Here is a 230,686-nt window from a genome sequence, read left to right on the forward strand (position 1 = left end):
CTGGTGACTCACGATTTGCAGTTGGCCCACCGCTGTCAACGAGTTTTAAAGTTGACCCGGGGGCATCTGGAAGAAGAGATAGCCAAAGCGAAGGCTGAAGAAAAGCAAGTTGAACATCCCGGAGCACTGAAATGAGTCAAAGTCTTTTGCTTTCGTGGCGTTTTCTGCTGAGGGACTGGCGATCCGGTGAACTCTGGCTGTTGATGTTATCCCTTCTGATGGCCGTGAGCGTCAGCACCTCTATTGCGATTTTCAGTGACAGGCTTCAGCTTTCATTGGGTCGACAGGTAGCCGAAGTGATGGGTGCGGATCTGGTCATCAGCAGTTCCAAAAAGCTGTCTGAACAGGTCAGTCAGGCCATAGAGAACGAACCTGTTGAACAAGCCACTGTTCTGGAATTTCCGTCGGTGGTTATGGCTGGAGACCAGATGCAGCTGGTGTCAGCAAAAGCAGTCACCCTTAATTATCCTCTGCGTGGACACATGCGAACGGCTGATCAGCCTTTTGTAGCGGATGAAGTGACTGAGGATACGCCCGGAGAAGGAGAAGTCTGGTTGGAACCCAGACTGTTTCCACTATTGGAAGTGGAAGTGGGCGACACCCTTCTGCTAGGGGAAGCAGAGTTCAAAGTCGCGCGAGCGATCACTCTGGAAACCGATCGTGGCAGTGGCTTTTACAGTCTGTCACCCCGTCTGATGTTTAACATTAACGATCTGGATGCGACTGGAATTATCCAGCCGGGAAGTCGGGTTCACTGGAAAACATTGATTGCAGGTGAAGCAGAACAGCTGGCCATATTTAAAAGTAAGGTTGAGCCCCTTTTATCCGACAGCGAAAAACTGAATCTGGCAGAAGACGATCGTGAAGACCTGCGCGGTTCTGTCGTCCTGTTAAAGCAGTTTCTGGGACTGGGCAGTATTGCGGCCATGCTTCTGGCCGGTATTGCGGTTGCTATGTCCAGCCGTCGATTTGCTGAACGACGCTTTGATGGTATCGCAGTGATGCGGTGCATGGGCGCACAGCAGAATCAGCTTATGCAGATTTTTGTCGGAGAACTGCTCTGGATGGCTGTTCTGGTTTCAATACCCGGTGTCATCATTGGCTGGCTGCTACAGGCTGGGGTGGTCAAACTGCTGGCGAATGTTTTGCCCCCATGGCTCCCTGAGGCCGGTCCTGTGCCCATGATAGTGGGTGGTTTGACCGGCATTATTACACTGGTCGGATTTGGCCTGGCGCCATTACTGAGACTGAGGGACGTTACGCCACTGAGGGTACTCAGGCGTGAGCTGACACCAGCCGCCGCAAGCGTCTGGTCGGTGTATGGGTTGTCTCTGATTACCATGCTGATGCTGCTCTGGTATCACACAGGCCAGTTGTTGATGACAGTGGGAATGATTCTTGGAGTCAGCGCCGTCATATTACTCATCACGCTGGCGATCAAAGCCGGACTAACAAGCGTTCATCGTCGCTTGTCTGGGCAACCCGTACCCATGCCCTGGCGGCTTGGTCTGAAACGTCTGCTTCAGGAACAGGGACAAACGTCTGCCCAGTTAACAGCTTTCACCCTGACGTTCATGGCTATGGCTCTGGTGCTTTTGGTAAGAACGGATTTGCTGGAACGCTGGCAACAACAATTACCTGAGAAAACCCCCAACTACTTTGCGATCAATATTCAGCCAGCAGAAGTGAAATCCTTTCAGAACTTCTTGCAGAGCAATGATATAAACGGAACCACTCTCTATCCTATGGTTCGGGGTCGACTGATTGAAATCAATGGACTCTCGGCCAAAGAGGCTGTTTCAGAAGAGCAGAGGAATCATAACTCCCTGCATCGTGAGCTGAACATGACCTGGTCAGACCAGCCCTCATCTGAAGTCGAGGTAGTGGCAGGGGAGTGGTGGCAACCGGGTGATACCGGTGAGATTTCCATTGAGAGGTCTATTGTTGAGCATCTGGGGGTTGGGTTGGGTGATGAACTGACGTTTATGATTGCAGGTACTAAAGTGACTGCCAAAGTCACCAGTGTCAGGGAAGTTCAGTGGGAGTCTTTCCAACCCAACTTTTACATGATTTTGCCAGAAGCCGCGCTGAAAGGTTTGCCAGCGACCTGGCTGAGCAGTTTTTATCTGCCACAGCAGGATCGGCTGGTGTTGAATGAACTGGTTCGACAGTTTCCAACCATCAGTCTGCTGGATATGGACGCTGTTATCAGTCAGGTGCAGGTGATGCTTGAGCAATCCATTCTTGCGGTGGAAGCCATGCTTCTGGCGCTATTACTGGCGGGTTTACTGGTTCTGGCATCGGCCATAGAAGCCAGTCTTGATACCCGACTGCGTGAAGGGGCTCTGATTCGATCTCTGGGTGGCAGCAGAAAGCAACTTGTGATCATGCAGGTAGGCGAGTTTTTCATTCTGGGGGCATTCTCCGGCATGATGGCTGTGGTGGGCACAGAAATCTGTAGCGGGTGGTTGAATGTGCAGGTCTTTGAGCTATCCTGGCAGCCAGCTATCTGGCTCTGGTTTACGCTTCCCATTGTCAGTGCCTTGCTGATTGGCCTATCGGGCTGGCTTGGCATCAGACGTGTGCTAAGGCAGTCGCCTGGCGTTGTTCTCAAGTAGTTTTATGTTGCAAAACTTCAACAGCTCGTTCCCACGGCGAAGAGAGTTTCGCGACACCCTCAGAGCGTGAGAACGAGTTGTTAGAGTTTTGCGACACCCACTGGTTGGCAGGGAGTGATTCATTGATGAGCTGGTTGTTTTTTGATCAGTTCTTCAATGAAGCCAGATTCAGAGGCAGTTTCTCACTTATCCACAGTTCATTCAGGGGTTTGATCAGGGTTTTTGTGGAAAAGTGGATAACTTTTTTGAAGCAGTGGTTTTTCCGGTCATCTGTGCCTTCTGTTCAGATGCTGGAAAACGGGTCGATTTTCTCTATGGGCATTTATGATGTCCATGTTACAGTGATTTTACGGATCACTTTCTGAACGCTGTCGAAGTGATCTTCATCCGCAGTATTGCTCAAGCCTGAAGACAGCCGTAAGTCTTCTGATAACGAGTTCCGGGTGTTCTATATGGACTGAGGAGACACTCCATGACTGATCAGGAAGAAGCTTATCTATCCCTTTTGTGTCTGCGCAACAGCACTTTTCGGATTGCTCAGTTGTATTGGACCTATATCAAGCTTCGTTCCCTGACGGGGCAGGCTCCTCCCATTCTTATCATTATGCTGAGTGTCCTCTGGGAAAAGCAGCAGGGACTCCATAACAGACTGCTGGCGGCTTACCCGGAAGATATGGCCGTTGAAAAATGGCATGGACAGGATGAAATGAATGATCGATTGGGTGATATGAGCCGGGAGACCCAGGAAGATCTTCAGAGAATTTGCCAGACAGAAATGCAGATGCTGCAACTGGTCGGCATGATGATGAAGCAATAGCGATCCAGTGGAATTGATATTTTTCCCACCTTTAAGAGCGTTTCGCAAAGCTCCTGCAACTCGTTCCCGCCAGGCGTGGGAACGCATCCCCCCGAAAACCGGCCTCTAGAGTTTGAGATAGCGGATGGGTACCAGAGTTTTACCTGCAACCTGTGGATAACTTGTTGGATAACTGTGTCTTTGTTGTGGTTTTTTATGGTAGTTTTCCCCAATTGACTGTCCCATGGGCTTTGTCTGATCTGAGAGCTAGCTATACTCCGCTCTTCTGAACGGATAGGGAATTTTATGAACCGGTTTACTTTTTCTTCCGGCAGTCTTTTTTTGATACTTCTCTTTTTGGCAACCTGGGTCAATGCTTCCTATTGGGTCGGGGTCAGTAAAGCAGACATCACAGGCTCGGCAGTAGGCAGTGGCATGATGGGATATGCCGACAGCAGCCAGATAAGTGCTGGAATCAATGATCGGCAGTGGGCCAGAGCCTTTATAGTGAGTCAGGGAAGAGAGAGCCATCGTCTTGCTATTGTGGTCATTGATGCGGGAGCGGTTTTTGCCAGTGTTTATCAGGCGGTTCTAACTCGGTTGGAACAAGAGTTTGGTTCTCTTTATAACCGCCACAACGTCATCCTGTCAGCGACTCATACCCACAGTGCCGCAGCCGGTCAGTCTCACCATTTTCTATACAATATGCCCTATGGCGTATTCGATGACCGGGCTTTTGAAAAGATGGTGTCGGGCATTATCCAGGCCATCAGGATGGCCCATGAAGACCTTGCTCCTTCTGAGATCCGGATGAAAACGGGGTTATTGGACAATGCCAGCCGCAATCGGTCCCTGTCTGCCTATGAAAACAATGTAGATGCCAGCCGGCGAGGTTCTATTGACCGGTTTGTTCAGCAACTCAGGTTTGCCCGGGGCGGTAGGCCATTAGGTGCTATCACCTGGTTTGCAACCCATGCAGTCTCCTATCCCCGCAGTAATCTCCTGTTGAGCAGTGACAACAAAGGCTATGCCAGCTGGGCTTTTGAACGCTATGCAAAGTACAACTGGGGAGTGGATTCTTTCATTGCAGCCTTTCCACAAACCAATGCCGGGGACATGACACCTAACCTGAATCTTGATGGCACCGGGCCCGGCAAAACGCCCGAAGAAAATGTCAGGGAGATTGGTCAAAGACAGTTTAAAAAAGCCCTGGAACTTTTTAATGCCAGAGGCAACAGAGTTTATGGACCCATTGAGTCGGTGCATAACTGGGTGGACTTTTCCAACTACGAAGTCTGGCAAGAATATTCAGGGCAGCAGAAGCAAGTAACAACCTGCAATCCAGCTATGGGATACAGTTTTGCCGCAGGCACGGAAGATGGTCGGCCGCCCTATTTTGTGAGGTTGTTACTTGGGGCCTATGAAGGCCGCAAGAATGAGCAATGGTGGATCAGAATGGTGACCGATTTTCTGACCTCGCCGTCCGAACAAGAACTGATATGTCAGAAGCCCAAGCCGGTCATGCTGTCATTGGGAAGTCGGAAAAACTTTCACTATTTCAATGATGTGTTTCCCTCAGGCAATATGCACCGGGAAGTCATTAACCAGCCCTGGGTCCCCGAAGTCCTGCCCTTGATGCTGGCTCGGCTGGGCAATTTTCAGATTGCTGCCTTGCCTGTTGAGCCGACAGTTATGGCTGGAAGACGGCTTCGAAAAAGATTGTCAAAACTTTCAGGGATTCCTGACAGGCATATTGTCATCGCCGGGTATTCCAACGATTATGCCAGCTATCTGACCACAGCAGAGGAGTTCTACAAACAGCACTATGAGGGAGCATCCACCTTATACGGTCCATGGGAGCTCAGTGCCATGATTCAGGCTTTTTCAAGTCTTTCCAGGCAATTGAGTAAAGAGGAGCAGCCTCCTTCGGATGAACCTATGCCGTTGGATTTGAGTTATCTGTACGACGATGTTCGTATGGATAACATCCCGGAAAAAGAACATAGCCAATATGGAAGTATAATAACTGACAGTCAGGATAATATTCACTCAGGCCAGTCAGTGAAGCTTCAATATATTGCATCACACCCAAGATCAGGCATGGATCTCGATAGTTTTTTTTATGTGCAGAGGAAGAATGACTGTACAGGATCATGGGATACGGTTGCCACAGATGATGACTGGACTACCCGGTTCCAATGGCAGGCGGGGGTGGCTACCGTCGAGTGGACACCCGATATGTACGACAAAGAAGGTTTATATCGCATTGTCATTCGCGGTGAATATTACACGGTCATTCCCAGAGGGCGTTTACTGAAAAAACACTATGAGTCGATATCAGGGGAATTCTATTATTCTGCTCATGATCCTGACGCCCACTCGAGATCTTTACTCAATACTTTTTCAGGATTGGAAAGAGGTCGTTCCTGTGAAAGATAAAATGAGCAGGAAAAAGGTAGCGGCTTACTTTGAGTTTCCACCTTTTAGCAGGTTTTTGAACTGAACGGCAAAATCCTGCTGGTTTTGCCTGTTATCAGGCGGCAGGGGGGATTCATCAAACCTGTGAATCAAATTGACTTGCTGGTTGGTGACTCCCAGCAATATATCTTTTTCGCCTATACGAATCAGACAGACCCTGGCCTGGCTGGAAACCGGAACGCTTGAGACTACTTTTATTCCCTGGCCAACGGCGGGTGTGCCTATGTTCAATTTCTTTACGATCCAGGCCAGGGCAAATATCAGCACAATGACAAAAAACAGAGGCGCAATAACCTGAGTGAGACTCAGGTCGGCTGGCTTGTCTGTTGTTACTTCTGCAAAAGCAATCGCTGAAAAACCGGACAGTAAAAGCAGATTGAGCCCATAAGGATATTTTTTAAATCCTGAGAGCAAAGAAAGACTTTTCAGATAAAAAAACAGTTTTTTCACGCAGCCTCCTGCTCGCGCTTGAATGGTCCACGCACCTTCATTCCATTCTTATCATATTCACGGGAAAGCATGAAGCGAAAATTCCAGGAGAGAGCCTGCTTAATCCAAAGCAGTACAGCTTTGTGTTCAGGCACATCATTGAAGGGTAATGCTGTCATGTCTACTGTATTAAGTCTTGTTGACCAATAATCTGCCGAAGATAAACAATAGTAATAACTCAACGATATAAATGGGAGTGATCATCGTTCTGGATAATCCACATGACAGATGGCGTTAGCATGACTGTCTACACTCAAGTTCAGGCTGGCATCGCTGATGGTAAAGAGGTTACCGATGAAAAAACCTGACATTATCAAAGGGAAACTCCGGGAGTCCATTTTTAATCTCGGGGAGGCTATCCGTAACCGGGACTGGACAACGCTGGAAGCTCTGGATACTGAAGCCCGTCAGGTAATTGAAGAAGCTCTGGAAAGTGGCTCAGCCCCCTCCGAAGAGGTGAAGGCGCTTCTCAAAGAGCTCCAAGCGCTCTACCGGGAAATGATATTGGCCTGCCAGCTGGAACGAGATCGTGTACAGGAACAGCTGGCGGTCAGCAAACGTCGTCAGGAAGCCATTGAGGGCTATCAGAAAAGTAACAAGAGATGAAGTTGATCGGTTCTGAATCCTTCAAACATTCATTTGAAAAACTAGCCATGGCTCAATTAAAATGCGCCCTTGATCTCAGAGCAGTGGGCTGGTTAGTCTATAAATTCAACGGACTCCAGGTTTTTTACAGGCAAATTAATGGTTCTAAGTTTCACTTCACATCCCAGCCCTAACTTTGATGACCGGGAAATTCCAGTAGAGTTTCTGGTCTTGCATTATACGGCTGTGGATCTCCAGGGTACGCTGGACATCGTCTCGAGTAAGGGGTGTGAGGTTTCAGCTCACCTGGTAATTGATCTGGACGGTACCGTCTACGAGCTGGTCAGTTGCCTGAATGGTACGGCTCACAGAGCCTGGCATGCAGGCGTCAGCCGCTGGCAGGAAAAAGAAACATTCAACGATTTTGCCATTGGAATAGAGTTGGTTAACTTCAATGGGAATGTTTTCCCTTTCACCGATGCACAATATTCTGCTCTGAAAGATGTGATTCAACACTTGCAGAAGCACTACCCGAGTTTGAATGATCCACAACGGATTCTTGGCCATGAACAGATAGCCGGTTTCAGGGGAAAGGCTGATCCGGGTTGTTACTTTGATTGGGATCGTTTTTTTAGCGATAGCTATCCTGACCAACCCCGACCCGTTCGCGAATCAGTTTGCCCGAAGGAGCTTCAGGCTTCGCTTAAAAAACTTCAGCCACTGGAACCTGACGATAGAGAGCAGCGAGTGCTCTTCTGGCAAAGTATTAACGAGTTAACAGAAACGTCGGTCAGACTGATTCAGAAGGAGACCGGGTCTCGTTCACAATCGCAATAGAAGCTCATCGGGAGTGAATACGGGTATATCAGAATGAGTAAAGTCTCTGGCATTACGAGTGATAATAGCTTCTGCGCCAGCCTGAATTGCAGAAGCATGAAGCACACTGTCTTCGTAATCTCTAAAAGAGCTGGCTAAAGCAAACATAAGTATCTTTTGATTGACAGGAGCGATCTGGTATATCTGCAATAATTTGTTGATAGCTTCGTGGCCCCGTTTTTTGCCGATCGACTTGCAGGCCAGGTAATGAATAGTCGTAACAGTTGTTGCACACAGCAAACCGCTGACAGTCCCGCTTTCCACCCTACCCATAATTTCTGAAGAGCTGGCTACAAAGGGAGAGCGTTCAAGAAGTACGTCCAGGATAACATTGGTGTCGACAAGAATGTTCACAGATACTTATCCTCAAGGTATTTTTTGTAATCCTCCACGTTCGATACTTCAGAATCCGCCATGACACCCCTGAGACTTTGTGTCAGGGGGGGCAGTTTTTTGGTGGCATCAGATTCTGCGAGTAGTGCATTAAAATAATCAGCTACCAGTTGAGACAAAGACTTGCCATGCTTGGCAGCATATTCTTTAGCCTGCTCAACAAGCTCGGCTTCCATTCGTAAGGTAAGTTTATGCATAATGATTGTTTGACGTACTGTTTCAAAAAAGTATACGTCATTTTGAGAGGCTGACAAACTCTGTCAAAATACTCCATGCTCTACACACGCAGTTTTTTGAATTGCGCTATAACCCTCCTTCAACAAGCCCGGGAGAGGACTTGGCGACTGTCCGGCAGACTCCTGATTCAAAGAAGAAACGACCTTCTAAGTTGGCCAGTCCATCACAGGCCCAGGCAGAGGAGTTAATGGCCGTTCAGGTGTTCAGAATCTGACTGATGGAATAGGGAACGGGTGTTGGCATGAAAACGGGTGAGATTGCCGATCAAAACTAGCCTTTGGCAAATTTTTCTATTGCTGTCTCATTGCTGGCATCAGCAATATCACCAAAATCTTTTAACCTGTTTTGAACCATTGTCCAGGCTTATTGAACATCGCCTTTATGCACGGGCTTTTCTACAGGAATCAGAATATCTTCCGGCAGCTCATTAAGCTCTTGTAAAGTGCTCAGTTTGCCAATCCAGAGGTTTCCGTGCTCAATAATTTTTTCTGGCTCAGTACGGTCAAAATGCAGAGGCTGAATCGCTCTTAAACGATTCTCTTCCATATTACAAACGCATTGGGGTTATCCCAACCTTCCCGCAGGGCAGAGTGGGAGAAGATAAAACGGGTAGGTTCCTCAAAGGAGAGCATCTTCTCCTTAAGTACCTGGCCAGTTGGTTTCGCATATTCTGGCGAGTGGATTTTTTCATCCTTCAAGGCGCAACGACGGGCGCGTAGCCATAGCTACGCAACCAGAGTTGGAACGCAGAAGGATGGAAAAAGCCGCCGTCCAGAATATGCGAAACCAACTGGTTAGGTACTTATAGCCTTCATCCAGCAGCGTATCGCTGAGGTATTCTTTTTTAAGGTGCTGGTTGACTCCGATAGCTGCATTAGCATCCTCGGTTTCCATTTCCCCATAGTTTCTTAAGACAGGGGAAATGTTGGAGGTGTTTGCGAAACAACGGATTGAACCCGTTTCATTTTTTGGTTGATATGAGCTAACAGCAGTGCTGTAAGAATTGTTGCTTCCTTTTCGCCATATTCAGTATCACTGTCCACCAGATCCACTATGGCTTTATAAGTACGCAGATCGACAGGCTCGTCACTCTGACTGAACATGGCGGCGTAAGTGGCGTGCATAACCGCTTTATCAAACTCTACGCCCAGAATTCTGGTGTAGTTTCTGGCGTGCTTCTCGCACTCTTTGCCTTTCATGGTGTTGATGGCCTGAGCCAGTTTGAGGTCTGGGAGTTTGAGCAGGTCGCGGGTTTTCATGGTTGGTAAAGTACTTTTTATACAGTAATTTAAGGCCGATGCGGGAGTTTATTCGATGGTTGAGGGAAAACCAAGGTGTACCAAAGAGATACTTGCTAAAAAGCATACGTCATTTCGAGATGCTGAAGAATTCTATGGAAATACTCCCTGTCCTACGCACGCAGTTTTTTTAAGTGCGCTGTCACCTTGCCTTTAACAAGCTTGGGACGAGCCAAGTTTGTTTTATATCAGAGCCTCATCCAATTATAGAGCCAGCAATATGGCCAGAATGGTTATAAAACCTAAACCCCAAGTCATTCTTTTTGAATCCGCTGATGAAGTGGTGGCCAAGCTGCCAGATGAAGTGGAGGTCAAGCTGTTATTAGATATCGTGTTGCTTCTAAAAGCCCTATCGGTAATAAAAGCAGAGGTCGTAGCGACTGTCGGGCAGACTGCTGATTCAAAGAAGAAACGACCTTCGAAGTTGGTCAGTCCGTCACAGGCCGTGGCAGACGAGTTAATGGCCGTCCAGGTATTTAGAATCTGGCTGATGGTATAGGGAATGGTTGTTGGCACGGAAACGCTTGAGCCAGCCGATGGCATGGCAACCGTTGAACCTGGCGTTGGCATGTTAATGGATGGAGTTGCTGGTTTTTTGCACTTACTTCCCAGTCGTCGTGGATCATCAGCTTTCAGGCTGAAGTGTTGCTGCAGTTGTTGCCATGGACTGGTGGCTTGCAGTTGGTTACAGGCCAGGGCCAGCTTAAGAGGGGGGCTGACGTTTATAGCGGGCGCAGTTACCCGGATGTGATTGCCTGCCAGGCTAAAGAGAGGAGGCTCTGCACTGGCATCGGTATGACCTATAAGAGTAAAGCCTCCCACCCGGGGTGATCGTTGGGCTCGAGCGTCGCGAAGTGTATTAGTAAAGCCATCATTGGTAATGTCTACGGTATTTCTGAAGATATCCAGATGGGTTCCGGACCCGAGAGTAAATTCACCCGCCTCTGCCATTCTGCTCAGGAATGTATTATCAGTAACAGTGATTCTCTGTGACTGGTTCCTGATAGCAGGAAGATTTATAAATACCCCATCTTCGGGCATATAGTTCAGGTACCAGGTCTTGATGATGCGACCCCTGACCGTGTTATTGGCAAACTGCAGGCCCGGGCCAGGGCGACTACTATCGGCCGTTGCATCCAGCGATTCTTTGCACTCAAGATTAATTGCGGACCGGTTGGGAAGATGGAATATGTTGTCTTTTACAATCAGTCTACGGTTATAACATGCTGCGTGAATAATATCGTTAATTGGGTGGTAGTTAATGTCTTTAATTGGTCGGCCAGTGTTTAGAATTGGCTGGAAAGTAAGGTGACTTATATGACTGTCTTCTATTTCTCTAAACCGAAAGTTCTTAGTGGTTCCTACCTCGACCATATACTCGCGGCTACTGCGATACTCTGAGTCGGCTATGATCATGATTTCAAAACCTTCGTCAGCGGCTCCAATAATGCTCTGACCATTCTTCAAAACTATTCCGCTTTTTATCTTGTAGTGAACTGTCGCATGAACAAAGTCGGAAGAGAGCAGTATCACCGTATTTTCAGGAACCTGAGGGATCAATTCATCTAAATATTCTTTCGGGTTGGCATTGAGAACAAGACACTGTCGTCCGCGAACAAGCTCTCTATATTGTTTTAGCCGCCGCTGAACCCCAAGCGTTTGTCCTTTGAGGGAGTCGCACGATACCGGGGCAGGTTGAGCCGCCGACTGAGCCTGTAAACACAGAGCGTGCAACAAGAATAGCGGGGCGACAAACAGGGTCAGATAAAGCTGCAGGCTACTCACATTCTGGATTCCATAGAAAAGTGAATAAGAAGCCTAGCAGCCTGTCGGACTTAAGCGTCCGTAGCGAGGATTGCAAGAAATTGAGGATAAAAATCTCTGTTTCTGAGGAGAATAGCGAGCTATTTGACGAAGAAACAGGGATTTTTAGACCAATTTATTGCAACCGCAGTAGGACAGTCTTAAGTCCGACAGGCTGCTAGACCTTGCGTTTATGCTTAGCCACCTGAAAGCCGGGTCGTTCAGAGGGTGTCAGTTATATTCCTCCAGCCCCAACAGTTTTTTACCCAGCTCAGTGAGCCGGGCGGGCTCTCCCGGTTCCGGATCTTGTTGATAGTTTAGGCCCCGCCACTTTTCTGGTGCTCTTTTTTCCTGCCAGAGTTGTATGCGCTCTTCAGCCGTTTCTTCCAGGCCTGCCGGAAACATAGAGATGTAGACGGCCAGTCTGGGTCTGTCCGAAACATTCAGCATGCCAGAATGGGGGAGTCCTGAGTCCCAGATAATCAGTGAACCGGCCTCGCCTTCTATAGGTTCTATCGGATATTGACTCAGTTCCTCTTCAGAGAACCAGAGACTTTCACGGTGCTTAAGAACCTCATCTTTTTTGAAAAGGCTGGGCACACAGCAGAATGCCCCCTGGTCTTTTTTGGTGTCGGTCAGATAGAGAATGCCCTGCAAGCGCAACGATGTCAGTTTTTCAGCCGGAAAGTCGAGATGGATGTGACGTTTTAGCTGATCTGCTTCGGGCTCAAGAGAGGGGGGCTTGAAAGACAGTCTATCCATTCGAACCCAGAGTTTTTCAGTGCCGAGGAACTGCGAGAAGAGTGTGTGAATATTGGGATGTTGTCTTATATTCCAGAGGCTCTGGTGCTGATGAACGGGAACAAGTCCGTTGTAACCCAGGTCTTTTTTGTACCAGCTTTCCGGTTCGCCTAGGTCAATATCAAGAAATTGTGTGATCAAATCAATTGCGTCATCACACAGGGCCAGGGGGATGGCATCAGGAATGACTGTATAACCGTTCTCGCTGAGTTGCCGCCTGTTTTCCTTTGACAGAGTCAACATGCTTATGCCTCACTGATTCAGTTCAGGTATTCTTTTCTTTCAGAATAAACAGTCCTGAACTGAATAAACAGCCCTGAGCCAGATAAACAGCCCTGAGCTGAATAAGCAGCCCTGAGCTGAATAAGCAGCCTTTGAGACTCTTTTCAGTGGATTGTTTCGTCGGCTTCTCTTTCTTCCAAACCTTCCAGCAGGGATTCTAGAACGATCTTGAGGGTATCGGTTTCTTTGTTGAGTTCATAATGGCGAACCATGGCCACCATGGCCTGCGCCATCGGATAGAGACGAAGGAAGTTTTTCAAATCGTGTGGTTGAATAGCCTGGCCGGCATTCTCGACAAAGTGATTGGCACCGGAGGCTGACCCTTTATTGGCAGATTCTACCAGAGACATAATCTGCTCAAGATCTTCCAGGTCATTAAATCCCAGAAGCATTTCAGCCAGACTCTCTTGAAGACGCGCTCTCATAGTCATTACTCCTAAAGGAGTCCGCCGGACTTATGACCCGTCAGGCTCCAGGCAAGTTAATAACTTGCAGAGTAAAGACGGATTATCTTGTAACCAATTCGTATGTCTGTCGATTTTTTGCGACTTACCAGAATGTTGGTTAGCTTTTTAGTGTTTTTTCAGGGAAAAACACTTAACGAGAGCCTCTTTTTTTCAGGTGTCGAAAAGCACTGGTAGGTCAATCACTGATAAGGGTCAGCACAGAGTGATAAACATCCCGGCATGACCGAAGCGCCCTGAACCCTTATAATGGCTCTTTTCCTGTTTCCTCCTTGCCGCTCTGGTAGTAACTCCATGACGTTAAAAACTCTCCGCCTGAAGAATCGAGCTGATCGTCGATTGAAAGCTGGCCACCTCTGGATCTACAGCAACGAAGTCGATACCCGGACTTCTCCCCTGAGAGATTTCAAAACAGGGGAATTGATCAATATCGAAAGTGCTGAAGGTAAACCTCTGGGGACAGGTTATATCAACCCGAATAGTCTGATCTGTGCCCGGCTGGTCAGTCGAGACAGCAAATATGTCCTGGATCGTTCACTGCTGGTGCATCGTATTCAGGTAGCCTTGAGTCTCAGGGAGAGAGTATTCGACAAACCTTTCTACCGTCTGGTCTTTGGCGACAGCGATGGTTTGCCGGGACTGGTGGTTGATCGTTTTGGCGATATTGTTGTTGCTCAGATGTCCACTGCCGGTATGGAAGCGGTCAAGGATGACATTGTTGATGCTCTGGTCAAGGTGATCAGGCCTTCAGGCATTCTTTTGAAAAATGATGGAACTGGCCGCCAGCTGGAAAAGCTGCCTGAGTATGTAGAAGTCGCTTATGGCGAAGTGCCGGAAAAAGTGGAGCTGGAAGAGAACGGTGTAACCTTCAGGGCGCCGGTCATTAAAGGCCAGAAAACAGGCTGGTTCTACGATCATCGCCTGAACCGCGAGCGTCTGCGTCACTACGTCAGCGGTAAGAAAGTACTGGATGTTTTCAGTTATGTCGGTGGCTGGGGCGTTCAATGCGCGGCCTTTGGTGCGAGTCAGGTGACTTGTGTTGATGCTTCTGAGCAGGCGGTGGAGCTGGTCCATGAAAATGCCGGGCTTAACGGCCTTGGGGATCGTGTTGAGTCTATCCGGGGGGATGCTTTCACAGTCCTGAAAGCTCTCAGGAATGAAGGTGAAAAGTTCGATGTTGTGATTGTTGATCCACCGGCCTTTATCAAGAAACGCAAGGACACCAAAGCGGGTGAACAGGCCTATCGCCGGATTAATGAGCTGGCCATGAGGTTGCTGGAAAAGGATGGCATTCTGGTGTCCTGTTCCTGCTCCATGCATCTTCAGAAAGATTCACTGTTCGATGCCCTGAGAGCGGGCAGCCGCCATATTGACCGTAATTTGCAAATTATCGAGCAGGGTCATCAGGGCCCCGATCATCCCGTTCTGCCTGCCATACCGGAGACAGAATACATCAAGGCCATTATTGTCCGAGTGACCCGGGCCTGATCAGAGCCGGTTAATGACCTGAACCAGTTGGTCTGCGTCTTCTTCCGTATTATAAATATGAGGTGAAAAACGCAGACCTTCGGATCTTTGATCGCAGAATATGCCAGCATGATCCATGGCTTGCATCGCTTTCTGGTTATCCTTGAATGAGATGGCCAGAGTGCCTCCTCGACAGTTTTCCTGTATTGGTGAACGAATCTCTCCCTGATTAATCTGAGCAATAATATGATTAATCAACTTCTGGTTATGCTGAAAAATATTCTCCGTACCGATACGATCCAGAGTCCGGATACTCTCTGCGGAGACAGTAAAAGGCATAATGGAAGGGGTTCCTCCCATAAAACGCCCTGCGTCAGCCGCATAGTCAAAGTGATGAATATCAAACGCCATGGGGTTCTGATGAGAGAACCAGCCGACATCCATGGGCTGACAGTATTCGATGATGTCATCACTGGCCCAGAGATAGCCGCTGCCAGGACCGCCACACAACCATTTAACACTGGAACCGATGACGAAATCGGCTTGCCAGGTATTAAGGTCAATGGGGACAACTCCGGCTGACTGGGCGATATCCACGACAGAAATAATCGACTTCTTTTTGCTCAGTTCTGTGATCTCGGTTACAGGCAAGCGCAGACTGTCATTGGACTGAACGTGAGTGATAAAAGCCAGCCAGACATCGTCGGACAGCATGCCATCCCAGCGGTTCAGGTCTGTAAGGTCGGTTTCATGGGGTATGAAACGGGGCTTCAGTCCAAAACGTTTACACAGGGTCTGGATCACAAACCCCATGGAAGGAAAGTCTCGTTCTGACATCAGAATATGCTGGCCAGCAGGAGCCGGTGGCAGCGAACCCACTATTTTGGTCAGTGCACTGGACAGGTTGGTCTGCGGGCAGAACTGTTGGGTTTTACCGTTCAGCAGACTGCCCAGCGCAGCATTGAACCGGGTCAGGTTTTCGAGCCATTGTCTCCATGCGTGGCTGCCCTGCTGCTTCCAGGGTTCCAGGAAATGACTCTGAAAGGCATCGCTGGCGGAACCGGGCAGGCAGCCAACCGAGTGATTCAGAAGATAGACACCTTGTTCGGGCCGATGGAAAAGCGCTTGAATATCAGTTGTCATTTGCGGCATTTTTCTTGTTGCCCAGGGCGTCTCTTTTTACGCCGTATTCTCCGCCCCAGGCATCGGTCATTGCGCCACGGATATCCCAGAGCTCGGGGAAAAAACGCTGTTGAATGCCTTTTTGCAGAAGTTCGACAGAGCGGCCTTTTAAAGATTTCGCACCTATGCCTATGGTTCTGTAAATCAGCTTAAGATGATGAATACGGAAAGCCTGAAACTGTTCATCAAATTCGGTGAGGGCTTCTGCCACAACATAGGATTCGCAGTGACTGTATTGTGAGTTATAGATTTTTTCTACCGTCAGCCCTTTCTGTTCGAGGTAATGTTTTTGATAACTCGCCCAGAGGAAGGGGGGCATTTTCAGCAAGGTTCTGAATCCGGGGGATTCCTGCCCGCTGCCATTACCCAGTTGCAACCGGATTTCCTGATATTCTTTTGGCGACATGCTTTCCAGCAGACGCAGCTGGCTGGTCATCAGGGTAAGTGTTTGCTGTACTCTCTGGAACAGGCTGATGATTCGGTGAGTATTGGTTTCTTGAATGTAATCATCGATGTCCAGAAGTGAGTAACCGATCAGTTTCATCCAGAGTTCTTCGATCTGGTGAACGACCTGAAACATCAGTTCATCTTTATTACAAAGATCAGCCATGGGCTTCTGGGCTTTCAGAATCTGTGAGGTATTGAGATAGACCTCGTAGTCCAGCTTACCTTCACCTTCCATTAATGCGTAGAAGTGGGATCTGTCCATTGTTTCTCCGCTTTTTTGATGATTGTGAGCAGAGGTCCGGGTAAGGCCAATCTGCTGCAATGGAGGTGCCAGCAATGAATAGAGAATTCGCTGGTACCTCATAAATAAAGCACAGAAACGGACGGTTCTTAAAGAGTAAAACAGATTTATCTGAGGCTGATGACGGGCCATCCTTTCTCATGAGCAACTGTGGTCAATTCAGGGTCAGGATCAACCGCGAACGGGTGATCTACCTGACCCAGCAAGGGCAGGTCATTTTTTGAATCACTGTAGAAGTAACTGCCTTCCAGAGAATATGCCGGATTTTCCTGCAACCATTGCTTAAGGCGGATCACCTTTCCCTCCTGAAAAGTCGGTGTGCCGACCACTTTGCCTGTATAGCGGTTATCTGTAATCTCAAGCTCAATGGCCAGTAGCGTATCGACATCAAAGGCTTTGGCAATGGGCTCGGTAACAAATCGGCTGGTGGCGGTTATGATCATCAGGTGATCACCCTGTTGGCGGTGTTTTTTCAGGAGGTTCGCAGCTTTTTCCAGCATGATGGGGCGAATGGTCTGTTCCATGAACTGGTCATGTCGGACTTTAAGTTCGTCCAGAGTGTAACGGGTCAGTGGTTCAAGGCAAAAATCGAGGTATTCGCTAAGTACCAACGTACCCGCTTCATACTGACGATAGAAATATTCATTGCCATCATGAAAGCTGGCTGCATCCACCATGCCTTCATGGGACATGAATTGTCCCCAGAGATAGTCACTGTCACCGGCTATCAGGGTGTTATCAAGATCAAAGATTGCCAGAGCCACAAATCCTCCTGCCAGACTGCGCTGCTATAAATGTTTGCTGATTGTACTATGAAAATCTTCTGAGAGGCTGTTCATGATTTCTTAGGAAAGCGAAAACGGCGAGAAATTGTTTCTCATGTTAATACTCTTGTCACAGTTTTGAAGAGTAATAATTGATTAATTATCAAAAGTGGCATCCTGATTGCAAAGATCTTGATTGCCGTTGTGCAGCGGTTTATGAAACAATGCAAAGCAATAGATAGTTTAAGGTAGTCGCTTACGTGATTGACACAGATGGATTCAGGCCCAATGTGGGCATAATCCTCGCTAATCATCACGGACAGGTCCTGTGGGCCAGGCGAATCAGACAGGAAGCATGGCAGTTTCCCCAGGGGGGCATAAACGATGATGAAACCCCCGAAGATGCCATGTATCGCGAGCTGTATGAAGAAATTGGGCTTCAGCCGGACGACGTAAACGTTCTGGCGTGCACTCGTGGCTGGCTGCGTTATCGCCTGCCCAGAAGACTGGTTCGAAGGGATCAGCATCCGCTTTGCATTGGGCAGAAACAGAAATGGTTTTTGCTGGAGCTGCTAAGCAGTGATGACCGGGTTAGTGTGGATCATACGGGATCACCGGAGTTTGATGGCTGGCGATGGGTCAGCTACTGGTATCCCCTGGGGCAGGTCGTTTCATTTAAAAGGGAGGTCTATCGCCGTGCTTTGCGCGAGCTGGTTCCCCGAATAGGACGCCTGCAAGCTAATCAAGCTAACAATGTGTAATTGTCATGACTTTTGACACTGAGACTGTTGCCAATGCTGACATCAGCCTGAAAGGCACAGATAATATTCACTGAGGTGCTATCCTTGCACTTGCGTGATGAAAGCCTGTTTCTGACAGTCATCACACAGAAACCATTTCATGGTAAACAACAGAGACGGGCGTCTGTTATTTTTAGATAGCAGACACAGGAGACAGATAAGCAGACTGGACTAAGTCACCATGCTGAACACCCTGCGTACGATTGTACAGGAAGTCAGTGCCGCCTCGGATTTGCAGGCTGCGCTAAATATTATCGTGCGGCGGGTTCGGGATGCGATGAATACCGAAGTCTGCTCAGTCTATCTCTACGATGCTGAACAGGCTACCTATACGCTTATGGCGACAGAGGGCCTCAATAAAAAGGCTGTCGGTGTCGCTCGTTTATTCCAGTCTGAAGGTCTTATCGGTCAGGTCGGTCTCAGAGAAGAGCCCATTAATCTGAAAGCAGCTTCCTCTCATCCTAAATATCGTTACATTAAAGAAACCGGTGAAGAAAAGTTTCATGCTTTTCTTGGGGTTCCCATCATTCATCATCGGATGATTCTGGGTGTGCTGGTGGTTCAACAAAAAGAACAACGCCGGTTTGACGAGCATGAAGAGGCTTTTCTGGTCACCATGTCTGCCCAGCTTGCAGGTGTCATTGCCCATGCTGAGGCCACAGGTTCCCTGCATGTTACGGTCAATACCCGCAAGACAGCTCGCTTTCAGGGGACGCCTGGCGCGAGCGGTGTTTCCATTGGTGAAGCCGTTGTCGCTTCTCCGGTGGCGGATTTGGGGGCCGTTCCTGATCGTACCTGTCACGACATCAAAAGAGAACTGGACTCTCTGGATCTGGCTCTGGAGTCGGTTCGTTCGGAAATGAAGGCCACAGCCGAAAAACTTTCTGGCCATCTGCCGGCAGAAGAGCAAGCATTATTTGATGTCTATCTTCGGATGCTGGACGACAATGCTCTGGGGTTGGAAATCAGGAACCGGGTGAAGCAGGGTAACTGGGCACCGGGAGCGCTCAGGCAGGTAATAGACGAGCACGTACGTACTTTTGAAATGATGGACGATCCATACATGCGTGAGCGTGCGGTTGATGTAAAAGACTTGGGTCGTCGGGTTCTTGCCAGTATCCAGCAACACGATCATGAATGCATAACCTACCCCGATCAAACCATACTGATTAGTGAAGAACTGACGGCCAGTATGCTGGCAGATGTTCCCCAGGAGAAGCTCGCGGGTCTTGTCTCTATACGGGGTTCGAGCAATTCCCACGCGGCTATTCTGGCCAGGGCTCTGGGCATTCCCACTGTAATGGGGGCAGTCGATCTGCCCTATCACAAGATGTCCAGCAAGCAACTGATTGTCGATGGCAACCTTGGGCTGGTTTATGCCTCGCCTTCCAGAGAACTGCTGGAACACTATCAGGCCGTTGTCGAAGAAGAAAAAGAATTCAGCGAAGGGCTTGAAGCAATCAGTGACCTGCCCTGTGTTACCCCGGACAATCACCGTTTACCACTGTGGGTTAATACCGGTCTTATGACTGACACGGTTCGTTCACTGGATCGTGGAGCAGAAGGTGTGGGTCTTTATCGTACCGAAGTTCCTTTTATGCTCAAGGAACGATTCCCCAGTGAAGCAGAGCAGGAAAAAATTTATCGTCAGCAGCTTGAAGCCTTTGCCCCCAGACCAGTCACCATGCGTACGCTGGATGTGGGCGGGGACAAGGCTCTGTCTTACTTTCCCATTCAGGAAGACAACCCCTTCCTGGGGTGGCGAGGTATCCGTGTAACCCTGGATCATCCGGAAATATTTCTGGTTCAAATCCGGGCGATGCTTAAAGCCAGTGTTGGACTGGATAATCTTCGAATCATGTTGCCAATGGTGACCAGTGTTTATGAAGTAGAAGATGCACTGCATCTTATCCACAGAGCGCATGGCGAAGTGTCAGCTGAAGGTTTATCGGTTGTGATGCCTCCCGTCGGAGTTATGATTGAGGTTCCTGCTGCGGTCTATCAGGTCCGTGAACTGGCGCAGAGTGTAGACTTCATGTCGATCGGTTCTAATGATCTCACGCAATATCTTCTGGCAGTGGATCGAAATAATCCCAGGGTGGCTGACTTATATCACTCTTTCCATCCGGCTGTTTTGCAGGCGCTTCGAAAAGTGGTCGAAGATTGTCATAAAGAAGGCCGAACCGTCGGTATTTGTGGTGAAATGGCCGGTGATCCAGTCGCTTCTGTTCTTCTTATGGCCATGGGGTTTGACATGCTTTCCATGAGTGCCACCAACTTGCTCAAGGTGAAATGGGCGCTCAGGAAAATCACTCTGGAAAGAGCCAGAGAGATTCTTGATGACGTGATGATGCTGGACAATTCTCATTTGATCAGGAGTTCGCTGGAGTTGGCTCTTTGTCGTGAGGGACTTGGTAAAGTCATGGGTATCAAAAGCAAGCGCTTCTCCAGCTAGGAGCCTGACCGAGAATAGCGCCCGTCTAGGCGACCCCGTAGCGAGGACGGCAGAAAATTGAGGATGAAAATTCGGTTTTGTAAGGAGAATAGCGAGCTATTTGACGAACAAAAGCGGATTTTCAGACCAATTTGCTGCCGCCGCACGACTGCATGGATGCAGGAGCTAGAGCAACGCAGGAGCAGTTGCCGCGTAGGGCAGTCTATTCTCGGTCAGGCTCCTAGTAGTGCAGACCTTCCATGGTCTGAGTCGCTGACAGTAGATCCTGAGCTTTGAAAAGGATAACACGACAGAAACTTTGTATCAGAGCTAGGATTTCTTCTCGGAAGTGTCAGCTTTGATTCCATAGACCACCACATTGGATGAGTGATCGAGGGGAGCCTGAATATAAAGTACAATTTTTTTAATAGAGCGGCCATGGTCAGGAATCGGGAATCCGCGTGTTTCCAGTCCTGGCAGCACTAACTTCTGGACACTCAGGTCAATCACTTGTCCGTCACTCATGTGCACCTTGGCAGAACGAATCTTCAAGCTGCCCTGAGTGATATGAAATTTGATGGTTTTGTAGGAAGTATCTTCGTCTGCAGAAGATATTTTGATGGTTGCCGTGTCTTGAGAAGGGATTATATGCTTTTCGCCAATTTGCTGCCAACCTCCAGCGGCTTGCAGGGTCATGGAGAACAACAGCACCAGCGCGGCCAGCAGGGACTGATAAAGTCGGATCAGAGCTTGTGATCTCATCGTTTTACCTCAACAGGATACCCCGTATTTCTAGTGCGGGGTTCAGTGACTTCGTATTGACTGCGAAAACGTGCACTTTTCGGAAGATGCTGAAAGCGATGTTTCAGACCTTCTAATAGGAATAGAGACAAACTACATGCTATGAAAGTTAGCTGCTTTTGGCTGCTTTGTGGTCTTTTTTTAGGTCGACCAATCAGGTGGCTGGCTACCATGACACTGGAAATGACATTGAGAACCGGAGTTTTTTTCCAGTTTCTCCGTAGGGCAGATAGATTTGCTCGGTCCAGCTGAGAGAACCCTGTTTGTCGAGAATCAGGACACTGGTGTTTCGGGTTCCATAATGTTCACTGGCCATAAAGCAGCTGGATAGAAACTTTTCCTGCTCCTGGCTTACACCGGTATCGGGAAGTTGGTCATCGGGCGCTTTTGAACTGTCGTGCATCATAAAAATCAAGCCTTCAGGTTCGGGTTTCTGGTGATGCTTGACATGCAGCGCCAGTCCCTGCCTGACTTTCTCCAGCTTGGGCCAGGGGCTGTTCAAGAGGTGATTGCTAAGTGCATGGAAGCCAGGCTTCAGTGAAACAACACGACCCATACGATTGGAGTAGTAGTAAAGACCGCTGGAATCACCGGCCAACAGGTTAAAGCCGGAGTAATGATCCGCTTTAAGATGAATCTGGTTCAGGAATTCTTTGGGTGACAGATCACTATTTAAAAAATCACTTACCAGGTGACCACGGGACAAGGTTCCCGGGTAAACAGGCGATTCCCGATAGTTGGTGACTGCGGCCATTCTGCCTTTGCGACTCAGGGCCAGCCAGCTGCCTCCGGCTTCTAAATCCCGGCCACCAAAAATCTCCGGATTGTCTTCCCAGAAGTGAATGGTTCTTGCCGGCCGCTCATAGAACTCATCGCGGTTGGCGGCCAGAATCAGCGGGTACTGAGCCTCTGGTTGCCAGTGCAGGGTAATCAGACACATAGATTGAGATCATCTCTTTTTTTATAAACATTGCTGAAATTCAACAAACCGCTGCGAGTCGGGATGTTGTCTGACGATAACAATAAACGAGATTCGGTTAACAAGTAACAACATTATCTAAAGTAAACTTTGCTCAATCTGATCTGAATGCTGGTGTAAATCGGCTTCTTGAGAGACGGGTCTAATACCAATTGTGCTCTTTAACTCCCGTGATGAGCATGGAGATTTGCGCCTTGGCTATGGCGACGGTCGCCAACGCAGGATTAAGGCTCAAATCTTCAGCGCAATAGCGAGTTAGAAAGTTCGATTGGTATTATCAGATCTATTAAACTGGAGAGGTTAACCTATGGCAGAGGGGAAAGCCTATGAGTAAAGCGGTAACCGCTGCTGTGGTCCAGATGTGTTCCGGACCTGATGTTCAAGCCAATCTTAAGCAGGCAGAAGATCTTTTTTCAAGCATGGAGTCTTCAGCTGACATAATTGTGCTGCCTGAATGTTTTGCTCAGTTGGGGGGGGATATTCCCGCTCTGGGCAACAATACCAGCGTGGTCAGAAACTGGATGTCCCGCATTGCCCGACAATTCGGGGCCTGGCTGGTAGGGGGGTCTATACCCTGTGTCGTCAATGAAGGAGAGAACAGCAGGGCGTCCTGCTTTGTTTATGACCCCAAGGGTAATGAAGTCACCCGCTACGACAAGATCCATCTCTTTAATGCCGATATATCGGACGGCACTCGCCGTTACAGGGAATCCGATGACTATTCGCCGGGGAATGATCTGAATGTAGTGGATATGGAATTTGCCAGAACAGGCCTGACCATCTGCTATGACGTTCGTTTTCCAGAGCTCTATCGAGAACTGAGAGTCAGGGAGTCAGAAATCATTACTGTACCTTCCGCATTTACCAGGGTGACTGGTCAGGCCCACTGGGAGCCGTTATTAAGAGCCCGCGCTATCGAGAACCATTGCTATGTTCTGGCGGCTAACCAGGGCGGGACTCATCCCAACAAGAGAGAAACCTGGGGACACAGCATGATTGTTTCGCCCTGGGGTGAAGTGCTTGCAGAGGCCGATAACACTCCCTGTGTACTGACCACCGAGCTGAACATAAAAGCACTGCAGGAGATCAGAAAGCAAATGCCTTGTTTTGAACATCGCGTACTGTGAAAGAACTGTTCCTGTAATTGTGCGGTCGATGGATTCAGGCAAAAAATCAACTTTGTCCTGAATCCCTCTCTGCAAATCAGTGAGTGTAGTTTGCAAGTGTTTCCAGCAACCTTCTCTGGGCATTCCTGCGACGATGGCCCCGTGATGGCTTGTTCTGCAGATACTGACCATCACTTTGTAGTTGCCAGCTAAGGGTATTATCTGACAGATACAGTTCCAGCTCTTTCTTCACTCGTGCAGCCAGCTTCGGCTCTTCAATGGGAAAGCAGGTCTCAACGCGCATATCCAGATTACGAACCATACCATCAGCACTGGAGCAGTAGACTCTGAATTTCCCATCGTTCTCAAAGTAGAAAACCCGGGTGTGTTCAAGAAAACGGCCGACAATAGAGCGCACCTGAATATTTTCTGACAATCCGGCAATACCGGGCCTCAGGCAGCAAATACCCCGAATGATCAGGTGAATCTCGACACCGGCCTGTGAAGCCCGGAAAAGAGCCTTTATCAAATGGCTTTCAGTCAGTGAGTTTACCTTGATGATCACACGAGCCGGTTTACCTTCTCTGGCATTAACGGCTTCCTGATTGATCAGTTCGATCAGGCTTTTCTTGAGTGTGAAGGGCGCATGGAAAAGCTTACGCACGCGCACCGCTTTACCCATCCCCGTCAGCTGTTGAAAGATTTTGCGAACATCGTTGGTGATATCCTTGTCGCAGGTCAGCAAGCTATAGTCGGTATAGAGTCGTGCGTTACCCGCGTGATAGTTTCCGGTACCCAGGTGTGCGTAACGCTGAATCTTTTTTCCTTCCCGACGAACAATCAGAATCAGTTTGGCGTGGGTTTTGTAGGCAACCACTCCATACACGACAACCGCTCCGGCTTCCTGAAGTCTTCTTGCCAGTGCCAGATTTTCTTCTTCGTCAAAACGTGCCCGGATTTCCACGATAACCGTGACTTCTTTACCTTTCCTGGCCGCTTCCACAAGAGCATCGACCATCTCGGAGCGAGCTCCGGTACGATATAACGTCTGACGTATTGCCAGAACATTAGGATCAGTAGCCGCCTGGCGCAGCATATCTACAACCGGAGTGAAGGACTCGAAGGGATGATGCAGCAGAATATCGGACTTGCGAATGGCATCCAGCATATTAACAGACCGTGAGCTTCGGGCTTGCAACGCCTTGGGGTAACTGGGTGTAAAGCTGGGGAAGGTCATGTGCTCAAACTCGGGTGATGCCTCGTTGCATACCGACATCATTCGGATCAGGTTCACCGGACCATTGACCCGGTAGAGCTCATCCTCCGTCAGGCCAAATTCTTTCAGCAGGAAGTCAACCAGTGGCTCTGGGCAGTTATCGACCACTTCAAGGCGCACTGCCTCTCCGTAGCGGCGGGAGAGCAACTCACCCTGCAGGGCCTTGGCCAGATCTTCTACTTCGTCTTCAAGGTCCAGATCACTGTTTCGGGTCAATCGGAACTGGTAACACCCTTTGATGGTCATACCCGGGAACAGGTCCTGCATATGCAAGTGGATGATAGATGACAGAAAGACATAATTTCTACCGCCCTTGTCACAGACGTCATCGGGCAGTTCAACGACCCGAGGTAACGATCTTGGCGCAGGAATAACAGCCATACCCGTTTCACGGCCAAATGCGTCTTTGCCTTCCATTGCCACAATAAAGCAGAGCAGTTTGTTGGCCAGTCTCGGGAAGGGGTGAGCCGGATCCAGTCCAATGGGACTGATGATGGGCATGACTTCGTTATAGAAGAAGCGCTTGATCCAGGCTTTCTGTTTGTCGTTCAGCTGATGACGCCGAATAAATCGAATGCCTTGCCTGGCCAGACGAGGCAGCAGTTTGTCGTTCAGGATTTCGTATTGAAGCTGAACATTTTGCTTGGCCTGATGGCTGATCTCTTTCAGCACCGCCTGAGGACCCAGGCCATCCAAACCCACTTGTTCACGGGCAAACTCTACTTGCTGCATCAGGCCGGCAACTCGGATTTCAAAAAACTCATCCATGTTTGAGCTATAAATCAACAGAAACCGCAGACGTTCAATCAGGGGGTGGTCGTCGTTCATCGCCTGCTCAAGCACACGGCGGTTGAACTGTAAATGGCTCAGCTCCCTGTTGATGTAGTAGTCCGGGTTGCTAAGGTCTGTAATACGAGGCGTTGGAGCAACAGGCTCCTGGCTCTCTTTTGTGCTGACTCCGGGTTCAGGGAGTTCCCGGTCTTTTGAATTATCCATGGGACCTCTTACAGCATCGGTAGTGGCAGTATACGAATTCATGTATAAGCCGGACTGACAATGGGCTCTTGTTATAACGTAATTGTACGACGTTTTGATGACTGAGTTGAGTGCTAAGGCGTTATTGCCTGATCAGGCGAGCCGCTTCTCTGGCATAGTAGGTCAGAATGGCATCGGCTCCGGCTCGTTTGAAACAGAGCAGAGACTCCATCATGATGGCATTTCGGTCCAGCCAGCCGTTGGCAATGGCCGCCTGATGCATGGCGTACTCGCCACTGACCTGGTAAACAAAGGTGGGTGCCTTGAATTCATCCTTGGCTCTTCTGACAACATCCAGATAAGGCATACCGGGTTTAACCATAATCATGTCGGCTCCTTCATTGAGGTCAGCTGCGATCTCATGCAGAGCTTCATCAATATTGGCTACATCCATCTGGAAGTTATGCTTGTTGCTTTTGCCCAGATTGCCCGCAGAGCCCACAGCATCGCGAAATGGGCCGTAGTAGCTGGATGCGTATTTGGCAGAGTAGGCGAGAATCCGGGTGTTCAGGTGACCGGTCTCTTCGAGTCGGGTGCGAATGGCAGAAATTCGGCCATCCATCATGTCGGAGGGTGCGACAATATCAGCTCCTGCTTCGGCATGAGACAGAGCTTGTTTAACCAGGACATCAACGGTCGGGTCGTTTACGACATAACCTGATTCATCAATCAGACCGTCCAGTCCATGACTGGTGAATGGGTCCAGGGCCACATCAGTAATAATGCCCAGCTCCGGCAGTTTTTGTTTTAACTCACGAACGGCCCGCTGAACCAGGCCTTCCGGATTCCAGGCTTCGGCGGCATCATCAGACTTTTTCTCAGCCGGTGTGACTGGAAACAGGGCAATGGCCGGAATACCCAGCTCCAGAAGCTCTTCACCTTCACGAATCAGCTCATCGACCGTCATTCGTTCTATGCCCGGCATTGAAGGAATAGCTTCCCGGTGACGAGAGCCTTCAAGAATGAATACCGGGTAGATCAGATCATCCGCAGTGAGGCGGTTTTCTCTCATCAGACGGCGGGAAAAATCGTCAAAACGCATGCGTCTGGGACGGCTTGCCGGGAAGGGTCGCTGGATCATAATTACACTCTGAAGAGGGTGGTTAAAAGTATTTGTTTCGCTCGTCAACCCTGTTCGTTATGAGGGGATAGAGCGAAATGTCCGGTTCATGACGTGTGAAACCTTATGGGTGTAGCTAACGTATAGTCTGACAGGCATTATACGAAAAAGATGCGTTATGCGCTTTCCCGACAGGATGTTGCAACCGTTCCGCAGGAAGATTCCTTGTATGAATAAAAGTAAAATCATTCTACTGGTGGCTGTTATGGCAGCCATTACTGCATTTTTTGCACTGGATGCACAACAATATCTGACTCGTGATTATTTTCAGTCGCTTTACAGCGATAATCCTGCACTTACCATTGCCGTATTCTTTGCCATTTATGTGGCTGTAACGGCGCTTTCGCTTCCGGGCGCTGTTATTCTTACTCTGGTTGGTGGTGCTATTTTCGGGTTTACGACGGGCCTGATAGTGATCTCTTTTGCCAGCACGATAGGGGCCACCCTGGCTTTCCTCATTTCCAGAACGCTGTTGCGGGAATGGGTCCAGGGTAAGTTTGGCCAATATCTGGCAACCATTAACAAGGGTATTGAGAAAGACGGTCTGTTTTATCTTCTGACCTTGAGATTGATTCCTGCAGTTCCTTTCTTTGTGATTAACCTGGTTATGGGACTGACGCCCATGAAAGCCAGAACGTTTTACTGGGTCAGTCAGCTTGGCATGCTGCCGGGAACGGCTGTGTATGTGAATGCCGGTGCTCAGCTGGGACAGGTTCAGGAATTATCCGTCAGTGGTATTTTAACACCGGGGCTTATTGGTTCCTTTGTATTATTGGGGATTTTCCCATGGCTGGCACGTAAAGCTATCAGCCTGATCAAAAAGCCTTCAATCAGTGAAGAAAATAAGGAGGAGTAAGCATGTTGGGTCATTCCGGTGTTTACAAGGGCTTCAGAAAACCCCGCAGGTTCGATAATAACCTGACTGTGATAGGAGCGGGTTCTGCCGGACTGGTAAGCAGCTACATTGCAGCGGCCGTGAAAGCCAGAGTCACTTTGATTGAAAAGCATAGAATGGGTGGCGATTGTCTTAATACCGGCTGTGTTCCCAGCAAGGCTTTGATTCGATCTGCCAAGATGGCCCATTACATGAAGCGAGCCGACGAATTTGGCCTGGAGAATGTGCAGGCTGATGTCAATTTCACCGCTGTAATGGAACGAGTGCAATCGGTCATTAAGCAGGTTGAGCCCCATGATTCGGTCGAACGTTATACCGGTCTGGGCGTAAACTGCGTTACGGGTGAAGCCAGGCTGGTCAGTCCCTGGGAAATTGAGGTGGACGGTCAGCGGATTTCCAGCCGAAATATTATTATCGCCAGTGGCGGCAGACCCTTTGTGCCGCCTTTGCCCGGTGTTGATCAGATTACCCATTACACATCAGATACTCTCTGGGATATTCGTGAAAAACCACAAAAGCTGCTGGTCGTCGGCGGCGGACCGATCGGTTGTGAATTGACTCAGGCTTTTACCCGACTGGGTGTCAATGTGACTCTGCTCGATCATGGTCCCCGCCTGCTGCACCGAGAAGATCCGGATGTTTCTTTGGAGGTGATGTCTCAGTTTCGCAAAGACGGGGTTGATCTTAAGCTGAAGCACGAAACCCGATCCTTTCACAAAGAAGGTGATAAACAATGGCTGGTAGCTGAGCATGAAGGCCAAACCGTTGACATTGATTTCGATGCTGTCCTGTTTGCCACAGGTCGCAAAGCCAACACCGGCAGCCTGGGGCTGGAAGCACTCGGGATAGAAACCACAGAGCGTGGAACCATTGCTGTGAACGAATATTTGCAGACACGATTCCCGAATATCTACGCCTGCGGTGATGTGGCGGGACCTTATCAATTCACACATGCAGCAGCGCACCAGGCCTGGTATGCCTCTGTGAACGCACTCTTCGGACGCTTCAGGAAGTTCAAAGTGGATTACTCGGTCATGCCCTGGTGTACGTTTACTGATCCGGAAGTGGCCAGAGTAGGCCTTAATGAAACGGAAGCCAAAGAACAGGGAGTTCCCTACGAAATCACCCGCTACGGTATTGATGATCTGGACAGGGCTATTGCCGATGAGGAAGCCAGAGGGTTTATCAAGGTTCTGACCAGACCGGGCAGTGACAAGATTCTGGGGTGCACTATCGTGGGTTACCATGCCGGTGAACTGATCACCGAATACATCACCGCCATGAAACACGGTCTGGGAATGAACAAGATTCTTGGCACTATTCACATTTACCCTACGCTCAGCGAATCCAACAAATTTGCTGCAGGTGAGTGGAAACGGGCCCATGCGCCGGAAGGTTTGTTGAAGTGGGTCAAGAAGTATCATGACTGGATGAGACGCTGACTCAGATCCTGGCTGCTAGATTAAAAATAAAGGGTCTCTTCTCCGAGGCCTGTTTACAAAATGGTCAGGAACCCGATGTCTCAATCCAGCATTTCACAGGCAGGGATATCCCCAACCCTCCCCAAAACCTCAGGAACAGATTCTGCGCTTCTCATCCGGCAAGAAGCTGAAAATCCTGCTCGTCTCAATCGCGACTCTATCATCAGGGTTGATCTGAGCGTCAGTCTGAATAATGGCAGCCTTGAGCCTTCCGGACTGTCTGGCAAAAGCCTGTCAGAATTCGATATTCAGGCGGCTTCGCCCGATGATGTGAAGAAGAAATTGCCTTCAGGACCTTCCCGCGAAGAGCAACTTTTATCCAAAGTCAGTAATGTTCGGGAAAAAATTTCTTGGGAAGGCTCGAAAGCAAGACCCAAAGTCGACAGAAGCAGCAAAGATGCCCTGACAGCGGCTCTGAAAGACGCCAATGCTTCATTGAAAGAAGCCAGGAAGCTTAAGTCCGAGGCTCACAGTCTCGCCAAACAGGGAGTAATGGAGGAGAACTTGCTGGAATTGGGACTGGGCGGTAAGAGAATGACCAGAGCTGAAAGCGAGGCATTTCGTGCAGCCCGGGACTCTGACCAGTTGCTGAGTACACGAAAGCAGGAAGTGAAGGATCTGGAGCGGGCTCAGAAGGATCTGAAAGCAAAGCAAAAGAAGGCCGCAAAGGCTGAAAAGAAAGCGCATCAGGCACTTGAAAGGTTGCAAAAAGAGTCATTGTCTCTGGGTAAGTCGGTACTTAAAATTCGCAGTAAGGTGATAGCAGCCAAAGATCAGTCCAGCAAAAGATTGGGAGAACAGCTCAAGTCTTTGCAGAGGGCTCAGAAGAAAGCGAACGCTCTGGCGGCCCATGGTGAGAAGTTACTGGCCAAAGCCGATGAAAAGCAGGTCAGGCATGGCATTGATACAGAGGCCGTAAAAACCTTGATCAAGCAACACATTTCGGACGCCAGGGCTGAAGCAAAACAGTTGCAGCTCGAAGTGGCCTCGTTAAAAGAAAAAGTGAAGTCAGCGCGAGAATCCGAAAAAGCAAAGAAGCAAGAGCAAAGAGCAATCGATAGAGGTCTCAGGCAACAGAAGAAAGCAGAAAAACAAGCTTCCAGGAAGAAAACCGGACCGCCAGAGAAAACGCAAAGTCAAGAACAGCCACTAAAGAAGGATGAAGCATCAAAAGTTGCAGAGCCAATAATTGGAGAGCAGAAGCAAACGGTTACCAGAATACTGTCCGACAAGGTCAGTTTCAAGTCGTCAGAACAACCTCCTTTGAAGCCTTCCGGAACCCAGATGAGAGCTTTTCTCAAAGGTATAACGCCTCACAAAGCAATGAGTATCCAGGCATTGGAGAAGTCCATGGATAACCTGCGCAACCCCAGTGATTATCGACAGGTGTTGGCCGATATTTTGGCTTCAGGACTGGTTTTTGGTGAAAAAGTCAGGCTCAGGTCCAATCTCAGCGCTTGCCTGTTGGGAGCCATGAAAGATCCCGAAAAATTCAAGCTCTTTAATAGGGAGTTTATTGAACATATTATGTTTGGCGATAGTATGGATGAAATCCAGCAGCAATATCCTGTGTCAATGAAAAAAGACCTGGAAAGAATTGATAAAGAAGCAGCGAGGAAATAACAGCATTCATGGAATCTGAACATCTTCAGCAGCTCCAGCAGCGAGTCAGTGATGCAGAAGCCTTTGAAACTTCTATTTTGAAAAATCTTGAAGAGACCCAGCACCGGGTTGGAGAGTGCTCCGAAAAACTGACCCGGCTTAATGGCCAGATGGCTTTGCTGGAAGCCAGTCATGAAGCCGATGAAGAGCTGGCGAAGAAAATGGATGTGCTCAAATCCGAGCTGGATGACGCCGAGGCAGCCTATCGTGAACAGACTGCCCAGGAGTCAAGATTAAAGAAAATGGGGCTGGACGCTATCAGCCATCTCAAGGTGGCCAGAAACGAGCTGAAAATTGCCCAGCTCAAGTCCGGCTCATGAAGATACCATTACAGCTCTGCAGGTGGCTTTTTGTCGGGTTGATCGGGGTGTGCGGGGTGAGCATGTTGAAGGTCGTCCTGAAACCGTACATTAGTTATGTTAACAGCGGCGTCACTGCAGTCCCAGGTCCACGCTATGCTATCATTGAGCTGCACTCTTGCTTCCATAGCCTTTCCCTTGGTAAACCTGAACTCTCTGATTACCCAACCCGGCTTGTTGCCGGTGTCTGACGCGATTATGAGGTCTTCAGAGCGTACCAGATAGGTAGGATCTTGCATGTCATCAAATGTTGCTTTTACAAGGTGAGATCTATTGAGGCTGATACCCACATCCCTGATACTGCCCGGATGATTAAAAATGGCTTGTGCTGGATTTTTGGTTTCTGCCTGACTGTCGGGATTAACTCGCATTACGCATTTGCCGAGATCAACGTTTCCATTCAAGCCGATGCCCTCATTATAAACAGCTTCGACCTGTTTCGTTGCATCGTCTGCGAACTCCGCATGGCTGAGAGGAGTGAAGCCGATGAACAGGCCTGATAATGCAACAAGAGAAGCTCTGCGACATAAGCCGTCTGGTTGTAGCAGATTCATAATAGATATTCTCAATGAAAATGAAAATGAAAATAGAGATGCTGAGGTGTTGCGAAAGCAACAGAAAAATTATAGGCAGTGTTCAGGTATCTTCCCATTGATTTGATAGCTCGATCCATTATGAAAGAGCCGTTATTTAGTTTTAAAAATAATTTATCCTTAATTTGCTTAAGAAGCCCCCATCGAACTGGGGGTCTTGATGAGCAATCAGAAAGATGACCTGATTAGATTGATTAATCTTCAGACAGTTTCAGGCTGAGGCTTTTTTCCTGGGAATACCCAGTCGTTGTCGCCTTTCCCAAAGTGTTTTACGACTAATGCCGAGTTTCTGAGCCAGTTCGGTTTCGGTCATTTGATTCTGGTGTTCAAGCACGAAGCGCTGGAAGTAATCTTCCAGTGACAAACCATCCTGAGTCTCAACCACATTGTTACTGCCAGCATTGCCGGTGTCAGTCCTGAAGAAAGTCGATTTGACGTGAACATCCAGATCCAGAGTCTCGGGCGTAATGATGTCATCGTCACAGAGAATGACAGCCCTCTCGATGGCATGTTCCAGCTCTCGCACATTCCCCGGCCACTGATGTTGACAGATAGCTGCCATGGCTTCAGGAGAGTAGGAATACACTTCCAGCTCCATCTTGCTGCAGACTTTTTCCAGCAGCTTCTCTGCAAGCATCAGGACATCGTTGCCTCGCTCACGCAGAGCCGGAATTCTCAGTTCTACCACTTTCAATCGATAATAGAGATCTTCACGGAAGTCACCACTTGCAGAGAGCTGGCGCAGATTTCTGTGGGTAGCAGCAATCAGTCGTACATCGACTTTCTGGGATTGCACGGAGCCCACTCTTCTGATTTCTCCTTCCTGCAGAACCCGAAGCAATCGAGCCTGGGCCTCCAGGGGAAGTTCACCGATTTCATCAAGGAAAAGGGTGCCGGTATTGGCTGCTTCAATCAGGCCCGTCCGGGCAGCAGTGGCTCCGGTAAAGGAACCTTTCTCGTGACCAAAAAGTTCTGATTCAATGAGGGTCTCCGGAATGGCGGCACAATTAACCGAGATCATTGGGCCATTGGCACGGCGGCTGTTCTCATGGAGGGCTCTGGCAACCAGTTCTTTACCTGTACCTGACTCACCCTGAATCAGGACAGTGGCATCGGTCGGGGCCACTTTCCGGATGCGTTTGAAGAGCAGCTTCATGGCGTCACAATGCCCCAGAATACCGCTGTATCCTGTGTGTGTGTCATTAAGCACGTCTTCAGTTGATTTGTCAGCTAATGCCGGTTTGCTCGCCATAATAGCGGCAACACGTTCCAGCATTTCAGAGTGATCAAAGGGTTTGGCAATATAGTCAACAGCGCCCATTTTCATGGTGCTCACGGCTGAGTTCAGGCTGGCATAGCTGGTCATAATCAGGACCGGTACGTCCTCAGCAAGGTTGATCATCTCGGTACCGGGTGAGTCAGGCAGGCGCAAATCGCTGATGATCAGGTCAAAGTCTTTTAATGTATAGGACAACTCAGCTTCGTGGACAGAACCTGCTTCACTGACGTTGTAGTCGTTTCTTTCCAACAGTCTTCTCAGGGAGGCACGAATAATCTCTTCGTCCTCAACAATGAGAATATTACCCGGGTTCATACGGTTTCCCCCTCCTGCTCCCATGAATCATGGGACCGATAAGTCATATAACCATGCTGCTGCCTGATGCTCTGCGGCTCATGACGCGGCAGGGAAATTTCAAAACGTGTACCTTTATCCAGATTTTTATCGGTTGGGCTGATGACTCTGATGGTACCAAAGTGCTCTTCAATGATATTCCAGGTCAGTGCCAGACCGAGGCCGGTACCTTTACCCGTCTCTTTGGTGGTGAAGAAGGGTTCAAACAGACGCTCCTGAATGCTGGCAGGAATGCCATGACCCTGGTCTTCGACTTCGATTTTGATGGTATGGACAGAGGCCGATGTTCGTATAGTGATTGTGCTTTTCTCATCGGAAGCATCCACAGCATTATTCAGCAGGTTGATGAAAACCTGTTGCAGTTTCTGTGGGTCACCCGTCACCCTGTGATCTGGATCACATAAGTTAAGAAAGCTGATATTGCTGCTCTTTCGTCCAAGTTGCAACAGGCTGATAGACTCCTGAACGCTGGTAAAAAGATCGACGGGTTCATGAGTGCTCGTTTCTGATCGATTCTTACCGTTATGGGAGTAGCTCATGAGCATTTGCACAATTCTGGAAACTCTTTTGGTTTGTTCCAGTACCTGACCCGCCACTTGCCGGGTATCGTCTTCTTCTGAAAGGGCTTTCAGCTCCTGGGCCAGACAATCAATAGCCGTGACCGGGTTGCCAATCTCGTGGGCGACACCAGCCGCCAGCTGTCCAATGGAAGCCAGTCGTTCACTATGAAACAGTTGATCTTCCAGCATCTGGTTTTCAGTATGATCTTCCAGCAGCATCACTTTGTTGCCACTGACACCGGATAATGGTGCTTCAAGGTTAGCCTTATGAAGATTGATATAACGCAACTGCCCATTAATTTCTACACCATGTTTAGGAAGGTGGTGACTGTCTATCCGGGCAAAGTTGCTGAGAATCTTATTCCAGGGCTCTGGAATCCGGTTCAGGGGGCTGCCCAGGACATCCGAGGCGGGAATATCGGTCATATGACTCATAGCCTGATTCCAGAGCATAATTTCTCCCGCCGCATCCACGGAACACAGAGCCATGGGAAGATTATTCAGGGTGTCCCGATGATATCGCCTCAGATCGTCAAGCTCTCCGGCCAGTCCGCTCAATCGGCTGTGATAGGCCTCCAGTCGGGATTCCATGAAATGAATGTCCCGGGTAACGTAACCCTTGTTTTCATCCCAGGGCAAGAAAGTGTCAACGATATCGTGGGCCACAGTCGGTCCCATCAGGCCCGAAAGGTTTTTCTCGATCCGCTCCCTTAGCCGACGAAGCGCATGGGGGCGATTTTCGTCTTCGCTCATGTTGAGATCGCTGAGTGCTCTGGATACTTCCTTTTGGGCTACCAGTTCCCCCAGAGGTTTGCTCAGCATTTCATGGAAATCATGGGCGGACTTGGCTTCAGGTACTTTCTGCTCGTTTCGGCTATTGCTTTCCACCAGGCAGGCACTGGCGGCTGAACGCTCTTCGGGGGACATACGGGTAAACTTCGAGACCAGATAGATAAGTACTGCATTGACCGACAAGGCAGTCATACCCAACAGATGCCACTGTTGGTAAAGATAGGTCGAAACTTCATTCATGGTCGAACTGAAGAGGCTGAAATCGACCATCTGGGGCAACATCATAGTGAAGAACCAGAAGGTGGTACCGCCGATCAGGCCGACAATAAATCCTTTATGATTGGCTTTGGGCCAATAGAGTACGCAGAGCGCTCCCGGCAGAAGTTGCAGGGCGCCTACGTAGGCAATAACCCCCAGATTATAGAGTGCGCGCTCGGCTTCGAGCATGCGATAGAAGCCGTAGGAACTGACAATCAGTGCCACAATAATGCATCGCTTGAACCAGATCAGCCAGCGATAGATGTTCACCTCAATCTGAAGGCGAGGCGGGTGATAGGGTAACACTATATGGTTCATGATCATTGAAGACAGGGCCAGTATTGTGACAATCGTCAAGCCACTGGCAGCTGCCAGCCCTCCTATGTAGGCGACAATGGTTAGCCATGGCATATCCAGAGCCTGACCAATGAACAGCGTGAAGTAGTCAGCCGCTACCGGGCTGTCCAGCTTGATACCGGCCCAGAGAATCAGCAGTGTGGGCAGACTCAGTATCAGCAGAAAAAGGGGAAGTGCCCAACTGGCAATATGAAGAGAACGCTGGCTACGATTCTCGGCAAAAGTCATATGGAACATATGTGGCATGACAATCGCTGAAGCAAAAAACATCAGCAGCATGCTGCGCCAGGGACCGTCCTCAAGCGGCGTTTGCATTTCTATCAGTGAATCCTGATGGACAGCAAGCCAGACTTCCACGCCATCAAGACCATGAAAAACTTCAAACAAAATTACCAGGCCCAGGGTTGCCATAACCACCAGTTTGACCACTGACTCAACCGCTATTGCCATGACCAGACCCTGATGTCTGTCACGGGTTGAGGGATTACGAGTCCCGAACAGAGCCGCAAACAGGGCTACCATGACACAGAAAACGATGGCCAGTCGTTCCGGAGAGTACTCCTTGCTGATCAGGTGAATACTGTCGGATACCGCCTGAATTTGCAGTGATAGCAGAGGCATGGTTGCGGTCAGCATCAATACAGTGGCCAGGGTTCCGGCGACAGGGCTACGGAACCGGAACGCAAAAAGGTCTGCCAGTGAGCTGAGCTGGTAGGTTCGGGTAATCTTAAGAATCGGATGGAGCAAAACCGGAGACAGCAGGAAAGCACCACTCACACCCAGATAGAAGGCTAGAAAAACATAACCGTGCTCATTCGCGAAGCCCAGGCTGCCGAAATAGGCCCAGCTGGAGGCGTAGACTCCCAGAGACAGAACATAGACAGCAGGGTGGCGGGTGATTTTTCGGGAATCAGACCTTTCTCGGTCGCCCAGGCACAAAAGAATAAGGCCAGCAAATAGGCGACACTGACCAGCAGGAGTTCTTCGAGCTCAAAACTCATCAGACTTCCCTCTCGGCTGGAGCAGGAAGCCTGCCAGAATCACGAAAAACCAGAGAATCCAGGGTTGGTACCAGCTATCGCCAGTCGTAATCCACCATCCCATGATGGCGGGAGAGAAAAGGTAGATACTGATAACCAGAAGCAAAACCAGACGATAGATGTACATGAAACTTCAGTACGAGCTTTAAATCGGACTGTCCATGTTAACCAGTGTTGAGATAAACCGCAAAAGAGGGTGAATTTATCTCGGGAGGTGCAGAGGTTTGTATTGTCCACATCAAACACCCGGTGGATCGTAGGTCACCCAGTAAACCATATTGCCCGGGCAGTCGTCGCCCAGTACGTCGCTCATTAGTTCGTTGGCTTTCAGGTCAGCCATTTTCCTGATCCAGTCGGTGTCGTCCAGTTTTTCTTCCAGAAACCAGCTGGGCAGGGCGTTGATGTGCTTATCGTAATAAGCCAGAGGGAATTTGAGGTCTCTTGGCAGGCGAGAGCGTTTGATACTCAACGCGGCATCGCAACGAACCACCAGACTCTCTGCCACCTGTCTTCTTTTGCTGAGGTAGTTTCCTGCTTCCCTGCGATACTTATCTTCGTAAGGGCCCATCAGCTCTTCATAGCGGTCCTCCAGGCAGTGATCGTAAGCCCGGCTGACATCGTCGTTCTGGTAGCCCATAATCTTGCAGGCTTCTTTCACCCGTTCACGAAACTCACGGCTGATCTGCAAATACCAGGGAGCGTGAGGACCAAGGATGTTCTGTGCTTCCTGGTTAGCAACGAAAAACAGGTTTTCATCCGGGGTAAAGCAGAGTGCAGCATCCTGTGCGGTGACCACCTCAATTTTCGAAAGATCCGGTTCTTTGCCAACAGCCTTTTCGCGTTCAAAACGAGCTTTTTGACAGAACTCAGAGTCGGTAACATCGAATGTAGCTCCCGGGACGGGCTCGATTTCCTGAGAGGTAAACGCCAGAGAATGGGGGATAACAAGCAATGTGGCAGCAGGCAGCCAACGACGTACAATTTTTTTAATAACGGTGTTGATGACGGACATATCCACTCCTTAGACACATCTTTCTCGACAAGGTTAATGCCCTATATATAACATTCGTCGTGAACGATTGGAAATATCAAAACAGACTTTGAATCAACAAAAAGTTTATTGCTGCTTTGGAATCCCAGGTGATGTTGCAGGCGTTTTCGCTGGCAGAGGCTTTGCTTTTGACCTGTTCGCCAGCATGTTTGTCCAGCTGTCAATCATGCCATTCAGGCTATTATGGGCCGCTATTTTTTCCCCGTCCTCTCCCGGTTCATTATCTATAAGATCCGTTAGCTTTTTGGTAAAGAGTTTTCGCTCATGAACGGCTGTGGCTTTCGAAACACCCAGCCCTATGCCAAGAACACCAGCAGCCACTCCGAGCATAGGGAGGAAAAAAATACCGCTGAATGCTCCGATCAGTGCCAATTTGAGAGTGCCAGACCGCCCTTCCGCAAAGGTGTCGTTATGGGCAAAGTCCCCAACCCGTTTGATGGCGTACTGTTTCAGTAGTGCTCTTAGTGCCTTGGGATCTTTTCGAACCTCTGCGATGTTTTGTCTGGTTTTTTGTTTTTTGGCGAATGCTGTGAGGTCTTTCAACCATTCTTTTTCAGCAAAGCCACGTAAATAGAATTCCAGTTTTGTTTCGTTGCCCGGCAGTGAAAATGCAAATGAAATCTCTTTGTTGGTGCAGCCCGGCTTCAGGCCCAAGTCTTTGATCACTTTCGTCCGGTTTTTTTTAAGGAATCGTTGAAAGGCCGTATCGCCAAACAAGCCCAGTTTTCTCTTCTGTTTTCTGCCGTAGTCCGGGCGCAGGACTTCTGAGGTAGTCTGGGGAAGGCTCTTTAATTTGCTGTGACGATGGCGGAAGTTCAAGGCCGCTGATAGTGCTACAAGCACCCCGGTAATGGTGGCTCCAACCCCCATTGCTGCCGTGCCCAGGGCTGGCATTCCGTACTTGCTCATGCCACTGGCTCGTGCAACAAGACTGGTACTGAGCATCACGGTGCTGGCTTTCAGCAAGCGTTCACCTTTCTCACGGTCAGAAACCATACTGGACAAAAGCTCATCGACATGACCACTGCTGTTGGCGCATTGTTCAATTTCAAGGTTCATAGCATCGACCCGCTCTTGCAGCGCCTTAAGAACTCCCGGATTCTTAAAGGCTTCGTCAATAGCCTTGCCCAGCCGCTTTCGGTTACCAACGGTCGCCATTATGGTAGCAATCGTGCCCGTGCCAGCAACACCGACAGACACCCCACCAAATGCAGGCATCAAGGGCGGGAACAGCATTCCCAGGGCCAGTGCCGATCCGGTCAGGCTGACGGTAGCACTGGCTCCGGCCATGATGGTGTCCTTGGTTATGGCTTTCAGCTGATTTTGCTTGTAGAGATTTTTAACCTCTTCCAGGGTTACTTTTTTCCCTAACGGTTTACCCGCATGTTTCTTGCTGTTTTTTCGCTTTTGCAGAATGGCCGTCAGCTCCATGGCCTTGAGGTGTTCTGGCGTCAGCTTATCCTGGTTTCGAATCTTCTTTTCATTCAGGAATCCCTGATAAGCCCCACCTGCGAGCGCAAGGGAAGCCGTTGCCCCTGCGGTGGTGGTACCAAACCCCAACAAAGCGGACTGAAAATCCTCATTACTCTCATAAAAGAGGCCCATTAATTTCAGGTCCGGTTTTAATGCCAGTTCGTCACGGTCTTCCGGTTTGAAAAAACGGGAATCATCAGGTGACACCTGATCCAGACTGACCCATTTTCCATCCGGGGAGTCCATGATTTCATCAATGCGGTCAGTGGTAATATGAGGTGCGATTTCACTCGTTTTAAAATCACCTGCCTGAGCATCCATATCAATAGCGTTTTCCATCAGTGTCCGGTCTTCCCAGGTAGCCTCAAAGCGCATATCCCTGAATCCGGTTTCGCCACTGCCCGCTTTGAAGTATCGGTTATAGTCAAAATCGACGACCTTGAAACCTGCACCACGAATCTCTTCAATTGTTGGAGCACGCCCCAGCCCGGACCACATATTCCAGTATTCACGAGAGTCGAGAACGGCATCATGGCCAAAGGCATCTGCCAGCGCACCCGAAGGCAGGTTGTCACGGTTTTCAAAATTCAGGAACAGCACCTCATCCTGATTACCTGGCTGATCGAGCCAGTTATCCATGGTTTTGAGTACGTTATCCAGTTTAGGGATATTGTCACTGCTGACCGTAGCATCGAATAAACCACCATGGTTGATGACGATGTCACCATTGTGTTCATGTAGGTCGAGGTCAAACCCCCGAATTGGGGTTTTGTCCAGCATATCCTTCAGATGCATATTTTGATTGGTGGCCAGCAATGGCAACGTACCCTGGCCGGCAAGCGCCTCGGTATTGTGTGAAGCGAATATTGTTATTTCATTGATCGGTACATCTTTAGGTGAAATGTGATCAAACTTGCCGGGATCATGGGGGGCTTGCAGTGCGCTGGCAGTAGCAACACCGGCACCTGACGCTATAGCACCTGCTGTCGCGCCTGCCAGTAATGCTTTTTCGAGTTTCTGATTCGCTGCTGGCTCTTTGAATGGTTTTGCTGCGCGGGTGCCCCGGAGACAATGGCCAGAGATTTCAGCCAATCGGTCCTTAATATCTTCTGAGTGATAGATGGGCAGCTCAAGCAGAGAAGTTTGAGAAAATAATTTATCGACACTGCCTGCATTCTTCCCTTGCCCAAGAGAACGGTGTTTTGCCTGATTTAATGGATAGTAATCTTCCAGTGTCACTGGCCGATTCTCGCGAATGGCGATTGCTTTTAGTTCCCGAACCATGGCATCTGTCCAGAACAGCGGCTCGCCATCAGGGCTCTCGTCATCAATAAATGATTCATTGATGAAAGCTTCTGCGTTATCGCAGTAATTGTGAACAAAAGTCTCATCGTCAGACAGAGCACTGTCAAAAGAGTTTTCTGATGTGATGGATGCCGTGTCAAAGAACTCATCATCCGGTGATATTGAGCTGGAGTCGGTTTCGTAGCCTTCGTCACTTAATGAGGAAATACTCCGTTCTGAGAGTTTGCTGCCTGAAAGTTGACCTGCACCGTCTCTTGTCTGGTAAGGTGTACCAGCTTCATGTTGTGCTATTTTTTTCCCGTTTTTATAGACTGCCGGGGCTGTTTTTTCCCGTTCAAGCTCAGCTGGCAGACGCTGGATTCCTTTTCCTGGCCCAATCTTCACGGTAAACCTCCCCTGCCTCTGATGAATCTATATTTCGGCTGTCACAGAAGTGTATTTATGCTATTTGCCACATACTGAGTCCGAAGTATCGAGGGTGGTTGAATGCTTGTAGATTTACGTCGTATGGGAAAGAGCGAGCAGGGCAACAGAAGGCTGTTTTGCGACCTTTTCTATCTGCCAGTGCTCTATACCCCATTGCAGAATCTCGGAAACACTGCTGCCATCCAGTTCGGCATCCGGATTCTGTCCCAATGCCCTCAGCGCTTTAATTAACTGTTGTTCAGGTCGATCAAGAGGAATCCCGGGAGCATGGTTCTGCTTGCTGAGCTTGTCGCCGTTTGCAAGGGTGATAACAGGAACGTGAGCATAAACAGGCGCAGCAGTCTTAAGCAGAGACAACAGATGGATCTGCCAGGGCGTGGCATTGAGAAGATCATGACCCCTGACGATGTGTGTGATTCCCTGGTAAGCGTCGTCTGCACAGACGGCCAGTTGATAGGCAAAGAGACCATCCTTGCGTTGAATGATAAAGTCACCCAGATCTGGCAGCGCATATTCGATCGATCCCTGGATCTGATCCTGAAACGCAATGATTGTATCAGGGCATCTGACCCTCAGGGAGTGTGGGGATTTTGTGTTGACTGTTTTGTCTCGACAGATACCCGGATAGACGCCTCCTGTTCCATGAAGATCTTTGCGTGTACAGGTGCAGGGGTATACGAAACCTCTGACCTTCAGGTCACTGATGATGTCCTGGTACGCCTCGTAACGCTCGCTTTGGTAGAGCACCTGGTCATCCCAGAGCAAGCCATAGACTTCCAGCGACTTCAGAATCTGATGGGCTGCGCCAGGTTGTTCTCTGGGAGGATCAATATCTTCCATGCGGACCCGCCAGATTCCGTTTTGCGAGCGGGCATCAAGAAAACTGGCCAGCGCGGCGACCAGTGAGCCAAAGTGTAATGGACCGGAAGGAGAAGGTGCGAAGCGGCCAATGTAGTTTGACTTTTCTTGACTGAGAGCAGGTTTTTTTGCTGTCGGCATGTTCAGGCTCATCAGACCATAAGCAGATGAAAGGGAGTATTGTCGATGCTTCGGCAATACAGTTTGATAAACGCAAAAACAGCAAAGCCGCGATATGATTCGCGGCTTTGTGTGAAGTCAGCAATGACCGGGTATTATTGACCCAGCTGCTTCTCCTTGATTTCAGCCAGGGTTTTGCAGTCGATGCAAAGAGTGGCTGTAGGTCGAGCTTCCAGACGGCGCACACCAATCTCGACACCGCAAGAGTCGCAGAAACCGTAATCTTCTTCCTCAATACGAGTCAGAGTTTTATCGATTTTTCTGATCAGTTTGCGCTCGCGATCCCGGGTGCGTAGCTCCAGGCTGAACTCTTCTTCCTGACTGGCACGGTCAGCCGGGTCAGGGAAGTTAGCTGCTTCATCCTGCATATGGTTTACGGTGCGATCCACTTCTTCCATCAACTCCTGCTTCCATTGCCTTAGGATGTTGGTGAAATGTTCGACCTGCTTTTCATTCATGTATTCTTCGCCTTCTTTCTCCACATACGGAGTGAAAGAGCGAAGCAAATTACCTTGATCGGCTTTTTTCTGTGCTGACATGATTACAGCCTCATCACCTTCTCATTAAGTAGCTCGACATACTTCTTGCCAAGCTTTCCATCCGAACGCCGGATAAGACCGGCTTCCTTGAAAGCTGAGGTCAACACTACGGGTTGCCAGAATCAGCTGCTAAATCTGGCCCCTATGCCTCTTGCCTTCCTCACAGAAGCGATGAAACTACCAAAACCTATGGCAATGCGCCATAAAAAAATGCTTCTGCCGCTGTCGACAAGTGATCATCCACATATTACATAGTAATCACAAAATACTGTCGGAGGAAACCGTCAACTGAGTATCATAGAATTCAGATTTAGAATATTAACGTCCGATTTAATAAAATATTGATATGAAATTTGAAAAAAATCTTCAGTCAGCCCGCCTGCTTCGTCGCTATAAACGGTTCATGGCAGATGTTGAGCTGGAGGATGGCAGTATCATTACCCTTCACTGTCCGAATACCGGTTCCATGAAAAATTGTCTCTATCCGGGTAAACAGGTCTGGTATCTCGATTCCGGCAATCCCAAGCGCAAGTATCCCTGCACCTGGGAGTTGGCCGAGATCCCCGTTATGTTCGGGTCAGAGGAGAAAAGCACCCTGGCCGGATTGAATACTGGCAGAGCCAACAAGCTGGTGGCAGAAGCGCTGAACCTGAAACAGATTTCCGGGCTGACAGAATACGATAAGGTTCGCAGAGAGGTACCTTACGGTGAAGAAAAAAGCCGTATCGACTTTTTGCTGCAGCAGGAAGGTTTGCCAGATTGTTATGTTGAAGTGAAAAGTGTCACTCTGGCAGTGGGTGATGGTCTGGGCTTGTTTCCTGATGCTGTCACCACACGAGGGACAAAGCATCTCAGGGAGTTGATGGCCGTGGTTGAGTCAGGCTACAGGGCGGTGCTGCTGTTTTGTGTTCAACACACGGGAATTGAACGTGTCGCTCCGGCTCATGATATTGATCCGGAATACGGTCGGGCCATTAAAGAAGCTGCAGCAGCAGGGGTTGAAATTATGGCTCTGGGCGCTGATATATCGACGCAGGAAATTACTCTGACCCGGACATTGCCCGTTTTTGATATTCAATAATCGGCTGATTCAACAACCATTGATAAGTCGCCTGCCCTGATTTCCAGATCCAGTGGCTATATTTCATTCCTCTTTTTGCATGATGGTTCGTGTAGCCTGCGAAATTACGTCTATTTTTAAGGGCGTGACATCATTACGTTATGGAACCTTTTAATGCTCAGAACCGCAGTAGTCGGGACGGGATATCTGGGAAAGTTTCACGCCCATAAGTACGCCATGTTACCTGGGTCTCAGCTGGTCGGGGTGGCAGACATTGATGAAGACAGTGGTCGTCTTGTTGCCAGGGACTGTGCTACAGAGTTCTTCGCTGATTACCAACAACTGTTAGATAAGGTGGATGCTGTCAGTATTGCGGTGCCTACGTTGCTTCATCATAAGATTTCCAGGGATTTTCTCAGGGCTGGTGTGCATGTACTGGTCGAAAAGCCCATAACCTCCAGCCTGAATGAGGCCCATGAGCTGGTTCAGATAGCCAGAAACCAGAAGCTGGTTCTGCAGGTAGGTTGCCTGGAGCGCTTTAACGAAGCACTTTCCGGGGTAGGCCCGCTGTTGAACAGACCCCGCTTTATTGAGTCCCACCGGCTGGCCGGATTCAAGCCACGTTCCATGGATATCAATGTGGTTATGGATCTTATGATCCATGACCTGGATATTATTCTCAGCATGGTCAACCAACCACTGGTGGATGTCGCTGCCAACGGTACCGCTGTTCTGTCTGACTCGGTGGATATTGCCCAGGCACGGCTGACATTCAGCGGTGGCTGCGTAGCCAATGTGACCGCAAGCCGGATCAGTCAGAAAGCCAAGCGAAAAATGCACATCTTTCAGGAAAAGTCGTGCATTTGTATCGACTTTCAGTCTCTGAATCTGTCGCACTTTTACAAAGGCAAAGGTGAGATGTTTCCCGGCATTCCAAATATTGAGTGTGATGCACTGAATTATAAAGACAGCGACTCCCTGCGCAGGGAAATAGAAGATTTCCTCAACTGTGTTCGTCACTCAAAAGCACCCAGGGTCAGCGGTGAAGATGGCCAGCGTGCCCTGGAGTTAGCTACCCGGATTTCCGACATCATTGAAGGAGGCATCCAGTGAGCTCGGAACCACTGATCCCGATGGTGGATACACTCGCCTGGCACAAGCCTGTTCAGCAGGAACTCAGGTCGGCGGCCACACGGGTACTCGACTCAGGTCGTTTTCTGATGGGAGAGGAGGTGATGGCTTTTGAGCAGGAAGTCGGAACCTTTCTCCAGGCTAATCATACAGTCAGCTGCGCTAATGGCACCGATGCCCTGGTGCTTGCACTCTCAGCAGCGGGTCTGGGGCCTGGTGACGAAGTCATCACGACGCCCTTTACTTTTTTTGCCACCGCTGAGGCCATCGTTCGGGTGGGAGCAACACCTGTGTTTGCGGATATAGAACCAGAGACGTTTAATATTGATCCACTTCGAATACAGGCGGCGATTACTGACCATACTCGTGCAGTGCTGGTGGTTCATCTGTTTGGTTTGCCTGCCCGTATTCAGGAAATTCAGAGGCTCTGTGAGGAGCGATCTCTGCTGCTGATTGAGGATTGCGCTCAGTCTTTTGGTGCTTCAGTCAACGGCAGAATGATGGGAACCTGGGGTGACCTTGGTTGTTTCAGTTTTTTCCCCAGCAAGAACCTCGGTGGTTTTGGTGATGGCGGTCTAATCACCGCAAAGACGGAGTCTGTGGCGGAGCAGCTTAAGCTATTGAGAAACCACGGCAGTAGCGCCCAATACCGACATGAACGCATGGGTTTCAACAGTCGATTGGATGAAATGCAGGCGGCGCTGCTCAGGGTCAAGCTAAAGCATATTGCACGTTATAACGAAGAGCGAAAAAAAATAGCAGAAGACTACCGCTCCTGTCTGCAGGGGATGGATGTTCTGTTGCCGACAGGACAGGAGCATGTTTACCACCAGTTTACGGTATTGACCGATCAGCGAGATCAACTGAGGGAGCATTTGGCCGGTCAGGGCGTTGCATCAGCCCTGTATTATCCGATGCCACTGCATCAGCAGCCGGTGTTTGAGGGTTTGCCAATGACACAGGATCTTTTTGTTGCCGAGCAGGTGTCCCGGCGTTGTCTTTCCCTGCCTGTTTTTCCGGGGATGACGGAGACACAGGTGAATCGGGTCGCTGAGTCGGTTTCTGTTTTCTTGTCGGAAAACAGTGCAGAATTTGCCTTCTGGTTTGAGGGAGTCGCACCCTGAATAACTTGCACTGCGTGGTATTGGTAATGGCCCTTTTTGCCTCTCAAGTGGTCCATTCAGCCCCGTTTTATGATCAGCTTGAGGCGGTTCAGCTGGACGATGCCCACTTTGATGCTCAGGGGCGAGTGGTGATGATCGGCAATATTGATCGCAAGGTTGTCTGTCTTCGCCCTATGCGAAAAGGGTTGCCAGAGATTAGTGCCGAGAGTCTGGGTGAACAGGTAAGAGTCCATTTATACGGTCATGGAGGCAGTGGCTGGACGCTTCTCTGGGGGAGTGTCGACAAGGCTATGGCCCTGTTTGAGAAGAAGGCCAGAGAGCATAAATTCAACGACCAGGTCCCCATTACGGTCATTGGCGCGGGCTGTATGGGAAAAGCCTTGGCTTTATCACTCCATCATGCAGGCTACCGGAGCATTCGTATTGTCGCCGAGCAAGACAACCGTATTGCTTCTCTGAACTCAACCGGCTATCTGGCCATGGTGTCTCTGGCAACAGAAAATGAAACAGAGAAAAAAGAGGCTGAACAGCTGGCCATTGAGACGCTCAAGGGTTATCAAAGGGTAGACAGCGGAACCCATCCCATCATCAATGAAGGGGTTCATATTATTGATGTTTACAGTGGTCTGGGCAAAGAAGACGAGGAAGGTCCCCTGGAAACTTATACCGGTATTGAGCCCTTTGCCGAGGCAGGATTGTTACCCAAACCAGAGAAAGGCGTGGTTGAGTTTTCGACCGGTGTGAGTTACCCGATGCAAAAATTCCGGACTTACTTTATGGATACTGCTGTCATTATGGCAGCCTTTGATCGTGAACTCAGAACCAGAAAGATTCCCGTGATCCATAAGACAGTGGACAGTCTGGATGATATTAAAACCGATGTTGTTTTTAACTGTTCCGGGCTCGGGGCCGGCAAACTGAATCACGATGACAGGGTCTACCCAAACATGGGATTGTTGCTGGATCTGGCTCATCAACCCCTGAAAAAGCTCGACTACATTATTTACACTCGCTACCAGCCGCCGGGAGCACCGAAACGAACCAGCCCTGCGGATAAAGCGGACATCTATTTTATGCCCAGAGGGGGAGGGTTACTGGGAGCCACTTTTGTCGACCACAATGACGGCTCGGATAAGGCTCTGAATGAAGCCTTATTTACAAAAATACTAAGGGAAAACAAGCAGTTTTTTGGCTATCCAATTAATCCTCATTGAGACGCTGAGCAGGTATCAAAGAACGGACAGATGAACCCGTCGTAGTCGGCGAAAAGCAGCCATAGTTCGGGTGCTCCAGTGAGTGGCATTTTCCGGAAGGGTGTTTGTGCTCAGGCTCACAATCTCAGCAGCATCAATCTGGTTTTTACGGCCACTGCGAGCTCGATCCTGTTCAATCCCGGAGAAGCCTTCCTGAGCATATCGGTCACGCCAGCGGCTGACCTGTTGACGACCGATATTCAGTATTTGCGCAATCTCAAGATTGCTTTTTCCTTCTGCAGAGAGAAGAACAATCTGGGCACGGCGGGCCAAGCGAACAGGGCAAGAATTTGATGAAGTAATCTTTCTGAGTCGTATTTCTTCAGAAGCATCAAGTGTTATCTCTGTAGCAACTCGCATAGTAAAAACAGGCAGTGGTTGGAATAACATCCGTAGTAGACCGTTAGGAGTTTTTATGTACTGTTAATTAGGTCGCACTACACTAGCTCCTGCATCCATGCAGTCGTTCGGCGACAGCAAATAACCGCCTTGGCCAGATTCTTGAACTCACCGGCTCTCGGATGCTCAAACATAAAAACCACCAGTTCCGGTCCCGAAAAAGTGACATAAGGGTCTTTCGGATCACTGGTACGTTTTTGTGATAAATAAGCAGGTTGCTGGTAACCGTCTGCATCAAGTTTGATGGCAACTCTGGGTTCCTGCCCTTCCTGTGCAGGCACCATCTGGAACCCGGCGAACCGTTTGCCCTCGCCGAGCAAGTCACCAAAAGTGCCGTTTCCGGCTTGGTCAATAAAATCCTGAGCCATTTGCCGTACTGCCGGATTGTCGCTTGTGCTCAAAAACTGTAAAGCTTGAAACACATAGGCTCTATCCTGCATCTCCTCTTTCCGGATCTTTCGATCATGTAAATCTTTCTGCATCCCCATCATTTGTTTGCGATATTGACGGTTCTCTTTGGCATCAATGGCCGAATTGACCAGCCCAAAACCACGGGCACCCCCCCCCCCGGCAAAGACATCTGTGCTTTGGTAATTCATTTTGCTTCCCTTCTGTTATTTGCATACAGTGGTAGGTCAATGGAGGTATTTTTATGAATAGCTTATATAACACTGATTATCATCAATGGCTGAGTCAGCAAGTAACCCTGTTGAAAACTCAAAACTTTAATCAGTTGGATTTAGAAAACCTGATTGAGGATTTAGAGTTGAGCCTTAAGCAAGACCTTCGCGAGTTGGAGAATCGTTTAACTACGCTTGTAAGCCACTTACTTAAATTTGACTATCAGACCAGTCTATTAAAAGACAGCACAGCTGTCGACAGGGTGCTTAAAGGCTGGATGGAAATGATAGATAGGTCAAGAAATAGGATTAATAAACTTATTGGAAAGAATCCTTGCTTAAAAGCACAAGTTGAACGCGTATTAAAAGAAGCGTATACAGATGCCAAGAAAGAAGCGATTAAGGCGATGAATCTTTATGTGAACGCTAACCAAAAACTGGACAACAATAGCTTTCCTGACGAATGTCCCTGGAGCTATAAGCAAATAATGACTGAAGACTGGTATCCACTGAACGGTGTGAATTTTTGAAGAACTCATCAATAAGCTTCATTTTGCTTCCCTTCTGTTATTTGCCTACAGTGGTAGGGCAATGGACAACCCCGCCAGGGGGCGGAGTATCCTTGGTGCAAACTCAAAACATTGCAAGCTGATGATCTGAGTGAAGTTTGTCGTACTCATTTCCCTGATTCTTCACATAATTCGCTATCATCTGCTCATCACCATGCTTTCCGACAGGCTGCTAGCCGTGAGGCTTTTGATTATAGTTACGAGCTTTGTCACCGAGTACGTCGGAACAGACTGAATAAAGAAGTGCACATGATCCTTATCCGTTCCTATCTCCAGGAATTTGATCTGGTATCTGGCCTCGATCTGCAGACACACAGCTTTCAGCTCCTTATCTACAGATAAACCAGCCAAAGAATTGGCAACCGTTCCGAGCCCGGAAATTTCTCTAAACGGTAAACCCAACTTTCAACTTCGTCACCTGAACGATTACCAGAGAGATGAACGCACAGCAGCCAGCCTGACGGCATCGAGCGCCATATTCGTGAGTAATCCGGAGGCAATGTCTGCCCCATCCCTGGCTCTGAAAACGTAAGGCACTGCGCTGTCAAACAGGTCGTCGTCTGATGAACTGGACGAAGAACTATCATCAGAATCGGACTGAACAGCCGCCCTCCCTGGCTGAGACTGAACAGGGTTGCAAGAGCCATAACTATTTCCTGTGTCTGATGAAGACACTGTCAATAGTCGCTCCTGAGACGGTTGCAGCGCATTGGAAAAGGTGTCCATCCTGATAGAGTTGGTGATCTCTCGCTCCCGAATATCAGTGCCCCTGAAGTTATTGCCAGCAACACAAAGGCTGCTAATACCAGCGCCAACAATAGCGCCAACAGGACCGCCGAGGTAGGCACCAACGGGCTTGAAACCGGCTACACAATAAAAACCCAGAGCTGAGACAGCACCACTCATCACGGTAGCGCCGCCAACCGGTAAAACCCATTTTGAAACAACGCCATCCGGACACTTAAAAGTAGAATCCGATGCTCTGTCAGCCGACGGTTGTGGCTGTCTTGTCACCGGTGGTAACGCAGAATTTGCTCCATTCATATTTCATTTCTCCTCAGAAAATAAATTATTTACACCCCGGGATTTTCCATTGCATTAATGCTGACTGTACCCGGTGGATTAAATTCTAAGACCGAATCATGCTGCAAAAGTTCCTCCGGAGTTGCGCCGGGAGTAGCGCTTCTACGGATAGATCTTTAAGTCAACAGATAAGGAAGGAGCACCCGCATTTGGCTGATAACGAACAGCAGCTCCTATCCGGGGACAGCCAGCAGCAGTTGGCTGGGACCGAACAGGACCGGTACTGCCAGAACTATTGCCTGCGGCCAATGAAGTCAATGCCGATGGTAGCCCCTGACACTGTTGCTGCTCACCGGTGAGGGTGTTCGTCATCGTAGATCCTGTGATTGCTCGTTCCTTAAGCCCGGTGCGGCAGGGGCATTTGTAGGCAGCATAAGTACCACAAGCGGCTCCAACAACAGTGCAAGTAGACAAACAGCAGACAGTAGATGTAAGAAAAGCAGTGCTACCTTGGGCAACTACGGGGTTGCAGTAGTAGAAAGCAGCACCACACACAGTACCGACAATGGCACCGATAAAGGAACCGCCGCCAACCCCTACAACATAATTTGAAGCAACGTCATCCGGACACTTACTGTTATTATCCGGTGCTTTCTGAACCGTCAGTTGCGGCTGTATTATCACCGGTGGGAACTTAGAATCTGATACATTCATATTACTTCTCTCCTTAGAAAATAAGTTTTTTACACCTCAGGATTTTCCATTGCACTAATGCTGGCTGTAACCGTTGGCATTAAACATTTAGACCGAATTATGCCGCACAAGTTCCTCCAGAATTGCCACAATTCAGGCTAAAGGCTCTTGGAACGGCAAATGAGGATGTTATTAAGAAGCCTTCGCAAGATGGGTAAAACCCATTAATGGTGAAGTAATGAATTGGCTGCGCTGGAAAAACTTCGAGGTCTTAAAGGGCAAACTTGAACTTTAATGTCTGTTGCCTGTCCAAGGATTTAGGTTAACGTGAACTTTAATGTCCGTTGCCTGTCCAAGGATTAAGGTTAACGTGAACTTTAATGTCCGTTGCCTTTTCTTAACTTTTAATTCCCATGGAGGAAATATTATGACTTATGGAGTAACCACAACAACCAGCCCTGCAACTAGTGCAGTATCTCAATCGTCGCAGAATAGCGCACCAGAGTCCAAGGCCAAAACGGGCACTGTACAGTCTGTTCCTCATGCAGTCTTTAGCAATGCTGGATTCGTGCATGATGTTGACACTGTATCGTTAATTCCACGTGCAGAACATTCGAAAACAGTCACAAGCCTGTCAGACCGAAAGGCTGAAGCTTTTTTGCTGAATCTTCAAAGCAATAAAACCAAAGTCGATAAGGATGGAAACACTGCCGTGGCGCAATGCTACCAGCGGATGGTCAATGAAGCGATGACTGAAAATCAAAAATTGGTTGGGCCATTTCATGAGCTTATGCTAAACGTTCATGGCATATACACTTACAGCGATTCCGAAATCTCTAAGGATGACGAGGCTATTGCACAAGCTGTTTGGAATGCAGCGAAGGAGCTTGATAGAGAGGTTAAGTCGAAGCTTGAGCGTCTGAAAGACAAATAGGCATTTTAGTGGTAAACCACCGTCTCTGACGGTGCGACTCAAAAGAACTCTGACGAAACCATCGTACAGGGTGCAGATATGGCCTCCTCTGAACCACAAGTTCTTTGAAGGAGGCCGTTATCGAGACTGGCAAAGCAAATCCGGATTGATTCAGCGAGTAATATTCTGACTGACATCTCAATGCACTCACCTGCGCTTTCACCAGGCAACCTGCCTCCTGGTTTCGCCTTACACTGCTTTAAGATTGGTTCTTAAAAAACTCGCACCGAAATTCCTCGGTCTCATCGACAACGCGAAATATGAACTTTTATACCCCTTTGCCTGTCCCTGTCTAAGTATTTTAGGTGGACAAGAATTTTAATGTCCATTGCCCATTCTTAACTATTCATGGAGGATGCATCATGACTTACGGAGTAACCACAACAACCAGTCCTGCAGCTAGTACGGTATTTCAACCGTCGCAGAATAGCGCACCAGAGTCCAAGACCAAAACGGACACTGTTGTAACCTCTATTCAACGTGCAGATCATTCGGAAACGGGCAAAAGCCTCAAAGCAGACCGGGCAGCCTCTCTCTTCGAGGCTGACACTATGCTGCAGGAGATATGCTTAACAATGGAAGTCAGTCAGGATGATGCAACTCTGGTGCAAAGTCTTATTGATCCAGGTAGTCATGTGGAAAATGATGTCGTGACTAATGCTCATTCGCGCTCTACGCAAAGCAATAGGCCGATCGGGCTATAGCCCGAGTTTACCAACAGGCAGACATAGACAAGGAGCTTACAAGAATGGTTGGGCTCGCTACTAAGGCTACTCAAAGAACCAAACCCTGGTAAACCCGCCTCTGGCGATGCGACTCGAAAGAACTCTGGCGAAACCATCGTGCAGGGTAAAAAATGGCCTCCCCTGAACCACAAGTTCTCTAAGGAGGCCATATTCGAGACTGGCAAAGCCAACCCCGGATTGATTCAGCCAGAGATATTGGATTGCATCAGACATCTCAGTGCACTCACCTGTGCTCTTACCAGGTAGCCTGCCTCCGGGTTTCCTCTGACACTGCTTTAAAATTGGTTCTTGACGGGCCTCGGGATTCTCCAGTCTCATCGACAACGTGAAATATGAACTTTTATGTCCGTTGCCGGTTCTAAATTATTAATTTTCATGGAGGATAGATTATGACTTATGGAGAAAGCCAAACAACCAGCACTGCAGCTGCTACGGTATTTCAACCGCCGCAGGGTGGCGCACAGGACTCCGATACCAAAATGGTTGCAGTGCCTTCTATTCCACGTGTTGGTCAACTTTCGCAAGCAGGTACAAGTCTTGCGGCCCGAAAAGCAATTTTAAGCGAGGCTGAAACTGGAGTGTACTCTTCGGCATGCACTGAAGAGGCCATTGCCTCTGGCGAGAGCCTCAGCGAAGCCTGTTTCGCAAGAACAACGGACAGTGACAGAAGCCTGCCCGCTGCCTTTTCTTATTTATCGTTAGCCAGAGCCGTCCCATCACGGGAGGATTTTCTCCCCCCTGAAGGCACATTCGATCAGGTCGACAGCGGTTTTCAGTGGCTCAGGGATCAAAACGCCCGACTGCAAGCAGTTTTTGACTCCGGTGGCGGACTGGATTGTCTTGCAGACCCGGAAAAACTGGGCATGACACCGGAAGGATTAAAATTACTGGCAGAGACCATTAACAACGTGAATCGGCTGCTTCATGGGGCTGATGCAATGTTTTATGGGTACAAATTATTCTTGTTGTCGGCTGGAAACAACGGTTCAGACGTGGTCAATTCATTGCTGGCAGAATTGCCACAATTGGTCAGTCGGTTCGCGACACTGAAACAGACCATCGAATCAGGGTTAGAGAGTGTCAGTCAACCTCTGCATGACGGTGGAGAAGAGCGGGTGTCGTTTCGTGACTGGGTGGACGCTTGTCATCAGCTTCACTTCTGTCTTCAATCAATCAACCCCATGGAGCCTGAGCAGGTTCAGAGTGTCCGTGAACTGATTTTTGTCTTGCAACTGTGCTCCATAAAGATAAAGGTATTGTAACCGTTTACCCTGCACTCGGGTCAGAGCGGTGATTCTTTGGCTGTTCTGTAATTGTGTTGGCTGTCCTGTAATTGTGAGTAATTGTCGAATTGTCGATTGGCCAGCAGTTCACGCTGCTGGCTCAGCCATTGGTGGTAATCGGTATTGTATAAACTACTCATTTTCCAACCTCCGGTAGCCAGTCGTCATCCATGATCTTTTCAAACGTCCATGGACAATACTCGGGGAAGCTGCTTTTGTTCAGGCGCTTGCTTTCGATCTTGATGTATTTGTTCATTTGTTTGACGGCTTCTTTTTTAGCCTGAGAGTAGGCTTCTGCAAGTACTTCGTCTATCTTTGGCTGAAGACAGGGGTTTTCTTTTATATGGTCTTTAATATCTACTCTCGGGTTGTTGATACTGGGTATCCAAGTGTAGAGAACTTTGTCTTCTACCCACGAATCTTTCAATACTCGCTTTTGGTAAGCGTATTTCAAAAGATGTATGAGCAATGTTCTTAGATAAGACCTTAATTCTTTTTTCGTATCGCCCTTACGTTGTTCCATCGCCTCCAACAGATTGTCGATGTCGAGTTTGTCAAATTGGCGCTGGGCCAGCAGTTCACGCTGTTGGGTCAACCATTGGGTGTAATCGGTTTTGTATAAACTACTCATAAAGGCTTACTCCGTTCAGTGGATACCAGTCTTCAGATATCATTTGGTCAAAAGACCAAGGGCAGGTGTCGGGAAAGCTGCTGTTATCCAGTTTTGGGCATTTTGGCGGCATGTGACGATTCATTTCCCGAATGGCTCCTTTTTTCCCGGCAGGATAAGACTCACTTAAAACATCTGCCACCCGTTGTTTCAGGCTATGATTTTTTATGATTAATCGACTAATCGCATCCCTGGCGTTATCGATAGTATCCATCCAACCTTTAATGACTCTTTCAGAGGCTACCGAATCCCTCAAAACGGATGTTTGATAATCCATTTTAAGTAAATGAAGTATGAGATTAATCAGATAGTTCTCTAACTGTCGAACATCTTGCTTAATACCCAACTCCAAATCCTCCAACAGATTCTCAAGGTCTAATTGTTCAAAGTTATGATTTCTCAGCAGAGTGACTTGCTGAGTCAGCCATTGATGATAATCAGTGTGATATAAGCTATTCATCTTTTTACCTTAACTGGATACCTTTAAAAAAATACCTCCGTTGCCCTACCACTGTAGGCAAATAACAAAAGGGAATCAAAATGAATTACCAAAGCACAGATGCCTTTGCCGGGGGCTCTGCCCGTGGTTTTGGGCTGGTCAATTCGGCCATTGATGCCAAAGAGAACCGTCAGTATCGCAAACAAATGATGGGGATGCAGAAAGATTTGCATGACCGCAGGATTCGGAAAGAGGACATGATTCTTTGGCTGTCCTGTAATTGTGTGATAAAAGGAGGTGATTCTTTGGCTGTCCTGTAATTGCCGTAATTGTTCCGGAATTCTTTGGTCTCATCGACAACGCAAAACAGGAACTTTTAAGTCCGTTGCCTGTCCAAATACATAGGAGGACGAGAACTTTAATGTCCGTTGCCTAATCAAACTTTTAAATTATCAAGGAGGATATATTATGAATTACGGAGCAAGCCCAACAGGCAGCACTGTGACAGGTACGCTATTTCAACCGCCGCAGAGTGGCACAAAGGAGTTCGATACCAAAACGGTTGCAGTAACGTCTATCCCAAGCGCTGGTAAATCTTCGGAGAAAGATACAAGCCTGTCAGCCCGAAAAGCAATTTTAAGTGAAGCTGAAACTGTGATGCCGGTTTTGTCAGACAAAAAGCCAAATGCCGACGAGACGAGTGTGAGGGGAATGACGATGGCAAACATGCCTCACGATGAACAAAGGCTCGCTTTAGAAGGGATTCGGAGACAGTATGAGATACAGCAGCTTCAGAGAGAACAGCTTCAGAGACAGTCAGAGGATCGACAGCTTCAGAGACATATTGATAGACAACGGCTTCAGAGACAGGCTATGAATATGGCCGATACAGAGGATTACTATTACTAACGCTGTTCAGGCTCTGACGATGCGACTCGATAGAGCCCTGTCGAAATTATCGTACAGGGTAGAAAAATAGTCTCCCCTGAACCACAAGTTCTTTAAGGAGGCTATTTTCGAGACTGGCAAAGCCAGACCCGGGTTGATTCAGCCAGTGATATTCTGACGGCATCAAACATCTATACGACATCAGACGACTTGGCTCAGGGTCTCGCCTGACACTTCTATCCATGCCGGGCGTACCAAAAACATAAGCACAGGGAACTCAATGGATAGACATTGGTCCAATAACGTAAGTTATTTGAAAAACAGAGAGAAGAGTAAGAGATATGAACGGAATCAAACCGCCCAGCAGCCCAGATAGCCAGTCAGCACTTTATCAAAAGCCGAGCGACAATTGCCCTGTTTGTCTCGATACTTTTGCCGGAAGGGAAGTCATGGTTCTCAAACAATGCAAACATATGTTTCACAAAGACTGCCTGGAACCCTGGCTATCGAAAAATTCAACCTGTCCATCTTGCAGAACCTTTTTAGTGTCCAGGGAAGTAGAACTATTGCGAGCCTTAAGACCCAGTGATCAATCCCGAGCCCTAGCCTTGGCCATGTTATCGAGACGTTCTGCTTCGACCCGTGAGAATGGAAACTCCTCTACAGACAGGCAGAGTTTGGACCGGCAGGCTGAAGCCTTAGCATCGAGCTATATGGCTATGCGGGGTGAGACAGACAGGCAGCAGCCAACGAGTTCAGATTTAAGTAATATAATGCTCTGATTCAGTTGCCTTTGCAGGCACTTTAACATCATTACCTGCTGCCAGAGCAAGCGTTCTGCCCAGTGAGTTGGTCAGTTTCGTCACAACCGATTCAAAGAAGCCAGCGAGGGATTCCCATTAGAATGCACGTCTGTGGCCGGATGATTTGTTGTAAAAAAACAAGAACATCGTCCCAATAACAGGATTCAAGCTCAGTGATCTTTTGGTCCGTTCAGATGTTTGATTCGACTGACCGTCATAAACCGATCAGAAAAACAAACATGATTTGACCACTAAATATCTGACCTGTAGTATCCTCTGCCCTCTCGCCTGAAATTGTTTAATGCCGAGGTAGTCTCGGCGCCTTCACTTAAACAACTTCACCTGAAGAGCTTCAGTCAATCAACCTGACTTTGGGAGCCACTCGTCTTTATGTCTGATCTTTCAGAATCACGTCACAGTCTTAACTTGCCCGTCTTTGTCGGTGCAGCCAGTATCATTCTTCTGATAGTAGTCTCTACGGCTCTGTTTCCGAAGCAGGCCGAGCTTTATTCCACCTTCTTGCAAACGGCCATAATGACCAACGCCAGCTGGTTTTATGTGACGGCAGTCGCCATTATCCTTATCGGCGTCGCTATTGTCGGCCTCTCCCGTTATGGCGATATTAAGTTAGGCCCTGACCATTCCGAGCCGGACTTCAGCTTCGGCTCCTGGTTTGCCATGCTGTTTTCAGCCGGTATGGGGATTGGCCTGATGTTCTTTGGCGTGGCGGAACCCGTTATGCACTTTCTCACTCCCCCTGTGGGCGATCCTGCATCCATCGAGTCCGCCCGGGAGTCCATGAGAATTACCTTTTTTCACTGGGGGTTTCATGCCTGGGCCATCTACGCCATTGTGGCTCTGATTCTGGCGTTCTTTGGCTATCGTCATAATCTGCCGTTAACCCTCCGTTCAGCGCTTTTCCCGATTGTGGGTGATCGTATTCACGGTGTTATTGGTCATATTATTGATATCTTTGCCATTCTGGGTACGACCTTTGGTGTGGCTACAGCTTTGGGTTACGGCGTGCTTCAGGTCAACTCGGGCCTGAATTACCTGTTTGATGTTGATGTAAGCACCCATGTTCAGGTGGTTTTGATCGTAGTGATTACCGCTCTGGCCACGCTCTCTGTTGCTTCAGGGCTTGATAAGGGAATTCGTCGTTTATCCGAGATCAATCTGCTGCTGGCACTGTTGCTGATGGCCATGGTCATTATTCTCGGGCCTACTATCCTGCTGTTGCAGATACTGGTGCAGAATATTGGCAGTTATCTGTCCGATATCGTCGACAAAACATTTAATCTCTATGCCTATGAACCGACCGACTGGATGGGTGGCTGGACTCTGTTTTACTGGGCATGGTGGTTGTCCTGGTCGCCTTTTGTCGGCATGTTTATTGCCCGTATCTCCAGAGGCAGAACCATTCGCGAGTTTATCTGTGGTGTGCTGTTTGTACCGGCCTGTCTGACCTTTATCTGGATGACCGTATTCGGAAACACTTCCATTGATCTGATTATGAATCATGGTGCGGAAGATCTCGCTGACATTGTTCAGGTCGATGTTTCACTGGCGCTCTTCAAGTTTCTGGAGTATTTCCCGGCCACTGAGTTCCTGTCAGGAATCGCCATTATCATGGTCGTGGTGTTCTTTGTAACCTCTTCCGATTCCAGTGCCATGGTGATTGATATGCTGGCTTCTAAGGGTGAAGGGAAAACGCCGGTCTGGCAGCGGGTATTCTGGTCTACCCTGATTGGTCTGGTTGCCCTGGTACTGATGCTTGCCGGAGGTCTCAAGGCGCTTCAGACAGCCACTATTGCAACGGCTTTGCCATTCTCTGTGGTGTTGCTGGTTTCCGGTTATGGGTTGTTAAAAGCGCTGGCACTGGATGCTGCCAAGAAAGAAAGTCTGACCCAAACCACCCTGGCTCCAAGCCATGCCAATGTTTCAATTCCATGGCAGAGTCGATTGCAGAATATTACCCACTTCCCGGCGCGCAAAAGTGTCAGGGTCTTCATGAGAAGTGTCGTGTTACCGGCAATGAAGTCCCTGTCCAGAGAGCTGGAAGAGCAGGGAGTGGAAACCGGAATTGATTTTGATCGCAACAAAAGTATTGCCTCTCTCAATGTTTTTCATGGTGAGGAACAGGACTTTCTCTACAGGGTCAGCCCTCGTTCCTATGTTCAACCCAGTTTTGTCATTGATGACGAAGAAGAGAGCAAGTATTACCGGGCAGAAGTCTTCCTGAGGGAGGGTGGTCAGGATTACGACATTATGGGCTGGACCCGGGAACAGGTCATTGGCGATATTATTGATCAGTACGAGAAACATATGCACTTCCTGCATATGGTTCGCTGAATCAACGGCGCTCTGCTGGAAAGTTGTCGTTTTGCAGGCTTTCGGGCTTAAGGTTTATCGGGTTTTGCGACAGCCTCTTTAGAGGTTGTCGCAAAACTCTGGTTCCCATGCTCTTAGGCCCTGTGGGTCCCAGCGTGGGAACGAGCGACACCCTCTAGCACTTAGCCTTTTGCATCTCTTCTTGGTTGTTGTACCGGTTATTATCGTTTTACCTCGTATCGTACCGCCGCGATAGTCAAACCCGACTATACTCAGCCCACCCAAACAATAACCTACGGTAAAAATAATGCTTCACCAACCTTTGTATACCGCTTTGCTGGAAGCCGGTGTATCCGATGAAACCGCCAAAGCAGGAGCGCAAATAGAATGGCACGTTACAGAGAGCCGACTGGACAGAATAGAAAAAAATCTGTCAATCGTCGGCAGCGACACTGCCGCACTGAAAGACGGGCAGAAAAAACTGGACTCCAGAATGGACAAGCTGGAAACCAAAGTAGACAAGCTGGAAACCAAAGTAGACAAGTTGGAAACCAAAGTAGACAGGCTGGAAGACGGGCAGAAAAAACTGGACTCCAGAATGGACAAACTGGAATGCAGTCAGGAAATACTGGTCAGTGACCATAAAAAAATAGTAACCAAGCTGGAGGAACACGACGTAAAACTGGAACTAATACTCGACTGCGTAAAAAACATCATGGACAACACTTAACAGAGCAATGGATGGAACTAATTATTGGATTAACAGTCAAATGTTAATGTGATTCGTCTTTATTCAGTCAGATTGGTACTGCAAGGACAGGAATGAGAAAATCAGCTTCAGGGTTTTTCTTTGTATTAAAGATCTGAATGCTGATTTTCCAGAACTTATGGTATTTGGTTGTCCTGTAATGGTTCCAACATACGCCCGCAATGGAGTTAGGCAAAATGGATTTTTATCAGTTAAAAGGTTTGACTCAACAGCTGCATGAATTGAAGGTGGTGCAACCCAATGGCTTTTCAACAGAAGCAGAAGATGGCTCCACCCAGTTCCTCGGCAGGCAGGTAAAGCGACAGGATGGCACCACCGCACAGACTGAGAAAACTGCTCAAAAAAGACCGGCAAATGCAACAGACGACCCTTTACTGCCCGGTAAACTTCGTAAAATAATGCCAGAAACTGAACTTTTACCTATGAAAAATGAGCAGTTAATGTCAGAGGGATTATTCATTACTGCTGGAAGTATACCGCTATCTGAACGGCAGGTTAATCTTGAGACACAACCCTTTGATTCAAGAGCTGAAGCTATACAGATGGCCGCCAGGAATCTGGTGAGTCAATTTCAACTTGAGGCAATAGAAAAGTCACCAACCAATGAAGTGCAATGTGCCGTTTTCCTTGAGTGCCTGAAACTTGATGTAGATAATACGCTGATAAGGCTAAACACAACAACATCTTTAAATGGGGCTCAAAAGCTCCTGATTTTGTTAGCAGCTGAAGAAGAGCAGAAACAACAGAATAAATGTCCACTTCCTGAGGGCTACTGGATACTTGCGAGGATTCCGTTATCCATCGGTTTTGAGAAGGCAAAGAACCTGTTTCAGCGCCTACCTGATACGCCTTCTCTGCCAGAGGTGGACAATGTCATTAATGAGCAGTTGACAGCATTAAGAACTGATAAAATGCTCAGGGACAGGCTTTTGGAGGTCAGACAACCCCTTAAATCGGAAAACAACGAACTTTCCAGACAGCTGTTGTGTGAAGTTGACAATATTGAAAAAAAATTTATCCCAAAAGTTGGATGGAACGGCCGTTTATCAGACGCTGAGGATTATAGAAATTTCAAGGTCTATACAAGAAGATTGTTGTATCTCTATGCATCCTGTTCCGGTTTTTCACAGCAGGCTGATATTGCTGAGTTAACGTCGTACATTAGATCCGTTCTTTACATCATCGAGCCAAATAACCGTATACCAGATAACATCTGGCATATTGCTAAAGAGCTGGCCTATTTGTCGAAACAACCCGGCTCCATCGATTATTGCCACTATATTAGTACCCTGGCCCATTGTTTGAAAACACCGGCACCTGTCGCCTTACAGTTTAAAAATCTCAAACAGCTCAGTGATATCAAAGGGTTCGCTTTACTTGAAAGCAAACCGCTGGACAAGTATCTAACCGTACTCAGAGCAAACATTGATAAGATAGCCCCGGAATATTCGCGGGTATTGCTCGATGCAGTTGACGTTCTGGAAAAAGAATGCGCCGGTATATCACTACCTGAAGGCAAGTCTGATATCAAAGCGAAAGTGCATCGACTTTTAATGATTATTGCCGCCTGCAAATCATCCAAAGAAATAATGGATACTTCAGTATTGGTTCATTTTGTCACGGCCATCATGAAACATGGCAATAAAAAAAATATACCTTATCTAATCGCTGGGCTGGCCCGTCTGGTTCAGAGTACCCCGAAAATACAGAAAATACTGGGTGCCCCCGGAATCAGTGGCGGACCGCATTTGCGAATGGCGCCGCTGCAATGGCTGGCATTTGTACCCGATAGACTCTCAGAAGATGACATCGAGGAACTCTGTCAATCTTTGCAAGCTCCCAGCGCCAGCAAGAGCAGGCGACGGATGAAAGATGGCAAGATTTTCCACCAATGGCTGTCTACCCTTGAGCAGATGTTGGCCAGCGAGGTTATGAATAAGGCCATGGTAATGCCGATCCTGAAAAAGCTTACCCAAAGTCTGACTTATGAAAAACTGGGCTGGCTTTATATGTTATTCAACATGGGATACAGGTTTACTGCATTTCTGGACAGAATGGGCTTGAGCTGTCAGAAGGAAGGATTACCATTGATGATCGCTGAAAAAGGGGCTGACGCTTTGGTGGGAGTGAATAAAAAGTTCTCAAAATGGCTAATGAAACAACGACATCACCATCTCCTGCCTTTTTACATGGCATCAATGATAGAACAGGGGAATGCAGAAGTTGTAGACCTTACCCATCAGTTTATAGAGACCAGTGTTAACAACACTTTTGTTCAGAGCAGGCAGTCACCGCTGCACAATCCACACCTGCAAGCCATTTACAAGAAATATCCCCGATTGGAAGCAGGTTGGGGAGCGAACTTCAGTGGTTTCAGCGAGGAAAACCGAAACAAGCTCTTGTCCCAGGGGGAAACCCTGAAGCTGACAGAGGACCCCTGGGATCTTTTTATCAGTGGGCTTGAAGTTAAAAGCTGTCTATCGCCTGACGCCCGGAGTTTTAAAATTGGACTGATGAGTTATGTGATGGATGGACGCAATGCCATGATTGTCATAAAGAACCAAAAAGGAAATATCCTCAGCAGAAGTGTGATTCGCATGGTGCTGGATCAGGATGATTGCCCTGTGTTATTGCTTGAAAAAGGCTATCCCGATAAGCGTAATTTATTGTTCATTGATGCCGCACGGGACATTGCTGACGAGATGGGCCTGCCCCTTTACCACTACCTGGATGCTAAAACAGGTACAAAAGGTATGATAAAACTTCTGGAAGGGAGAGCACCTCTCGATTATTTTGACGCTTTTCCTTTATTAAAGGAGAGACAGAAACTTACGATTACCGACGTACAACGTGATGTAAGGTAGTCATAACGGATGCTTGCAGGCTCCTCAGGTTCTCCTGTTTCACAGCGAGGTATTTTCATAATCTCCTGATTTTTCTGGCTTCGGGGAGTGCGCCAATACTTAAACTGAGCACAGCCTGATAATGGATGGAACTAATTATTAGCTAAAATGTCTGAATTATTATGAGTCTCGACTCAATCGTCTTATATCTCCGCCTGCCCGGCTCGATTGGGCAATGCTTCCAAAGTCTGACTTACGAAAAATTATTTTTTGCACAGCATGGGCTTCAGCTGTCAGAAGGAAGGATTACCATTGTTGATCGCCGAAAAAGGGGGGGAGTGTTCTGGAGGGAGAAAATAAAGCGCTCTCACTTTGACTCGATCAAAGGAGAGACAGGCAGTGACGTTTACCAATGTAAAACGTGATGTAAGGTAGCCAGATGCTTGTCCAGTGAATAAGTACTCAACCATACGAAATCATATTTTCTGACTTATTGTTCAGGCACTCGCGGCAACTGCTCCTGCGTTGCTCTAGCTCCTGCATCCATGCAGTCGTGATGCGTTGCAACTCTGGTCACATAGCTTGCTATGTTCCCGTTGTTGCGCCTTGCAGAGCAGCTGCCTAATAAGCCAGAAATATTCGATTCCGTATGGCTGAGTACTTATGCCTACCTTACCGCTGAGGTAAAATGAATTTTTATCGTTTAAATGGTCTGACACTACAGCAGCTGCATGCATTAATCATGGAGTCATCCATTGGCTTTTCAGCAGAAGGTGACTCCGTTCAGTATCTTGGCTGGCAGGTACAGCTGCATGATGGCATTACCTTACTGTCTGAACAAACCCTCAATACCGATGGCAGTAAACAGCTGTTTGAACGGCTGGTTAATCTTCACCCTGATCTTGTCAATCAATTACCCGGTTCAAAAGTAGAAGCTATAAAAAGAGCTGCCAGCAATCTGGTGGAAAAATTTCATGATGGGGCAATAGAAAAGTCTCCAACCAAAGAGGTGCAACGGGCTGTTATTAATAAGTGCATGAGATTGGATGCTTCGAAGACGGTAAAAAAGTTATTCGAAAAAAAATTTTTAAGCGCGGCTGAAAAACTCCGGATTATGTTGGCTGCTGAAGAAAAGTTTGAATTGCCAGTGGAAATGGTCGCCCGGTACCTTGAGAGAATTCCTTTGTCCATCCGATTAGAAGAGGCAAAGAACCTGTTTCAAGGTCTTCCTGATAAGCCTTCTCTGGCAAGGGAGGACAATGAAATCAATGAAAAGCTGACAGCACTAAACCCTGTAGAGGATGACAAACTGGTCAAGGACGGACTTCTGCAGATAAGGCAAATCCTTGAATCGGAAAATAACGAACTTTCCAGACAGTTGCTGAGTGAAGTTGACAATATTGAAAAAGAATTTCTTCCAAGAGTTGATGCGGATGGCTATTTACCAAGCATTTTTGTTGATGATGATTTCAAATTCTACACAAGAAGATTGTTGTATCTGTATGCAGCCTGCTCCGGTTTTTCAAAAGAGGCTGATATTACTGAGTTAACGTCGTACATTAGATCGGTTTTGTATACCGCTGATTCAAATAGCATCTGGCATATTGCTAAAGAGCTGGCCTATTTGTCGAAACAACCTGATTCCATTGATTATCACCACTATATTGATACTGTGGCAAATATCTTGAAAGCACCTGCTCCTGTTGCCTTACAGTTTGAAGAACTCAAACAACTCAGTGATATCAATGGGTTTGTTCTACTTGAAGGCAAACCGCTGGCCAGTTATCTGAGGGTACTCAGAACAAATATTGATAAAACGACCCCGGACTATTCACAGGTATTGCTCCGTGCAGTTGACGATCTGGAAAGCAGATTGGCTGCTCTATCATTGCCTGAAGGCAAACCCGATATCAAAGCGAAAGTGCATCGACTTTTAATGATCATTGCCGCCTGCAAATCATCCAAAGAAATAATGGCTGCTTCAGTATTGGATCATTTTGTCAGGGCCATTATGAAACATGGCAATAAAAAAAATATTCCCTATCTCATCGGTGGGTTGGCGCGTCTGGTTCAGAGTACCCCGAAAATACAGCAAATACTGGGTGAGCCCGGAATCAAAGGTGGCGATCATTTGCGCATGGCCCCGCTGCAATGGCTGGCATTTGTGCCCGATATCCTCTCAGAAGATGACATTGAGGAACTCTGTGAATCTTTGCAGGCTCCCAGCGCCAGCAGGAGCAGGCGACAGATGAAAGATGGCAAGGTTTTCCATCAGTGGCTGGTTACTCTGGAACGGGTATTGGCCAGCAATGATATGAATAAGGCAATGGTAATACAGACCCTGAAAAAACTCACCCAAAGCCTGACGTATGAAAAACTGGGTTTGCTCTACATGATATTCAACATGGGAGACAGGTTTAATCAATTTCTGGACAGCATGGGCTTAAGCTGTCAGAAAGAAGGATTGCCATTGTTGATCGCCGAAAAAGGGGCTGACGCTTTAGTGGGAAAAAGTAAGGAGGTCTCACAATGGCTATGGAAACAACGACATTATCATCTCCTGCCTTTTTACATGGCAGCAATGGAAGAATATGGAAATAGAGAAGTTACAGATCTTATCCATCAGTTTATAGAGGCCAGTGCTAGCAATACTTTTACTGTGAGCAGGCAGTCACCGCTGAACAATCCACACTTGCAGGCCGTTTACCGGAAATACCCACAATTTAAAGCAGGTTGGGGCGCGAACTTCAGTGACTTCAGTGTGGAAACCCGAAACAAGCTGCTGTCCCCGGGAGAAACCCTGAGGCTGACGGAAGACCCCTGGGATCTTTTTATCAGTGGGCTTGAAGTTCGCACTTGCCTGACACCGGACGGCGCTCAGGATTACAGCAGAGGACTAATGAGCTACGTGATGGATGGACGCAATGCCATGATTGTCAGAAAGAGCGCCAAAGGAGATATCCTCAGCAGAAGCGTTATTCGCCTGGTGTTTGATCGGGATGATCGCCCTGCGTTATTTCTTGAGAAGGCCTACCCCGATAAGAGTGATTTATTATTCATTGATGCCGCACGGGACATTGCCGACGAGATGGAGCTACCGCTTTATCACCGCGCGGATCCTAAAAAAGGTGAAACAGGTGAAGAAGTGAAACTTCTGGAAGGAAGGGCACCTTTTGATTATTTTGACGCATTCATGGTATCGAAGGAGAGACAGGAAGTTACGATTACCAATGTACAATATGATGTAAGGTAGCCATAACGGATGCCTGTCCAAAAATGGTTGCTTACAGTACTTATGCAAAGTATGTCGACTTATAAAAGTTATCGTTATTAATCAATTCGCATAATTCAGCCAGATGGGGACCATAAGCTGAACCTTTTGTTTTTTTGCACTCAAAATACCTTTGTATTGCAAGAGTTACATCTTCATCATATTGGGAAGAAAATTTTTCAGCAATTTCAGAGCAATCATGATCATCACAAGTGAATAAATGATAAATTTCTTTTCTTATTTTGGCCAGGTTCTCATTTTCGAAAAACACTCCGCCCCATACGCCGATCATTATGTTAATTATCTGATGATAAACAGGGATTTCCCAACTAATCATATGGCTTTTAGAGGATAGAAACTCATCAACTTTTTGCTCAAAGTATACTGTTGATAAATTATTCCTTATTAGATTTGCTGCAGTCCCTGCTTCAACCGGAGTAAGTGTTTCCAGACTTTTATACCAGGTTTTATAGGCTTTTTTGGTAACCAGTGCCAAGTCTTTAACTTTTGCTCTTTGAGAGATTTCGGGTGACTCATTCAATGAACTTTGGATAGAGTCAAACAATTCGGGCATTTTTTGAGTTGAAAATCGGTAATATAATTTATTCAGCTCCTCATTAGCATACAAAGCATTGCACGATAATATGGTCCATGCACATAACATTTGAGTCAGTGTTTTTAACATTTCTGAATACTCCTTAAAGTTGATTGCCTTTAAGGATATGCATGATTTGCCAGTTTTCAACCTAAGGCCAGATTCTCCTGAAAATTTTCTATTGATGCATTATTTTTCGTAAATGTAATCTTAACAATTTTCAAATAATGAGATGTGTCATGGCAAATCTGCAACACAGGTCGCGGCTAAACTAAACCGATAAATTTTGAAAAAAATTCTTTAATCTCTATCTGGGCTTTATTGTGCCCGAGGATATAAAAAGTCAGTAAATTAGCCCTGATAATGGCTGAAACTAATTATTGGATAAACTGTCTAAATCAATAATGGATTCGGTTTGACTCCAAAAGTTCAGAATTACAAGGACAGTAGTGAGGGCTAAAAAAATGGATTTGCTCCCTATCAACGCAGGAAAAGTACGGGCGCCTTTTAACGACTCAAGGTTATCTGAAAATATTGATAAGACAGGCAGCGCTTTTGCCAGAAAAGTGAGTATAAGTGAAGAGTTAATGCCCACAGATGTGGCTTCTGCAAAGTGGGTTGACGCGGACAATAATGATTTCTCGCACAAGACCGGGCACAAACGGGCCGCTACTGATATTCTCCCGAAAATAATAGAGACAGGGCTGGAAACGCTGACCATTGAACCGGTAAAACGTCCGAAAATAGCTGCAACCGAAACAGCCCATTGGCCGGTCATTGATCCATCGTTGATTGAATCTACTCAGGTAGCGAAAACGGCCTTGCTTCAACCTTATTGTCCTAACAGTATCGCGCCTCACGCACAGGCAATTGCCCGCGAGGTTCATGGTGTCCAGCACAGTTGCCGGACGGCAATCTGGGCAGTAGCCCTGTTGCAACAGCGTAAACTGCACGGCGATCGCCTGGCGTGGGAATTTCCCGACCAAATGATACCTCTGCTGATCAAAACCTGCCTGTTTCACGACACGGGTCGTGAAGGCGACGAAGAAGATACGGACGAATGGGAGCGGGCCAGTGCTGACAACCTGAGGGAACACCTGCGCAACTTCGGCGTGGATCAGTCCCTGGCCTGGCAGTGTGGTGAAGCCATTTGCCACAAGGATAACCCTAAGGGCTGCGAGCATCTGCCCGAGGCGATACAGACCCTGCGCAGTCTGCTCCACGATGCAGATACGCTGGATGTTATGCGGGTCAGAGAAAGTTTTTACATGGATCGGCTGGAGTGTTTTGCTACTTGTAAGGATGATCAGCAGAGGCAAGAATGGCGCCTGCTGGCCGAAGAGGTCTGTCAGGTGATTGCCAGGCAGGGCGACCTCTGGTACCCGATCAAGTTGCAGGACAGCAATACAGACCTCGAACATTTCTTCAGCATCGGTGACCCCAGCTTGTGTGAAAACACCAAAAAGCAATGGGAGCACCACCCTTCACCCTTTAGTTACCAGTTGTTTAGCATAGGTGAGCAGTCCGGTGTTGTCCGGGAGTTGATTACGCCTTATACGGGGCAGCTGGCAGAACCACAGGAATCGTCCTTCTCTCTGGCAAAACTGACCCAGCAAAGTGTGGCCATGGAAGAATGCCAGAGCAGCACCTGGCCAGCAGGGCTTTACAGCGATCCCGTTAGCCAACAGGTTTATTCCATCAAACTGGCGAGCTGTGAGCTAAGCGCCCGCAACCAGCTACTTATGGCCAACCTCGCCGGGCTGCTGGGCATCACAGTTCCGCAAAGCTTTGTCCATCAGGAAGAGGGTCATTTTTATGTAGTCAGTCCTGTTCCCGAACAATGGCAGGGCAAGCTCAAAGGCGGGGAGGCAACGCTGCGCTCTCTGTCTCCAGAGCAGTGGGCCAGATTATTGCTGGTCAATGTGATTGTCGGTAACGAAAATATGGTCAACAGTGCCTGGGAGGGCATCGAACTGACCCCGGAAGGGGAGCCGGTCATGTTCCACTGGGATTATGCCGGGATGGCGACCCGCTACCCTTGCCCGGAGAAACAGAGCCTGAACCTAAACCGGATGACTTTTCTTCCATGCCCTTGCTGTTGCAAAAACTGAGAAACCCCCAGGCACCTCCCATGAACTCTTTGCCAATCTACAACCCTTGCGTCGATATTCTTGCACAATTAGAGGATGACTTACTGGGCCATGCCTTGAAGGATATCTTGCGGCAGGTTGACTGGCAGGCCCTGGACCGGCAGATCGAACACAGCGGCTTTCTGCCCGGTGACCGCAGCTGGTTACGGCAGACTATTCATGATCGTATTGCCTGGCTGACCACCCGCTTTCCCAACAGCCTGGAAGCGGGTGAGCGGGTATCCATGGCGGAATACAAGGCGATAGAGGCGGCGGGTATCCGTGGCGGTTGGCTGCCAGTCAAAGGCCGGGATGTCCGGGGCGGGCAGATCGGTATCAGCCAGTTACTGGATGCCAATGGCCAACCCATCACCCGGATGACCCTCAAGTTGTCCCGGGAAGCGGGCAATAAACTGGCTGACAACCTGGCCCTGGAACGGGGATTACACCGTCTGGCCAGCCGGGTTGGATATACCAACTCTGCCCTGAACAGACGTTACCGAGACTGGCGCAGTGACCTGACCAGCCTGGCCAATGACTGTGACGGCATGGCGGAGCAGTTAACCGGAGATAAAACACGATGGCACGAAAAGGATCAGGATAGCATTGCTAATACCGTGACGATTCTGCAGGACATTGCTAACAAATGCCGGGCGTCGTTAGCTGCCGATCGGCCGTCCATTGCAAAACTGCCAATCCTCGAAACGCCTCTGCCCGTCCCGGCCTTACCGGCACGAGTCAGTTCAAGAATTGGCGAAGAGGTTGAAGCAAAAGTAGAGCTGGCTGAATTCAGCCACGGTTTTGCCAAATTGACAGGCCAGAAGGTCAGTTATTTGAGTCCGGAACAACTGAAGGTTACCCACCTGAGTGCCTCACCGGTACGAGCCGTTGAGCTCGAATCGGTCGTCTGTGAAGGCGGCAGTATTCTGTTTTCTGCTCCGAACCTGCCTGAGGCCATGAGCTTTGAAAATCAGCTGACCCTCACCTTTAGGGGACACAGCAAAGCAGTGGTTGAAGCAATGTTCAGGGAACTGGCAGAGCTGGGTATTGGTGGAGAGCGGCCGGATATCAACGACTTGGAAGAAAAATGGCTGGACGCCCTGGCCGATTACCACGGCTGCCTTGGTGATATGAACCTTGATGTGGCAGTGGATATCAATACCCCGGTAAAAACCCGCAAAAAAGCCTTTCTTAAAGAATTACTGAACTTCAGTGATGAAGAATTGCTCAATTGGGAAATCCACTGTCGTATTCGTGCAGGGCGTCTGGTGTTCTACCGCCCAGGGTTGCCCCATGGCATTGAGACAAACCCTGCCGGGAAGTTCTGCTCCGTACACGATACAAACTTTCATGCGCAGCGGCAAAGGAACAGTGAAGAGGTTGTGGCCGGTAGCCTGGAGAATGATGCCACCCTGAGCTCCTTTGAACGACGTACCCAGATTGGGATGGAACCGCTTGGGCATGAAAGTGCCGTGGCTTCGGCACGCAGGATGAAATGCAACACCGAATACACATTTTCCCGAGTCATGGCGGTGCTGGTGGATAATTCCGGGTACCGTTGTGGTGGGGTTACGTGTTTGCTCCTGACTTCTGCAACACTCGGCCGTATGGATGCACAAATTTATGCCGATCAAAGCCAATACCTGGCGGATTTCTCTGGTTTGGAGGCCTTCGCCCGTAACGAGAAGATTATCGCTCAGTCAACCGATGACTACAGACGTGTGATTCAGGACGATGAGACACAGGAAACCCGTTTTGCCAATCCTCTCTCCTTGCTTGACGAGTTGCACAAACTTGAGATTAGTTCTCCTGAAAGACACCGGCAATTGCTGGGTACACTAAAGAAACGCTTTAGCCACTGGGCCGACGGGCGCCGACTGGAACAGATTTTTCCGCAATCCTGGTCAGCCTTTTATCATGAGATAACCCGTAAAGGCAGCCAGTTTGACGAAGGCATCAAAAGTCTCGTCAAGGCTTGCGGCGAAGAGCGCATACAGTTGTTGTTTGAGCAAAACCCACAACTGTTGAAGGGCAGGCTGGATTCCCTGGATGGCTTTAATCTGAATGGGTGGATGTGTGCTCTTGAAGGGTTTGATTGCAGCGGCTGTTCAATGAATGGCACAGTGTTGCAATCCTTTCTTTTTTGTGAATGTAAATTCAATACAGAGCTGTTAAACAGAGCCATTGTTAAAGGTTGCTTTTTCACCGAATGCTCTTTTGAGGGTAAGCGGTTTTCATCATCGATATTAGACAATGTCCGTTTTAACCCTGAATCTGGGAAGGATGACCTGGCGTGTGAAAGAACACGCCAGCTTTCCCGGATCTTATATCAGTCGTGTGTTAATCAGCACAATAAGTTTAATCTGGAACAATGGCTGAAGGTGATGCTTAAAAGTAGTTTTCTACAATCCTGTTCTGCACCACTGGATGATTTAACCCAGGATATTCTGTCCCAACATATGGATGAAATTTCCAGAATCTATCCAAAGCAACTTTGTGAAATTATTTATGAACTTTGTTTCATTAATTTTCAAAATACTGCCAATGCGATAAATTTTGTCTGGAATAATCCTGGATTCTATGATCACAAAATCAAAGATCTCAAAGATTTTTATTTTGATTTCAGAAGCATCTTCCTGAAAGAAGGAAATTCTAAAATAGGGTTATCAGGTGATCCATTTGGAAGATTTTTTAGGTCCGATTATGGACCAAACAAAAGTTATTCCCGGGAAGCGCTTTTGGCGCTTATGTTAAATGTTATTAACCTTGTTCTGTTTCCTGAATCCAATGATAAATACATAGACTTTGACGTCAATGCCAACAGTGCGGATGAGCATGACGGTTGCTTGAAGGCCATTCCTGAGGTAGGTAGCGAAGGTACACAAAGCAACACAGATGGCCTGCCTCTGGTTGAAATGCAACGTTATAAAGCTCTTCTCTGTAAATCTCAGCTTAAAGAATACCGGAACCGTATTCATCGGTTCTGGAAAGAATGCTCAGAAAAGAGTCAATTAAAAATAGCCAAACACTGTTTGCTTCATCAAAATGTTGTCGTTAGCCCCAAAACAACCAAGCAATTTAGAGATTTGTTGTCTCAAGACCACGACGAGCAATATTGGCAGGAAATCTATCGCGCTAACATGGATAAACATAAAAAAAATGAGGATGAATTGAATCGCTTGCTTTTGGAAAATTTTGGAGAGCAGGACCAAACCAACTGGTTAGGTACTTATTGAGCTTGAATTGCCTGCCTTCCTCAATGTGGCATTTTTAACAATAGGCAAGGTGATGTTGCGATTCGGCAGGTGTGGAGCCAATCTCACAGTTTTGCCCAGTCTTCACAGAATGGATGGAACTAACTGACTGGATAAACTGTCTAAATCAATAATGGATTCGGTTTGACTCCAAATGTTCAGAATTACAAGGACAGTAGTGAGGGCTAAAAAAATGGATTTGCTCCCTATCAACGCAGGAAAAGTACAGGCGCCTTTTAACGACTCAAGGTTATCTGAAAATATTGATAAGACAGGCAGCGCTTTTGCCAGAAAAGTGAGTATAAGTGAAGAGTTAATGCCCACAGATGTGGCTTCTGCAAAGTGGGTTGACGCGGACAATAATGATTTCTCGCACAAGACCGGGCACAAACGGGCCGCTACCGATATTCTCCCGAAAATAATAGAGACAGGGCTGGAAACGCTGACCATTGAACCGGTAAAACGTCCGAAAATAGCTGCAACCGAAACAGCCCATTGGCCGGTCATTGATCAATCGTTGATTGAATCTACTCAGGTAGCGAAAACGGCCTTGCTTCAGCCTTATTCTCCTGACAGCATCGCGCCTCCTGCACAGGCAATTGCCCGCGAGGTTCATGGTGTCCAGCACAGTTGCCGGACGGCAATCTGGGCAGTAGCCCTGTTGCAACAGCGTAAACTGCACGGCGATCGCCTGGCGCGGGAATTTCCCGACCAAATGATACCCCTGCTAATCAAAACCTGCCTGTTTCACGACACGGGCCGTGAAGGCGATGGGTTCGATACGTTGGAGTGGGAGCGGGCCAGTGCTGACAACCTGAGGGAACACCTGCGCAACTTCGGCGTGGATCAGTCCCTGGCCTGGCAGTGTGGTGAGGCCATTTGCCACAAGGATAATCCGAAGGGCTGCGAGCATCTGCCCGAGGCGATACAGACCCTGCGCAGTCTGCTCCACGATGCAGATACGCTGGATGTTATGCGGGTCAGAGAAAGTTTTTACATGGATCGGCTGGAGTGTTTTGCTGACTGCCAGGATGATCAGCAGAGGCAAGAATGGCGCCTGCTGGCCGAAGAGGTCTGCCGGGTGATTGCCAAACAGGGTGACCTCTGGTACCCGATCAAGTTGCAGGACAGCAATACAGACCTCGAACATTTCTTCAGCATCGGTGACCCCAGCTTGTGTGAAAACACCAAAAAGCAATGGGAGCACCACCCTTCACCCTTTAGTTACCAGTTGTTTAGCGTAGGTGAGCAGTCCGGTGTTGTCCGGGAGTTGATTACGCCTTATACCGGACAGCTGACAGAACCACAGGAATCGTCCTTCTCTCTGGCAAAACTGACCCAGCAAAGTGTGGCCATGGAAGAATGCCAGAGCAGCACCTGGCCAGCAGGGCTTTACAGCGATCCCGTTAGCCAACAGGTTTATTCCATCAAACCGGCGAGCTGTGAGCTAAGTGCCCGCAACCAGCTGCTGATGGCTAACCTTGCCGGGCTGCTGGGCATCACAGTTCCGCAAAGCTTTGTCCATCAGGAAGAGGGTCATTTTTATGTAGTCAGTCCTGTTCCCGAACAATGGCAGGGCAAGCTCAAAGGCGGGGAGGCAACTCTGCGCTCTCTGTCTCCAGAGCAGTGGGCCAGATTATTGCTGGTCAATGTGATTGTCGGTAACGAAAATATGGTCAACAGTGCCTGGGAAGGCATTGAACTGACCCCGGAAGGGGAGCCGGTCATGTTCCACTGGGATTATGCCGGGATGGCGACACGCTACCCGTGTCCTGAAAAACCAGAGCCAGCCTCGAAAACAGATGACTTTTCCTCCATGCCCTTGCTGCTGAATAAACTGCGGAACCCTCAGGCACCCCCCATGAACTCGTTGCCAATCGACAACCCCTGCGTCGATATTCTTGCACAATTAGAGGATGACTTACTGGGCCATACCCTGAAAGATATCTTGCGGCAGGTTGACTGGCAGGCCCTGGACCGGCAGATCGAAAACAGTGGTTTTCTGCCCGGTGACCGCAGCTGGTTACGGCAGACTATTCATGATCGTATTGCCTGGCTGACCACCCGCTTTCCCAACAGCCTGGAAGCGGGTGAGCGGGTATCCATGGCGGAATACAAGGCGATAGAGGCGGCGGGTATCCGTGGCGGTTGGTTGCCAGTCAAAGGCCGGGATGTCCGGGGCGGGCAGATCGGTATCAGCCAGTTACTGGATGCCAATGGCCAACCCATCACCCGGATGACCCTCAAGTTGTCCCGGGAAGCGGGCAATAAACTGGCTGATAACCTGGCCCTGGAACGGGGATTACACCGTCTGGCCAGCCGGGTTGAATATACCAACTCTGCCCTGAACAGATTTTACCGCGACTGGCGCAGTGATCTGACCAGCCTGGCCAAAGACTGTGACGGCATGGCGGAGCAGTTAACCGGAGATAAAACACGATGGCACGAAAAGGATCAGGATACTATTGATAATACCGTGACGATTCTGCAGGACATTGCAAACAAGTGTCGGGCGTCGTTAGCCGCCGACCTGCCGTCCATTGCAAAACTGCCAACCATCGAAACGCCTCTGCCTTTCCCGGCCTTACCGGCACGAGTCAGTTCAAGAATCGGCGAAGAAGTTGAAGCAAAAGTAGAGCTGGCTGAATTCAGCCACGGTTTTGCCAAATTGACAGGCCAGAAGGTCAGTTATTTGAGTCCGGAACAAATGAAGGTTACTCGCCTGAGTGCCTCACCGGTACGAGCCGTTGAGCTCGAATCGGTCGTCTGTGAAGGCGGCAGTATTCTGTTTTCTGCTCCGAACCTGCCAGAAGCCCTGAGCTTTGAAAATCAACTGACCCTCACCTTTGGGGGACACAGTAAATCGGTGGTTGAAGCATTGTTCAGGGAACTGGCAGGGCTGGGCCTTGGTGCGGAGCGACCGGATACCACCGACCTGGAGGAGCAATGGCTGGACGCCCTGGCTGACTACCATGGCTGCCTTGGTGATATGAACCTTGCCGTGGCAGCCGATCTCAATGCGCCGGTAAACATCGGCAAAAAAGCGTTTCTTAAAGAATTGCTGAACTTCAGTGACGAAGAACTGCTTGATTGGGAAATCCATTCTCGTATTCGCGCGGGACGTTGGGTGCAATTGCGTCCGGGGTTTCTCCATGGCATTTCGGCGACCCCCGCCAGAAAGTTCTGCCCCGCGCACGATACAAAATTTTGTGCAGATCGGGAAGGAAAAGAAGAACGATTTGTGACCGATAGCCTGAAAAATGACGCTACCCTGAGTTCCTTTGAACGACGTACTCAGATCGGGATAGAACCCACTTGGCATATCCATCCCAGCGCTTCGTTGGCCAGGATGAAATGCGACACCGGTTATGCATTTACCCGAATCATCGAGGACGGCGAGCTGGCGGATTATTCAGAGCGGATTCATGAAGATGGGATCATGTGTATGAAATTGACTTCTGAAACACTCGGCCGTATGGATGCAGAAGTTTATGATAATCAATGCCAGTTTAATAAGGCTCTTGGTTTGGACGCCTTTGCTCGTAATGAGAAAATCATCAAGCAGTCAAACTGTGACTACCAGAGTTTGATTCAGCTCAATAATCCAGCTAATCCACAGGAGACTCGTTTTTCCAACCCTCTGTCCTTGTTTGACGAGTTGAATCTGCTTGATATCAGCTCTAGCGAAAGTAGACGGCAATTGTTGTCTATTTTGAAGAAACGCTTTAGCCACTGGCCTGATGGGCGTCCGCTGGAAAAGCTTATTCGGAAATCCTGGTCAGCCCACTACCATGAGTTAATCTCCGAAGACAGTTCGGTTGACGAAAACATTAAAAATCTCATCAAGGTCTTTGGTGAAAAGGGTATTCAGTCGCTGCTTGAGCAAAACCCAAAACTGTTGGAGGGAAGATTGGATTCCCTGGATGGTATAGAGCCGAAAGGGAGCCTGCATAAGGGATGGATCAAGCGTGAATTAACCGGGATTGATTTCAGCCGCTGTTCAATGAACGGCACGGTGTTGAAATCCGTTTCATTTGACGAGTGTAAATTCAATACAGAGCTGTTAAACAGTGCCATTATTGAAGATGGTACTTTCACCAACTGTTCTTTTGAAGGTAAGCGGTTTTTATCATCGATATTAGACAATGCCCGTTTTGACGTTGAAAGTAATAAGGATGGCCGGGTATGTGAAAGTACACACCGGCTTTCCCAAATCCTGTATCAATCGTGTGTTAATGATGACAATAAGTTCAATCTGAAACAATGGCTGGAAGTGATGGGGAAAAGTCATTGTCTGCGCTGCGGTCCAACACCATTGGACGATTTGAGTCGGGATATTCTATCCCAACATATTGAAGAAATTAAAAAAAGTTATCCACAGCAACTTTCTGATATTATTTATGGAGTTTTTTCCATTAGTTTTGAAAATACTGCCAATGCAATAAGTTTTGTTGAAAATAACCCGAAATTCTATGATCGCAAAATCAAAGATCTTAAAGACTTGTATTTTGAGTTCAGAACCATCTTCCTGAAAGAAGGAGAATATTGTAGTCAAGGTAGTCCATTTGCAAACTTATTTCGCCTCCATAATGTTAAACGCGATGATTATTCCCGGGAAGCGGTTTTGGCGTTGATGTTAAATGTTATTAACCTTGTTCTATTTCCTGAAGCCAATGATAAATACATAGACTTTGGCATCGATGGCAACAGCGCGGATGACCATTGCTTGAAGGCTATTCCAGAGGTAAGTGGCGGAAGTACACAAAGTACACAAAGCTACTCAATCTCATGCCCGGAAACAGATGATGAGTCTCTGGTTAGAATGAAACGTTACAAAGCCCATCTTTGTATGTATAGCCTTACAGAGTATCGGGAATATATTCATCAATTCTGGGAAGAATGCTCTGAAAAGAGTCAAGTAACAATAGCCAAACACTGTTTGCTTCATCAAAATGTTGTCGTTAGCCCCTTAACAACCAGGGCATTTTTTAAGTTGTTGTCTAAAGAACACTGCGAGAAAAATTGGCGCGACATCTATCTCGCTAACATGAGTAAGCATATAGGAATTGAGCATAAGTGGCGTATGTTGCTTGTGGATAAAATTGGGAAATGGGCCAAAACCACCAAATTTTATTAAGTTCGAATGGCCTGCCCACCTCAACACCTCCTGCCATTCGGCAGGTATGGAGCCAATCTTATAGTTTTCCCCAGTCTTCACAGAATGGATGGAACTAACTGACTGGATAAACTGTCAAAACTGTAATGGATTCGGTTTGACTCCAAAAGTTCAGAATTACAAGGACAGTAGTGAGGGCTAAAAAAATGGATTTGCTCCCTATCAACGCAGGAAAAGTACGGGCGCCTTTTGAAGACTCAAGGTTATCTGAAAATATTGATAAGACAGGCAGCGCTTTTGCCAGAAAAGTGAGTATAAGTGAAGAGTTAATGCCCACAGATGTGGCTTCTGCAAAGTGGGTTGACGCGGACAATAATGATTTCTCGCACAAGATCGGGCACAAACGGGCCGCTACTGATATTCTCCCGAAAACAATAGAGACAGGGCTGGAAACGCTGACCATTGAACCGGTAAAACGTCCGAAAATAGCTGCAACTGAAACAGCCCATTTGCCGGTCATTGATCCATCGTTGATCGAATCCACTCAGGTAGCGAAAACGGCCTTGCTTCAGCATTATTGTCCTAACATTATCGTGCCTCATGCACAGGCTATTGCCCGCCCCGTTCATGGTGTCCAGCACAGTTGCCGGACGGCAATCTGGGCAGTAGCCCTGTTGCAACAGCGTAAATTGCACGGCGATCGCCTGGCGCGGGCATTTCCCGACCACATGGTCCCCCTGCTGATTAAAGCCTGCCTGTTTCACGACACTGGTCGTGAAGGCGATGGGCGCGATACGCTGGAGTGGGAGCGGGCCAGTGCTGACAACCTGAGGGAACACCTGCGCAACTGTGGCATGGAACAGTCCCTGGCCTGGCAATGTGGTGAAGCGATTTGCCACAAGGATAACCCGAAGGGCTGCAAACATCTGCCAGAAGCAATACAGACCCTGCGCAGCCTGCTCCATGATGCGGATACGCTCGATGTTATGCGGGTCAGAGGATGCTTTTACATGGACCGGCTGGAGTGTTTTGCTACCTGCCAGGATGATCACCAGAGGGAAGAGTGGCGCTCGCTGGCCAAAGAGGTCTGTAAGGTGATTGCCGGGCAGGGTGACCTCTTTTATCCGATAACCTTGCATGACAGTCCTGCAAACCGCGAACATTTCTTCTTCATCGGTGCCGACAGCCAGTGCGAGAGCACCAAAAAGCAGTGGGAGCACCATCCTTCGCCCTTCAGTTATCAGCTCTTTAGCATAGCTAAGCAGTCCAATGTTGTCCGGGGGCTGATTACGCCTTATACCGGACAGCTGGCAGAACCATCGGCATCGTCTTTCTCACTGGCACAACTGAACCCCCAAACTACTGCCATGAAAGACTGCTCGGGTAGCTGGCCAACGGGGCTGTACAACGATCCCATTAACCAACAGGTTTACTCCATCAAACCGACGAGCTGTGAGCTAAGTGCCCGCAACCAGTTACTGATGGCCAACCTCGCCGGACTGCTGGGCATCACAGTACCTCAGAGCTTTGTCCATCAGGAAGAGGGTCATTTTTATGTGGTCAGTCGTGTCCCCGGGGAATGGCAGGGTAAGCTCAAAGGTGGGGAGGAGACCCTGCGCTCTTTGTCTCCAGAGCAGTGGGCCAGATTATTGCTGATTAATGTGATTGTTGGTAATGAAAATATGGTTAACAGTGCCTGGGAGGGCATTGAACTGACCCCGGAAGGGGAGCCGGTGATGTTCCACTGGGACTTTGCCGGGCTCGCGACTCGCTACCCCTGTCCCGAGAAGCCAGAACCTGCCTCCAAAACGGATGACTTTTCCTCCATGCCGGTGCTGCTGAATAAACTGCGGGACCCCAAGGCTCCCCCCATGAACTCGTTCCCGATCCACAACCCCTGCGTCGATATTCTCGCGCAATTGGATGATGACTTGCTGGGCCATACCCTGAAAGATATCTTGCGCCAGGTTGACTGGCAGGCCCTGGACCGGCTGATCGAACACAGCGGTTTTCTGCCCGGTGACCGCAGCTGGTTACGGCGGACTATTCACGATCGTATTGCCTGGCTGACCACTCGCTTTCCCAACAGCCTTGAGACGGGTGAGCGGGTATCCATGGCGGAATACAAGGCGATAGAGGCGGCGGGTATCCGTGGCGGTTGGCTGCCGGTTAAAGGCCGTGATGTCCGGGGCGGGCAGATCGGTATTAGCCAGTTACTGGATGCCAATGACCAACCCATCACCCGGATGTTCCTCAAGTTGTCCCGGGAAGCGGGCAATAAACTGGCAGATAACCTGGCTCTGGAAAGGGGATTGCACCGTCTGGCCATCCGGGTTGAATATGCCAACTTTGCCTTGAATAATTCCAAAAACCTCCCGAACCACGATTACCGTGACTGGCGCAGTGACCTGGCCAGCCTGGCCAACGACTGTGAGGGAATGGCCGAGCAGTTAACCAAAGATAAAACACGATGGTACGAAAAGGATCACTATGCCATTGATAATACCGTGATGATTTTGCGGGACATTGTTAAAAAGTGCCGGGCATCGTTAGCTGCCGACATGCCCTCCATTGCAAGACTGCCAACCATCGACACTCCACTGCCTTTCACGTCCTTGCCTGCACGAATCAGTTCAAGAACCGGCAAAAACGATGTAGCGAAAGTACAGCTGGCTGAATTCAGCCGCGGTTTTGCCAAACTGACAGGCCAGAGCGTCAGTTATTTGAGTCAGAAACAAATGGATCATGCCAACCTGATCGCCCCACCGGTTCGGTCAGTTGAACTCGAATCGGCCGTCTGTGAAGGCGGCAGTATTCTGTTTTTTCCTCCGAACCTGCCTGAAGCCCTGAGCTTTGAAAATCAATTGATCCTCACTTTTCCGGGACACACTAAAGCGGTGGTTGAAGCATTGTTCAGGGAACTGGCAGAGCTGGGCATTGGTGGGGAGCGACCAGATATCCCTGACCTGGAAGAGCAATGGCTGGACGCACTGGCCGACTACCACGGCTGCCTTGGTGATATGAACCTTGACGTGGCAGCGAAGATCAATACTCCGGTAAACACCCGCAAAAAGAAATTTCTTAAAGAGCTTCTGAACCTCAGTGACGAAGAACTGGTTTGGGAAATCCATTGTCGTATTCGCGCAGGACGTCTGGTGCATTATCGCCCGGGGTTGCCCCATGGTATCGAGGCAAACCCCGCCAGGAAGTTCTGCCCCGCGCACGATCTAAACTATTCTGCATTGCAGCAAAGCAGCAGTGGAAAGTTTGTGGTCGAGAGTCTGGAAAATGAAGCGACCCTGAATTCCTTTGAACGACGTACTCAGATCGGGATAGATCCAACCGGGAATGTTTCGGCACTCAGGATGAAATGCGATGCCGAATATGCATTTGCCCGAGTCATGGATGAGGAGCTGGCGGCTAATTCCAGGCAAAATAGAGGTGGGTTTATGTGTATGCGCCTGGATTCTGCAACATTTGGCCGTCTGGATGCACAGATTTATAACAACCAAAGCCAAATTGCGTTGGGATTCTTTGGTTCGGACGCCTTCGCCCGTAATGATAAAATCATTACGCAGTCAGCAGGTGACTACCAAAGTGTGATTCAGCACAGTGATTTACAAGAGACCCGTTTTTCCAATCCTGTGTCCTTGTCTGACGAGTTGAAACTGCTTGAGATGGGTTCTCCCGAAGGTCAGGCATTGTTGCGCAGGCTAAAGAAACGCTTTAGCCACTGGCCCGACGGGCGCCCACTGGAACAGCTTTTTCCGCAATCCTGGTCAATCCTTTACCTTGAGATAACCTGTAAAGGCAGCCAGTTTGACAAAGGCATCAAAAGTCTCGTCAAGGTTTGTGGTGAAGAGGGCATACAGTTGCTGTTTGAGCAAAACCCACAATTGTTGGAGGGCAAGCTGGATTCCCTGGATGGTCTTAAGCTGAATGGTAGGGCTAGTATAAAAAGGATTGATTTCAGGGGCTGTTCAATGAACGGCACAGTGTTGCAATCCGTTTCATTTGAGGGGTGTAAATTCAATATAGAGTTGTTAAGCAGTGCTACTGTTGAAAAAGGTTCTTTCAAGGGATGTTTTTTTGAAGGTCAGCGGTTTACATCATCGCTATTAGACAATGCCCATTTTCACTCTGAAGGTTATGAGGATGGCGTGATCTATGAAAGTACACGTCATCTTTCCCAAATCCTGTATCAGTCGTGCATTAATGAGAACAATGAGTTTAATCTGGAACAATGGCTGGAGGTGATGGGAAAAAGTGATTTTCTACGCTTCGGCTCAACACCGCTGGATGATCTAAGCCGGGATATTCTGTCCCAACACATTGAAGAAATTAAAAACACTTATCCAAAGCAACTTTGTAAAATTATTCATGGACTTTTTTCCATTGAATTTAAAAGTACTGCCAATGCAATAAATTTTGCCAGTAATAATCCGAAATTCTATGATCTCAAAATCAAAGATCTCAAAGACTTGTATTTTGAGTTCAGAACCAACTTCCTGAAAGAAGGAAAATATCTGCATGAATCAGGGACTCCATTTGATAAATTATTTAAACTCTATCGCGTCAAACGCAGTGATTATTCCCGTGAAGCGGTTTTGGCGTTGATGTTAAATGTTATTAACCTTGTTCTGTTTCCTGAATCCAATGATCAGTACATAGACTTTGGCGTCAATGCCAATAGCGCGGATGTGCATGGCTATTGCCTGAAGGCCATTCCAGAAGTAAGTAGCACAAGTACACAAAGTAACACAGATGACCTGCCTCTGGTTGAAATGGAACGTTACAAAGTTCGTCTTTGCAGGTTTCGCCTTCAAGAGTACCGGAACTATATTCATCAATTCTGGGAAGAGTGCTCAGAGGAGAGTCAATTAACAATAGCCAAACACTGCTTGCGTCATCAAAATGTTGCCGTTAGCCCCAAAACAACCGAAGCATTTTTTAATTTGTTATCTAAAGAACACGGCGAGGAAAATTGGCGCAACATCCATTTCGCTAACATCGGAAAACATATAGAAATTCAGAGTGAGTTGATTCCGTTGCTTGTTGACGAATTTGGCGAATGGGCCAGATCCACCGAATTTTATTAAGTTCGAGTTGCCTGCCCTCCTCAGTGAGGCACTTTTAACAATAGACAAGGTGATGTTGTGATTCGGCAGGTATGGAGCCAATCTCACAGTTTGGTCCAGTCTTCACAGAATGGATGGAACTAACTGACTGGATAAACTGTCTAAGTTTCAATGGATTCGGTTTGACTCAAGAAGGTCAACATTACAAGGACAGTAGTGAGGGCTAAAAAAATGGATTCGCTCCTCAGTAAAACAGTAGGTGGAACAAGAGAAGAGGCGCCTTTTGTCGGCTCAAGTTTATCTGAAAATATTGATAAGACAGGCACCGCTTTTGCCAGAAAAGTGAGTATAAGTAGAGAGTTAATGCCCACGGATGTTGCTTCTGCAAAGCGGGATGAGGCAGCCAATATTCATTACATGCGAAATAACGAGCAGAAAGTAGCCTTCACTGATATTGCCCCAAAAATCATTGAGACAGGGCTGGAAACGCTGACCATTGAACTGGTAAAAAAGCGTCCGAAAATAGCTGCAACCGAAACAGCCCATTGGCCGGTCATTGATCCATCGTTGATTGAATCCACTCAGGTAGCGAAAACGGCCTTGCTTCAGCCTTATCGTCCTTGCAGCATCGCGCCTCCTGCACAGGCTATTGCCCGCCAGGTTCATGGTCTCCAGCACAGTTGCCGGACGGCAATCTGGGCAGTAGCCCTGTTGCAACAGCGTAAACTGCACGGCGATCGTCTGGCGCGGGAATTTCCTGACCAGATGATACCGCTGCTGATCAAAACCTGCCTTTTTCACGATACGGGTCGTGAAGGCGATGGGAACGATACGCCGGATTGGGAGCGAGCCAGTGCTGACAACCTGAGGGAACACCTGCGTAACTTCGGCGTGGATCAGTCCCTGGCCTGGCAGTGTGGTGAGGCCATTTGCCACAAGGATAACCCCAAGGGCTGCGAGCATCTGCCCGAGGCGATACAGACCCTGCGCAGTCTGCTCCATGACGCGGATACGCTGGATGTTATGCGGGTCAGAGAAAGCTTTTACATGGATCGGCTGGAGTGTTTTGCTACTTGTAAGGATGATCAGCAGAGGCAAGACTGGCGCCTGCTGGCCGAAGAGGTCTGCCAGGTGATCGCCAGGCAGGGTGACCTCTGGTACCCGATCAAGTTGCAGGACAGCAATACAAACCTCGAACATTTCTTCAGCATCGGTGACCCCAGTTTGTGTGAAAACACCAAAAAGCAATGGGAGCACCACCCTTCACCCTTTAGTTACCAGTTGTTTAGCATAGGTGAGCAGTCCGGTGTTGTCCGGGAGTTGATTACGCCTTATACCGGACAGCTGACAGAACCACAGGAATCGTCCTTCTCTCTGGCAAAACTGACCCAGCAAAGTGTGGCCATGGAAGAATGCCAGAGCAGCACCTGGCCAGCAGGGCTTTACAGCGATCCCGTTAGCCAACAGGTTTATTCCATCAAACTGGCGAGCTGTGAGCTAAGCGCCCGCAACCAGCTACTTATGGCCAACCTCGCCGGGCTGCTGGGCATCACAGTTCCGCAAAGCTTTGTCCATCAGGAAGAGGGTCATTTTTATGTAGTCAGTCCTGTTCCCGAACAATGGCAGGGCAAGCTCAAAGGCGGGGAGGCAACTCTGCGCTCTCTGTCTCCAGAGCAGTGGGCCAGATTATTGCTGGTCAATGTGATTGTCGGTAACGAAAATATGGTCAACAGTGCCTGGGAGGGCATCGAACTGACCCCGGAAGGGGAGCCGGTCATGTTCCACTGGGATTATGCCGGGATGGCGACCCGCTACCCATGTCCTGAAAAACCAGAGCCCGCCTCGAAAACGGATGATTTTTCCTCCATGCCCTTGTTGCTGCAAAAACTGAGGAACCCTCAGGCGCCCCCCATGAACTCGTTGCCGATTTATAACCCCTGCGTCGATATTCTTTCAGAATTAGAGGATGACTTACTGGGCCATACCTTGAAGGATATCTTGCGGCAGATTGACTGGCAGGCCCTGGACCGGCAGATCGAACACAGCGGCTTTCTGCCCGGTGACCGCAGCTGGTTACGGCAGACTATTCATGATCGTATTGCCTGGCTGACCACCCGCTTTCCCAACAGCCTGGAAGCGGGTGAGCGGGTATCCATGGCGGAATACAAGGCGATCGAGGCGGCGGGTATCCGTGGCGGTTGGCTGCCAGTCAAAGGCCGGGATATACGGGGCGGGCAGATCGGTATCAGCCAGTTACTGGATGCCAATGGCCAACCCATCACCCGAATGACCCTCAAGTTGTCCCGGGAAGCGGGCAATAAACTGGCTGACAACCTGGCCCTGGAACGGGGATTGCACCGTCTGGCCAGCCGGGTTAAATATACCAACTCTGCCCTGAACAGACGTTACCGCGACTGGCGCAGTGACCTGACCAGCCTGGCCAAAGACTGTGACGGCATGGCGGAGCAGTTAATCGGAGATAAAACACGATGGCACGAAAAGGATCAGGATAGCATTGCTAATACCGTGACGATTCTGCAGGACATTGCTAGCAAGTGCCGGGCGTCGTTAGCCGCCGATCTGCCGTCCATTGCAAAACTGCCAGTCATTAAAATGCCATTGCCCGCCCCTGTCTTTCCTGCACGAGTCAGTTCAAGAATCGGCGAAGAAGTTGAAGCAAAAGTAGAACTGGCTGAATTCAGCCATGGTTTTGCCAAATTGACAGGCCAGAAGGTCAGTTATTTGAGTCCGGAACAACTGAAGGTTACTCGCCTGAGTGCCTCACCGGTACGAGCCGTTGAGCTCGAATCGGTCGTCTGTGAAGGCGGCAGTATTTTGTTTTCTGCTCCGAACCTGCCTGAGGCCATGAGCTTTGAAAATCAGCTGACCCTCACCTTTAGGGGACACAGCAAAGCAGTGGTTGAAGCAATGTTCAGGGAACTGGCAGGGCTGGGCATTGATGAGGAGCGGCCGGATACCACCGACCTGGAGGAGCAATGGCTGGACGCCCTGGCTGACTGCCATGGCTGCCTTGGTGATATGAACCTTGCCGTGGCAGCCGATCTAAATACGCCGGTAAACATCGGCAAAAAAGCCTTTCTTAAAGAAGTGCTGAACTTCATTGACGAAGAATTGCTTGACTGGGAAATCCATTCTCGTATTCGCGCAGGACGTTGGGTGCAACTACGTCCGGGCTCGCCCCAAGGCATTTCGGCAACCCCCGACAGAAAGTTCTGCCCCGCGCACGATATACAATTTTGTGCAGATCGGGAAGGGAGCGAAGAACGATTTATGATCGATAGCCTGAGTAATGACGCTACCCTGAGCTCCTTTGAACGACGTACTCAGATCGGGATGGAACCTACCTGGCATATCAATCCCAGGGCTTCGTTGCGCAGGATGAAATGCGACACCGGATATGCATTTACCCGAATCATCGAGGACGCGGAGCTGGCGGATTATTCAGGGCGGGTTTATGAAAATGGGATCATGTGTATGAAATTGACTTCTGAAACACTCGGCCGTATGGATGCAGAAATTTATGATAATCAATGTCAGTTTAATAAGGCCCTTGGTTTGGACGCCTTTGCTCGTAATGAGAAAATCATTAAGCAGTCAACCTGTGACTACCAGAGTTTGATTCAGCACAATAATTCGGCTAATCCACAGGAGACTCGTTTTTCCAACCCTCTGTCCTTGTTTGACGAGTTGAACCTGCTTGATATCAGCTCTAGCGAAAGTCAGCGGCAATTGTTGTCTATTTTGAAGAGACGCTTTAGCCACTGGCCTGATGGGCGCCCGCTGGAACAGCTTTTTCGGCAATCCTGGTCAGTCCTTTACCATGAGATAACCTGTGAAGGCAGCCAGTTTGACAAAAGCATCAAAAGTCTCGTCAAGGTTTGTGGTGAAAAGGGCATTCAGTCGCTGATTGAGCAAAACCCACAACTGTTGAAGGGCAAGCTGGATTCCCTGGATGGTCTTAAGCTGAAGGGTGGGTTTAATATAAAAGGGATTGATTTCAGAGGCTGTTCAATGAATGGCACAGTGTTGCAATCCGTTTCATTTGAGGAGTGTAAATTCAAGACAGAGCTGTTAAATAATGCCACCATTGAGAACGGCTTTTTCGCCAAATGTTCTTTTGAAGGCAAGCGGTTTTCATCATCGATATTAGACAATTCCCGTTTTCACGTTGAAAATGATCAGGATGGCTTGGTATATGAAAGCACACACCAGCTTTCCCGAATCCTGTATCAGTCGTGTGTTAATGAGCACAATGAGTTCAATCTGCAACAATGGCTGGAACTGATGGGCAAAAGCTATTGTCTACGCGGGGACTCAGCACTGCTGGATGATTTGAGTCGTGATATTCTGTCCCAAAATGTTGATGAAATTAACACAAAGTATCCACAGCAACTTTGTCGTATTCTTTACGGGCTTTTTTCCATCGAATTTAAAAACACTGCCAATGCAATAAATTTTGTCAGGAGTAATCGGGAATTTTATGATCGCAAAATCAAAGATCTCAAAGATTTGTATTTTGAGTTCAGAACCCTATTCCTGGAAAAAGGAGATTATAATGAGACGCAAGGTGATCCATTTGAAGAATTATTCAAACTCTACAGCGTCAAACCCAACGACTTTTCCCGGGAAGCGGTTTTGGCGTTGATGTTAAATGTTATTAACCTCGTTCTATTCCCGGAATCCAATGATCAATATATAGACTTTGTCGTCAATGCCAACAGCGCGGATGAGCATGACTATTGCTTGAAGGCCATTCCTGAGGTAAGTAGCGAAACTACACAAAACAACTCAATCTCATCCCTGAAAAAAGATGCCCTGCCTCTGGTTGAAATGCGACATTACAAGGCTTGGCTATGTGACAGTTACCTTAAAGAGTACCGAGACTATATTCATCAATTCTGGGAAGAATGCTCAGAAAAGAGTCAATTAACAATAGCCAAACACTGTTTGCGTCATCAAAATGTTGCCGTTAGCCCTTCAACAACCCGGGAATTTATAACATTGTTGTGTAAAGGTCAGGATGTGGAAAATTGGCTGAAGCTCTATAGAGCTAACATGGAAAAACATATAAAAATTCATAAAGAGTGGGCTTCGCTGCTTGTGGACGAATTTGGGGAATGGGCCACCACCCCCGAATTTTATTAAGTTCGAATTGCCTGCCCCCCTCAACACCTCTTGCCATTCGGCAGGCTTGGAGCCGAAGTTATCTGATTGTCATCTCGGGCAGCAGCCAGCCTGCAATGCGGTGTTTCAAACTCATTCAGTCCTTCCAGAATGACCAGATGACCAGGACACCCACACCTTTCTCAGCCTGCCTGCGAGCATATTACGCATCGTCTGGATTTTTAGCCCTGACAATGGAGGGAACTAATTGTTGGATAAAAAGTCGAAAATCACATTCGATCAGGTTCGTCTTAATCAGATTGGTGTAACAAGGGCAGATGCGAGGACTAAAAAATGGATCCGCTTCCTATTAAAACAACAGAACAGCCAGCTTTTGCTGGTTGTATCCGTTCCTCTGGCAATAGTGCTAAGACAGGCGTCGCTTTTGCCAAAAAAGTAAGTATAAGTGAAAAGCTAATGCGCCCGGATGTTGCTTCTGAAAAGTGGAATCAGGCAATCAAAATTGATTGTCAGGCCGGGCATAAACGTAATGTAACCGTTGCTGAGATTACCTCGAAAATCAGTGGCACATCACTGGCAGCGCTGACCATTGAACCGTTAAAAAAGCGTCCAAAAATAGCTGCAACCGAAACAGCCCATTGGCCGGTCATTGATCCATCGTTGATTGAATCTACTCAGGTAGCGAAAACAGCCTTGCTTCAGCCTTATCGCCCATCACACATCTCACCTCCTGCCGGGACCATTGCCCGTGAGGTACATGGTCTCCAGCACAGTTGCCGGGCGGCGATCTGGGCAGTAGCCCTGTTGCAACAGCGTAAACTGCACGGCGATCGCCTGGCGCGGGAATTTCCCGACCAAATGATACCCCTGCTGATCAAAACCTGTCTGTTTCACGACACGGGTCGTGAAGGCGATGGGAACGACACGCCGGAGTGGGAGCGGGCCAGTGCTGACAACCTGAGGGAACACTTGCGCAACTTCGGCGTGGATCAGTCCCTGGCCTGGCAGTGTGGTGAGGCCATTTGCCACAAGGATAATCCGAAGGGCTGCGAGCGTCTGCCCGAGGCGATACAGACCCTGCGCAGCCTGCTCCATGACGCAGATACGCTGGATGTTATGCGGGTCAGAGGATGCTTTTACATGGATCGGCTGGAGTGTTTCGCTGCCTGTCAGGATGATCGGCAGAGGCAAGACTGGCGCCTGCTGGCCGAAGAGGTCTGCCAGGTGATTACCAGGCAGGGTGACCTCTGGTCTCCGATCAAGTTGCAGGACAGTGACGCAAACTGCGAATATTTCTTCAGTATCGGTACCGGCAGCCTGTGTCAAAACACTAAGAAGCATTGGGAGCACCACCCTTCGCCCTTCAGTTATCAGCTATTTAGCATAGGTGAGCAGTCCGGTGTTGTCCGGGAGTTGATTACGCCCTATACCGGACAGCTGACAGAACCACCGGCATCGTCTTTCTCCCTGGCAAAACTGACCCCGCAAGCTGCTGCCATGGAAGAATGCCAAAGCTGCACCTTGTCAGCGGGGCTTTACACCGACCCCATCAGCCAACAAGTATATTCCGTCAAAGCGGCGAGCTGTGAGCTAAGCGCCCGCAACCAGCTGCTAATGGCTAACCTTGCCGGGCTGCTGGGCATCACAGTACCTCAAAGTTTTGTTCATGAGGAGCAGGATCGTTTTTATGTGGTCAGTCCTGTCCCCAAACAATGGCAGGGCAAGCTCAAAGGCGGCGAGGCGACGCTGCGCTCTTTGTCTCCAGAGCAGTGGGCCAGATTATTGCTGATTAATGTAATTGTCGGTAACGAAAGTATGGTAAACAGTGCCTGGGAGGGCATTGAACTGACCCCGGAAGGGGAGCCGGTCATGTTTCACTGGGATTATGCCGGGATGGCAACTCGCTACCCGTGTCCTGAAAAACCAGAGCCCGCCCCCAAAACGGATGACTTTTCCTCCATGCCCGTGCTGCTGCAAAAACTGCGGGACCCTCAGGCGCCCTCCATGAACTCGTTGCCGATCTATAACCCCTGCGTCGATATTCTCGTGCAATTAGAGGATGACTTGCTGGGCCATACCCTGAAAGATATCTTGCGCCAGGTTGACTGGCAGGCCCTGGACCGGCTCATCGAACACAGCGGTTTTCTGCCCGGTGACCGCAGCTGGTTACGACAGACTATTCATGATCGCATTGCCTGGCTGACCACTCGCTTTCCCAACAGTCTGGAGGCAGGTGAGCGGGTATCCATGGCGGAATACAAGGCGATAGAGGCGGCGGGTATCCGTGGTGGTTGGCTGCCGGTCAAAGGCCGGGATATCAGCGGCGGGCAGATCGGTATCAGCCAGTTACTGGATGCCAATGGCCAACCCATTACCCGGATGACCCTGAAGTTGTCCCGGGAAGCGGGCAATAAACTGGCTGATAATCTGGCCCTGGATCGGGGGTTGCACCGTCTGGCGCGCCGGGTTCAATATACCAACTTTGCCCTGAATGGCAGTTACCGCGATTGGCGCAGTGACCTGGCCAGCCTGGCCAATGATTGTGAGAGAATGGCCAGACAGTTAGCTAAAGATAAAACACGATGGCACGCAAAGGATCACGATACCATTGATATGACCGTGAAGGTTTTGTGGGACATTGTTAGCAAGTGCCGGGCATCGTTAAGCGACGACGTACCCTATATTGCAGAACTGCCAGCCATCAAAACACCACTGCCCGTCCCTGTCTTTCCTGCACGAGTCAGTTCAAGAATTGGCGAAGAGGTTGAAGCGACAGTAGAACTGGCTGAATTCAGCCATGGTTTTGCCAAACTGACAGGCCAGAGCGTCAGTTATTTGAGTCCGGAACAACTGAAGGAAGCCCGGTTGACCACCCCACCGGTTCGGGCTGTATTACTTGAATCGACCGTCTGTGAAGGTGGCAGTATCCTGTTTTCACCTCCGAACCTGCCTGATGCCCTGAGTTATGAAAATCAACTGACCCTCACCTTTGAGGGACACAGTAAAACCGTGGTTGAAGCATTGTTCAGGGAGCTGGCAGAGCTGGGCATTGACGGGGAGCGGCCGGATACCAACGATCTGGAGGCGATATGGCTGGACGCCCTGGCCGACTACCACGGCTGCCTTGGTAATATGAACCGTGCTGTGGCAGCGGATATCAATACCCCGGTAAACACCAGCAAAAAAGCGTTTCTTAAACGGTTGCTGAATCTCAGTGAACTGAAATGGGACACCCACTCTCGTATTCGCGCAGGACGTTGGGTGCAATTCCGTCCGGGATTTCCCCATGGCATTTCGGTAAACCCCGCCAGGAACTTCTGCCTTGGGCACAATTTAAACTTTCATGCAAAGGAGGAGCGGAACAGTGAACAGTTTTTGCTCAGCCTGGAAAATGAAGCTGCCCTGAACTCTTTTGAAAGACGTAGTCAGATCGGTATGGAACCCCATGATATCGGTGCGATGCATACGGTAACAAGGATGAATTGCGACACAAAATACATATTTTTCCGAGTCATGGAGGGGCTGGAGGATAATTCCAGATACAGACCTGGTGGGGCCATGTCTTTGCGCCTGACTTCTGAAACACTCGGTCGTATGGATGCAGAAATTTATAGGAATGAAAAGCATTATGGGAAGGAATTTTCTGGTTTGGAAGCCTTCACACGTAATGAGAAAATCATTACGCGATCGACCTATGACTACCGAAGTGTGATTGAGCACAGTAGTTTACAAGAGACTCGTTTTTCCAATCCCGTGTCCCTGCTTGACGAGTTATACAAGCTTGAGATGAGTTCTCTCGAAGGACAGCGGCAATTGTTGGGTACACTAAAGAAACGCTTTAGCCATTGGCCCGACGGACGTCCGCTGGAACAGCTTTTCCGGGAATCCTGGTCAATCTATTACCACGAGTTAATCTCTGAAGGCAGCGAGTATCACGAAGGCATCAAAGGACTCGTCAAGTGTTGTGGCGAAGAGCAAATACAGTTGCTGTTTGAGCAAAACCCACAACTGTTGGAGGGCAAGCTGGATTCCCTGGATGGCCTTAAGTTAAATAGTGAGGGTCGCATAGAAAGGATTGATTTCAGCGGCTGTTCAATGGAGGGAACAAGACTGCAATCCACTCATTTTAGCGAATGTAAATTTAATACAGAGCTGTTAAACAGTGCCATTGTTGACTATAGCTTTTTCAGCGAATGTTCTTTTGAAGGTAAGCGGTTTTCATCATTGCAATTAGAAAAGGTTCGTTTTTACGCTCCAGCGGGTAATGATGGCCTGGTACTTGAAAGAACACGCCAACTTTCCCGAATCATATATCAGTCGTGTATTAATCAGAATAATGAGTTCAATCTGGGACAATGGCTGGATGTGATGATAAAAAGTGATTTTCTACACTACGACTCAACACCGCTGGAGAATTTAATCAGTGATGTTCTGTCCCAAAATATTAATGAAATTAAAAGCACTTATCCAAAAAAACTTTGTCAAATTACTGATGTACTTTTTTTCTTTGAATTTGAAAATACTGCCAATGCAGTAAGTTTTATCGAAAATAATCCGGAATTCTGTGATTGCAAAATCAAAGATCTCAAAGATTGGTATTTTGATTTAAGAGCGACCTTCCTGAAAGAAGTACGTTGTGTCAACATGCGATTAAGTCCATTGGAAAGATTATTTGCCAAGGATCGCCTGAAACACAATGATGCTTCCCGGCAAGCGGTTTTGGCATTGATATTAAATGTTATTAATCTTGTTCTGTTCCCTGAATACAATGATAAATACATAGACTTTAGCGGTAATACCAACAGCGCGGATGAGCATGACGATTGCTTGAAGGATATTCCTGAGGTCAATAGCGAAAGTACAGAAAACAACTCCATTTTATCCCTGAAAACAGACGGCTTGCCTCTGGTTAAAATGCAAGAGTTCAAAGCTCATTTTTGTAAATTACACCTTAGTGAGTGCCGGGAATATTTTCATCGACTCTGGAAAGAATGCTCAGAAGAGATTCAATTAACAATTGCAAAACACTGTTTGCGTCATCAAAATATTGCCGTTAGCCCTATAACAACCAAGGAATTTATGGATTTGTTGTCTAAAGACCAGGACGAGCAATATTGGCTGGAAATCTATCTTGCTAACATGGGTAAACATACAAAAAATGAGGATGAGTGGAACCGCTTGATGCCGGAATATTTTGGAAAGTGGGGTGAAGACAACAGATATTATTGAGTTCGAATAACAGAATGACCAGAATGACCAGGACACCCACACCTTTTTCAGCCTGCCTGCGAGCATATTACGCATCGTCTGGATTTTTAGCCCTGACAATGGAGGAAACCAACTGGTTAGGTACTTATTACAAGGACAGCAGTGAGGGCTAAAAAAATGGATTCGCTCCCCAGGAAAACAGTAGGTGGAACAACAGAACAGCTATCTTTTGCCGGTTGTATCCCTTCATCTGACAATAGTGTTAACACAGGCGTCGCCTTTGCCACCAGGAAAGTGAGTGAACTTGAAGAGGTCATGCTCCCCGGTGCTGCTTCTGAAAAGTGGAATCAGGCAATCAAAATTGATTGTCAGGCCGGGCATAAACGTAATGTAACCGTTGCTGATATTACCTCGAAAATCAGTAGTACATCGCTGGCAACGCTGATCAGTGAACCGGTAGAAAAGTGTCCGAAAACAGGCGAAACCGAAACAGCCCATTGGCCGGTCATTGATCCATCGTTGATTGAATCCACTCAGGTAGCAAAAACAGCCTTGCTTCAGCCTTATCGTCCATCACACATCTCACCTCCTGCCGGGACCATTGCCCGCAAGGTTCACGGTCTCCAGCACAGTTGCCGGGCGGCGATCTGGGCAGTAGCCCTGTTGCAACAGCGTAAACTGCACGGCGATCGCCTGGCGTGGGAATTTCCCGACCAAATGATACCCTTGCTGATCAAAACCTGCCTGTTTCACGATACTGGCCGTGAAGGCGATGGTTTCGATACGTTGGAGTGGGAGCGGGCCAGTGCTGACAATCTGAGGGAACATCTGCGCAACATCGGCGTGGATCAGTCCCTGGCCTGGCAGTGTGGTGAAGCCATTTGCCACAAGGATAATCCGAAGGGCTGCGAGCATCTGCCCGAGGCGATACAAACCCTGCGCAGTCTGCTCCACGATGCAGATACGCTGGAAGTCATGCGGGTCAGAAGATGCTTTTACATGGATCGGCTGGAGTGTTTTGCTGACTGTCAGGATGATCTCAAGAGGCAAGACTGGCGCCTGCTGGCCGAAGAGGTCTGCCGGGTGATTGCCAGGCAGGGTGACCTCTGGTGTCCGATCAAGTTGCAGGACAGTGAAGCAAACCACAAACATTTCTTCAGCATCGGTGCCGCCACCCGCTGTGAAAACACTAAGAAGCAGTGGGAGCACCATCCTTCGCCCTTTAGTTATCAGCTGTTTAGCATAGGTGAACAGTCCGGTGTTGTTCGGGGGTTGATTACGCCCTATACCGGACAGCTGACAGAACCACCGGCATCGTCCTTCTCTCTGGCAAAACTGACTCCGCAAGCTGGTGCCATGAAAAGTGCTGCCATGGAAGAATGTCATAGCACCTGGCCAGCGGCGCTTTACAACGACCCCGTTAGCCAACAAGTATATTCCGTCAAACCGGCGAGCTGTGAGCTAAGCGCCCGCAACCAGCTGCTAATGGCTAACCTTGCCGGGCTGCTGGGCATCACAGTCCCTCAGAGTTTTGTTCATGAGGAGCAGGGTCATTTTTATGTGGTCAGTCCCGTTCCCGAACAATGGCAGGGCAAGCTCAAAGGCGGCGAGGCGACGCTGCGCTCTCTTTCTTCAGAGCAGTGGGCCAGATTATTGCTGATTAATGTGATTGTCGGTAACGAAAGCATGGTGAACAGTGCCTGGGAGGGCATTGAACTAACCCCGGAAGGGGAGCCGGTCATGTTCCACTGGGATTATGCCGGGATGGCAACTCGCTACCCGTGTCCTGAAAAACCAGAGCCCGCCTCGAAAACGGATGACTTTTCCTCCATGCCCTTGCTGCTGAATAAACTGCGGAACCCTCAGGCACCCCCCATGAACTCGTTGCCAATCGACAACCCTTGCGTCGATATTCTTGAGCAATTAGAGGATGACTTACTGGGCCATACCCTGAAAGATATCTTGCGGCAGGTTGACTGGCAGGCCCTGGACCAGCTCATCGAACACAGCGGTTTTCTGCCCGGTGACCGCAGCTGGCTACGACAGACTATCCATGATCGCATTGCCTGGCTGACCACCCGCTTTCCCAAAAGCCTGGAGGCAGGTGAGAGGGTATCCATGGCGGAATACAGGGCTGTAGAGGCGGCGGGTATCCGAGGCGGTTGGCTGCCGGTTAAAGGCCGGGATATTCGCGGCGGGCAGATCGGTATCAGCCAGTTACTGGATGCCGATGGCCAACCCATTACCCGGATGACCCTGAAGTTGTCCCGGGAAGCGGGCAATAAACTGGCTGATAATCTGGCCCTGGATCGGGGATTGCACCGTCTGGCGAGCCGGGTTAAATATGCCAACTTTGCCCTGAATGATCCCAAGCATGCCCTGAAAGAGCGTTACCGCGACTGGCGCAGTGACCTGACCAGCCTGGTCAATGATTGTGAAGGCATGGCCGTGCAGTTAGCCAAAGATAAATCACGATGGCAGGCAAAGGATCACAATACCATTGATAACACAGTGACGATTCTGCAGGACATTGCTAACAAGTGCCGGGCATCATTAAACGCCGACGTGCCGTTTATTGCAAAACTGCCAGCCATCAAAACGCCCCTGCCTGTCTCTGCCTTACCTGCAAGGGTCAGCTCAAGAACCGGCACAGACGTTGAAGTAAAAGTACAACTGGCTGAATTCAGCCACGGTTTTGCCAAACTGACAGGCCAGAGCGTTAGTTATTTGACTACGGAACAACTGGATGCCGCCCACCTCAGCGCCTCACCGGTTCGGGCAGTAGAACTCGAATCGGCCGTCTGTGAAGGCGGCAGTATTCTGTTTTCTCCCCCGAGCCTGCCTGAAGCCCTGAGCTTTGAAAATCAACTGACCCTCACCTTTCCCGGACACAGTAAAGCGGTGGTTGAAGCATTGTTCAGGGAACTGGCAGAGTTGGGTATTGGTGGGGAGCGACCAGATATCAACGACCTGGAAGAGCAATGGCTGGACGCCCTGGCCGACTATCACGGTTGCCTGGGTGATATGAACCTTGTTGTGGCAGCGGATATCGATACTCCGGTAAACACCGGCAAAAAAGCCTTTCTTAAAGAATTGCTGAACTTCAGTGACGAAGAATGGCTCAATTGGGAAATCCATTGTCGTATTCGTGCAGGACGTCTTGTGCATTACCGTCCGGGTCTGCCCCACGGCATTTCGGCAAACCCCGCCAGACAGTTCTGCCTCGGGCATACGTTAGGCTTTTGGTCGCGTGGGGAACGGGACAATGGACAGGTTTTGATCAGTCTGGAAAATGAAGCTGTCCTGAGCTCCTTTGAACGACGTCATCAGATCGGGATGAAACCGCATCATTTCAGTGCGGGGCATATAGCTCACAGGATCAAAAGCAACACCGAATACACATTTACCCGGGTCATGGAGCAGCTGGCAGATAATTCCAGGTACAGACCTGGTGGGGCCATGTCTTTGCGCCTGACTTCTGAAACACTCGGCCGTATGGATGCAAAAATTTATAAAGAACCAATCCCATATTCAGGTGGATTCCCTGGTTTGGAGGCCCTCGCCCGTAATGAGAAAATCATTACTCAGTCAACCAGTGACTACCAGAGTGTGATTAAGCACACTCTGGCACAAGAGACCTGTTTTTCCAATCCTGTGTCTTTGCTTGACGAGTGGAGCAAACTAGAGATGAGTTCTCTCGAAGGACAGCGGCAATTGTTGGGTACACTAAAAAAACGCTTCAGCCACTGGCCCGACGGGCGTCCGCTGGAACAGCTTTTTCGGGAATCCTGGTCAGTCCTCTACCGTGAGTTAACCTCTGAAGACAGTAAGCATCACCCGGGCATCAAAGGTATCGTCAGCTCTTGTGGCGAAGAGCGCATACAGTTGCTGTTTGAGCAAAACCCACAACTGTTGGAGGGCAAGCTGGATTCCCTGGATGGTTTTGAGCTGAAGGATTTGAGTACTATAAAAAGCATTGATTTCAGCGGCTGTTCAATGAGGGGTACAATACTGCCATCCATTACATTTCAGCAATGTAAATTCAATACAGAGCGGTTAAACAGTGCCATTGTTGACAGTTGCTTTTTCTCACAATGTTCTTTTGAAGGTGAGCGGTTTTCATCATCGGTATTAGACAATGTTCGGTTTTTCACTCCAGGTGGTAAGGATGGCGAGGTACTTGAAAGTACATCCCAGATTTCCCGAATCCTGTATCAGTCCTGTGTTAATGAGAACAATGAGTTCAATCTGGAAAATTGGCTGGAGGTGATGGGGAAGAGTGATTATTTATGCTATTTCTCAACATCGCTGGATGATTTAAGCCGGGATATTCTGTCCGAACATATTGATGAAATTATCAAAACTTATCCACAGCAACTTCATAAAATCATTTATGGACTTTTCGCCATTGAATTTAAAAGTACGGCCAATGCAATAAATTTTGTCCGGAATAATCGGGAGTTCTATCATAGTCAAATCAAAGATCTCAAAGATGTGTATTTTGAGTTCAGAACCACCTTCCTGAAAGAAGGAGATTATAATAGTACGACTGGAAATCCACTTGAAGAATTATGCCCCCTCAATAGCCTCAAAGACAATGACTTTTCCCGGGAATCAGTTTTGTCGTTGATGTTAAATGTTATGAACCTTGTTCTGTTCCCTGAATCCAATGACAAATACATAGACTTTGGCGTCAATGCCAAAAGTACGGATGAGCATGATGATTGCCTGAAGGACATTCCTGAGGACAGTAGCGAAAGTATACAAAACAACTCAATCTCATCCCTGCAAACAGATGGCCTGCCTCTGGCTGAAATGGAAGCTTACAAAGCTCATTTTTGTAATTATTACCTCAAAGTGTATCGGGAATATTTTCATCAATTTTGGAAAGAATGCTCAGAAGAGAGTCAATTAAGAATAGCCAAACACTGTCTGCTTCATCAAAACATTGCCGTTAGCCCCTTAACAACCATTGAATTTTTTAATTCGTTGCCTGAAGGCCATGACGAGCAATACTGGCTGGAAATCAATCTCGCTAACATGAGTAAACATACAAAAAATCAGGATGAGTGGGACCAGTTGCTATCGGAATATTTTGGAAATTGGGGTGAAGACAACAGATATTATTGAGTTCGAATTGGCTGTTATGGTGCGCCTGTTTTTTGAATCTGTACGTTTATTTTTAGTTGCGTAGGTATAAAATTAAAGGAACCAATTTCTCATCCTGGCGTTCGAGGGGGATGAGAAATTGTGAAATGGTCTCAACAGAGATTAATTATTGATAACCAAAGGACAGCCATGAGCTGGATGCTCCGAAATCGTAACATCCACATCAAACACAGCCTGTAATGTTTCGGCGGTCAACACTTCATGGGGTGTTCCCTGGGCTGCTATAGCCCCTTCTTTTAGAATCACCAGACGGTCTGAGTAACGGGCTGCCAGATTAAGATCGTGCAGAATAACCATTACACCTACACCTTTCTCAGCCTGCTTGCGGGCCATTTTCAGAGTCAGTTGCTGATGAGCCGGATCCAGTGCTGAAGTGGGTTCGTCCAGCAACAGGTAGCGTTTGCCAAAATCCGGTTCGTCCCAGATCTGGGCCAACACTCTGGCCATATGAACCCTCTGTCGTTCACCACCGGAAAGGGTGGTGTACCGACGATCTCTCAGATGCAGACCATCGACTTCTGTCAGTGCCGCCTCAACGATGGCCAGATTTTCTGTCCGGTCTGTAGCACAGGGAATGCGTCCCAGAATAACCACTTCTGCAACCGTGAAAGGAAAGCTCAGTGAGGAAGACTGAGGTAACACGCCCAGCATAAGAGCTTGTTGTTGCAGTCCCCAATCAGTTCTGTCATTTAACAGTACCTTTCCTGAAGAAGGCTTTTGCTCTCCACTGATGACTTTCATCAGGGTGCTTTTACCAGCCCCGTTAGGGCCCAGAACTGTGACTATTTCACCGGGAGCGACTGAAAGACTGACAGCATCAAGCAGTCTCTTTTCAGCAATCTGCACTGTGGCATTTTCAACCTTGAGACAACTCATCAGGCGATCCTTTTGCGTTGCTGCCATAGCAGGGACATGAAGAATGGAGCACCCATCAGGGCGGTGACAATACCAATGGGCAGTTCAGCGGGGGCGACAGCGGTTCTGGCGATCATATCGGCTGCCAGCAACAGGATACCCCCCAGCATGGCTGAGGCAGGTAACAGTGTTTTGTGATCAGGTCCTGCCAGCAAACGAATCAGATGGGGGACTACCAGTCCGACAAAGCCAATGATACCGGCGACCGATACAGAGACACCGACCGCCATGGCCGTCACCAGGATCAATTTAAGCTTGGTTTTCTGAACATCAATGCCCAGATGTCGGGCTTCGGATTCGCCTAGCAACATAGCATTGAGAACCAGTCCGTAACGACACAGCAAGAAAATAACTGGACCTAAAAGGGTGAAACAGAGCAGGACCAAGTTCCAGTTGGCACCACCTATGCTGCCCATTTGCCAGAAGGTCAGGCTTCTGAGAGTAGCATCGTCAGCAATGTAATTCAGGATTCCCATACCTGCGCCTGCCAGTGCAGAGATCGCCACACCGGCCAGCAGCATGGTAGCAACAGAGGTGCCGTTGCTGGTGGTACCCATTTTATAAACGATCCAGGTCGTAAGAACGCCGCCGCCAAAAGCCAGCAGTGAAACGCTGTAATCCATAAGCAGTGGGCTGGAGAATCCTGCGAAAAACGCCGATCCTAAAACAATACCGATACCCGCTCCAAGGGCCGCGCCGCTGGATACACCGATGATACTGGGATCAGCCAGCGGGTTTCTGAACAAGCCCTGCATGGCAGCACCGGCAATGGACAGAGAGCCGCCAATCATGATACCCATCAGTGTTCTTGGCAGGCGGATGGATTCTACGATCAGACGTGTCTGGTCGGATACCTGACTGTCAGTGATGCCCAGTCTATCCAGGAAAATGCAGATAATATCCAGAGGGGCAATGGCCACCGGACCGGTGCCCACGGACAGCACCATGACAGTTGGCAGGGCCAAGGCCAGCATTATCAGCAACAGTGCCGATTTACGACTAGGGTTCATTGTTGTTCTCAGTGACGGTGATCAGGATTCCGGATAAAAGGCCTTGGCCAGACTCAAAGCTGTTTCTCCGGTTCTGGGACCCAGACCTCCCAGTAGTAATCGACCGTCTACGGGAATAACACGGGCATTTTTACCCGCAGGCGTCTGTTTCAAAACAGGCTGGCTGTCGAACAACTGTTCCATGGTGAGGCCACGACCACGATCCGAATAGATAATCACATCAGGAGCGAGGGTCAACAGCGATTCATTGGACAGAGGTTTATAGCTGTTGAACTGAGCTTCTGCAGGATTAAAACCACCGGCCAGCTTGATCAGGGCATTGGCTTCGGTACCGGCACCGGAAACGGAGGGGGTTCTGCCTTCCATGGCCAGCAGGAACAGGACTCTGGGTTTATCTTTGCCTTTGGCCAGCTGCTGTGAGGCTTTCAGGTCGTTCTCAATGGATTGCCAGAGAGCGTCGCCTTCTTTCTCTTTATCCAGCAATTTCGCCAACGAATGTATTCGCTTGTGAATGCTTTCGGCAGAGTTGTCGGTGGCGTAGGATTCAACTTCCAGACCCGCCATTTCCAGTTGAGTGATGGTGGTTTTTGGACCCATGTCGTCTGTGCCAATGAGCATGTCAGGCTTCAGTGCCAGAATACCTTCGGCAGAGAGCTGCTTGTGATAGCCGAGTTTGGGCAGTTTGTTAACCTGAGGAGGGTAGTTACTGGTGAGATCCACTGCTACCAGCTGGTCACCAGCACCCAGTGCGTAAATGATTTCAGTAATACCACTGCCGGCAGAAACAATACGTTTCTCCTCTGCTGAACGGTTGTTCTGGGTGTTGGTCACTGCTGCCGTTGTGAAGAGAGACACTGGCAGCAGGAAAGCCATTGCCAGAGAGACCAGAAGCTTCTTTCCGGGCACTGTGTTCATGGACTTTTCTCCTCCATAAGGACTTGTGCGGCAGTAATTTCGTGCTCACTTAAAAACATCATTAGCTCAACCAGGTTTCCCAGAGGTGCTTCCTGATCACCCGCGATCAGGACCGTGGTGTCAGGCGCTTGCTTGACGCGGGCCAGCAGCGCCTGACTAAACACTTTAAAACTGTCGTATTTATTCTCTGCCAGTGCCCAGGGCTGACCATTTGCCAGAATACTTACGGTCAGTGTTTCAGGCTCCTCAGTCAGGGCAGCTTCTTCACGGCTGGCTTCGGGCAGATTCACAGGCAGACTCAGGGTTTGCACATTGGCTGTGAACAGAAGGAAAACCATGACAATAAAGACAACATCCAGCAGCGGTGTCAGATCCGCTGCGGAAAAAGAGGCGTTTGTTTCGTCACTATCGGAAATACGAATCATGCTGGAACGGCCTCAGGACAGGTGCCGGTTTCCTGATTAAGGGCAATGCCATCGTCGTTCATTTTCAGGCCTTCCAGCAGCAGGTTGGCATGGTTCAGGGCAAACTCCAGTTTGGACACATAGTGATTGGCCCAGATGCCAAAACCGTGAGCGGCTGCCAGGGATGGAATGGCCACCATCAGACCAAAGGCGGTGGTGAACATCGCTTCCCAGAGGCCGCCAGCCAGAATATCCGGTGTTACCGGGCCCTGTACTTCAGAAATTCCCTGGAACATACCAATAAGGCCAAGAACGGTGCCCAGTAGTCCCAACATAGGTGCCAGAATACCAATCAGCATCAGTGGTTTCAGCCAGGCATGAAGGGTGTTTTTTTGTTTCAGGAGCCAGAGGCCTGCTACTTCTTCACGCATCTCTTTTTCGCAGTCATTGTGGCTCAACAGAATAGCGATACCCTTGCGAACACCTTTTCCGGCAACAAGGTTTTTGCAGAGTTTGTTCTGGCTGTTATTGCAGTGGGAGCAGCCGCGAACTTCATTGAGCAGGGTATTCATGCTTTTTTTATTGAGGCTGGGCAGCAGCGTAAAAGTGATCAGTCTTTCCAGGATAAGAGCCAGACTGATGCAGGAGATAATGACCAGGGGCCAGCCCATGAGTCCCAGGGAGGAGATCTGTTCCAGTAACATCAATTAATACCTGTTTTTTATCTTCAAAATCTTCTATTTTGGGTGAGCCAGAGGCTGTTAATTCAGTTGGAATGCCACGGGAATATGGACCCGGGAAGCCACCAGCCGGTTGTTACGCTTCTGGGGTTCGAACTCCCAGTCTTCAACCGCTGCAATAGCCGACCGGTCGAGTAGCCTGAAACCGGACGACTCCAGCACTTTTATGCTCATTGCATGGCCTTCAATATCTATCAGGACTTCCAGCATAACGACGCCCTGCTGGTTTCTTCGTTGCGCAGTGCGCGGGTATTTGGGAGGGACGGACTTGCGAATAGCAGGTCTGGAGACGAAAACAGGCTCGTTGCTGAGACCTTCTGCTTCACTCTTTTCTGTGGCGGTTTTGACTACCTGAGTCTCTGCTTCTTTTTTGGGCGGTTTCGGTTTTTTCTCGACCACCTTTTCAGGCTCAGGTTCTTTTTTAACTTCGGGCTTTTCAGGTTGTGGCTCTGGTTCCGCTATCTTGACGACGTTTTTCTTTGGCTCTGGTTTCTTGATGGGCGTTGGTTTTTTCTCGACAGGTTTGGAGGTATCCCTGACAGGCTCCTGGGGAGCAGCCTGCTGCACTGAAGAAAAGGTCATTCTGATGGGAGCCCTGATGCTGCCCTGAGCCACTTTAGTCTGCTGAACTTCCTGCTGACCATGGTAGATAGCCGCTGCCATATGTACGGAAATGGAAATGATCAATGTGAGTAGCAGCGTTCGAGACATAATCGGTTTACTTGTGCATTGGCGAGTGAAGATTACTGCAACTTTAGGACGTATTCAATAAATCAAATGACAATAATTCGCATTTACTGAGTGCGCTGCAGTAACCGTCACAGGGTTAAAAGTCAGAACATATAGCGCACGTTCAGCTTGATATTGCGACCCGGCTCGTAGAGTGTTTCCCAGGCAGAAATGTAGTACTCGTTCATCAGGTTGTTGACTGTCAGATCGGTCTTGATGCCTTTCAGAGCGCCGGTAGTTGGCTCATAGCTAGCGTAAAGGTCGACCAGATCGTAGCTGTCGTATGAGGACTGGCCGTCGTAATCGGAACGAATATCTTCCTGAGCACTGACATAGGTGTACCGTGAACCAATTTTCAGGTCACCCTGCAGCATCAGGTAGGCAGCATCTGCAACCACTTTGTCGGCCGGTATGTTATCCAGATATTCACCCGTCTTTTTATCTTCGCCACGGGTCTGGCCGTAGGACAGGCCGAGCTGGATAGCCTGGTAACGATACTGGCCGACCAACTCAAAGCCCTTCAATTGAGCTTCATCAACATTCTTCCAGGTTGTTTTGGTTGGAACACCAAAGATGTTTGGATCGTAAACGAACTGGGTAATGAAGTTATCTACATCGTTCTGGAAGACGTTGGCTGTAATGGTCAGTTCATCATCACTCAGAAGGCCAGCAAAATTCATCCGGGCTGAAATTTCCTTATTCTTCGCTTCTTCAGGTTTGAGGTTCGGGTTGGGTACGAACCTGTTGGTGCCAACTGGCGTTGCAAAGTGAGTTCCTGTAGAGAACATTTCTTCCATATTCGGTGCGCGGAAGGCTTCATTGTAACTGGCAGTCAGAGTCAGCCAATCAGTGGTGTCCCAGATCAGGGCAACAGAAGGGGAGACTGCGTTGTCAGACTGTTTCTTCTCTTCAATGTCGGAGTCAGAACGGTTGTCCTTGGCCTCAAAGCGGTCATATCGAACCCCGGTTTGCAAAGTCCATGCCTCTGCCAAAGGAACATCTGCCTGAACAAAAGCACCTGCAGTGGTGGACTCGCCATCGAGATTTTCCGGGCGATTACCTTCATTTCCGAAGTCATCACGAACTGTTTCAATGGTGTTTTTGTAGGCATCAAGACCATAGGTTAAATCTAAATGAGTCAGCTTTGATACGTTGGTAAACGCTGCACCCAATGTCTTGTATCGGGTATTATCAGTCTGCTCGTCTTCAATACGATACTCATCAAATTCAGTATCGGTGTAAAACAGCTGGAACTTGCTGTCCACCAAAACGTTGTCAGGATTAAAAAGATAAGCAGCAGACAGGTTGGTGTTGGTGGACTCTTGAATAATCAATGGGGAGTCCGTATCCACAGCCGTTGCGGGATTGCTGGGAACTTTGGCATTGGTTTGAGCCTGCTGAGCTTTAAACTCAAGACGACTGTCGTCATTCAGCTGCCAGCCCAGTTTGGCCATACCACCCTGTTCGCGGGAGCCGGAGTTCTCAACCTCGTCTCCATTCCCTTCGCCGCTGGTCCCTGTTTCATAGTTACCACCGTCGTTATAGTAGCCATTGAGCAACCAGTCGAAGTTGTCATTCACACCATAAAGCGAGCCACTGGTGCGGGATTCATTATTGTTACTGTGGAAGCCCTGGGATACATAGCCACCCAAAGTTTCACCGGGTTCCAGCATTTCTTCTGCGGTTTTGGTGTTTTGCACAACGACACCGCCGATAGCACCTGAACCCCACAGGTTACTGGATGGACCCTTAACCACCTCAATAGATTTCAGCAGTTCCGGGTCTGTGAAATAACTACCACGGTGGCCGTTGGAGAAGTTTTGGCGGGCACCATCGGTGATCTGAAGAACACGAGTGCCTTCCAGACCGCGAATATTAATGTTCTGGGAGCTAGTGCGCGGGCCACCACTGACGGATACGTTTGGCAGAGACTGGACGGCTTGAGCCACAGACTCAGGTTGTTCCTGCTGGATCTGATACTGGTCTACGACTTCAATCGTCTGGGCTACATCGGTGATGTCTTTTTCAGATCGGGTGGCAGTGACTGTCACCTGATTGAGAAGGGTTGCATTGGTCTGAGGTGTGCTGTCTGCGTAAACAAAACCGGAAGACACTGCCATGACAGCAATTGCCAGTCTACTTTTGGTAAACGTCATTGTTGGCCTACGTGTACTGCTATTGGAGGATTCTTTATAGGGATCAATCACACAAGCGCAGTGTTCTGAATACCCCGAAGCGCTTGTGATGATGTTGCAGGATAATATGCAAAACACAACCTAAACGCAAATCATTATCATTTATATAAAGAAATTGGTTTTTGCGATTGTGATATTTTTGGTTGCTCTGTAGGTTTTTTTTTACAGGTTTGTAATTTTCATTCTGCTTTGCTTCCTGCCGGGAGTCTGTCGGACTTAAGCGTCCGTCTGGGCGACCCCGTCTGGGCGACCCCGTCCAGGTGGACGCTTAAGTCCGACAGGCTGCTGGTTTTCGGTTGCCTTATTCTGTCTTGCATCTAAAGTGGTAGCTTATGCACTGTGCAAATCTCGCAAAGGTCTCGGTATGTTTGTAACTCTCGTTCCGCCAGTGTTTGGAGTTGTTGTACGAGCAACATATTTCAGTCCTTCCTATCTGGTCTGGGGCAATTATCCAATACATCATCAGCAGCAAATAAATTTTTGTAACAGGTTTGATTGGCTGGATCGGCCCACTGGAATTTTTATCCACGGGATTAGATTTTCAACGAACACGGGTGATGTTTTCTGGGGGTTTGATACATATTTTTTCCGTGAGCAGGTACTACTGGACTGGCTAGTGAATTTTATTCCACTAGCGTCCTTTTCTAATGGGTTCTAAAGTCAAATGAGGCCTGTTCCAACATGATTTTCGCTTGGCGAATAGTCTTTAGTGACACTCCTTGCCTTGTCAAAGAGGTGTGAAATGAAAAAGACACTACTGGCGCTAACTGGTGTGGTGATCATCACAGTAGGCTGTCAGGATGAGAAACCGCCGGAGACAAGTGCGGTTGACGGTCCTCAGGCAGCACATCAGAAAAACGCAATTGATGTAGCTCCAATCGAAGAAGAGCAGCTGACCAACACCGATACTTTTGTCGATTCTGGTCAAAACGCGCAAAACGCTCTGAATTGGAGTGGCATTTACGAAGGTAAACTTCCCTGTGCAGATTGTGCAAGCATCGACACAACGCTGACACTCAATGAAGACGGCACCTACTCACTGGTTGAGTTGTATGAAGGCAAAGAAGGCGACCCAATCAAATCTGGAGGTAAATTCACCTGGAACAAATCGGGCAATGTTGTCACCTTGGTTGACGAGTCAGGTCCAAACCAATACTTCGTTGGTGAAAACATGCTAATGAAACTGGATGTGAACGGCGAGAAGGCAACGGGTGATTTAGCTTCACGCTACAATCTGAAAAAGATGCCCTGATGGTGACACTTGGCAAAGGAGAGTTCGAATGAACTCTCCTCGCCAGAACTACTGCTCGATCTTATGCTTCAGAGTGGCTTCAACCCGGCGGTTGGCGGCACGTCCTTCAGCTGTTTCATTGCTGGCAACAGGCAGATCTTCGCCGTAACCAACGGCTCTGATGCTGTCGCCTGCAATACCATAATCATTGATGAGAATGTTGCGAACTGCATCTGCACGACGCTGTGACAAGTTTCTGTTGTATTCCTCAGCACCTCTGTTGTCGGTGTAACCTCCGATCTCCACAGGTACTTCAGGGTAGGCTTTCAGGAACTGAACCACTTCGTCGACGTTATCAATCTCGCCGGTTACCACGGCAGAGTTGGTAGCAAAATTGACGCTGAGCTTCATGCTGATGTCTTTTATCAGTGCGATTTTGCAGCCATTGTCGTCGACTTTGCGACCTTCGGGAGTATTCGGGCACTGATCCATATAGTCCGGAACACCGTCTTTATCGCTGTCCAGTGCACAGCCACTGGCATCAACCGTCGCACCGGCTGGTGTATTTGGGCAATTGTCACGACTGTCAGGTACACCGTCCTGGTCGCTATCTGTTTCAACAGGCGCCGGGGCAGGAGCTGAACTTCCACCGAAGGCATAACTGATTCCGACATTGACCAGACTGTCCCAGGTGCTGTCGTCGGCTCCGTGGATGCCACGAACATCCCCGCGCAGTGACCAGTTTTCGTTAATGGCATAGCGAACACCAACGCCGGCATTGGCCTGTGTTTCCTGAGAGTCATTGAGCTTGCCTTCAAATTCCCCGTGGCCCACACCCAGAATGGCAAAAGGTTGCCACCTGGCTGTCATGGGTTTGAAGTAGTAGATAGCATCCAGGTAATACTGGTTGACATCGGTATCCCCAATTCTGCTGTCAGCATTGCTGTCGAGAAATCTCAGTTCTGTGGCCCATTGGTCGTTAAAGCGATATTCACCCCCCAGAGTCAGTGTGGTGGCATCGTCCAGATTGCGATCAGAATCAAAATTCTGAAGACCAATCGCAGGGTTGATATACCAGCGTCCTTCGTCAGCATAAACCGAAGCGGCCAATCCGGTGGAAATTACAAAAGCCAGTAACTGTCGTTTTTTATACACGGCTACATTCCTTGGTGTCGTTGGGATGTAGGCGAAGTGTACCTATTTAATGTGCATCTGTTAAATGTCTTTGTGGCGTTAAATGAGATTTCTATCCATATTAGACGACATAGACTTTGTAATATTGTAATGCCTTTATCCAAAAGCAGGTCGTTCAACCTGTACTGAAGTTCTGTATAAACGCGATAGTCAAAAAGAAATTGTAAGAGCCGCAGAAAACTGCGGTCTATACTGGGTATCCATGGTCGGCAATGAGAGGCTGGTTGAGAGCAGACTCTGGCCGATCTGACGTTTATCCAGTCAGGGTGGAACTATGCCTTCAGATTCGAAGACCTCTTCTTTTCATTCGTGGTTATTGTTGATCACTGTGTTACTCAAGCTGGGGCTGGCAGCCGGTTCTGCTTTTGCCAAACCCTCTGTTCAATGCACCGGAACACCGGAAAAGCTTGAAGCCGGTCAATCCATTAAAGTGATGACCTGGAATGTGCAGTTTATGGCCGGAGGCATCTATGAACTATGGAAGCCCCCGCAGCAACTCGAAGCTCTGGCTCTTGACAAGCAATTGTCTGTTTTTCATCAGGTAGCAGACCTGATTGAAGAAGAGAACCCTGATATCCTTCTGCTTCAGGAAGTCGACGTAGACCCCAGAGTCAGGATGAGCCAGATCCAGTGGTTGAAAGACGCCCTGCCTGCAAGGTTTCATTGCAGTGCCTTCACCGCTTATAGTTATTTGAACGAACGGGCCTCACCGAATGTCCGGAAAGAGCCGGGTGGAGTGAACCTGCTGACCTTATCCCGGTTTGCTATTGACAGTGTCGTCAGGCATGACCTTCCTGCCATACCTGATCAGTCTCTTTATCCTGCGACCACTCAACGGGCCCTGCTGGAGACCGAAATCAACCTGGGAGCCGGGTCACTGACGGTGATTAACACGCATCTGGATGCTTTTGCCCAAGGGCTGGATATTATGCAAAGGCAGGTAAAGCAATTGGCTGAGCGGCTGGACCGGATGGGGGCCGACTCCCTGTGGATTACCGGAGGGGATTTCAATTTGATTCCGCAGGGACAGTATGAGCACCTCGATGACTCCGAGCAGTTCTGGTATCAGAAAGACTCCGAGTTATCCGTACTGACCGACAGGTTTCCGGTTGTTCCAACGCCTCAACAGGCTTCTGGAGAGGAAAGGCAACGGTGGTTCACTAGTCGAACCCGTCAGGATCTGGGTCTGGATCGGACGCTGGATTATCTCTTTTACTCAGCAAAGCTGGATCTGGTGAAGGCCAGAGTGGTCCAAAAAGCTGAAATGCTCTCGGATCATGTGCCTTTAGTGGCGGAGTTCAGATTGCAGAAGAACTGATTTATTTTCAGGATTAACCTGACTGATCTCTCAATTATCAGTCCTGTTCGTCATACTCGGTCACTGACTCGGGAGACGCTGTAACAATCGCATTGACGCCCGAACTTCAGGAATTGCTGTTAAACAATGAGCCTACCTGCGATTCAAAAAACACATCTGGCCCTGGCCGTCATGGCAGTAGCAAATGTCACAGTCAAGGCTGAAGAAGCTTTGCCGTCTATACAACCCACTCTGCTGGACCAGGTGACTGTATCAGCGACACTGACTGAACAGAATCTCGATTCGGTGGCCAGCAGCGTAGATGTCACCACGGCGGATGACATTGAAAAGAGAATGGTCAATGACATTGATGACCTGGTTCGTTACGAGCCGGGGGTCAGGGTCACAAATGATGGCAGAACCGGTGCAGGCAGCTTCAATATTCGTGGGATGGATGCCAACCGGGTCAAGATTACTGTAGACGGAGTGGATCAGGCCAAAGCCTTTGATTCCACCAAAATGTTTTTGCGTTCCCAGCGAAATTTTATTGACCTCGAAACCATCAAGGTCGTTGAAGTCTTAAAAGGTCCGGCATCGACCGTACATGGTAGCGATGCTATCGGCGGTGTTGTTGCTTTTGTCACCAAAGACCCGGCAGACTTTCTTCATCCCGAAGGTAATGACGCCTACGCATCACTGAAGGGGGGATACTCCTCTGCTGACAGTGCCTTTACTGAAACAGCAACGTTTGCTAATCGCAGTGATGATCTGGAAAGCCTGCTGATTTATACCCGTCGCGATGCCAAAGAAACCCGGACCCATGGTGGTGCCGATGTGAAGGGTGAGGCCAGGGAAGAAGCCGACCCCAAGGATATTGGTGTCAATAACGTACTGGGCAAGTTACAGTACCAATTGAACGACGATCATCGTATGGGGCTGACAGTTGAGTGGCGGGAGCTTCACTCTGACACTGATTTATTGTCAATGGTCGGTGTACAGCCCACTGGAAACCCTTCTCCTTACAGCAAATTTGAAGCAGAGGACTCAACAAAACGTCAACGCCTTGGCGTGTTTCATGAGTGGGAAGCGTTCATACCGGTTTTCGATACGCTTAAGTGGACCCTGAACTGGCAGGAAACCGAGACTAATCAGATTACCTACGATGAAATGCTGGTCGAGGTCCCGGACCCTTCGAAATGGAAAACCCAGGCGAGAAACAAGGATTACATCTACAGGGAAACCAGCTGGCAGCTGGATCTGAAGATGACCAAATGGCTTGACTTCAAATCCTCCGATCACCTTATCAGCTATGGACTGGAGCTGGGAAGAAAAGAGCAGAATAACCTGAACAAGACCACATACGTCAAAAATCCAGCTGGTGAAGAGAATGACATTAGTCGTTATGCGCCGCTGGCGACCGTTGAATCTTCGGGTATCTATCTTCAGGATGAAATAACCCTGCTGGACGATCGTCTGACCGTGACACCAGGCATTCGTTATGACAGTTTTTCACCAGAAACTGAAACGGATCAATATTATAAAAAAGCATATAAAGACAAATCATACGACAGTTGGTCTGGAAAACTGGGCGCTGTTTACAAGTTCACAGACGTATTTTCAGGGTTTGTACAATACAGCCAGGGCTTTGGCACACCTGATTTATTTGCGATGTACTTTGAAGAAATCGTACCTGTCGGTTCAATGAATATTCATGTCATGCCTAATCCCGATCTGGAGCCCGAGAAAAGTGACTCTATTGAAGTAGGATTGAGAGCGAACGGGCGACTTGGAAGTGCAGAAATCACTGCATTTTATAATCGGTATGACGACTTTATTGAAATGGTTCCCCTTGGAACAGTTGGGAGAGATGTTCAGTACCAGTATCAGAATCTGGATGACACAACCATCAAGGGTCTTGAGTTCAAGGGCCAGCTCTGGCTGGATGAAGCCATAGGGGCGCCCATTGGAACAAGTTTTAAGACAGCGGTTGCCTGGAGTAAAGGTCAGGGTACTTTCTCCAATGATAAGGGAGAATTATTTAAAGACGATCCTTTAAACAGTATTGCTCCGCTCACCGCTGTTATTGGACTGGCCTATGATTCACCCGATGACAACTGGGGCGGGGAAATGATGTGGACTCTGGTCGCCGCGAAAGATAAAGACGATATCTCTAATAGCGATATTGCTTCAGACGAGAGTGAAGCAGGGGGCGAACAGTTTGCAACACCTGGCTATGGTCTTGTAGATATGACCACTTATTGTAAGCCCATTAAAGACGTGATTCTCACTGCCGGTATTTTCAACATTACTGACAAGAAATACTGGAAGTGGGATGATGTACGCGGTCTTTCTGACACTTATAAGGGCCTTAACCGTTATACCCAGACCGGCAGGAACTTTTCTGTCAGTATGAAGTGGGAGATATGACCAGGCTGTGTCACAACTCTGGTTCCCTTGGGAACCCATTCCTTGCCTCAACCTGAAAACTTCCTTTAAAACACACCATTATCGTTGCGAATGTTGCCGCCACTCATCATTGAATAGAAGCGCATAAAACCGTCCAACGCTTGAATGGAATCCCGGTGTTCAATAATACGACCATTCTCCAAACGCCAGGTATCAATGATATTCATACCCTTTTCATCGTTACTACGATCATCTTTATTCAATGTGGCGTGGGAATGAAAGATCACCCTGGTTCACATCAACAGGCTTGCGTTTTCGATGTATTCTTTTGTGATTCGACAGGTCTTGCGCGTTTTTGCAGACCTTCCCACAAGCTCGCTGCTGGCCATCTTCTTGGACCACGGTTTCGCTACAGGTTTTTTGCCCGGAGTGGTCTCTCATTTTGTGATTCGCCAGGGCTATGATATGCCTGCAAACTCTTCCGCATGGTCGTTGCTGTCCATCTTCTCCAACCACGATCACTTCACAGGTTTTTTGCCCACTGTGGATTTTGCTTTTGTGATCCAGCATTGCTCGAGCGTTCTTAAGGACTCTCCTGCATGGTCGCAGTTGGCCATCCTGTCCGAGCGTGGTCAAGTTACAGGTTTGTTGCACGGAGTGAGCTCTTCTTTTGTGATCCGACAGGGCTTGAAAATTCTTAAAGACCTTCCCGCATGGCCGCAGCTGACCATCCCCCCCGGGCACGGTCAAGGAACAGGTTTTTTGCCCGGTGTGGAAGCTGGTTTTATGAGACGACAATGATCGTTTATTTTTTAAAATCTTTCCGCATGGTCGCAGCTGTTTATCTTTCCCGAGCACGGTCAGGTCACATGTTTGTTGTCCAGTGTGAGCCTCTCTTTTGTGAGCCGAAAGGATTTGAGCATTCTTAAAGGTTTTCCCACATGGCCACAGCTGGCCACTCTCCCCGGGCACGGTCAAGTCACAGGTTTTTTGCCCGGTGTGGATGCTGCTTTTGTGAGACGACAGGGCTCTGACATTTTTACAGACCGATCCGCATTGACGAAGATGGCCATCCTCCCCTAACACTAACACGTTGCAAGTTACTTTCCTGGCAAGGCTGGTTGCATCGGCTTCCCCTGAAACTACTGAGTTCAGGGCAGCACCATCGGAAGAGTTGCAACTATCACACTGTGTATTGGCCAAATGGGGGCATGAAATTTGTCCGGGTGTTTCTTCTGTGTTGTTTGTTGAACTTTCTTCACAAACCAACGCTCCACTCTCGGATGAATTGGAAGATTGTCGGAATCGACAAACACCATTACAGGGGTAGAGATAACAATTTAAACCCAAAGTATGCAGGTATTGTTCAGGGCCTTCGTTGTTATTGCCAGAGTCAGAATTCAGGAGCCTGGTGAAATAGCCTGTAATGTAAGTGGTAGCCTGTGGGATTTGCTGGTCGGATGATGTTGATGGCTGGCCTTGTTGTGGGGCATGTTCAGAGCCAGGCATCATAGTGGTGATTACGAACAGATGATTTTGATACGCTTCTTTTTGTTCAATCGAATTAAACACTGGTGAGTCGGGGTTGAAATAGCTTTTTAAAAGCCAACCGACAGCGATAGCTGTTGCCAGAGGCGGCCATGAACAAGGGAGTGAGTCCAGAGGGGAGTTTTGGATGGTCAGAAATAGTTCACAAGCAACCAGCAGATTCGTAGCACAAAGCCACTGCCACGAAATTGACTCAATGAGGATCGTTTTCACCCTGTAGCTGTATGGTTTGTGTCGTTTGTCATCAGGTGACGAGCCGGGTTCTGCATAGCCGTCTGAGTCGATATTGTCTGTAGGGTTGCCCGACAACATGCGGCGATCAAGCTTTATAGAAAAGTCCCGGTTTGGAAAATCTGCACTCTGCTCGAGCTCGACAACAAAATGTCTTGTCAACGGTTTAGATTGGCTGATGACAGACAATGACATTAAGAGCAGTGCTGAAAAGAGTAAGTGTTTAATAATTCTATCCCTGCCTTCTGGTTTACAGGGAGGAAGGATAGATCAAGATAATAAGTGTGCTTTTGCGTCTTCCACGTGAAAGGGCTGGGCGCTTGCGCAGACCTTCCCGCACTGTTGCTGCTTGTTCTTTCCGGAAGCCGGCCTTCCGGGACTTGAGCCCGGGACCTGCCGAGTATGTGTCTTTCAATTTGTGCTTTCGTATCATTCCAAATGATCCCTTATCTTGCTTATAACCTCTTGTTTACTGGACTTATTATTTCCATAAGCTTCCAAGCTCTTGATTAAAACCGCAACGAGCGCAACACTCGCTGTTATGGCTAAGGTTCAAGCTACCTTGTCAAACACTTAAGAAAGACATTTCTGGCACCGTTGATATCACGATCAACGGTGAAGCCCTCACCCTTAATAACCTTGGAAGAACCTAATTTTTCGTCAATGGTCCCGTTCCATGATCGAGTCTTGGATGTATAGGCTTCGTTGCAATAAACTACATGCTTTCCATACTTTTTTGCGTACCACTTAAGCCGAATTTTGAATTGGTAGTGATTGAGGTCAAGCATCTGGCGGCAGGTGTTACGGCGAATGGTGCGAACCTTCTTATCTTTGCGTGTGACCATACCTCTTGTCTCAAAGGTTGGCAAAAATACAACGTCGTAGTTCGACACCAACTCGAACGCCAGCCGGTTATGCAGATCAAGAACAATGTCATCCTTTTTGCATTTCAGCCGGTCAATTTCCCTGTTGAAATGAATAATCCGATCTCTTGCCCACTGGGGCATATCGGGGAACTCAACGCCCTTCTGCGTGTTCAGGATTTTTTGCTTTTGACTGATCAAGCTGTCCACTTGCTTCATCAGTGGGAACAGCTTTGTTTTTGCAACGTTATTACCCGCTATCAACGCCTCTTTTTCGCTGTAGCAAGTGGCAAAGGTGCGAACTCCGGGGTCAACTCCAACGCATCTAACCTTCCCTTGGATTTCGGGATTTAGCTCAATATGTTGTTGAACCTGAATGAACCAGCGACCTTTGTCGTAGGTTATGACACAAGACTTGCCAATCGCTTCTGCTGGCACATCTTCTGTCAGGTGAATCTTGCCAAGAGCCTGTATGCAGGGATTTAATCCCTTTGGGAAACGATCAATAGAGAATGAGTGCCTGCTACCTTTGCGGCTTTTGAAACTGATTTCTGCAAAGCCCTCTTTAGTTCCCTTGAGCTTCTTGTTGTGCTTGCAGATCGCTTTGAATGTAACCGCTGCCGCCAGTGTTCCATTATCAGAAACAAGCGAGTTATAAGCCCTGCCACTTTCTTTTTGCTCCTGCTCCACTTGAGCTTTAATGGCGGGTCGCATGTTGATGAATTTTCCGCTGGCATCTTTATAGTCATCGTTACGGAAACGCTCAACAGCAAGGTTGTACGACCTGCGATAGAGTATCAGGGCATCGTGATAGGCTTGCTTATTCTCTGGGTAAAACCTGATCTTTTTTGACGCTACTCTCTTTGCGTCCTTTGCGTCTTTTAGCAGATTGCTTCCCGTAGTGGTTATTGCAGAATGAGGTAATGAAACCGATAAGCTCTTGGGTGTCGAATGACTCACTGGCGTTATCCGGGTCATCCAAAACCTCGATGTGTCCTCCCGATAATTCAACAAGCCATTTGATGAGTCCAAACCCTGATCGGGCAAGGCGATCTTTTGTGGCAACCACAATATGGGTTGGATTTCCGCGCACCGCTGATTCCAGAATGGTTTGCAGTCCTTTTCGCTTAAAGTTGAAAGCACTGGCAATGTCGCTGATAAATTCTGCATCAGGGTGCTCTTTGAGTAAGATACGCTTTTGCGTGTCGATGCTGGATTTTTGCTTTCCAGAACTCACTCTTGTATAGCATATCTTCCTCTGCCGGTTAATGAATATGCGGAAGTGACCACCACTGGTTTGCTTCACTTTTTCGTAGTGACCGCTTTCGATCTTGCGCCTCATAGTTTGGCTGGTTACGCCTTCAATCATGGCTAGCTTTGTAGTTGAACCCCACAAGATAAATTCACCTTTTGACGATTTATCTTGTGTCTGGCGTAATTGATTTTGCGATTGTTGCAATTTTATTTGACTGTACTATTGTTTTCCGCTCAAGTCCGACAGAAAGGGGGGTAATAGAAGGTGCAAAGAGGGCGCAACATCCAAAGATGGTTTTAATGGCAAAACTAGTGTAGTGCGTCGTTCTTTTTGCAACTTAACCGGCGATTAGCCCGAACGACTTTTTCTAAGATATCATTTGCCTTAGCAGTCCAGATAAACGGCTTTGGATTTTGATTATGCTTTTCAATATATTCATCAATCGCACTGACTAGCTGTGGCACACTGACAAACACACCACGGCGTAAACGCTGACTCGTGAGATCCCGAAAAAATCTCTCAACCATGTTTAACCATGATGCTGACGTTGGCGTAAAGTGCATATGAAAACGAGGATGTTTTTCCAGCCATTCTCGCACCTTCGGGTGTTTGTGAGTCGCATAGTTGTCGCAAATCAGGTGCAGCTCTTTGTCTTTTGCCGTTTCCCTATTTATCTGTTTAAGAAACTTCAACCATTCCACATGGGTATGACGCTGCTGGCACTGACCGATGACAGCACCATCAAGTACATTCAGTGCTGCAAAGAGAGTGGTTGTACCATGTCGTTTATAATCATGAGTCATTGTTGCGGCACGCCCTTTCTTCAACGGTAAGCCAGGCTGTGTTCGATCGAGTGCCTGAACCTGACTTTTTTCATCACAGCACAGCACCAACGCATGTTCAGGAGGAGACAGATAGAGTCCGACAATATCTTCAAGCTTCTCCACAAATTTCGGGTCTCGGGACACCTTGAATGTCTTTTCCAGGTGAGGCTTGAGGCCATATGCATGCCATATCCGGCGAACACTTCTCTCACTGATACCGCTAACAGCAGCCATAGTTCGGGTGCTCCAGTGAGTGGCATTTTCCGGAAGGGTGTTTGTGGTCAGACTCACAATCTCAGCAGCATCAATCTTCTTTTTACGGCCACTGCGAGCTCGATCCTGTTCAATCCCGGAGAAGCCTTCCTGAGCATATCGGTCACGCCAGCGGCTGACCTGATGACGACCGATCTTCAGTATTTGCGCAATCTCAAGATTGCTTTTTCCTTCTGCAGAGAGAAGAACAATCTGGGCACGGCGGGCCAAGCGAAGAGGGCAAGTATTTGATGAAGTAATCTTTCTGAGTCGTATTTCTTCAGAAGCATCAAGTATTATCTCTGTGGCAACTCGCATAGTAAAAACAGGCAGTGGTTGGAATAACATCCATAGTAGACCGTTAGGAGTCTTTATGTACTGTTAATTAGGTCGCACTACACTAGCCCCAACTCAAGTGAAGAGCATTAAATACCGGCTTAGTGAACAGGTATGGAGTCGCGATGATGGAGTTTTGCTATTTGAGAAAAGGAATAGCGGTATTGTTGAGGCTTACCGACAGGCCAACAGCAGTACTTAAAAATAGGAAATACGTAAAAAAGGTAGGTCTAAATCGGAAATAAAACCATGCCAGCACAACAAAAGCCGCAATACATAACCGATGACGAGGGAAACCGGGTATCAGTCGTTTTGCCTGTGGATCAATATCAGGAGCTGTTAGAAGACCTTGAAGATCTTGCGACAGTGGCAGAGCACCGGTGCGAGGAAACCGTATCCCATGATGAGCTTATCAAGTCACTGAAGGCAGACGGCAAGCTATGAGTCGGGAAGAGCGGGAGGCGTTGTTGGTTAAGGTGGAGTAAGCAAATGAAAAGGACATCCAGAGATTGATAAACCAGTTCACACTTTTCACTGTGCAATACCTTGGCGGCCCTCTCACAATGCCTGCTATTCTGACTGCTTCTACAGCAAATGATAAGGGTACGCAGTGTGTCACTGGAACATCGTGTAGAGAGACTTGAATCCCATTTTGAATCACTGGATAACGCTGTACACCGCTTCGTCCAGATTACCGGGGAAACACAGAAGATTGTGCTGGAAAATCATCGAAAGAACCGGCTCATGTTCGCTCAGGTAGAAAAACGTTTTGATCAGCAAGACCACAAGATCGAGGCTTACCAGTCTGAGAACTGCAAACATTTTGACAAAATATAAGAAACTCTCGCCATCATCGCAAACCACCTTCGGAAATAGCCACGCCGCCTGGCAACTCGCTTGACGGAGACAGCTACGCTGCCCGTCAGCTCTTCGGGTTATATGTCTACTTTGTCATACTCTCCATCAGGTCATCAGTAGAACCGTTAATATCAATATTCGGCATGATACTTTGTGGCTTCCAGATGATTCGGTTGTGATAAACACTCACACCAACACCGTCCATCTGTTCAGCAAAGTATGTGACATTATCGGACAACCCCAAGAAGTGCTTTTTAAATTCATTGGGACCCGTCTTACTAGGCACAATAAACGAGACACAAAAAAGCCCGTAGTGTTCACTGACGCTACGGGCTTTGCTGTATCTGGTGGGCCTTCCGGGACTCGAACCCAGGACCTGCCGATTATGAGTCGGATGCTCTAACCAACTGAGCTAAAGGCCCCATTTTGACACCAACCCCGTAATCTTTCCTGTTGGTAGCGTATAACGCACAAGACTTCAGGGCTTGGTTCTTAGTGGAGGTGAATTATAAGCATATCAGGGCGCTCTCGCCAACCCTCTGATTTTAATAAAGCTTTTATCGATCAAAAAAGGTTCTTTAACAGGTCTTGAAGTGTAAAAGAAGCATCGTTGGCACCTGCTTTTTTGTCAGCGCCTGCTGTGTCTTGTCGAAATAAAAGCCGTGCCTCTGTTGGATGGAAGTCCGGCAGGTCATGAAGGATTGTGGCAGGGGCATTTTCCCGCCCTATCAGCAAAGCGCAGCAATTTTGCGATAGCCTCGTATTGGGCGAGGGCTCACGGCGTTTTGCCAAGCGGTCATTCACATAGTGCAATGACTGCGTCTTTAATACCCGCCCTGAATAGAGGATAATGAACAGGATTCAGATTGGAGCAATGAGGAATCTATGGCTCTGGAAAAGATAAAAGAGCGTCTGTCTTCAGTAACTGAGGGTCTCACGAGCACCCTGAGTGGTGGTATACCTGGGGCCAAAATGATTGCTGTTGCTGTTGGTGTCCTGATAATTGGCCTGACTGCTTTAGGTATTTACTGGAGTATTGAACCGGATAGTTTTTCAGTAAAAGCCAATACTGAGCAGATGGCACAGGCCAATGACCAGGAAGTTGTGGTGGGTTACACGACTACGGCTACGCTTTATCGTATTGCTGACACGCTGCTGAGCAAATCCGGTGGCTATATCCGAAATGATATCGGTCCTCCCGGTGTGTTTATGGATAATATGCCAAGCTGGGAGCTGGGTGTGTTGGTTCAGGTGCGTGATATGGCGCGCTCTCTTCGTAAAGATATGAGTCGTTCGCAGTCCCAGTCTCAGGAAGATCGCGATCTTGCCATTGCCGAGCCTCAGTTTAACTTTGATTCCAGGAGTTGGATTCTTCCTTCCAGTGAAAAAGAATACCAGCGTGGTATCGATAAGCTGGGCAATTATATGCGTCGACTGCCCGATAAGCAGGATCCCGCCCAGTTCTACGCCCGTGCCGATAACCTGACCCGCTGGCTGACCGATGTTGAAACCCGTCTGGGCAGTCTTTCTCAAAGACTCAGTGCCAGTGTCGGCAAACCGCGTATTAATACTGATCTGGCAGGGGATGCGGAAGCTTCCCAGTCCACAGAAGCAGAGACGCTGGTGGAAGTGAAAACGCCCTGGACCAAAATCGATGATGTTTTCTACGAAGCCCGTGGTTCTTCCTGGGCACTGATTCATCTAATGAAGGCGATAGAGGTCGACTTTGCCGATGTACTGGAAAAAAAGAACGCTACGATCAGCCTGAAGCAAATTATTCGGGAACTGGAAGCTACTCAGGAAACAGTCTGGAGTCCATTCATTCTTAACGGTAGCGGATTTGGCATATTGGCCAACCATTCACTGGTCATGGCCAATTATATCTCTCGCGCCAATGCCGGCATTATCGATTTGCGCCGACTGCTTGAGCAGGGGTAGATGCACTGTGAATTGTTAGTTCTGTTTTTTAACTTTTCCTGAAGCCGCAAAGCGGCTAAAAATGCTACCTACGCTTGAAAGAGTGCTCCCGCCGAGCTAGGCGGGAGGTGAATTTCATTCAGCCCCTTAGGGCTGATTCTGGTTCTCTATGTATTGTTTAATTACCTCCAGAGGGCCTCCGCCGCAGCCCCCAGCAAAGTACGATCTTGACCACAAAACCGGCTTTCGGTACGCACCTGCAATATCACAAAACTCCTGCCTTAATCGTCTGGATGAAACAGCTTTCAGACTGTTTATTAGTTTCGCAATGGCTGGCGTGTTGGGTGAATAAAACAATGTGGCAGTGCAAAGTATAAGCACTGTGTCGGCCTTTCTTTATTTCTTGCATACTAATGCTTGATATTCCATTTTATGCCCTCTAATTTAAGCATTAAAGATTAATGCACTGATTGCATCAATGAAGATTCTCAAGGCATATAAATTCAGACTGGAGGCAACACCAGAGCAGCATGTAAGACTCATGCAGCTTTGTGGCACAGCTCGCTTTGTCTGGAATAAAGCATTGAGCATCTGCAATGAAAAGTGGAAGTCTGGCGAAAAAATTCCGTCATCTTATACCATGCACAAGTGGCTTCCAGTATGGAAAAAAGATGAAGAAACGAGCTTTCTTACTCAGGGAAATGCCGTTGCCTTGCAGCAAAAAGTGAATGATCTTGGTGCGGCATGGAAACGTCACTTTGACGATCTGGCAAAACTCAAAGCCGGGAAAATCAAGGAAGTCCAGTTTGAAAAGCCATGCTTCATGAAGTCGGCATGGTATATGAGGCACCCGCCAAACTGGAGTGGATCGAGAATTGTTTTTCATTGTTGAGTAATATTCTTGGTGAAGGCTGTGTAGCCTATTTGACGGGTGCAAAGGCGCTGAACACACAAAGCGAGAAATCGGTGTTATCGACTAATCTAGGCTTTACGTCGATACTGACAAAGTCTTCACCCGACAAGCCTGAAGAGGACCTGCATATCTTTGGCCTGGTTAATCAGTTTACGGGTTACTTTGATGGCTACAGTGAGGCAGGACTTCAACCAAAACGATTCATCTGACACCCTCGCTGTCCTTTCGAGGGTGTCGCAAAACTGCAACCGCTCTTTCCTTCATTCCGCGTGGGAATTTTATCATCCTGAAAACCGGGCTCTGCAACTTGAGATAGCCTATGGTTTTTTGCGCTGGGACCGACAGAGCCGAAAAGCATGGCAGCTATATTTTTGCGACAGCCTCTGAAAGTGATGGGCTTTTTGCTCTTTCTGGTGAGATTGAGCAAGTCACGGAAAAAGGCTGGCTGAAAAGAGATTGAGGTGAAGAATGAGCAGCAAACTGGTTTATTCGACCGATAAGGGTCGCATCAAGGAAGAAAAACCCAAGGAAGAAGTGGGTGATGGCAACGTCCGTGTCCGCCCTGAAAAGAAAGGTCGTGGCGGTAAAGTGGTCACTGTGATCAGTGGCTTGCCTCTTGCGGGTAATGACCTCAAGGCTTACGCCAAAACATTGAAAAAGCGCTGTGGCGGTGGTGGTTCTGTAAAAGACGGCAATATCGAGCTGCAGGGAGATCATGTGGATGTCATGGTCGATGTGCTCAAGAAAGCTGGCTACGATGCCAAGCGATCTGGCGGTTAACTTCGACAAAAACTTCACGGAAAAAAACGCTCTTTTTTTTCCTGAAAGCGCCTTTTTTTGGAGAATTAAAAAATAATTCTCTCAATCTGTTTGTTTTGTATACACTGGATAAATGTTTTCTTTGAGATATAGACTCGGTCTTCGGGCTTTATGTTGTACATGTGTACTAAGTTCATGCAGTGCTCCGGGGAGATACAACGAATAAGGAAGTTTTTGTAAGGAAAATTTTTCATCCCGGATGGATGAGATTTTCTCGGTACAAATAGCCATGAGTGAAGGACATTATTTTTCATGGCATAAAAAGGTACACTTGAATGGACCATGAAAACACTGCGTACGAACAGACTCCGGAGAATGCTCCACAGTTTACATCCAGACTGGGTTTCTATCTTGCGGCTGTGGGCTCCGCTGTAGGTATAGGCAATATTTGGGGATTCCCTGCCCAGACTGCCGACAATGGTGGTGCAGCCTTCGTTCTAATCTACCTTTGTTTCTCTTTCCTCCTTGCCTGGCCGATGCTGGTAGCTGAACTGGTAATTGGCCGTTATGGTCGCTCAGACCCGGTTAGTACCCTCGCAAGTGTCAGCAACAGATCTTTTTTCAAGCTTCTGGGTAAGCTGACTGGCTGGGTTTCAACAGTCACAGTCCTGCTGATCTATACCTTTTACGCCATCATTTCCGGCTGGATCATCTGTTTTGGTCTGGCTCCCATAGCGGTGGCTCTGGGTCTGGACAGTCTGGCCACTTCACTGACTTCATTTAATCCTTTGCCCACCATGATAGCGGCCGGTGCATTCATGGTCATAGTAGCGGCCATTGTCTCCGGCGGTGTTGCTGATGGCATTGAGAAATGGTGTAGCCGTCTGATGCCAATGCTGGTGCTGCTGATTCTGCTACTGATCGGCTTTACCATGACACAGGAAGGAGCCCTGAAAGGTCTTCGGTATTTTGTGCTGCCTGATTTTTCCAAATTGCTGAATAAGGATCTTCTGATCAGTGCCCTGGGTCAGTCATTTTTCTCCATGTCTCTGGGGGTAGGCATCATGGTGGTTTATGGTGCCTACCTGACCCGCGATTGTAATATTCCGGTGATGGCTGCCAGTGTTGCCGTCACTGATACGCTGGTCGCAGTGATGGCCGGTTTGCTGATTATTCCGGGTATGTTTGTTGCGCTGAATCACGGAATTGATATCTACACCGCAGAGGGTGCTCTGAAAAGCGCCGACAAGCTGGTGTTTGATGTTTTGCCACAGCTCTTTCTTCAGTTTGGTTCACCGGGTATTTTGCTTTCCCTGGCCTTCTTTCTTTTATTAACCATTACCGCTTTGACCTCAGCAGTTTCGATTCTGGAAGTACCGGTAGCGGTTTTTCAGAGACGACTTCATGTCCGCAGGACTGCCAGCTCCTGGCTGATCTCGCTGATTACTTTCGGGGTTAGTGTCTGCGTGATGATCTGGTTTGATGTGCTCTTTGACTTTGTGGTCAACCTGACAACCCGCTATGCTATGCCTCTGTTAAGCCTGGTCGTCTGTATCTATGCGGCCTGGATATGGTCCAGAGATCAAAAACTGAAAGAACTGCAGAAAGGATATCCGGATATTGAGCACAGTCTTTTCTGGAAGATCTGGCCCTGGTACATCCGGTTTTTCTGCCCGTTCATGGTGATGGTCCTGATCTTTTTTACTTTTTGATGATAACCGGAATTCAGACCGAAATGGTATTAAGTACAGGTTCCTGATTTCCGGGTTAAGAGCTTTCTCACAGAATGAAAATTTGGGTTGATGCCGATGCCTGCCCGGTGGTGATCAAGGAAATACTATTCAGAGCCGCCGACCGAACCGAAACCCCACTGACTCTGGTGGCCAACCAGCCACTCAGGGTTCCGGGGTCACGCTTTATAAAATCCCTGCAGGTCGCCTCCGGCTTTGATGTGGCAGACAATGAGATTGTTAAAAGAGCCGAGTCCGGAGACCTGGTTATCACCAGCGATATTCCTCTGGCCGCCGAAGTGATTGAAAAAGGTGCTGCTGCGTTGAGTCCTCGCGGTGAACTGTTCACAGAAGACAATATTCGGGCAAGGCTGAACATGCGTGACTTCATGGATACACTTCGCGCCAGTGGTATTGAATCCGGCGGGCCTCCGGCACTGAGCCAGAGTGATCGCCAGCAGTTTGCCAACCAGCTGGATAAGTGGCTGGCAAAGGTTCAGCGCTGAGCGTTCATCATAAATTTGCTCGAAGGCATTTGACAAAATTCTGGAAGCTGGGAGATTGATTTTTATCAATATCCATATGCGGTGGGATCTTTTTGGACCATTCTTTCTTTCTTATCCAGAGAGAGTGGTCCTCTTTTCTTCTGGCTCAGGACGGAAGGTTCATCGGCCCTTGCAAGCATTTCCCACGTGCCACAAATACTATCCTGGACGTACTGTTCTAAAACAGATTTGCGTATGTTTGAATTAAAAGCCAATAATGCTTGGCGGTCACCGAGGTACCAGGCTTCCAGTTCCTCAACTGCAAATTCAAAGTCAGCAGTGAAGTTATTTTCACACCAGGCCAGTAAGCTGTTCAATTCTTCAGAAATAGCTGCTTGATTTTTGTCATCAAGATCCAGAAGAACAACTACAGCTCTATCTTCATTGGGTGCTTTGGAATATGCCCGTAGTTTTGCGGGCAGTTGGTGTAACAGTGTTGTATTTCTCGGGTCTGGACGCTGGAGTCGGTTTTCAGGGAGTTTTCCAATACCCCTGTGCTTATGAATTCTCCAAGTATTTGGTTGTTCATACTTTCCGACAATTTTAGGCATAAGAATCGACAAGGCTGTTAGCTCAGCTTGACCTTCAACCAGAATTTCAAAATGCATGCTTGGCTTCCTTATGCATATTCTGGCATCGCTTGAACACTGATTCTGCTAACTCTTGAACACCTATTCTGGCAGCACTTGAACACCCATTCTGTCAACTCTTGAACACTTTTTGGAGATTTCCAGAATTGCTGTTCAACTGCCCAGAATCCGTGTTCAAGCCTCCAGAATCTGAAACCTCTTCTTTCGGTAGATTATCTCTTACGCATTGATTTCCTTGAACTTTAGCCGCTGACCTTTCTAAACAGAAAGGACAGCAGCCATGCCAAATAACAGGATTTCCATGCGAAAACTTCAAGAAATACTTCGGATGCGCTTTGAGTGCCGCCTCAGCATCCGGCAAATAGCTCGCAGCACGCGGGTCAGTGTTGGCACTGTGTCCAACTACGTTCAGGCCTTTGAGCGGTCCCCACTCAGCTGGCCTCTGTCCTCCGATTGCTCTGAGGCTACCCTGGTGCAAACATTGTTCCCTGAGCCCCCACTGTCGAGCCGCCAGGGGCTGGTCGACCCGGACTGGGGCGTTATTCACCAGTCACTCAAGCGCAAGGAGGTGACCAAGCAAACACTCTGGGAGGAGTACTGCCAGGAGAGCACTCTCAATGCCTACAGCTACTCGCAGTTCTGTCACCGCTACAATCAGTGGCTGGGCTGCCAGAAACGTTCCATGCGACAGCATCACAAGGCGGGTGAAAAATTGTTTGTAGACTACGCCGGTCTTACGGTCCCTGTCGTTAATCCAAAGACCGGTGAGATCGCCCATAACGCCCAGATTTTCGTAGCGGTGATGGGAGCCTCTAACTACACCTACGCAGAAGCCACCCTATCCCAGAAGTCCGAAGACTGGCTGGGGTCTCATGTTCGGGCCTTTGAGTTCTTTGGAGGTATTCCAGCTGTCGTGGTACCAGACAACCTCAGGAGCGGTGTCAGTAAGACTTGCCGTTATGAACCGGACCTGAACCCGGCTTACCAACACCTGGCCAACCACTACCAGGTGGCGGTCATTCCAGCTCGGCCCTACAAGCCCAAGGACAAGGCGAAAGCCGAAGTGGGTGTGCAGTTGGTTGAACGCTGGATACTGGCCAGACTTCGTCATGAGACCTTCTTTACCCTGGCAGAACTGAACAGTCGTATACGGGAGCTGTTGACTGAACTCAACCTTAAGCCCTTTCAAAAACTGCCAGGTACACGACGAAGTACCTTTGAGCAACTGGACGAACCCGCTTTGCGACCTTTGCCCAAACAGGCCTTTGAGTACGCTGAGTTCAGCAAAGCCAGGGTGAACATTGACTATCACATTCACTGTAAAGGCCATTACTACTCAGTGCCTCATCAGCTGGTCAAGAAAGAGGTGGAAGTTCAGGCAACAGAACATACGGTCACTGTCTTCTGCAAAGGTGAAGTTGTGGCCTGTCACCCCCGTAAGTTCACAACCGGTTTTACCACTCAATCAGCCCATATGCCTGAACGACATAGCAAGCACCAGGAGTGGACACCGGAACGACTGCTGGAGTGGGCAAAACAGCTGGGCCCCGATGTTCACTGGATAACTCAGTATCTGTTGAACAGTCGTGAGCATCCGGAGCAGGCTTATCGGTCTTGCCTGGGGTTATTGAACCTCAAACGGGATTACGGAGCTGACCGGTTAAACAATGCTTGCGCCCATGCCCGGAAAATCAAAGGTTACCGACTCAAGAATATCCGGGCGATCCTGCAATCAGGTAAAGACAAACAGGCTCTTCAACCTGAGGTGAAACAAACGACACTACCTCTTCATGACAGCCACGAAAATGTTCGTGGTGCAGCCAGCTATCAGTAACCGGAGACGTATCATGATGAATCAAACTCTGAACCGTCTGCGGTCACTGCGCCTGACAGGCATGGCCGATGCCCTGGCTCAGCAACTGGAGCAGCCCGGCACCTACGACAGCCTGAGCTTTGTGGAGCGGCTGGCCCTCCTGACAGAACAGGAAGAGACCGAGCGCAATAACAAACGTCTTGCCCGGTTACTGAGGGCGGCCAGGTTTAAGCTGGCTGCACGGGTAGACGACATTGACTACGAACATCCCCGGGGGTTGAAGAAAGTCCAAATAGCCACACTGTCCAGCGAGGACTGGTTAAACAGGCACAGGAACCTGCTGATTACCGGACCTTGTGGCAGTGGTAAAAGTTACCTGGCTTGTGCACTGGGACACCGGGCCTGCATACAGGGTTACAGTGTCCGCTATTACCGACTCTCGCGCTTACTGGAAGAGCTGAGCCTTGCCCATGGTGATGGCAGCTACAGCAGGCAACTCAAGCAACTGGCGAAGGTGGATTTGTTGATACTGGATGACTGGGGGCTGGAACCTCTGACCCAGCAGCAACGCAACGATTTACTGGAAGTGATGGATGACCGTCACGAACAAAGTTCAACGTTGGTTACCAGCCAGCTACCGACCCGGCAATGGCATGGCAGCATCGGTGATGAGACTCTGGCAGACGCCATTCTGGATCGCCTGATGCACAACGCCCACAGGATTACGCTGAAAGGGGAATCCATGCGCAAGAAGCTGGGAAAACTGGAAACACTTGAACACTTGGACTAAAAATCAGACTGGGTGATGCGTAGGAGATCCAGGGTGTTCAAATGAACCAGAATGGGTGTTCAAGCTGACCAGAATACGCACCTTACAAACGACCATCGATATGATCGCTGTACCAGAGGCTGCCAAGGGGTATCCCCTCCTCGACCATTGCAACCACTTCGGGATAGTTGGAAGCTCGAGTTAAAGTTGAAAAACCATCATGTTGCTTTTCAAGAATCCAGACTTCTTCAGGCATCAGTGAATCAACAAGATACGGCTGATGAGTTGTTACAAACAGCTGTGAGTCACCTTTTTTGCCGCTTGCACTCGCCCTGAACTCCTCTACCAAAGTGTCTAAAAGTTTATGGTATAGTCCATTTTCTGGTTCTTCTATACAGATAAATGGAGCAGGGTCTGGATCTTCCAGCAGTAACATGTAAGCAAAAAGCTTTAGTGAACCATCAGAAACCTGTTGTGCATAAAAAGGAGTGTCAAAACCTTCGCTCCAGAATCGGAGCAGTAATCGACCATCTGGAGAAGGCTCAGTATCAATGTTCGTTATGCCTGGTATCTTATCAGCAATTTCATTGAGTACATTTTTGAACTTTTTGGGATGCTCTCGTTGCATGTATTGCACGAAATTACCAAGATTATCACCAATACGATTCAGGTGTTTTTGAGGTCCAGCTCTGGGAATATCCCTGGCAGCGTCAGGTGTAAAATAAGATAAATACCAACTTTCTATAAATTTTCTGAATTTCGCAATTCTTGGATGATCCTTCAGGTTTCCAAGCGTCGCTATACCAAGCCTGTGGGCTCCTTCAAGGTTTATTTGTTGGTTTTCATTGGTTTCTTCTTTTAGATAGTCGTCAGGCTTTTCACTCTCGGCAAGAGCCGCTCCAGACCAAACCTTACCAGACCCATTATTCAGCTCCAGAAAAGGGAATGGCCAGCCTGTTTTTTGGCCTCTGCGTCTTTGTCTGAGTCGCTCGCTGGCAACTATAGGTCTTCCATGACGATCAGTACCAATAGATAATTCATACGTGATAGGGCGTTCGTTTGAGGATTCTCTATAGTAGATTTCAAACTCGATGTTATTATCCGATCCTCCTGACCTGAGGCGTTCAAATCCACCTCGTCCATTTCTATGACATGCCTCATCAACGCCGAATTTCAGGCAATCTGCAAGAAAACCAAAAGCATCGAACAAAGAGCTTTTTCCAACGCCATTCTTGCCTACTACGACTATCAGAGGGGTAAGTGACTTTCGTTGTCTATCCTGCCAGGTTTTTCCAAGAGTCACATCTCGTAATGATCTGAAGTTACGGATTTTAATACCTTCAATAAGTGCCATAGTCCATGAACTCTAACTGTAGTGAGACATTTTTTTTGGAATTCTAGATGAATAGAAATACAAATATAGTTCTATGAAATTAAAACTATGTCTAATTCAAGCCTCCCTTCAGAAACAAACTAATTCGATCAAAAGGGAGTATTGAAACACAGCTTTTAAGTGGCACTCAACAGCTGCTTGACCACCGCCGGATCAGCCAGTGTACTCAAGTCACCCAGATTATCTTTCTCGCCCTGGGCCAGTTTACGCAAGATGCGTCGCATGATTTTGCCAGAGCGGGTCTTGGGCAGGGCAGGGCATGGGTGAAGTATCTCCGGGCGAGCGAATGAGCCGATTTCACTTGCTACCAGATTTGAAAGTTCCTCCATCAAGTCATCGTTGATTTCAATACCGTCCATGGGTGTCATGAAGGCATAAACAGTTTCACCCTTCACTGGGTGAGGAACCCCCACTACGGCTGCTTCTGCAATCGCCTTATGCAATACCAGGGCGCTTTCTACTTCTGCCGTGCCCAGTCGGTGACCCGCAACATTAATTACATCATCCATTCTGCCTGTGATCTGGTAATAGCCATTTTCATCCCTGCGGGCTCCGTCTCCCGTGAAGTAATAACCCGGATACTGGCTGAAGTAAGTGTCAATTGCTCGCTGATGATTGCCATAGACGGTTCTGATCTGGCCCGGCCAGGAACCGGTGATCACCAGACTCCCCTGACCAGGTCCGACAACCTCGTTACCCTCATTATCCAGAATGGCAGTACGGATGCCCAGGAAAGGCCGTGTTGCATACCCGGGTTTTAATGCGGTGGCTCCCGGCAAAGGTGTAATCATCATGCCACCCGTTTCTGTTTGCCACCAGGAATCAATAATGGGGCAGCGTTCTTCCCCCACGACCTGGTAGTACCAGTGCCAGGCTTCCGGATTAATGGGTTCGCCCACGGTTCCCAGAATTTTAAGACTGGCTCGTGAAGTTCGTTTAACGTATTCATCCCCCTTGGCCATCAGAGCCCGGATTGCGGTGGGCGCTATATAGAGTGTATTCACCCGGTGGCGATCTACAATTTCCCAGATTCTTGAAGCATCGGGCCAAAAGGGGACACCCTCATACATGACCATAGTGGCACCGTTGGATAAAGGACCATAGGCAATATAGGAGTGGCCGGTAATCCAGCCTACATCAGCACCACACCAGAAAATGTCACCTTCGTGGTAATCAAAAACATAGTGAAATGTGACCGTAGTATGAAGCAGATAACCCGCTGTGCTGTGGAGGACACCTTTAGGTTTTCCGGTGGAGCCGGAAGTATAAAGAATAAAGAGGGGATCTTCAGATTCCATGATCTCAGGTTCACAGGTAACGGGCTGGCCTGTTGTCAGCTCCTGATAAGAAATGTCGCGTCCTTCCTGCCATTCAATCGTCGCTCCGGTTCTCTCATAAACCACTACAGTAGTGACATCAGGACATTCTTCCAGAGCTTCATCGGTATTCTTTTTGAGAGGGATATGTTTCCCTCCCCGAACGCCCTCATCAGCAGTGATCACTGCCCGGCAGCCACAGTCGAGAATACGGTCACGGAGGGAGTTTGAAGAGAAACCGCCAAAGACTACGGAGTGGACAGCGCCAATGCGTGCACAGGCAAGCATGGCATAAACGGCCTCAGGAACCATGGGCATATAGATGCAAACTCTGTCCCCCCGGTTGACACCTCGCGCCTTCAAGCCGTTGGCCAGCCTGCAGACCTCATCATGAATCTCCTGATAGGTAATTTTACGCTGCAGCTCAGGCGTATCACCTTCCCAGATAATGGCTACCCGGTCGGCGCGATTTTCCAGGTGTCTGTCTATACAGTTGACGCTGGCATTCAGCTGTCCACCTTTAAACCAGCTCACTTCACAGCTGTTGAAGTCGCCTTCATAAATGGCATCCCAGGGGCGATACCAGTCCAGATAGCGTTCAGCCTTTTTACCCCAGAACGCTTCCGGATTCTCCAGAGAATAGTGATAGAGCGCCTGATATTTTTCTTCGCTCATCCACGAGTCTTGAAAAGCCTCGGAAACCGGGTAGATCGTTGCCTGGGTCATGGCCTCTCACCTGCCTCGTTTTTATAAAGTTAACCCAGTATAGAAGTGAGTGCGTTTGCGGGCATTATATCCTGGCTTTTTTGACCATCTCCTTGAAAGGGGCAAGCGACTGACATCCTCCCCTACCTGAATAGGGTGTCGCAAAAGTAGTAAAAAGCGTAAGTTACAGGAAGTAGATGAGCATGTTGGGCCACTTTTTAACTAAACTCGGGAAATTCTCCATCCAGACCTCCAAAGGCCCGGGCGACCCCGTCGCTACGCTTCCGATGAGAGGTTATGGACAGAGAATTTCGCCCTTTCCGTTAAATGCAGCGTCCAGGGATCCTATCGTCTTTTTCAGAGTCCTGAAAATGATCAAGCTGCAACATTAACTTACAGTCGGCTTGTCTGGTTTTCGGTTGTTTGTTTATTCAGAAACTGTCAGAAACTATAGATGGCACTGAGAGACATCGAATGCGCTTCAGGTTTGTTTTCTACTTCAGCTCCATAGTCATAATCAATATCATCGAACTGGCTATATCGGTATTCAGCCCTGAGTGACAGGGGGAGACCGGCTTCATTTTTAAATTCGACACCGAAGCCACCATGCCAGCCGCTAACCTTGTCATCCCCTTTATTCCCGTGAGAGGTTTTAGCTTCTGACTTTAATTTACTCATTCCGAAACGACCATAGACGTTTACACTCTCAGTGTAAGCGTGGCCTATAATCAGGCTTGCACCATATTCATCTTTAAACCGGACCTCTTCTTCAAAGGAACTCAACTTATACTCAGCCTTGGTTGTGTGGTGGTTATATTCAGCTTCCAGTCCCACATACATAGCACGGTCAATAGGGAAGTTATAACCGACAAAAGCACCATAGATACTCCCCTGATTACCAAAAGAATCAATCTTCAGTGATCCGTACTCCATCTTACTGTTGATTGATTCATAGCCAGCTTTAGCGCCAATATAGAAACCCTCTTCAGATGCAAGCGCAGAACCTGCAAAGGTCAGGGCTATAGCTATCATGATTATTCTCATAATTACCTTCCTCAGTGTTGTTGACTAAACACCGCCATAAGTATGTGCTACCTGAATCTCAGTGTGGTTTTTTTACATTGCAACGCAGTCAGAGTGCCTGAACAATAAGTCAGAAAATATGATTTCGTATGGTTGAGTACCTCATCGTTTCTGATAAAGATAATTCCCTTCAAGCCGAGAAAATTACAGGAGAAAATAAGCCGGGACACAAGGCAGCATGAAAATTGGTTCTCAAAAAAGCATGCCTTCGAACCCAGTCGAAAAGGTTAGTAGAAAGTCTTCAGCAAAGGCAAGCAGGGGCCACACCAAAGGACGCAGCGTCACAACAACCGCTCTGGTAAAGCCACCATATCTATCCCTTGGTGAAAAAGCAAAATCTTCAAATATCGTTCAGGCATTGAGAACGGTATTTTCCTTTGGATTAATAAAAGATCGAAATATTACGGTCGTTCAACCTGATGGCACCAAGCTCAAACAATCCATTAGCATCAACCAACTGGCCAGAGAAGGATACATTAGCGTTGACCAGAAGGCACAGTTGCTGGCTTTTCAAAGCAGTAAAGAGCGAGGAGAGAAACTGGCGGCAATCCTGCAAGAGGTTGATCAGCAACTGTTGTCCACTAAGCCGCAAAAGAGTGAAACTGAGCATGACTGGACCCGGCGAGTGATTGCCGAACACAGTATTCAGCCAGGAAAAAAATACTGTCAACAACGGATCAGTCTTGAAATAGAGCCTGACCAGATAAGCTATTACAACGATCTACAGCAAACCATCGCAAAGCTCATCCCCAAGGAAAGCCAAAGGCCAACCATCGACCTTCATATCGTTGGTAAATCCGCTCGAAAAAACAATTGCCAACATAGCCAGCTGGGGGTTCTTGGCGGTATGGGTCCGCTGTCAGATGCCAAAATAGTGACCAGAGCTTTGGATGATTTTTTCACAAAAGGAGGAGATAAAGATCATCTGGTAATGAACCTGTTTTCCTGCCCACCACCCCGGACCTTGTGGGAAGTGATCGCCAGTGGTTCCAGCTTCATAGATAACATTCGAACATTTGCAGCCCGTCGGCACCGGAGCTACGTAATAGCCAGTAATGCGGCACATGCCAAATGCTCCACATTAAAAAAACTGGGCATAAAGCCACTTTTGCATCTGGTGGATCAGATAGCGAGCAGAATTGCAAAAGATCAGGTGCCCTCTAAAAACACGACGACATTGGTTCTGGAAACGACACAAGCTTATAAAAACAAACTTTATTCTCTGACTCTCAGGCAGCAGGGGGTAGATTCGATTAACCTGTCACAAACTGACCAGAAAGTTTTGCAACAGCTGATAGATCATACAAAGAGAACGGGGGGGAGCGATAAGCAGGAGGAACTGTCTTCGATAATCCGTCAATACGTCAACAGTGAGAGAAAGGCGGGCAGGGTAGTGGGGCACGTGCTGTTAGGTTGCACAGAGCTACCAATGGCTCTGGGTAAAGAAAAAATGGAAGAACTTGAAGCAGAGTTACCGGTTAACCTTGTGAATACGGAAGCCGTATTCGCCGAAATATTCGCCGATAAGCTAACTGAGGCACAAACTGAGGCATAAATAGAGTATGTGCATTATGTGAATTGAGACAGAAGCACAGGAGACTGTAATTTAAGTTTTGTAAACGCTCCTGAAGGTCAAAATAGCGGTAGTTGATTGATAGTTCCATGGCATGAGTCATCCGGTCAATGAGGCCGCTTTGAAGGATGGTTTCGCGTAGTGGCAGAATTTCAAAGTCAGATGATAGCTCTCCAATGTTGAAATCTGACCGAATGTTTTTTCATGTGAGGGGTTGAAAACCGAGCTAACCTTAAGACGCTTAACTCTCCTAAGGTTTAAGGAGTTCAAGCTCATGAATCACGCAAACTTTTTTAAAAGCCTTTTATTGCTCGTGCTGTCGTGTTTCGTAGGGATGCAAGTGGCTAGTGCGGAGCTTAACAGTCACGCTAACGAACACGCCGGCGTCCCCTTGTCTGTGTATAGTGCTAACTGCCCCCACGACCAGATATGCACTGGCGATATCGTGCTAATTGGCATGGCTGATTTCAGTGCGTATAGTGATATTACTGTGGTCCATACTATGGTTCATGTCGCCGAGAACGCATATGACCTGTCAGAAGGTTACACTCAGATGGCCAGCATCGGATCGTTCTTAAATGGTTTCTACTATCGGGTAAAACCCGGTAAGACTTATTACTTCAGGGCTACCTACTCCTACAGAGAATCAAGTGGTCACTTGGGACGCGTCACCCGGGATGTATATTTTAAATCCAGAGATGATTCCCACAATCCGGGCGGTTACGGTGAAGATGGACCCATATACGCAGGCGATCCTGAAACCATAGGGCTTCCGTCGATACCAAAATGCCATCGTGGAACGGCAGGGGAATTCTGTGCCAACCAGGTAGTGCACATATTCTGGAATAATGATCGTGGTAAGGAGGCACGCGTAATTGATGTTGACCTTTACATTGACGGCCAACACACCAAACACGGTGACGGACCCTACTATGGAGGCCATTTCCAGGACTTCTACTATGTACTCCCTGACTCGAAATACAGCGGAGCACCGGTGAGTTTCCAGGTTACTTGGAAAGTTTGGGGCTGGGACTCCTCTGCTCATTATGAAAACTCGCAAATACTGGTAAGCAAATATACGCCAGAACGGGCCTCCGCATGCAAACTACATGACCATTGGCTGAAATGCCAAGATCGTTCATCTGGTCGCTAGCTTATAAGTACTCAGCCATACGGAATTGGCTCGTTCCCACTAAACATGGGAACGAGTCAATTAAAGAAGTTATCCCAGAGTCAGGAAAATCTGAGCTTTTTGTCTAGAATAATCCTTTTTCTTCTATTTGAGCTTGGTTATCAATAATGAAGAATATGTGCTGTGTCTTTATTTATGGCAGCATTATTTTGTCAGCTGGCAGTCAGGCTGCAATTTCTTACGTTTCGTCAATGATCTCTGGCGTTGGCATTGAGGCGATTTTTTCCTCTTTTTTATCCGACCCTATTCGTTTGCCCAAGACTAAGGTTGTTCCGCTTTTGTTGTTTCAGAAGGGAAAAAAAGGTTCGATAGTCAGTTCGACTGTCTCTGAATTGGGAGGATTACAGCCAGATAAAGGAACGGTGTTTTCTGCCTATCCATTCGAATTAAACCGTTTTGGCAACGAAAACAGGGAACAGTCTAAAACCGATGTTAAATTACCATCACCGCAGCATAAGCGACAAAGTAAAAAGCAAAGTAATAAAGGGCAGAGTAGTTCTGGCTATTCAGATTCCTCAAGCTCTGGTGCAGCATCAGCATCAGCTTTCGGAAACGATGAGAGTTATGTCAGGCATCTTGAAAAACTGAAAGAAATACTTAAGGCTGCTGAAAAGTCATTGAAAACAATGGATCAGAAAAAAAATATTGATGACTTTTATGCAGAATTGCAGGAATTGTATCGGGCAAACCCCAATCTTTTGGAAGAAAAAGGTTTCCTGGAGAGCAAGGAATACCGTTGGAAAGGGATTCTGAGGCTGCTTCAGCTTCATTTTCCCGGAAAGCTGGAAAAAGGTGAATTGACACATATTTCATTAGACTATCCTGCGTTTAAGACATTGCCAGCAGTCTTAATCAGATTATTTACCGAAGTTGTGCTCCCTGAGTCTGAGTTACCTGAAGGGTTGCCCAACTATGAGCCAGCTGACAGACTTGTGGGTACTGCCAAGCGGAACATTATAAAACTCATGAATGTTTATCTTGGTTCCCATCAGTGTCTTCGTCAGCTACTTGCATTGTTCATAACCCAGCTGCCATTCATTACTGTAGAAGAACCAAAAAATTATGTTTTTCAGGATAAAACAGGTCATGTCAGTGTTGTTTCTACCAGGAGAAATAGTGAAGGGCATTATCAGTTTTTTTTCGTTGATAGTTTGAGTACTTTTAAGCGCCTCCAGGCAGAAAAAACTTATTCACCCATGTCGCATTTTGTCGGTTTAGCGTTGACGCTGGCGATAAAATATCACGGCTTCACTGATTCCCGTTTTTATTTTCTGCCTCGACGTCAGGTTACTGACTTTGGTTGTGAGTCATTTATGATGCACGATTTGGAAACATTGTTGGAATTCCCTGTCTTGGATCAAAACGTTTATTATGCGGACAAAGAATCCCTTACTAAAGATATTACAATGTCGTTTTTTTTGCAGATAATGTATCTGGAGTCGGCCAAACAATTGGGTCGATTAGTAATCAATGGTGAGATTAAGGACTTTATCGAAACAGCAGACAAACCTGCCTTTGATGCGCTGGACCTCGACTTCTTTATTGTTATGGCGCTCCGAACCTGGAAGGAATCGGGGTTGGAACCAGATTTGGTTCAATTGTATCAGTTACGCCAGTTTCCTCTGAGGTTTGCACACCTGACCCAGGGACAGCAGAACCTGAATCGGTTGCTGGAGCAATTTCCTGAAGAACGTCAAAAGGAGGTGAAGCAGGTGATCGATGAAACTCGGGGCCTGTTAACCGTCGATGGAACTCTCCGTAACAAGGTGAACCTGGCTGCTACTCTGCTGTGGATGAAATTGAATATTGAGCTGTTGGACAGGAGCTGCCCGGAGCAGAAAAAATAAATCAGCGATGGCCGCAGTTATTGTTGATAACAAATACAGTCGCGCGCCGACGGCTCGTCGGGTGGAGGGGCGAAGCCCCGGAACGAAATGGATGCATTTGTTACATGGCGATTTTAAATCTACAAAATAATTACCCGTCTTTTTCAGGGTCGTTGAAGACAAATTTACCACCCAATCAAACTGCCTGGTTGACTGATTGAGAAAACTTCCCGCTTTGTCAGATCATTGATGATGCTTGCTGATCGCCAGGCGGTCAGACTCAGTTGTGGCTCTGCAATACCATGACTGTGCAGACCTGCGTTGACGGCATAAATGCGTCTGTTGTCCGGACCATCCCAATCAACGGCAAAGCTGGAAGAAAGTTTGAAACGCTGGTGTTCGTCAAGGTTCAATCTGGACTGAATTGGCTCCAGATAGCGGGGCAGTATATTCTGAAAACCTGTACAAAGAATGACGATATCAGCAGAGAGCACTTCATCCTCTGAAGACAGCGAATTGGTCAGCTTGAGATCGTAAAAGCCACTCGAAGATTCAGATATGGCCGTGAGGGTCCGGTCAGGCAGCAGTTTCCAGTTTACCTGACTCCGGGACAAGTAGGTGCGGTCATAAAGTTCCCGGTAGATTTCCAGCAGGTATGCAGGCGTAATGCCGTCGCTGGCCAGCTTCTGATATTTGACAATGGTTTCTTTTTTTTCCTCAGGCAGGGATAAAAAGCGGCTAACGTAGCCGGGCGTAAAATATTCATTGGTAAATGGACTTTCATCCAGAGGCTCAAAGCTGGCCCGGCGGGAAATCCACTGAATCTCATCAGCTTTACCCCATTGTTCACGCAGACAGTTAAGGAAGACTTCTGCACCCGTCTGGCCGCCCCCAATAACGGCAACCTTTTTGTTGCGAAGATCAGGCTGGCGGATCATCAGTTCGCTGGCATGGAAGCAATGCCTCCCCACCAGAGCTCGAGCGCAATCAGGTATGCAGGGTACTTTGCCTGTTCCCAGACATAGATTACGAGCTTTAACCTTCTCCTTGTCCGAGCGCAGCACGAAGCTATCCTCTTCAAAGCTGACTTCCCTGATCTGCGAGTCAAACTGCAAAGACTCCAGGTTTTCTGCGACCCAGTTCATGTATTCGACAAATTCGCTGCGGCTGATCACCATCTTTTCAGTGGCTAAAAAAGAATAAAACCGTCCCTTTTCCACCAGGAATGACAAGAAAGACCAGCGACTGGTGGGTTGTACGGCAGTTACCAGATCTTTCAGGCAGGAAGTCTGCATATGAGCACCAGGCAACATAAGCCCCGGGTGCCAACCGAAGGCGGGTCTTTTGTCAAAGAAACGGACCTTTAGCTCGGGAAGACTGTCCAGCAGTGCTGCAAGACTCAGGTTGAACGGGCCAGATCCCAGTCCGGCCAGATCCAGAGGGGCGGTTTCATCTTGGTAGTGTGTAAAGTTCATCATTCTTCCCTGAGTGTTATTGCCAGAGGGTTTTTGAGAGGGGTTCCCAGTTCTGGCAGAGGACGTTCGCTGGTGTCGCCATAGCCGAGTTTGAAACGAACCCGGTTCAGACAAACCCGGGCCATTTCCGGTGTGAACAGATCAAACAGTTTGAAGCGATCTTCCAGTTCGGGATGTGCCTTTATATACGACTTAAGTTGTTCACCCAGTAACTGGTAGAAACGGGACTCGGAAAAGCCTTTTTCAGCCAGACAGGCAGAGATAAAGCGAAGAACGGTCACAAAGTGACCGGTCTGCAAGTCGTGAATAAGGTGAGCAGCAGGCAGGCGGGCAGTGACTGAACGGGCGTAATCACTCAGAGTGTCAAGTTCAGGGAAGTCCTGATCGATCAGTCTCAGGTCACCCTGAAAATCCTTCAGCGCTACTCTGACTGGCAGATGATTATCCAGAACCAGAGTAATATTCTGGCCATGAGCCACCAGACCAACACCGTATTTACACAGCAGGTGATAAAGAGGAACCACCACCACATCAAAAAGCTTTGATAACCACTGTTCTGTTGTTAATCCCGAACGATGAATATACTCGCAAATCAATGGGTAGCCATAGCCGTCTTTCTGGAACAGGGTAGAGATCAGGATAGCCCGTTCCGATTCTGCGGTTTTAGCGTGAACACTCTGGCGCCAGATGCAGCCCAGCATTTCATGATAACGATAGGGAGCATCCGCTATCTGTTGGAACTGAGGGTTTGGATAAAAAGCCCCGGCAGGCTCTTCCAGAATAATGGTTCTGCGGTTGCACAGGGTTGGATCAGACGCAGCTATTTCAGAGAGCCAGCTCGAAACCATGGGACCTGCCTGGATATATCGACCGGGAATACCCCGGTAGCAGGAGGTATTTAAAATGGAGAGTGGCAGTTTGATGTTCAGTTGCTCTGGTCGCTTCTTATTGGACAAAGTTCGAAGAGACTGTTGTGGAAGCATGGGGTCTCCATAGCTTCCCAGATGAACGATGTGACCTGCAGCAATTTCAGAAGCGAACAGGTTGACCAGACGGTTGCGCCATTGCCAGGGGTGCACCGGCATAAGGAAAAAGTGGCTTGAATCAATATTTAGTTGACGACAACGGACGTTCAGTTCTGCCTGCTCCCTGCTGTTAAGAACAGCGCTGATCAGATCATTTTCCTGAAGGTCGACGGCCAGAGAGAGCCTACAGTTTTCACGGCTCAATGCCACCCACTCAAGTTGGATTTCGGGCAGAAACTCAGTGGCGTAATCCTGATAATCCTCCTGTCCCCAGCCGAGGCGTCCTTTGCTGACGGTGACTTTGGGATGGCCATCCAGATAACATTGCAGTTCGTCATCCTCCAGCTCAATCAGTTCGGCTGCACTTTTCTGGTGATAGTTTTTCTGAACCTGTACCTCGGCCATCAGCGTATTGGCCAGTTCTTCGAGGAAGTTTGCCAGTGTTGCTGAGTCCAGTCCCAGCTCCTCCCTGGCGTCTATAAAAAACTGACTGACTTCCAGTGCTGAGTGGATGCAACTGTCCAGATAGCTACGGGAAATGGATGCAGTATCCACTATTAATTGATCCCAGATGGTTCTCCAGGCATAAAAGCGATAGTTCACGCCGCTTTTCAGTTCAAGGATAAACAGTCCGCCACTCACTTCTTCAGGAGCAATTGCTTTGGGGATGATGGCTTCTTCCCAGCTCAGCTCACTGAGTGTTTTTGCTAACAACCGACGGTTAGCTTTCTGCCAGAACTCAAGGCACTGATTGACAGGTAAAGCCGTAACAGCCTGATTCATAACCGGATCTCCTGGAAGAAACTCTCCCGGTAACAGTTGACCAGTGCCGCACGTTTGTGAGGGAAGTCAAACTCTTTGACCAATGACCAGCCAGCGGGACTCAACAGCTTCAGCAATCTCTTGTTGTCAGCTCTGGGCTCTCCCACCAGACGAGTCGTTCGGGGCTCGTCCAGGAACAGGAAGTGAGTAATGCACTTTGTCCAGCTGTTGGAATATCTCTCGCCCAGAAATTCCAGATTCCCTACCAGAAGGTGAAAGCCACGATCCCAGGGCTGGCAATCGTAGTAGGGAGCAATACGGTCTTCCAGAGCCCAGTAGAGTTCGAAATACCCGAAAGGCACACCGTTGATGCACCCGATCATTGGCCAGGCTCTCCGGTCTTTCAATGCTGACTGAAGATAGGCTGTCAGCTCTTCCCGGCTCTGGGCCATCTCCCAGAACTCTGCGACACGAGGCTGATTCATCCATTCATGGAAGAGATCAAGATCCTGGTCCGGATCAAGGGTTCTGAAGGAGACAGTGAGGTCATTTTGATACTCATAACGCTTATAAACGACACCTTTAGGCTGTTCCTGACGAAGTGGATGCGTGACAGCTTTTTCGTTTTCAGTCCAGATTTCAGGTATCGTCTGATGATCTCTCTGATAGTGCCAGAGTGTTCGGTCCTGATAGAGGCCTGAGCGATAACAGGTAGCTTCCTTTGAGCTTTCTTTATGGCTGTGTATCAACTGATTATCTTGAAGCCTTTCAGCCAACGAAGCTGCAACCTGAATTTGGAAGAGATCCGGATTGCGGGAAAACAGGTAATCCAGACTGGCTGCAATAAGGTGATTGGGTACATTCTCAGGGAGATCGGATTCGTTAGCTGCAGTTATTAAGGCACCATCCTGTTGCGAGATTTTTAACAGCAGAGATTGATTGTTGTCATGCACCGTCAGGCTATTGGATGACAGTAATTGCAGAGAAATCTTGCAGTCTGATGCCCCTGGTAGGGTAATCGTTGTTATTTTAGTCATTGCTCTTCCGTAAGAGTGAGTCTGAGTAGCCTTGTGCGAAGAAAAACAAGATGCGTCATGCTCAAATATGAAAATGGCATCACAAAATATTTTTCACGATAAAATTAATGGGGTGTATTACCGGACAACCTCACTGAATGCCTGCAAGGGATTTCTCATGGAGTGATAGACATCCATCGGGTTCTTTAATGTGTTCTCGTTAATGTTGCAGTAGGTGCAGTAAAAGTTACCTTTTGACCAGAGCTCTCTGCTATCGAGCATGTAATCAAGGCAGCTGGTGTCCCGGCGGCCCAGCTTGCGCAGGTTGTCCAGAAAACGGTAGAGGGAGGACAGAAGCTCTTTCTCCGGAAGAATATTGCTGGCTCCCAACACGCTGATAACACCAAAGGTGGAATTAATCAGCAGATAGTAAGTAAATAGCCGGTTGCCAAGCTGTTCACTGACGTGGTGCTCTTTTTCTTCATCAGCCAGAGGCAGGTGTGCTTGCAAGCGTTCTCTGGCCAGGCGGCTGTACCCCGTGCCCTGACAGTCGCGGAAATAGACGGTTTCCGGGTAACCCTCTGGCATTCTGAGCAACAGGTTTTGTTGATGTGCGCCCATTAGCAGACCAAAGTCTGATTGAGCAACGATCAGGGGCTCTAAAACTTTGGAAAGATATTTTCCAAACCACTTTTGTGCGACAGCTTCAGGCCTGGCCCTTTCCTTTACAGCTAATTCCCGGATCAGAGCAATCAGTCTGGGCTCACCTACCGGGTTGTCCTGGGTAAGACTGGCCAGTAACTCAGTGCACTGGTTGACGGTTTCCCGGTTGAAAGGATTTTCCCGAAGCACCATCATGGTTTCAGGCAGCACCTGGCCGTCTTCTCCCTTGATGGCGGCATGAGCCGGTTCGGTAATGATTTCGAAGTCCGGATACAGGCTTTTTAAATCATTACCCAAAGGAGTCTGGTATTTCACCTGATGGATTTCCTTACCTCGAATCACTTCTTTGGGCAGCAGGTGACGGATCGAATTAGTCAGTTTGACGCTGAGTGAATACTTCAACATCAAGGAGGCGTGTATTCCATGGATCGCCCTTACTGAAGAAGTAGCACGCCATTGGCTACCATGCAGACCATAGTTAATAATTTGGCCTTCACTGAGCAACTGCCTTATATAAGCATTCTTTAACCATTGCTGAGCCTGCCAGGGGTGAGCGGGTAACAGGGTGTGGTGTTCGGGAATGTCTTCAGGAAAACGACCGGAGAACTCCGGATCTTCAGAAGCCAGTTGGCGAGTCAGTTCATGGAATGAATATTCATGAACACTGTCTGCTTCCAGCAGGTTGGCATCAATAGAAAACCAGTGCAGCTGGAAGCTGTTTCCGTATTCAGGAATATAGCGCTGTGAGTCTTCTGCGGTAAATTGATCGCGACTTTTGGGGGTAGGGTGAACGGAGTGACCTGCCAGCAGGGCTTGCTCTGAAGATTGAAAATCTGTGCAGCCGGAAAATAGTTGATCAAGTTCGTTTTTTCTTAATTCAAGAACAGACGCCATATTCTCAACGCTTCTTTTAACACGATTAAAAAACAGTTGTCTCTGCCCGGCGTCACTGTTCCATAAAGCATTGTCTTTAACGATTAACTGAACACTTTCAGTGAAGGATAAATCAGTGATGGTGTTGTTTTTTTGGTTAACCAGGGCAATGGGTTTGCAGAACTGATGTCTGCCGCTGATGGATAAATATTTAATATAAATCAAAAGCCGACAGTCGCTTTTGTTCAAGGGGATTGAAGCAGTGGCTTCGGCGTCAACAGGCGGCTGCCAGTCTGAACTTATTGATTGACCGCTTAACCACTTCTTGTGGCTACCAACAGGCTCTAATGACCAGTCTTTCCATTCCCTGAGCAATGCATTAAAAAAGCAGCCAGCACTCAGGCTTTCAGCTTGCTCATGACTATTGCAGTCGTATGTAAGCTCATGTCCGAACCTTTTATAGGATGAATCGTATACAGCTTTGATGGTTGTGGTTTCTAAAAGCGGTGTGGACACTGATTTCATTCTCCAGAATGATCTTATTATTCAGCACATAATTTGGAAGACCCTAATTCCTGTTACACCAGAGGATTTTATTTAAGGTCTGGCTCAATAGGGCTTGAATTGTAAATGAGAATTGTTATCATTTGCAACAGATCACAACAACAAACATGAACCATGCAACAAAATGAGCTTGGCCCTGTTATAGCAAAACCCGTTTATGAGACCGGAGACTCCATCAAAGAGTTCAGCCGGTTTGGGTCGGTATTTATACTCGGTGCCGGGCAGACGACATTATTGATCTGTCTGCCAGCCATTGCTGAAGAAACCGGTTTAGGTTATGGCCTGCTGACGGCCATGGTGGCACTGGGAACCTGTCTGTTTATTTTCACTTCGCCCCTGTGGGGAAGAATAAGTGACCGTTTTGGACGCAAGAGAGTGGTTCAGTCCGGGCTCTTTGGTTTTGCGGCCAGCTTTTTACTGCTGGCATTCGCGCTTCACGGTCTGGGCTCTGGTCTGCTGAGCAGAGAGTTGGCCATTGGTTTGATGTTTTTCGCCAGGACTATTTATGGTCTATTGGTATCGGGGTTGTATCCAGCGGTTCAGGCCTGGGTTATAGACGACAGTAATCATTCTAACAGACTGCCTGGTCTAAGCCGGATTACAGTCAGTATAAATGCCGGGCGTCTCATAGGTCCTGTGATTCCGGCAATGCTGATTTCCCAGGGCAGCCTGTTCCCTGTTATAGCACTGGTAGTTTTTGCTATCCCCTTGCTGATACAGGTCTCAATATTAACCAATGACAAGCCTTCAGAAGTCAGGCAAGAAAAGGGTAGCGAAGAAAAGAACCCGTTCAGGCAAATGCTGAAATCACTCTGGCCTGTTTTGCTGGTGGCCTGCTCTGTAACAACGCTCTTTGGCCTGTTGCAGTACCTAATAGGTCCTATTTTGCAGGAGCGTTTTTCTTACGACGGAGTATCAGCATCAAGAGTACTTTCGATGCTCATGATGGTGGCCGCTTTTTCGACCGTGGTTGCTCATTTGCTGGTATCTCGTTTTGCTCAGGGCAGGCTGATTCTGTCATTAAAAGTCGGCAGCATTTTATTACTGTTCGGTAGTTTCCTACTGATCACCTCCACTCAACTGATATGTCTGATATTCGGACTGGTCATCAGTGCCGCTTCGATTGCATTACTGACGCCTGCTTACACGACACTGGCGTCAGAACAGGTAGGTCAGCAGGGCGTTCTGACAGGAACCCTCGCTATGATTCATACCCTCGGATATACCATGGGAGCGCTTCTGGCCGGACTGGGAGGATCACTGGGCATTCAGATGGCAGAAGTTTTCTGCATTTTTCTGGCTGTTCTGCTTCTGATGATTTCCTTTTTATTAGTTGAATCTCCAAAGAAACGGAGTTGTTAGGTTTACATGAACTCAATTCAAATGGTGGGCTGGCCCATTGTCACAGTCAGCTTTAATCGCCCGGCCTGCGACGATGATGCTCGCCAATGGCTAGTCGACCTTTCTGAGCTGCTGGCAAGAGAGCAGCCATTTAGTCTCATTATTCAGGCAAAGCCCAACAGTGAGTTTTCACCGGAAGCCAGAAGAGAACTGGGGCTCTGGTTTAAAGAGAACAGGATAAAACTGGGGGCGTTTTGCCGTGGTATTGCCCGGGTTGTGCTTTCCGAACAGGAGGGTGACAGAGTGGTCAGTGACAACATGAAAAAGGCTATGCCTTTTCCCATGGTGTCCTGTCTCGATTTTGATCAGGCTCGTGACTGGGCGATTGAGCGGTGCCATCAAACGACAGTTTAAGCTTGATGATGTAAATAATAACTATTATCATTCGTAATCGCTATCCATTGGTTGAGCCAATGGCTATCAGCATTGCACGACTGCATCAGGACAATATCAGGCAGTCTGAAATTGAAAAATAATTATTGAGTGAATGGTCAGTCCGGCTCAACAGAGAGTATGGGAGCTTGCTTCGGTTGTCTGACAGTAAAGCGATGACACTTCCACAGAACAAAAAGAAACTGAGGCCATGGAGCAGACCCTAACGCTTGACCAGGCATGTTTGCGGGTGGGAACAAAAACCATTCTGCAACCAACGCAACTTGACATCACGCCAGGAAAAATAACCGCTATTCTCGGACCCAATGGCTCGGGTAAGAGTACCCTGCTGAAATTGCTCTCCGGTTTGCTTGAGCCCAGTGAAGGGCGGGTGCTTTTGGGTGGGCAGTTGTTGAAGTCACTCCACCGTAAAGAACTGGCTAAAAGCCTGACGTTGTTGCCACAACACTCACCGGTTCCACTTGGGATGTCGGCAACGGATCTGGTCGCTTGTGGCCGATACCCCTATGCAGGTCCATTCGGGCGATTGAAAAAAGAGGATCACAGGGCCGTCAGTTCGGCACTCTTCAGAGTCGGTATGGATCATTATGCCGGTGAACTGGTTGATCATCTCTCCGGTGGTGAAATGCAGAGAGTCTGGCTGGCCATGGTGCTGGCCCAGGAAACCGGCATTTTACTTCTGGACGAGCCAACCTCATGGCTGGATATCGCTCATCAATTGCGTCTGCTGAATATTGTCAGACAGCTCAATGATGAAAAGCAGACCACTATTATCTGGGTACTTCACGACCTGAATCAGGCCCTTCAGTACAGCGACGAAATAGTGCTGATGGATCAGGGGCAGGTGATCAGAACAGGTGCAGCTACAAAGGTACTGGATAAGCGCATTATCTCGGATGTATTTGGGGTAGAGACCCGGGAAGTGCAATTGGAAGGCAGAAAAGAGTCGCTCTTTTTGCCCTTGGGTGAGCGTCAGGCTGAGCCCGTGATCCATCGTGTTTTGAGCAAGGAAGTCGCCTGATGTTTGCAGTCCTGAAAAAAAGCTGTTGTTTCCTGCTGTTTACATCGTTAGCAGCGATGGCTTCAGTCACTGAACCCGATCTGGCCGAAACCCCGGAAAAGATTGCAGCACTGAACTGGACCCAGGCTGAAATGCTGCTCACCCTCGGTGTCGTACCTGCAGGGGTGACTTCCATAAAGGGTTATCGGGAGTGGCAGTCCGATGATCCGGTTATGCCGACAAGTGTTACCGAACTCGGGCAGAGAGCTGAGCCGGGTCTGGAAGCCATAGCGGCTCTCAAACCGGATCTTATTCTTGGCTATAAATGGCGTCATAGTCGTATAGTTTCAGAGCTTAAGAGCATTGCTCCGACCGTTCTTTATTCCCAGTACCCGAGCCAGAAAGATCCTGTGGATTATTTTCTGAGAATGCAGGGTATTTTTCGTTCAGTGGCACATATTCTGGGGCGCGAAGCTCTGGCAGAAAAGAGACTCAGGGAAATGGAGTCTGAGCTGGAACAGGCCCGCAATATGATCAAAGCAGCGGGACTCTCTGGCCAGAAAGTCGTTGTGGGTAAGTTTGTCGGTATGGGACTGGGACTTCGAGTCTACGGCGATTTGTCTCTGGCGGGTGCCATTGTTAACAGGATTGGTCTGGAAAACAGCTGGCACTCTTCATTACCCGGACGGGATTTTACCCATGTTGACCTCCTCAAACTGACCACTATTGGCGACGCCAGTCTGATCATTATTGGCAGTCAGCCCGAAAATCTGCCAACGATGGCGCAATCATCGGTTTGGAATGCCCTTCCGGCTGTTAAAGAAGGCCGGGTCTATTATCTGCCCGCACTCTGGTCATATGGTGGCCCTGAGTCGGCTGCTCGAATGGCCAAGGCTTTTGCCCGTTACCTGGCTCCGGAGGTGTGATGTTTATTCCGGAGTCTGTAAACAGTTTTTATGAAGGCGTTAAAAAGACGGCAGTGACATTGTTTTTGTTCATCCTTCTGGTCACTGTTTCCCTGACAGTGGGGCCTGCCGGCATTGATCTTAATTTGTTGAATGGATTGCCGTTCCTGCAGCAACCCGCCGATCATGCTATGGCCTCTGAAATAGTGACCTGGCTCCTTCTGCCAAGAACATTGATGGCATTGTTATGCGGTGCCGCACTGGGGGCAGCGGGTGTGTTGATTCAGGGAGCGACAAGAAATCCCTTTGCCAGTCCGGCAACACTGGGAGTGAACTCCGGGGCCATGCTCGCCGTAGTGCTGGGAACTGTTCTGTTGCCTGAACTGACCGACCAGTACCCAGTTGTTGTCGCCTTTTCGGGTGCTGCGCTTACCACTTTACTGGTGTTCAGGCTGGCCACTGCTATCAGTGATTCACCCGTTAACCTTGTTCTGATTGGCATGGCCATTACCCTGTCACTGGGTGCTCTCAGTGCCGGTATTCTGATGTTTTTCGAGAATCGTCTGGAGGGCCTGTACACCTGGGGGGCAGGGAATCTTGCCCAGTTTGACTATCAGGCTATCAACAGTAGCTGGCCGATCTTTACCCTGATGATTCTCTTTGCCACATTGCTGGCCCGACGTCTGGACCTGATTGAGTTGGGCAGAGATCAGGCCGAGAGTCTGGGGATAAATGTAAGACGAACCGTTGGCTTGTCGCTGGTGATTGCTCTGCTTTTGTCTGCCACTGTCGTCAGTCAGGTGGGGATGATCAGTTTTATTGGCCTGATTGCCCCGCACATTGCCCGTGGTCTTGGTTATCGCTCAGCATGGAAGCGTCTGCTGGCAGCCAGCCTGACAGGTGCATTGCTGCTACTGGGTGCAGATGTGCTGGCCAGAATGATTCCTTTCCTGATGTCCGAAGCCCATTACAGTATCCCGGCCGGAGCCATGACAACGGTTGTCGGTGCACCTTTCATGATTTTCCTGTTGAGCCAGCGTAAAAGGATCAGCAATTTGGCCAGAGCACCCGGTGAGACAGGAATACGTGCTCTGTTTCACGTGTCTCCGGTAAAAGTCCTCTGGGTTCTGCTGTCCTTAGTGCTGGTCGCTTTTTACTTCAGTCTGTTCAGCGGCCTTGACCGGTCCTGGATCGACCTGCGTTGGCCCAGAGTTTTAACGGCAGCTTTTGCCGGAGCTGCGCTGGCTGTCTCTGGTCTGGTTCTTCAGACCCTGATGAGAAATCCTCTGGCCAGTCCCGATGTTTCTGGTCTGACGACCACGGGCGTTTTGTTTGTGGTCCTGGGCTCTGTCATGGTGCCTGGTCTTGAGCGTCTGGACTTGCTCATGCTGTCGATGTTTGGCAGTGGTTTTGCCCTGCTTCTTTTAATGGCCCTCAGTCGGATGACCGGGTTTAATCCCCAGCTTTTTGCCCTGGCTGGCCTCTGTCTTTCAGCGGTTTCGGCAACGCTGATCAGCGTAGTGATGGTGCTGGGCAGTAATCAGTCCAGCGAGGTGCTTGTATGGCTTTCAGGCAGTACCTATGCAGCCAGCAGTGAGTTGGTTTATCTGTTGTCTTCTGGTGTCTTAATCCTGATACCCATGTTTATGCTGATGTGGCGAAAGCTGGACATTCTTCAGTTGGGCGCCTCCTGGCCTTCCCTGCTGGGCATCAGAGTAAAGGCTTCAGTCTATCTGCTGATGCTGCTGGTCGCCCTTTTGAGTGCAACCAGTGTTGCGACAGTGGGGGGTATTTCTTTTATCGGGTTGATGGCGCCCCATATTTGCCGCGTCACCGGCATGTCAAGCCACAGACATCTGATTCCGGCTACTGCCATGACGGGCGCCTTGCTGCTGGTCATCAGTGACTGGCTATCACGATCCTTGATGGCTCCTTTTGAAATTCCTTCAGGTCTTCTGGTCTCAGGAGCCGGTGGTATTTATTTCATCCTTTTACTGCTCAGTGGTAAATACGTCCAAAGTCGTTAAATAACCTGTTTGAAAAAATCAGAAACCTGCGGGAAGCGGGCTTGGAACAAGAATAGGGATCTAATGAGAATGATAATCAAACACAGGGAAAGCTAACCTATGAAAACAAATAAAACGCCTCTTGCCATCGCTATAACCATGGCGTTGGGAAGTCAGAGTGCTTTTGCAGAAAGCAATGATTCCGTGACTCAGCTGGAAGAAGTGGTTGTTACCGCTTCCCGCTCTGAAGCCAGTATTTCTGATGTTTCCGGGACCGTTCAGGTCATCAGTGGTGAAGCAGTGGCCCAGCAGAGCGTGTCCGGTCAGAAACTGGCTGATATTCTTGAACGGCTGGTCCCTGGCTTTGGTCCCAGCACTCAGACGGTGACCGACAGAACCCAAAGCGTCCGTGGTCGTAAGGCTCTGGTTTTGATTGATGGCATTGCTCAGACCGAGAACCGTCAGATCAGTCGCCAGCTCAGTATGATTCGTCCTGAAAACATTGAACGTATTGAAGTGATTTCCGGTGCCAGCGCAATTTATGGTGGTGGTGCGACCGGCGCTGTTATCAACCTGATCACCCGTAAGCCAGCCGAAGGCGATATCCAGTTTGCTTCTGAAGCCGGCATCAAGGTATCTGGTGACGAGCTGAACAGCTATACCCTGAATCAGAGTATCAGTGGCAGTAACGGTAATTTTGATTACCTGTTCAGCGGAACTTACGAGAGTCGTGATGGCATTTTTGATGCCGATGGTGACCGGGTTAACCCGGACCCCTCTCAGGTCAGCCGAAGCGATACCGATACCAAAGATGTTCTGGTGAAACTGGGTTATGACTTCAACGCGGAGCAGCGCCTGGAGACGACACTGCAATATTTTGATGATCAGATGGATTCTGATTACGCGCCCGACATTTCCTCTCTGATCACTGGAGATGCTGCTGACGCACCACCACCTGTTAAAGGGTTGCAGCTGGAAGATCAGCCTTACAGCAAGAGAAATTCCATTGATCTGGTCTACAGTGATGCTGACTTTTTGGGCAATAATTTTCAGTTGCAAACCTACTATCGTGAGCGTGACGCAAGGTTCTTCCCTTACCCGAATATGTTAGGTTCCACGATATCCCCCGGCACTACTTTTGTTAATCAGTCGACGTCTACCTCAGAAGTCTATGGCTTGAAGCTGCTTCTCGACAGGGCTCTGACCGATACGTTCAGAATCTCCTACGGTATTGACTACGATGTTGACAAAGGCGAACAGAGAGGACAACTGCACGATCTGCAAAAGTACATTGACAGTGGCGGCACAGTTATTGAACCGACAGGATCTTCCTATGAATACGGTCCGGATGTTGATGCCAAGACACTCGGGTTTTACTTGCAGACCGCTTGGGATATTACCGAACAACTGACCATGAACGCCGGTGTTCGTCACGAGCGCGCTGAATTGGATATTGCTGACTACACTCCGTTAGCAGAAACCTGGTTTTTGCCTATTTTGTTTCCTAATGCAGATGTAACTGTATTAGAGGGTGATGTCAGAAAGTATGACAATACTCTATTTAACGTTGGTCTGGTCTATCGGCTGAATGGCAGCAATGAAGTGTTTGTTAACTACTCTCAGGGCTTTGAAGTCCCTGATGCTTCAAGGATTTTAAGGGATGTGATTTCACCAGACAGCATTCTGGCCATAGTTCCCAATCTGCCATTGAATCCTACCGATATATCACAAGCCAATCTGGACGCCATCAAGACTGACAGCTATGAACTGGGCTGGCGCGGACGTTTTGACGACCTGCTGGCCAATGCCTCTGTCTTTTATAACGAGTCTGATAAAACCATAGACTTTAATGAAGATTACAATGTGGACCTGCTGGACCAGCAAAAGAAAGTTTACGGCTTTGAAGGCTCCCTGGAATACTTCGTCAATGATTACTGGAGTGTCGGTGGTAGCTACGCCTTCACAGAAGGACGCAGCTACTACGAAGAAGTGGGCAAATGGCTTGACCTGCAGGCAGCCGATGTCTCTCCTGAAAAGTACGTGGCCTATGTCACCTACGATCAGGAAGATATGAGTATACGTCTGCAGTCGACAACCTTTGCCGATTACGACAAAGGCAAGAAAGTGTCTGGTGGTAATGTCGTAAGTTATGAGGTTGACGGTTATACCACTGTTGATCTGCTGGCTTCCTTCGCTATGCCCGTGGGCACTCTGAAAGCAGGTATTACCAACCTGTTGAATGAGGACTACGAAACGGTCTACAGCCAGTGGGCTGGTGACACTTACAATGGCATCAGTGCTCATAATGCAGAAGGTCGTGCCTACACTCTGAGTTATCGCGTAGAGTATTAAGCAGGAAAAGCGGCCAGGCAAAAACTGGCCGCTAATTTAGGACAACCAGCCAAGAACCCGGGGTATCACCCATGGAGCCAGAAGAGCACTGATACTGGCAGAAAGTACTAACGCCAGCGCACTGTAAGCGCCTTCTTTCAATGAACTTTGAACCATTCTCGCAGTGCCCAATGCGTGACAGGCTGTGCCCATAGCAATACCTCTGGCTTTTGGGTCAGTGATTTTCAGCAACGACAGTAATGGCAAGCCAAAAATAGCACCCATCAAACCCGTCAGGATGACGGCAATAGCCGTAAGAGAAGGGACACCATTCAAGCTATCCACAATCATAACAGCAATGGGTGTTGTGACCGATTTGGGTGCCAGGGAAACAGCGACCTGACCATCGGCCCCGGCCAGAACCGCGAGTATAACTGCGCTGACAAGGGCAAACAGGCTGGAAATAAAAACCACCAGAATCACACCGGGCAGTTCCCGATGAATATCTCTCATCTGTTGATAAAGAGGCACGCCCAGAGCGACAACCGCGATGCCCAGCAGGTTGCTTAGCCAGTCACCTCCCTGTTGGTAGTCGGAATAGGGAATATTGCCGACAAGAAGAATACCCACAAGTACCAGAATGCTGATCAGTAACGGGTTAAGCAGTGAATACTTAAAACGATTCTGAAGCTTCCAGGCGATCAGGTAGACAGCCACTGTCAGAGAACAGTAGAGCAGGCCTTTTATTGGAGTGGTCGAAAACATCGGGAACAACGTCATTGTCGTGTATGCTCCAGCCATTGAAACAACCAGCCGGCAATGGCCATAACGACCACTGTTCCAAAAATACTGGTCAGCAATAGAGCACCAAGACTGTTGGCCAGCAGGTCCAGCTGATTGATAACACCGACTCCAATGGGAACAAACAACAGGGACATCCAGCGAACCAGAAAGCTGGCACCGGCTTCAACCCAGGACAGTCGAATCAGGCCACTGCCCAGCAGGGCTGCCAGAAGCAGCATGCCGATAATACTGCCCGGAAGAGCATGATTGATCCAGACGCTGAACAGCTCGCCTGTCCACAGACAGGCCATCAGAATAATGACACTGCTTAGCCAGGCTGCCATACGTCGGCATAGAAAGGCTATTTTCACTAAAAAACTCCACTATGATGCTTAACCATTGCTCATGCCAGTAAAGAAGGTACCTGAACGATCATGAAAATCTGTATCTTTAGTGCCAAAAAATACGATCGTAAATTTTTTGGCCAGTACAATGCCGACTAAAGCTTTGAACGGGAATACTTTGATATTCATCTGGATGAGAAAAAAGCACACCTGGTCAGGACGGCTGATACAGTCTGTGCTCTTGTTAATGACGATATCAGTCGGCCGGTTCTGAGTGTAATGACGGAATATGATATCAGACTTCTGCCCATGCGCTGTGTCGGATTTAACAATGCTGATCTGGATACGGCAAGAGAGTGGGCACCCAGGTAGCGTGATTATTTCTTAAGGTGATTTACGACGATGGCTAGAGTATCCTCGATTTTGTCAAACCGCTTGTTGTGTTCATCAAACTAAGTAGGAAGTTGTCATTCCCGCGAAGGGAGTCGTCGTTCCTGCGAAGGCGGAATCCAGCGCCAACAGTGGGTCTCAGCCTTCTCGGGGATGACAAGGCCAGGGTGGGCAACGGGTAGTGTGGTTCTGATGGTGAGTCAGTGTGGATTCCCGCCTTCGGTCCCCTGCAGAGCACCTTATCTTAACCGCAACTCGGGCTCTGGCAGGATCGGGATAACAATACTGGCACAGTCGTCTAGATTTAATGATGAACTGTTAATGTGAACATATCTGCCACAGGCATCTTTTTTTAAGCCAAGAGAACGAATTTTCTCGTCAAACAATTGTTCCTTTTTATTTTCATCTATCTGACTGACTCCAAAAAGTCTCATATTTAATTCAAAAATGTTTAATTGATTTAGAGCAGTATTTGTAGAAGCTTGTAGTATCTCAACCTTTTCCTGATCATTAGATGAATAACATTGATTGGAGATCAATCTAGTATCATGATCGCTGATGCGAGTCATGGTAATTAGATAGTTCGATGGTAAAAGTTTTTCAATTCTATTATCTGTGTCACTTTCCTTTTCTTTGGCTATGACCTTGGAATTGCCATCTAACAAGATTGATTTCACCGTTATTACCCGAGAAATTGAATTCACCGTTACTGCCCGAGAAGAAAAATCAATCAATACTTTTTTCGTTATAGCATCAGGATGAAATCCATTGAATAAGTCATGCTCATAAAGCAAATTTGAACTTTCGTCCAAAAATTTGATATTCACTTCATAGTCATCGGGGTTATCGATTTGGAAAAAAAATCGGTTATCAACACAGACAGATTCGTTTTCTTCTGAACAAAAACCCGTCACGGCGATAATCAGCATCGCCCAAAAAAATATAGTTTTCATAAAAATCCCTATCATTTAATTAAATCCTCTGTCAAAGGTAGTAGAAAAGATTAAAAATTCAAACATTCACAAAAGAACAGTTCGCATCATTAGGGTTTATACCAATCGAACTTTCTAACTCCCTATTGCGCTGAAGATTTGAGCCTTAATCCTGCGTTGGCGATCGTCGCCATAGCTAAGGCTATGACTCCTCACGCCGCCTTGTCTTAAGGCTCAAATCTCCATGCTCATCACGGCAGTTAGAAAGCACGATTGGTATTACTTGCTGTTTAGTATTGTAAAATTCCTGGCGTTAAAGGCCTGATCAGCGAGACCCGGCCTGCCCGGCTAAACCGGGAGATTCAAATCAGACCACAGCCCGGAAGAGCTGCCATACGTTGGCATAGAAAGGCTATTTTCACTAAAAAACTCCGCTATGATTCTTATCAGTTGCCCAGAGTTTATGGCTGTCAAATGCTCAGCCCAGAGTTTATGGCTGTCAAATGCTCATGCCAGTGAAAAGAGGAACCTGAACCGATCATGAAAATCTGTATCTTTAATGCCAAAAAATACGATCGTGAATTCTTTGACCTGTGCAATGCCGATACCGGCTTTGAACTGGAATACTTTGATATTCACCTGGATGAAAAAACCGCTCACCTGGCCAGAGCGGGTGATGCCGTCTGCGCTTTTGTTAATGACGATCTCAGTCGGCCGGTTCTGACTGTCATGGCGGAGTATGGTATCAGGCTTCTGCTTATGCGCTGTGCCGGATTTAACAATGTTGACCTGGATGCGGCAAAAGAGTTGGGTATCACTGTAGCAAGAGTTCCGGCTTATTCTCCCGAGGCCACGGCTGAGCATGCCATTGCCCTGATCATGACCTTGAATCGCAAAACCCATAAAGCATATCAGAGAACCCGGGATGCCAACTTCTCACTGGAAGGGCTGACAGGATTTAACCTCCATGGTCGTGTAGCGGGGGTTATTGGCACGGGCAAAATCGGTCTGGCTGCTGCCCGTATTCTGAAAGGCTTTGGTTGCAAACTGCTGGGGTACGATCCTTATCCGAACCCGGCTTTTGAAGATCTGGGCGGGGATTATGTTTCCCTGAATCAACTGCTGCAACAAAGCAAGCTGATTACCCTGCACTGCCCTTTAACGAAAGACAACGAGTACATGATCAATGAGGACGCATTTAACCAAATGCAACCCGGAGTGTTACTGGTCAATACCAGCAGAGGTAAACTGCTGAATTCAGTGGCAGCAATGGACGCTCTGAAAAAAGGGATTCTGGGTGGACTGGCGCTGGATGTTTACGAAAACGAGCAGGACCTGTTTTTTGAAGATCTGTCCGATGAGGTGATTCAGGACGATGTTTTCAGACGCCTTTCAGCCTGTCACAACGTTATTTTTACCGGCCACCAGGCTTTTCTTACCGAAGAGGCGCTGATGGCCATTGCCAAAACCACACTGGGCAATGCCAGAGCTTTTTTCGAGGGAAAAGCCTCTGGCAACGAAATAGCCAGAGATGTGCCAGATCAGCATTGAGGTCGGACCAGTGAGGCCCGACCCATATACTCAGTGTTTGGCAGCTTTGAGCGCTTCTTTCTCAGCGTCACTCAAAAAAGAAATGGTCAAACCATTTTCCTGAGCCTGGCGGATCTGCTCAGGGGAGAGACCAGCAGCAGGCGCCGCGACTTCATACTCATAAGGCAGCTCAATGCCTTCCACCGCCGGATCATCGGTATTGATGGTGGCCAGCACGCCGTGTGCCAGGAATTTCTTGAGCGGGTGCTTTTCAATGCTTGGGAAAGTGCTGGTCTGGATATTTGACGTCAGGCAGGACTCAATACCAATGCGGTGCTCGGCCAGATAATCCATCAGCGCAGGGTCCTCGATGGCTCTGACACCATGGCCAATTCGGGTGGCACCCAGATCACGAATAGCTTGCCATACGCTTTCGGCGCCCACTGCTTCGCCCGCATGAACTGTGACATTCAGGCCAGCATCACGAACCTGTTTGAAGTGCTCGACAAACAGCTCACCCGGTTTGCCGAACTCGTCACCGGCCAGATCAATTGCAACCAGTCTGTCCTTGAAGGCCAGACAGGCATTCAGTTCCTGCTGGCAGGCTTCCTGGCCAAAAGTACGACTCATGATACCGATGAGGTTGGTTTTGACGCCAAAATCACGGCTGCCGGCCTGAACACCGTCCACGACTGCTTCGACCACACCCTGAGGATCAAGGTTGTGAGTCATGGCCATATAGTAAGGGCTGAAGCGCAGTTCGGTGTAATCAATTTGGGCATTCAGGGCGTCTTCAACATTCTCATAGGCGACTCGACGACATGCGTCGTAATCTGCCAGAACCTTTACACCCCAGTCCAGCTTGGCCAGAAAACTCACCAGGTCAGGCTCATTGCTCATAACCCGAACATGGGGAATCAGCTCTTCCAGATTATTGGCGGGTAACTCCAGGTTGTGCTGCTGGCCCAGCTCCAGAATGGTCCGGGGGCGAATATTACCGTCCAGATGACGATGAATGTCGGTGAGGGGAATGGACTTGTCAATCATGTTAATGCTGCTCTCATCAATCTCGGGGTCCGCGTCTCTTCAGCCCGGGACCATTTCATAATGCGGTTTCGGGGGAATGAATATTACAGAGAATCAGTCATAAGTCTAAGGCGAGAGTAGCGGATTTCCCTATTAGCTGAGGAAATTTTGTCAGAATGGCTAACAACAAAGTTATTCAGGATCTAACAGGGGAACAAGCCGTACTGGCCAGAGTCAAAAGGTGTATGACTAATTAAATTAAATGTTGTCAGAGGAGTATTACTATGGCAAATCCATCAGGTGCAGTGGCCCCCCCATCAGCGGCTGGCATGAACGTTCAGACGACACCTAAAATGCCCGCGAAGCCCCGGGGTACTAATGCGATGTATTCATTGAATCGATGCTGTGAATATAAAAACAAATTAAAAAAGGTAACCTCAGGTTCCGAATGGCCAATTGCTCCTGGTTCGCCTCTCAGGCAATCTTCTGCGAAGGTTGAAAAACATCTGGAAGCCCGGTCGATAGAAGCTGCTTCATCCAGTCAGGGCTCGTTAACCAATCCACAAAAGATTAGCGGGACTACTGAGGCTGGAATTCAGGCTGAGCGAGAGGAAATGGTTGAATGTTCGCCGGAGAATTACTCGCGCCTTTGTGAGCATAGTAAGCGGTTAAGCAAAATTTTGGCTGTTGCTATAGAGATTGAAATGGCATTGGATGACGATATCTCCTTCTATCAGAATGCTTTAGCAGGTCCGCATATGGAACAGCAAGAATTACAATCAAAGGCTGTTGCGCTGAATGAGAAACCCAAAATGTATGAGGCCAAAGATATTCAGGTTCTTGAACTGGAGATGAAAATCCTGAACCTCATGCAACAACCTGTAGATAGCAACAAGCCAATGAATCGACCGCAGGCCGAGCAAGAAATAAAGTCGCCTGTTGATGAAAAAGTCATGAATTTAGAGAAACGTCTGAAATTAGCTGACAGTCGTATAAAAGATATGCAGTGCGAACTTGGCAAAATGCAGAAAGAAAAAGATGCATTATCCCGAGCTAAGAAGTTTCTGGACGAATCCATAGAATCGTATATCCATCGCATTGAAGCTGATCACCAAATTATAGAAAAACTCAAGTATGAAAAAGATGCCCAATCCAGACAATGGGATATCGACAGGGCTGCTATGGAAAGAGAGATTGAAACCCTGAGAACTAACCTGAGAGCACTCTCGGTTAATAACCAGACGGCAAAGACGAAAGCCTCCCCGTATGCTCGTTAATCGTCAAACCAGTTATGAATTTTTAATGTTGTAAAAGGAGTAGTAAATGATAAATCCATATGGCACAGGTAGTCCTTCACCAAGCACTCAACTGAATGCTCAGACTTCAACCGGGACGCCCAAAGAAGAAACTTTGCTGTTTGCATTGCGTCGATGCGGTGAACATAAAGCGACATTACGCAATATTTGGCTGGGCTCGACTCGCCCGCCTTCACCTACCCCTCCTGAGCATTGCCCTCTTCTGGAGGGTGGTAAACGTCTGGAAAAACGGAAGGTGGAAGCTTCGTCATCCCGGCAGGAGTCAACCGATTCAGATAACTGTTTCAAATGCGATGAGTTTGGAATCCGGGGTAAATACTCACCAAGCCAGGATAAACTGCAAAGAATCTGGGATCAGCTGGGAACAACCCGGGCTGAGCTGGAAACAACCCAGACTGAACTGGAAAGAACCCAGACTGAACTGGAAAGAATGGATGAGCGTGTTCAGGAGGGTCATCAGCGCTACTGCCAGCTCTATAAAAAGTACTACGAAGCTATGTCACATCTTGCCCAGGCTGAATTCGAATTGGATAAAGATTTTGAGTTCTATTATCGGGAAGCGTTTCCAATGTTCCATGAGAATAGGACGGAGGCAGCGCTTCACAAACTTCGGTTTTCAAACGTTGCGCTAACCGATCAGGTTTACTCGCTGCAGAGAGAATTATTAGAAGCTCGGCGACAAGTAGCTCATCCTGATCGTGCCTTTATTGAAGATCCGCAAGAAACAACTGAGCTGTCCAGACGGAATGCACAATTAGAGAATGAGTTACATAAAAAGAACACAATGCTTGAAGCCAAACAGGAGCAACTGTCTAAAGCGGAAGCTCTAAACGTTGATTTGATCAGAAGGTTAACTGATATGCATCAAAGGGCAAAGTCCAAGGGCGCTGATGCGGCACCCAAAGAGCCGCTATCTCAGCTACAGAATGATCTGCGAGAGACCCGGTCTGTCTTGCAAGAGAGAGAGTACAAAGTGAGTTCCCTGGTTGCAAACGCTACCCCGAGAGCACTCTCAACTGACAATCAGACGACAGAGATAGAAGCTGCACCGGATGAGGCTCATTGATAGTCAAAACAGTTGTGAATTTTTTAATGTTGTAAAAGGAGTATTACATGATAAGTCCATTTGACGCAGGAAATCCTTCAGCAAAAACTGACCTCGCTCAGGAGTTACCTAAGACGCACAGAGGCACTGCGATGTTTGCATTGCGTCGATGCAGTGATTATCAAAAAGCATTAGGCAATATTTGTCTGAGCATGACCTGCCTGACTTTACCTCCTCCCCCTGAAGATTGCACGCTTCTGGAGGGTGGTAAGCGTTTGCAAAAACGGACGGTGGACGTTTCCTCATCCCTGCAGGAGTCAACTGCATCACGAAAGCTTACCCAAGACAGTGAGGCTGGACCCCAAGCTGAGCTGGAGATAACCCGGGCTGAGCTGGAAAGAATGCATGAACGTATTCAGGGAGATCGTCAGCGCTTCTGCAAGCTCCATAAAAAGTTCACTGAAGTTTTGGACCTTGTTGAGGATACTAAATCGGCATTGATTAAAGACTTTGATTTCTATTATGACCGAGTGTTACTCAGTCACAAAGAGGATGACAGGGAGAATGAGTTTTACAGACTCCGGCATGAAAAAGCTGTGCTATCCAGACGTAATGAGCAATTAGAGAAGCAGTTAGATCAGCAGAACACAGTGCTTAAAGCCAAAGAAGAACAACTGTCTGACATGCAAACCACAAACGTTCAATTGCTTAGAAGGCTAAGAGCTATGCATCAAAAGCTAACGTCCAAGGGCGCTGATGTGGTACCCAAAGAGGCGCTGTCTCAGCTACAGAATGATCTGCGAGAGACTCAGGCTCTTTTGCAAGAGAGAGAGGATAAAGTGAGTGCCCGGGTTGCAAACGCAGCCCCGAGAGCACTCTCAACTGGCAACCAGACGGCAGGAATGGAACCTGGACCGAACGAGGCTCGTTAACAGGCAAACGGTTTATGAATTTTTGAATGTTGTAAAAGGAGTATTACAATGGCCAACTCACTCGACTTAACAATGAGTCCGCTTGGACATGACCCCATTAGATCTGAGATGCCAAGGGGCCATTCGGACAGCATTGCGAGATATGCATTGCGTCGTTGTTATGTTTGTAAAGATGCATTAGGAAAATTACCGACAGAAGACACGATCATGTCGGGTTTTTCTGCCCCTCCAGAAAATAGCCCTTTTTGTCGTAAAGATCTGGAGTCACGAGAGGTGGCAGTATCTTCATCTTGTCAAGGCCCGACAACTATTCTGCGAAAAGTTAGCGAGGCCAGTGAGGCTGAAATCGAGGCTGAACTGGAGAAAATGAATGAACGTATTCAGAATGATTACAAGTGCCTTTGTGAGTATCGCTCGCAGTTAATGGAATTTATACAATTTGCTATGCAGACTGAAACTGGAGTGGAAGAAGATATTCTCTTCTATACGAAAGCGTTATCAAGTCAGCCTGAGGATCAGCAAGTATTAGAGTTAACGACTAATGAGCTGCATCAGAAAACCAAAATGTTTGAGGCCATAGATCAGGAGATTCGTGAACCGGCTAGAAAATTCCAGAAGCTCACACTACCGCTTGAAGAGAGCAAAAAGCCAATGAAGCGACTGCATGACGAGCAAGAAGCAAAGGCGCTTGTTGATGAAAAAATTAAAAATTTAGAGAAGCTTGTGAGTGAATACCGTAGTCGTATATTGAAGATGGATAGCATCCATAGCGAAACCGAGAAAGAAAGATATAAAATATCAAAAGAAAATAATTATTATCTAACGTTATTGAAAAAAGAATATACACGACGTTCGGATAGAGAAAACCAGATCGTTAGAGAACTTGAAGAACAAACTGAGAAACAATCCGAACGGATTAAAAACCTGAGGAAATGTGTAGCAAGATATAAAAGTGACTATCAGAAACAATCCAATAAGGTTAAAAGACTGAGGAAGCTTGCAGTACAAAATAAACTTCGCTTCGAGACTGATAAGGCTATCAAAAAAAAACTCAGTGATGAAAAAGATGCGCTATCCAGACGGGTTGAGGAACTAACGAATGAGTTACATCATCAAACAGCACTGCTTGAAGGCAAACAAAAGCAACTCTCCAATACAGTAAGTCAAAATGCTCTTTTTATGAAAATGCTGAAGCGTTCATCTCAATTGAACAGTACCAGAGTGCTTGAATTGATAAAGAGTAAAAAGATGTTCTCTCAGCTTCAGAGTGAGCTGAAAGAAACCCGGTCTCTTTTGAAAGCGAAAGAGGCTGAACTGAGCTCAAGGGATGCTGAATCCATACAGTGGGATATTGACAGGGCAGCGTCGAATAAAAAGATTAAAAACCTGAGGGCTAAACTGAGAGCACTCTCAATGGACGACCAGACGACTGATACTAAAGCTGCATTGGATGAGGCTAGTTGATAGTCAAAATAGTTGTGAATTTTTTAACGTTGTAAAAGGAGTATTACAATGGCAAATCCAACAGGTGTAGCAACCTCTGCACACATAATTGACCAGAGTGTTCGGATCAAAGATATGATGTCCGGCGACGATCCCGCCAGCGTTGCGGAATATTCATTATATCGATGCAGTGCTCTTACAGAGCCATTAAGCAAGATGCGTAAAGGGATCACTGTGGAAGAGTTACCTGAAAAGCCTTTGCCGTGCAGTCTTTTGAGTGAATTTAAATGTCTGGATCGTCGGACGGTTTCAGCGCATCCATTCCTCGAGGATAGTACTGAGGAGATGCCAAGCGTTTTAAACAAAATTAACGAAGCCAATGGCTATGAAATCTGGGCTGAACTGGCAAATATGGATCAGCAAAGAAGGGCGTACTACCATCGCCTCTGCCAGCTTCACAGTCAGCTCTGTGAATCTCTGAATGTCGCTCAACAGGTTGAAAACTTATTAGAAAACGATATTTCTTTTTATATCGAAGTGTTACAAGGTCAGCATAAGGGTCAGGAAGAATTACCGGTAATGGGCAGTAAATTCTCTCAGGCTTTGACTGCACACTTAGGTTCTCTTGAGAGTGCGCTAGATCAGAAGACGAAAATACTTGAAGCCCGAAATGAGCAATTTCATGAAATGGATAAAAAAATCCAGGAGCTTACGCAGCAGGCTGTACTTAGCAAAAATACAGCGTTTTCGGTAGCGGACGAACAAGTCAGAACCATTCAAACTAAGGAATTATTCAAAGAATTAGAGGAGCAGCTGAGTCTATCTCGTAAGCGTTCAGCTCTGATGCGGGAAGAGCTTAAGGAAGTTCGAATAGAAAGAAAAGAGGCTCAAGCTGCCCTTCGCAGTTTCGAAGCTGGAAAACATGTGAGCATGGAAGATTTTAAGAAGTTGAAGGCGGATTTAGCACAAGCTCGTGGCGATCAGCATATTTTAAAAATAATAAAGAAAGATAGAGATGAACTATTCGGAATAGTTAAAACGCTGCAGGATGAAAAAGGTAAACAATACGAAGAATTTTACAGGACGAAGCAGAAGTTATTAGAAACTAGAATGTTCTCAAATAATCAGCAAGTTGAATCAGAAAAAATGCAAAAAGCAATGCAAGAAAAAAACGATGTGTTGTCCAGACGGGTTGAAGGGCTGGAGGCAGAGTTAGCAGAAGCTCGTCGTTGTTCAGATGCTCATCTGGCTCTTTTAAAAAAAATGCGGAAAGAAAAAGCTCAACAATCCAGGGGAGCGAGCCAACGTGAGAATGAGTCAGATCCAAAAACCACAGAGCGTGACGACATTCAGGGGGAACTGTTTGAACTGGAACTTGAAAACAATCATTTGATGAGCCAGTTGGCCTGTAGAGAACAAAGTCTCAGAGCTGAAAAAAGAATGCGCTCTCAGCTTGAGAATGAGCTGGAACAGACCCGGTCTCTTTTGCAACAGAAAGAAGATGAGGTGATCGCCTGGGTCAATCAATCGAGACAGTGGAACACCGCCAGGGCGGCTATGGAAAAAGAGATTGAAAATCTGATGGATAAACTGAGCATGCTATTACAGAACAACCAGTCAGAGGAGATGGAAATTTCCCAGGATAATAGTTAAACGGTTTATAAATTTTTTAATAGTGTAAAAGGAGTATTACTATGACTTACCCAATTAAATCAGCAGCAGGGCCTTCATTTGTATCTGACCCCAAGGTCAATGAAAATGTTGAGATGCCACCTGAAGCGCCTCGCAAATGTGCGGACAGTTCTGCAGTGGATTCATTGCATCGATTCTCTGCTGTTATAGATACATTAAGCCTGTTGCGCGAAGGCATGACCGCGGAAAAGTTGCCTGACCGTCCTGATTATTGCCATCTTCTTTACGGTGATAAAAGTCTGATGTCACGGAAAGTGGTAGCTTCTTCACTGCGGTATGACTCGTCAACCGATTCAGGAAAGCTAGAAGACAGAGAGGCTGAAATTCTGACTGAGCTGGGGAGAATGGACAGACGAACTCAGGAGGATTATCAGCAGCTCTCCAGGCTTCATAGTCAGCACTCTGAGGCTATGGATGTTGCTCTAAAGACTGAAAAGGAATTGAAGATCATTTTTCCCTTCTACAACAGTGCGATGGAAAGGCAGCATCATGATCAGAAAAAAGTAGGGTCACTGTTTGGTAAGTTGCAAGAACAATACAAAATCCTTGACACCAAAGATGAGGAAGTAGATGAACTGGTTAGAAAAAATCAGGATCTTACACGAGAGCTTGAAAGCAGCAGAAATAAATTGTTCAAGTTGCAGAATGTGGAAGACATAATCATTCGTAATGATGCATCAGTCAGACTGTTAGAGAACAATTTAAGAGAAGCTAATCTTCGTCTAACATCGATGCAGAAAGAGCTTAATACACTCCGGCAAGAAAAATCTGAAAAATGGAAACCTGCTGACAAGCAGGATAAGGATTTAGCAAAAGACCAACCTGATCCAAATGTTGATAAGGATACCTTAAGCACAACCCTTAAAGAAAAAACTGCACTATCCGAACGGATTGAAGATCTGGAGAGACTTTTAGAAGACGCCAGGGATCGCTCGAAAGCTGCTGAAGATCTCGTGGCCGATACGAGGAATAAAATGAATCAAAAAGACAAACAGCTTCGGAAGCTGAAGGAGAATCTGGAAAGTGCTAATCGTAACGCAAGTGAACATGCAAACGCAGTAAAAAAGGGGCATGCAGAAAAACACAGGCTATCCAGCCAGCTTAAAGCTCTGGAGAAGCATTTATCACTTGCTCAGCATGCAAAAGATTATTATCAGAAAAAGGCTATCGATGACCAGATAAAATTAATAGAGCAATCCAGACGGATTGAGCAACTTGAGGATGAGTTACGCCAGAAAGGCATAGCAGAGACAGAAGCCTCACCGGATCAGGCTCGTTAACAGTCAAACGGCTTATGAATTTTTGCATAGTGTAAAGGGGGTAATACAATGGCAACACCAGCAGGCACAGCAAACCGACCGCTCGAATCTAACATTTTGGTTAATACAGATGTTGAGTTGGCATCTGAGTTGCCCAGCAACCATACGCGCCATACTGCGATCTATTCATTGCATCAATGCAAAGCTCTTACAGAGATATTAAGCAAGTTGCGCAAAACTACGATCGTGGAAGCCTTGCCTGAACCCCCTGTGCTTGGCCGTTTTAAAAGTCTGAAGTCGCGGACAGTGGCAGTTTCTTCATTCTGGCAACGTTCGTCAACCGATTCAGGAAAGCCTGTCCAGGCCAGTAAGACTGAAATTCTGGCCGAGCTGAATCAAATGGATGAGTGTCTTCAGCAGTATTATCAGCGCATCTGCCAGCTCCATCGCCAGCTCACTAAAACGCTGGAAATTGCTTTGCAGACTGAAACGGCATTGAGCGACGATATTCCCTTCTATGAAGAAGCGTTTAAAAGCCAGTATAAGGAGCAGCAAGAATTACAGTTAATGGCTGATAAATTGCAGAAACAAACCAAAATGCTTGAAGCCAAAGATCGTGAAGTCCATAAACTGGGTGCAGACATCAGCTTTCTTAAAGAACAGGCTAAGATTAGCAAAGAGCATTTGAACCGAGCTTGTGACCAGCAATCAATTAAGGCGATTGCTGATGAAAGAGTCAGAAAATTAGAGGATATCATAAGAAATGTTAATAGTAATTCAACATCGATTCAGAAAGAAATTAAAACCATCCGGGAAGAAAAAAAGCAGTTGGATGATGCCTTTTCCAAGATCGGGCTGAAAAAATTTTCGGACCCCCAACAGATTCTAAAGCTGTTGCAGGATTTAGAGTCAGCTAATCGCATCGTAAAGTCTTCTCGAGATCAAAATGAAAGAATAGTTCAGCTAGAAGAATTGAATAACAATCAGAGCAGGGATTTGCGAGAAGTTCAAAGGCGCTTAGAAGACTCTGAATCTTACGTACTAATAATCAGGGCAGAAAATGCTGATCTATCCAGTCAGAATGAGCAACTGAAGAGTCAATTGGCCAAAGCTAATACTGGCTCCGAAAGAAAAATCCATGAAGACAAAGGTGCGCTAACCAGACGGGCTGAGAAGCTGGAAAAGGATTTAGCAGAAGCTAACCGTAACTACCAGGAATCCATAAGAACAATCCGGGAAGAAAATGCTGTTCTTAATCGTGGCTATCAAGAAACCATAAGAAGAATTCAGGAAGAAAAAGACGTACTTAATTGTGCCTATCTAGAGACCATAAGAATAAACCAGGAACAGGCTGATCATCTAAATTGGCGTATATCAAAAGCTCAGCATACTGCAGGTTCTCATCAGGATGACGATATCAGAGCCCGTTTAGAACGATTGGAACAATCAAGACCGACTGAGCAGCTTGAGAATGACTTACGCCAGAAGGCCACTGTGCTTAAAGCCACACAAGAGCAACTGTCTGAAGTTGAAAGTCAAAAAGCTCATATGCTGAAGAAGTTAAAAAATATGCATAAAAAGCTCACCGCCAAGGGTATTGATGTGGTACCCAAAAATACACTGACTGAGCTTCAGAATAACCTGCAACGGGCCCAGTCTCTTTTGCAACAAAAAGAGGATGAAGTCACTGCCTGGGTCAACCGATCCCGACAGTGGGATACCGACAGGGCAGCTTTGGAAAGGGAGATTGAAACCCTCAGAGCCCTGCCAGGCAGGTTTATACAGAACAACCCAACAAGCGGAGATGAAAGCCCCTGATCAGGCGGGCTGATAGTCAAACGGTTCAAGAATTTTTTAATGAAGTAAAAGGAGTATTTCTATGTCCGATCCAATACACAATCCCGCAAGAGCATTTATTGAATCTCAATTTTTGGTGAGAGAAGGGGGGCGGATAACACGAGAGAAACCCGGCAAGAATCCGGGTCAAGCTGTGGAGTACGCATGGAGACGCTGTCGTGCCTCTAAAGGCAACTTGAGCATGGTGCTGGCAGGAAAGACTGTATCAACCTTGCCTGCCCGGCCCGAGCATAGTCGTTTTGTGAATGGCGGTAAATCTCTGGGGGACCGGACGGTAGGGGTGGAGCTGTCTTCATCCTGGCTCAGTAGTTTTTTGCCAACCTATTCGCTTCAGCCTGCCCGGGCCAGCGATGCTGAAACTCAGGCTGAGCTGAAGAAAATGGATGAGCGCATTCACGAGTATTACCAGCTTATCTGTCAGCTCCATAGTGACTACTGTGAAGTTTTGCAAGCTGCGAAACAGACTGAAGATGCATTAGGTAACGATATTCCCTTCTATGAAACCGTGTTAGAAAGTCAGCGCAAGGATCAGCAATCGTTACAGCTAATGGCCAATGAACTTCTCGATGAGTTCGAAACATTAAAAGACAGCTTCCTTGCTGATATCCAGCAAAGAGATCAGAGGCATTTGCAAGCTTATGATCAAGATCCTTCAAAAGCTAACTTCGCGCAGGCTTTGATTGCCCACGTTCGTTCACTTGAAGATGAGCTGCGTCAGAAGACCCTGTTGCTGACAACTAAAGATGAGGAAGCTCATGACCTGGATAGAAAAAATCAGGAGCTTACACGACAGGCTGAGTTTAGTGAAAAACAAATGATTCAGGCGCTGACCGAGCAAGACAGAATGGGACGTGTTAAAGCAGTAGCTGGCACATTAGGGACGAATTTGGCAGAGGCTCGCCGTCGTTTAAAGATTTTCCAGGACGGCATTGATAAACTCCACAAAGAAAAAAATGCAGAATCCACAAGGGCTAACGATCTGAAATTCCAGCTAAATCAGGTCACAGCCCAGTTACGGGAAAGGACCAGGAAGGAAGGGCAACAGTCTGAAACAGAGCTTGAAAACATTCGCTTGAAGAGGCAGCTGGATAATGCACAAGGCAGCCTTAAATCAGTATTAGAACCTTTAGAGAAGGTTGCAGCGTTGCAACTCAGAAGTGAACAGTTAGAGACGCTGACAAAAAATCAGACGCAAGATTTGCACAGAATCAGGGGTGAGCGAGATCAGGCCCATTCAAGAGCTGTGGCTATTGAAGAACAGTTGAAAAGCCACCACGCAGAAATGAAGCAAGTCATGGATGAGACAAAGAAAGCCGAAAAAGGCCTGAACCAGCTGCAATCTCAGATTCAACGGCTGCAAGCCCAGCTCGTCGAAGCACGAGAGCACAATGAAAAATTGCAGGCCGACAAGCTGTCTTCTGACACTGAGGTGCGTCATCTCAGAGCACGTTTCGCCAGTCAGGTCTCTGATGCACGAATCAAGGCCAGCCAGGCCAATATCCAGCTTAATATGGAGTTGAAAGAGAAGAAGAAGCAGCTTGAGAAAGAAAGAGCTCATTACCACGAGCTGTCGGCTCAGCTTGAGTTCCTGAACGGTGCCATGAAAAAGGAGAATGAAAAAGCGTCCGGGTATTTTGAAAAAAGTCAAAGGCTGGAAGAGAAATTCAGACTGGGTAAAGAGCGGTTAACCGAGCTTGAATCTCAAAAAACGCAGCTGAAAAAACAGTTAAAGGATACCCAGATTCAGCTTAAAGGCTCTAACGGTCGCGTTTCAGCCCTGGAAGTTCAGCTGGGTCAGCAAAACACGGAACTGGAGCAACTCAGAGCCAGAGGAGTTGAACTGAAGGCCAACGAAGAGGCGCTCGCCCAGGTTCAGGCTGACCTGCGACAGACCCGGTCTCTATTGCAAAAGGCTTCTTCGGAAGAGACAAGCGCCAGAGAAGCACTGCAAAAGAAAAAGCATGAAGTGAGAACCTGGATCGCTCAATCAAGGGAGTGGAATGCCGCCAGGGCCGCTCTGGAAGGAGAGGTAGCTACCCTGAAAGCCGGATTGCAAACAATCTTACAAGAGCAGCGTAGAGCGGAAGTGGAATTCGCCCGGCAGGCCAAGAGCCTTGAGGATCTGGCAAAGTCGCTGCTGGCATCAGAAACGAAGCTGAAACTGGCTTCCAGAGAGGCTCAGTCAGCCCGGAGCTCTCAAACCCAGCAGATTGAATCGCTGACTGTTGAGGTCTCTGAACTGAGGCGTCTCAAAGAGAAAGCTGAAGATGCATTGCTGACATCCGAGGCCCGGTTCAAGGAGGACTATAGCCAGTCTGAGCGCAGTGTGAGTGAATTGGAGCAACAGCTCATTGCCTTGAAAGCTCAGCTGAGCAACGTTTCTGAAGCGGAACAGAGAGCGATCGGTGAAGCAGCGCAGGCCAAGTCAGACTGCAAAAAGTTCAGGAGTGATGCTGTTCGTCTTGAGCAACAGGTAGACAGGCTCACCAGAGAGGTCTACCGACACAGGGATGAGCAGAAGAAGGCCAAAATAGAACTCGGGAAAGAACGGCTTGAGTTGAGAAGTGAGGTAGCAACGCTGAGGGAGAAAGCTTCAAAAGCGGATATTATTGAGCAGGAGCTGCAGCTTAAGCAAAAGGCCTTCTCCGATCAAAAAGCTCAGTTTTCCCAGACGGAAAGTGCACGCAAGGCTCAGCTTGAGCGGCTCAGGCAGGATCTGGACGAGTCCAGGCAAAAGCTTCATGAAGAAGAGGCGGCTAAATTAGGCTTTCAGCTGGATTACAATTCTGCCAAAAGCCATTTGGAACAGTTGCAGCAAGAGCACGCTGAGGCCATGGCTGAAATTGACAGGTTGAAAGTCTTGTCGGAAAACAGTGGGCAGGCGCCAAGGACTGGTACTGGTTTTGATTTCCGGGAGTCCGGCGTCGAGTATGACGATCAGGGAGCCTATGTCAGTCTCAGTACCGCCACACATCAACCCAATTCTTTACTTCAACCTCTTTCTGTGACCGGTGAAACAAGGTTGACCGATCTTCAGGCTCAGGGTCCTCGAGGTGTTTCTCGCTTTCAGTATCAGGAGCTTATGAGGAAGAAAAATGAGTTGGAGCAGCAGATGTCAGACCTTAGGGAGGAACTCAAAATGGCTCAGGATCAAAAGAGAGACTATAAAAAACGAGTCAGTGAGGCCGCCCTGGAAGTGGCAGATATTAAAAAGCAGCTGAAAGAGGTTAAGGCAGAAAGTGAGCAATTTGCGCACATTGCCAGCGATCGGGCAGAAGAAGAGAAAAAGTGGCGTGAAGAGGTCGGTAAACTGACCAGAGCAAAGGCGCAGATTGAGCTTGAGAAACAGACTCAGGTGGATGAATCTCTTGAATTTGCCGATAAAACCGTGCTTCGAAATGCTGAACTGGAGACAGAGGCGGGGTACTTGAGAACCCGGTTGGAGGATCTGGAATACCGTCTGGAAAAAGAAATGCCTACTGTTATGCAGGAAAATGAGAATCTGACTCTGCAAAATGAAGCCTTCAAGACGGCACTTCTTGATGTGGTTGGTTTATTCAGAGAGAAGCTGTCTGAAGCGGATCAGCAACAACTTGAAGACAGGCTTTTGAAGATACAGTCACTGCTGCTGCCACAGCAGTAAAATACTGCCTTTAAGGTTAAACGGCAGCTATTGAACAGATGCCGTTTTTTTCAGCTCTAATACCAATCGAACTTTCTAACTACCCGGATTGCCGACGCAATGGCGTAGCTAACAGGCTCGATTGGTTCTCAGCTTGAGTCCCTCAGTGCCGTCATGAAAACGGTGACAGCAAACAATCAATCTTTCTTCCGTAGTTCGGTTATTTTCACCGTACCCTCTTCAGTGACAGTGAACACATGGCTGCCATCGCGGCTGAAGGTAGCTTTGACGAGACGACTATCATGGGAAATGATAGCTTTTTCAACCCATGTCCCACGGGTCTGCTGACCAATGATTTTAGTGGTTTTGTCCTTGCTGGTAGTGAGCACGTGGCGGCCATCAGGGCTGAAACTGGCCAAAAAGACCTCCTGTTCATGAAAAATTATGGCTTTACGAATCCAAAATCCATTGGCTTCCCGACCATAAATGCATACCGTACCAAAGATTGAGTTACTCGAGGTACTTCCGGCGCCCACCACATAGCGGCCATCCGGGCTGAAGCTGACAGAGACGACGCGGCTAATATCGCAAAAGATGGGTTGTTGCTTCCATGATTCATCGGCATTCTCGCTATAGATTTGTGACTTTCCACGACGATTGTCGGTAACCCAATGGCGGCCATCGGGGCTAAAGGAGACAGTGGCTGATTCGGCATCAGCCCTGTGGGAAATCTGTACCCATGATCCATCAGCTGCCTTGCCATAGATTTTTGGCTTGTCATAACCAGCGGTTATTACCAGATGGCGGCTATCAGCGCTGAAGCTGACTTTCACTTGAGGACTTCTATGGCGACTGGAACCTGTTTCTTCCCATGATTCATCGTCTTTCAGGCTATGGATTTTTATCTCGTGACCCCAACTGGAGGTCACCAAATGGCGGCCATCGGTGCTGAAGGTGGCTGATGAGACTATATTGTGAAAGCGAATGATGGCTTTTTGTTCCCATGATCCAGTGTTACTCAGACTATGGATCTGCGCCGTCCTATCGTAACTGATGGTCACCAAATGGCGGCCATCGAAGCTGAAGCTGGCTGATGTGACCTTATCGTGATGGCGAATGATGACTTTTTGTTCCCATGATCCGTTGTCTTTCCGGGTATGGACCTGCGCCGTCCTGTCGTTACTGTTGGTCACCAAATGACGTCCATCGGGACTGAAGGTGGGCGACATCAGATTACGTTGATGTTTAATGGTGGCTTTTAGCTCCCATGATCCATCGCTCCCCAGGCCAAAAACTGTTGCCGTGTCGTCCTGACTGGCAGTCACTGCATGCTGACTATCGGGGCTGAAGATGGCTGAACTGATAGCACGATCATGAGTGATGAGTTTTTTTTCTGGCCATGATCCATCATCCTGATGACCGAAGATTTTCACCGTGCTATGAGAATTGAACACCATCAGATGACGGCCATCATCACTCAGGGTGGTTGAACGGGGTTGGTGATTTCTTTCAATGATGGTTTTTGTATCCAACTTGAATGTTTTGTATTGAGACATAAGTACAGTCTTGGTGAAAAATAGCAGAGCAGGTACAGAAGCCCCCGTCTTTTGGAGTTTGGTTAGTGACGTCAATAAGGCCTTATCGTTCGTAAACGACCCAAGCCAATCATGGACTTGTTGATTACTTTTTGTAGTGATGGTTTTTCTCAGTTGATACTGGTGTGATAAAGGAAACCGACGAAACCACGCTTTTGCCAGGGCGTTATCGCTTTTAATAGCATCGCGAAAGTGGGTGCATACCTGTTGTAAGCAGTGAATATCCCGAAGCGACAAATATCTGAAGATGAGGGAATATGATGTTGTGGATAATAAATGCAGCAAAGAATCTATCTGCCTGTCAGGTACAGTGACGGACCTGCCGACATGGATAGTAGTGGTTGTTGCCGATTGAGCTTGCTCGGGTGGTGGTGAGGGTAAATCTGTAATTTCGAGCTTGTTATTTATAGAATTCATAGTGTTTTTTACTTACGTCAGGATTTCCTTTCGACCAGTTACGACATTTAAAAATTGATTTTGGTAATTAGATTGGGTTTTGGAATAAAAGTTCATAAAAATTTTTTGAGTGCAACTAACAAAACTTTTGTCTGCAAGTTGTTGCTGTAACTAACTAACCGGTTAGTGATTTTATTGAGGGAAAATTCTTAACTAATAGTAATAAGGCAACCGATAATTTACGGAAATCTGCAAAACATGCTCTTGTCGGAAGCAGTGAGTTTATTCTCTCTAATTAATTGTCATCGGCTAAAGGAGTAACGACTATGATACCTGTTAGTCACACAATCAAATCAATGCATTCGCAGCCATTAAATCGGAATGACACACACACCGGGGTCAGTTTACAGCCTTCTGATATTGCTAAAAAACTAATTGATAAAGTATCCTTTGGGATACTGAGTAGTGAGGGAAAGAAAAGCACGATAGTGTCTCCTGCCAGCCTGACTCCGGTTTTGGGCATGCTTCTGGCGTGTATAGATGATAATGCCAAAAAAGAATCAATTTTGGGGATCCCCAAAGGAACATTCTTAAGGTAGACATTAAGCCCCACCCACAGCACAAAGACCTAATCTTGTACGCCCTGAACAACCATCTCGTGCAGGGTGTTCACGTTTCGCATTATCTGCCCAGAAGTTGAGCAGCTTCCTTGTATGTGAGAGCAGAGACTTTCCTGCATTCATAAGGGATAAAATGACATTACCAAACAGTCGGGTTCCACTTTTCATCGCCTTATGCGTCGAGATTTCTTCAATGGCTCCACTTTCATAGAGGTTCGCCTGTGCAGCATGGGCAAGATACCTTTTCAACGTCACAACCACGAAGGACATCAGAATCAGGCTAAACACCAGTGTCGCTGATTTAGTGTTAAAACGATGCCACCCTGAATAGGACTTGATCTCTTTGAAGATAAGCTCTATTTGCCATCGTAGACGATAGGCCTGAAGTACTTCATTCAGGGTGAACTCAACCCGGTTAAGGTTGCTTACAACGAATACCCATTTCAGTTTCCTGTCATTCCAGCGGACAACCAAACGATATGGCCAGGCTTTGAATCCTGGCCATTCTACATCCAGGTCGAGGCATTGATCTTTAGGGAAGCCAGACAACACTTCCTTAAGTTTTTTCCCTTTGTAGCGATTCAGATTTTTGCCATCCTCCCGTACTGCGCTGAGTATCGTCGGGTTGATACTCTGAGGTGCCTTGCAGATAAAAGAACCTTCCCGATCATCAATGGCAGCAAAGCGTTCCAACTCAAAATAACCGGCATCGATCAGCATCAGGATATTAGCCATGGAGGTTGGCAGTGGTGGCAGACAGTCTCTTTCTGAACGGGTATCTTCAGTGAGCTGCACGCGCACCAGATTGTTGGTAAGAAGATCCATTGTCGTATGAAGTTCTACAGCAGCAGGACTGACCGTTGAGAACCTGCCGGGAAATGTTTCCTTTAGGGCATTGTAGACAGCCTGCGATGAGCCGTCATGAATCAGAATGTGCTCGAACTCTGAAAATGGACTGTCCTCATCAAACGCCATGACTTTGCGGGTAAAGACTTCCAGACACTGCACCCATAGCCAGAGGACAAGAGCAGGCATCGCGTCTTTTTTAGCTTGATTTGCCCAGGAACGATAGGAGACATTCAGCCCCGTCAACTCATTAAATTTACGGTGGAGATCGGCTTGAGTATCGCAGTTTCCATCACCAGCAAGGGCATCAATCAGTGAAAGGATAAAGTCCAAGGGGCGGATATCTCGCTGTCGTATAGTAAAACCAAGCTGTTCCGCCATACTGAGAAGTTCAGACCGGTCGAAACACGTCAGCAGTTTTTTTGAACTAGTCTACTATTTGCGATACTCATCTTGTTCAGCCTTGATACTTTTCGCGAAGCTTTATTTTGGCTGTTCAAGGTGAGTTCTGCCGCTGGAAATGAAGCTTTTTTGAGCTTAATGTCTACCCTAAGAAGGAACATTAACTGAAGAGCTGGAAACTGAAATCCATAAGGAACTCGGTAAGTTCAGCAAAGACAACCCTTACGGAAGCCATCCTGATCAGTTGATCTCCTGCGCTAACTTCATTGCTTCAGCCTACCACCTCAGTCATGAGCAGTTAGAAAAAATACTCTCTGAATGTTATCAAACCCGAAAGCTGGAAAGTAATTTTTGGGATGTAGCTGAAGTCACAGAAGCTTATGTTAAGGGTAAAACCAAAGGAAAAATCGACAAGTTGTTTGATGGGTCGGGAGAAGTTAAAGCAGCATTAGGTAATGTAATGGAATTCCGGGGTCTCTGGGAGGATAGTTTTTCTCCAGATGAAACGGCTGCTGGAAGTTTTCTATGCGCAAATGGAACTTGTATTGATGTCGAGATGATGTCCAAAACTGAAACGGTTCAATGCGCTTCTAACAGAAAATTTACTGCCATCGCCAAGGAATTCCAATCTTTTAATGGAGAAAATCTTAAATTGGTCGCAATAAAACCGCGTCAGCAAAGTGCCACAGCGATTGACCATCTTGATTCAGATACGATTAATGAGCTGACTGAACAATTAAATTATAATGAAGCGAAATATCGGGTAACGCTACCCAAAATAAAAGTAGTAGACAGTTGTGATACCAAGTTACTTGAGAAAATTTGTGAGGCATTAGGAACCGAAATAGTAGCAGGAGATCTGACAAGATTGGGCTTACCGGCAGATCTTGATCTGGACGTGCTTCAGAAGATCGTATTATCTGTTGATGAAGAAGGCGCCAGCGGTAAGATGGCGACTGTTGCAGCAGTTTCTACAAGGAGCGCAGGATTCGGATTTTCCAGTTTCAGTTTTGACTGCCCTGGCTACATGGCCATTGTAGACAAAGAGGGTAAACGGTTGATTGAGCTGGTCGTTAAGGATGGCAGTTTTTTGGAGTTTGTTGGTGATCCTATAATCACCACCGCTGAAAAACCGAGCTCTGATAAGGTGGCAAGTTCCAACTTTTTTGATATGTCTGAAAGCGAAGATGATATGTCTGATTACGGAGGTGTTATTTCTGATTACGAAGATGATAGTTCTTATGTAGAGCCCGCAGATAAAAAAGAGATATTACAAAAAGACTTATCTCAAATAAAAAGGCTATCTTTTATGTCTTTTGAAACTGCTGATGTGAGTACTTATATAAATAAAACCTATAATCCAAATGGGCGTTTTGATATTACAAGCGCTGAAGCAACTGACAGGAAATTGAAAATCAAGCTTTCTTCTTTGGATGATGCTGAAAAGCTTCAAGAAATCATATCAGAATCAATTGGAGAAAAAGATTATATGAATTCAGTTAGGCTTTCCAAAGGTTTATTTTCTGTTGATTTAGATGTTTCAGTAGGTGGTTGGTTAGCAATGATCGATAAAATAACTTCTTGATTCACACGACAGAATGAGGAGCCGCAATATCCACTGAGGCTATCGCGGTTCTTTTTTTGTTTTTCAGTTTGGCTGGAGACCAACCAGCCAAAACGTCAAAATGGGATTTTTTTCTCGTCAAGTGATGATGAAATCGTAGAGTTATCAACTCTTTCAACAGATGCCGTTTTATTCAACCGCAATCAGGCATTAAAACGCTTGAAACGATTTGCCAGTCCATTAGTGGAACTGTCCTGATCGGAAGTTGTACCGGACTCTTTCAGGCGGTCATAAACCCGGTTGCCCAGAACCTTGCCCAGTTCTACACCCCATTGATCAAAAGAGTTGATCTGCCAGAGGGTTCCCTGCACAAAGACTTTCTGTTCATAGAGTGCCACCAAAGCACCCACTACCTCTGGAGTGATTTTCTCAGGCACAATCATATTGTTGGGACGGTTGCCGGGAATCACCTTATGAGGCGCCAGAGCGTCAATATCGGCACTGCTTATGCCCGCCTTTGTTAACTCTTCACGAACCTCATCCAGATTCTTACCCTGCATCATGGCCTGACTCTGGGCCAGAGCGTTGGCAAATAGCCATGGATGCTGTTCGCCCAGTGGATTATGGCTGGTGGCCGGAGCAATGAAGTCTACAGGAATCAGTCGTGTACCCTGATGCAGCAACTGGTGATAGGCGTGCTGGTCATTAGTGCCTGTGCCACCCCAGATAACGGCACCTGTCTGGTAATTAACGGTGCTGCCATCTCTGCGGGTCTGCTTGCCGTTACTTTCCATATCCATCTGTTGTAAATGGCCCGGGAAGTCACGCAGGAAGTAATCGTAGGAAATAACGGCGTGGGACTCTGAGCCAAAGTAGTTCTGGTACCAGACCCCCAGCATACCCAGGATAACCGGCATGTTCTTTTCCAGAGGCGCCTGGGCAAAGTGTTTGTCCATCTCCCAGGCACCTTTCAGCAGTTTCTGGAAGTTGTCAAAGCCCACTACCAGGCTGATCATCAGTCCAATGGTGGACCAGAGCGAGTAACGGCCACCGACCCAGTCCCAGAGTGGCAGGGTGTTTTCCTGGGCGATACCAAACTCGTCAATGGCTTTCAGATTGGTGGAAATAGCCACGAAGTGTTTGCGAATGTCGGATTCGGCACAACCTTTTTCCAGCATCCAGGCACGTGCAGCCTGGGCATTCTGCAAGGTTTCCAGTGTGCCAAAGGATTTGGAAGCCACGATAAACAGGGTGGTTTCCGGATCAATCCTGCGGAAAACTTCAGAAATTTCGTTCGGATCAATATTGGCTACATAGTGATGTTCGAGCCCTTCAACATGATAAGGCGTCAGAGCATTGATGACTGTCTTCAGGCCCAGATAGGAGCCGCCAATACCAATGTTGACAATGTGTTTGATGGCTTTGCCGGTGAAGCCTTGCCACTCGCCGGAATGCACTGAGTCGGTAATGCCTTTCATGCGCTTGTGGGTATCGCGTATTTTGGGCATGACATCTTCACCGTCGACCATGACCGGATCTGTGCCAAAGTTACGCAGGGCTGTGTGCAGAACGGCACGCTTCTCGGTGTAATTGATTTTGTCACCCCGGAACGTGGCCTTAATGGCCTCTGGCAGTCTGGCTTGTTCAGCCATCGTCATCAGGGAAGACATTACATCGTCGTTTATCAGATTTTTGGAGTAATCCAGAAACAGGCCAGCCGCTTCCAGGCTGTAGCGTTCAAATCGGTCCTTGTCAGCTGCAAACAGTTCTCGCAGGTGCGTGCCTGCCATCTTTTGTTGCAGGGTTTCCAGCGATGAGGATTCAGGCAAGTGTTGAATAGGACTCATGTGAGTACAGCCTCGGAGTGTTGTGATAGAAAGTAGAGTTTATGAATGGTAAGTACTCAACCATACGAAATCATATTTTCTGACTTATTGTTCAGGCACTCGCGGCAACTGCTCCTGCGTTGCTCTAGCTCCTGCATCCATGCAGTCGTGATGCGTTGCAACTCTGGTCACATAGCTTGCTATGTTCCCGTCGTTGCGCCTTGCAGAGCACCTGCCCAATAAGCCAGAAATATTCGATTCCGTATGGCTGAGTACTTACGAATGCTTTGTTGATTTAATGAGGTTTCTACTCCTTATATTTTTGACTGCATATATCATCAATTTTTTTTTCTATATTTTTGTAGGTATCTTTTTTAAATTTCAATAAGTGGCGCTGCTCTTGATCAATCAATGTCAAATGCTCACCTGACCGCTCAACGTTAGCCAATAAAGTTTCCTTCTCTTCATCGTCGTCATCCCTGGCAAACAGTTGCCAGGGCTTCCCTGCTTCTTTTTTGGCCGATCCTGTAGACACGAAGTCTGTACAGCCGTAGGTTCCGTTATCTTTAAGAAAAACCAGAGTGTAATGATTTTTTTCTCCACAGTCGGAATCGCTGGAAGCATTTCCCGAGCATATTATCAATGCACCCGCTTTCGCTTCCTTCCCCAGCACTTCAGGGTTTAGTAACAACCACATGTCATAGGGAGCTTCTTGGGCAGTCAAAGCAGGAGAGCTGTAGCTGATGAGTGTCAGTAATCCTATACTCAAAACACTCATGCACCTGCTAAACCAGTGTGAAACCTGTCGTGTCCTGTCTTCCATAGAGCTACCTTCGTATTGTTGAGTCTGGTTCAGTATAAGACACTCCTTCCCTGTTTAGCTCCCGGTTAATTCAACCATTGCTAATCTTTCTGACGTGTTATCGTGATGTTGTCAATCAATCGGGCCTTGCCGAGGTAGGCGGCTGCCAGAATCACCAGGTTCTGGTCATCGGGACCCGCCGGCAGAAGCGTGGTAGTACTGCTGATGTTGAAATAGTCCGGCTTGAATCCAGCCTGTGCCATTTTTGCAAAAGCGTTACGGCGCAGCAGGTCATAATCACACTCGCCCGCCAGAATAGCTTCACGTGCGGCCCGCAGACAGCGATAAAGCGTGGGGGCTATTTCTTCACGCTCTTCCGGTGTTAGATAACCGTTGCGGGAACTCATGGCCAGTCCGGTATCTTCGCGGGCGATAGGTGCACCGACAATCTCAACAGGTATGCACATGTCTTTGGCCATTTTGCGAATAATGGCCAGCTGCTGGAAGTCTTTTTCTCCGAAGACAGCCACATCGGGACGAACAATATTAAACAGTTTGCTGACCACTGTGGCTATACCTGTGAAAAAGCCCGGACGGCTTTTGCCACAGTGCATGCCATCCAGCTCTTCGACACTGACGTGGGTGTGATGTTCGCTGCCTTCAGGATAAATTTCTGTCGTCTGGGCAGTGTAGAGCAGGTCCACTCCCTGCTCGATCAGAAGCTGCTGGTCCTGCTCCATGGTGCGAGGGTAAGAGTCGTAGTCTTCATTCGGGCCAAACTGCAGTGGGTTGACATAAATGCTGACAACGACAACATCGCAGAATTCCTGGGCTTTTTTGACCAAAGTGAGGTGACCGCCGTGCAGATTACCCATGGTCGGCACGAAAGCTACGGTTTTGCCTTCGACTCTGCAAGCTGCTACCCCAGCCTGTATTTCAGCGATGGTATGAAGTGTTTTCATAGCGAATAACTAGACGATCAGTGACTTTAAAAAAGCCAGTATTTCTGGCTTTTGGCGGTTGTAAGAGATTCTGTTTATACCATTCAGCCAGATCATTCAGAAACCTGGCTGAATGGAGAGACTCAATTGAAGCTGTGTTCCGGACCCGGGAAAGTGCCATCTTTAACTTCTGCAACATACCGAGCCACAGCTTCCTGTGGGGTGGCACTGTCTTGCATGTAGTTTTTGACAAACTTGGGCTTGCGGCCTGCTGTTAGATGGAGCATGTCATGGAGGACCAGAATCTGGCCATCGGTTGCGTCTCCGGCACCAATGCCGATAACCGGGATGTCAACGGCTTTGGTGATTTCCCGTGCCAGGTCGTTGGGCACACATTCCAGAAGCAGCATGGCCGCACCGGCAGCCTGCAGATCAATGGCAGCCTGGATCATGCTGTTGGCTCTTTCCTCTTCCCGACCCTGAACCTTGTAGCCGCCAAAGACATTAACAAATTGTGGTGTGAGTCCCATATGGACACAGACAGGAATGCCTTGCTGCCTGAGGCAGGTCACGATAGGAGGCAACCAGCCTTCACCCTCCAGTTTCACCACTTCGGCACCGGCCTGCATGATTCTGGCGGCACTGATGACCGCCTGTTCTTCGGTGGCGTAGGAAGCAAAAGGAAGGTCTGTCATGACCATGGAGTCATGAGCTGCCCTGGCTACACAGCGGGTGTGGTAGCACATGTCATCGACGGTGACGGGAACCGTGCTGCTATTGCCCTGTATGACATTGCCAAGAGAGTCCCCCACCAGAATGACTTCAACCCCCTGAGTGTTGACCAGATGGGCGAGCGTCGCGTCATAGGCCGTCAGGCTGGCAAATTTCTCGCCGGATTGTTTCATGTCGGCCAGGGTTTTCAGGGTTACTTTAGCCATCTATCAGGACCTTGAGCCTTTAGCGTTAACTGGAAAGTGCTTTGTGGCGGATTATACGCAAAGCAGTCAGGTGTGTCAGTGCTTCTGGGGAAGCGTGATTCGGAAGTTTATCGAATGAGCGTAAACCTCCGTACTTTCGTTACGTGCTTTCGCTAAGTGCTTTCGTTACGTGCTTTCGCGACACCCTCTTTCATGTCGGGGAGGATGTCAAAGCCAGGGATACTTTGTTGCCATGACTTCAATGCCTGCGGTTCCGACTTCTGCCAGAAGTGTGGCTGCCTTGCGGCCATCAGGCAGGGTCAGGTCAGGGTCTATATCCAGAAGTGGACAGAGCACAAAGTTTCTCAGATGCATCTGATAGTGGGGCACTGTCAGACGATCGGAATCAATGATTTCATCACCGTACAGGATAATATCAAGATCGAGTGTTCTCGGCCCCCAGTGCACGGTTCTGATTCTGCCATGGTTATTTTCAATGGCTTGTAAGGCGTCCAGTAACGGCAGTGGTGCGAATGTGGTTTCAATCCGAACGGCAGCGTTGTAATAGTCAGGCTGTCCTGCAGGCCCCACCGGTTCACTGATGTAGAGCTTTGAACAGCCTGATAATTCAACTTTGGACAGGGAATCGATGTCGTCCACGGCTCTTTGCAATTGCAGACCGGGATTGTCCAGATTGCTGCCCAGGGCTATATAGACGCTGGTCATAATGCTTCAGCTTCGCTGGTTTATTGCGGTTTGTTCGTAACAGGAGGACGCTTGCGTGGGCGGCGTCTTCTTCGTTTCTGGCCTCCCTTACCACCGGGGCGGGAATGAAGGTCGCGAATCATGCTGTTTCTGTCCTGGTCAGCAGAGTCCTGGATGTCGGTCCACCACTCCCCCGCTCCGTCCAGTGCTTCACCGGCGGCTTCCCTGAGTACCAGAAAATCGTAGGCGGCCCTGAATTTAGGGTGCGCCATCAAGGACTCAATGGCTCTGGGCTGACGGCGTTCCAGTCTGTGCTGCATTTCCCATATATCCCGTACTACCATGGTGAAACGTTTTGGAACCGCAGTGTGAGTACACTGATTGTCCAGCACGACCATGGCTGCCTGTTGCAGAGCGGGTATGGGAGGAATGCCCTGCTCACGGAGATCTCCGGCCAGTCTTTGCAGCGGCGTCCAGAGGAAGGCAGCAAATAAAAAGGCGGGAGTGACGGGTTTGCCACAGGCAATGCGTGAATCGGTACTTTCCAGCGCCCTGATAATCAGTGCTTCAGCAAATTCATCCTGAGCTTCAAGGCTGTGATGTGTTGCCGGGAACAGGTACTGAAGCAGACTGTATTCACGCAGAAGGTGGAAAGTTCTTACCCCTTTGCCTGATTGCAGTAGTTTCAGCACCTCGTCAAACAGCCTGGCCGATGGTATGTCACTCAGCAAATGACCCAGATCATAGATGGGGTCCGCAGTTGCAGGGTCCATATCGAAATCCAGCTTGGCCATAAAGCGCAGCGCCCGTATCATTCGGACCGGATCTTCGTGGTATCGTTTAACCGGATCACCGATCAACCTCAAGATCTGATCTTCAAGATCTTGAAGACCACCGCAGTAATCTATGACAGAGTGATCACGGACGTCGTAATAGAGTGCATTGACGGTAAAGTCTCGACGAATAGCGTCGTCTTTCATTGAGCCATAGACGTTGTCTCTGAGAATCCGTCCGGAATCAGAGTGATCGGACTTGTCCTTGCTGTGGCTATCATTGCGGGCATCATCATGACCGGCCCTGAAGGTGGCGACCTCAATCATTTCGCGACCAAACAGAATATGCACCAGCCTGAATCTTCGACCAATGATCCGTGAGTTACGAAACAGTCTGCGGACCTGTTCAGGCGTTGCATTGGTGGCAACGTCAAAATCCTTGGGGTGCAGGTCCAGGTAAAGGTCCCGGATACAGCCCCCTACCAGGTAGGCTTCATAGCCATTATTGTTCAGTCGGTGAAGTACTTTCAGAGCATTTTCACTGATTTCACGCCGTGAAACAGGGTGGTTTTCTTGAGGAATGCGAGTCTGGTCTTCAGACTGGGATTGGTCAGGCTCCCAAACAGAGTCGGGTTCAGGAAGCTGCGATTCAGGGGGTGCAGAGTCTTTTTCTGTGGATGGCTTAAGCAGGAAGTAAGCAGCAAGCGATATGCCCAGCACCACTAATACTGTAATAATGATGCCTGTCATGATGAGTTTTGCATGAAATCTTTGTTGGTTAGTCAGTAATATCGTCGCGGTGGATCAGATGTACTGCTCCGGTCTGGCGTACATCATAGCATTCCAGTGGGGGATGTTGACACAGGTTTATAGTCTTTAGGAGCTCATATCAGGACATCAGACAGGTGTTAGATAGAAAAGAAAAAAGGGGGAAAGGCAAACCTCCCCCCCTTAGTTGGCGAATCATTATTATTTTTATTGTATCGCCGGAGACTGTAAACGGATGATTTTGCTGGCTACCTTTTCCATGGTGAACCCGGAGGGCATACTGCAAAATAATCAACTTACTTTTGCCCTTATTGTTGTTATTTGGGCAGGGTTATTATTTTTATTATTTGTGCTTATTGTTATTGTTTTGTCAGTCTTCTGCATAGGTTGTGCCAGTTTTTTTAACTTGTTGATTTTTAACAATAATTAAATTATTCGAAGGGGGCAAATCAAGAAAAAGTTACGAGACTTTGTTACTTTCGCAGAGAATAGGTATTAATGCGTAACAGGTGGGGGGGTAACACTTCGGTGTTAACGAGGTGACAGAATCAGGTAGTTGCGGTCCTGGTCGATCTGAAAGTGAAACTGGCCCAGTACATTCATACCCAGCAACCCTTCTGCAAAGGCGTAGTCCAGCTCTAATCCGGCTACTTCCAGGTCTTTGACAATGTATTGACCGAGGTGTAGCTCCTTCACCCGATAAATAGGAGCAAAGACAAACCCGCTGGCTGTTTTCAACTGGGTATGATTCACCCGATGGGCCATTTTCTTGCGTTTAAGCTCTTTCAATAAAGCATTGGGCAAAGTTGTCAGGCTGGCTCCAGTGTCTATCAGCAATCTTGGCTGGCTCTTATCCTGAGTTGACGCTACTACGATGTAGTGGTTGCCTTCACTAAGGAGAGAAATGGCTGAAGCTGGCATTTCCTCGGGTTCTTCCTGAACAGGGGGCAACAGGTCAGACAGTTGTTTGAAAGCCATTCGGCCAAACTCTTCATCGGTCTGCAATAACTCGAGTTCGCGAATGGCATTGTTGGAATCCTCGGCAGACAGGTAACCCTGAGCCATTGCAAACCGGTAAAAGGCACGCTCGGGTTCCATGGTTGCCAGTTTCTGGAAGAGGGGCAGGGTTTCCTGGAGTTGTTGGTTTTTCTGCCTGTTTTCATAGATCATGCGGCTGAGCTTGTGAATACTGTCGGCTGTGTTTTCCAGCTGATCAGGCAGGCTGATGAATGAGCGGACGCTGATCAACACTTCAATGGCTTTCTCCAGCTCCTGCTCCTCGGTGTAGAGCTGGGCCAGCTTTTTCAGAAAAACCGGGTTTTGATAATAATGTTGGGTAAAACGTTCCAGTGCAGCAATACTGTACTCCCTGTGTTCATACCATTCATCTATTTTTTGCAGCAGGACTGTTTCCAGTCGTTGACTAAGTTCCGAATTCTGTCGCTCCTGCCTTTGAAAAATGATCAGGGCGTCATCGTACCTGTGTTCTTCCAGTGCCCGCTCAAAATCAATGATTTCCTGAGGTATGTCAGGCCACTCCAGCGTGTTAGTGAAATCTCCAAGAGGCAGCCAATTCCTGAAGTCCTGATTTTCGAAGTAAGTCTTTTTGCCCTTAACAGCCAACACTTCATGCCACCACCAACCGGTAATCAGGCCAGTGGCAAACATCATGATGGATAATGTTAGAAGTCTTAGAGCCAGAATTTTTTTCAACAGGACAGGGACTCCATTCAAGTATTTTTTCTTCAGTCTAGCTTGACTCCAAAGGGATCGTCGACCAATCCATCTGCGTGTTAATTGTGCAAATTATTTCATCCTTCTTTGCTCTATAGTATTGAAGAGATTTTTTCGCCTGTGGCTGATGATTTTCAGAATCTGTAGTCTGCCGCTCTTTCGTGATGGCATGAAATGGAGACTATCCATGAGTAAAAAAGTAGCTGTTATTCTTTCCGGGTCCGGTGTTTTTGATGGTAGCGAAATCCATGAGGCTGTTTTGACCCTGCTCAGCCTTGATCGCTGCGGAGCCAGTTACCAGTGCTTTGCCCCCGATATACCTCAACATCACGTTATTAATCATGTAACGGGTGAAGAAATGGAAGAAGGCCGCAACGTATTGGTAGAAGCGGCCAGGATTGCCCGGGGTGAGATCAGGCCGCTTGAAGAGTTGAAGGCGGAAGATTTTGATGCCCTGATTCTGCCCGGTGGCTTCGGAGCAGCAAAAAATTTATCGGATTTTGCTTTCAGTGGCAGCGAACTCAAGGTTCAGAGTGGCGTCAGCTTTGCGGTTAAGTCTTTCGCAGAAGCCGAAAAACCTGTTGGGTTGATGTGCATTTCACCTGCTATTGCCGGCCGTATATTTGGTGAAGGTGTTCTGGCCACCATTGGCAATGACGTTGAAACAGCTGCAGCACTGGAGCAGACGGGCGTTAAGCATGTAGAGTGTGCTGTGGATGATATTGTGGTGGATGACCGTCACAAACTGGTGACCACTCCAGCCTATATGATTGCCAGGAGCATCAGTGAAGCCGCTGTCGGGATCGACAAGCTGGTTGATCGTGTTCTGTCTATGGTCTGATTTCCCGAAGCCTTGTCCTCCTTTGTCTGGGATGGCAAGGCTGCTGTTCAGTGGACAGTGGACAGTGGACAGTGGTCAGTTGGCTTGCCCTCCCTTGGGTGATGAATATGCCTCATCTACGCAAATTAGTGATATTTATCTTACTAATATTTTGTGCTGCTTCTTACGGGTATCAAGTTGATACTTATGAAGTGCATATAAGTTTCAACCATAATGTTTCCTATGAAGATTACGACAAGAGTTTTTCCAGTGGTCTGTTGAATTTATTAACTGCTTTCTCGTTATATTATGATGAATATGTAAGTTCCGACCATTCTGCGTCATATGAAGATTACGTACAGAGTTTTTACACTGGTCTTTTGGATTTATTAACCTATCTGTCATTATATTACGATCATCTAAGGCTGCCTTTACGATTATCTGAAATGGTAAATGTTGCTTTATTACGTTTCCTTATATCTAAAAGCGCTAGTAATCATAATTATATATATATTGCTATTTTATCAATAAGCCTATTATCAGGTTTTTTGGCTAATACTGCTTATGACCTAAGCGTATTTTTTAATAGTAATGAAAGCTCGTTATTAGCCATTTTCAGACTCATCGCGAAAATAGCAGAGCACGAATTATCTATAGAAGCTTTCTGCTGCTTGGCAAGACAGCTTTTTCCAGGATTATGTCTTATTTGTTTAGATTCCTTGAAAGACCCTGCAGCTGCGTCCTGTGCAAAACACTGGTATTGCCAGGCATGCATTGATGAATGGGCGAAGCAATCACCTTTCTGCCCTTTATGCGAGCGTTAGTACCCTCCGATGCGCTATTGTCAGGCGCATCAGTCAAGCCGACCGGGGGATCGACAAGCTGGTTGATCGGGTTCTGGTAATGGTCCGATAAGCTAATGACAGACTATGTCCTGCAGTTGCGCTCAACCTTAAAAAATCATTCCGTGTTTTTGGTGGATGTCAGCGCCTGAAGAATATCCTGTTGCCCAAAAACACGGGCAAACTCTTCTGCTGTCTGGCCGGCATTGTTCTGCTGTCGAGGGTCGCACTCACTTTTCATTAACCGGTAAGCCATCTTCAACTCTCCACGGAAGATGGCTGCCATTAATGCGGTATTTCCCCTGTTGTCCTTAAGGCAGGGGTCTGCTCCCTCTGATAAAAGTAACCGCTCATTTGAGGACGTCTTCAAAAATCACAACCTGACTGCCAGCCTTTCCCCTGCAAACAACGCAGGAGATACCTAACGTGAAGCAACTGACAAAACCCTTTACCCGTCTCAACCCTGAGCAGTGGCAACAGATCATTGATCAGCAAATAGCCAGTGGCTTGAGCCAGAAAGCTTTTTGCCAAACTCAAAACATAAGCCTGGCAACATTCACAAACTGGAAACGCAAACTCAGGAATTACAACAACACTGACTCCTTTGATATCGCTCAGGCTTCTGCCCCGGAATGGGTTGAAGTCCCAAACGGGCTGACTGAGCCTCCAGCCAGCTTAAACTGGCAGTTGGAACTTGAGCTGCCCGGTGGTGTTATTCTTCGTATGCGTCGCTGATCATGTTTTTTCCAGAATCTCAGGTTCGGATCTGGCTCTACAACCGGCCCACCGACATGCGTAAATCCTACGACGGCCTGTCTGCCCTGGTGAGAAACAAACTTGAAGAAGACCCACTCAGCGGCCAGCTGTTTGTCTTCATCAACCGCAAACAAACCCAGTGCAAGGTGCTGTATTTTGATCGCAGTGGATACTGTATCTGGAGCAAACGACTGGAACAGGGTCAGTTTCATACTCATGCAGGCAAATCCATCAAGCAAACAATGGCGTGGACAGATCTGAAGCTCATCCTTGAAGGCATTGATACCCGCTGCGTTCAGCAATATAAACGCTACAAACATCAACCGTCCCGTTACACAAAAGGAGAGTCAAAGGTCTATCTTTAACCGCCATGAAATTACCTGTTTCGACCCCCGGCACCACTGACCAGGACCTGCTCCAGCAGATCCTGGTCTTGCTGTCGGAGCGTGATCAGGAAATAGCTTCTCTTAAACATCAGCTGGCCTGGTTTAAACAACAGCTATTTGGTGAAAAATCCGAAAAGCGCCTGATTGAGAATCCGGACCAGCTGGCGCTGGGAGAAATCCTTCAGGACAAGCCTGAAGAGCAGGAAACTCCCACAGAAACCATCACTTACGAACGGCGGAAAAAGAATCGCCCTGAAGACTGTGTGACCGATCAGGGACTGCGCTTTACTGAAGATGTACCGATTGAACTCATCCCGATGCCTGCTGCAGAAATGAAGGGTGAAGACGCAGACCAGTACGAAATCATTGACTACAAGTACACCTATCGGCTGGCGCAGCGCCCTGCCAGCTATGTCATCCTGAAATATCAGCGCGAAGTCGTTCGCCATAAGCCCAGCCAGACGCTAACAACGGTAGCCGCACCATCAGGATTATTTGATCGCAGCTTTGCCGATGTCAGCTTTATCGCAGGTCTGCTGGTAGAGAAGTACCGCTTTCACGCACCGCTTTACCGCCAGCATCAGAAACTTGAGTCCAGTGGTATTACCATCAGCCGTGGAACCCTGACACATCTTGAGCAGCGTGCCGGGCAGTTACTCAAACCCATCGCTGACGAAGTGCTCAACAGCTGTCTGGAAAGTCATGTCCTCACTCTGGATGAAACGCCCGGAAAAGCGGGCCGTAAAAGCAAGGGCAAGATGCAAAGAGGCTACTTCTGGTGTTTTTACGGAGACCAGAATGAGATAGCTTTTACCTTCTCCACCACTCGTTCTGGCAGGGTCGTAGAGCCTTATCTGAAAGAGTATAAGGGGGTCTTGCTGACCGATGGTTATTCGGAATACGACCGCCTGTGCATGAAATATCCCAAAATCATCCATGCCCAGTGCTGGACACATAGCAGGAGGTACTTCGTCAAGTCACAAGAGGTCGAGCCAGAAGCCGCAAAAGAGGCGCTGGACTGCATAGGTGCGATCTATCAAGTCGAAGACGAAATCCGCAAAGCTGGGCTGCAAGGCGAAGCAAAGCAGGAATACCGCCAACAGAATGCCAAGCCACTGGTTGATCAGTTCTTTAACTGGCATAAAGAACAACTTCGTCGCCTGAATCTGGTGAAAAGCAACCCATTGAGCAAGGCTCTTGGCTACGTGAACAAACGGGAAAAAGAGCTACGGCTTTATCTGGATAATCCGGATGTCGCCATTGATACGAATCACCTGGAGCGAAGTCTCAGGTGTATCCCGATGGGGAGAAAGAACTGGCTTTTTTGCTGGACAGAAGAAGGGGCAGTCAATGTAGCCGTGTTCCAGACGTTAATCGTCAGTTGTCTTCTTGCAGGCATTGATCCATACAAGTACTTCGTCGATGTGCTTCAGCGCATCAGTTACCATCCGGCTCGAGATATCCGGGAGCTAATCCCGCGAATCTGGAAAGAGAAATTCGGGGCCAATTCGTTAAAATCCGATCTCGATAAGTAGGGGGAGTCTATACCCTGCTTGAACGCTTACTGATAAAAGCAGTTTAAAAGCATCGGGTTGTCCATTATAGGTAGCCACCATCAGGGCTGTGTAGCCCTTTTGGTTTTTAGCGTTTACCGGAAAGCCAGCTTTCACAAATGTGCTAATCACTTCTGTATCGTTGATACGGGCTGCTGCCAGAAAAAAGTCCGTAAGTTGTCGTGCAGTCTGATCTTTAACGACTTTTTCAGAAGCTGATGGTCTGACTTCAACGGGATAATCAGGAGTATCAGCCTGTAACTGTTGAACAGTGGCAGCGAATCCTAAAAACCATGAAAACAAAATAACTAAACGCATAAATCCACCTTCATTTTGAAGACAGTGGCACACACTTTGTGAGCGCCACTGCAGTGGCGTTATCTGGACATGCTCTTGACGGTTTTCAGGTTGCCGCCAACGGCTTTTGCCAGTTGTTCACCAAATTCCCTGTCAGCCTGATAGAAGTGACTGAGCATGATGTATTTCACATCTTCGTTTTCAACCTTGCCAAGATCTCCAGCCAGATTGCTAACAAGATTTTTGCGCTCCTGTTTGTTGAAGCTGCGATAGAGGACACCTGCCTGAGCAAACGGCAACTGTTTCCTGATAGCTCGCTGCAGATACTCGCCTTCAACAGGTAAAGAGCTATAGCGGCCATTGGCCACTTCCTTTCTTGGGTCTAAACGACTGGGTTGATAGTTAACGTCAGAAGTCTGATTGCCATGGTTGGAGGCGCCGTCCTGATTCCAGTTGCTGACCGTTGCTTTGGCACGGTTAACAGGAATTTGCTGATGGTTGGCGCCCAGACGATACATTTGAGTATCGGCATAGGAAAACACCCGACCCTGTAGCAGGCGATCTTCAGAAGGTTCAATCCCTGGTACAATATTGGCCGGGGCAAAAGCGGACTGTTCCGTTTCCTGGAAGAAGTTGTCCGGTGTCCGGTTCAGCGTCATCGTACCCACTCTGGTCTCTTCGATATCGAGCCACATCTTTGTGGCATCCAGTGGGTTGTAGTCAAAGTCATCCAGTTGTGATGGCTTGAGTACTTTTATGAAAAGATCCCACTTCGGGTAGTCGCCTCTGGCAATGGCTTCATACATATCACGCGTCGCATGACTGAAGTCCCTGCTTTGTATTTCTGCCGCTTCTTCAGCTGTCAGGTTCTTGATGCCCTGGCGACTTTTCCAGTGAAATTTCACGTAGGAAACATCACCGCCAGCATCAACGAATTTGTAGGCATGCACACCAAAGCCGTCCATCTGACGCAGGTTGGCCGGTGTGCCAAAGTCGGAATAAACCCAGGTCAGCATGTGGGTGGATTCAGGAACATGACTGAAGAAATCAAAGAATCGATTCGGGTCTTGCTGATTCGTTACTGGAGACGGTTTTAGTGAATGAACCATATCCGGGAATTTGATGGCATCGCGGATAAAAAACACCGGAAGATTGTTGCCTACCAGATCCCAGTTACCTTCACGAGTATAAAACTTGGTCGCAAAACCTCGCGGGTCACGCAAAGTTTCTGGTGATCCTTTGCCATGGATTACGGTAGAAAAACGAACAAATACCGGAGTGACTTCATCTTTTGTGAAAACAGCGGCGCGTGTTAAATCGGAAATATCACGACTGGCTTTAAATTCACCATAAACACCGGTTCCACGGGCGTGAACAACACGCTCAGGAATTCTCTCCCGGGCAAAACGCTGGAGCTTCTGAATGAGTTGAACATCCTGAAGCAGAACACCACCGTTCTCCCCGGCGGTGTATGAATTCTGGTTGTCACCCACCACTGCTCCGTTATCCCGGGTCAGAGGAGCGGCCTGAAGGGTGGTGGATATGGCAAGGGCAAGTAATGTGCAATACGCAAGCGGTTTCATCGCTTTTATCTCCTAACCTCCATGCAAGCATTTGTAACAGCGAAGATGCTTTCAAAAGGAATTTTTTAAATGTGATTTTTATGGCTAGCCGAGCCAGTCGGTCATAACCAAGCCTGGATTTATTGAATCAGGCGGGAGAGCAAGGAGACAGTTACTTCTCTCTATCTGGACAATAGAGAAAGTTAATGGCTTTAAGTTTGTTGTGTATAAAAGTGTAATAGGGAGGATTTTAAAAATTAGTGAGAAGCCTGTGATAATTCTGTGAGAATTTCCTGTGATATTTTCAAACAGAGCAAGCTTAAGGGAATGGATGAAGGAATCTCCGGGACCATAAAGCTGCTCTGTGAAAGCGCTATCTACGCAGCCGTTACAGGAGGCATGGAGGCTACCAGTTTCAGTACTTCATTGTCGATGTAGTAGAGACCCTTGCCCTCAAAGCCAATCATATCGATTTTATCCAGAATACCTTTGAACAGCTTTTCTTCTTCGTGCTGCTCGGCTACATACCACTGCAGAAAGTTGAAAGTACTATAGTCCTTTTCAGTAAATGCAGTGTGCGCCAGCTCGTTGATACAACGGGTCACTTCGCACTCGTGCTCGTAAGTCCGCTGGAAGATATCTCTTACCGATTCATACTGGTGGGGAGGTGCATTGATTGCACCGATGATAGCCATTGCCCCAGTCTCATTAACATAGTCAAAGAGCTTTTGCATATGCTCCATTTCTTCCCGGGCATGCCGACGCAGAAACTCGTTGCAGCCATCAAGCCCCTGGGCTTCGCACCAGGAAGCCATTTGCAGGTAAAGGTTGGAGGAGTAGAACTCAAGATTGATCTGATCGTTGAGCTTGTCGATCATGGTTTGAGTCAGCATGGTTTTAACCTGTTCGTGCCAAAAACTGAAGTATAACGGCTTGGTGCTCCAGTTAAACATTCAGGGTATGATTTCGCCTTTTTTCACACGCTTCTGGACTGAGTCATGACTTCTCCTTTTGATCATTCCGATACGCTTTACTGCAAAATGAAAACAGCCTGTGCTGATGACTGGCACCGCTATTGTCACCATGAGTTTGTTCAGGGTATTGCGGACGGCACACTGCCTCTGGAAAGCTTCAAGCATTATTTGCAGCAGGACTATCTGTTTCTGATTCACTTCGCCAGAGCTTATGCGCTGGCGGTCTACAAGGCTGATAATCTTGAGGATATGAGGGCAGCTTCCGGCTCCGTGGCCGGGATTCTCTCAGAGATGAATCTTCATCTGGAGTACTGTGCCGAGTGGGGAATGACTGAGCAGGATGTGGTCAGTCAGCCAGAAGCCAGGGCTAATATGGCTTATACCCGCTATGTGCTGGAGCGAGGAATGGCAGGTGATATTCTGGATCTGGAAACTGCCCTCGCCCCCTGTGCAGTAGGCTATGCAGAGATTGGTCTTAGACTGATGAATGACCCAGCAACTAAAAGAGAAGGAAACCCCTATTGGAAATGGATCCAAACCTATGGGGGAGAGGAGTTTGTGCAAGGGGCTGTCAGGCAGGTTGAAGCGATTGAAACACTGGCTGCCAGCCGTTTCTCTGAAGGCCGAATGGACTCTCTTTGTCGTACTTTCAGAGAGGCCACCCGTCTGGAAATTGGCTTCTGGGATATGGGGCTGAATCGGACTTTTTAAGGAACATTATTCAAGGTGAGCTGGAAACAGTTCACTTTGATAAAAATAAACCTTCTGCTTCTAAAGGCTTCTTTTAATCCATTTATCCCGCTGTATGGCTCTGCTTAGTTTGAATGCCGATCTGCCTTACTCTCTCCGAAATCCAATACCTGACACAGGCAGTAATGTTCTGTTTTATTAATAATTTAATCTTTGCCGTTTACTTGTGAGCCGTAAAGTCTCTTTTTTAGCGAAAAAGAGTGTGTTTCCTTAATCAACTTTTACCCGGTTTTTAAAAAATTTACTTAACCATCTGCGCTAAATAGTTACGGTAAAAAGACAGGTCGGGGAGTTCAATAGGTAGGTATCTCTATTTTAATGGTGGCTTTAATTGCGTGTGACCTTAGCCGTATAAGTATAAATCCTCAGCAATATCAAAAATTGAATAAGTATATGAGTTTTAGTGATGTGATGAACGTCCAAGAACTTATAAGAATCCGCATATAACTGCTCGGTCATAGAATGATTTCTAATAGTTCGTGATCACATATAAAAAGCAGAAAAGATCCACACAACACAACACATTGAGTTAGGAGTCCAGTGATCATGCAGAAGAAACTGCTTGCCACTTTAGTCGCTTCCCTCGTTGCCGGTCAGGCAATGGCCCTGGAAGTTTATAACGATGACGTTAACAGCCTGTCAATTGGCGGTAAGATCGGCGCTAAGACCGTTAAGAGCAATGGTTCTGACGCTGAGATGAAAGATGCCAGCCCACGCATCAACTTCAAATACGCTCACAAGTTTTCCAGCGGCTGGACCGGTTCTGCTGTTGCTGAGTGGGGCTTCTACGCTGTTGACGGCGACCAGGACGATCAGTTCTTCAACCGTCTGGGTAATGTTGGCCTGAGCCACGATACCTACGGTGCCTTCACTGCAGGTAAAGCATGGTCTGTAACCTCTGACGTATCTGGCTGGACTGACCAGTTCGCCATCGGTGGTGGTGCTGCTATGGGTGTCTACAGTGGCCGTACAGGTCTGGTAAGTGATGCTGATGCTGCACACGACAATGGTGACACTGATGGTACTGCACGTGCTGACGACGTAATCCAGTATCGCAACAGCTTTGGCGGTCTGAATGTTGGTATCCAGTACCAGCTGAAAGGCACCGGTGGTAAGACTACTGATGAGGATGGTGAGACTGTAGACGGTACTCGTGACTCCAGTTACGGTGTTGTACTGAGCTATGACCTGCCAATGGGTCTGTCTCTGGGTGCTACATACAATGAGGCTAAGTACGTTGAAGAACTGGGCGCTCTGCCACGTTACAACGGTTCTGACAAGTCTACCTCTGCTACCGTTGGCGCCAAGTTCGAAAACGAAGCTCTGTACCTGGCAGCTACCTACGGTCAGTTTGAAAACAAGACTGCTGTAGTCAAAGGCACTCTGGACAAAGAATCTACCGGTATTGAACTGTACGGTAAGTTGGCCCTGCCTCAGGTTGTTGATGGTTTCTACCTGCAGTCTGGTTTCAACCAGCTGACTGCTGACGACACCTACACTGGTGACAAGACTGACGCTCAGTTCACCGACTACATGGTGGGTGCCATCTATGAAACTGGCCCAATGCAGTTCGCTTTCGAATACACCCGTGGTGAGAAAGTCGCTGCTGCTGGCAATAAAGATTTTGACGACACCTACGCCGTGCAGGCTCTTTACTACTTCTAATCATCAGAAGCAGTCAGCCCGGCAGTAAGCAGTATCTGAGGAGGCGCAATCTGCTTCCCCAGACTCTGTCAAAAAAGGCGAAGCTCTATCCGGGTTTCGCCTTCTTGTTTTTTAGGAAACCTGAACCAGGGAAGCTAAAGCTTCACCAGCACTTAAACGGTAAGTTCTACTGCCTCCCCATACTGCTCACTCAAACAGCGATTCAATACCTGCATAAACGCTTCGCCGTTGCTGTCAGCAATCCACTGTTCTTTGCCTTCATCGTAATCGAAGTGAAAGCCGCCGCCTTTGGCGGCCAGCCATAATTGCAGCACGGGTGTCTGGCGGCTCAGAATGACCTTGGAGTTGTCTTCACAGGTCAGAGTGAGAATGCCTGCGGCGGTTTCATAATCAATATCCAGCCCTGCCTCTTCTATGGCGTCTTCAATAGTGACCATCAGGTCGTCCAGGAGGTCATGATATTCGCTTTCGTTCATCAGTGTATCCGTCAGTTAGGGCTATCGCCGCTGTTTGATGCAGATTATACTCAGCGGTTGATCATTGCTGAAACAGCCTTTTCAAAGAAGGGCTGTTCTGGTGGTGAATGACTATCCACACAGCCCTGAGCGAATTCAGCTCATGGTAAAAAGTACAAGGAGCCTTTCATGAGAGCCCTTATTGCCCTCATGTTCACCACTCTTCTGCTTGCCGGGTGCGGTCAGAAAGGGGATTTGTATCTTCCAAAGGATGGTGACACCCAGCAGTTGACTCATGGTGGGTCAGAGTAATCAGTCTCCGGGGAGAGACAGACGACTGAAGTGCATAGATGCCTAAAGTGCATGGATGCCTCAAGCCCGGAAAAGTAGAATAATGCTCCCCAGAAATTTTATGACAGAGAGTAAGACAGTCTGATGGATTGGTTTCCCAGCCGTGACGGTGAGCTTTATGCTGAACAGGTTCCCGTTACTGAAATTGCTGAACAGTTTGGTACCCCGGCCTACATCTATTCCCGCAAAGGGTTTGAAGAAGGGTTTAAAGCCTACAAACAGGCGCTGGAAGGGTGGCCTCACCTGATTTGTTACGCCGTCAAAGCTAACAGCAACCTGGCGGTTCTGAATGTTCTGGCAAAACTGGGAGCGGGTTTTGACATCGTTTCCGTTGGTGAACTGGAGCGGGTTATTGCTGCCGGCGGTGAAGCCTCTAAAGTGGTTTTCTCCGGTGTCGGCAAACAGCGTCATGAAATCAGAAGAGCCCTGGAACTGGGTATTCACTGCTTCAATATTGAGTCAGAAACGGAGCTGGAAAGAATCCAGCAAGAAGCAGAAATCATGGGCAAAGTGGCCGCTGTTTCTGTCCGGGTGAATCCGGATGTCGATGCCCGGACCCACCCTTATATTTCTACGGGTCTGAAAGACAACAAGTTCGGTATTGATATCAAGGCTGCGCCTGCCGTTTACCAGCGGGCAGCTGAGCTAGCGAATATCGAAGTGGTGGGTGTGGACTGTCATATCGGCTCTCAGCTCACCACCAAAGAGCCCTTTATTGATGCTCTTGATCGTCTATTGCTGCTGGTTGATCAGCTTCGTGAAATGGGTATTATTCTGAAGCATCTGGATATTGGTGGTGGCCTGGGTATTTCTTACGAAAAACACGAACAGCCACCGACACCCTCAGAATATCTGGGGCAAGTGAGAGAGCACCTGGCTGCCAACGAGCACCACAAGCACCTGAAAATTGTGGTTGAGCCCGGGCGATCTATTGCCGCACAGGCAGGGATGCTGATCACTGAAGTTGAGCTGATCAAACAGTCTGACCATAAGGCTTTCGCCGTGGTTGATGCGGCCATGAATGATCTTTTGCGTCCTTCAATCTACAGCGCCTGGCATGGTATTGAACCGGTGGTGCGCAACGACGAGAGAGGGGAGCTATTGTGCGATGTGGTCGGGCCCATTTGTGAGACCGGAGACTTTCTGGGTAAAGACAGAAAGCTGAAAGTGGCTGAAGGCGATTTGCTGGCGGTCCACTCTGCCGGTGCCTATGGCTTTGGAATGAGCTCCAATTATAATTCCCGTTGTCGCCCTGCTGAAATTATGGTCGATGGTGATCAGGTACATCTGGTTCGTCGCCGGGAAAAGCTGGCTGACCAGTGGGCCAACGAAATACTGCTGCCAGAAGGATAATTATTGCGCTATGTTGTTGCACTTCACAAAAATGCACGGCCTGGGCAATGACTTTATGGTTGTTGACAGAGTCACCCAGTCCATACGCATTACGCCGGAAAAAATCCGCAGCCTGTCTGACCGGAATTTTGGAATTGGTTTTGATCAGTTGCTGATGGTTGAGCCGCCCACCGATCCCGATATGGATTTCCGTTATCGGATCTTCAATGCCGACGGCAGTGAAGTGGAGCAATGTGGCAATGGTGCCCGTTGTTTTGCCCGTTTTGTCAGGGACAAGAAACTGATTGGACGTGACACCATTCGTGTTCAGACTTCAGGTGGCAATATGGAACTCACCATTGAAGACAATGGCGATGTTACGGTGGACATGGGTATTCCGGTGCTGGAGCCTCAACAGATTCCGTTCAACGCACCATCCATGCAAACCACCTATGACCTTGATGTGGACGGAGAGCGTCTGACTATAGGGGCAGTTTCCATGGGCAATCCTCACGCCGTATGGCGGGTGGAGGATATTAACCGGGCACCGGTTGAATCAATGGGTCCCAAACTGGAAGGCCATAGTCGTTTTCCAAAACGCTGTAATGCCGGTTTTATGCAGGTACTGGATGCCACAGAGATCAACCTCCGGGTTTATGAGCGAGGCGTGGGTGAAACCCTGGCTTGTGGTTCCGGTGCCTGTGCGGCGGTTGTCGCGGGTCGTTTACAAGGACTTCTGGATGAAGAGGTTCGGGTTAATCTTACCGGTGGCAGTCTTCTGATTCGTTGGCGGGGAGAAGGTCACCCGGTTATGATGACAGGGAGTGCCACCAGGGTATTCGAAGGACAAACAAGGATATGACAGACTCGGCCACCAGTGATAAAGCCTCAAACAAGAAAAACGCTGGCAGAGAAAACCAGATCACTGCTATGACGGCAGATCAGGTGATTCAGTATCTGAAGAACCATCCTGACTTTTTTTTGAATCAGGATGAACTGCTGTTGGATCTCAAGATTCCCCATGAAAGAGGGGAAGCTATTTCACTGGTTGAACGTCAGTTACAACTGCTCAGGAAACACAATCTTGAGTTGCGGCGCAGGCTTGGCAAACTGGTGGACGTTGCCCGGGATAACGATCGCCTGTTCGAACAGACTCGCAAACTGGTGCTTGGTATGCTGGAAAGTCAGGATCTTGAGCAGGCGACTGAAACCCTCAAAGATGGTCTGGAGCAGGATTTTGAAATCGATTTTCATTCCCTGATTCTGTTTACCCGCCAACCAGCCAATCTGACCATCCGGGAAGAAGATCCTGATACAGCGGATGAAATTCTGGGTGATCTGCTTTCAGGCTTCAGGGATAAACAATCTTCCGGTCAAAAGGTCATCTGTGGCCGAATGAAGTCCCGCGAACTGGAATTCCTGTTTCCGGACAACCATGGGGAAATCGGTTCAGTGGCACTGGCGCCATTGAATTTCCCGGATAAAGTGGGTGTTTTGGCACTGGGCAGCCGGGATGAAAATCATTTTCGGGCTTCCATGGGCAGCCTGTTCATTGGTTATCTCAGTGATGTGACCAGCCGCGTCTTGAGTCGTCTTATCTGAAGGAGAGTAAGTAAACCAGCGACGACTATTAAATCCGCTATACGGTTAATCATTGTGTTCATGTTCCTGACTAGAACTAAATAGGGGGTGCCTGCAAACAGGGCAGGTTCTTACCCCGTTATTAATCATTGCTATGGCACATTCCTTATGGACTTTGTGGGAGCAGGCTAATATCTGGCAGCCGCTAAAGGCATCTTCCAGACAGATGCAGCATTCATCGTGGCCTGAGTTTTCCCGACATTTGTGATTGCCCAATAGCCTGTTATCAAGGCAGACACCGCAAACATCACAGTGAAAGGAATTATCTGAGTTTATTCGGCAAATACCACATTTATCGCAGTGATGCGGTTTATTATGTGCTGTGGTGAAGTGTTTGCAAATTGCGCAGTAATATTCCGACATTTGCTCTCCACATCCGGGGCATGTCTGGGAATCTTCATTAATTTCTCCCTCATATCCACACAGAGAACACTTAAGCCGAACTGCATTGAGAGCCTTATGTGTAGCTGTACATGAAGGATCCTTGTTTTCGTTATGACATCTATGGCAGGGGAAATACCCCGGACAGCAAGGAAAACCCACAGAGCAGAATCTCCGGTAATGCTGGCACCCTGCTCCGTGAGACTCTTGCAGTGGAAGCCGTTGTAAATCTACGTTTGAACAGCCTGCCTGCTCATCGGCCGGGTTTGCATGCCCGCTTTGTGTGCACGGCTGCTGGTAAGTGGCAGAATATGGGTCAATGATCTGCCAAGTGTTGGCTGCGGCCATCTGTTGATTTTCTCCATCAGGCATATCGCTTACAGATGGTGGCCCTGAATCGGAGGAGTCAGACGAGTTTTCCAGCTCATTGTGAGTGATCGAGTGATCGTGAGAAACAAAATCGGCTGAGATTCGCATCGTCGGCCAGACCTCTGCCATAGGTTGATCTGTTCGATCATTCATGCGGTTTGCTGATCGTAGCTGACGAAGCTCACGCATCAATATTGAATATTGGTTATTCAAGCTTCTGTTTTGATCTTCAAAATAAGTTACGCAGCCTCGCAACCCCTCAATATCTGCATTTAATTCTTGATTCTTTATCGTTAATTCATGATTTTCTACATTTAAGTTACGATTCTCTATATCTGAATTTTGATTTTCTATTCTTAATCTTTGGTTCTCTGTTCTTAACATTTGGTTCAATTCTCTTAACTGTTCGTTTTGTCCAGTTAACTTTGCAATCTTTTCTTTATCTTTCTCCTGATCGCATCTTTGCAGCTCAATCATTTCTGTAAGCCAGTGGTATTGATTTGTAGCATGTTCTAACTCTCTTAAACTGCTATTCAAGTTTCCAAGTTCATAAAGGGCAGGGTTTTCGAATGCATTAAATGCATTTTCCGGAGCAATCGGTGAAGGATTTGAAGGCAGTCCGTTGCTATCCAACATCTGTGCAGGCAAAGAAGGTTGGGGATAAGTTTGGGCGACGAGAAGAGAAGCATCGGTCGTATGTTTACTTAAGAAGTCTTGATTTATCCCTGTCACTTCCATATCGGATCGGTCACGTGCTCTACTGGCATGATCAGCACCGTGTGAACGTCCTGCCTGTAATCGCCTTTCGAAAGGGCCGATTCGCTGATTGGTAAGTGCAGGCTGCTTTGGCCTTGCTCCCTGCTGTAAATATCTGTTTGTTGGTACGTTAGGGGTGCTGCCGGTGGCGCCAGAGGCACTTTGGAAGCTATCAAAAGGCCGGATTGAATTCGTGTTTGCACTTGCCCGGAAGCTATTGAGAGGCCAGATTAAATTAGTGTTTGCACTTGCCCGGAAGCTATCAACTGGTCGAACTGAATCGGTGAATGAACTTGCCTGAGAGCTATCAACAGGCCGGATTGAATTCGTGTTTGCACTTGCCCGGAAGCTATCAACTGGTCGAACTGAATCGGTAAATGAATTTGCCTGTAAGCTATCAACAGGCTGGATTGAATGAGTGTTTGCACTGGCCTGGAAGCTATCAACTGGTTGGACTGAATCGGTGAGTGAATTTGCCTGCAAGCTATCAACTGGTTGGACTGAATCGGTCAATGAGCTTGCCTGGAAGCTATCAGCTGGTTGGACTGAATCAGTGAATGAACTTGCCTGTAAGCTATCCACAGGCTGGATTGAATCGGAGAATGGGCTTGCATTGCTGACAATTATTTCGTTGGAGGTATTATCACCGTTACACTCGGATTGATGTTCATCAGGTTCGGGGCAGGCTCCGTCAGTTGTGTCGTCGGAGATATAATCTCTGTTACGGATTACAGACGCTTGAAGCGAAGACTCTTTTGGCGAAGGCGCTTGTGATGATGAGTAAGATTGCACCTGCCTCAAGAGTTTATCTGAAAAGCTTAATAATTCTTGAAACGACGGGTGCTGATCAAATTGCGTAATATCTATAAAAGGCTTGGGAAATGTAAATGGCCTTGCGTGGAACAAAATATTACTTCGTGTGGTTATATCTGATACTTTTCCTAACAGTTCACGAATAGGCCCAAGCGGTTTTTCATAGAACAGGAACAATTGAACAAAGTATTCAGTAAAGCAACACTGTTCAAATTGTCCTATTGGTGGCTCTTGGTCAGATTGATTGACCCTGTCAATTATATCCTGAACAATCTTATACAAAATCATCAGGTTGTTATCGGCAGCTTCCGGCAGTGCCTGCTCAGGTGGAATAATCGGTTCACTTGCAGACAGGGTGCCAAGGTCATTCAAAGCCTGTGTTTCATCGCTCGTGGCTTCAATCAGCTGCCTGATAAACCCGTTGCGCACTGAGTTCTCACGGTAAGTACGCTGCAGTTCCAGTACCGCCTCAAGAGGAGTGACAGCATTACCCCTGGTGTTTGTGCTTTTGGTTTCCAGAACCTGCAAACGCTCAGGCATGTCCAGCTCATTCAGTATTCGCCTTAGCTTGTGAACGGCGTTGGGGTCGTTGCTCTTAATGATGGCGACAAGTTGGTTCGCAAGTACCTGAAGGTCCTGAGTCCCGGTGTTTTCTTCATTCTCATCTTCATTGTCGTCTTTTCTGTTATTCCAATCTTCACTGCTATCATCACCTTCCCCCGGTGATCTGCTCTCCTGACCTTCAGGTTCATCTCTTTGTTCTTTTTGTTGATAGTTATTTTCGTCCTTTGATTCTCTGTCTGGTGCCTTGCCAGTAGGTTCACCATCGCCATTGCCCGCTTTCAGGCCACTTGTCTTCAGGGCTGTGCGCTCAAGAAATAGTTTCAAACAGCCAAGCTGCCACTGAAGACTTTCGCTGGCCGGGCAAGAATTGGCGGCACGCTGCAAGAGGGTGTTCCAGAAATTAACATCGGTCAGTTGATTTATATCCAGGAAGTCAAGCCAACCAATGGGTATAACGGCCTCACTGGAAGAGCCATCTGCGTTGACGCGTGTCATCTTCAGACGGGCCGGAGACAGTTGTTCCTGAAACGAGATAGAATCCTTACCAATAGACATCAGCCAATTGATGATGGGGTTGAGGATAACCAGGTCTATTTCGAATAATCCCGATGGTCTGCCCCCACCACCTCCCCAGGGGGGAGGGGGAGGCAAGTAGAAGAAGCCGCCATTGCCACCACTGGGAAAATTGCCCGTGCCAGTGAACTGGCCTCCTGTCGATGACAGTGTGTTATTTCGGGTTTGACCGGTTTCCAGTCCACTGTTTGCTATGTTGTCGGGGTGGACCAGAAGGGTCATTGGAGCAGTATGGGGCTCGTCCTTCAGCGGTTGATCGGTGGTTACAGAAGTCAACTCTGGTCTGTCTGCCGACGTGGATTTTAAGCGAACAAGCGTGCCATTTTCAGAGTTACCCTTTGAGACATCCTGGAAGATGGGTGTTTGCTCTTCCTCCATTATCAGTAGCTGATAGCAATAGTCACTCAAGTCGTTCGTGAGCGATATTGCGATACTGTTCGAATCTTCTGGAGTCACAGGTGCCTTAAAGCAGAGAATGCTTTTTCGGTCATTAAAACCTTTCGGAAGCAGCAAGTTTACTTGCCACTGACTGACACCCTGCGGATCTGCAGCATCATTGATTTCAATCCGAACCCTGCTCCCGTCGAAATGATGTCGGTCAATGAGGGTTGAGGAATAGCATAACGGCACAACCACCATAGCAAGCGGGAAAAGAACAAACGCCATAAATAAACGGTAAAAATGCATTCAAATCTTTCTATATAATTATGTTAATAACACCAATTCCACCCTCCTTGTCTGATATAAAAACGTCCGGACAATCTGTGCCGACTTTCTACTCTGGAAAAACAAAAGAGCATTATTGAGCGGTTTTATTATTCTTGGAACAAACAGATAATAGACAAGAATTTCTGAATTGCTATGTGGGTTGCATGCCTTTTATCGTAAAGCCTTTGGAAGCAGCAAACTCTGCACCGCCAGAAACTGCACAATAGCCCCTCCTTCCTGCACTATAAACATCAAGTGATTACCGGCGGTGATTATTTAATCCGGTCGGAGGGTTAATTGCTATTTTCAACTAACGGAGTATATAGAGGGTTTCTGCAAACAGGGCAGGTTCTTATCCCGTTTTTAACCAACTCAATGGCGCATTCCCTATGAATTTTGTGGGAGCAGGGCAGTATCTGGCAGCCGCCGAAGGCATCTTCCAGGCAGATGCAGCACTCATCGTGGCCTGAGTTTTCCCGGCATTTGTGATTGCCTTGCAACCTTATGTCCAGACAGACATTGCAAACATCGCAGTGAAAGTTCTCTTCCTCGTTTATTCGGCAAATACCGCATTTATCGCAGTGGAACGGTGTCATATTCATACTGGTGAAATGTTTGCATTTTGCACAGTAATATTCCGACATTAGCTGATTGCATCCCGGACACGTCTGTGAGTCTTCTGTAATGTCCCCCTCATAGTGACACAGAGAGCACCGAAGCCTTATTGCATCAACAGCCATGCGATCGTCAACGTCGCAGTCATTACTAATGTTGTGACATCTTTGGCAGGGGAAAAATCCGGCACAGCATCCAAAGTTCACAAGGCATAACCTCTGGTAATGACCGCACACTGAGTTTCGTTCTGGTTGCGCAGATGTATTTAACTGCGCGTTCGATGGGTTTGGCTCTTCATTCAGGGGGCTTGATTGCTGGTAACATGCGTGAGACTCTGCTTCGTTGTTTGCTATCGAGCCCGGGCTTGCCGCTGCCGTCTGATACCGTGCTTGTTGGTTCACATAGTCTACTGACTCTTGATGTGTTCTGAGATTAAGGTCCAGGTTTCTGATTTGTTCCTCGAGGTATTGGACTCTGGTTTCCAAACGGGCCCGCGAATCACAATACCTCCGATTCTCTCTTCTTAATCCTTGAACCTCTTCAGTTAATTCCTGATGCCCTCTTCTCAACCATTGAGACTCTGAAGTTAAATTCTGGTTTTCTCTTCTTAGTCCCTGAGCTTCTGAAGTTAACGCCTGATTCTCTCTTCTTAATTCTTGAACCTCTAGAGTTAACTCTTCAATCCGTTGTCTTTTTTTTTTCTTTTTCCTGAGCGCGTCTTTTCAGATCAACGAGAATAGAGTTATCGATCGAATGTTTAATTAAGAAGTTTTGATCTATTCCCAACTCTTCCAGATCGGATCGGTCGTCTGCCCAGTTGGATTGATGATGACCATGTGAATGTCTTGTCTGAGATCTCCTTTGGAAGGAGGCATTTTGCGGACCTGCAAGGGCAGGCAGCTTTGGTCTGGCTCCCTGCTGTAAGTACCTGTCAGTTGCTAAGCCAGGAGGGCTGTCGGTAGAGCGAGAGGCGTTGTGGTAGCTATTAACTTGCTGGATGGAATGGGTGAGCATATTTCCATTGTTTGCAGTGGTAGCGTTAAAGGCAATATCTCTCTGACTGATTACAGGCTCTGTGAAAGGGGCTTGTAGTGAGGGCACTTGCAGTAAGTCGAAAGTATGTGCCTGCTTAATCAACTCATTTGAAAGGCGCACTAATTCAAGGCGCGATGGGTGCTGATTAAGTTGTATAAAGATATCGCGAAAAGAGATGGAGAAGGTAAATGATTGTGCAGAAATCATAATATCACGGCTGATGCCCGAATCTGATATTTTTCCTAACAGTTCACGAATAGGTACCAGTGGGTTTGAACAGAGCAGGAACAATTGAACAAAGTATTCGGTAAAGCAACATTTTTCAAAGTTTCCTATGGGTGGCTGTTGGTCAGATTGATTAACCCTGTGGATGATATCCAGAACAATTTTATACAAAATCATCAGGTTACTGTCGGCTGCTTCGGGCAGTGCCCAGTCAGGTGGGGCGATTGGTTGGAGTTCAGAGGGGTTGTTAAAATCATCCAGAGTCCTTGTTTGATCACTCGTAGCTTCTATCAGTTGCCTGATAAACTGGTTGCGCGTTGAGTTCTCATCGAAAGAACGCTGCAGGTGCAATATCGCCTCAAGAGGCGTGACAGTATTGCCCGCAGTATTTGTGCCCTTTGTCTCCAGAACCTGCAAACGCTGGGGCAGGTCCAGCTCATCCAGTATTTGCCTCAGCTTGAAAACGGCATCGGGATCGTCGCTCTCAATAATGGCTAAAAGCTGGTTAGCAAGTAGCTGAAGGTCCTGAGTCCCGGTGCTTTTTTCACTTTTTTTGCCATTGTTGTCTTTTCTTTTGTCACCATCTCCACTGCTATAACTGCCTTCTCCCGGTGAATTGTTCTCCTGATCTTCAGGTTCACCTTTTTTCTCTTCAGGGTGGTCGTTATTTTCGTCCTTTGGTGTTTTATCTGGTAAATCACCCGATGCTTTTCCATCCCCATCAGCGGTCTTTAAGACACCGGCATGATCTGTTTTCAGGGCTGTTTGCTCAAGAAATAGTTTCAAGCAGCCAAGTTGCCACTGAAGGCTTTCGTTGGCTGGGCAAGCAGTGGCGGCACGTTGGAAGAGAGTGTTCCAGAAATAAACATCGGTCAGTTGTTCAATATTCAGGAAGTCAAGCCAACCGACGGGTATAACGGCCTCACTGGAAGAACCATCTGCGTTAACGCGCGTTATTTTCAGACGCGCCCGGGATGGCTGTTCCTCAGTTGAGGTAGAATCCTTGCCTAAAGACATCAGCCAGTTGATGACGGGTTTCAGGATAACAAGATCTATTTCGAATAATCCCGTTGGTCTCCCTCCTCCCCCGTGTGGAGGGGGAGGCAAGTGGAAGAAGCCTCCGTTGCCACCACTGGGAAAATTGGCTTTGCCAGCGAGCTTGTCTCCTGTTGATGACAGTGTGTTATTTCGGATTTGTCCGGTTTCCAGCCCGCTGTCCGTGATCTCGTCGGGGTAGACCAGAAGGGTCAGTGGGATAGCCCGAGGTTTGACGTTCAGCGGTTGATCCCTGGTGACAGAAATAAGCTCTGGTCTCTCTGCCGTCGTGGATTTTAAGCGAATCAGTGTGCCATTTTCAGAGGCGCGTTCTGAGACATCATGGAAGTCGGGTATATGCTCTTCCCTTACTATTACTGGCTGATAGCAATAGTCACTCAAGTTGTTCCTGACCCATATCGCGATACCGTCGGAATCTGCTGGCACCACAGGTGCTCTAAAGCAAAGGATGCTGTTTCGGTCATTGAAGCCTTCTGGAAGGAGCAGAACCATTTGCCACAGACTCACGCCCTGCGAATCTGTAGAGTCATCGATTTCAATCCGAACCCCGTGCCCATCGGGATAATGCCGGTCAATGAGGGTTGAGCAATAGCATAACGGCACAACCGCCATAGCCATTAGGAAAAGTACAAATGCTATGAATATGCGGAAAAAAGTCCACTCAAATCTCGCTTCACAACTTGTGTCGACAATTCCAACCCGAACTCTTTGTCTGATAGAATGCGTCAGAACAGTTCCACCCTGAAAAAATAAAGGAACATCTTTAGCCAACCCTGTTATTTGTTGTAGAAACAGAGAATAGCCAAGTATTTCTAAATTGCTATATGGATTGCTTGTCCTGTGCGACAGAGCCTTCGGCAGTCAAATAAAATTGCAACAATCGCAAAATCAATTACGCCAGACACAAGATAAATCGTCAAAAGGTGAATTTATCTTGTGGGGTTCAACTACAAAGCTAGCCAAGATTGAAGGCGTAACCAGCCAAATTATGAGGCGCAAGATCGAAAGCGGTCACTACGAAAAAGTGAAGCAAACAAGTGGTGGTCACTTCCGCATATTCATTAACCAGCAGAGGAAGATATGCTATACAAGAGTGAGCTCTGGAAAGCAAAAATCCAGCATTGACACGCAAAAGCGTATCTTACTCAAAGAGCACCCTGATGCAGAATTTATCAGCGACATTGCCAGTGCTTTCAACTTTAAGCGAAAAGGACTGCAAACCATTCTGGAATCAGCGGTGTGCGGAAATCCAACCCATATTGTGGTTGCCACAAAAGATCGACTTGCCCGATCAGGGTTTGGACTCATCAAATGGCTTGTTGAATTATCGGGAGGACACATCGAGGTTTTGGATGACCCGGATAACGCCTGTGAGCCATTCGACACCCAAGAGCTTATCGGTTTCATTACCTCATTCTGCAATAGCCACTACGGGAAGCGATCTGCTAAAAGACGCAAAGGACGCAAAGATAGTAGCGTCAAAAAAGATCAGGTTTTACCCAGAGAATGAGCAAGCCTATCACGATGCCCTGATACTCTATCGCAGGTCGTACAACCTTGCTGTTGAGCGTTTCCGCAACGATGACTATAAAGATGCCAGCGGAAAATTCATCAACATGCGACCTGCCATTAAAGCTCAAGTGAAGCAAGAGCAAAAAGAAAGTGGCAGGGCTTATAACTCGCTTGTTTCTGATAATGGAACACTGGCGGCAGCGGCTACATTCAAAGCGATCTGCAAGCACAACAAGAAGCTCAAGGGAGCTAAAGAGGGCTTTGCAGAAATCAGTTTCAAAAGCCGCAAAGGTAGCAGGCACTCATTCTCTATTGACCGTTTGCCAAAGGGATTAAATCCCTGCGTAGAGGCTCTTGGCAAGATTCACCTGACAGAAGATGTGCCAGCAGAAGCGATTGGTAAATCTTGTGTCGTAACCTACGACAAAGGTCGCTGGTTCATTCAGGTTCAACAACATATTGAGCTAAATCCCGAAATCCAAGGGAAGGTTAGATGCGTTGGAGTTGACCCCGGAGTTCGCACCTTTGCCACGTGCTACAGCGAAAAAGAGGCGTTGATAGCGGGTGATAAGGTTGCAAAAACAAAGCTGTTCCCACTGATGAAGCAAGTGGACAGCTTGATCAGTCAAAAGCAAAAAATCCTGAACACTCAGAAGGGCGTTGAGTTCTCCGATATGCCCCAGTGGGCAAGAGATCGGATTATTCATTTCAACAGGGAAATTGACCGGCTGAAATGCAAAAAGGATGACATTGTTCTTGATCTGCATAACCGGCTGGCGTTCGAGTTGGTGTCGAACTACGACGTTGTATTTTTGCCAACCTTTGAGACAAGAGGTATGGTCACACGCAAAGATAAGAAGGTTCGCACCATTCGCCGTAACACCTGCCGCCAGATGCTTGACCTCAATCACTACCCATTCAAAAAGCGGCTTAAGTGGTACGCAAAAAAGTATGGAAAGCATGTAGTTGATTGCAACGAAGCCTATACATCCAAGACTCGATCATGGAGCGGGACCATTGACGAAAAATTAGGTTCTTCCAAGGTTATTAAGGGTGAGGGCTTCACCGTTGATCGTGACATCAACGGTGCCAGAAATGTCTTTCTTAAGTGTTTGACAAGGTAGCTTGAACCTTAGCCATAACAGCGAGCGTTGCGCTCGTTGCGGTTTTAATCAAGAGCATCAATCTCTTAACCGGCAAAATACTTGTCTGTTATTCTTCCTTCCATAGTTCAGTGATTTTTGCAATGTGGTGGCGACCATATGACACGAAATGGGTGGTCACCAGAAAACGGCTATTGGCGCTGAATTTGGCTGAGAGTATCGTACCACTGTGACAGGTAGAGATTTCTTTTTTCGATGATGCATCGCCCTCCAGGGTATGGATTTTTGTCTTCCTGTCGATAGTGAAGGTCGCCGCAAAGCGGTTATCGGTGCTGAAGGTGGCTGAAGGGAAACAGACCCAATCTTTACAAAGGGTAGTGCTGTCTTCTTTCCATGATCCATTGTCATTCAAGCAATACTCTTTGCTTGCCCTGTCGATACTGGTGGTTATCAGACGTCTGCTACTGGGGGTGAAGGTGGCTGAGAGGACCTTATGGTAGTGGCAGATAGTTATTTCTTCTTCCCATGATGCATCGGTTTTTTTGCCATAGATTTTCGCCGTATTATCGTCACTGGCGGTCGCCAAATGGCATCCATCGGCGCTGAAGGTAGCTGAGTTGATCCGATCTTCATGGGCAATGATGGCTTTTTTTACCCATGGTCCATTGTCCTGCCTGCCATAGATTTTAACCATGCCATCCCTGCCAACAGTCATCACATGGCAGTCATCAGGGCTAAACACGGCTGACTGGATCGGGCCATCGCTGTCGATATGGCTAATGGTCAATTCTTTTTCCCATGAGCCATCGTCCTGTTGGCCATAGATTATTGCCGTAGCATCGTCACTGGCAGTCACTATATGGTGGCTATCAGCGCTGAAGGTAGCTGAGTTGACAGCGTCATCATGGGCAATGATGGTTTTTATTTTCCATAATCCATTGGCCAACCTGCCAGTGATTTTTACCATGTTATCTTTACCGACAGTCACCACATGGCTACTATCGGGGCTGAAGGTGGCTGATTGGATCGGACCATTGTGTCTAATGGTGACTTCTGGTTCCCATTGTCTGTTGTCTTTTTGGCCAAAGATTATTGCCGTACCATCTTCACTGGCAGTCACTACATGGTGGCTATCAGCGCTGAAGGTGGCTGAGTTGACCTTACCAGTATGTTGAACACAGTGTTCTTGTTCCCATGATGCATCGTCCTTCTGGCCAAAGATTTTCGTCTTGTGATCTGTGCTGGCAGTTACTACACGACAATTGTCGTTGCTAAAGCTGGCTGATTTGACCGGACCATTGTGGCGGATAGTGACCTCCTCTTCCCATGATCCGTCGGCCTTATAGCCGTAGATTTTCGTGGTACAGTCGTCACTGGCGGTCACCATCCGGCGGCTATCAGGGCTGAAGGAGGCTGAGTTGATCTCAAGGTCATGGGGAATGTTGGCTTTTGTAACGGGATGAATTATTGTCCTCAAGATATTGACGAACCGTGAGTCATCTGGACCCTGAATGTTGTGCCTGCAAAGTTGGACATAATGGTATAGGGCTTCATAACATGTTTCTGTTATATTCCATTCCTTAACGGCTCTATTTGCACTGTCTAACGAATGACAATTGCCGTATTTTTTCACTAGACTGATAAAGTCGTTAAGTTTTTCTCTTAAGTCATTTAATTCTGATCGACATACAGGACAAGTTTTAACTGAAAGGTCAGGTAGCCCTTTTTGCAGCCACAGATTTAAACAATACACATGAAAAACGTGATGACATGGCGTTTTCACTAATCTTGCTGTGCGTGAAAAGCGCTTACAACATATTGGGCACTTATTATCAGTAATTTGTGCATGTTTCACCTTATCCACTTTAAATGCATTATCGCGAAAGGCATTGATATTTATATAATCATCCATTGTTTTCTTGCCAGGCACAGCCATGGCTCTATCCGCACCGACAAAAGATGATGTACTTGCCAGACGAGTTGAATGACCACCGTGTGATCGTCTTTTCTTTAATCGTTTTTGGCGCAGCCCATTTGCCTGATGAGTAAGGGCGGGTTGCTTTGGCCTTGCTCCCTGCTTTGAATATCCAGTACCAGAGGCACTTTGGCAGCTATTAACTTGTGGGGTAGAAGTCATTACTGGCTCATGGGGTGAAGGGTCGGTACGCAGCTGAATTAACTGTTCATTTACGAAATGTTGTAATTCATGAAGCGCCGGGTGTTGATGAAAATGTGCAAAGGTATCTGCAAAAGAGGCAGGAAATGTAAATGATTGTGCAACGGTTATAATATCAATCCTTATGGCTAAATCTGATATTTGTCCTGACAGATAATGAATAAGCTCAAGCGGGTTAGAGTAGGTCAGGAATAACTTGACGAAGTATTCAGCAAAGCAACGTTTTTCAAAGTGTCCTACAGGTGGCTGCTGGTCAGACTGATTGACTCTCTGGATTATGTCCTGAACAATCTTGTACAAAATCATCAGGTTGTTGTCACCAGCTTCGGGTATTGCCGGGTCCGGTGGAATTATTGTCTGGAGTGCAGGCAGAGTGTCAAGGTCATTCAAAGTCTGTTTTTTATCGCTTGTGGCTTCTATCAGCTGCTCGATAAATGGGTTGCGCAATGAATTCTGTTCGAGAGAACGCTGCAGTTGCAGTACCGTCTCAAGAGGAGTGATACTTTCATCCCTGCTGTTTGTGCCTTTTGTTTCCAGAACCTGCAAACGCTGAGGCATGTCCAGCTCATCCAATATTTTCCTGAGTTTAAAAACGGCACTGGGATCGCCGCTTTCAATGATGGCTATAAGCTGATTTGCAAGTACCTGAAGGTCTTGAGTGGAGTCATTATTTTTAGTCACCGATTCATCGTCGTCTTTTCCGTTATTGCCATTCCCACTGCCATCATGGCCTTCACCCGGTGACTGGTTTTCCTGATCTTGAGGTTCTTCTCTTGTTTTCTTTTGATGGTGGTTATTTTCGTCCTTTGGCTTTGGATCGGGTGCTCTGCCAGAAGGCTGCCCATCGCCGTTACCTGCCTTCAGGCCACCGTTATGATTTGTCTTCAAGACCGTTCGCTCAAGCCATGGTTTGAAACAACCAGGCTGCCATTGGAAGCTTTCGCTGGCGAGGCAGGAGAAGCCGCCACTCCCGCTACCGGGAAAATCGTCGATGCCAGCGAGCTTGCCACCTGACAATGTCTGTGTGTTATTGCGGGTTTGGCTGGTTTTCGGTCCGATGTCAGCCGGGTTGTCGGAATAGGTCAGAAGGGTCAGAATCCGAACCTCGTGCCCATCTGGATTATGCTGGTCAATGAGGGTGTAAGAGTAGCCTGACGGTGCAATCACCATAGCTGGTAATGACAGGACAAACGCCATGAAAGCTATAAATGTGCGGTAAAACTGCACTGAAGTCTCTCTGTAACCTGGTCGATAATATCCAATCCGCCCTCTTTGTCTGATAGAAAATGCCGGGACAATCGGTGCTGACTTTTTGCTCTGGAAAAATAAAGGAACGGCATTGGCCAATCTCATCATTTGCAGTACAAACAGAGGATAGCCAAAAATTTCTGAATCGCTATAGGGACTACTTGTCCTGTGCCACAATGTCTTCCGCAACATCTTGACGTCAGAGAAGGGCGGTTTGCTTTCATTCGTCCTTCCAGAGTTCAGTGATCATCGCAGCCTCCTGATAGCGACCAATATCTGAAATACAACTGGTGTTCACCAGAAAGCGACTATCAGTGCTGAAGTTGGCCAAGAATACCGGACCATGGTGATAGATAGTGATTTCTTTTTGCCATGATGCATCGTCTTTCAGGCTATAGATTTTCGCCTTCCTATCGATACTCGCGGTCACCGCAAAGCGGCTATTGGCGCTGAAGGTGGCTGAACGAACCCAGCCTTCATGAAGGATTGTGGTTTTTTCTTCCCATGATCCATTATTATTGTGGCTATAAATTTTTGCCGTCCCGCCTCTGCTGGCAGTCACCACATGTTGGCTATCGGGGCTGAAAGTGGCTGATAAGAGTCTATGGTTATGGCAGATAGTCATTTCTTCTTCCCATGCTACATCGGTCTTTTCGCCATAGATTTTGGCCGTATTATCAGAACTGGCGGTCACCAAATGGCATCCATCGGCGCTGAAGCTGGCTGAGTTGATCTGATCTTCATGGGCAATGATGGCTTTCTTTACCCATAATCCATTGTCCTGCCTGCCATAGATTTTAACCAGGTCATCCCCGGCAACAGTCATCACATGGCGGCCATCGGGGCTGAACTCGGCTGATTGGATCGGACCATTGCTGTCGATATGGCTAATGGTCAATTCTCTTTCCCATGATCCATCGTCCTGTTGGGCACAGATTATTGCCGTACCATCGCCACTGGCGGTCACCACACGGCGGCTGTCGGTGCTGAAGGTAGCTGAGTTGACCGTGTAATCATGGGCAATGATGGCTTTTTCTTGCCATGCTCCATTGGCCGACCTGCCAGTGATTTTCACCAGGTTATCTTTACCGAAAGTCACCACATGGCTATCATCGGGGCTGAAGGTGGCTGATTGGATCGGACCATCGTGGCTAATGCTGGCTTCTGTTTCCCATGACCTGTCGTCCTTTTGGCCAAAGATTATTGCGGTACCATCGTCACTGGCAGTCACCATACGCTGGCTATCAGCGCTGAAGCTGGCTGAGTTGACCGTACCAGTATGTTGAACGGTGAGCTCTTCTGTCCATGATCCATCGTCTTTTTGGCCCAGGATTTTCGCCTTGTGATCCTCACTGGCAGTAACTACACGACAGCTATCGCGGCTGAAGCTGGCTGATTTGACCTTACCATTGTGGCGAATAATGGCCTTTTCTTCCCACGATCCATCGGCCTTATGGCCATAGATTTTCGCAGTACAATCTTCACCGGCGGTCACCACCTGGTGGCTATCAGGGCTGAAGCTGGCTGACGTGATCTCAGAGTCATGGCGAATGTTGGCTTTTATATCGGGATAAATTATTTTTCTCAAGATATTGGCATACCGTGGATCATCTGACGCCTGACTGTTGAGTCTGCAAAGTTGGACAAAATGGTATAAGGCTTCATGACTTGTTGTTCTATTCCATTCCTTTACGGCTCTATCTGCACTGTCTAACGAATGACAATTGCCGTATTTATTCAATAGCTTGTTAAGGTCGTTAAGTTTTTCTTTTGAGTTTTTTAATTCTGATCGACATACAGGACAAGTTTTAATTGCAAGATCAGGTAGCCTTTTTTGGAGCCACAGATTCAAGCAAAGCACGTGAAAAATGTGATTACAGGGTGTTTTCACTAATCCTGCTGTGCGTAAAAAGCGCTCACAACATATTGGGCACTTATTACGAGTAATTTGTGTATGTTGCACCTTATTCACTTTCAATGCATCATCGCAAAAAGCAATGATAGTCATGTCATCATCCCCATAAGATCGTTCTGTTTTTAATCGTTTTTGGTGCGGCGTATTTGACTGATGAGAAAGGTTGGGCCGTTTTGGCCTTGCTCCCTGCTGTCGGTTTCTTAACCGTTCATTTAAGAAATGTTGTAATTCATGAAACGAGGGGTGTTGGTGAAATTGTACAAAGGTATTTGAAAATGAACTGGCAGATGTCAATGATTGTGCAGCAATTATAATCTCATGGGTTACTGCTGAATCTGATATTTGCCCTAACAGATTACCAATAAGTTCAAGTGGGTTTGAATAGAACAGAAACAATTGAACGAAGTACTGAATAAAACAATTTTTTTCAAATTGTCCTATTGGTGGTTGCTGGTCAGATTGATTAACTCTATGGATTATGTCCAGAACAATCCTGTACAAAATCATCAGGTTGTTGTTGCCAGCTTCGGGCAGTGGTCGGGCTATCGGTTGCAGTGAAGCCAGAATGTCAGGGTCATTCAAAGTCCGTGTTTTATCGCTCGTGGCTTCTATCAGCTGCTCGATAAACCGGTTGCGCGATGAATTCTCATAGCAAGAACGCTGCAGTTCCAGTATCGCCTCAAGAGGACTGACAGCATTACCACTGGTGTTTGTGCTTCTCGTTTCCAAAACCTGCAAACGCTGTGGCATGTTGAGCTTATCCAGTATTTGCCGCAGCTTAAAAACAGCATCAGGATCGTCACTTTCAATGATGGCTACAAGCTGGTTGGCAAGTACCTGAAGGTTTTGAGTCCTGGCATTTTTTTCACTCTCCTCGCCATTGTCGTCTTTTCTGTTATTACCATCCCCGCTGCCATCATTGCCTTCTCCCGGTGAGTTGTTGTTCTGATCTTCAGGTGCTTCATTTTTGTCCTTTTGATGGCTGTTATTTTTGTCCTCTGATCTTGAATTTGGTGCGCTACCAGAGGGTTGGCCATCTCCATTAGCGGCCTTCAGGCCACCGGCATGATTTTTCTTCAAGGCCGTTCGCTCAAGCAATAGTTTGAAACAGCCAAGCTGCCTAAGAAGACTTTCGCTGGCGGGGCATGAAGTGGCGGCATGTTGCAGGAGGGTGTTCCAGAAATCAACATCGGTCAGTTGTTCAACAGTGAGGAAGTCGAGCCAGCCAACAGGTATAGCAGCTTCGCTGGAAGAGCCATCGGCATTAACCCGTGTCATTTTCAGATGCGCGGGGGAGGGTGGCTCTTCAAACGAAACAGAATCTTTACCAATGGACATCAGCCAGTTGATGACGGGTCTCAGGATAACCAGATCTATTTCAAATAATCCCGATGGTCTCCCCCCGCCACCTCCCCAGGGTGGGGGTGGCGGCAAAAAGAAGAAGCCACCGTTGCCGCCACCACCGATGCCAACGGGCTTGCCGCCCGCTAATGTCAGTGTGTTATTCCCGGGTTGGCCGGTTTTCAGCCCGCTGTCGTTTATGTTGTCGGTATAGGTCAGAAGGGTTAACAGGGCAGTATGGGGCTTATCGTTGTGAAGTTGATCAGTAGTGACAGAAGCTAATTGCGGTCTGTCTGCCGTCGTGGATCTTAAGCGAACAAGCGTACCATTTTTAGACGCATGTTGAGAGATATGTTGGAAGTCGGGTGTTTGTTCTTTTGTCAGTATCATCAGTTGATAACAATAGTTGCTCGGGTCGTTCGTCACCAATATCGCAATACTGTTGGAATCTGCTGGCACCACAGGCGCCTTAAAGCAAAGGATACTGTTTTGGTCATCGAAACCCTTCGGTAGCAGCAAGTTCATTTGCCACTGACTCACAAACTGAGGATCTTTGCCATCATTGATCTCAATCCGAACCTTGTGCCCTGCCGGATTATGTCGGTCAATGATGGTTGAGGAATAGCATAAAGGCAAAACTGCCATAGCCACCAGGAAAAGAACAAATGCTATGAATAAGCGGTAAAGGTGCATTCAAATCTCGCTAACTTATGATAACAACCCCGACCTGTCCTGTTTTCCTGACAGAGTACAATCAGAAAGGTCTGTGTTGGCCTTCTGCCCTGAAAAATAAAGAAACGTTACTGGAAGGTCTTATTATTCGTAGAAAAAACAGATAATAGACAAGAATTTCAAAATTGCTAAATGGATTAATTGCTCTGTGCCACAGAGCCTTGTCCTCTTTCCGTGTTGCAATACTGAAGCGGTCACTGGCGGCGACTATTAAATCGAGCCAGATGGTTAATTATTTCTTTCAACCGGCGGAACGTATAGAGGTTGTCTGCAAACAGGGCAGGTTCTTATCCCTTTACGGAGCATTGCAGCGTAGCAATCATCATGTACTTTGTGAGAACAGTACATTATCAAGCAGCCGTCGAAGGAATCTTTCAGGCAGATGCAGCACTTATCGTGGCCTGAGTTTTCCCGGCATTCGTGATTACTTTGATACCTTATATCCAGGCAGATATTACAAACATCACAGTGAAAGGACTCATCCTTGTTTATTCGGCAAATTCCGCATTTATGGCAATGGAATGGTTTTAGTTCCATATTGTCGAATTCTTTACATTGTGCACAGAAATACTCCGACATGAGTTCGTTGCATCCCGGGCACGCCTGGGAGTCTTCCGTAATATCCCCCTCATAGTTACAGAGAGAACATTGAAGCCTTTTTGCTTGAAAAGCCTGACGATCTGTAAGGTCGCATTTCTTACTTTTGTTATGACATCTATAGCAGGGAAAATACCCTTCACAGCACCCAAAGTTTACACGACATAACCTATGGTAATGATTGCACAATGGCATTGGTTCTTTTCGCACAGGTGTCTTTAACTGCTCGTTTGACGGGTTTGCCTCCTCATTATGGGCACTCGACTGCTGCTCAGAAGCAGAACGCTCTGCGCCATTGCTTTGCATCGCCGGGCTGGCCGCTACCCTCTGTTGTTTTTCTCTCCCTGGTCTTGGATCAACAGATGAGGGTCCTGCCTGTAATCGCTCTTGGGAAACGTTATTTTGCTGATAGGCAAGGGCAGGCTGATTTGGCTCTGCCTCCAGCTCTGAGTATCTACCAGTCACTATGCAATGGGAACTGCCGGAAGAGCCAGAAGCTCTTTTGTTACTATTAGCTTGCTGGTGGATGGTACTTGTATCTTTATTGCTGACAATTGTTTCGTCAGAGATAGTATCGCTTTTACCGGTGACAGGCTCTATAGAAGGCACTTGTTGTAAGTGGGGATTTTTTGCATAACCCATCAGCTCATCTGAGAGGCGTTCTAATTCAGAAATCGATGGGTGTTGGTGAAATTGTATAAAGGTATTTAAAAAGCGGTTGGGAAATGTCAATGATTGTGGATTAATCATAAGAACATGCCTTGTGGGCAAATCTGATATTTTCCCCAACAGATTACGAATCAGTTCAACCGGGTTTGAATAGATAAGGAACAATTGAGCGAAGTACTCAGTAAAGCAACATCTTTCAAACTGGCTCATAGGTGGCTCTGTGTCAGATTGATTGACCTTGTGGATTATGTCCAGAGCAATCTTATACAACATCAACAGGTTGTTGTTGCCCTCTTCGGGCATTGCCCGGGCAGGTGGAATGATTGGTCGAAGCAGAGACAGAGTGTGAAGGTTATTCAAATACTGTTTTGTATTGCTTGTGGCCTCTATCAGCTGCTCGATAAAAAGGTTGCGCAGTGAATTCTCGTTGCAAGAACGCTGCAGTTTCAGTACGGCTTCAAGAGGAGTGACAGTATCTGCGGTGTTGGTACTTTTTGTTTCCAGAACCCGCAAACGCTGTGGCATGTCCAGTTCATTCAGTATTTGCCTGAGCTTAAAAACTGCTCCGGGATCTTGACTTTCAATGATGGCTACAAGCCGGTTCGCAAGTACCTGGAGGTCTTCAGTGGTAGTTTTTTTTTCACTCTCTTCGCCATCGTCGTCTTTTCTGTTATTGCCATTCCCGCTGCCATCATGGCCTTCTCCCGGTGACTGGTTGTCCTGATTTTCAGGTTCTTCTTTTTTCTCCTTTTGGTGATCGTTATTTTCGTTCTTTGGTCCCGAATTGGGTGCGCTACCAGAGGGTTGTCCCTCCCCATTAGCTGCCATCAGGCCACCGCCATGATTTGTCTGCAAGGCACTACGCTCAAGAAATCGTTTGCAACAGCCAAGCTGCCATTGGAGGCTTTCGCTGGCGGGGCAGGAAGTGGCGGCCTGCTGGAGGAGGGTGTTCCAGAAATCAACATCGTTCAGTTGTTCAATATTGAGGAAGTCAAGCCAGCCAAGAGGTATAGCGGCTTCGCTGGAAGAGCCATCGGCATTAACCCGTGTCATTTTCAGACGTGCCGGGGAGTGTTGCTCTTCAAACGAAATAGAATCTTTACCAATGGACATCAGCCAGTTGATGACGGGTTTCAGGATAACCAGATCTATTTCAAATAAACCCGATGGTCCCCCCCCGCCACCTCCCCAGGGTGGGGGTGGGAGTAAATAGAAGAAGCCACCGTTGCCGCCACCGGGAAAATCAGCGGTGCCAGCGAGCTTGCCGCCTGTCAATGTCACTGTGTTATTCCGGGTTTGGCCGGTTTCCAGTTCACTGCCGGTCGTGTTGTCGGAATAGACCAAAAGGGTTAATGGAGTCGTATGGGGTTTGCCGTTAAGGAGTTGATTGGTGGTGACAGAAGTTAATTCTGGTCTGTCTGCCGTCGTGGATTTCAAGCGAATAAGTGTGCCATTTTCAGAGGCATGTTGAGAGAGGTGTTGGAAGTCGGGTGTTTGTTCTTTTGTCAGTATGGTCAGTTGATAACAATAGTTGCCCGGGTCGTTCGTCACTGATATCGCAATACTGTTCAAATCTGCTGACACAACAGGTGTCTTAAAGCAAAAGGTGCTGTTTCGATTGTTGAAACTGTCCGGAAGCAGCAAACTCACTTGCCACTGACTGACAGCCTGAGGGGCTGTGCCGTGATTGATTTCAATCCGAACCTTGTGCCTGCCGGGATTATGTCGGTCAATGATGGTTGAGGAGTAGCACAAGGTCACAACCAACATAGTCATCAGGAAAAGAACAAATGTTATGAATAAACGGTAAGAATGCATTCAAATCTTTCTGCACTAAATGTGTTATTAATACCAACCCGCCTTCCCTGTCTGACAGAAAACGCCAGGACAATCTGTGCCGACTTTCTGCTTTGGAAAAATAAAGGAACATTATTGACCGGTTTTATTATCCGTAGGACAAACAGAGAGTAGACAAGAATTTCTGAATTGCTATTTGTGTTACTTGTTTTGTGCAACAGAGCCTTCGTCAGTATCAACCTGAAAGTGACTTGCAGGACTTGATACCGGGCTGTGGTAGCAGTATGGTGCTGTTATTTTTAAAAACTCATTTTATACCAATCGAACGTTCTAACTCCCTATGTAAGTCAGACGCGGTCACCGGTAGCGACTATTAAATTCAGTCAGATGGTTTAATGATTGTTTCCAACAAACCAGGCGTCTGTAGGGTTTCTGCAAATAGGGCAGGTTCTTATCCCGTTTTTAAGCATTGCAGTGCTGCACTCACCATGTACTTTGTGGTAGCAAGGCATTATCTTGCAGCCGTGGAAGGTATCTTCCAGGCAGATGCAGCACTCATCGTGGCTTGAGTTTTCTCGGCATTTGTGATTGTCTTGAAACCTTGTATTCAGGCAGATATCACAAACATCACAGTGAAAGGCCCTATCCTTAAATGTTCGGCAAATTCCACATTTATCGCAGTGGTATGGTTTTTTTTCTAAATCGGTGAAGTGTTTGCATTGTGCACAGAAATACTCCGACATTAGTTCGTTGCATCCCGGGCATGTCTGGGAGTCTTCCGTAATATCCCCCTCATAGTTACATAGAGAACATTGAAGCCTTTTTGCATGAAAATCCTTACGATCTGTAAGGTCGCATTTCTTACTATTGTTATGACATCTAGGGCAGGGGAAATACCCTTCGCAACACCCAAAGTTTACACGACAAAACCTATGGGAATGATTGCACAATGGCATTCGCTCTTGCACAGGTGTCTTTAATTGCTCGTTCGACGGGTTTGTCTCCTCATTATGGGTACTTGACTGCTGGTCAGAAGCAGATCGGTCTTGTGCACTAGTGGTTTGATCATCACCGGATGAAGGTCCTGCCTGTAATCGCTCTTGGGAAGCGTTATTTTGCTGATAGGCAAGTGCAGGCTGATCTGACTCTGCCTCTGGGTATCTATCAGTCAGTATGCAAGGGGAACTTCCGGAAGAGCCAGAGGCTCTTTGGTGGCTATCAGCTTGCTGGTGGGTGGTACCTGGATCTTTATTGCTGACAAGTGTTTCGTCAGAGAGAGTATCGCTGTTATCGATGACAGGCTCTACAGAAGGCACCTGTTGTAAGTGGGAATTTTTTGCATAACCCATCAGCTCATCTGAGAGGCGTTCTAATTCAGAAATCGATGGGTGTTGGTGAAATTGTATAAAGGTATTTAAAAAGCGGTTGGGAAATGTCAATGATTGTGGATTAATCAGAACAACACGCCTTAAGCACAAATCTGATATTTTCCCCAACAGATTACGAATCAGTTCAACCGGGTTTGAATAGGCCAGGAACAATTGAGCGAAGTACTCAGTAAAGCAACAGCTTTCAAACTGGCTCATAGGTGGCTCTGTGTCAGATTGATTGACCTTGTGGATTATGTCCAGAGCAATCTTATACAAAATCAAAAGGTTGTTGTCGCCCTCTTCGGGCATTGCCCGTTCAGTTGGAATGATTGGCCGAAGTAGAGACAGAGTGTGAAGGTTATTCAAATTATGTTTTGTATTGCTTGTGGCCTCTATCAGCTGCTCGATAAAAAGGTTGCGCAGTGAATTCTCGTTGCAAGAACGCTGCAGTTTCAGTACGGCTTCAAGAGGAGTGACAGTATCCTCGGTGTTGATGCTTTTTGTTTCCAGAACCCGCAAACGCTGTGGCATGTCCAGTTCATCCAGTATTTGCTTGAGCTTAAAAACTGCTCCGGAATCTTGACTTTCAATGACGGCTACAAGCTGGTTCGCAAGTACCTGGAGGTCTTCAGTGGTAGTTTTTTTTTCACTCTCTTCGCCATCGTCGTCTTTTCTGTTATTGCCATTCCCGCTGCCATCATGGCCTTCTCCCGGTGACTGGTTGTCCTGATTTTCAGGTTCTTCTTTTTTCTCCTTTTGGTGATCGTTATTTTCGTTCTTTGGTCCCGAATTGGGTGCGCTACCAGAGGGTTGTCCCTCCCCATTAGCTGCCATCAGGCCACCGCCATGATTTGTCTGCAAGGCACTACGCTCAAGAAATCGTTTGCAACAGCCAAGCTGCCATTGGAGGCTTTCGCTGGCGGGGCAGGAAGTGGCGGCCTGCTGGAGGAGGGTGTTCCAGAAATCAACATCGTTCAGTTGTTCAATATTGAGGAAGTCAAGCCAGCCAAGAGGTATAGCGGCTTCGCTGGAAGAGCCATCGGCATTAACCCGTGTCATTTTCAGACGTGCCGGGGAGTGTTGCTCTTCAAACGAAATAGAATCTTTACCAATGGACATCAGCCAGTTGATGACGGGTTTCAGGATAACCAGATCTATTTCAAATAAACCCGATGGTCTCCCCCCGCCACCTCCCCAGGGTGGGGGTGGGAGTAAATAGAAGAAGCCACCGTTGCCGCCACCGGGAAAATCAGCGGTGCCAGCGAGCTTGCCGCCTGTCAATGTCACTGTGTTATTCCGGGTTTGGCCGGTTTCCAGTTCACTGCCGGTCGTGTTGTCGGAATAGACCAAAAGGGTTAATGGAGTCGTATGGGGTTTGCCGTTAAGGAGTTGATTGGTGGTGACAGAAGTAAATTCTGGTCTGTCTGCCGTCGTGGATTTCAAGCGAATAAGTGTGCCATTTTCAGAGGCCTGTTGAGAGAGGTGTTGGAAGCCGGGTATTTGCTCTTTTGTCATTAGCAACAGTTGGTAGCAATAGTTGCTCTGGTCGTTCGTCAACAATATCGCAATACTGTTGGAATCTGCTGACACCACGGGTGTCTTAAAGCAAAAGGTGCTGTTTCGATTGTTGAAACTGTCCGGAAGCAGCAAACTCACTTGCCACTGACTGACAGCCTGAGGGGCTGTGCCGTGATTGATTTCAATCCGAACCTTGTGCCCGCCGGGATTATGTCGATGAATGATGGTTGAGGAATAGCAAAAAGGCACCACCGCCATAGCCAGTAGAGGAAGAACAAATGCTATGAATAAGCGTAAAAAAAGCATTCAAATCTCGCTATATAACTGGTTCAACAATTCCAATCGGCACTCTTTGCCTGATGAAGTCTGTGAGAACAGTCTGTGCTGATTTTCCGCTATGGAAAAATAAGGAACACCATTGGTTGTTCTTGTTATCCGAAGTAGAAACAGAGAATAGCCAAGAATTTCTGAATTGCTATGTGGGTTAATTGCTCTGTGCCACAACGCTTTCGGCAGCGTCAACCTGAAAGTATCCTGCAGAGCCTGATACCGGGTTGTGGTACCGGTCTGCTAGCGGCGACTATTGATTAAGGTCAAAATCCTGTCAATTAACTGAGCGGATAGAGGGTATCTGCAAACAGGGCAGGTTCTTATCTTGTTCGTAATCATCACCGTAGCGCAATCCTGGTGAACTTTGTGAGTGCAGGGCAATATCACGGAATTGTGGAAAACATCTTCCAGGCAGATGCAGCACTCATCATGGCCTGAATCTGGCCGACATCGGTGATTGCCTTGTGCACTTTTATCCATACAGAAATTGCAAACATCACAGTGAAAGGACTTCTCCTTTTCTGTTCGGCAAATTCCGCATTTATCGCAGTGGTATGGTTTTTTTTCTAAATCGGTGAAGTGTTTGCATTGTGCACAGAAATAGTCGGACATTAGTTCGTTGCATCCCGGGCATGTCTGGGAGTCTTCCGTAATATCCCCCTCATAGTTACATAGAGAACATTGAAGCCTTATTGCATGAATAACCTTACGATCAGTAAGGTCGCATTTCTTACTATCGTTATGACATTTGTTGCATGGGAAATAACCTTCACAGCACCCAAAGTTTACGCGACATAACCTACGGCTATGAATGCACAGTTGCCTTTGTTTTTTTTCCACAGGTGTCCTTAACTGCTCATTCGACGGGTTTGCCTCCTCATTATGGGTGCTCGACTGCTGGAAAGAAGCAGAATGCTCTGCGCCATTGCTTTGCAACGTCGGGTTGGTCGCCATCATCTGTAGCCTTGCTATCATTTGTCTTTCCAGCTGTTTTAACTGTTGTCTTTTTTGCTCTTGTTTTGCCTCAGCGTGTCTTTCCAGCTCGGCGAGAACATGACTTGGCAACGGAGAGCTGACCGGCAACATCTGTCGCCTTGCTATCATTTGTCTTTCCAGCTGTTTTAACTGTTGTCTTTTTTGCTCTTGTTTTGCCTCAGCGTGTCTTTCCAGCTCGGCGAGAACATGACTTGGCAACGGAGAGCTGACCGGCAACATCTGTCGCCTTGCTTTCATTTGTCTTTCTAGCTGTTTTAACTGTTGTCTTTTTTTCACCCGTCTTTTCAGAGCGTGTTTTGCCAGCTCTTCGAGAAGGGGTCCATCGATCAGGAGGTTACTTAAGTGGTTTTGATTTGTCCTCAACACTGCCAAATCGGATCGTTCCTGTGTCCCGGTGGCTTGAAGATCACCAGATGAAGGTCCTGCTTGTAATCGCTCCCGGGAAGCGTCATTTTGCTGATGAACAAGGGCAGGCTGATTTGAACTTGCTTCCAGCTTTGGGTTTCTACCAGCCAGTAAGCAAGGGGAGCTGCCGGTAAAGCCAGAGGCTCTCTGGTTGCAGACAGCTCGCTGGATGGTACTTGTATCTCCACTGCTGGCAATTGTTTCGTTAGCGGTAGTATCGCTGTTACCGATGAAAGGCTCTATAGAAGGCACTTGTTGTAAGTGGGAGTTTTGTGCCTGCCTCATCAGCTCATTTAAGAGGCGCTTTAATTCAGGATAGGATGGGTGTTGGTGAAATCGCGTGAAGTTATATAAAAAACAGGCGGGAAATGTCAATGATTGTGGATTAATCATAACATCATACCTTAAAGCTAAATCTGATATTTTCCCCAACAGATTACGAATCAGTTCAACCGGGTTTGAATAAATCAGGAACAATTGAGCGAAGAACTCAACAAAGCAACACTTTTCAAATTGTCCCACAGGTGGCTGTTGGTCAGATTGATTGGCTTTGTGGATTATGTCCAGAACAATTTTATTCAAAATCAACAGGTTGTTGTCGCCTGCTGCGAGCACTGCCTGATCAGGTGGAATGGCCGGTCGGAGTGTAGATAGAATGTTGAATTTACTCAAATTCTTTTTTGTATTGCAAGTGGCCTTTATCAGCTGTTCGATAAACAGGTTGCGTGATGAATTCTCGTTGCAAGAACGTTGCAGTTTCAGTATCGCTTCAAGAGGAGTGACAGTATCTGCGGTGTTGGTACTTTTTGTTTCCAGAACCCGCAAACGCTGAGGCATGTCCAGCTCATTCAGTATTTGTCTCAGTCTAAAAACTGCTCCGGGGTATTTACTTTCAATGATGGCAACAAGCCGGTTCGCAAGTACCTGAAGGTCTTCAGCGGTAGCATTTTTTCCACTCTCTTCGCCATCGTCGTCTTTTCTGTTATTGCCATTCCCGCTGCCATCATGGCCTTCTCCCGGTGACTGGTTGTCCTGATTTTCAGGTTCTTCTTTTTTCTCTTTTTGGTGATCGTTATTTTCGTCCTTTGGCCCCGAATTGGGTGCGCTACCAGAGGGTTGCCCCTCCTCATTAGCTGCCATCAGGCCACCGCCATGATTTGTCTGCAAGGCACTACGCTCAAGAAATCGTTTGAAACAGCCAAGCTGTCGTTGGAGACTTTCGCTGGCGGGGCAGGAAGTGGCGGCCTGCTGGAGGAGGGTGTTCCAGAAATCAACATCGTTCAGTTGTTCAATATTGAGGAAGTCAAGCAAGCCAACAGGTATAGCGGCTTCGCTGGAAGAGCCATCGGCATTAACCCGTGTCATTTTCAGACGTGCCGGGGTGGGTTGCTCCTCAAACGAAATAGAATCCTTGCCTATGGACATCAGCCAGGTGATGACGGGTTTCAGGATAACCAGATCTATTTCAAATAATCCCGATGGTCTCCCCCCGCCACCTCCCCAGGGTGGGGGTGGGAGTGAATAGAAGAAACCACCGTTGCCGCCACCGGGAAAATCAGCGATGCCAGCGAGCTTGTCGCCTGTCAATGTCACTGTGTTATTCCGGGTTTGGCCGGTTTCCAGTTCACTGCCGGTCGTGTTGTCGGAATAGACCAAAAGGGTTAATGGGGTCGTATGGGGTTTGCCGTTAAGGAGTTGATTGGTGGTGACAGAAGTTAATTCTGGTCTGTCTGCCGTCGTGGATTTCAAGCGAATAAGTGTGCCATTTTTAGAGGCCTGTTGAGAGAGATGTTGGAAGTCGGGTGTTTGCTCTTTTGTCAGTATCAACAGTTGGTAGCAATAGTTGCTCTGGTCGTTTGTCATCAATATAGCAATATTGTTCGGATTTGCTGACACGACAGGTGTCTTAAAGCAAAGGGTGCTGTTTCGATTGTTGAAATTGTCCGGAAGCAGCAAACTCACTTGCCACTGACTGACAGCCTGAGGGTCTGTGTCGTCATTGATTTCAATCCGAACCTTTTGCCCACCGGGGTTATGTCGGTCAATGATGGTTGAGGAATAGCACAAGGTCACAACCAACATAGTCATCAGGAAAAGAACAAATGTTATGAATAAACGGTAAGAATGCATTCAAATCCCTGTCTGACAGAAAACGTCAGGACAATTCTGTGCTGACTTTCTGCTCTGGAAAGATAAAGGAACATTATTGACCGGTTTTATTATCCGTAAGACAAACAGAGAGTAGACAAGAATTCCTGAATTGCTATTTGAGTGACTCGTTATGTGTATCAGAGTCTTCGGCATTATCAACCTGAAAGTGTCGTGCAGGGCTTGATACCGGGCTGTGGTAGCAGTACAGTGCTGCTATTTTTAAAAACTCATTTTTACCAATCGAACGTTCTAACTCCCTATGCAAGTCAGACGCGGTCGCTGGTAGCGACTATTAAATTCAGTCAGATGGTTTAATGAATATTTCATCAAACCAGGCGTCTAAAGGGTGTCTGCAAATAGGACAGGTTCTTATCCCGTTTATAAACATTGCAGCGCCGCACTCACGATGTACCTTGTGACTGCAAGGCATTATCCTGCCGCCGGAGAAGGTATCTTCCAGGCAGATGCAGCACTCATCGTGCCTTGAGTTTTCCCGGCATTTGTGACTGTCTTGAAGTCTTGTATTCATGCAGACATTACAAACATCACAGTGAAAGGCATTATCCTTAGATGTTCGACAAATTCCGCATTTATCGCAGTGGTATGGTTTTTTTTCTAAATCGGTGAAGTGTTTGCATTGTGCACAGAAATACTCCGACATTAGTTCGTTGCATCCCGGGCATGTCTGGGAGTCTTCCGTAATATCCCCATTGAATCCACACACAGAGCATAAAAGCTGCGTTGCGTGAGCAGCTTTTCGAGAGGTAACTTCGCATCGATCACTTTTGTTATGACATTTATGGCAAGGGAAGTACCATTGACAGCACTCAAATTTTACATAGCAGAGCCTGCGGTAATCTTTGCACAATGGCTTTCGTTGTTCTTGTGCAGATGTCTTTAACTGCTCTTTCGGCGGGTTTGCTTTCTCATTGTCGGTGTTCAACGGATGGAAAGGAGCTAAAAACACTGTGCCATTGCTGTTCATCGCAAGATTATTGGTTTGTACCCTCTGATTGGCTGATGCCGTCTGATAATCTGATCGATGGATCAAATGGTCTACTAATTCTTGTTGTCTTCTGAGATCAACGTGCAACTTTTTGATTTGTTCCTTCAAATGCAGTGCTTCAGTGGTTGCTTTGACCATACACTTATAAAGCTCCTGATCTTTTGTAACCAGGTTTTCACTCATCACAACTAACTCCTGATTCTCTAGTTTTAATCCTTGAATCTTCTTAGTTAGCTCCTGAATCATTGTTCTTAACGCTTGAACTTCTGCAGTTAAAGACTGCTTCTCTACTGGTAATTCTTGAGCCTGTTCAGTTAACTCTTTAGTCTGTTGTCTTTTTTTCTCTTTTTTTTCCTGAGCGCGGCCTTTCAGCCTAACGAGAAGGGAGTCATCGGTCGAATGTTTAGTTGAGAAGTTTTGATTTATCCCAGACGCCTCCAAATCGGATCGGTTGTGTGCTCCGTTGGTGAGATGATTACCATAAGAAGACCCTGTCTGAAATCGCTTTTGGGAAGAGGCATTTTGCTGATCACCAGGGTCAGAAAGCTTTGGCCTGGCCCCTTGCTGTAAGTATCTATAAGCTGGCAAGACAGGGGAACTGCCGGTAGACCCGGTGCTGTTAACTAGTGAGGGCTCTTGCAGTATGCGGGAAGCGGGCGCCTGTCTCATCAGTTCATTTGAGAGGCGTTCTAACTCATGGAACGATGGGTGCTGTTCAAGTTGTATCAGGGTTTCTCGAAAAGGGATGGAGAATGTAAATGATTGTGCAAAAATCATAATATCGCGTCTTATCACTGAATCTGATATTTTCTCCAACAGTTCACGAATGGATTCAAGTGGGTTTGAATAGAGCAGGAGTAATTGAACGAAGTACTCAGTCAAGCAAGATTTTTCAAAGTGTCCTAATGATGGCTGTTGGACAGATTGATTGAACCTGTTGATGATGTCCTGAACAATCTTATACAAAATCATCAGGTTATTGTCACCAGCTTCGGGCATTGACCGGTCAGGTGGAATCATTGGTTGGCGTTCAGACAGAATGTTGACAGTATCCAAAGTTCTTGTTTGAACGCTCGTAGCTTCGATTAGCTGCTCGATAAACCGGTTGCGCGTTGAGTTTTCATAGAAAGATCGCTGCAGTTTCAATATTGCCTCAAGAGGCGTGACACTATTACCACTGGTGTTTGTGCTTTTTGTTTCGATAACCTGCAAACGCTGAGGCATGTCCAGCTTATCCAGTATTTGTCTCAGTTTAAAGACTGCTCCGGGGTATTTACTTTCAATGATGGCAACGAGCCGGTTCGCAAGTACCTGAAGGTCTTCAGCGGTAGTATTTTTTCCACTCTCTTCGCCATCGTCGTCTTTTCTGTTGTTGCCATTTCCGCTGCCATCATGGCCTTCTCCCGGTGACTGGTTGTCCTGATTTTCAGGTTCTTCTTTTTTCTCCTTTTGGTGATCGTTATTTTCGTTCTTTGGCCCCGAATTGGGTGCGCTGCCAGAGGGCTGTCCCTCCCCATTAGCTGCCATCAGGCCACCGCCATGATTTGTCTTCAAGGCAGTACGCTCAAGAAATCGTTTGCAACAGCCAAGCTGCCATTGGAGGCTTTCGCTGGCGGGGCAGGAAGTGGCGGCCTGCTGGAGGAGGGTGTTCCAGAAATCAACATCGTTCAGTTGTTCAATATTGAGGAAGTCAAGCCAGCCAACAGGTATAGCGGCTTCGCTGGAAGAGCCATCGGCATTAACCCGTGTCATTTTCAGACGTGCCGGGAATGCTTGCTCCTGAAACGAAATAGAATCTTTACCAATGGACATCAGCCAGTTGATGACGGGTTTCAGCATAACCAGATCTATTTCAAATAATCCCGATGGTCTCCCTCCGCCACCTCCCCAGGGTGGGGGTGGGAGTGAATAGAAGAAGCCACCCTTGCCGCCACCGGGAAAATCAGCGATGCCAGCGAGCTTGTCGCCTGTCAATGTCACTGTGTTATTCCGGGTTTGGCCGGTTTCCAGTTCACTGCCGGTCGTGTTGTCGGAATAGACCAAAAGGGTTAATGGGGTCGTATGGGGATTGTCGTTAAGGAGTTGATCGGTGGTGACAGAAGTTAATTCTGGTCTGTCTGCCGTCGTGGATTTCAAGCGAATAAGTGTGCCATTTTTAGAGACATGTTGAGAGAGATGTTGGAAGTCGGGTGTTTGCTCTTTTGTCAGTATCAACAGTTGGTAGCAATAGTTGCTCTGGTCGTTTGTCATCAATATAGCAATATTGTTCGGATCTGCTGACACGACAGGTGTCTTAAAGCAAAGGGTGCTGTTTCGATTGTTGAAATTGTCCGGAAGCAGCAAACTCACTTGCCACTCACTGACAGCCTGGGGGTCTGTGCCGTCATTGATTTCAATCCAAACCTTTTGCCCACCGGGATTATGTCGGTCAATGATGGTTGAGGAATTGCACAAGGTCACAACCAACATAGTCATCAGGAAAAGAACAAATGTTATGAATAAACGGTAAGAATGCATTCAAATCCCTGTCTGACAGAAAACGTCAGGACAATCCTGTGCTGACTTTCTGCTCTGGTAAAATAAAGGAACATTATTGACCGGTTTTATTATCCCTAAGACAAACAGAGAGTAGACAAGAATTTCTGTATTGCTATTTGTGTTACTTTTTTGTGCAACAGAGCCTTCGTCAGTATCAACCTGAAAGTGTCTTGCAGGGCTTGATACCGGGTTGTGGTAGCAGTCCGGTGCTGCTATTTGATGGCGGCGACTATTAAATCCGGTGAGATGGTTAATTATTGTTTTCAACCGGCGGATCGTATAGAGAATGTCTGCAAACAGGGCAGGTCCTAATCCCGTTACGAATCATCGCAATGCCGCACTCGTAATGAATTATGTGGGAGCAGTTCAGCCTGACGGAGCTGGTGAAAGTATCTTCCAGGCAGATGCAGCAGAGATTTTGTCCTAAGTTTTCCTGGCATTTGTGATTGTTTTGTAACCCTATATTCAGACAGACATTGCAAGTATCACAGTGAAAGTTTTTATCCTCTTCAACTCGGCACATGCCGCATTTATCGCAGTGGTAGGGTTTTTTTTCCCTATCGGTGAAGTGTTTGCACTTTGCACAGAAATATTGCGACATTTGCTCATTGCAGTTAGGGCATGTCTGAGAGTTTTCTGTAATCTCCCCATTGAATCCACACACAGAGCATAAAAGCCGCATTGCCTGAAGAGCTATTCGAGAGGTAACTTCGCATCGATCACTTCTGTTATGACACCTATGGCATGGGAAGTACCATTGACAGCACTGAAATTTTACATAGCAGAGCCTGCGATAATCTCTGCACAATGGCTTTCGTTTTTCTTGTGCAGATGTCTTTAACTGCTCTTTCGGCGGGTTTGCCTTCTCATTGTCGGTGTTCGGATGGAAAGGAACAAAAAACGCTGTGCCATTGCTACGTACCGCCAGACTATTAGCCTGAAACATCTGATGGAGCAGATTGGCCGATGCCGTCTGATTATCTGCTCGATGGATCAAATGGTCTACTAATTCTTGTTGTCTTCTGAGATCAACGTGCAACCTTTTGATTTGTTCCTTCAAATGCAGTGCTTCAGTGGTTGCTTTGACCATACACTTATAAAGCTCCTGATTTTTTGTAACCAGGTTTTCACTCATCACAACTAACTCCTGATTCTCTAGTTTTAATCCTTGAATCTTCTTAGTTAGCTCCTGAATCATTGTTCTTAACGCTTGAACTTCTGCAGTTAAAGACTGCTTCTCTAATGGTAATTCTTGAGCCTGTTCAGTTAACTCTTTAGTCTGTTGTCTTTTTTTTTCTTTTTTTTCCTGAGCGCGGCCTTTCAGCCCAACGAGAAGGGAGTCATCGGTCGAATGTTTAGTTGAGAAGTTTTGATTTATCCCAGACGCCTCCAAATCGGATCGGTTGTGTGCTCCGTTGGTGAGATGATTACCATAAGAAGACCCTGTCTGAAATCGCTTTTGGGAAGAGGCATTTTGCTGATCACCAGGGTCAGAAAGCTTTGGCCTGGCCCCTTGCTGTAAGTATCTATAAGCTGGCAAGACAGGGGAACTGCCGGTAGACCCGGTGCTGTTAACTAGTGAGGGCTCTTGCAGTATGCGGGAAGCGGGCGCCTGTCTCATCAGTTCATTTGAGAGGCGTTCTAACTCATGGAACGATGGGTGCTGTTCAAGTTGTATCAGGGTTTCTCGAAAAGGGATGGAGAATGTAAATGATTGTGCAAAAATCATAATATCGCGTCTTATCACTGAATCTGATATTTTCTCCAACAGTTCACGAATGGATTCAAGTGGGTTTGAATAGAGCAGGAGTAATTGAACGAAGTACTCAGTCAAGCAAGATTTTTCAAAGTGTCCTAATGATGGCTGTTGGACAGATTGATTGAACCTGTTGATGATGTCCTGAACAATCTTATACAAAATCATCAGGTTATTGTCACCAGCTTCGGGCATTGACCGGTCAGGTGGAATCATTGGTTGGCGTTCAGACAGAATGTTGACAGTATCCAAAGTCCTTGTTTGAACGCTCGTAGCTTCGATTAGCTGCTCGATAAACCGGTTGCGCGTTGAGTTTTCATAGAAAGATCGCTGCAGTTTCAATATTGCCTCAAGAGGCGTGACACTATTACCACTGGTGTTTGTGCTTTTTGTTTCGATAACCTGCAAACGCTGAGGCATGTCCAGCTTATCCAGTATTTGTCTCAGCTTAAAAACGGCATCGGGATCGTCGCTTTCAATGAGGGCAACGAGTTGGTTCGCAATTACCTGAAGGTCTTGAATCCTGGCGTTTCTCGCACTTTCTTTTCCATTGTCGTCTTTTCTGTTATCACCCTCTTCACTGCCATGATTGCTTTCTCCCGGTGAATTGTTCTGCTGATCTTCAGGTTCACCTTTTTTCTCTTTTTGATGGTCGTTATTTTCTTCCTTTGATGCTTTATCGGATGCCTTACCTGATGGTTTTCCATCCCCATTACCTGCCTTTAAGCCACCAGCATGATCTGTCTTCAAGGCAGTGTACTCAAGAAATCGCTTCAAACAGCCAAGCTGCCACTGAAGGCTTTCGCTGTCCGGGCAAGAAGTGGCGGCACGCTGGAAGAGGGTGTTCCAGAAATTAACATCGGTCAGTTGTTCAATGTCCAGAAAGTCAAGCCAACCCAAGGTTATAACGGCATCACTGGAAGAACCATCTGCATTGATGCGTGTCATTTTCAGACGCGCCGGGGATGGCTGTTCCTCAAATGAGCTGGAATCCTTGCCCATGGACATCAGCCAGTTGATGACGGGTTTCAGGATAACCAGGTCTATGTCGAATAATCCCGATGGCCTCCCATCTCCTCCCCATGGTGGAGGCGGTGAATAGGAGAAGCCTTCATCACCGCCAGCGGAAAAATCTGTGTTGCCAGCGAGCTTGTCACCTCTCATTGCCAGTGTGTTATTTCGGGTTTGTCTTGTTTCCAGCACACTTTCCGTGATGTTGTCGGAATAGATTAGAAGGGTAAGAGGAGCTGTATGGGGTTTGACGGGTTGATTGCTGGTGACAGAAGTCAACTCTGGTCTGTTTGCTGTCGTTGATTTTAAGCGAACCCGTGTGCCGCTTTCAGAGGCCCGTTTTGAGATACCATGGAAGACGCGTGTTTGCTCCCCTGTCACTATGACTATCTGATAGCAATAGTCACTCAAGTCGGTCGTGACCAATAGTGCGATACTGCTCGAATCTGCTGGCACCACAGGTGCTTTAAAGCAGAGGATGCTTTTTCGGTCATTGAAGCCTTTCGGAAGCAGCAAACTCAATTGCCACTGACTCACACCCTGAGAATCTGTTCCCTCATTGATCTCAATCCGAACCCTGTCATTGGGATTGTGTCGGTCAATGATGGTTAAGCAATAGCATAAAGGCACGACCGCCATAGCCAGCAGTGAAAGAACAAATGCTGTGAAAAGGCGGTAAAAATGCATACAAATTGCACTACAGAACTTGTGTCAATAATTGCGACTTGTTCTCTTTATCTGATAGACAGAATGGGCAAAAACAGTTCTGCTCTGAAAAATAAAGGAACATCATTGGTCAATCCCGTTATTTGTAGTAGAAACAGAGAATAGTCAAGTGTGTCAGAATTGCTATAAGTACCTGGCCAGTTGGTTTCGCATATTCTGGCGAGTGGATTTTTTCATCCTTCAAGGCGCAACGACGGGCGCGTAGCCATAGCTACGCAACCAGAGTTGGAACGCAGAAGGGTGGAAAAAGCCGCCGTCCAGAATATGCGAAACCAACTGGTTAGGTACTTATTACGGTTTGTACAGAGAGCGTCTGCAAAGAGGGCAGGTTGTTATCCCACTTTTAATCATTGCATCGCCGCAATCACGATGTACTTTGTGGGAGCAATGCAGTATCACGCAGCCGGAGAAGGCATCTTCCAGGCAGATGCAGCACTCGTCGTGGCCTGAGTTTTTCCGGCATTTGTGATTGTCTTGATACCTTCTATCCAGGCAGACATTACAAACATCACAGTGAAAGCACTTATCCTTGAATTTTCGGCAAATGCCGCATTTATCACAGTGGAACGGTTTTTTTTCTAAATTGGTGAAGTGTTTGCATTTTGCACAGAAATAGTCCGACATCAGCTGGTCGCATCCCGGGCACGTCTGGGAGTCTTCCGTAATGTCCCCCTCGTAGTTACAGATAGAACACTTTAGCTTTATTGCTTTATCAGCCCGGTGATCTTTAATCTCGCAATAATCACTCATGTTATGGCACCTTTGGCAGGGGAAATACCCGGCACAGCAACCAAAGTTCACACGGCATAACCTATGGTAATGACCGCACAAAGGCTTTCGATTTTCTTGCACAGATGTCTTTAGCTGCCCGTCCGGTTGGTTTGTCTCCTCATTATGGTTGCTCGACTGCTGGTAAGAAGCAGAGCACTTTTTGCCATTGCTCTGCATCGCCGGGCTGGCCGCTGCCTTCTGTTGTCTTTCTATCTGTCTTATCCGTTGTCTTTTTTTCTCTCTTTTTTCATCAGCGTGTCTTTTCAGCTCGACGAGACGGGAAGTATTGATCGGATATGGACTTAAGACGTTTTGATTTCTCCTCGACACTTCCAAATCGGATCGTTCCTGTGCCCCATTGGTCTGATGATTATCATGTGCACGTCTTGTCTGTAATCGCTTTTGGGAAGAGGGATTTTGCTGATCAGCAAGGGCGGGATGTTTTGGGCTGGCTCCTTGCTGTAAGTAGCCATTACCACTGTGATTGATTACAGGCTTTATAGAAAGCACTTGTTGCGAGTTAGCAGTAAGCGCCCGCCACATCAACTCATTTGAAAGGCGTTCTAATTCATCGCGCGATGGGTGCTGTTTAAGTCGTAAAAAAGCGTTGCGAAAAGAGATGGAGAATGTCAGTGATTTTGCAAAAAACATAATATCACAGATCATGACTGAGTCTGGTATTTTCTCTAACAGGTCACGAATCGATTGAATTGGGTTTGAATAGAACAGTAACAAATGAACCAGGTACTCGGTAAAGCAACATTTTTCAAATTGTCCTAAGGGCGGCTGCTGGCCAGATTGATTGACCCTGTGGATTATATCCAGAACAATCTTGTACAAAATCGTCAGGTTGTTGTTGACAGCTTCGGGCAATGTCTGGTGAGGTGAAATGATCGGTTGGAGTTCAGACAGAATGTTAAAATCATCCAAAGTCCTTGTTTGCTCGCTGGTAGCTTCTATCAGTTGCTCAATAAACCGATTGCGCGTTGAGTTCTCATAGAAAGAACGCTGCAGTTCCAATATCGCCTCAAGAGGCGTGGCAGTGTTGCCTTCGGTGTTTGTGCCTTTTGTTTCCAGCACCTGCAAACGCTGAGGCATGTCCAGCTCATCCAGTATTTGCCTCAGCTTAAAAACGGCATCGGGATCGTCGCTTGCAATGAGTGCTATGAGTTGGTTGGCAATTATCTGAAGGTCTTGAGTCCTGGTGTTTTTTGCACTTTTTTTACCGTTGTCGTCTTTTCTGTTATTACCCTCTTCACTGCCATCATTGCCTTCTTTGGTTGAATGGCTCTTCTCATCTTCAGGTTCACCTTTTTTTTCTTTTTGATGGTCGTTATTTTCGTTCTTTGGTGCTTTATCGGATGCCTTACCTGATGGTTCTCCATCTCCATTACTTGCCTTCAAGCCTCCTGAATGATTTGCCTTCAGGGCAGTGCGTTCAAAAAACAGTTTCAAACAGCCAAGCTGCCATTGAAGACTCTCACTCACCGGGCAAGAAGTGGCGGCACGCTGGAAGAGAGTGTTCCAGAAATTAACATCGGTCAGTTGATCAGTGCTCAGGAAGTCAAGCCAGCCAATGGGTATAACGGCTTCACTGGAGGAGCCATCTGCGTTAACGCGTGTCATTTTCAAACGCGCCGGGTATGGCTGTTTCTCAAAAGAGCTGGAGTCCTTGCCCTTAGACATTAGCCAGTTGCTGACGGGTTTCAGGACAACCAGATCTATGTCGAATAATCCTGATGGTCTCCCACCTCCTCCCCATGGTGGAGGGGGCGAGTAAAAGAAGCCTCCATTGCCGCCACCGGAAAAATCTGCGTTGCCAGCCAGTCTGTCTCCCGTCATTGTCAGTGTGCTATTTCGGG

165 protein-coding genes, 1 tRNA gene and 4 pseudogenes (2 of these 170 only partly in view) are annotated in these 230,686 nt (G+C 47.8%); 81 read left to right on the forward strand and 89 right to left on the reverse strand.

Annotated features, from left to right (window positions below; translation table 11 throughout):
* The 4 genes from ACOMHB_RS02710 to ACOMHB_RS02725 all read left to right on the forward strand — a co-directional run.
* Positions 1–135: the 3' portion of an ABC transporter ATP-binding protein gene (locus tag ACOMHB_RS02710; RefSeq protein WP_448215395.1), read on the forward strand. It extends 609 nt beyond the left edge of the window; only the last 135 of its 744 coding nucleotides appear in the window; the start codon falls outside the window, past its left edge; the stop codon is at positions 133–135.
* On the forward strand, positions 132–2,618 hold the full coding sequence (locus ACOMHB_RS02715) for an ABC transporter permease (RefSeq protein WP_448215396.1): 2,487 nt from the start codon (positions 132–134) through the stop codon (positions 2,616–2,618). The genes ACOMHB_RS02710 and ACOMHB_RS02715 overlap by 4 nt, the downstream gene beginning before the upstream one ends.
* 472 nt (positions 2,619–3,090) lie before the next feature.
* Positions 3,091–3,435: a hypothetical protein gene (locus ACOMHB_RS02720; protein WP_422136458.1), complete on the forward strand. Its 345-nt coding sequence runs from the start codon at positions 3,091–3,093 to the stop codon at positions 3,433–3,435.
* Between the two features lie 321 nt (positions 3,436–3,756).
* Complete coding sequence (locus ACOMHB_RS02725; protein ID WP_448215397.1) at positions 3,757–5,853, forward strand: neutral/alkaline non-lysosomal ceramidase N-terminal domain-containing protein; 2,097 nt, start codon at positions 3,757–3,759, stop codon at positions 5,851–5,853.
* A gap of 24 nt (positions 5,854–5,877) precedes the next feature.
* On the opposite strand, the gene fliO is transcribed toward ACOMHB_RS02725, so the two are convergent.
* Positions 5,878–6,342 carry a flagellar biosynthetic protein FliO gene (fliO, locus tag ACOMHB_RS02730; RefSeq protein WP_422136460.1) on the reverse strand — a complete coding sequence of 155 codons (465 nt, stop codon included), beginning with the start codon at positions 6,340–6,342 and terminating at the stop codon, positions 5,878–5,880.
* Positions 6,339–6,500 (reverse strand): hypothetical protein, encoded by a 162-nt coding sequence (locus ACOMHB_RS02735; protein WP_448215398.1) that lies wholly within the window; start codon positions 6,498–6,500, stop codon positions 6,339–6,341. The genes fliO and ACOMHB_RS02735 overlap by 4 nt, the downstream gene beginning before the upstream one ends.
* Positions 6,501–6,675: 175 nt before the next feature.
* Between ACOMHB_RS02735 and fliT the strand changes: the two genes are divergently transcribed.
* Together fliT and ACOMHB_RS02745 are read left to right on the forward strand one after the other, a co-directional pair.
* Entirely contained in the window at positions 6,676–6,987 is a 312-nt protein-coding gene (gene fliT / locus ACOMHB_RS02740; RefSeq protein WP_448215399.1) for a flagellar protein FliT, read from the forward strand.
* Between the two features lie 138 nt (positions 6,988–7,125).
* A complete protein-coding gene (locus ACOMHB_RS02745) occupies positions 7,126–7,803 on the forward strand; it encodes an N-acetylmuramoyl-L-alanine amidase (RefSeq protein WP_448215400.1) in 678 nt (225 codons plus the stop codon).
* On the opposite strand, the gene ACOMHB_RS02750 is transcribed toward ACOMHB_RS02745, so the two are convergent.
* From ACOMHB_RS02750 to ACOMHB_RS02785, 8 genes are all read right to left on the reverse strand, one after another.
* Positions 7,789–8,196 (reverse strand): PIN domain-containing protein, encoded by a 408-nt coding sequence (locus ACOMHB_RS02750; protein WP_448215401.1) that lies wholly within the window; start codon positions 8,194–8,196, stop codon positions 7,789–7,791. The two genes, ACOMHB_RS02745 and ACOMHB_RS02750, sit on opposite strands and share 15 nt — an antisense overlap.
* Positions 8,193–8,432: a DUF6364 family protein gene (locus tag ACOMHB_RS02755; RefSeq protein WP_448215402.1), complete on the reverse strand. Its 240-nt coding sequence runs from the start codon at positions 8,430–8,432 to the stop codon at positions 8,193–8,195. Before ACOMHB_RS02755 ends, ACOMHB_RS02750 begins: the two co-directional genes overlap by 4 nt.
* A gap of 403 nt (positions 8,433–8,835) precedes the next feature.
* Entirely contained in the window at positions 8,836–9,018 is a 183-nt protein-coding gene (locus tag ACOMHB_RS02760; RefSeq protein ID WP_448215403.1) for a hypothetical protein, read from the reverse strand.
* 141 nt (positions 9,019–9,159) lie between these two features.
* Positions 9,160–9,366, reverse strand: coding sequence for a hypothetical protein (locus tag ACOMHB_RS02765; RefSeq protein ID WP_448215404.1), 207 nt, complete (start codon positions 9,364–9,366; stop codon positions 9,160–9,162).
* Between the two features lie 14 nt (positions 9,367–9,380).
* Positions 9,381–9,731 (reverse strand): hypothetical protein, encoded by a 351-nt coding sequence (locus ACOMHB_RS02770; protein ID WP_448215405.1) that lies wholly within the window; start codon positions 9,729–9,731, stop codon positions 9,381–9,383.
* Positions 9,732–9,974: 243 nt separating this feature from the next.
* Entirely contained in the window at positions 9,975–11,555 is a 1,581-nt protein-coding gene (locus ACOMHB_RS02775) for a hypothetical protein (protein WP_448215406.1), read from the reverse strand.
* Between the two features lie 249 nt (positions 11,556–11,804).
* Complete coding sequence (locus tag ACOMHB_RS02780; RefSeq protein WP_448215407.1) at positions 11,805–12,617, reverse strand: phytanoyl-CoA dioxygenase family protein; 813 nt, start codon at positions 12,615–12,617, stop codon at positions 11,805–11,807.
* Positions 12,618–12,760: 143 nt separating this feature from the next.
* Positions 12,761–13,081 carry a hypothetical protein gene (locus ACOMHB_RS02785; RefSeq protein ID WP_422136470.1) on the reverse strand — a complete coding sequence of 107 codons (321 nt, stop codon included), beginning with the start codon at positions 13,079–13,081 and terminating at the stop codon, positions 12,761–12,763.
* Between the two features lie 333 nt (positions 13,082–13,414).
* Here ACOMHB_RS02785 and ACOMHB_RS02790 point away from each other — a divergent pair, with 333 nt between their 5' ends.
* The gene (locus ACOMHB_RS02790; RefSeq protein ID WP_448215408.1) at positions 13,415–14,608 is read left to right on the forward strand and encodes a class I SAM-dependent rRNA methyltransferase; all 1,194 of its coding nucleotides are present in this window, start codon (positions 13,415–13,417) and stop codon (positions 14,606–14,608) included.
* On the opposite strand, the gene ACOMHB_RS02795 is transcribed toward ACOMHB_RS02790, so the two are convergent.
* The 3 genes from ACOMHB_RS02795 to ACOMHB_RS02805 all read right to left on the reverse strand — a co-directional run bounded on the left by ACOMHB_RS02795 (position 14,609) and on the right by ACOMHB_RS02805 (position 17,281).
* A complete protein-coding gene (locus ACOMHB_RS02795; protein ID WP_448215409.1) occupies positions 14,609–15,730 on the reverse strand; it encodes an aminotransferase class V-fold PLP-dependent enzyme in 1,122 nt (373 codons plus the stop codon).
* Complete coding sequence (locus ACOMHB_RS02800) at positions 15,720–16,478, reverse strand: tryptophan 2,3-dioxygenase family protein (RefSeq protein ID WP_448215410.1); 759 nt, start codon at positions 16,476–16,478, stop codon at positions 15,720–15,722. Before ACOMHB_RS02800 ends, ACOMHB_RS02795 begins: the two co-directional genes overlap by 11 nt.
* A 146-nt stretch (positions 16,479–16,624) precedes the next feature.
* Positions 16,625–17,281: a histidinol-phosphatase gene (locus ACOMHB_RS02805; protein ID WP_448215411.1), complete on the reverse strand. Its 657-nt coding sequence runs from the start codon at positions 17,279–17,281 to the stop codon at positions 16,625–16,627.
* Between the two features lie 260 nt (positions 17,282–17,541).
* Here ACOMHB_RS02805 and rppH point away from each other — a divergent pair, with 260 nt between their 5' ends.
* Both rppH and ptsP read left to right on the forward strand, forming a co-directional pair.
* Complete coding sequence (gene rppH / locus ACOMHB_RS02810) at positions 17,542–18,042, forward strand: RNA pyrophosphohydrolase (RefSeq protein ID WP_422136475.1); 501 nt, start codon at positions 17,542–17,544, stop codon at positions 18,040–18,042.
* A 220-nt stretch (positions 18,043–18,262) separates the two neighbouring features.
* Positions 18,263–20,536 carry a phosphoenolpyruvate--protein phosphotransferase gene (ptsP, locus tag ACOMHB_RS02815; protein ID WP_448215412.1) on the forward strand — a complete coding sequence of 758 codons (2,274 nt, stop codon included), beginning with the start codon at positions 18,263–18,265 and terminating at the stop codon, positions 20,534–20,536.
* A 309-nt stretch (positions 20,537–20,845) separates the two neighbouring features.
* Here the strand turns inward: ptsP and ACOMHB_RS02820 are convergent, their stop codons facing one another.
* Positions 20,846–21,277, reverse strand: coding sequence for a DUF2541 family protein (locus ACOMHB_RS02820; RefSeq protein ID WP_422136477.1), 432 nt, complete (start codon positions 21,275–21,277; stop codon positions 20,846–20,848).
* Between the two features lie 205 nt (positions 21,278–21,482).
* Complete coding sequence (locus ACOMHB_RS02825; protein WP_448215413.1) at positions 21,483–22,256, reverse strand: NRDE family protein; 774 nt, start codon at positions 22,254–22,256, stop codon at positions 21,483–21,485.
* A 365-nt stretch (positions 22,257–22,621) separates the two neighbouring features.
* Between ACOMHB_RS02825 and ACOMHB_RS02830 the strand changes: the two genes are divergently transcribed.
* Complete coding sequence (locus ACOMHB_RS02830) at positions 22,622–23,422, forward strand: carbon-nitrogen hydrolase family protein (protein ID WP_422139636.1); 801 nt, start codon at positions 22,622–22,624, stop codon at positions 23,420–23,422.
* Between the two features lie 76 nt (positions 23,423–23,498).
* Here the strand turns inward: ACOMHB_RS02830 and ppk1 are convergent, their stop codons facing one another.
* Complete coding sequence (ppk1, locus tag ACOMHB_RS02835; RefSeq protein WP_422136480.1) at positions 23,499–25,673, reverse strand: polyphosphate kinase 1; 2,175 nt, start codon at positions 25,671–25,673, stop codon at positions 23,499–23,501.
* A 121-nt stretch (positions 25,674–25,794) separates the two neighbouring features.
* Positions 25,795–26,793 (reverse strand): porphobilinogen synthase, encoded by a 999-nt coding sequence (gene hemB, locus ACOMHB_RS02840; RefSeq protein WP_422136481.1) that lies wholly within the window; start codon positions 26,791–26,793, stop codon positions 25,795–25,797.
* A 208-nt stretch (positions 26,794–27,001) separates the two neighbouring features.
* On the opposite strand from hemB, the pseudogene ACOMHB_RS02845 reads away from it, so the two are divergent.
* From ACOMHB_RS02845 to ACOMHB_RS02855, 3 genes and pseudogenes are all read left to right on the forward strand, one after another.
* A pseudogene (locus ACOMHB_RS02845) lies at positions 27,002–29,169 on the forward strand (FAD-dependent oxidoreductase).
* A 75-nt stretch (positions 29,170–29,244) separates the two neighbouring features.
* The gene (locus tag ACOMHB_RS02850) at positions 29,245–30,831 is read left to right on the forward strand and encodes a coiled-coil domain-containing protein (RefSeq protein ID WP_448215414.1); all 1,587 of its coding nucleotides are present in this window, start codon (positions 29,245–29,247) and stop codon (positions 30,829–30,831) included.
* 8 nt (positions 30,832–30,839) lie between these two features.
* Positions 30,840–31,190 carry a hypothetical protein gene (locus ACOMHB_RS02855; RefSeq protein ID WP_448215415.1) on the forward strand — a complete coding sequence of 117 codons (351 nt, stop codon included), beginning with the start codon at positions 30,840–30,842 and terminating at the stop codon, positions 31,188–31,190.
* 8 nt (positions 31,191–31,198) lie between these two features.
* On the opposite strand, the gene ACOMHB_RS02860 is transcribed toward ACOMHB_RS02855, so the two are convergent.
* The 8 genes from ACOMHB_RS02860 to dksA form a co-directional block, all read right to left on the reverse strand.
* Complete coding sequence (locus ACOMHB_RS02860) at positions 31,199–31,783, reverse strand: hypothetical protein (protein WP_448215416.1); 585 nt, start codon at positions 31,781–31,783, stop codon at positions 31,199–31,201.
* Positions 31,784–32,033: 250 nt separating this feature from the next.
* Positions 32,034–33,416 carry a sigma-54-dependent transcriptional regulator gene (locus ACOMHB_RS02865; protein ID WP_448215417.1) on the reverse strand — a complete coding sequence of 461 codons (1,383 nt, stop codon included), beginning with the start codon at positions 33,414–33,416 and terminating at the stop codon, positions 32,034–32,036.
* On the reverse strand, positions 33,413–36,361 hold the full coding sequence (locus ACOMHB_RS02870; RefSeq protein WP_448215418.1) for an ATP-binding protein: 2,949 nt from the start codon (positions 36,359–36,361) through the stop codon (positions 33,413–33,415). Before ACOMHB_RS02870 ends, ACOMHB_RS02865 begins: the two co-directional genes overlap by 4 nt.
* A gap of 51 nt (positions 36,362–36,412) precedes the next feature.
* Positions 36,413–36,589 carry a hypothetical protein gene (locus ACOMHB_RS02875; protein ID WP_317143910.1) on the reverse strand — a complete coding sequence of 59 codons (177 nt, stop codon included), beginning with the start codon at positions 36,587–36,589 and terminating at the stop codon, positions 36,413–36,415.
* A 111-nt stretch (positions 36,590–36,700) separates the two neighbouring features.
* Positions 36,701–37,474 (reverse strand): hypothetical protein, encoded by a 774-nt coding sequence (locus ACOMHB_RS02880; RefSeq protein WP_422136491.1) that lies wholly within the window; start codon positions 37,472–37,474, stop codon positions 36,701–36,703.
* Positions 37,475–37,579: 105 nt separating this feature from the next.
* Entirely contained in the window at positions 37,580–40,675 is a 3,096-nt protein-coding gene (locus ACOMHB_RS02885; RefSeq protein ID WP_448215419.1) for a phosphatidylinositol-specific phospholipase C domain-containing protein, read from the reverse strand.
* A 114-nt stretch (positions 40,676–40,789) separates the two neighbouring features.
* Entirely contained in the window at positions 40,790–41,716 is a 927-nt protein-coding gene (gene gluQRS / locus ACOMHB_RS02890) for a tRNA glutamyl-Q(34) synthetase GluQRS (protein ID WP_448215420.1), read from the reverse strand.
* A 134-nt stretch (positions 41,717–41,850) separates the two neighbouring features.
* A complete protein-coding gene (dksA, locus tag ACOMHB_RS02895) occupies positions 41,851–42,294 on the reverse strand; it encodes an RNA polymerase-binding protein DksA (RefSeq protein WP_422136493.1) in 444 nt (147 codons plus the stop codon).
* A gap of 346 nt (positions 42,295–42,640) precedes the next feature.
* On the opposite strand from dksA, the gene sfsA reads away from it, so the two are divergent.
* The 4 genes from sfsA (at position 42,641) to ACOMHB_RS02915 (ending at position 46,823) form a co-directional block, all read left to right on the forward strand.
* Positions 42,641–43,375, forward strand: coding sequence for a DNA/RNA nuclease SfsA (gene sfsA / locus ACOMHB_RS02900; protein WP_448215421.1), 735 nt, complete (start codon positions 42,641–42,643; stop codon positions 43,373–43,375).
* A 153-nt stretch (positions 43,376–43,528) separates the two neighbouring features.
* Positions 43,529–44,467, forward strand: a complete 939-nt coding sequence (locus tag ACOMHB_RS02905) for a Gfo/Idh/MocA family protein (protein ID WP_448215422.1) — start codon at positions 43,529–43,531, stop codon at positions 44,465–44,467.
* Complete coding sequence (locus ACOMHB_RS02910; RefSeq protein ID WP_448215423.1) at positions 44,464–45,609, forward strand: DegT/DnrJ/EryC1/StrS family aminotransferase; 1,146 nt, start codon at positions 44,464–44,466, stop codon at positions 45,607–45,609. Before ACOMHB_RS02905 ends, ACOMHB_RS02910 begins: the two co-directional genes overlap by 4 nt.
* 26 nt (positions 45,610–45,635) lie before the next feature.
* Positions 45,636–46,823 (forward strand): FAD-dependent oxidoreductase, encoded by a 1,188-nt coding sequence (locus ACOMHB_RS02915; RefSeq protein ID WP_448215424.1) that lies wholly within the window; start codon positions 45,636–45,638, stop codon positions 46,821–46,823.
* Positions 46,824–46,838: 15 nt separating this feature from the next.
* On the opposite strand, the gene ACOMHB_RS02920 is transcribed toward ACOMHB_RS02915, so the two are convergent.
* Both ACOMHB_RS02920 and ACOMHB_RS02925 read right to left on the reverse strand, forming a co-directional pair.
* Positions 46,839–47,252, reverse strand: coding sequence for a helix-turn-helix domain-containing protein (locus tag ACOMHB_RS02920; RefSeq protein ID WP_448215425.1), 414 nt, complete (start codon positions 47,250–47,252; stop codon positions 46,839–46,841).
* A 47-nt stretch (positions 47,253–47,299) separates the two neighbouring features.
* Positions 47,300–47,860: a hypothetical protein gene (locus tag ACOMHB_RS02925; protein WP_448215426.1), complete on the reverse strand. Its 561-nt coding sequence runs from the start codon at positions 47,858–47,860 to the stop codon at positions 47,300–47,302.
* Between the two features lie 53 nt (positions 47,861–47,913).
* Here ACOMHB_RS02925 and ACOMHB_RS02930 point away from each other — a divergent pair, with 53 nt between their 5' ends.
* Entirely contained in the window at positions 47,914–48,411 is a 498-nt protein-coding gene (locus tag ACOMHB_RS02930) for a DUF29 domain-containing protein (RefSeq protein ID WP_448215427.1), read from the forward strand.
* A 103-nt stretch (positions 48,412–48,514) separates the two neighbouring features.
* On the opposite strand, the pseudogene ACOMHB_RS02935 reads toward ACOMHB_RS02930, so the two are convergent.
* From ACOMHB_RS02935 to ACOMHB_RS02945, 3 genes and pseudogenes are all read right to left on the reverse strand, one after another.
* A pseudogene (locus ACOMHB_RS02935) lies at positions 48,515–48,786 on the reverse strand (transposase); the annotation flags it as partial.
* Positions 48,787–48,876: 90 nt separating this feature from the next.
* Positions 48,877–49,494 (reverse strand): hypothetical protein, encoded by a 618-nt coding sequence (locus ACOMHB_RS02940; RefSeq protein WP_448215428.1) that lies wholly within the window; start codon positions 49,492–49,494, stop codon positions 48,877–48,879.
* Positions 49,495–49,635: 141 nt separating this feature from the next.
* Positions 49,636–50,187 carry a hypothetical protein gene (locus ACOMHB_RS02945; protein ID WP_448215429.1) on the reverse strand — a complete coding sequence of 184 codons (552 nt, stop codon included), beginning with the start codon at positions 50,185–50,187 and terminating at the stop codon, positions 49,636–49,638.
* Positions 50,188–50,536: 349 nt separating this feature from the next.
* On the opposite strand from ACOMHB_RS02945, the gene ACOMHB_RS02950 reads away from it, so the two are divergent.
* Together ACOMHB_RS02950 and ACOMHB_RS02955 are read left to right on the forward strand one after the other, a co-directional pair.
* Positions 50,537–51,100 (forward strand): hypothetical protein, encoded by a 564-nt coding sequence (locus ACOMHB_RS02950; RefSeq protein WP_448215430.1) that lies wholly within the window; start codon positions 50,537–50,539, stop codon positions 51,098–51,100.
* 401 nt (positions 51,101–51,501) lie between these two features.
* Complete coding sequence (locus tag ACOMHB_RS02955) at positions 51,502–51,843, forward strand: hypothetical protein (RefSeq protein WP_448215431.1); 342 nt, start codon at positions 51,502–51,504, stop codon at positions 51,841–51,843.
* A 66-nt stretch (positions 51,844–51,909) separates the two neighbouring features.
* On the opposite strand, the gene ACOMHB_RS02960 is transcribed toward ACOMHB_RS02955, so the two are convergent.
* Complete coding sequence (locus ACOMHB_RS02960; protein ID WP_448215432.1) at positions 51,910–52,098, reverse strand: hypothetical protein; 189 nt, start codon at positions 52,096–52,098, stop codon at positions 51,910–51,912.
* 176 nt (positions 52,099–52,274) lie between these two features.
* Between ACOMHB_RS02960 and ACOMHB_RS02965 the strand changes: the two genes are divergently transcribed.
* Positions 52,275–53,147: a hypothetical protein gene (locus ACOMHB_RS02965; protein ID WP_448215433.1), complete on the forward strand. Its 873-nt coding sequence runs from the start codon at positions 52,275–52,277 to the stop codon at positions 53,145–53,147.
* Between the two features lie 20 nt (positions 53,148–53,167).
* Here ACOMHB_RS02965 and ACOMHB_RS02970 read toward each other — a convergent pair whose 3' ends face one another.
* From ACOMHB_RS02970 to ACOMHB_RS02980, 3 genes are read right to left on the reverse strand one after another with little or no spacing between them, the layout of a single operon-like run.
* On the reverse strand, positions 53,168–53,308 hold the full coding sequence (locus tag ACOMHB_RS02970) for a hypothetical protein (protein WP_448215434.1): 141 nt from the start codon (positions 53,306–53,308) through the stop codon (positions 53,168–53,170).
* Complete coding sequence (locus ACOMHB_RS02975) at positions 53,305–53,799, reverse strand: DUF29 domain-containing protein (protein WP_448215435.1); 495 nt, start codon at positions 53,797–53,799, stop codon at positions 53,305–53,307. The genes ACOMHB_RS02970 and ACOMHB_RS02975 overlap by 4 nt, the downstream gene beginning before the upstream one ends.
* Entirely contained in the window at positions 53,792–54,298 is a 507-nt protein-coding gene (locus ACOMHB_RS02980) for a DUF29 domain-containing protein (protein ID WP_448215436.1), read from the reverse strand. Before ACOMHB_RS02980 ends, ACOMHB_RS02975 begins: the two co-directional genes overlap by 8 nt.
* Positions 54,299–54,378: 80 nt before the next feature.
* Here ACOMHB_RS02980 and ACOMHB_RS02985 point away from each other — a divergent pair, with 80 nt between their 5' ends.
* From ACOMHB_RS02985 to ACOMHB_RS03015, 7 genes are all read left to right on the forward strand, one after another.
* Positions 54,379–54,597, forward strand: a complete 219-nt coding sequence (locus ACOMHB_RS02985) for a hypothetical protein (RefSeq protein ID WP_448215437.1) — start codon at positions 54,379–54,381, stop codon at positions 54,595–54,597.
* 148 nt (positions 54,598–54,745) lie between these two features.
* Positions 54,746–55,186: a hypothetical protein gene (locus ACOMHB_RS02990; RefSeq protein ID WP_448215438.1), complete on the forward strand. Its 441-nt coding sequence runs from the start codon at positions 54,746–54,748 to the stop codon at positions 55,184–55,186.
* Positions 55,187–55,506: 320 nt separating this feature from the next.
* Positions 55,507–55,947 carry an RING-H2 finger protein gene (locus tag ACOMHB_RS02995; RefSeq protein WP_448215439.1) on the forward strand — a complete coding sequence of 147 codons (441 nt, stop codon included), beginning with the start codon at positions 55,507–55,509 and terminating at the stop codon, positions 55,945–55,947.
* Positions 55,948–56,358: 411 nt separating this feature from the next.
* Positions 56,359–58,320, forward strand: a complete 1,962-nt coding sequence (locus tag ACOMHB_RS03000; RefSeq protein ID WP_448215440.1) for a BCCT family transporter — start codon at positions 56,359–56,361, stop codon at positions 58,318–58,320.
* A gap of 286 nt (positions 58,321–58,606) precedes the next feature.
* Positions 58,607–59,029 (forward strand): hypothetical protein, encoded by a 423-nt coding sequence (locus tag ACOMHB_RS03005; RefSeq protein ID WP_448215441.1) that lies wholly within the window; start codon positions 58,607–58,609, stop codon positions 59,027–59,029.
* A 215-nt stretch (positions 59,030–59,244) separates the two neighbouring features.
* On the forward strand, positions 59,245–61,932 hold the full coding sequence (locus tag ACOMHB_RS03010) for a hypothetical protein (RefSeq protein ID WP_448215442.1): 2,688 nt from the start codon (positions 59,245–59,247) through the stop codon (positions 61,930–61,932).
* Positions 61,933–62,599: 667 nt separating this feature from the next.
* Positions 62,600–65,164 (forward strand): hypothetical protein, encoded by a 2,565-nt coding sequence (locus tag ACOMHB_RS03015; protein ID WP_448215443.1) that lies wholly within the window; start codon positions 62,600–62,602, stop codon positions 65,162–65,164.
* Positions 65,165–65,204: 40 nt separating this feature from the next.
* Here the strand turns inward: ACOMHB_RS03015 and ACOMHB_RS03020 are convergent, their stop codons facing one another.
* A complete protein-coding gene (locus ACOMHB_RS03020; protein WP_448215444.1) occupies positions 65,205–65,867 on the reverse strand; it encodes a hypothetical protein in 663 nt (220 codons plus the stop codon).
* 374 nt (positions 65,868–66,241) lie between these two features.
* Between ACOMHB_RS03020 and ACOMHB_RS03025 the strand changes: the two genes are divergently transcribed.
* From ACOMHB_RS03025 to ACOMHB_RS03055, 7 genes are all read left to right on the forward strand, one after another.
* Positions 66,242–67,888 carry a SidE phosphodiesterase domain-containing protein gene (locus tag ACOMHB_RS03025; protein WP_448215445.1) on the forward strand — a complete coding sequence of 549 codons (1,647 nt, stop codon included), beginning with the start codon at positions 66,242–66,244 and terminating at the stop codon, positions 67,886–67,888.
* 20 nt (positions 67,889–67,908) lie between these two features.
* On the forward strand, positions 67,909–71,142 hold the full coding sequence (locus ACOMHB_RS03030) for a hypothetical protein (protein ID WP_448215446.1): 3,234 nt from the start codon (positions 67,909–67,911) through the stop codon (positions 71,140–71,142).
* A gap of 211 nt (positions 71,143–71,353) precedes the next feature.
* Positions 71,354–76,297 (forward strand): SidE phosphodiesterase domain-containing protein, encoded by a 4,944-nt coding sequence (locus ACOMHB_RS03035; RefSeq protein WP_448215447.1) that lies wholly within the window; start codon positions 71,354–71,356, stop codon positions 76,295–76,297.
* Positions 76,298–76,482: 185 nt separating this feature from the next.
* Positions 76,483–81,375 carry a SidE phosphodiesterase domain-containing protein gene (locus tag ACOMHB_RS03040; protein WP_448215448.1) on the forward strand — a complete coding sequence of 1,631 codons (4,893 nt, stop codon included), beginning with the start codon at positions 76,483–76,485 and terminating at the stop codon, positions 81,373–81,375.
* Between the two features lie 210 nt (positions 81,376–81,585).
* Complete coding sequence (locus tag ACOMHB_RS03045) at positions 81,586–86,520, forward strand: SidE phosphodiesterase domain-containing protein (RefSeq protein ID WP_448215449.1); 4,935 nt, start codon at positions 81,586–81,588, stop codon at positions 86,518–86,520.
* Positions 86,521–86,832: 312 nt separating this feature from the next.
* Entirely contained in the window at positions 86,833–91,728 is a 4,896-nt protein-coding gene (locus tag ACOMHB_RS03050) for a SidE phosphodiesterase domain-containing protein (RefSeq protein WP_448215450.1), read from the forward strand.
* A gap of 156 nt (positions 91,729–91,884) precedes the next feature.
* Positions 91,885–96,837 carry a SidE phosphodiesterase domain-containing protein gene (locus tag ACOMHB_RS03055; RefSeq protein ID WP_448215451.1) on the forward strand — a complete coding sequence of 1,651 codons (4,953 nt, stop codon included), beginning with the start codon at positions 91,885–91,887 and terminating at the stop codon, positions 96,835–96,837.
* Positions 96,838–96,978: 141 nt separating this feature from the next.
* Here the strand turns inward: ACOMHB_RS03055 and ACOMHB_RS03060 are convergent, their stop codons facing one another.
* From ACOMHB_RS03060 to ACOMHB_RS03090, 7 genes are all read right to left on the reverse strand, one after another.
* Positions 96,979–97,752 (reverse strand): heme ABC transporter ATP-binding protein, encoded by a 774-nt coding sequence (locus tag ACOMHB_RS03060; RefSeq protein WP_448215452.1) that lies wholly within the window; start codon positions 97,750–97,752, stop codon positions 96,979–96,981.
* Positions 97,752–98,801: a FecCD family ABC transporter permease gene (locus ACOMHB_RS03065; protein WP_448215453.1), complete on the reverse strand. Its 1,050-nt coding sequence runs from the start codon at positions 98,799–98,801 to the stop codon at positions 97,752–97,754. Before ACOMHB_RS03065 ends, ACOMHB_RS03060 begins: the two co-directional genes overlap by 1 nt.
* Before the next feature lie 21 nt (positions 98,802–98,822).
* The gene (locus ACOMHB_RS03070; protein WP_448215454.1) at positions 98,823–99,716 is read right to left on the reverse strand and encodes a heme/hemin ABC transporter substrate-binding protein; all 894 of its coding nucleotides are present in this window, start codon (positions 99,714–99,716) and stop codon (positions 98,823–98,825) included.
* Positions 99,713–100,141, reverse strand: a complete 429-nt coding sequence (locus ACOMHB_RS03075) for an ExbD/TolR family protein (protein WP_422136534.1) — start codon at positions 100,139–100,141, stop codon at positions 99,713–99,715. Before ACOMHB_RS03075 ends, ACOMHB_RS03070 begins: the two co-directional genes overlap by 4 nt.
* Entirely contained in the window at positions 100,138–100,824 is a 687-nt protein-coding gene (locus ACOMHB_RS03080) for a MotA/TolQ/ExbB proton channel family protein (protein WP_422452054.1), read from the reverse strand. Before ACOMHB_RS03080 ends, ACOMHB_RS03075 begins: the two co-directional genes overlap by 4 nt.
* A gap of 57 nt (positions 100,825–100,881) precedes the next feature.
* Positions 100,882–101,571, reverse strand: a complete 690-nt coding sequence (locus tag ACOMHB_RS03085; protein WP_448215455.1) for an energy transducer TonB — start codon at positions 101,569–101,571, stop codon at positions 100,882–100,884.
* 122 nt (positions 101,572–101,693) lie between these two features.
* Positions 101,694–103,862 carry a TonB-dependent hemoglobin/transferrin/lactoferrin family receptor gene (locus ACOMHB_RS03090; protein ID WP_448215456.1) on the reverse strand — a complete coding sequence of 723 codons (2,169 nt, stop codon included), beginning with the start codon at positions 103,860–103,862 and terminating at the stop codon, positions 101,694–101,696.
* Positions 103,863–104,526: 664 nt separating this feature from the next.
* Here ACOMHB_RS03090 and ACOMHB_RS03095 point away from each other — a divergent pair.
* Positions 104,527–105,036 (forward strand): copper resistance protein NlpE, encoded by a 510-nt coding sequence (locus ACOMHB_RS03095; protein ID WP_448215457.1) that lies wholly within the window; start codon positions 104,527–104,529, stop codon positions 105,034–105,036.
* Between the two features lie 48 nt (positions 105,037–105,084).
* On the opposite strand, the gene ACOMHB_RS03100 is transcribed toward ACOMHB_RS03095, so the two are convergent.
* Positions 105,085–106,170: an OmpA family protein gene (locus tag ACOMHB_RS03100; RefSeq protein ID WP_448215458.1), complete on the reverse strand. Its 1,086-nt coding sequence runs from the start codon at positions 106,168–106,170 to the stop codon at positions 105,085–105,087.
* A gap of 313 nt (positions 106,171–106,483) precedes the next feature.
* Between ACOMHB_RS03100 and ACOMHB_RS03105 the strand changes: the two genes are divergently transcribed.
* Positions 106,484–107,527 carry an endonuclease/exonuclease/phosphatase family protein gene (locus tag ACOMHB_RS03105; protein WP_448215459.1) on the forward strand — a complete coding sequence of 348 codons (1,044 nt, stop codon included), beginning with the start codon at positions 106,484–106,486 and terminating at the stop codon, positions 107,525–107,527.
* Between the two features lie 126 nt (positions 107,528–107,653).
* The gene (locus ACOMHB_RS03110; protein WP_448215460.1) at positions 107,654–109,933 is read left to right on the forward strand and encodes a TonB-dependent hemoglobin/transferrin/lactoferrin family receptor; all 2,280 of its coding nucleotides are present in this window, start codon (positions 107,654–107,656) and stop codon (positions 109,931–109,933) included.
* Positions 109,934–109,998: 65 nt separating this feature from the next.
* Here the strand turns inward: ACOMHB_RS03110 and ACOMHB_RS03115 are convergent, their stop codons facing one another.
* From ACOMHB_RS03115 to ACOMHB_RS03135, 5 genes are all read right to left on the reverse strand, one after another.
* Positions 109,999–110,139 (reverse strand): hypothetical protein, encoded by a 141-nt coding sequence (locus ACOMHB_RS03115; protein ID WP_448215461.1) that lies wholly within the window; start codon positions 110,137–110,139, stop codon positions 109,999–110,001.
* Positions 110,140–110,167: 28 nt separating this feature from the next.
* Positions 110,168–111,886 carry a hypothetical protein gene (locus ACOMHB_RS03120; protein ID WP_448215462.1) on the reverse strand — a complete coding sequence of 573 codons (1,719 nt, stop codon included), beginning with the start codon at positions 111,884–111,886 and terminating at the stop codon, positions 110,168–110,170.
* A gap of 362 nt (positions 111,887–112,248) precedes the next feature.
* Complete coding sequence (locus ACOMHB_RS03125; protein ID WP_448218595.1) at positions 112,249–113,463, reverse strand: RNA-guided endonuclease InsQ/TnpB family protein; 1,215 nt, start codon at positions 113,461–113,463, stop codon at positions 112,249–112,251.
* A complete protein-coding gene (locus ACOMHB_RS03130) occupies positions 113,375–113,950 on the reverse strand; it encodes an IS607 family transposase (protein ID WP_448215463.1) in 576 nt (191 codons plus the stop codon). The genes ACOMHB_RS03125 and ACOMHB_RS03130 overlap by 89 nt, the downstream gene beginning before the upstream one ends.
* A 167-nt stretch (positions 113,951–114,117) precedes the next feature.
* On the reverse strand, positions 114,118–115,203 hold the full coding sequence (locus tag ACOMHB_RS03135) for an IS630 family transposase (RefSeq protein ID WP_448218589.1): 1,086 nt from the start codon (positions 115,201–115,203) through the stop codon (positions 114,118–114,120).
* A 267-nt stretch (positions 115,204–115,470) separates the two neighbouring features.
* Between ACOMHB_RS03135 and ACOMHB_RS03140 the strand changes: the two genes are divergently transcribed.
* Together ACOMHB_RS03140 and ACOMHB_RS03145 are read left to right on the forward strand one after the other, a co-directional pair.
* On the forward strand, positions 115,471–115,665 hold the full coding sequence (locus ACOMHB_RS03140) for a hypothetical protein (protein ID WP_422139671.1): 195 nt from the start codon (positions 115,471–115,473) through the stop codon (positions 115,663–115,665).
* A 150-nt stretch (positions 115,666–115,815) separates the two neighbouring features.
* Positions 115,816–116,058: a hypothetical protein gene (locus tag ACOMHB_RS03145; protein ID WP_448215464.1), complete on the forward strand. Its 243-nt coding sequence runs from the start codon at positions 115,816–115,818 to the stop codon at positions 116,056–116,058.
* Positions 116,059–116,164: 106 nt separating this feature from the next.
* Here ACOMHB_RS03145 and ACOMHB_RS03150 read toward each other — a convergent pair whose 3' ends face one another.
* Entirely contained in the window at positions 116,165–116,365 is a 201-nt protein-coding gene (locus ACOMHB_RS03150; RefSeq protein WP_448215465.1) for a beta-sandwich lipoprotein, read from the reverse strand.
* A 59-nt stretch (positions 116,366–116,424) separates the two neighbouring features.
* Positions 116,425–116,501: transfer RNA gene (locus ACOMHB_RS03155), tRNA-Ile, on the reverse strand.
* A 463-nt stretch (positions 116,502–116,964) separates the two neighbouring features.
* Here ACOMHB_RS03155 and ACOMHB_RS03160 point away from each other — a divergent pair.
* Entirely contained in the window at positions 116,965–118,017 is a 1,053-nt protein-coding gene (locus ACOMHB_RS03160) for a DUF2333 family protein (RefSeq protein WP_448215466.1), read from the forward strand.
* 126 nt (positions 118,018–118,143) lie between these two features.
* Here ACOMHB_RS03160 and ACOMHB_RS03165 read toward each other — a convergent pair whose 3' ends face one another.
* Positions 118,144–118,377 (reverse strand): transposase, encoded by a 234-nt coding sequence (locus ACOMHB_RS03165; RefSeq protein ID WP_448215467.1) that lies wholly within the window; start codon positions 118,375–118,377, stop codon positions 118,144–118,146.
* Positions 118,378–118,474: 97 nt separating this feature from the next.
* On the opposite strand from ACOMHB_RS03165, the gene ACOMHB_RS03170 reads away from it, so the two are divergent.
* The 4 genes from ACOMHB_RS03170 (at position 118,475) to ACOMHB_RS03185 (ending at position 121,904) form a co-directional block, all read left to right on the forward strand.
* On the forward strand, positions 118,475–118,888 hold the full coding sequence (locus ACOMHB_RS03170) for a helix-turn-helix domain-containing protein (protein ID WP_448215468.1): 414 nt from the start codon (positions 118,475–118,477) through the stop codon (positions 118,886–118,888).
* Positions 118,889–119,377: 489 nt separating this feature from the next.
* Positions 119,378–119,689: a stress response translation initiation inhibitor YciH gene (yciH, locus tag ACOMHB_RS03175; RefSeq protein WP_448215469.1), complete on the forward strand. Its 312-nt coding sequence runs from the start codon at positions 119,378–119,380 to the stop codon at positions 119,687–119,689.
* A gap of 314 nt (positions 119,690–120,003) precedes the next feature.
* Positions 120,004–121,380, forward strand: a complete 1,377-nt coding sequence (locus ACOMHB_RS03180) for a sodium-dependent transporter (RefSeq protein ID WP_448215470.1) — start codon at positions 120,004–120,006, stop codon at positions 121,378–121,380.
* A 74-nt stretch (positions 121,381–121,454) separates the two neighbouring features.
* Positions 121,455–121,904 (forward strand): YaiI/YqxD family protein, encoded by a 450-nt coding sequence (locus ACOMHB_RS03185; RefSeq protein ID WP_422136559.1) that lies wholly within the window; start codon positions 121,455–121,457, stop codon positions 121,902–121,904.
* 65 nt (positions 121,905–121,969) lie between these two features.
* Here the strand turns inward: ACOMHB_RS03185 and ACOMHB_RS03190 are convergent, their stop codons facing one another.
* Positions 121,970–122,551 carry a DUF4276 family protein gene (locus ACOMHB_RS03190; protein WP_448215471.1) on the reverse strand — a complete coding sequence of 194 codons (582 nt, stop codon included), beginning with the start codon at positions 122,549–122,551 and terminating at the stop codon, positions 121,970–121,972.
* Positions 122,552–122,813: 262 nt separating this feature from the next.
* On the opposite strand from ACOMHB_RS03190, the gene istA reads away from it, so the two are divergent.
* Both istA and istB read left to right on the forward strand, forming a co-directional pair.
* Positions 122,814–124,367 carry an IS21 family transposase gene (istA, locus tag ACOMHB_RS03195; RefSeq protein ID WP_448215045.1) on the forward strand — a complete coding sequence of 518 codons (1,554 nt, stop codon included), beginning with the start codon at positions 122,814–122,816 and terminating at the stop codon, positions 124,365–124,367.
* 10 nt (positions 124,368–124,377) lie between these two features.
* The gene (gene istB, locus ACOMHB_RS03200) at positions 124,378–125,136 is read left to right on the forward strand and encodes an IS21-like element helper ATPase IstB (protein WP_448218584.1); all 759 of its coding nucleotides are present in this window, start codon (positions 124,378–124,380) and stop codon (positions 125,134–125,136) included.
* Between the two features lie 82 nt (positions 125,137–125,218).
* Here the strand turns inward: istB and ACOMHB_RS03205 are convergent, their stop codons facing one another.
* The 3 genes from ACOMHB_RS03205 to ACOMHB_RS03215 all read right to left on the reverse strand — a co-directional run bounded on the left by ACOMHB_RS03205 (position 125,219) and on the right by ACOMHB_RS03215 (position 129,573).
* Positions 125,219–126,469: an AAA family ATPase gene (locus tag ACOMHB_RS03205; protein ID WP_448215472.1), complete on the reverse strand. Its 1,251-nt coding sequence runs from the start codon at positions 126,467–126,469 to the stop codon at positions 125,219–125,221.
* Positions 126,470–126,624: 155 nt separating this feature from the next.
* Entirely contained in the window at positions 126,625–128,550 is a 1,926-nt protein-coding gene (acs, locus tag ACOMHB_RS03210; protein WP_448215473.1) for an acetate--CoA ligase, read from the reverse strand.
* 420 nt (positions 128,551–128,970) lie between these two features.
* Positions 128,971–129,573 (reverse strand): outer membrane protein, encoded by a 603-nt coding sequence (locus tag ACOMHB_RS03215; RefSeq protein ID WP_448215474.1) that lies wholly within the window; start codon positions 129,571–129,573, stop codon positions 128,971–128,973.
* A 217-nt stretch (positions 129,574–129,790) separates the two neighbouring features.
* Between ACOMHB_RS03215 and ACOMHB_RS03220 the strand changes: the two genes are divergently transcribed.
* The 3 genes from ACOMHB_RS03220 (at position 129,791) to ACOMHB_RS03230 (ending at position 134,224) form a co-directional block, all read left to right on the forward strand.
* The gene (locus ACOMHB_RS03220; RefSeq protein ID WP_448215475.1) at positions 129,791–131,167 is read left to right on the forward strand and encodes an aspartate/glutamate racemase family protein; all 1,377 of its coding nucleotides are present in this window, start codon (positions 129,791–129,793) and stop codon (positions 131,165–131,167) included.
* Between the two features lie 292 nt (positions 131,168–131,459).
* Positions 131,460–132,338: a hypothetical protein gene (locus ACOMHB_RS03225; protein WP_448215476.1), complete on the forward strand. Its 879-nt coding sequence runs from the start codon at positions 131,460–131,462 to the stop codon at positions 132,336–132,338.
* Between the two features lie 146 nt (positions 132,339–132,484).
* Positions 132,485–134,224 carry a hypothetical protein gene (locus ACOMHB_RS03230; protein ID WP_448215477.1) on the forward strand — a complete coding sequence of 580 codons (1,740 nt, stop codon included), beginning with the start codon at positions 132,485–132,487 and terminating at the stop codon, positions 134,222–134,224.
* A 164-nt stretch (positions 134,225–134,388) separates the two neighbouring features.
* Here the strand turns inward: ACOMHB_RS03230 and ACOMHB_RS03235 are convergent, their stop codons facing one another.
* The 4 genes from ACOMHB_RS03235 to ACOMHB_RS03250 all read right to left on the reverse strand — a co-directional run bounded on the left by ACOMHB_RS03235 (position 134,389) and on the right by ACOMHB_RS03250 (position 140,542).
* Complete coding sequence (locus ACOMHB_RS03235; protein ID WP_448215478.1) at positions 134,389–135,681, reverse strand: lysine N(6)-hydroxylase/L-ornithine N(5)-oxygenase family protein; 1,293 nt, start codon at positions 135,679–135,681, stop codon at positions 134,389–134,391.
* Positions 135,678–137,486, reverse strand: a complete 1,809-nt coding sequence (locus ACOMHB_RS03240) for an IucA/IucC family protein (protein ID WP_448215479.1) — start codon at positions 137,484–137,486, stop codon at positions 135,678–135,680. Before ACOMHB_RS03240 ends, ACOMHB_RS03235 begins: the two co-directional genes overlap by 4 nt.
* On the reverse strand, positions 137,483–138,502 hold the full coding sequence (locus tag ACOMHB_RS03245) for a GNAT family N-acetyltransferase (protein ID WP_448215480.1): 1,020 nt from the start codon (positions 138,500–138,502) through the stop codon (positions 137,483–137,485). Before ACOMHB_RS03245 ends, ACOMHB_RS03240 begins: the two co-directional genes overlap by 4 nt.
* 117 nt (positions 138,503–138,619) lie before the next feature.
* Entirely contained in the window at positions 138,620–140,542 is a 1,923-nt protein-coding gene (locus ACOMHB_RS03250; protein ID WP_448215481.1) for an IucA/IucC family protein, read from the reverse strand.
* Between the two features lie 153 nt (positions 140,543–140,695).
* Between ACOMHB_RS03250 and ACOMHB_RS03255 the strand changes: the two genes are divergently transcribed.
* The 6 genes from ACOMHB_RS03255 (at position 140,696) to ACOMHB_RS03280 (ending at position 148,638) form a co-directional block, all read left to right on the forward strand.
* Positions 140,696–141,943, forward strand: coding sequence for an MFS transporter (locus tag ACOMHB_RS03255; RefSeq protein ID WP_448215482.1), 1,248 nt, complete (start codon positions 140,696–140,698; stop codon positions 141,941–141,943).
* Positions 141,944–141,949: 6 nt separating this feature from the next.
* Positions 141,950–142,336 carry a hypothetical protein gene (locus ACOMHB_RS03260; RefSeq protein WP_422139699.1) on the forward strand — a complete coding sequence of 129 codons (387 nt, stop codon included), beginning with the start codon at positions 141,950–141,952 and terminating at the stop codon, positions 142,334–142,336.
* 229 nt (positions 142,337–142,565) lie between these two features.
* Positions 142,566–143,396, forward strand: coding sequence for an ABC transporter ATP-binding protein (locus ACOMHB_RS03265; RefSeq protein WP_448215483.1), 831 nt, complete (start codon positions 142,566–142,568; stop codon positions 143,394–143,396).
* Positions 143,396–144,301, forward strand: a complete 906-nt coding sequence (locus tag ACOMHB_RS03270) for an iron-siderophore ABC transporter substrate-binding protein (protein ID WP_448215484.1) — start codon at positions 143,396–143,398, stop codon at positions 144,299–144,301. Before ACOMHB_RS03265 ends, ACOMHB_RS03270 begins: the two co-directional genes overlap by 1 nt.
* On the forward strand, positions 144,301–146,307 hold the full coding sequence (locus ACOMHB_RS03275; RefSeq protein ID WP_448215485.1) for an iron ABC transporter permease: 2,007 nt from the start codon (positions 144,301–144,303) through the stop codon (positions 146,305–146,307). Before ACOMHB_RS03270 ends, ACOMHB_RS03275 begins: the two co-directional genes overlap by 1 nt.
* Before the next feature lie 99 nt (positions 146,308–146,406).
* A complete protein-coding gene (locus ACOMHB_RS03280) occupies positions 146,407–148,638 on the forward strand; it encodes a TonB-dependent receptor (protein WP_448215486.1) in 2,232 nt (743 codons plus the stop codon).
* Positions 148,639–148,674: 36 nt separating this feature from the next.
* On the opposite strand, the gene ACOMHB_RS03285 is transcribed toward ACOMHB_RS03280, so the two are convergent.
* On the reverse strand, positions 148,675–149,418 hold the full coding sequence (locus tag ACOMHB_RS03285; protein ID WP_448215487.1) for an LrgB family protein: 744 nt from the start codon (positions 149,416–149,418) through the stop codon (positions 148,675–148,677).
* Positions 149,394–149,771, reverse strand: coding sequence for a CidA/LrgA family protein (locus ACOMHB_RS03290; RefSeq protein ID WP_448215488.1), 378 nt, complete (start codon positions 149,769–149,771; stop codon positions 149,394–149,396). The genes ACOMHB_RS03285 and ACOMHB_RS03290 overlap by 25 nt, the downstream gene beginning before the upstream one ends.
* Before the next feature lie 153 nt (positions 149,772–149,924).
* Between ACOMHB_RS03290 and ACOMHB_RS03295 the strand changes: the two are divergent.
* Positions 149,925–150,116, forward strand: a pseudogene (locus ACOMHB_RS03295) (2-hydroxyacid dehydrogenase); the annotation flags it as partial.
* 257 nt (positions 150,117–150,373) lie between these two features.
* Here ACOMHB_RS03295 and ACOMHB_RS03300 read toward each other — a convergent pair.
* Complete coding sequence (locus ACOMHB_RS03300) at positions 150,374–151,087, reverse strand: hypothetical protein (RefSeq protein WP_448215489.1); 714 nt, start codon at positions 151,085–151,087, stop codon at positions 150,374–150,376.
* A 519-nt stretch (positions 151,088–151,606) separates the two neighbouring features.
* Here ACOMHB_RS03300 and ACOMHB_RS03305 point away from each other — a divergent pair.
* The gene (locus ACOMHB_RS03305; RefSeq protein WP_448215490.1) at positions 151,607–152,617 is read left to right on the forward strand and encodes a 2-hydroxyacid dehydrogenase; all 1,011 of its coding nucleotides are present in this window, start codon (positions 151,607–151,609) and stop codon (positions 152,615–152,617) included.
* A 30-nt stretch (positions 152,618–152,647) separates the two neighbouring features.
* Here ACOMHB_RS03305 and add read toward each other — a convergent pair whose 3' ends face one another.
* Positions 152,648–153,643, reverse strand: a complete 996-nt coding sequence (add, locus tag ACOMHB_RS03310) for an adenosine deaminase (RefSeq protein WP_448215491.1) — start codon at positions 153,641–153,643, stop codon at positions 152,648–152,650.
* Positions 153,644–153,906: 263 nt separating this feature from the next.
* Here add and ACOMHB_RS03315 point away from each other — a divergent pair, with 263 nt between their 5' ends.
* From ACOMHB_RS03315 to ACOMHB_RS03350, 8 genes are all read left to right on the forward strand, one after another.
* A complete protein-coding gene (locus tag ACOMHB_RS03315; RefSeq protein ID WP_448215492.1) occupies positions 153,907–154,899 on the forward strand; it encodes a hypothetical protein in 993 nt (330 codons plus the stop codon).
* Between the two features lie 46 nt (positions 154,900–154,945).
* Complete coding sequence (locus tag ACOMHB_RS03320) at positions 154,946–156,004, forward strand: coiled-coil domain-containing protein (RefSeq protein ID WP_448215493.1); 1,059 nt, start codon at positions 154,946–154,948, stop codon at positions 156,002–156,004.
* A 47-nt stretch (positions 156,005–156,051) separates the two neighbouring features.
* Positions 156,052–156,915 carry a hypothetical protein gene (locus tag ACOMHB_RS03325; RefSeq protein ID WP_448215494.1) on the forward strand — a complete coding sequence of 288 codons (864 nt, stop codon included), beginning with the start codon at positions 156,052–156,054 and terminating at the stop codon, positions 156,913–156,915.
* A gap of 48 nt (positions 156,916–156,963) precedes the next feature.
* The gene (locus tag ACOMHB_RS03330; RefSeq protein WP_448215495.1) at positions 156,964–158,379 is read left to right on the forward strand and encodes a coiled-coil domain-containing protein; all 1,416 of its coding nucleotides are present in this window, start codon (positions 156,964–156,966) and stop codon (positions 158,377–158,379) included.
* A gap of 48 nt (positions 158,380–158,427) precedes the next feature.
* Positions 158,428–160,011, forward strand: a complete 1,584-nt coding sequence (locus ACOMHB_RS03335; protein ID WP_448215496.1) for a coiled-coil domain-containing protein — start codon at positions 158,428–158,430, stop codon at positions 160,009–160,011.
* Between the two features lie 41 nt (positions 160,012–160,052).
* Positions 160,053–161,330 carry a coiled-coil domain-containing protein gene (locus ACOMHB_RS03340; protein WP_448215497.1) on the forward strand — a complete coding sequence of 426 codons (1,278 nt, stop codon included), beginning with the start codon at positions 160,053–160,055 and terminating at the stop codon, positions 161,328–161,330.
* Between the two features lie 48 nt (positions 161,331–161,378).
* Positions 161,379–163,127, forward strand: coding sequence for a coiled-coil domain-containing protein (locus tag ACOMHB_RS03345; RefSeq protein WP_448215498.1), 1,749 nt, complete (start codon positions 161,379–161,381; stop codon positions 163,125–163,127).
* A 61-nt stretch (positions 163,128–163,188) separates the two neighbouring features.
* Complete coding sequence (locus ACOMHB_RS03350) at positions 163,189–166,809, forward strand: coiled-coil domain-containing protein (RefSeq protein WP_448215499.1); 3,621 nt, start codon at positions 163,189–163,191, stop codon at positions 166,807–166,809.
* A 176-nt stretch (positions 166,810–166,985) separates the two neighbouring features.
* On the opposite strand, the gene ACOMHB_RS03355 is transcribed toward ACOMHB_RS03350, so the two are convergent.
* Positions 166,986–168,800, reverse strand: coding sequence for an F-box/WD repeat-containing protein (locus tag ACOMHB_RS03355; protein WP_448215500.1), 1,815 nt, complete (start codon positions 168,798–168,800; stop codon positions 166,986–166,988).
* Positions 168,801–169,105: 305 nt separating this feature from the next.
* Here ACOMHB_RS03355 and ACOMHB_RS03360 point away from each other — a divergent pair, with 305 nt between their 5' ends.
* The gene (locus ACOMHB_RS03360; protein WP_448215501.1) at positions 169,106–169,378 is read left to right on the forward strand and encodes a hypothetical protein; all 273 of its coding nucleotides are present in this window, start codon (positions 169,106–169,108) and stop codon (positions 169,376–169,378) included.
* Between the two features lie 3 nt (positions 169,379–169,381).
* On the opposite strand, the gene ACOMHB_RS03365 is transcribed toward ACOMHB_RS03360, so the two are convergent.
* A complete protein-coding gene (locus tag ACOMHB_RS03365; protein ID WP_448218596.1) occupies positions 169,382–170,662 on the reverse strand; it encodes an IS4 family transposase in 1,281 nt (426 codons plus the stop codon).
* Between the two features lie 169 nt (positions 170,663–170,831).
* On the opposite strand from ACOMHB_RS03365, the gene ACOMHB_RS03370 reads away from it, so the two are divergent.
* On the forward strand, positions 170,832–172,232 hold the full coding sequence (locus ACOMHB_RS03370) for a serpin family protein (RefSeq protein ID WP_448218597.1): 1,401 nt from the start codon (positions 170,832–170,834) through the stop codon (positions 172,230–172,232).
* A gap of 182 nt (positions 172,233–172,414) precedes the next feature.
* On the opposite strand, the gene pgi is transcribed toward ACOMHB_RS03370, so the two are convergent.
* From pgi to ACOMHB_RS03405, 7 genes are all read right to left on the reverse strand, one after another.
* Positions 172,415–174,058, reverse strand: coding sequence for a glucose-6-phosphate isomerase (gene pgi, locus ACOMHB_RS03375; protein ID WP_448215502.1), 1,644 nt, complete (start codon positions 174,056–174,058; stop codon positions 172,415–172,417).
* A gap of 286 nt (positions 174,059–174,344) precedes the next feature.
* Complete coding sequence (locus ACOMHB_RS03380) at positions 174,345–174,806, reverse strand: hypothetical protein (protein ID WP_448215503.1); 462 nt, start codon at positions 174,804–174,806, stop codon at positions 174,345–174,347.
* Between the two features lie 134 nt (positions 174,807–174,940).
* Entirely contained in the window at positions 174,941–175,801 is an 861-nt protein-coding gene (gene panC, locus ACOMHB_RS03385; protein WP_448215504.1) for a pantoate--beta-alanine ligase, read from the reverse strand.
* 122 nt (positions 175,802–175,923) lie between these two features.
* Entirely contained in the window at positions 175,924–176,718 is a 795-nt protein-coding gene (panB, locus tag ACOMHB_RS03390; RefSeq protein WP_448215505.1) for a 3-methyl-2-oxobutanoate hydroxymethyltransferase, read from the reverse strand.
* Between the two features lie 207 nt (positions 176,719–176,925).
* A complete protein-coding gene (folK, locus tag ACOMHB_RS03395) occupies positions 176,926–177,423 on the reverse strand; it encodes a 2-amino-4-hydroxy-6-hydroxymethyldihydropteridine diphosphokinase (protein ID WP_422136598.1) in 498 nt (165 codons plus the stop codon).
* 20 nt (positions 177,424–177,443) lie between these two features.
* Positions 177,444–178,925, reverse strand: coding sequence for a polynucleotide adenylyltransferase PcnB (gene pcnB / locus ACOMHB_RS03400; protein WP_448215506.1), 1,482 nt, complete (start codon positions 178,923–178,925; stop codon positions 177,444–177,446).
* Positions 178,926–179,474: 549 nt separating this feature from the next.
* Positions 179,475–180,656, reverse strand: a complete 1,182-nt coding sequence (locus ACOMHB_RS03405; RefSeq protein WP_448215507.1) for a retroviral-like aspartic protease family protein — start codon at positions 180,654–180,656, stop codon at positions 179,475–179,477.
* A gap of 208 nt (positions 180,657–180,864) precedes the next feature.
* Between ACOMHB_RS03405 and elbB the strand changes: the two genes are divergently transcribed.
* Positions 180,865–181,518 carry an isoprenoid biosynthesis glyoxalase ElbB gene (elbB, locus tag ACOMHB_RS03410; RefSeq protein WP_448215508.1) on the forward strand — a complete coding sequence of 218 codons (654 nt, stop codon included), beginning with the start codon at positions 180,865–180,867 and terminating at the stop codon, positions 181,516–181,518.
* 50 nt (positions 181,519–181,568) lie between these two features.
* Positions 181,569–182,321, forward strand: coding sequence for an RING finger domain-containing protein (locus ACOMHB_RS03415; RefSeq protein ID WP_448215509.1), 753 nt, complete (start codon positions 181,569–181,571; stop codon positions 182,319–182,321).
* 136 nt (positions 182,322–182,457) lie between these two features.
* Here ACOMHB_RS03415 and ACOMHB_RS03420 read toward each other — a convergent pair whose 3' ends face one another.
* Positions 182,458–182,709: an ankyrin repeat domain-containing protein gene (locus tag ACOMHB_RS03420; protein ID WP_448215510.1), complete on the reverse strand. Its 252-nt coding sequence runs from the start codon at positions 182,707–182,709 to the stop codon at positions 182,458–182,460.
* A 56-nt stretch (positions 182,710–182,765) separates the two neighbouring features.
* Between ACOMHB_RS03420 and tnpA the strand changes: the two genes are divergently transcribed.
* From tnpA to tnpC, 3 genes are read left to right on the forward strand one after another with little or no spacing between them, the layout of a single operon-like run.
* Positions 182,766–183,074 (forward strand): IS66 family insertion sequence element accessory protein TnpA, encoded by a 309-nt coding sequence (tnpA, locus tag ACOMHB_RS03425; protein ID WP_448215511.1) that lies wholly within the window; start codon positions 182,766–182,768, stop codon positions 183,072–183,074.
* Positions 183,075–183,076: 2 nt separating this feature from the next.
* Positions 183,077–183,460: an IS66 family insertion sequence element accessory protein TnpB gene (tnpB, locus tag ACOMHB_RS03430; RefSeq protein WP_422452200.1), complete on the forward strand. Its 384-nt coding sequence runs from the start codon at positions 183,077–183,079 to the stop codon at positions 183,458–183,460.
* Between the two features lie 5 nt (positions 183,461–183,465).
* On the forward strand, positions 183,466–185,016 hold the full coding sequence (gene tnpC / locus ACOMHB_RS03435; protein WP_448215512.1) for an IS66 family transposase: 1,551 nt from the start codon (positions 183,466–183,468) through the stop codon (positions 185,014–185,016).
* Here the strand turns inward: tnpC and ACOMHB_RS03440 are convergent.
* The 3 genes from ACOMHB_RS03440 to ftnA form a co-directional block, all read right to left on the reverse strand.
* Complete coding sequence (locus tag ACOMHB_RS03440) at positions 184,993–185,352, reverse strand: ankyrin repeat domain-containing protein (RefSeq protein ID WP_448215513.1); 360 nt, start codon at positions 185,350–185,352, stop codon at positions 184,993–184,995. The genes tnpC and ACOMHB_RS03440 overlap by 24 nt on opposite strands.
* Before the next feature lie 59 nt (positions 185,353–185,411).
* A complete protein-coding gene (locus ACOMHB_RS03445) occupies positions 185,412–186,914 on the reverse strand; it encodes a catalase (protein ID WP_448215514.1) in 1,503 nt (500 codons plus the stop codon).
* A gap of 356 nt (positions 186,915–187,270) precedes the next feature.
* Positions 187,271–187,786, reverse strand: coding sequence for a non-heme ferritin (gene ftnA, locus ACOMHB_RS03450; protein WP_422139730.1), 516 nt, complete (start codon positions 187,784–187,786; stop codon positions 187,271–187,273).
* Positions 187,787–187,891: 105 nt separating this feature from the next.
* Between ftnA and tenA the strand changes: the two genes are divergently transcribed.
* Both tenA and ACOMHB_RS03460 read left to right on the forward strand, forming a co-directional pair.
* The gene (tenA, locus tag ACOMHB_RS03455) at positions 187,892–188,578 is read left to right on the forward strand and encodes a thiaminase II (protein ID WP_448215515.1); all 687 of its coding nucleotides are present in this window, start codon (positions 187,892–187,894) and stop codon (positions 188,576–188,578) included.
* A gap of 585 nt (positions 188,579–189,163) precedes the next feature.
* The gene (locus ACOMHB_RS03460) at positions 189,164–190,282 is read left to right on the forward strand and encodes a porin (protein ID WP_448215516.1); all 1,119 of its coding nucleotides are present in this window, start codon (positions 189,164–189,166) and stop codon (positions 190,280–190,282) included.
* 152 nt (positions 190,283–190,434) lie between these two features.
* On the opposite strand, the gene cyaY is transcribed toward ACOMHB_RS03460, so the two are convergent.
* A complete protein-coding gene (cyaY, locus tag ACOMHB_RS03465) occupies positions 190,435–190,758 on the reverse strand; it encodes an iron donor protein CyaY (RefSeq protein ID WP_448215517.1) in 324 nt (107 codons plus the stop codon).
* Positions 190,759–190,926: 168 nt separating this feature from the next.
* On the opposite strand from cyaY, the gene lptM reads away from it, so the two are divergent.
* The 4 genes from lptM to ACOMHB_RS03485 all read left to right on the forward strand — a co-directional run bounded on the left by lptM (position 190,927) and on the right by ACOMHB_RS03485 (position 194,022).
* Positions 190,927–191,049, forward strand: coding sequence for an LPS translocon maturation chaperone LptM (gene lptM, locus ACOMHB_RS03470; RefSeq protein ID WP_422136612.1), 123 nt, complete (start codon positions 190,927–190,929; stop codon positions 191,047–191,049).
* 123 nt (positions 191,050–191,172) lie between these two features.
* The gene (gene lysA, locus ACOMHB_RS03475; protein ID WP_448215518.1) at positions 191,173–192,441 is read left to right on the forward strand and encodes a diaminopimelate decarboxylase; all 1,269 of its coding nucleotides are present in this window, start codon (positions 191,173–191,175) and stop codon (positions 192,439–192,441) included.
* 10 nt (positions 192,442–192,451) lie between these two features.
* The gene (gene dapF, locus ACOMHB_RS03480) at positions 192,452–193,282 is read left to right on the forward strand and encodes a diaminopimelate epimerase (RefSeq protein ID WP_448215519.1); all 831 of its coding nucleotides are present in this window, start codon (positions 192,452–192,454) and stop codon (positions 193,280–193,282) included.
* Positions 193,279–194,022, forward strand: a complete 744-nt coding sequence (locus ACOMHB_RS03485; RefSeq protein ID WP_422136615.1) for a DUF484 family protein — start codon at positions 193,279–193,281, stop codon at positions 194,020–194,022. The genes dapF and ACOMHB_RS03485 overlap by 4 nt, the downstream gene beginning before the upstream one ends.
* 45 nt (positions 194,023–194,067) lie before the next feature.
* Here ACOMHB_RS03485 and ACOMHB_RS03490 read toward each other — a convergent pair whose 3' ends face one another.
* The 4 genes and pseudogenes from ACOMHB_RS03490 to ACOMHB_RS03505 form a co-directional block, all read right to left on the reverse strand.
* A complete protein-coding gene (locus ACOMHB_RS03490) occupies positions 194,068–198,204 on the reverse strand; it encodes a CHY zinc finger protein (protein WP_448215520.1) in 4,137 nt (1,378 codons plus the stop codon).
* Positions 198,205–198,518: 314 nt separating this feature from the next.
* Positions 198,519–198,869 (reverse strand): RING finger domain-containing protein, encoded by a 351-nt coding sequence (locus ACOMHB_RS03495; RefSeq protein WP_448218598.1) that lies wholly within the window; start codon positions 198,867–198,869, stop codon positions 198,519–198,521.
* Positions 198,870–199,241: pseudogene (locus ACOMHB_RS03500) on the reverse strand (CHY zinc finger protein); the annotation flags it as partial.
* 277 nt (positions 199,242–199,518) lie between these two features.
* Positions 199,519–201,774, reverse strand: coding sequence for a hypothetical protein (locus ACOMHB_RS03505; RefSeq protein WP_448215521.1), 2,256 nt, complete (start codon positions 201,772–201,774; stop codon positions 199,519–199,521).
* Between the two features lie 253 nt (positions 201,775–202,027).
* On the opposite strand from ACOMHB_RS03505, the gene ACOMHB_RS03510 reads away from it, so the two are divergent.
* A complete protein-coding gene (locus ACOMHB_RS03510) occupies positions 202,028–202,666 on the forward strand; it encodes an IS607 family transposase (RefSeq protein WP_448215522.1) in 639 nt (212 codons plus the stop codon).
* A 22-nt stretch (positions 202,667–202,688) separates the two neighbouring features.
* Positions 202,689–203,792, forward strand: coding sequence for an RNA-guided endonuclease InsQ/TnpB family protein (locus ACOMHB_RS03515; protein ID WP_448218599.1), 1,104 nt, complete (start codon positions 202,689–202,691; stop codon positions 203,790–203,792).
* A gap of 88 nt (positions 203,793–203,880) precedes the next feature.
* Here the strand turns inward: ACOMHB_RS03515 and ACOMHB_RS03520 are convergent, their stop codons facing one another.
* The 8 genes from ACOMHB_RS03520 to ACOMHB_RS03555 all read right to left on the reverse strand — a co-directional run.
* Positions 203,881–207,174, reverse strand: a complete 3,294-nt coding sequence (locus tag ACOMHB_RS03520) for an RING finger domain-containing protein (RefSeq protein WP_448215523.1) — start codon at positions 207,172–207,174, stop codon at positions 203,881–203,883.
* Positions 207,175–207,415: 241 nt separating this feature from the next.
* Positions 207,416–211,144 carry an RING finger domain-containing protein gene (locus tag ACOMHB_RS03525; protein WP_448215524.1) on the reverse strand — a complete coding sequence of 1,243 codons (3,729 nt, stop codon included), beginning with the start codon at positions 211,142–211,144 and terminating at the stop codon, positions 207,416–207,418.
* A 267-nt stretch (positions 211,145–211,411) separates the two neighbouring features.
* Positions 211,412–214,267, reverse strand: coding sequence for a CHY zinc finger protein (locus ACOMHB_RS03530; RefSeq protein ID WP_448215525.1), 2,856 nt, complete (start codon positions 214,265–214,267; stop codon positions 211,412–211,414).
* 371 nt (positions 214,268–214,638) lie between these two features.
* On the reverse strand, positions 214,639–217,440 hold the full coding sequence (locus ACOMHB_RS03535; RefSeq protein WP_448215526.1) for a hypothetical protein: 2,802 nt from the start codon (positions 217,438–217,440) through the stop codon (positions 214,639–214,641).
* Positions 217,441–217,704: 264 nt separating this feature from the next.
* The gene (locus ACOMHB_RS03540; protein ID WP_448215527.1) at positions 217,705–220,995 is read right to left on the reverse strand and encodes an RING finger domain-containing protein; all 3,291 of its coding nucleotides are present in this window, start codon (positions 220,993–220,995) and stop codon (positions 217,705–217,707) included.
* 319 nt (positions 220,996–221,314) lie between these two features.
* Positions 221,315–224,539, reverse strand: coding sequence for an RING finger domain-containing protein (locus tag ACOMHB_RS03545; RefSeq protein ID WP_448215528.1), 3,225 nt, complete (start codon positions 224,537–224,539; stop codon positions 221,315–221,317).
* Positions 224,540–224,810: 271 nt separating this feature from the next.
* Positions 224,811–228,014 carry a CHY zinc finger protein gene (locus ACOMHB_RS03550; RefSeq protein WP_448215529.1) on the reverse strand — a complete coding sequence of 1,068 codons (3,204 nt, stop codon included), beginning with the start codon at positions 228,012–228,014 and terminating at the stop codon, positions 224,811–224,813.
* A gap of 330 nt (positions 228,015–228,344) precedes the next feature.
* On the reverse strand, positions 228,345–230,686 hold the 3' portion of the coding sequence (locus tag ACOMHB_RS03555) for a CHY zinc finger protein (protein WP_448215530.1). Its footprint extends 523 nt past the window's final position; 2,342 of the gene's 2,865 nt are visible here — the last part of the coding sequence; its start codon lies off the right edge, out of view; the stop codon is at positions 228,345–228,347.

This window comes from Endozoicomonas sp. 2B-B (assembly GCF_053470045.1).

Coding starts and splice junctions, on each gene's coding strand:
- ACOMHB_RS02715 (WP_448215396.1), top strand. CDS start 132: ATGAGTCAAAGTCTTTTGCTTTCGTGGCGTTTTCTGCTGAGGGACTGG.
- ACOMHB_RS02720 (WP_422136458.1), top strand. CDS start 3,091: ATGACTGATCAGGAAGAAGCTTATCTATCCCTTTTGTGTCTGCGCAAC.
- ACOMHB_RS02735 (WP_448215398.1), bottom strand. CDS start 6,500: ATGACAGCATTACCCTTCAATGATGTGCCTGAACACAAAGCTGTACTG.
- fliT (WP_448215399.1), top strand. CDS start 6,676: ATGAAAAAACCTGACATTATCAAAGGGAAACTCCGGGAGTCCATTTTT.
- ACOMHB_RS02745 (WP_448215400.1), top strand. CDS start 7,126: ATGGTTCTAAGTTTCACTTCACATCCCAGCCCTAACTTTGATGACCGG.
- ACOMHB_RS02755 (WP_448215402.1), bottom strand. CDS start 8,432: ATGCATAAACTTACCTTACGAATGGAAGCCGAGCTTGTTGAGCAGGCT.
- ACOMHB_RS02760 (WP_448215403.1), bottom strand. CDS start 9,018: ATGGAAGAGAATCGTTTAAGAGCGATTCAGCCTCTGCATTTTGACCGT.
- ACOMHB_RS02765 (WP_448215404.1), bottom strand. CDS start 9,366: ATGGAAACCGAGGATGCTAATGCAGCTATCGGAGTCAACCAGCACCTT.
- ACOMHB_RS02770 (WP_448215405.1), bottom strand. CDS start 9,731: ATGAAAACCCGCGACCTGCTCAAACTCCCAGACCTCAAACTGGCTCAG.
- ACOMHB_RS02780 (WP_448215407.1), bottom strand. CDS start 12,617: ATGTTGACTCTGTCAAAGGAAAACAGGCGGCAACTCAGCGAGAACGGT.
- ACOMHB_RS02785 (WP_422136470.1), bottom strand. CDS start 13,081: ATGAGAGCGCGTCTTCAAGAGAGTCTGGCTGAAATGCTTCTGGGATTT.
- ACOMHB_RS02790 (WP_448215408.1), top strand. CDS start 13,415: ATGACGTTAAAAACTCTCCGCCTGAAGAATCGAGCTGATCGTCGATTG.
- ACOMHB_RS02795 (WP_448215409.1), bottom strand. CDS start 15,730: ATGACAACTGATATTCAAGCGCTTTTCCATCGGCCCGAACAAGGTGTC.
- ACOMHB_RS02800 (WP_448215410.1), bottom strand. CDS start 16,478: ATGGACAGATCCCACTTCTACGCATTAATGGAAGGTGAAGGTAAGCTG.
- ptsP (WP_448215412.1), top strand. CDS start 18,263: ATGCTGAACACCCTGCGTACGATTGTACAGGAAGTCAGTGCCGCCTCG.
- ACOMHB_RS02820 (WP_422136477.1), bottom strand. CDS start 21,277: ATGAGATCACAAGCTCTGATCCGACTTTATCAGTCCCTGCTGGCCGCG.
- ACOMHB_RS02825 (WP_448215413.1), bottom strand. CDS start 22,256: ATGTGTCTGATTACCCTGCACTGGCAACCAGAGGCTCAGTACCCGCTG.
- ACOMHB_RS02830 (WP_422139636.1), top strand. CDS start 22,622: ATGAGTAAAGCGGTAACCGCTGCTGTGGTCCAGATGTGTTCCGGACCT.
- ppk1 (WP_422136480.1), bottom strand. CDS start 25,673: ATGGATAATTCAAAAGACCGGGAACTCCCTGAACCCGGAGTCAGCACA.
- hemB (WP_422136481.1), bottom strand. CDS start 26,793: ATGATCCAGCGACCCTTCCCGGCAAGCCGTCCCAGACGCATGCGTTTT.
- ACOMHB_RS02850 (WP_448215414.1), top strand. CDS start 29,245: ATGTCTCAATCCAGCATTTCACAGGCAGGGATATCCCCAACCCTCCCC.
- ACOMHB_RS02855 (WP_448215415.1), top strand. CDS start 30,840: ATGGAATCTGAACATCTTCAGCAGCTCCAGCAGCGAGTCAGTGATGCA.
- ACOMHB_RS02860 (WP_448215416.1), bottom strand. CDS start 31,783: ATGAATCTGCTACAACCAGACGGCTTATGTCGCAGAGCTTCTCTTGTT.
- ACOMHB_RS02865 (WP_448215417.1), bottom strand. CDS start 33,416: ATGAACCCGGGTAATATTCTCATTGTTGAGGACGAAGAGATTATTCGT.
- ACOMHB_RS02875 (WP_317143910.1), bottom strand. CDS start 36,589: ATGTACATCTATCGTCTGGTTTTGCTTCTGGTTATCAGTATCTACCTT.
- ACOMHB_RS02880 (WP_422136491.1), bottom strand. CDS start 37,474: ATGTCCGTCATCAACACCGTTATTAAAAAAATTGTACGTCGTTGGCTG.
- gluQRS (WP_448215420.1), bottom strand. CDS start 41,716: ATGCCGACAGCAAAAAAACCTGCTCTCAGTCAAGAAAAGTCAAACTAC.
- dksA (WP_422136493.1), bottom strand. CDS start 42,294: ATGTCAGCACAGAAAAAAGCCGATCAAGGTAATTTGCTTCGCTCTTTC.
- sfsA (WP_448215421.1), top strand. CDS start 42,641: ATGAAATTTGAAAAAAATCTTCAGTCAGCCCGCCTGCTTCGTCGCTAT.
- ACOMHB_RS02905 (WP_448215422.1), top strand. CDS start 43,529: ATGCTCAGAACCGCAGTAGTCGGGACGGGATATCTGGGAAAGTTTCAC.
- ACOMHB_RS02915 (WP_448215424.1), top strand. CDS start 45,636: ATGGCCCTTTTTGCCTCTCAAGTGGTCCATTCAGCCCCGTTTTATGAT.
- ACOMHB_RS02920 (WP_448215425.1), bottom strand. CDS start 47,252: ATGTTATTCCAACCACTGCCTGTTTTTACTATGCGAGTTGCTACAGAG.
- ACOMHB_RS02925 (WP_448215426.1), bottom strand. CDS start 47,860: ATGAATTACCAAAGCACAGATGTCTTTGCCGGGGGGGGGGGTGCCCGT.
- ACOMHB_RS02930 (WP_448215427.1), top strand. CDS start 47,914: ATGAATAGCTTATATAACACTGATTATCATCAATGGCTGAGTCAGCAA.
- ACOMHB_RS02940 (WP_448215428.1), bottom strand. CDS start 49,494: ATGAATGGAGCAAATTCTGCGTTACCACCGGTGACAAGACAGCCACAA.
- ACOMHB_RS02945 (WP_448215429.1), bottom strand. CDS start 50,187: ATGAATGTATCAGATTCTAAGTTCCCACCGGTGATAATACAGCCGCAA.
- ACOMHB_RS02955 (WP_448215431.1), top strand. CDS start 51,502: ATGACTTACGGAGTAACCACAACAACCAGTCCTGCAGCTAGTACGGTA.
- ACOMHB_RS02960 (WP_448215432.1), bottom strand. CDS start 52,098: ATGTCTGATGCAATCCAATATCTCTGGCTGAATCAATCCGGGGTTGGC.
- ACOMHB_RS02965 (WP_448215433.1), top strand. CDS start 52,275: ATGACTTATGGAGAAAGCCAAACAACCAGCACTGCAGCTGCTACGGTA.
- ACOMHB_RS02970 (WP_448215434.1), bottom strand. CDS start 53,308: ATGAGTAGTTTATACAATACCGATTACCACCAATGGCTGAGCCAGCAG.
- ACOMHB_RS02975 (WP_448215435.1), bottom strand. CDS start 53,799: ATGAGTAGTTTATACAAAACCGATTACACCCAATGGTTGACCCAACAG.
- ACOMHB_RS02980 (WP_448215436.1), bottom strand. CDS start 54,298: ATGAATAGCTTATATCACACTGATTATCATCAATGGCTGACTCAGCAA.
- ACOMHB_RS02985 (WP_448215437.1), top strand. CDS start 54,379: ATGAATTACCAAAGCACAGATGCCTTTGCCGGGGGCTCTGCCCGTGGT.
- ACOMHB_RS02990 (WP_448215438.1), top strand. CDS start 54,746: ATGAATTACGGAGCAAGCCCAACAGGCAGCACTGTGACAGGTACGCTA.
- ACOMHB_RS02995 (WP_448215439.1), top strand. CDS start 55,507: ATGAACGGAATCAAACCGCCCAGCAGCCCAGATAGCCAGTCAGCACTT.
- ACOMHB_RS03000 (WP_448215440.1), top strand. CDS start 56,359: ATGTCTGATCTTTCAGAATCACGTCACAGTCTTAACTTGCCCGTCTTT.
- ACOMHB_RS03005 (WP_448215441.1), top strand. CDS start 58,607: ATGCTTCACCAACCTTTGTATACCGCTTTGCTGGAAGCCGGTGTATCC.
- ACOMHB_RS03010 (WP_448215442.1), top strand. CDS start 59,245: ATGGATTTTTATCAGTTAAAAGGTTTGACTCAACAGCTGCATGAATTG.
- ACOMHB_RS03015 (WP_448215443.1), top strand. CDS start 62,600: ATGAATTTTTATCGTTTAAATGGTCTGACACTACAGCAGCTGCATGCA.
- ACOMHB_RS03020 (WP_448215444.1), bottom strand. CDS start 65,867: ATGTTAAAAACACTGACTCAAATGTTATGTGCATGGACCATATTATCG.
- ACOMHB_RS03025 (WP_448215445.1), top strand. CDS start 66,242: ATGGATTTGCTCCCTATCAACGCAGGAAAAGTACGGGCGCCTTTTAAC.
- ACOMHB_RS03030 (WP_448215446.1), top strand. CDS start 67,909: ATGAACTCTTTGCCAATCTACAACCCTTGCGTCGATATTCTTGCACAA.
- ACOMHB_RS03035 (WP_448215447.1), top strand. CDS start 71,354: ATGGATTTGCTCCCTATCAACGCAGGAAAAGTACAGGCGCCTTTTAAC.
- ACOMHB_RS03040 (WP_448215448.1), top strand. CDS start 76,483: ATGGATTTGCTCCCTATCAACGCAGGAAAAGTACGGGCGCCTTTTGAA.
- ACOMHB_RS03045 (WP_448215449.1), top strand. CDS start 81,586: ATGGATTCGCTCCTCAGTAAAACAGTAGGTGGAACAAGAGAAGAGGCG.
- ACOMHB_RS03050 (WP_448215450.1), top strand. CDS start 86,833: ATGGATCCGCTTCCTATTAAAACAACAGAACAGCCAGCTTTTGCTGGT.
- ACOMHB_RS03055 (WP_448215451.1), top strand. CDS start 91,885: ATGGATTCGCTCCCCAGGAAAACAGTAGGTGGAACAACAGAACAGCTA.
- ACOMHB_RS03060 (WP_448215452.1), bottom strand. CDS start 97,752: ATGAGTTGTCTCAAGGTTGAAAATGCCACAGTGCAGATTGCTGAAAAG.
- ACOMHB_RS03065 (WP_448215453.1), bottom strand. CDS start 98,801: ATGAACCCTAGTCGTAAATCGGCACTGTTGCTGATAATGCTGGCCTTG.
- ACOMHB_RS03070 (WP_448215454.1), bottom strand. CDS start 99,716: ATGAACACAGTGCCCGGAAAGAAGCTTCTGGTCTCTCTGGCAATGGCT.
- ACOMHB_RS03075 (WP_422136534.1), bottom strand. CDS start 100,141: ATGATTCGTATTTCCGATAGTGACGAAACAAACGCCTCTTTTTCCGCA.
- ACOMHB_RS03080 (WP_422452054.1), bottom strand. CDS start 100,824: ATGTTACTGGAACAGATCTCCTCCCTGGGACTCATGGGCTGGCCCCTG.
- ACOMHB_RS03085 (WP_448215455.1), bottom strand. CDS start 101,571: ATGTCTCGAACGCTGCTACTCACATTGATCATTTCCATTTCCGTACAT.
- ACOMHB_RS03095 (WP_448215457.1), top strand. CDS start 104,527: ATGAAAAAGACACTACTGGCGCTAACTGGTGTGGTGATCATCACAGTA.
- ACOMHB_RS03105 (WP_448215459.1), top strand. CDS start 106,484: ATGCCTTCAGATTCGAAGACCTCTTCTTTTCATTCGTGGTTATTGTTG.
- ACOMHB_RS03110 (WP_448215460.1), top strand. CDS start 107,654: ATGAGCCTACCTGCGATTCAAAAAACACATCTGGCCCTGGCCGTCATG.
- ACOMHB_RS03115 (WP_448215461.1), bottom strand. CDS start 110,139: ATGAATATCATTGATACCTGGCGTTTGGAGAATGGTCGTATTATTGAA.
- ACOMHB_RS03120 (WP_448215462.1), bottom strand. CDS start 111,886: ATGTCATTGTCTGTCATCAGCCAATCTAAACCGTTGACAAGACATTTT.
- ACOMHB_RS03135 (WP_448218589.1), bottom strand. CDS start 115,203: ATGCGAGTTGCCACAGAGATAATACTTGATGCTTCTGAAGAAATACGA.
- ACOMHB_RS03140 (WP_422139671.1), top strand. CDS start 115,471: ATGCCAGCACAACAAAAGCCGCAATACATAACCGATGACGAGGGAAAC.
- ACOMHB_RS03145 (WP_448215464.1), top strand. CDS start 115,816: ATGATAAGGGTACGCAGTGTGTCACTGGAACATCGTGTAGAGAGACTT.
- ACOMHB_RS03160 (WP_448215466.1), top strand. CDS start 116,965: ATGGCTCTGGAAAAGATAAAAGAGCGTCTGTCTTCAGTAACTGAGGGT.
- ACOMHB_RS03170 (WP_448215468.1), top strand. CDS start 118,475: ATGAAGATTCTCAAGGCATATAAATTCAGACTGGAGGCAACACCAGAG.
- yciH (WP_448215469.1), top strand. CDS start 119,378: ATGAGCAGCAAACTGGTTTATTCGACCGATAAGGGTCGCATCAAGGAA.
- ACOMHB_RS03180 (WP_448215470.1), top strand. CDS start 120,004: ATGGACCATGAAAACACTGCGTACGAACAGACTCCGGAGAATGCTCCA.
- ACOMHB_RS03185 (WP_422136559.1), top strand. CDS start 121,455: ATGAAAATTTGGGTTGATGCCGATGCCTGCCCGGTGGTGATCAAGGAA.
- ACOMHB_RS03190 (WP_448215471.1), bottom strand. CDS start 122,551: ATGCATTTTGAAATTCTGGTTGAAGGTCAAGCTGAGCTAACAGCCTTG.
- istA (WP_448215045.1), top strand. CDS start 122,814: ATGCCAAATAACAGGATTTCCATGCGAAAACTTCAAGAAATACTTCGG.
- ACOMHB_RS03205 (WP_448215472.1), bottom strand. CDS start 126,469: ATGGCACTTATTGAAGGTATTAAAATCCGTAACTTCAGATCATTACGA.
- acs (WP_448215473.1), bottom strand. CDS start 128,550: ATGACCCAGGCAACGATCTACCCGGTTTCCGAGGCTTTTCAAGACTCG.
- ACOMHB_RS03215 (WP_448215474.1), bottom strand. CDS start 129,573: ATGAGAATAATCATGATAGCTATAGCCCTGACCTTTGCAGGTTCTGCG.
- ACOMHB_RS03220 (WP_448215475.1), top strand. CDS start 129,791: ATGAAAATTGGTTCTCAAAAAAGCATGCCTTCGAACCCAGTCGAAAAG.
- ACOMHB_RS03225 (WP_448215476.1), top strand. CDS start 131,460: ATGAATCACGCAAACTTTTTTAAAAGCCTTTTATTGCTCGTGCTGTCG.
- ACOMHB_RS03230 (WP_448215477.1), top strand. CDS start 132,485: ATGAAGAATATGTGCTGTGTCTTTATTTATGGCAGCATTATTTTGTCA.
- ACOMHB_RS03235 (WP_448215478.1), bottom strand. CDS start 135,681: ATGATGAACTTTACACACTACCAAGATGAAACCGCCCCTCTGGATCTG.
- ACOMHB_RS03240 (WP_448215479.1), bottom strand. CDS start 137,486: ATGAATCAGGCTGTTACGGCTTTACCTGTCAATCAGTGCCTTGAGTTC.
- ACOMHB_RS03245 (WP_448215480.1), bottom strand. CDS start 138,502: ATGACTAAAATAACAACGATTACCCTACCAGGGGCATCAGACTGCAAG.
- ACOMHB_RS03250 (WP_448215481.1), bottom strand. CDS start 140,542: ATGAAATCAGTGTCCACACCGCTTTTAGAAACCACAACCATCAAAGCT.
- ACOMHB_RS03255 (WP_448215482.1), top strand. CDS start 140,696: ATGCAACAAAATGAGCTTGGCCCTGTTATAGCAAAACCCGTTTATGAG.
- ACOMHB_RS03260 (WP_422139699.1), top strand. CDS start 141,950: ATGAACTCAATTCAAATGGTGGGCTGGCCCATTGTCACAGTCAGCTTT.
- ACOMHB_RS03265 (WP_448215483.1), top strand. CDS start 142,566: ATGGAGCAGACCCTAACGCTTGACCAGGCATGTTTGCGGGTGGGAACA.
- ACOMHB_RS03270 (WP_448215484.1), top strand. CDS start 143,396: ATGTTTGCAGTCCTGAAAAAAAGCTGTTGTTTCCTGCTGTTTACATCG.
- ACOMHB_RS03275 (WP_448215485.1), top strand. CDS start 144,301: ATGTTTATTCCGGAGTCTGTAAACAGTTTTTATGAAGGCGTTAAAAAG.
- ACOMHB_RS03280 (WP_448215486.1), top strand. CDS start 146,407: ATGAAAACAAATAAAACGCCTCTTGCCATCGCTATAACCATGGCGTTG.
- ACOMHB_RS03285 (WP_448215487.1), bottom strand. CDS start 149,418: ATGGCTGGAGCATACACGACAATGACGTTGTTCCCGATGTTTTCGACC.
- ACOMHB_RS03300 (WP_448215489.1), bottom strand. CDS start 151,087: ATGAAAACTATATTTTTTTGGGCGATGCTGATTATCGCCGTGACGGGT.
- ACOMHB_RS03305 (WP_448215490.1), top strand. CDS start 151,607: ATGAAAATCTGTATCTTTAATGCCAAAAAATACGATCGTGAATTCTTT.
- add (WP_448215491.1), bottom strand. CDS start 153,643: ATGATTGACAAGTCCATTCCCCTCACCGACATTCATCGTCATCTGGAC.
- ACOMHB_RS03315 (WP_448215492.1), top strand. CDS start 153,907: ATGGCAAATCCATCAGGTGCAGTGGCCCCCCCATCAGCGGCTGGCATG.
- ACOMHB_RS03320 (WP_448215493.1), top strand. CDS start 154,946: ATGATAAATCCATATGGCACAGGTAGTCCTTCACCAAGCACTCAACTG.
- ACOMHB_RS03325 (WP_448215494.1), top strand. CDS start 156,052: ATGATAAGTCCATTTGACGCAGGAAATCCTTCAGCAAAAACTGACCTC.
- ACOMHB_RS03330 (WP_448215495.1), top strand. CDS start 156,964: ATGGCCAACTCACTCGACTTAACAATGAGTCCGCTTGGACATGACCCC.
- ACOMHB_RS03335 (WP_448215496.1), top strand. CDS start 158,428: ATGGCAAATCCAACAGGTGTAGCAACCTCTGCACACATAATTGACCAG.
- ACOMHB_RS03340 (WP_448215497.1), top strand. CDS start 160,053: ATGACTTACCCAATTAAATCAGCAGCAGGGCCTTCATTTGTATCTGAC.
- ACOMHB_RS03345 (WP_448215498.1), top strand. CDS start 161,379: ATGGCAACACCAGCAGGCACAGCAAACCGACCGCTCGAATCTAACATT.
- ACOMHB_RS03350 (WP_448215499.1), top strand. CDS start 163,189: ATGTCCGATCCAATACACAATCCCGCAAGAGCATTTATTGAATCTCAA.
- ACOMHB_RS03355 (WP_448215500.1), bottom strand. CDS start 168,800: ATGAATTCTATAAATAACAAGCTCGAAATTACAGATTTACCCTCACCA.
- ACOMHB_RS03360 (WP_448215501.1), top strand. CDS start 169,106: ATGATACCTGTTAGTCACACAATCAAATCAATGCATTCGCAGCCATTA.
- pgi (WP_448215502.1), bottom strand. CDS start 174,058: ATGAGTCCTATTCAACACTTGCCTGAATCCTCATCGCTGGAAACCCTG.
- panC (WP_448215504.1), bottom strand. CDS start 175,801: ATGAAAACACTTCATACCATCGCTGAAATACAGGCTGGGGTAGCAGCT.
- panB (WP_448215505.1), bottom strand. CDS start 176,718: ATGGCTAAAGTAACCCTGAAAACCCTGGCCGACATGAAACAATCCGGC.
- folK (WP_422136598.1), bottom strand. CDS start 177,423: ATGACCAGCGTCTATATAGCCCTGGGCAGCAATCTGGACAATCCCGGT.
- pcnB (WP_448215506.1), bottom strand. CDS start 178,925: ATGACAGGCATCATTATTACAGTATTAGTGGTGCTGGGCATATCGCTT.
- elbB (WP_448215508.1), top strand. CDS start 180,865: ATGAGTAAAAAAGTAGCTGTTATTCTTTCCGGGTCCGGTGTTTTTGAT.
- tnpB (WP_422452200.1), top strand. CDS start 183,077: ATGTTTTTTCCAGAATCTCAGGTTCGGATCTGGCTCTACAACCGGCCC.
- tnpC (WP_448215512.1), top strand. CDS start 183,466: ATGAAATTACCTGTTTCGACCCCCGGCACCACTGACCAGGACCTGCTC.
- ACOMHB_RS03440 (WP_448215513.1), bottom strand. CDS start 185,352: ATGCGTTTAGTTATTTTGTTTTCATGGTTTTTAGGATTCGCTGCCACT.
- ACOMHB_RS03445 (WP_448215514.1), bottom strand. CDS start 186,914: ATGAAACCGCTTGCGTATTGCACATTACTTGCCCTTGCCATATCCACC.
- ftnA (WP_422139730.1), bottom strand. CDS start 187,786: ATGCTGACTCAAACCATGATCGACAAGCTCAACGATCAGATCAATCTT.
- tenA (WP_448215515.1), top strand. CDS start 187,892: ATGACTTCTCCTTTTGATCATTCCGATACGCTTTACTGCAAAATGAAA.
- ACOMHB_RS03460 (WP_448215516.1), top strand. CDS start 189,164: ATGCAGAAGAAACTGCTTGCCACTTTAGTCGCTTCCCTCGTTGCCGGT.
- cyaY (WP_448215517.1), bottom strand. CDS start 190,758: ATGAACGAAAGCGAATATCATGACCTCCTGGACGACCTGATGGTCACT.
- lptM (WP_422136612.1), top strand. CDS start 190,927: ATGAGAGCCCTTATTGCCCTCATGTTCACCACTCTTCTGCTTGCCGGG.
- lysA (WP_448215518.1), top strand. CDS start 191,173: ATGGATTGGTTTCCCAGCCGTGACGGTGAGCTTTATGCTGAACAGGTT.
- dapF (WP_448215519.1), top strand. CDS start 192,452: ATGTTGTTGCACTTCACAAAAATGCACGGCCTGGGCAATGACTTTATG.
- ACOMHB_RS03485 (WP_422136615.1), top strand. CDS start 193,279: ATGACAGACTCGGCCACCAGTGATAAAGCCTCAAACAAGAAAAACGCT.
- ACOMHB_RS03490 (WP_448215520.1), bottom strand. CDS start 198,204: ATGCATTTTTACCGTTTATTTATGGCGTTTGTTCTTTTCCCGCTTGCT.
- ACOMHB_RS03495 (WP_448218598.1), bottom strand. CDS start 198,869: ATGTCGGAATATTACTGTGCAAAATGCAAACATTTCACCAGTATGAAT.
- ACOMHB_RS03505 (WP_448215521.1), bottom strand. CDS start 201,774: ATGGCTATGGCGGTTGTGCCGTTATGCTATTGCTCAACCCTCATTGAC.
- ACOMHB_RS03525 (WP_448215524.1), bottom strand. CDS start 211,144: ATGCACCTTTACCGCTTATTCATAGCATTTGTTCTTTTCCTGGTGGCT.
- ACOMHB_RS03530 (WP_448215525.1), bottom strand. CDS start 214,267: ATGCATTCTTACCGTTTATTCATAACATTTGTTCTTTTCCTGATGACT.
- ACOMHB_RS03535 (WP_448215526.1), bottom strand. CDS start 217,440: ATGCTTTTTTTACGCTTATTCATAGCATTTGTTCTTCCTCTACTGGCT.
- ACOMHB_RS03540 (WP_448215527.1), bottom strand. CDS start 220,995: ATGCATTCTTACCGTTTATTCATAACATTTGTTCTTTTCCTGATGACT.
- ACOMHB_RS03545 (WP_448215528.1), bottom strand. CDS start 224,539: ATGCATTCTTACCGTTTATTCATAACATTTGTTCTTTTCCTGATGACT.
- ACOMHB_RS03550 (WP_448215529.1), bottom strand. CDS start 228,014: ATGCATTTTTACCGCCTTTTCACAGCATTTGTTCTTTCACTGCTGGCT.